Here is a 200,869-nt window from a genome sequence, read left to right as displayed (position 1 = left end):
CGCCCCGATCAACACGTTCGGCACACCGCTCAGACCGAACCCACCCACCGCCAGCGACGCACCGTCCGGCACATCAGCCACCGCCTCCGCGGCCGTGGCGACCACCTTGTCCATCCGTGAAGCCTCGTCTCTCCCCGAATTAGTCAGGGCACTGAGTATTTCAGCGAGATGTCTGCCACGCTGCCACCGGCATCGGCACCAGTCAAGGCTTAGACCGACGGCAGTCGGGTGTACAGACAGGACGGATGGCCGCGGGTATCGTTCAGTGCACCGACGAATTCGGACCACGGGAGCGCATATGGCCGCGGTGGACCTCACCACCCACCCCGGGCACCTGGCCCGGCGACTCCAGCAGGCCCACTACCTGCTGTGGAACACGATGGTCTCGGAGGAGACCACCTCGCCCCAGTTCGCCGTGCTGAACGCGCTCGTCGCCGAGCCGGGACTGGACCAGCGGACCGTGGGGGAGCGGGTGGGTCTGGACCGGTCGACCATCGCCGAGGTCATCAGCCGGCTGGGCCGGCGCGGCCTCCTCGACAAGGTGCGCGACCCCCAGGACGGCCGCCGCTTCCTGCTGCGCCTCACCGACGAGGGAGTGCGGGTCCACCGCAAGCTCGTCGTGCGCACCGCCCGGATGAACCAGGTCTTCCTGGCCCCGCTCTCCGCCGAGGAGCAGAGCCTCTTCTTCGACCTGATCCGCCGGGTCTCGGACGCGGCCGAGGACCTGCGCAATCCCACGGAACCGCTCGCCTCCCGGGCGTGAGCAGCGCCCCATGAGGAGCGCCGGGAACTGCGCGATCGGCCCCCACCGGCCGCGGTGAACCCCCGGCTCGAGGTGAACCCCCGGCCCCCGGTGAAACACCGGCTCGCGGTGAACCGCCGGCTCGTCCGGTGGAGCCTCAGGCCTTCGCGAACACCACCCAGACCTGACCCTCGGCGAAGTTCACCGGGCTGCCGTCCGCGTGCGTGAACGTCGTCCCGCCGGTGGCCTCCGGGCGGGACCAGGTCGCTTCGAACGACCGACCGTCCCGCAGTACCTCCGCCCTCCCCGTACCCACCGTCTCGGTGAACGGTGTGTTGTTGCCGAGGACGTCGTGGTACGCCGACGGCCGGATCCGCACGTGCTGCACCACGACCGTCGCCGCTGCCAGCCGGTTGCCTGCCGCCGTCGTCGCCGGGGTGCCGTCCATCGACACCAGCCAGCGTTTCCGGTCGCCGGACCAGGTGAAGGTGAAACGGGCCGCCGGGTACCGCACGCTGCGGGACGCGGTGACCGTGCCGCCGGCCGGGGCCGGGCCGTAGCGGAAGCCGGTGGTGAGTGCCGCTCTGCCGGGCGCCCCGTCCGGCATCAGAGCGGCCGGGTGGAGGTACAGGTTGTGCGGGGCCGGCCGGCCGCCGCCCCGGTAGTAGGCGCCGGACGCCTCCGCGGGTGACTCAGGCCGCAACGGCGCCCGGGCGATCAGGGGGAGCAGTTTCCTCTGTGCGCCGGAGAAGGCGAGCGTCGGCCGGCTGAACTGGCGCAGCAGTTCCAGGTCGGACTCGCGGGCGCTGCGGACCGGGCCGATGACCTTGGGGAGCCTGTCGGCGTACACCGCCATCAGGCGGCTGAGGCCGCCCTCCACCTGCTCCGCGTACACCACGTCCGCCGAGTCCAGCCCGGTCTGCGGGCGGGCCGGGGCCACGTTGTCGATCTTCACCGCCAGCACCGATCCGGTGACCTGCTGACCGCTCGGCGTCGGGGTACCCCCGCTCGGCGCCGGGGTGGCCCGTGGTGCGCGGCCGTCGTCCGCCGAGTCGTGCCGGGTGCAGCCCGCCGTGAGGGCGGCGGCGGTCGCGACCGCCCCCAGTGCTGCCGTCAGCACGGTCCGGCGCGTCGGCGCCTCATGTCGTCGCGTGTCCACCGCTGCCCCCGCTCGTCCCACCCCGTGCACGCTCTTGACTGATTGTGTGCTCAACAGGTCAGCTGAGGCCATACTCGGTCGAACTGCAACGGGGACGGTCAGGACCCCAGGATCTCCGTGAGGTCGTAGCGCACCGGCTCCTCCAACTGGGCGTAGGTGCAGCTCTCCGGGGTGCGGTCGGGGCGCCAGCGACGGAACCGGGCGGTGTGCCGGAAACGGGCCCCGTTCTCCATGTGGTCGTACGCCACCTCGGCCACCCGCTCCGGTCGCACCGGCACCCAGGACAGGTCCTTCTTGCCCGACCACCGGCTCGGCGCGCCGGGCAGCCGGGCCGACTCGTGTGCGGCCTCCTCCGCCCAGGCCGCCCACGGGTGGCCGGAGGCGTCGGCCATGCGCAGCGGCTCCAGCTCCTCGACCAGCTCGGCCCGCCGCTTCATCGGGAACGCGGCCGAAACCCCCACGTGTTGGAGGGCGCCCCGGTCGTCGTACAGGCCCAGCAGCAGCGAGCCCACCACGGGGCCGCTCTTGTGGAAGCGGTAACCGGCCACCACGACGTCGGCCGTCCGTTCGTGCTTGACCTTGAACATGGCACGCTCGTCCTGGCGGTAGAGCAGGCTGAGCGGCTTGGCGACGACCCCGTCAAGGCCGGCCCCCTCGTACTGCTCGAACCACCGCCGGGCCACATCGACATCGGTGGTGGCCGGCGCCAGATGCACCGGCGGGGTCACGTCGGCCAGGGCCCTGGTGAGCAGGGCACGGCGGTCGGTGAGCGGGACGTCGAGGAGGGACTCGTCGTTCAGCGCCAGCAGGTCGAAGGCGACGAACGAGGCGGGCGTCCGCTCCGCCAGCGTGCGCACCCTGGAGTCCGCCGGGTGGATCCGCTCGGTCAGCGCGTCGAAGTCCAGCCGGCCCTCCCGCGCGATCACGATCTCCCCGTCCAGCACGCACCGCTCGGGCACCCGCTGCTTCAATGCCGCCACCAGCTCGGGGAAGTACCTGGTCAGCGGCTTCCCGGTCCGACTGCCCAGCTCCACCTCGGCGCCGTCCCGGAACACGATCGCGCGGAAGCCGTCCCACTTCGCCTCGTACTGCATGTCCGGCGGGATCGTCGCCACCGACTTGGCGAGCATCGGCTTCACGGGCGGCATCACCGGCAGATCCATGCCACGACTGTACGAGCACTGCCCGGCGTCCGCGCGTCACGCGGCACGCTCCGGTACGGGCCCGCGACCGCGTCGAGCCGATATGCGGGGTGGGGGTGGTGCGCCTACCGTGGCCGCATGGGCGATGCGGTGCAACTGGAGGTGGCCGGCCGGACCGTACGGCTGTCCAGTCCGGACAAGGTGTTCTTCCCGGAGCGCGGTTTCACCAAGCTGGACGTCGCCCGCTACTACGCGGCCGTCGCCCCCGGCATCCTGCGCGCCCTGCGCGACCGCCCCACCACCCTCCAGCGCTACCCGGACGGCGTCGAGGGCGAGTGGTTCTACCAGAAGCGCGCCCCCAAGGGCATGCCCGACTGGATCCCCACCGCGCACATCACCTTCCCCAGCGGCCGCTCCGCCGACGAGATGTGCCCCACGGAGGAGGCGGCCGTGGTGTGGGCCGCGCAGTACGGCACGCTCACCTTCCACCCCTGGCCGGTGCGGCGCGGCGACGTCGACCGGCCCGACGAACTCCGCATCGACCTGGACCCGCAACCCGGCACCGACTTCGCCGACGCGGTTCGCGCCGCCCACGAACTGCGTGCCGTCCTGGACGAGTTCGGCGGACTGCGGGGCTGGCCCAAGACCTCCGGCGGCCGCGGACTGCACGTCTTCGTGCCCATCGAACCCCGCTGGACCTTCACCCAGGTCCGGCGCGCCGCCATCGCCGTGGGCCGCGAACTCGAGCGCCGGATGCCGGACAGGGTGACCACCAGGTGGTGGAAGGAGGAACGCGGCGAGCGCATCTTCGTCGACTACAACCAGACCGCCCGCGACCGCACCATCGCCTCCGCCTACTCGCTGCGGCCCCGCCCGAACGCCCCCGTCTCGGCGCCACTTCGCTGGGAGGAGGTCGACGACGTGCGGCCCGCGGACTTCGACCTGGTCACGATGCCCGCCCGGTTCGCCGAACTCGGCGACGTGCACGCCGACATGGACGACCACGCCTACTCCCTCGACGCCCTCCTGGAACTCGCCCGCCGCGACGAGGACGAGCACGGCCTCGGCGACCTGCCCTATCCGCCGGAGTACCCGAAGATGCCGGGCGAGCCCAAGCGCGTCCAGCCCAGCCGGGCACGGCCCGAACAGCCCTCCTGACGACGGGAGCCGGCCACGTCCCGGCCGCGGCCGGCGGGTGCGGCGCCCGGCGCGAGCGCTCCGGCCGGCCCCCGGCGCCCAGGACTATGCTGATCGCCAGCCGCCGAGGAGGAGGGCCGAGGTGTCCGACGCAGTGTCGCGCCCCACGCTGGAGGCCGTGGCCGCGCGGGCCGGGGTCTCCCGGGCCACCGTGTCACGGGTCGTCAACGGCGGGGACGGCGTGCGCGAGCCGCTCGTGGAACGGGTGCGGCGGGCGGTCGAGGAACTCGGCTACGTCCCCAACCAGGCGGCCCGCAGCCTCGTCACCAGACGGCACGACGCCGTCGCCGTCGTCATCGCCGAACCGGAGACCCGGATCTTCACCGATCCCTTCTTCGCCCTTCAGCTGCGCGGCATCAGCAAGGAACTGACCGCCCACGACAACCAGCTCGTCCTGCTGCTCACCGAGGGACGGGACGACCATGCCCGGGTGGCCCGCTACCTCGCCGGCGGCCATGTCGACGGCGCGCTGGTCTTCTCGCTCCACCTCGACGACCCGCTGCCCGGCCTGATCGAGGGCGCCGGCGTCCCCACCGTGTTCGGCGGCCGGCCCGGCTGGAGCGACGGCACGGACAGCGCCGTGTACGTCGACTGCGACAACCGGGGCGGCGCCGAGGACGCGGTGCGCCATCTCGTCGGCCTCGGCCGGACCCGGATCGCGCACATCACCGGGCCGCTGGACCAGACGTCGGCGGCCGACCGGCTGCAGGGATACCGGGACGTGATGGGGGAGAGCGATCCCCGGCTGGTCGTCGCCAGCGACTTCACCCCCACCGGCGGCGAGCGGGCCATGGGCGAACTCCTCGACCGGTGCCCGGACGTGGACGCCGTGTTCGCCGCCAACGACCTCACCGCCCTCGGTGCCCTGCGCGTCCTGCGCGAACGCGGCCGCCGGGTGCCCGAGGACGTCGCCGTGATCGGCTTCGACGACGTACTGCCCGTCGCCGAGCAGACCGAGCCGCCGCTGACGACGGTCCGTCAGGACATCGAGGAGATGGGCCGGTTGATGGCCCGCCTGCTGCTGTCCGCGCTGAACCGCAGCGGGCCGGCGACCGGCGCGCCGGCCAGCGTCGTCCTGCCCACGACGCTGATCCGGCGTGCGACCGCGTGACGGGCCCCGGCTCTGGCCTCAGGTCTGCTGCGGTTCGCTCCTGATCACCGCGAAACGGGCGCCGTACGGGTCGGCCAGCTTGGCCATCCGCCCCACCCCCTCCAGCGTGGTGGCCGGCATCCGCACCCGGCCGCCCGTCTGCTGGGCCTTCTCGACCACCGCGTCCGGGTCCTCGACCTCGAAGTACGGCAGCCAGTACGCGCCGGCCTGCGCCTCGGCCGGGTCCTCGGCCAGCGGCACCATCCCGCCGAACATCGACGCGTCGTCGCCGCCCGCCGGGTTGACGCAGGTGTAGGTGCCGCCGGGGAAGGGCATGCCGGAGGTCTCCAGACCGAGCACCTTGTGGTAGTAGGCCGCGGCGGCCGCGATGTCCGGGGTGTACAGCTCGACCCAGCACAGCGAACCCGGCTCGCCCGCCACGTCGACGCCCTTGGTCAGCGCCGGCTGCCAGATGCCGAAGGGCACCCCTGCCTGGTCGGTCAGGACCGCCAGGTGGCCCTGGCCCAGCACGTCCATCGGTTGCGCGAGGACACTGCCGTGCGCCTGCTCGGCCGCCTTCGCGGTGGCCTGCACGTCCTCGCTCCGGAAGTACACCGTCCAGGAGGGCGGGCCCTGCTCCGGGCCGGTCTGCATACCGCCGGCGACGGTCCGGCCGTCCAGCTGGAAGAAACCGTATTCGCCGGCCTCGGGACCCGCCGACCGGAACTGCCAGCCGAAGAGGCCGTTGTAGAACGAGACGGCGCCGTCGATCTCGGGCGTGCCGAGGTCGATCCAGTTGGGGGCACCGTTGACGAAACGGGTGGTGAGCATCATCGCCCTCCTCGGAAGGGTCCTGTTCTCTGCTGCGCCGAGTCTTCCACCGACCACTGACAATCGCCGCCCGCCCACGCCCACCGCGACCCGGTTACCGTGGGTCACCCGACGCAGTCGCCGAGTTTTGGATCCGTTCCGCGCGCCGCCGTGCGCGGGCGTGGCGCGCGGGAGCATGATCGAGGCTGAAGTGCTCTGCCGCCGGGGCGTTGAGCGGGCGTTGATCGAACGTTTTTCGCCGCCCGGCACGATCCTGGCCATGCACTTCGACACCATCACCCCGCCCCGCACGCCCGTCCCGGCCTGGCAGGCGCAGGCGTTGTGTGCGCAGACCGGGGCGGACTTCTTCTTTCCCGAGCCCGGCAGCTCGGTACGCGAGGCCAAGCGCATCTGCGGCATGTGCGAGATGCGTGCGGCCTGCCTGGAGTACGCGCTCGACAACGACGAACGCTTCGGCGTCTGGGGCGGCCTGTCCGAGAAGGAACGCCTGGATCTGCGCCGCGCCGCCCGCTGACCCCGCGCCCGCCGGCACAATGCGGTACGACCGTACGGCCGTCCCCGGATACCATCCGGGGACGCGGCCGGACGTAGCGCAGAGGCAGACGCACCGCCTTGCCCAGGCGGACACGCCGGTTCGAATCCGGTCGTCCGGGCCGCGTGACGAGGTCCTGTAGAGCAGAGGCAGACTCGCCGTCATGGCATGACGGATACGCCGGTTCGAATCCGGCCGGGACCACGCTACGGCGGACACGGGGCGGGGCGGATGAGCGAGGCGATCACCGAGGCGGAACTGGCTGCCTTCCACGCGGTCGTGGGGAAGCTGCGGGCACTGCCCGTCGACGACCCGGTGCGGCTGCGTGCCGAGCAGGTCGCCGCCTCCTTCGCCCGGGACGGGCGGCTGCGCCGCCGCAGGACGCGCGGCACCGAGACGTCGCAGGCCGACGCCGCCGTGATGGCCGCGACCGCGACCGGTGCCGCGGACCGCCGTGAGGACGCGCCGCTGGCCGCGCCCGGCACCGGCGGCGTCTTCCGGAAGCCGCGCACCTGCTACGTCTGCAAGTCGCCCTATCGGCAGGTCGACACCTTCTACCACCGGCTCTGCCCCGGCTGTGCCGCCGACAACACCACGCGCCGCGCCCTCACCACGGACCTCGGCGGCCGCCGCGCGCTGCTCACCGGCGGCCGGGTCAAGATCGGCTTCCAGCTGGCGCTGATGATGCTCCGCGACGGCGCCGAGGTCCTGGTCACCTCCCGTTTCCCGCAGGACACCGTGCGCCGCTTCGAGGCCGCCCCCGGCAGCGCGAAGTGGCTGGACCGGCTCACCGTCCTCGCCGTCGACCTGCGTGACCCGCGCCAGGTGCTCGGCCTGTGCGAGGAGTTGCGGCAGGAGGGCGAGCCGCTGGACATCCTCGTCAACAACGCGGCCCAGACCGTACGCAGGCCGCCCGAGTCGTACGCCCTGCTGGCCGCAGGCGAAACCGACGCGCTGCCCCCGGGGGCCCGGCAGGCCCCCGGGTTCACCCCGATGCGCGCACTGGCTGGGTCGGCCGCGGCCCTGCCCGTGGCCCTGCGCGAGGCCGACGAGGCCGGGCTGCTGCCCGACCCGTCGCCCGAGAACTCCTGGTCCGCCCGGCTCGGTGCCCTCGACCCGGCCGAGGTCCTGGAGACCCAGCTCGTCAACGCCCTGGCGCCGGCCCTGCTGTGCGACCGGCTGCTGCCGCTGCTGCTGGCCTCGCCCCGGCCGCGCCGCTACGTGGTGAACGTGACCGCGGTCGAGGGCCGGTTCACCGTCCGCAACAAGATGGCCGGCCATCCGCACACCAACATGGCCAAGGCCGCCCTCAACATGCTCACCCGCACCAGCGCCGCCGAACTCGCGGAGCAGGGCGTCCACATGTGCGCCGTCGACACCGGCTGGATCACCGACGAGAACCCGGCCCCGAAGAAGGCCCGGATGGCCGGCGCCGGCTTTCGTACGCCCCTGGACGTCGTCGACGGCGCGGCCCGCGTCTACGACCCGATCGTGCGCGGCGAGGCCGGGGACCCGGTGTCCGGGGTGTTCCTGAAGGACTACCGGGAGGCGGAGTGGTGAACGAGCAACCGCAGGACCGGCGCGAGACCTTCGCCGGTGTCCCGCACGTGGCGCCGCGACCGACCGCCGAACTCGCCCCGCTGCTCGACTGGCTGCGGGCCGGCCGACCGGCGGGGGAGCGGCTGGACTTCACCGCCGGCACCGCCCTGCCGGACGGCCGCCTCGACCTGTGCAAGCAGGACGTCGGCCCGGCGGGCGCCGCCCTGATCGCCGAGGCCCTCGGCGCGGGGCCCACTCCGGTACGGCACCTGCTGCTCGGCATGGACGCCCTCGGCGACACGGGCGCCGAGGCCGTGGCAGGTTCCGGTGCCGAGGTGGAGACGCTCTACCTGGGCTGCAACGGCATCACGGCGGGCGGCGCCTGCCGGATCGCCGACCAGCTGCGGGCCTCGCCGCAGGTCGTCACCGGGGTGTGGCTCAAGCGCAACCCGCTGGGCGGCGCGGGCGGCCGGGCCGCCGCCGAGCTGATCGAGTCCGCCCGTTCCTTGCGCACCCTCGACCTCGTCCAGACCGGACTCGACCCGGACGGCGCGGCAGTGCTCGCCGACGCGCTGCTCGCGGCTGCCGGCAACGGACGGCGGATCGAACGGCTCTTCGCCGGCGGCAACCCGCTGGGCGCGGCCGGGGCGCGGGCCCTGGCGGCCGTCGTCGCCGACGGTGGGCTCGGCGAACTGTACGTGTCCGCCGCCCGGTTGGGGGACGCAGGCGCGCTGGAGCTGGCCGGCGCCCTGGACCGGGCGCCGTACGGGCGGCTGGCCCGGCTCGCGGTCGCCAGCAACGGCATCGGACCGGCGGCCGCCGCCCGCCTGGTGACGGCGGCGGCCGGCGCCGGGGTGACCCTGCTCGACATGGGGCGGGTACGGGCGGCGGCCGTCCTCGCCGCGGCTGACAACCGGATCGACCTGGCCGCCGCCGACACGATCGGCCGGGCCCTGTCCGCCTCCGAACACCGCCTCGCCCACCTGGTGCTGACCCACACCGGGATGCGCAGCCGCGAGGCCCACCGGCTCCTCGACCACGCGGCCCACGCCGGCACGGCCACCCGCTACCGCCTCGGCGCCGGCATCGCCGCGAGCGTCAAGCGCCGTCTGGCCGGCCTCAGCGCCGGCATCCCGGCCCCCGCGGTCCCGGCCGACGTGGCCGCCGTACGCAGCGTGCACCGGACCGCACCGCCGCAGGCCTGACCCGTCAGCTCCCGCGCAGGTCCGTGAAGACCTCCATCCAGTAGCGCTGCTGCCGCTCGGACGCCCCCACCAGGTAGGTCGCGCGCAGCTTGGCCGGAAGCAGGGCCACCAGGCGGCCCACCGCCGCCCGGTGCCTCTTCAGCTGGGACAGCTCCGCGTTGGCGAGGATCTGGTGCACCACGTCGCTGTCGTCATCGCCCTCGCCGGAGTGCGCGGCGGCCCCGCGCAGCCGGTCCTCCCAGGCGTCGACGTCACGGGCGAGCTCGCGCAGACCCGTGACCGGGCGGCCCTGGAAACGGTCGACGAGGGCCGTCAGCGGCACCGGCGCGTACTCGCCGTCGCCGAGGTAGACCGTGGCCATCTCCAGCGGCAGGCCCTTGCGGTGCAGTTTGACGAGGCGTTCCAGGGTCCGCTTGGTGATCCAGGCCCGGCCCTCGTCGTCGATGTCGTGCTTCCACCACTCCAGGACCGTCTCGGCGTCCCGGCCGTACCGGGCGAGCAGCCACTCGTTGGCCGGGATGTCCTCGGGCTCGACCAGGAGCGAGGCCGTGAACCGGGTGGCCTGGGCGATGTTGTTCCGCGACACCAGCAGCTTGCGCCCCAGGTGGTACGGCGGGTTCTGCACGGCTATCTGGGCCCGCAGGTTCTCGATCCGCTGTCCCGCCAGCGACCACTCCTGGGTGACCTCCATCAGCTTGGCGAACGCGGCCCGGTCCTTGGGCCGGTTGTACTCGTCCCACACGATCGCCTTGGGCTCCGGCCCCGTGAAGGGCGCGGCGAGGAGGTTGTCGAGCGTGCCGTCCGGGGACGGCACCGGCGCGCACAGGTCCTCGACGTTCGTCACCGGCAGCGAGAAGTACAGGGGGTCCCGGCCGAGCCCGTCGCGCAGTGTCTCCCGGACCAGCTCCGTCTTGCCGCAGCCCGGCGGCCCCTGGAGCAGCACCGTCCAGCGGTTGCGCAGCGCCGCCCGCACCACCTGCCGCACCGGGTCCGCGACCGTCGCCGGGTTGGCGGCGCCCACGCTCGCCGCGATCCGGTCGAGGATCTCGGCCGTGCGGTCCTGCCCCGGCCGTCCGTCCGGGCCCGGCTCGGCCAGCCGCAGCCGCTCACCGCCGGCCAGCGGCAGGCCCCAGCGCAGCGGGAAGCCCTCGCGCGCGTTGGCCAGCACGTGGTCGAGGGTGCGCGGGGAGAGCAGCTCGCGCAGGGCGGGGGAGAGGGAAGCCCACAGGGAGAACACCGGACGCAGGTCCCAGGGGCGGTACCGGGCCGCGAGATGACGGCGCCACGACGTGTCGTTCGCGGTGATCCGGATCGTCACCATGCGGTCCAGCAGCGCCAGGTCGCCACGGCGTGCCGAGGTCTCCGAGAGCGACTCGTTGTCGGTGAGGAACACGCCCACACAGCCCAGGGCGCGCAGGTCGTGCTCGCCCAGCGTCCAGTTGCAGGCGACCTGCATGAGCTGCGACTGGATCGTGTCGCCCGCCTGCAGCGAGTCGTCGATGAGCAGCACGAACGGCCGGCCCGGCCGGAGCCGGCCCATCACCAGCTGACGCAGCACCAGCTCCCCCGTGCGCGGGTCCCGGACCGGAGCGTTGACCAGCAGGTCGTCCGGGGTCAGGTTCGCCGCCGGCACGTACACCAGCGTGGTGTCCGGGTACGCGCGGGCGAGGTGCGAGAAGAACGTCGCCGTCTTGCCGATGCCGTGCTCGCCGAAGACCTGCCCCGTCTGCCGCATGTCGATCATCGCGTCGATGAAGGACTCCAGACGGGAGGCGGCCGGCTGCCGTGTCTCCTGCGTCCGCCGCTTCTCCTGCTTCTCCTGCTTCTCCGTGCTCATCTACCGTGATCCCGTGGTGACGCGATGGCAGTCCATCGCGGGTGTGTGTGTCTCGGGCCAGTCGTCGCCGCCCTCGGTGATCAGCCAGATCCATTTCTCCGGCTCGGCCGGGGTGATCGGCGGCGCGTGGCCGTCGGTGAGGACGAGGACCGCGTCCGGGTCCACCTCGCAACGCCGGCCCGCCACCTCGGTACGGCCCTCCACGTAGTCCGCGACCGCCTGGAAGCTGGTGCCGCCCCCGCCGTACACCCGCTCGCCGGGCCGGAACGGCATCACCACGGCGTCGAAGGACAGCCAGTGCGCCGCCACCCCGTCGATCTGGCCGACGAGCCGGGTGAGCCAGTCGACCACCCGGTCCGGCATCGAGCCCGAGGTGTCGTAGGCGATGACGAGCACCTTCTCGCGCACCGGGCCGCGCCGGGCGAGCATCGGGTCCTGCCCGAGGGCCGCGAGCAGGGCGCCGCGCTTCTTCGGGTACACCAGCCGCTCGCCGTCGCGCAGCCGGGAACCCAGGACGTCGACCAGCCAGCGCTGCCACCAGTCGACGGTCCGGGTGCGGGCGGTCCCGCCGCGCAACACGCCCGCGCCCAGCTTCCCCCAGAGCCGCGCGGCCCGCGCCGACCCGTCCTCGGTACGGTTCATGAGGTCGAGCAGCTCCCGCTCCGCGCCCGCGTGGCCGCGCCGGGCCGCCAGCAGGGAGTTGAGCAGCGCCGACGACGTCACCTCGTCCACGGTCGCCTGGTCGGCGGGGACCAGGCCGGCCACCAGGTGCGGGCACAGCGGCGGCGGCACCGGTGGCTCGCGCATGCGTTTCAGCTCGCCGTAGATCCGCAGGTCGGTCTCGGTGAACGCCTCGTACGTGAGCGGCTCCAGGCCGTGGGCCGTCAGGTCGTCCCGGTAGGCGTCGTACACCGTGCGCGGGTCGACGCCCGTCGGCCGGCCGTCCAGCACCGGCAGTTCCGTGCGGCCGAGGCGGACCAGGGCCACATGGTTGACGGCGACCTCGGCGGCGAGGGTGAACACCGGGTCCTCGCGCAGCTCGGGACCGGCCAGGAGGTGACGGTGCACCAGGTGCCGGGCCTCGTGGAAGAGCACGAACTTCACGCCGTCCAGGCCCAGCCCGACAAAAAAGTCCGGGTTGTAGAGCAACAGGCAGGTGCCGTCGCCCGAGGCGACCACGGCAGCGGTGTCCACCGCCGTCGTCGGGATCTGGTGCGGGCACTTCGAGTACAGCCACGAGGCGACCGTCGACTCCGTCAGCCCGAAGTCCAGCAGCGCGGCCTCCTTCAGCTGCCGCGCCCGGGCCACGACCTCCGGATCCGCCGGGCGGTACGCCTCGAGCGCCCTGCGGTCGGCCAGGTCGACCACCGCGGGGCGTGGCCGCCCCCGCTCCCCGTACGTCATGTGCCGTCCCCCGCCGCGCAGTTCCCCCGTTGCTCCATTGGTACCAGCCGGCACCGACAACGGGCCAAGGCATTATGATCTGCCGTAAGGGCGGGGCCGTAGCGCAGAGGCAGGCGCACCGGTCTCCAGAACCAGAGCACGCCGGTTCGAATCCGGCCGCCCCGCCCCCTGCGGCGCCCCGAACGCGCTAGGCGATGGCCCCCGCCGTCCTGACCAGTTCCCCGGCCGTGCCGTGGAAGGTGTCGAGGAGCTGCGCCAGCACCGCCCAGGCCTCCTCGTGGGCGCCCAGGTGGTCGTGGACCAGCGGGCGCAGCGCGTCCTCGGCCTCGGTGGCGCGGCGCGGGAACATCACGTGCCGCAGGGAGAGCACCTGCAGCACGTCACGGGCCGGCCCGTGGTCGAGGGCGTACGTGGCGGGACCGTCCAGGATCCCCGCCTGGCGGACCCTGAAGTCGAACTTGCGGTGGGTGCCGAACTGGGCGCGCAGGGTGGGCGGGCAGTCCGCGCGGACGGACAGGGCCCAGCGGACGTAGCCGGGCAGGGACTTCTCGCGGTCCGCCTCGGCGACCGTCTGCCAGTGCTCACGCCGGTAGACCATGGAAGCGGCCTCCCGCGCGGCGGCCATGGAGTCCGACGCGCGCAGGGCCGGCACCAGCCCGAGGCGGGTGACCCGCTCCGGGACCGGCGGCTCGGCGTAGTCGTCGCGCAGTACCGGATCGACCTCCACCGCGAGCAGTCGCCCCGGGGCGAAGGGCACGCCGTCCAGGATCGCCCGCCGCAGTGCCGTGTCCCGGTCGGTGAGCAGCCGCCAGACGACGGCGTTGAGATCCGGGTCGTCCTCCTGGAGCATCCACAGCACCACCGAGGCCGGCAGCGCCGGCAGCCCCCAGGGGATCCGGCGCCTGGTCTCCCGGAGGTCCTCCGGCACCGGGCGGGACAGCCCGACCCGCGCGCGTACCCGGTCGGCGTCCGCCGGGTCGATCAGGTCCAGCAGGAAGCCGACCGCCCGGCCGGAAGTGGTGTCGTCACGCATGCGCGCATGATGCCGCAGGCCACCGACAGGGCGCACCGGAGAATCCGGGCGCCCGTCCGTCGTCGTGTCAGGCGCCGGCGCGCGCCGTCATCCGGGCCTTGCGCGCGGCCAGCTTCTCGTCGAACTTCGTGGCCTCCGCGTTCAGTCCGCCCATGAACAGGCCGAGTTCCTCCTGTGCCCTGAGACCGTCCGGGCCGAGGCCGTCGATCTCCAGGACCTTCAGGAAGCGCAGCACCGGCTGGAGCACGTCGTCGTGGTGGATGCGCAGGTTGTAGACCTCGCCGATCGCCATCTGGGCGGCGGCCCGCTCGAAGCCGGGGATGCCGTGGCCGGGCATGCGGAACTCGACGACGACGTCCCGCACCGCCTGCATGGTCAGGTCGGGGGCCAGTTCGAACGCGGCCTTCAGGAGGTTGCGGTAGAAGACCATGTGCAGGTTCTCGTCGGTCGCGATGCGGGCCAGCATGCGGTCGCAGACCGGGTCGCCGGACTGGTGGCCGGTGTTGCGGTGCGAGATGCGGGTCGCGAGTTCCTGGAAGGCGACGTAGGCGATGGAGTGCAGCATCGAGTGCCGGTTGTCCGACTCGAAGCCCTCGCTCATGTGCGACATCCGGAACTGCTCCAGCTTGTCCGGGTCCACCGCGCGCGAGGCGAGCAGGTAGTCGCGCATCACGATGCCGTGCCGGCCCTCCTCGGCGGTCCAGCGGTGCACCCAGGTGCCCCAGGCGCCGTCCCGGCCGAACAGCGAGGCGATCTCGTGGTGGTAGCTGGGCAGGTTGTCCTCGGTGAGCAGGTTCACCACGAGGGCGATCCGGCCGATCTCGGTGACCTTGGACTGCTCCTTGCCCCAGGCCTCGCCGTCCTCGAAGAAGCCGGGGAAGTTACGGGCGTCGCTCCACGGCACGTACTCGTGCGGCATCCAGTCCTTGGCGACGTTCAGATGCCGGTTCAGCTCCTTCTCGACCACTTCCTCCAAGGCGTACAGCAGCCGCGCGTCGGTCCACACGGTCGGGCTGCCGAGATGGGGAGAAGTGATCGTCACGAGAACTCCAGGGGGACGCCGAACAAGAGCGGATGAACGGGAGAAGACCGGCGAGCGGGGCCGGAAACCTACGTGATCGTAGGCTACGAATCCGTAGGTTACGAAGCCGTAGGTTAAGTGCGCTGTAAAGACTGCTGATCAGGCCCGGTGCACAAGGCGAAGCGGGACATGCCAAGCAGCCCCGGGACCCGCAGGTCCCGGGGTCGAAGAGGTGAAACGATCACTCGTCAGGCGTACAACTCTCGCAGCCGCACCGAGAGGCAGGTCACACACCCCTCGAGTTTCTCGAACTCGGAGATGTCCACCGTGACCACCTCGTGGCCGAGATCGGCCAGCAGCTCCGCGGACTTGGGGGCGCTCGCCGACATCAGCAGCTTGCCGCCGCCGAGCAGCACCACGTGCGCGCCCGCCTCCTCGGGCACCGCCAGGAAGCCCGGGAACAGCGACGGCCGGTCCACGTTCGGGATGTGCCCCAGAATCGTTCCGTCGGGCAGCGCGGTCACCGCCGACTTCAGGTGCAGCACCTTGCTCACCGGTACGGCGACCACCCGCGCGCCCAGCGGCTCGAACGCGGCGCGCAGTTGCTGCACCCCGGCCGCGTTGGTCCGCCCGCCGCGGCCGACGTAGACGGTGTCACCGACCTTGAGGACGTCTCCGCCGTCAAGGGTGCCCGGTTCCCAGATCCAGTTCACCGAGCAGCCGAGGCGGGCCACCGCCTCCTCGACGCCGGCCGTCTCCTCGCGCCGGGACTCGGCGCCGGGCCGGGTGATCAGCGCCACGTTCTTGTACATGACGACCGTGTCCTCGACGAACACCGAGTCCGGGCAGTCGTCCTCCGGGTCCACCTCGATGGTCTCCCAGCCGTGCGCGCGCAGCGTCTCCGCGTACGCCTCCCACTGCTCCTGGGCGAGTTCGACGTCGACCTTCTCCCGCTCGACGTGCGTCACCAGACCTTCGGCAAGGCGTGGGCTGGGGCGGCGGATGAGGGCCTTCTTGCTGGGCACGACGGGTCTCCGGGGTCGGTGATTCGGTCCGGCGCCCGTTGCGGGGCGCCGGACCGCCATCATGCAGGGCGGATCGGTGTCGACAAAACCCCTGTTGTCAGGCTGTGCCCTCACCGAGACGCGCCACCTCGTCCACAGTTGTGCCGGTCAGCTCCCCGTCCGCCATCAGCAGCCACCGCGTGATCCCGATCGACTCCAGGAACGGCAGGTCGTGACTGGCGACGACCAGCGCGCCCGCGTACGACTCCAGGGCCGTGGTGAGCTGCCGGACGCTCGCCATGTCGAGGTTGTTCGTCGGCTCGTCCAGCATCAGCAGCTGCGGCGCGGGCTCGGCCAGCAGCAGCGCGGCCAGCGCGGCCCGGAAGCGCTCGCCGCCGGAGAGCGTCCCCGCCGGCTGGTCGGCCCGGGCACCCCGGAACAGGAAGCGGGCGAGCCGTGCCCGGATCCGGTTGTTGCCGGCGTCCGGTGCGAACCGGGCCACGTTCTCGGCGACCGTCAGCCCGTCGTCGAGGACGTCCAGGCGCTGCGGCAGGAAACGCAGCGGCACGTGCGCGTGCGCCTCGCCGGCGACCGGCGCCAGCTCCCCGGCGATCGTCCGCAGCAGCGTCGTCTTGCCCGCGCCGTTGCGTCCGATCAGCGCGATCCGCTCGGGCCCGCGCAGGTCGAGGATCCCCTTCACCCGCGAGCCGTGCGCGAGCTCCAGGTTCTCCAGCGTCAGCACGTTGCGGCCGGGCGGTACGGCCGTGTACGGCAGTTCGACGCGGATCTCGTCGTCGTCCCGTACCGCCTCCACCGCTTCGTCCAGCCGCTCCTTCGCCTCGGTGAGCCGTTCCTCGTGCATGATGCGGTGCTTGCCCGCGGCCTCCTGCGCCGCCCGCTTGCGCGCCCCCATGACGATCTTCGGCTCGCGCTTCTGGTCGTACATCTTCTGCCCGTACCGCTTGCGGCGGGCCAGTTTGACCTGGGCGTCGGAGAGTTCGCGCTTCTGCTTGCGGACGTCGGCCTCGGCGACCCGCACCATGCGTCCGGCCGCCTCCTGCTCGACGGCTAGCGCCTCCTCGTACGCGGAGAAGTTGCCGCCGTACCAGGTGACCTCGCCGGCACGCAGGTCGGCGATCTGGTCGACCAGGTCGAGGAGTTCGCGGTCGTGGCTGACCACGATCAGCACGCCCGGCCAGGAGGCGACGGCCGCGTACAGCCGCTTGCGGGCGTACAGGTCGAGGTTGTTGGTGGGTTCGTCGAGGAGCAGCACGTCCGGCCGCCGCAGCAGCAGCGCGGCCAGCCGCAGCAGCACCGACTCGCCGCCGGACACCTCGCCGACGCTCCGGTCCAGACCGATGTGGTCCAGCCCGAGTTCGCCGAGGGTGACCAGGGCGCGCTCCTCGACGTCCCAGTCGTCGCCGAGCACGTCGAAGTGCCGCTCGGACGCGTCGCCGGCCTCGATGGCGTGCAGCGCGGTCCGGCGGGCGGCGATGCCGAGCACCTCCTCGACGCGCAGCGCGGTGTCGAGCGTGACGTTCTGCGGAAGGTGGCCGACCTCACCGGTCACCTTCACCGAGCCCTCGGCCGGGGTGAGCTCGCCGGCGACGAGCTTCAACAGCGTCGACTTCCCGGAGCCGTTGACACCGACCAGGCCGGTGCGGCCGGGGCCGAAGGAGAGGTCCAGGCCCTCGAAGACGGGGGAGCCGTCGGGCCAGGCGAAGGAGAGGGACGTGATGGTCACGGATGCTGACATGGGCGCCTCGCGGTTGCTTGCGGTGTCGGGGGACAGACGCGTGTCGAGACACCGCGAGGCAGAAGCCGAGAGGGCCAGGAGGAGATCCTGCGCCAGGAGAACGGCTCACACGCCGAGGTCGAACGCCACAGACACACCTCAGGGGTGTGACGCGGTGTCTCGGGACCTCAGACGAGCAACGTCCTTCTCCAATCGGCGGCAACAGGACCGGAACACACGCTAGAAGGCGCCGCAAGGAGTGTCAACGCAATTAGTCACCACCGGAGAACGCCTGGTCAGCAGGCATCCCGCAGCAGCTCGGCCAGGTCGTGGTCCAGGTCCAGCCGAAAGTGTTCGAGACCGGCGGGCACCAGGTCGCCGGTGGCCTCCAGAAACCTGCGTATCTCGCCGGTGCGCACATGGATGACGGCGGTGCCCTCGGGGGCGTGGAACTCCAGCACGGTCCGGTCGCAGCCGTACGGCCGCACCCGGACGTCCCCGTCGCCCTCCGGCTCGTGCAGTCCGGCGGCCAGCAGTTCGCGGGAGAACGTCCAGCAGACGTCGACCCCTTCCAGGGTGGCCGGCGCCGGGAAGGCCATGCGCACGGCGAAGGGGTCCGCGCGGTCGTAGCACAGGGTGGCGGGAATGCTCGGCATGCGCGGTGACGCGGCGACGAGGCGGGCCTCTACGGGCTGCTCGATGACGGTGGACAACGCCTTGCTCCCTCGTGATGGCGGTACGAATTCCCGGGTGTGTGAGACCTGGCACTGGAAGAGACGAAGGATGCGGCCGATCCGTGCACAGGATCGGCGAGTGACCTCTGTCACCGGGCTTGTTCACACCGGGGGCCTACCCGCCGGACGGGGTGGCGGGGCCCTCTGGACGGCGCCGCGACGGTCGGCTAGCTTCGCGCGCCATGAGGCGCTTGGGGAGCATGCGAGGCACTGGACGAGCCCGACACACCGGCCGAGCGGTCGCGGTGGGGGTGGCGTGCACCGCGGCACTGGCCGCGCTGACCGCCGGCCCCGCACAGGCCGGCACCCGGGCACCGCACTGGGCGCTCAAGGACACCGGCACTCCGGACGTGCGGTTCCGGGGCCTTTCCGCCGTGGACCGGCACACCGCCTGGCTGGCCGGGACCGGCGGCACCGTGCTGCGCACCACGGACGGCGGGACCAGCTGGCGGAACGTCTCCCCGCCGGGCGCGGGCGACCTCCAGTTCCGGGACGTGGAGGCGTTCGACGCGCGCCGCGCGGTGGCGCTGGCCATCGGCGAGGGCGAGGCGTCCCGGGTCTACCGCACCGACGACGGCGGCCGGACCTGGACGGAGTCCTTCCGCAACACCGACCCCGCGGCCTTCTACGACTGCATGGCCTTCTTCGACCGCCGTCACGGCCTCGCCATGAGCGACCCGGTCGACGGGAAGTTCCGCATCCTGTCGACGAGCGACGGCGGCCGTTCCTGGCGCGTGCTGCCGGACGACGGCATGCCGGCCGCCCTGGCGGGCGAGGCGGGCTTCGCGGCGAGCGGCCAGTGCCTGGTCACCGCAGGGCCGAAGGACGCCTGGCTGGCCACCGGCGGCGGCGCGCACGCGCGCGTGCTGCACTCCGCCGACCGGGGACTGACCTGGACCGCCGCGGACACCCCGATCCCGGCGGGCGATCCGGCCAAGGGCGTCTTCGCCCTCGCCTTCCGGGACCGCGGACACGGCCTCGCGGTCGGCGGCGACTACCGCCCCGACCAGGCCTCGCCGCAGGCGGCCGCGGTCACCCCGGACGGCGGCCGCGGCTGGCGGCCCGCCGCCACCCCGCCGCCCGCCTACCGCTCGGGCGTCGCCTGGCTCCCGCACAGCCGCACCACGGCCCTCGCCGTGGGCCCCACCGGCACCGACCTGACCACCGACGGCGGCCGCACCTGGCGCACCGTGGACACCGGCTCGTACGACACCGTGTCCTGCACGCCGGACCTGAGCTGCTGGGCGGCCGGCGAGCAGGGCCGGGTGGCACGCCTGGAGGACTGACCCCGGGGTACCCGTTCACCGCCCCGGCGGAAAGGAGCGGTCATGCCACGCGGATCCAGCCCCAAACGCGAACGCCAGTACGAGCACATCAAGGAGAGCGCGCTCGACCGCGGCGAGAGCCAGAGTCGGGCCGAGGAGATCGCCGCGCGGACGGTCAACAAGGAACGCGCCCGGTCCGGTGAGTCCGAGACCGCCGGCCGGACGTCCACCGAGGACATGTCGTCCGGCCGGCGCGGCGGGAAGCGGTCCCACAGCGGCGCCCAGGGCCCGACCTACGACCGGCTCTACGAGGAGGCCAGGCAGCGCGGCATCGAGGGCCGCTCGGACATGAACAAGGCACAGCTGCAGCAGGCTCTGAACGCCAGGAAGAGCTGAAGCCCGTCGGAGGCGGGGTGGCAGACCGCGGGGTGGCGTAGGTGGCGTCACGACCGCGGGATGGCCTCACGATCGCGGGATGGCGTCACGGCCGGGAGACGTTGTCACGGCCTGTCACCGCACGCGCGCGTGGCACCCCGTACGCTCGTGCCCACCATGACGACGACCGTACGCGTACCCGCGGGCTGGCCCGCGACCGAGGAACAGGCCCTGGCCGTACAGGACGAGTTGCGCGGGCGGGTCGTTCTCGACGAGCCGGGCCCGGCCCCCGGCACCGGGCGGGTCACCGGCGTCGACGTGGCCTACGACGACGAGCGCGACCTGGTCGCCGCGGCCGCCGTCGTCCTGGACGCGGCGACCCTGGAGGTCGTCGCCGAGGCGACCGCCGTCGGCCAGGTCTCCTTCCCGTACGTGCCGGGACTGCTCGCCTTCCGCGAGATCCCGACCGTACGGGCCGCCCTCGACGCCCTGCCCTGCCCGCCGGGCCTGGTCGTCTGCGACGGCTACGGACTCGCCCACCCGCGCCGCTTCGGTCTCGCCAGCCATCTGGGCGTCCTCACCGGCCTGCCCACCATCGGCGTCGCCAAGAACCCCTTCGTCTTCGCCCACGCCGATCCCGGCGCCCCGCGCGGCAGCCAGACCCCGCTCCTCGCCGGAACGGAGGAGGTCGGCCGCGCGCTGCGCACCCGGGACGCGGTCAAGCCGGTGTTCGTCTCCGTCGGACACCGTGTCGGCCTCGACAACGCCTGCGCCCACACGCTCGCGCTCACCCCCGAGTACCGCCTGCCGGAGACCACCCGCCGTGCGGACGCGCTGTGCCGCAGGGCGTTGCGTGAAGCCCAGGGGTGAGCGGTCCGGACCCGGGCGACTCGAACGTGAGTGACGATTCTGAGTACCAGTACGGATGCCGCTGTTACCGTCGGGCGGCAGGCTGGCCCGCATGACGACACACCGTGCACCCGAGTCCGTGGCCCCGCCCGTCCAGTCCGCCGGGCGTGCCGTGAACGCGGCACTGGTCCTCGCCGTGGTGGCGGGGTTCGCCTGGACCGTCGGGATGCTCTACACCGTGCTGGCGTGGCAGTCCTGACGGCACCCGGCTCAGCTAGAACGTTGCAGCCACCCGGAACCCGATGCCCGCCGCCCGCAGCCGCTCGGTCAGCGCGTCGCCCATCGCCTGCGCGGTGGTGACCTGGCCGGCCGTGGGCGGCAGTTCGTCGAAGGCGAGGGACAGGGCGGCCTCCGCGAACATCTTCGCGGTCTCGCCGTAGCCGGGATCCCCGCCGGAGACCTCCGTGAAGACCCGCCGTCCGCCGCCCTCGCCCACGAACCGGACCGTGAACCAGCTGCGCGCCCGCTTCTCCGCGTCCGGCCCGGCCCCGGGCCTGAGCCGGTCCGACAGCCAGCGCCGGGCGGGCGGCAGCTGGGCGGCCGCGGCGACCGCGCCGACGGCCGCGACCCCGCCGAGCGCCATCGGCAGGTGCCTGACGGCCGCGTAGTGCCGGTAGCGGAAATCGGGACCGTAGCGGTCCAGGGCCTTCGCCGAGCGCTGCACGATCCGGGCGTCGATGGTGGGCAGCGGCAGCGCCCAGGCGCCGACCGCGGGTGCGAACCGCGGGGCACCCGTCGGCGCGCTCGTCCGCCGGCCCAGCAGCCGGGGCTCGTACCGGGCGCGGTCCCGGGCGGCCGCGAGCATCTGGCGGGGACGCGCGAACTGGTCCAGCACGGAGGCGAAGGTGCCGCCGGAGAAGGCGGCGTCCGCGGTGACGAACCCGTCCACGGTCAGCGGCACGCCCTCCGGCAGTTGCCGGACCGTGAAGTACGCGCCCAGGTCGTGCGGGACCGAGTCGAAACCGCAGGCGTGCAGCAGGCGCGCGCCCGTCTCCCGCGCGCGTGCGTCGTGCCGGACGTACATCAGGTCCACGAACTCCGGTTCGCCGCACAGGTCCAGGTAGTCGGCGCCGGTGTCCGCGCAGGCCGCGACCAGTTCCTCGCCGTAACGGCCGTACGGGCCGACCGTCGTGGCCACCACGCGCGCGTGCTCGGCGAGGGCGCGGACGGTGGCGGGCTCGGCGACGTCGGCGCGCAGCACCCCGATCGCCGCGCCGCCCGGCAGCCGCTCCCGCAGGGCTTCCAGCCTGCGCTCGTCCCGGGCCGCGAGCGCCCAGCGCAGGCCCTCGGGCGCGTGTGCGGCGAGGTACTCGGCGGTGAGCTCGCCGACGAAGCCGGTGGCTCCGAAGAGCACGAGGTCGTAGGGACGGTCCGTCGTCTTCAGCCTGCTCATGACACCTCTCGGTCGTGCAACCCGCGCCGTTGTCGGTGGCTGAGGCTAGCGTGAGGAGTGCGGACGCACCCCTACCGGGTATCTTGACTAAGCGCTTGCTCGTCCGCTCTTGTGCCCGGTGGAACCTGTTCTTAGCATCGTCGGTGTTACATCAGTTGTGTCACATGACTGGGGGCGGCATGACCATGGCAGGGACGCCAGGACACGGCCCGCTCTCCGGCGTGCGCGTGGTCGAGCTGGCCGGCATCGGGCCGGGCCCGTTCGCCGCCATGCTCCTCGCCGACCTGGGCGCCGACGTGGTCCGCGTCGACCGGCCCGGCGGCCCCGGGCTCGCGATCGATCCGGCGTACGACGTCACCAACCGCAACAAGCGCTCGGTGCTCGTCGACCTGAAGTCCCCGGACGGCCCCGCGCGCGTCCTCGACCTGGCCGAGCGCGCCGACATCCTGATCGAGGGCTACCGCCCCGGCGTCGCCGAGCGGCTCGGCGTCGGGCCCGATGACTGCCACGCCCGCAACCCCCGCCTGGTCTACGGCCGGATGACCGGCTGGGGCCAGGAGGGGCCCCTCGCGCACCGCGCGGGCCACGACATCGCCTACATCGCCGTCACCGGCACCCTCGGCATGATCGGCCGCCCCGACGAGCCCCCGGCCGTCCCCGCCAACCTGCTCGGCGACTACGCCGGCGGCTCCCTCTACCTGGTCGTCGGCGTCCTGGCCGCGCTGCACCACGCGCACGCGAGCGGCACCGGCCAGGTCGTGGACGCCGCCATCGTGGACGGCACCGCGCACCTCGCCGCGATGATCCACGGCATGGTGGCCGCGGGCGGCTGGCAGGACCGGCGCGGGGCGAACCTGCTGGACGGCGGCTGCCCGTACTACGGCACCTACGAGACCGCCGACGGCGGCCACATGGCCGTCGGCGCCCTGGAGCCCCAGTTCTACGCCGAGTTCCTCCGGCTGCTCGGCGGGGTGGACGACCTGGCCGACGCCCGCAAGGACTGGACCCGCTGGGGCGAGCTGCGCGAGCGCGTCGCCGCCCGTTTCAAGTCCCGTACCCGCGACGAGTGGACGGCCCTCTTCGAGGGCTCCGACGCCTGTGTCGCCCCCGTCCTCTCCCTCCACGAGGCCCCGCACCACCCCCATCTGGCCGCCCGCGGCACCTTCACCGACCAGGGCGGCATCACCCAGCCGGTTCCCGCCCCGCGCTTCTCCGCGACCCCGACGGCCTTGCGCACCCCGCCCGCCCGGCCCGGCGCCGACACCGCCGCGGTGGCCGCCGACTGGGACGTACCGGCACTCCTGGACGACCGCGACCACGATCGCGACCACCGCGACCACCGCGACCACCGCGACGACCGCGACGACCGCGACGACCGCGACCACCACGACAAGGACGCCACCTGATGGAGCTCTCGACCTTCCTCGACTACGCGGGGGACCCGCGCGCGGCGGCGGACCGGGCGGCCGCGCTGGAGTCGGCGGGCCTCGACGCGGTCTGGGTCGCGGAGGCCTACGGCTTCGACTCGCCCACGATCATGGGCTACCTGGCCGCCCGTACCGAACGGATGAAGATCGGTTCCGCGATCCTCAACGTGTACTCCCGCACCCCCGCCCTCATCGCCCAGACGGCCGCGGGCCTCGACGCGATCTCCGGCGGCCGCGCGATCATCGGGCTCGGCGCCTCCGGCCCCCAGGTCGTCGAAGGCTGGCACGGCAGGGCGTACGACAAGCCCCTCGGCCGTACCCGCGAGACGATCGAGCTGACCCGGCGGATCCTGCGCCGCGAGGTCATCGACCACCACGGCATCACCGACATGCCCCGCCCCGGCGGCCTCGGCAAGCCCCTGAAGCTCCTGACCAGGCCGGTCCGCCCCGCCGTGCCGCTGTACGTGGCCTCACTGGGCCCCGCCAACGTCCGGATGACCGCCGAGATCGCCGACGGCTGGCTGCCCACCCTGTTCATCCCCGAGAAGGCGCACGAAGTCTGGGGTACTCCGCTGGCGGAGGGCGCCGCCCGCAGGGACCCGGCCCTCGGCGAACTGCAGATCGTCGCCGGCGGCCTGCTCGCCATCGGCGAGGACGCGGCCGCCGCCCGGGACCTGGTCCGCCCGCGGATCGCCCTGTACGTCGGCGGCATGGGCGCGCCCGGCAAGAACTTCTACAACGACCTCGCCGTCGCCTACGGCTACGAGAAGGAGGCCCGGCTCATCCAGGAGCTGTACCTCGACGGCCGTCAGCGGGACGCCGCCGCGGCCGTACCGGACGAGTTCTGCGAGCTCATATCGCTGTGCGGCCCGGAGGGCTACGTCCGGGACCGCATCGAGGCCTTCCGCGAGGCGGGCGTGACCATGCTGGACGTCACCCCCGTCGGCCCGGACCCCGCCCGCCTGGTCGAGACCGTCAGGAACTGGCTCTGAGCCTCCCTCTCCCGCACCTCTCTCGAAAAACCCTCGTTGAAAGGCTTGTCAGTGAGCACCGAAGCGTACGTGTACGACGCGATCCGCACCCCGCGCGGCCGCGGCAAGGCGAACGGCGCCCTGCACGGCACGAAGCCCATCGACCTGGTCGTCGGACTCATCCACGAGATCCGCGACCGCTTCCCGGACCTCGACCCGGCCGCCGTCGACGACGTCGTGCTCGGTGTCGTCGGCCCGGTCGGCGACCAGGGCTCCGACATCGCGCGGATCGCCGCGATCGCCGCCGGACTGCCGGACACGGTCGCCGGCGTGCAGGAGAACCGCTTCTGTGCGTCCGGCCTGGAAGCCGTCAACATGGCCGCCGCCAAGGTCCGCTCGGGTTTCGAGGACCTCGTCCTCGCGGGCGGCGTCGAGTCGATGTCCCGGGTGCCGATGGCCTCGGACGGCGGCGCCTGGTTCAACGACCCGATGACCAACCTGGCCGTCAACTTCGTGCCGCAGGGCATCGGCGCCGACCTGATCGCCACCATCGAGGGCTTCTCCCGCCGGGACGTGGACGAGTACGCGGCGCTCTCCCAGGAGCGCGCGGCGACGGCCGTCAAGGAGGGCCGATTCGACCGCTCCGTGGTCCCCGTGAAGGACCGCGCCGGCCTCGTCGTCCTCGACCACGACGAGCACCTGCGGCCCGGCACCACCGCCGACTCCCTCGCCAAGCTCAAGCCTTCCTTCGCCGACATCGGCGAACTGGGCGGTTTCGACGCGGTCGCCCTGCAGAAGTACCACTGGGTCGAGAAGATCGACCACGTCCACCACGCGGGCAACTCCTCCGGCATCGTCGACGGCGCCTCCCTGGTCGCCATCGGTACCAAGGAGATCGGCGAGCGCTACGGCCTCACCCCGCGCGCGCGGATCGTCTCGGCCGCCGTCTCGGGCTCCGAGCCGACCATCATGCTCACCGGCCCCGCCCCCGCCACCCGCAAGGCGCTCGCCAAGGCCGGCCTCACCATCGACGACATCGACCTGGTCGAGATCAACGAGGCGTTCGCGGCGGTCGTGCTGCGCTTCGTGAAGGACATGGGCCTGTCCCTGGACAAGGTCAACGTCAACGGCGGCGCCATCGCGCTGGGCCACCCGCTCGGCGCCACCGGCGCGATGATCCTCGGTTCGCTCGTCGACGAACTGGAGCGCCAGGACAAGCGCTACGGCCTCGCCACCCTGTGCGTGGGCGGCGGCATGGGCATCGCCACCATCGTCGAGCGCGTCTGAAATCCCCGCGGAACCAAGAGACTTCACGGAGACACGAGCCATGACCGAGAGCACCACCATCCGCTGGGAACAGGACGACACCGGCGTCGTCACCCTCGTCCTGGACGACCCGAACCAGTCCGCCAACACCATGAACGCGGCCTTCGCCGAGTCCCTCGCCGCGGTCACCGACCGGCTGGAGGCCGAACAGGACTCGATCAGGGGGGTCATCTTCACCTCCGCCAAGAAGACCTTCTTCGCCGGCGGCGACCTGCGCGACCTCATCCGGGTCACCCCCGGGACCGCCCAGGACCTCTTCGACGGCGGCCTCGCCGTCAAGCGCAACCTGCGCCGCATCGAGACCCTCGGCAAGCCGGTCGTCGCCGCCGTCAACGGCGCGGCCCTCGGCGGCGGTTTCGAACTCACCCTCGCCTGCCACCACCGCGTCGCCCTCGACACCCCCGGCACCAGGATCGGCTGCCCCGAGGTCACCCTCGGCCTGCTCCCGGGCGGCGGCGGGGTCGTCCGCACCGTCCGCCTCCTCGGCATCGCCGACGCCCTGCTGAAGGTCCTCCTCCAGGGCACCCAGTACAACGCGACGCGCGCGTTGGAGAACGGGCTCATCCACGAGGTCGCCGCCACCCCCGAGGAACTCCTCGCCAAGGCGCGCGCGTTCATCGACGCCAACCCCGAGTCCCAGCAGCCCTGGGACAAGCCCGGCTACCGGATCCCCGGCGGCACGCCCGCCAACCCCAAGTTCGCCGCCAACCTGCCGGCCTTCCCGGCGACCCTGCGCAAGCAGACCAACAACGCCCCCTACCCGGCGCCGCGCCGCATCCTCGCCGCCGCCGTCGAGGGCAGCCAGGTCGACTTCGAGACCGCCCAGGTCATCGAGGCCCGCTACTTCGTGGAGCTGGCCGCCGGGCAGATCTCGAAGAACATGATCCAGGCGTTCTTCTTCGACCTGCAGGCCGTCAACTCCGGCGCCAACCGTCCCCAGGGCGTCGAGCCCCGCAAGGTCACCAAGGTCGCCGTCCTCGGCGCGGGCATGATGGGCGCCGGCATCGCCTACTCGTGCGCTCGCGCGGGCATCGACGTCGTCCTCAAGGACGTCTCGACCGAGGCCGCCCGGAAGGGCAAGGGCTACTCCGAGAAACTGTGCGCGAAGGCCGTCGCCAAGGGCCGCACCAGCCAGGAGAAGGCGGACGCCCTGCTCGCGCGGATCACGCCCACCGGGGACCCGCAGGACCTGGCCGGCTGCGACGCGGTCATCGAGGCCGTCTTCGAGGACACCGCCCTCAAGCACAAGGTCTTCCAGGAGATCGAGTCCGTCGTCGCCCCCGACGCCCTGCTCTGCTCCAACACCTCCACGCTGCCCATCACCGCCCTCGCCGAGGGCGTCGAGCGCCAGGCCGACTTCATCGGCCTGCACTTCTTCTCGCCCGTCGACAAGATGCCGCTCGTCGAGATCATCAAGGGCGAGCGCACCGGCGACGAGGCACTGGCCCGCGCCTTCGACCTGGTCCGGCAGATCAACAAGACGCCGATCGTCGTCAACGACTCGCGCGGCTTCTTCACCTCCCGCGTCATCGGCCACTTCATCAACGAGGGCGTCGCCATGGTCGGCGAGGGCATCGAGCCCGCCTCCGTCGAGCAGGCGGCGGCCCAGGCCGGCTACCCGGCCAAGGTGCTCTCCCTGATGGACGAGCTGACCCTCACCCTGCCGCAGAAGATCCGCCGCGAGTCGAAGCTGGCCGTCGAGGAGGCCGGCGGCACCTGGACCGCGCACCCCGCGGAGGCGGTCATCGACCGCATGGTCGACGAGTTCGGCCGCCCCGGCCGCAGCGGGGGAGCGGGCTTCTACGACTACGCAGAGGACGGCAGCCGCGCCGCCCTGTGGCCCGGTCTGCGCGAGCACTTCACGAGGCCCGGGCACGAGATCCCGTTCCGCGACATGCAGGAGCGCATGCTCTTCTCGGAGGCCCTCGACACCGTCCGCCTCGTGGCGGAGGGCGTCCTCACCTCGGTCGCCGACGCCAACATCGGTTCCCTCTTCGGCATCGGCTTCCCCGGCTGGACCGGCGGCGTCCTGCAGTACATCAACGGCTACGAGGGCGGCCTGCCGGGCTTCGTGGCACGCGCGCGTGAACTGGCCGCGACCTACGGCGAGCGGTTCACCCCGCCCGCGCTGCTGGTCGAGAAGGCGGAGCGGGGGGAGACCTTCACCGACGGCCGCTGAGCCGGCGCCGAGCCGGACGGGCGGGGCGGATCCTCCTCAGGAGCCGTCCCCGGAGCCGTCGAGCCACTGGTGCACCTCCGCACTGAGCGACCGCTGGAAGGCGGTCAGCAGGGCCTGGACCACCAGTGGCTGCATGTGCGCGGAGAGGGACTTCACGTCCGCCTCGGTCCGCTCCGCCACCTCGGCCCGGAACAGCAGGGACAGCTCGCGCGCGGCCGCCCGTGCGTGCTCGGTCAGGACGGTGCGCGCGGCCAGGATCGCCTTCTCGGACAGCGGCACGTCGAGGAGCTGCACGGCGAGCCGGAGCAGGCCGGGGTCGATGCGGTAGCCGTCCCCTGCGGGCCGTACGACGTCCATGGCGACGAGCCGTTCGACGTCCTCCGCGTCCAGCGGGCGCCCGGCCCGCCGCCGCAGCTCGCCGGCCGTCACGGTCTCCTCGGTGTCCGGTGCCCAGGAGGCGATCAGGGCCCGGTGGATGGCCAGGTCGTGGTGGCTCAGGCCGGGCGGCAGCTGCCGTACGTAGCGCTCGATCGCGGCCAGCGTCATGCCCTGGTGCTGCAGCTCCTCGATCAGGGCCAGCCGGGCCAGGTGGTCCCGCCCGTAGTGGCCCACCCGGCGCGGGCCGATCACCGGCGGCGGCAGCAGCCCCTTGGTGCCGTAGAAGCGGACCGTGCGGACCGTGGTGCCGGCCCGCGCGGCCAGTTCGTCGATCGTGAGCGCCGGCTCTCCGAGGTCGCCGTCGGTGTCGGTCGTCATGTGCAGCAGTATCGCTGTCACACCGGCACGGTGACACCGGAAGGTGATCGCGATGTGTTCAACCGATGTTCATCTTCACGCCAAGATCGTGACCTTGTGAGAAGTTCCGCTCTGTGATCTGTGCCATCGCATACGCCCTGGTGTCCGGGGGAAGGTGGCGCCTTGGTCTGTGCCCACCACCGAGCGCGCCGACCGACTACATCCGGACACCCGAGCGTGACCCGCTCGGGCGCACCAGAGAGTGGAACCCCCTGTGAGCAAGGACTCCGTGGACACGGCACAGGCTGCCGCCACCCGGACCGACGCGGCCCAGGCGCCCGCGGACGCGGGCGACGCCGGCTACAGCAAGGACCTCAAGGCCCGCCACGTCAACATGATCGCCATCGGCGGCGCGATCGGCACCGGCCTCTTCCTGGGCGCCGGCGGCCGCCTCCACAACGCGGGCCCGGCGCTCGCCCTCGCCTACCTGGTCTGCGGCGTCTTCGCCTTCTTCGTGGTCCGCGCCCTCGGCGAGCTGGTCCTCTACCGCCCCTCCTCCGGTTCCTTCGTGTCGTACGCGCGCGAGTTCCTCGGCGAGAAGGGCGCGTACGTCGCCGGCTGGATGTACTTCCTGAACTGGTCGACCACCGGTATCGCCGACATCACCGCGATCGCGCTCTACACCCACTACTGGAGCATGTTCACGAGCATCCCCCAGTGGACGCTCGCGCTGATCGCCCTCGCCGTCGTCCTGACGGTGAACCTGATCTCGGTGAAGATCTTCGGCGAGATGGAGTTCTGGTTCGCGATCATCAAGGTCGCCACCCTCGTCGGCTTCATGCTGATCGGCATCTTCCTGCTCGCCACCCAGCACAAGGTCGACGGCCAGACCCCGGGCGTGAGCGTCATCAGCGACCACGGCGGTGTCCTGCCGCACGGCCTGATGCCGGTCGTCCTGGTCATGCAGGGCGTGATCTTCGCGTACGCGGCCCTGGAGCTGGTCGGCGTCGCGGCGGGCGAGACCGCCGAGCCCGAGAAGGTCGTCCCGCGCGCGGTGAACTCGATCATGTGGCGCGTCGGCCTCTTCTACGTCGGCTCCGTCGTCCTGCTGGCCCTCCTCCTCCCCGGCTCGGTCTACTCGGCCGACGAGAGTCCCTTCGTCACCGTCCTCTCCAAGATCGGTGTCTCGGGCGCCGGTGACGTGATGAACCTGGTGGTCCTCACCGCGGCGATGTCCTCCCTCAACTCCGGTCTCTACTCCACGGGCCGCATCCTGCGCTCCATGGCGGTGGCCGGCTCGGCCCCGAAGTTCACCGCGCGCATGAACCGCAGCCAGGTGCCCTACGGCGGCATCCTGCTGACCTGCGCGGTCTGCGTGCTCGGTGTCGGCCTCAACTACCTGGTGCCGAGCCAGGCCTTCGAGATCGTGCTGAACGTCGCCTCCCTCGGCATCATCAGCACCTGGGTGATCATCATGCTCTGCCACCTGGTCTTCGTCCGCCGCGCGAGGGCCGGCCTGGTCGAGCGCCCCGCGTTCCGCCTCCGCTTCAGCCCGGCGACCGAGATCACCACGATCGCCTTCCTCCTGGTCTGCCTCGGCATGATGTGGAACGACCCCGAGGTCGGCCGCAAGACCCTCCTGCTCATCCCGGTGATCGCCGTCCTCCTGGTGGCCGGCTGGTTCGGCGTCCGCCGCCGGGTCTCCAGGACGGCCGACAGGGAGCTCTCCCAGCTCGCGAAGTAGCAGCTCGGAGCCACTGTCAGTGGCATCGCCTACGGTGACGTCATGGGGGAGATCACGTACATCCGAGGCGACGCCACCGCACCGTCGGGCAAGGGCGTCAAGGTCATCGCGCACGTCTGCAACGACCTGGGCGGCTGGGGCAAGGGCTTCGTCCTGGCCCTCTCCCGCCGCTGGCCGGAGCCCGAGAAGGTGTACCGCACCTGGCACCGCGACCGGGCCGCGAACGACTTCGGCCTGGGCGCGGTCCAGCTGGTCCGCGTGGAGCGGTACATCTGGGTGGCCAACATGATCGGCCAACGGGGGACCAGAACCGGCAGCAAGGGCGTGCCGGTCCGCTACGAGGCGATCGACACGGCCCTGCGCAAGCTGGCCGACGAGGCCATCGAACGCGGCGCGTCCGTACACATGCCCCGCATCGGCTGCGGCCTGGCAGGCGGCACATGGTCCCGCGTCGAGCCGCTGATAGACGAACGGCTGGTGGCCCGCCGAATCCCGGTCACCGTCTACGACTACGGCGAGCACAGCGCCCCGTAAGGGGCGCGGGGAACTGCGCGACCAGTCATAACGGACCCGCAGCCCCCCTCCTACCGCACCCGGCACATGCTCAGCGCACGTAGTTCGTGGCCTCGATCTGCTTCCAGGATTTCGGCTGCGAGGCGGCCCCCACGGCCTTCGCCGCAGGCGCCACCGGCTTCGTCGGCTGGAACAGCCACGCGTCGAACAACCCGGACAGCGACTTCCCCGACACCTTCTCCGCGTACGCCTCGAAGTCGGCCACCGAAGCGTTCCCGTACGCGTGCTCCCTCGGCCACCCCTTCAGGATCGCGAAGAACGCGTCGTCCCCGACCGCGTTCCGCAGCGCCTGCACGGCCAGCGCCCCGCGGTCGTAGACAGCGATGTCGAACTGGTCGTCGGGACCGGGATCCCCCGGCTTCACCGTCCAGAACGCGTCGTCGGCCGGATGCGACGCGTACACGTAGTCGGCGAGCTCCTGCGTCGTGCCCTCACCCTCGTGCTCCGACCACAGCCACTGCGCGTACCGCGCGAACCCCTCGTTGAGCCAGATGTCCTTCCAGCCCTTGAGGGAGACGTCGTCGCCGTACCACTGGTGGGCCAGCTCGTGCACGACCACCGACGTGTTCGAACCGTTCGCGAACTGCTTCGGGCTGTAGTAGACGCGGGTCTGCGTCTCCAGCGCGTACCCGGTGGTGGTGTTCGGCACGTACCCGCCGGCCGAACCGAAGGGATACGGCCCGAAGTAGCCGGAGAGCCAGTCCACGAGCTCCCCGGTGCGCTCCACGCTCGCCCGCGCCGCCCCGTCGTTGTCGCCGAGGTCCTTGCTGTAGGCGTTGACGACCGGTACCCCGCCCTCGGAGGTGCTCGTCGTGATGTCGAACCTCCCGACCGCCAGGGTGGTCAGATAGGTCGCCTGCGGCTTGTTCTGCCGCCAGTTGTACCGGGTCCAGCCGCGCTGCGAACTCGTCGACTGGAGCGTGCCGTTGGAGATGGCCTGGGTGCCGTCGGGGACGGCCACCGACACGTCGTAGGTCGCCTTGTCGAGCGGGTGGTCGTTGCTCGGGTACCACCACCAGGCGGCCTCGGGCTCGTCCGCCGCGACCGCCCCGTCCGGGGTGCGGTGCCAGGTGTCGAAGCCGTACGCGCTCTTGGTCGACGGCACCCCGCTGTAGCGGACGACGACGGTGACCTGCGTGCCCTTGGCCAGCGGCGACCTGGGGGTGACGACCAGCTCGTGCTGACCGGACGTGGCGAAGCCCGCCTGTACCCCGTTGACCCGCACCTCGCTGACGTCCAGCAGGAAGTCCAGGTCGAAGCTGGACAGGTCCTGCGTGGTACGCGCCAGGATCGTCGCCGTACCGGACAGCTCGTCGGTGGCCGGCTGGTACTGCAGGCGCAGGTCGTAGTGGGAGACGTCGTAGCCGCCGTTGCCGTAGTACGGGTAGTAGGGGTCGCCGATGCCCGGCGCGCCGGGGCCGTAACTCGCGGCCGATGCCGGGATCGCCAGCAGCAGGGAGGCCGCCGCGAGGGCGCCCGGCGCGAGGATTCTGCGGTGCACGAGAACTCCAGGTCGGTAGGGGGCCGAGGCGCGTCCGCCGCACCGCGACGGGGCGCACCAAGTCGATGGAGCACGAAACTGTTCGGAGCCTATTCAGTCCCTGTGTCACCTGGCCTGTCCATGGCACCTGCTGTCACACGATCGCCATTCGGCCGCAATCCGGCCTGACGGTCCCCCAGATGCCCCCTTCTGCACAGGAGTTGACCGGGGTAGCGTCCGCCGCATGCCGAAACGCACGCGCTTCACGATCTGGAGACCGCTCGCCGTCGCGGCTGTCGCCGCCCTGATCGCCGCCTTCCTCACCCCGGCCGCGGCCCAGGCTTCCGGCGCCCCCCGCGAAAGCCGGCCCGTCTACTCGTACGCGAACGCCGTCCGCGAGGCGGTCTGGGTCGACACCGGTCTCGACTCCGACGGCGACGGGAAGACCGACCGGGTCGCCGCCGACATCGTCCGGCCCGCCGAACCCGCCGCGCAGGGCCGCAAGGTGCCGGTCATCATGGACGCCAGCCCCTACTACTCCTGCTGCGGACGCGGCAACGAGAGCCAGCTGAAGACGTACGACGCCCACGGGAACGTCGTCCGGATGCCGCTCTTCTACGACAACTACTTCGTGCCCCGCGGCTACGCCGTCGTCGGCGTCGACCTGGCCGGCACCAACCGCTCCGACGGCTGTGTCGACGTCGGCGGCCGCTCCGACATCCAGTCCGCGAAGGCCGTCGTCGACTGGCTGAACGGCCGCGCGAAGGCCTACAGCAGCCGCACCGGCACCACCACGGTCAAGGCGAGCTGGACCAACGGGAAGACCGGCATGATCGGCAAGAGCTGGGACGGCACCATCGCCAACGGCGTGGCCGCCACCGGCGTCAAGGGGCTCAGAACGATCGTCCCGATCAGCGCCATCTCCTCCTGGTACGACTACTACTTCGCCCAGGGCGCCCCGCTCTACGACTCGGGCCCCGACTGGCTGGCCGGCGCCGTCGAGAGCGACGCCGCCTATGCCAAGTGCGGTGCCGTCCAGCAGAGACTGGTCGACGGCGCCCCGCGCAACGGCGACTGGACCGGCCTGTGGACCGAGCGCGACTACGTCAAGGACGCGTCCAAGGTGAAGGCCAGCGTCTTCCTCGTGCACGGCATGCAGGACCTCAACGTCCGCACCAAGCACTTCGGCCAGTGGTGGGACGCCCTCGCGAGGAACGGCGTCGAGCGCAAGATCTGGCTCTCCCAGACCGGACACGTCGACCCCTTCGACTACCGGCGCGGCGCCTGGGTCGACACCCTGCACCGCTGGTTCGACCACGAACTCCTCGGCTACGACAACGGCATCGACCGTGAGCCGATGGCCGACATCGAGCGCCACCCCGACCAGTGGGTGACCTCCTCCGTCTGGCCCCCGCGCGACACCCGGACCACCACCCTGCGTCCCGCCACCGGAACCCAGGCCGGTGTCGGCACCCTCGGCCTGCACAAGGGCTCCGGCACCGAGACGTTCACCGACGACCCGCAGCAGAGCGAGACCGACTGGGCGGCCCGGCTCGCCACCCCGACCTCGGACAAGGCCGGATTCCTCACCGCGCCGCTCACCCGGGACCTGCGGCTGTCCGGCTCGTCGAAGGTGACCGTCACCGCCACCCCCACCACCTCGACGGCCCACCTGACCGCCGTCCTGGTCGACCTCGGCCCGGACACCATCCGGGACTACGCCGACGCCGCCGAGGGCATCACCACCCTCACCGACCGCAGTTGCTGGGGCGAGAGCACGGCAGGCGACAGCGCCTGCTTCCTGAAGACGGCGGCGAGGACCAAGGCCGTCGACTACACCGTCTTCAGCCGCGGCTGGGCCGACCTCGGCACCTACGCCGACCCCGGCAAGGGCGTCCCGCTCACCCCGGGCAAGGCCTACACGATCACGCTCGACCTGGCGGCCACCGACCACGTCGTACCCAAGGGCCACCGCCTGGCGCTGATCATCGCCGGCACGGACAAGGACCTCATCGATCCGCCGTCCACCACCCCGACGCTCACCGTGGACCTGTCCCGTACGACGGCCACGGTCCCGCTGGTCGGCGGCGCGGCCGCGTTCACCCGCGCCACCTCCGCCCGGTGGACCGCCCCCGGGAAGACCGCCCTGCACGGCGTCCGCGCGCCGCGCACCGTCCGGCGCGTCCCCGCGGGCTGACCGCTCAGGCGGCCGGGCCGGTGTCCACCAGCCCGGCCGCCTCCCGCGCACAGCCCCAGGCGACCGTGACCCCGGCCCCGCCGTGCCCGTAGTTGTGGACCAGCACTCCGCCGTCGGCCCGCGGTTCGTGCTCCAGGCGGACCGCCGACCGGTACGGCCGCAGCCCCACCCGGTGCGCCAGCACCCGCGCCCCGGCGATCTCCGGCCGGACCTCGGCACAGCGCGCCACGATCCCGGCGGCCACCCCCGGATCCGGTTCCAGCGACCAGGCGTCCTCCTCCGCCGTCCCGCCGAGCAGCAGCCCGCCCGGCTGCGGGAAGAAGTAGGCCGAGGCACCCCCCGCCACCTCGTCGGAGGTGTACCAGGTGGTGATCCCCGGGTTCGCCACCACGACCAGCTGCCCGCGCACCGGACGCACCGCCGGATCCGGGACCAGTGAACGGGCACCGAGCCCCGTGCAGTTGACCACGACCCGCGCGGGCACCTCGCCCAGCGCGCCCACCACCCGCTCCTCGACCGTCCCGCCCGCCCGCTCCAACCGCTGCCGCAGCCACCGCAGATGGACCGGCATGTCGATCAACGGCAGCCGGGCCGTGAGGCCTTCAGCGGTCTGCGCCAGCCCCGGTACCTCGGCCGCCCACGCACCCAGCCCGTCCAGCCGCAGGCCGCCGTGTACACCCTCGACCAGGCGTACGCCCGTCTCCTCCGGCCGCGCCGCCAACTCCGCGTACACGACAAGGGAGGCCAGCGCCCATTCCCCGACCAGCGCCTCCGGCTCGATGCGGTACGGCCACCACAGCGCGCCGGCGACCGCCGAGGTCGTACGCCCGCCGGTCTCCCGGGCCCACACCCGCACCCGGCGCCCGGCCTCGGCCAGCACCACCGCGGTGGTCAGTCCGACCACGCCGCCGCCGACCACGATCACTTCGTCCCTCAGCTCAGGCTGCACACCGCGACGTTAGCGGAATATGTCATGCCGCGCTCAGATCGTCCCGCTCTGGGGATACTCACAGCATGTCTGCCGCATACGCGACCTTCGGCCTGGCCCCGGCGATGCGCGCCGGCGGTGTCCGCGCCGACGGCGGCTACCAGCTCCACCGGGACTTCGTGGACTTCGTCGTCGACGGTCACCCGCTGCTGTTCCAGCTCTCCGGCCTGGACGCCGTCTCCCCGCTCGCCTCCGACGTCCCGCCCGCGATCTTCACCGCCCAGGTCCGCAGCCTCCTACTGGAGTCCGGGGCCCCGCTGCCCGACGGCCGGTACGTCGTCTACGGCTGTCCCGAATGCCAGGACCTGGCCTGCGGCGCGGTCACCGCCGTCATCGAGCACGACGGCGACGACTACATCTGGCGGGACTTCGCCTGGCAGACCTCCGAACACGCCGACCTGGAGCTCAACGGCTACCACGGCATCGGCCCGTTCCGCTTCCACGGCCCCGAGTACCGCGAGGCCCTCGGCGCGCTCCTGTCCGATCCCGGCCCGCCGCCCGGCCGCCAGGTGCTGCTGATCGGCGCCCGCGTCGCCCTCCTCGCCAAACTGGCCGCCGCCCTGCGCGCCATCGGCATCGGCGCCGACATCACCCGTGACACCGACGGCGTCCCCGCCGAGGAGCTCCGCGGCTACGCGGCCGTCGTCTTCGGCCCCGCGGCCGGCGAGACCGAGCGGACCGCCGTACGCCGGGCGTTCGAGGGGGCGGGGGTGGCGGTGTCCTACGTCGACGGACTCGCCCCGATCGTCCCGCTCCTCGTCGCCCAGATCGAGCACGCCCTCGACCGCAGCCCGCTCCCGCAGCGCCGGCTGGCCGGCCTGGCCGCCGCCGACGGCACCGCCGGCATCGAGGTCACCTCGCCCTGCCGGGTCCGGCTCACGTCGTACCGCCTCGACCGCCTCTCCCGCCCCCGCACCCACGAGCTCTTCGACGGCGTCCTGGAACCCGGCCGCCACCGCATCCCGCTGGACGGCAGGGCGGCCAGGGGCGGCTCCTTCGTCGTGGCCCGCGCCTCCGGGAGCGTGCTGGTGGCTGCCCTGGAGCGCTGACCGGGGGAGAACAGGGCTGACTGAGGACGGGCTGCCAGGCCCATTAGGATCGGCATCCTGATGACTGCCACCCTCGTCGCCAAGAACCTCGCCGCCGGGCACGGCGACCGCTCGCTCTTCTCCGGGCTCGACCTCGTCGTCGCGCCCGGTGACGTGATCGGTCTGGTCGGTGCCAACGGCGCGGGCAAGTCCACCCTGCTCCGGCTGCTCGCCGGGCTCACCGCCCCCGAACAGGGCGAACTGCGTCTCTCCCCGCCGACGGCGACGGTCGGCCACCTGCCGCAGGAGCCGGAGCGGCGGCCCGGCGAGACCGTCCGCGCCTTCCTCGCCCGGCGCACCGGGGTCGCCGAGGCACAGCGTGTGATGGACGAGGCGACCCAGGCCCTGGTCGACGGCGCACCGGGCGCCGACGACGCCTACGCGGTCAGCCTGGAGCGCTGGCTCGACCTGGGCGGTGCCGACCTGGACGAGCGGGCCGAGGAGGTCGCCGACTCCCTCGGCCTGGCCGTCGACCTCGACCAGCCGATGACCGCCCTCTCCGGCGGCCAGGCCGCCCGCGCCGGCCTCGCCTCCCTCCTGCTCTCCCGCTACGACGTCTTCCTCCTCGACGAGCCCACCAACGACCTCGACCTGGACGGCCTGGAGCGCCTGGAACGGTTCGTGACCGGCCTGCGCGCCGGCACGGTCGTCGTCAGCCACGACCGCGAGTTCCTCACCCGCACGGTCACCAAGGTCCTCGAACTCGACCTCGCCCAGCAGCAGATCCGCCTCTACGGCGGCGGCTACGACGCCTACCTGGAAGAGCGCGACGTGGCCCGCAGGCACGCCCGCGAGGACTACGAGGAGTACGCCGACAAGCGGTCCGCCCTCCAGGACCGGGCCCAGATGCAGCGCTCCTGGATGGACAAGGGCGTCAAGAACGCCCGGCGCAAGGCGTCCGGCGACAACGACAAGATCGGCCGCAAGTTCCGCAGCGAGGCCAGCGAGAAGCAGGCGGCGAAGGCCCGCCAGACTCAGCGCATGATCGAACGCCTGGAGGTCGTCGACGAGCCCCGCAAGGAGTGGGAGCTGCGCATGGAGATCGCGGCGGCCCCGCGCTCCGGCGCCGTCGTCGCCACCCTGCGGGACGCGGAACTCCGGCGCGGCGACTTCACCTTCGGCCCGGTGTCCCTCCAGATCGACTGGGCGGACCGGGTCGCGGTGACCGGTGCGAACGGAGCCGGCAAGTCGACACTGCTCGCCGCGCTGCTGGGCCGGGTGGAGCTGGACGCCGGACAGGCGGCCCTAGGACCGGGCGTCCTGGTCGGCGAGGTCGACCAGGCCCGCAAGCTCTTCCACGGCACCGAGTCCCTGCTGGACGCCTTCTGCGCGGCCGTACCGGACACCGAACCGGGCGAAGTACGCACCCTGCTCGCCAAGTTCGGCCTCAAGCAGGACCACGTACTGCGGTCGGCCGCCACGCTCTCGCCGGGCGAGCGCACCCGCGCCGCGCTGGCCCTCCTCCAGGGCCGCGGCGTCAACCTCCTGATCCTGGACGAGCCGACGAACCACCTCGACCTCCCCGCGATCGAGCAGCTGGAGTCCGTCCTCGACACCTACGAGGGCACGCTCCTCCTGGTCACCCACGACCGCCGCATGCTCGACGCGGTCCGCGTCACCCGCCGCCTGGAGGTTGCGGCGGGCAAGGTGACCGAACGCTAGAACTCCCCAGCTGCAGGCGCCCCTTCTGGGGAGCGAGGCCGTATCGACACGCGGCTCCGCCGCCTGGGCGCGAGCAGCCACCACGCACCCGCAGCCGGCCGACACCCGACCCGGCCCCCTACACCCGGCAGGAGAGTGGCCATGAGCACATCGCCGAAGCGGTCGGCCCCGCGGATCGTGAACGAACAGGACGTCATCGCCCAGTTGCGCGGCACCCAGGACCGCATCGCCGACGCGATCACCGCCTTCTCGGGCACCATGACGTTCGTCTACCTGCACGCCCTGTGGTTCGCGGTCTGGATCGTCTGCAACGAGGGCGTGTTCGGCAAGGGCGCGATATGGGACCCGTTCCCCTTCGGCCTGCTCACCATGATCGTCAGCCTGGAGGCGATCTTCCTGTCCACCTTCGTGATGGTGAGCCAGAACCGCCAGGCCGCCCGCGAGAACGTCCGCGCCGACCTGGACTTCGAGACCAACGTGCGCTCGGAGGTGTGGTCCATCCACATGGGCCGGGCCCTCGGCGTCGACCCCGTGGAAGTGGAGAAACGCGTCCAGGAGCTGCTCGCGGAGAACCGCGCCCGGATGAACGGCACCGCCCGGCCGCCGAAGGAGACATGATCCGCCGGCGGCTCGGGCAGGGTCCCGTGCCGGGTCGCGGTCGGGGTCGGAACACGTTCACGGATCGGCCCCGCCCGGAGCGGCTCCGGACCCGCCGCGGGCCAGTCCGGATCAGCAGGTCGTCGCCCACGGAATCAACGGAATCAGGCGAAGCGACAGACGCACCCCGTCAGGGCGCGGGGAACCGCACGACCGGCCACCGCGGACCCGCGGCTCCCCACCATCCCCGGGAACGTACCGTCAGCGCTTCCCGTCCTTCCCGCCGAGCAACCCGGCCCGGCGCAGCGCATCGGCCATCGCGCTGTTCGACGGCGCGGGCGCGGCCGCCTGCCGGCCGCCGCCTCCCTGTCGCTGCTGCCGCTGCTGCGGCGGACGCCCGCCGCCACCCCGCTGCTGTTGCTGGCGGCGCTCGCCGCCGGAGGCCGGCGCCGCCTCGTCGTCCAGCCGCAGCGTCAGCGAGATCCGCTTGCGCGGGATGTCCACGTCCAGGACCTTCACCTTGACGATGTCACCCGGCTTCACCACGTCCCGCGGGTCCTTGACGAACGTCTTGGACAGCGCGGAGACATGCGCCAGACCGTCCTGGTGGACACCGACGTCGATGAACGCGCCGAACGCCGCCACGTTCGTCACCACGCCCTCCAGGACCATCCCGGAGGACAGGTCGGAGATCTTCTCGACGCCCTCCTTGAATGTGGCCGTCTTGAAGGCCGGACGCGGGTCGCGTCCCGGCTTCTCCAGCTCCTTGAGGATGTCGGTGACGGTCGGGAGACCGAACGTCTCGTCCACGAAGTCCGTCGGCCGCAGCGAGCGCAGCGCACCCGTGTTGCCGATGAGCGCGGCCACCTCCTGGCCCGACGTCTTCACCATCCGCCGGACGACGGGGTACGCCTCGGGGTGGACGCTCGACGCGTCCAGCGGGTCGTCGCCGCCGCGGATGCGCAGGAAGCCCGCGCACTGCTCGTACGCCTTCGGGCCGAGCCGGGACACGTTCTTCAGCTGGCCGCGGGAGGTGAACGGGCCGTTGGCGTCGCGGTGGGCGACGATGTTCTCGGCGAGTCCCGAGGTGATGCCGGAGACGCGGGCGAGCAGCGGCGCGGAGGCGGTGTTGACGTCGACACCGACGCCGTTCACACAGTCCTCGACCACCGCGTCCAGCGAGCGGGACAGCTTCACCTCGGACAGGTCGTGCTGGTACTGGCCGACGCCGATCGACTTGGGGTCGATCTTCACCAGCTCGGCCAGCGGGTCCTGGAGCCGGCGGGCGATGGAGACGGCGCCGCGCAGCGACACGTCCATGTCGGGCAGCTCCTGGGAGGCGAAGGCGGAGGCCGAGTACACCGACGCGCCGGCCTCGGAGACCATCACCTTGGTGAGCTTCAGGTCCGGGTGCCTGGTGATCAGCTCACCGGCGAGCTTGTCGGTCTCGCGGGACGCCGTGCCGTTGCCGATCGCGACCAGGTCGACGGCGTGCTCCTTGGCCAGCCGGGCCAGCTTGGCGATCGCCTCGTCCCACTTGTTGGCCGGGACGTGCGGGTAGATGACGTCGGTGGCGACCACCTTGCCGGTGGCGTCGACGACGGCGACCTTCACGCCGGTCCGGAAACCGGGGTCCAGGCCCAGCGTCGCGCGCGTGCCGGCCGGGGCGGCGAGCAGCAGGTCGCGCAGGTTCGCCGCGAACACGTTGACCGCCTCGTCCTCGGCGGCCGTGCGCAGCCGCAGCCGCAGGTCGATGCCGAGGTGGACGAGGATCCGGGTGCGCCAGGCCCAGCGGACCGTGTCCGACAGCCACTTGTCGCCCGGCCGGCCCCGCTCGGCGATCCCGAACCTGTGGGCGACGATCCCCTCGAACGAGGACGGGCCCTCGGTCGGCTCCTCCGGCTCCAGGACGAGGTCGAGGACCTCCTCCTTCTCACCGCGCAGCATCGCCAGGATGCGGTGCGAGGGCAGCTCGGTGAAGGGCTCGGCGAACTCGAAGTAGTCGGCGAACTTCGCGCCCGCCTCCTCCTTGCCGTCCCGCACCTTCGCGGCGAGCCGGCCGCGCACCCACATGCGCTCGCGCAGCTCGCCGATCAGGTCGGCGTCTTCCGAGAACCGCTCGGTGAGGATCGCGCGGGCACCGTCCAGGGCGGCCTGCGGGTCGGCGACGCCCTTGTCGGCGTCGACGAACGCGGCGGCGGCCGCCAGCGGCTCCACGCCCGGGTCCCCGAGCAGCCCCTCGGCCAGCGGCTCGAGACCGGCCTCCCGCGCGATCTGCGCCTTGGTCCGCCGCTTCGGCTTGTACGGCAGGTAGATGTCCTCCAGCCGCGCCTTGGTCTCCGCGCCCCGGATCTGCGCCTCCAGCTCGGCGGTGAGCTTGCCCTGCTCCCGCACCGACTCCAGGATCGCGGTCCGCCGCTCCTCCAGCTCCCGCAGGTAGCGCAGCCGCTCCTCGATCGTGCGCAGCTGCGCGTCGTCGAGCATCTCGGTCGCTTCCTTGCGGTAGCGGGCGATGAAGGGCACCGTCGAACCGCCGTCGAGCAGCTCCACGGCAGCCTTGACCTGCCGCTCCCGTACGCCGAGCTCCTCGGCGATCCTGCCTTCGATGGACCCTGGAACCAGGGACCCGGGTGTCGTCACGATCCCGTACCGCCTTCTCCACTGAGGTTGCGCCGCAATTGTGGCAGGTGACACCGACAACCGGGCCCCAGGGCACCGTTCCGCGACACGGACCACCTCGAATCGACCGCACGCCCGGCGATCCGCTCGCACACCTGAATGAACCATCCAAACGAATGGGCCACTACGGCGACACCCCAGCCCCGACGATCCGCCCGCGTCCCGCATCCGTCCCGCCGCAACGGCGCTCGGCCGGAGCAGCGCTCGGCCCGGGCGGCGCGGTCCGGCTGTGCCGGGCCGGGCGCGCCCCGGAGCGGGTCACGTCCTGCCGGGCCGCGTCACCCCTTGCCGAGGAGGTCTGCGGGGAACGCCCCCGCGGCCACCGCGGCCCGCGCGAAGTCCGCCGCGAGTTCGGTCAGGTGGGCCACGCCGTCGGCTCCGAGGTGCTCGTAGGGGGCGCGGTCCAGGCGGTCCGTCTCCGTCTCGATCTCCGCCCGCAGGGCCACCCCGGCCTCGGTCAGCTCGCCCGCCGCGTCGAGCAGGCCGCGGTCCCGCAGCCGTGCCACCGCCGCGTCCCAGTCGTCCTGACTCCAGCCGCGCGTGGCGAACACCCACTTCGGGGCCATGCCCTTGCCCGTCGCCGTGTGCGTCACCACCGCCTCAAGGCCGTCGAGTCCGGCCGCCAGCAGCACCGCGAGGTGCCCGTCGCCGCGGTGCTCGCGCAGCAAGGTGGCCGCGTACCAGTAGGCGAGGTGCGGCTCCTGGGGCACCGGCAGGTCGGCGTGGGCGGCGTACAGCGGGCGGCCGGAGCGCGAGCAGGCCTCGGTGGCGCGCAGCGTGAGCCGCGCGGCCTCGGCCATCCGGTCGGAGGCCACCGCGTCCGCGCCCAGCAGCCGCCGCATCGACGCGTCGACGGCACGCGTGCGTGCGGCCAGGACGTCCTTCGGGGACGCGGTCTCCCAGACGGCCGGCACGTGCCGGGCCACCAGCTCGTACTTGTAGTTGTAGAACGTCGCCGTCACCGTGCCGGCCCCGACCGGCCCCAACGCGGCCGCCCGCACCGCGAAGTTGACGGCCCGCGGATGGGTGACCCCGAGCGCGGCCAGTTCCTCGGCCAGCTCGGGGCTGAAGAAGTGGGTCGCGTGCAGGGAGTTGAGCAGGGTGTGGCAGCGGCGGCCGGCGCGCGGCTCCAGGACGGCGGTTGTCATGGCGGCACGCTACTTACTGGTTGGTACGGACTTCCAGTGTCCGGACCGAGGCCGCGGCCGTACCCCGTCCCGGATGGCAGGAAAGGTGGGTTGCTCGTCATTGCGGCCATCGGTTGACCGGCCGACAATCGATGTCATGGCGCAGCGAACCGTTCTCGTCGTCCTCTTCGACGGCGTCCAGAGCCTCGACGTCACCGGCCCGGTGGAGGTCTTCACGGGGGCCGACACCCACACCCCGGGCAGCTACCGGATCCGTACCGCCTCCCTGGACGGGGCTCCCGTGCGCACCTCCAGTGGGCTGACGGTCGTACCGGACCAGACCCTGGCCGGCGCGCCCGACCCGCACACCCTGCTCGTCCCGGGCGGGCAGGGCACCCGGCGGCCCGACCCGGACCTGGTGGCGTGGCTGCGGGCGCACGGGCCCCGCGCCGCACGCCTGGTCTCCGTCTGCACCGGCGCCGTGCTGCTCGCCGCCGCGGGGCTCCTGGACGGGCACCGGGCGACCACGCACTGGGCGTACTGCGACGAGCTGGCGAGGGACCACCCCGCCGTGGAGGTCGACCCCGAACCGATCTACGTCCGGGACGGTCACGTCGCCACCTCGGCCGGTGTGACCTCGGGCATCGACCTCGCGCTCGCGCTCGTCGAGGAGGATCTCGGCCGGGACGTCGCGCTCACCGTCGCCCGGCACCTGGTGGTGTTCCTGCGCAGACCCGGCAACCAGGCCCAGTTCAGTGCCCAGCTGGCCGCCCAGACCGCACAGCGCGCGCCGCTTCGGGAGGTCCAGCAGTGGATCACCGAGCACCCGGACGACGACCTGAGCGTGGAGGCTCTGGCCGCCCGCGCGACGCTCTCGCCCCGCCACTTCGCCCGCGCCTTCCAGGCCGAGACCGGGACGACGCCCGGCCGCTACGTCGACCGGGTCCGGCTGGAGCACGCGCGCCGGCTCCTGGAGGACACCGGGGACGGTGTCGAGGAGGTCTCCCGCGCCAGCGGCTACGGCACCCCCGAGGCGATGCGCCGCGCCTTCCTCCGGGCCCTCGGCACCACCCCGGCCGAATACCGGCGCAGGTTCAGCCCGGCCACCGCCGGCCCGCCCCGTTAGGAGAGCCATGCAGATCGCGATCGCCCTCTACGACCGCTTCACCGCCCTCGACGCCGTGGGGCCCTACGAGACCCTGGGCCGGATCCCGGACTCCGAGATCGTCTTCGTGGCCGAGCAGGCCGGTCCCGTCCGTACCGACAACGGACAGCTCGCCCTGACCGCGGCGAAGACCTTCGCCGAGGTGCCGCGCCCCGACGTCGTGGTCGTCCCGGGCGGCCCCGGCCAGACCGCGCAGATGACGAACGCGGCCCTCCTCGGCTGGATCCGCGCGGCCGACGCCACCAGCACCTGGACGACCTCCGTGTGCACCGGCTCCCTGCTGCTCGCCGCCGCGGGCCTCCTCGCGGGACGGCGCGCCACCTCGCACTGGCTGGCCCTCGACGAGCTGCGCGGGTTCGGGGCCGCACCGACGGGGGAGCGGGTCGTCTTCGACGGCAAGTACGTCACGGCGGCCGGTGTCTCCGCGGGAATCGACATGGGCCTGACCCTGATCGGCCGGATCTCCGGGGACGCGGTCGCCCAGGCGGTCCAGCTCGGGATCGAGTACGACCCGCAGCCCCCCTACGACGCGGGTTCCCCGCAGAAGGCGCCGGCCGAGGTCGTCGGCCTGCTCCGCGCCAGGAGCCGGTTCATCCTCGGGGCGGAACTGCCCATGTGAACCGCGGCTGACGGCGCTCCAGGAAGGCGCCGACCCCCTCGGCGGTCTCGCCGCTGCCGCGCGCCTGCGCCGCCCAGTGCGCGTCCCGGTCCGTACGGCCGTTCGCGAACTCCTTCGCGGCGGCCTGGGTCAGCTGCGAGCGGGCGGCCAGGACCCCGGTGAACTCGGCCACCCGCTTGTCCAGGCCGCCCGGCGGCAGCACCTCGTCGACCAGACCGGTGCGCAGGGCCCGCTCCGCGTCGATCAGCTCGCCGGAGAAGAGCAGGTACTTGGTGGCGGCCGGGCCGACCAGCGACACCAGACGGCGGGTGGAGGCGGCCGGGTAGACGATGCCGAGCTTGGCCGGTGTCACCCCGAAGAGCGCGCCCGCCTCGGCGAACCGCAGGTCGCAGGCGGCGGCGAGCTGCGAACCGCCGCCCACGCAGTGGCCGCGCACCGCGGCGAGGGTCGGCTTCGGGAACGCGGCGAGGGCCTCCTCGGCGGCGACGGCGAGGGACTGCGCCTCGGCGGGGGAGCCCCGGAGGGTGGAGATGTCGGCGCCGGCGCAGAAGGTGCCGCCCTCGCCGGTGAGCACGAGAGCCCGCACGGCGGGGTCGGCAGCGAGTCCGTCGAGGAGCGGCGGGAGGGCACGCCACATCGCCGCGGTCATCGAGTTGAGTTTGGCCGGGTTGCCGATGACTACCGTGGCGACGGCGTCTTCGACCTGGTGGGTGAGGCGGGGCTCCATGGCCGGGATGCTATCGGCGCGGGCCCGCCGTGCCCCCGGCGGCCGCCGTCGCATCTCCCGGAAAGTTCTCATACCCGTACAACACGAATAGTTCGTGAAGTCGGCATCGAGGAGGGCAAGAGTCGTTCCACAACTGACCTTGTCATACGCCAACGGTCAGATCCGCTCGATATTTGCTGACTTGTGTTCAGTCCTCCGGTGCGGAGGGGGTCGTTGCCAACACTCGACGTGTGGTGACAATCGAGCGCGAGGGTGGCGACCGGACGATGGAGAACCACGGGCGCGGGCACGACCCGCGTCCAGAGGGAGGCGGCCCACCGCCGCCGGATCCGCTGCCGTACGAAGGAGTCTGGCGTTTCACCGCCCCCGCCGTGGACGCCTCGGTCCCGCAGGCGCGCCGCGCCGTACGGGACCTGCTCCAGCGCCAGGGCGTCCCGGTCTCGGAGGACCTGGTGTACGGCCTGTTGCTGATCGTCTCCGAACTGGTCACCAACGCGGTCAAGCACGCGGCGCTGCTGTCGCCGGTGCTGGCCGTGGAGGTCGCCGTCGGCGCCGAGTGGGTGCGGGTGTCGGTGGAGGACAACCATCCCTACCGCCCGACCGCCCTGGAGGCCGACCACGGCCAGACCGGCGGCCGGGGGCTGCTGCTGGTGCGGGAGGTGGCCCGGGAGGCGGGCGGGGTCGTGGACGTGGAGCACACGTCGAGCGGCGGCAAGGTGATCTGGGCCGCCCTGCCGCTCAAACCCGCGACACTGCCCTGAGCGGCCGGTTCACCAGCCTGCGGACGGGCCCGTCAGCTCCCTGATCGCCGGGCGGGCCGCGTCCAGCACGGTCATGAACCAGGACGAGAAGGGGTCCTTCTCGTGCCGCTCGGCCAGCTCGGCGGCCGTCACGTAGACGGTCGCCTCGACCTCCTCCGGGTCCGGCGCCGGCGTCGCCTGCACCATGCCGACGAACAGGTGGTTGAACTCCTGCTCGACCAGGCCCGAGGCCGGGTCCGGGTGGTTGTAGCGGACCGTGCCCGCCTCGGCGAGCAGCGAGGGGGAGACCCCCAGCTCCTCGAAGGTCCGCCGGGCCGCCGCCGCGAAGGGCGCCTCGCCGGGGTAGGGATGGCCGCAGCAGGTGTTGGACCACACTCCCGGGGAGTGGTACTTGCCCAGTGCCCGCTGCTGGAGCAGCAGCCTGCCGTGCTCGTCGAAGAGGAAGACGGAGAACGCCCGGTGCAGCTGCCCGGGCGGCTGGTGCGCGGCCAGCTTCTCCGCGGTGCCGATGGTCACGCCCTTCTCGTCGACGAGTTCAAGGAAAATCGCGTCTGCGGTCCCTTCCGACGTGCTGTGCGTCGCGGTGGCAGGTGTGATCGGCATACCCATCCTTCGCCTCGGTCTTCGCACCAAGTCTGCCGTACGAATCCGACACTCCCGGCACTTCCCGGCGCGGGCACGCCGGAAGAGGGACCCGGTACTTGATCGTGCCCTACGGGCGTGAGAGGGAACCGTCCGGGGGTCTCGAACACAAGGACGCCGGGGGAGTGCGGAGCGCTGCGTTCCGGGACTCCGGGCCCGGTGGGATCAGTGGCAGAGCCGGGCCTCGTGCTCCGCGTGCCCGCCCGGCTCCAGCTGGAAGGTGCAGTGCTCCACGTCGAAGTGGTGGCCCACGCAGCCCTGCAGCTCGTGCAGCATCTTCTCGTGGCCGATGGCGCTCAGCACGTCCGAGCGGACCACCACGTGCGCCGACAGCACCGGCATCCCCGAGGTGATCGTCCAGGCGTGCAGGTCGTGCACGTCCTCCACGCCGTCGAGCGCCAGGATGTGCGTCCGTACCTCCGCCATGTCGACGCCCCGCGGCGCCGCCTCCAGCAGGACGTCCAGGGTCTCGCGCAGCAGCTTCAGCGTCCTCGGCACGATCATCAGGCCGATCACCAGCGAGGCGATCGGGTCGGCCGCCTGCCAGCCGGTGGTGAGGATCACCACGGCCGAGATCAGCACCGCCAGCGACCCCAGCGCGTCGGCGGCCACCTCCAGGAAGGCGGCGCGCACGTTCAGGCTCTCCTGCTGGCCGCGCACCAGGAGCGTGAGCGAGATCATGTTGGCGACCAGGCCGATCAGACCGAACACGATCATCTGGCCGCCGTGCGTGTCCGCGGGCGTGACGAACCGCTGGACCGCCTCGTACAGCACGTAACCACCGACCACGAGCAGCAGCAGGCAGTTCGCCAGCGCGGCGAGGATCTCGGCGCGGGCGAGGCCGAAGGTGCGGTTGGTGCTCGGCGGGCGGTTGGCGAAGTGGATCGCCAGCAGGGCCATGCCCAGGCCCAGCGCGTCGGTCGCCATGTGGGCCGCGTCCGCGATCAGCGCGAGCGAGTCGGCCACCAGGCCGCCGGTGATCTCGACCACCATCACCCCGAGGGTGATGGCGAGCGCCACCCGGAGCCGGCCGCGGTACGACGCCGCGGCCGTACCGGTGGGCGGCGCGTGGCTGTGGCCGTGGCCGTGGTCGTGCCCTGCCCCCATGGGATACGCCTCCTGTGTTCGCCCGGGATCACAGTGAACTACGGGTGGGGGGTATCCGGCAACGCGGCACTGAACACCGTTGTCATGTGCCCTGACCTGCGGAAACGAATCGCAGGTCAGGGCAGCCTCAGTTGTCTCGGGTGCCGCGCCGGACACCGTGCGCGACCGTCCGGCCGTCCGCGGACCGGTGTCCCCAATGCCCGTTCTGCGAGCGCCATTTGTGGGCCGGGGCCCGGATCGCGGATGATGATCTCGGCAAAGGCGGGGACAGAGCGGGCCGACCGTGCCGTGAACGGCCGGTGAACAAGCAGTCCTCACCATCCGATAACCTCTGCCGAATGCCGTCCGGGGGCCACCCGGCACACCCCGCACCACCACGCAGCAGACCGGCGTCCGGACGCCGGCACCCAGGGAGTGAGTTCGGTTGTCGACCGCCATCGTCACCGGTCCGCCGGTGCCCGGATCGTCACTGGAGAGCGATCTGCGGGCGCTCGGCTTCGAGGTGCGTTCGGCGTCGGACACCGCCGAGGCCGAGGCCCTGCTCGCGGCCGTGCCCGCCGACCGCCGCGTCGCTCTCGTCGACGCCCGCTTCGTCGGTCACGTGCACGCCCTGCGCCTCGGCCTCACCGACCCCCGCTTCCCGCTCGCCGCCGTCCCCGGCGCCGTCACCGCCCAGCCGGCCGCCCGGCCTGCCCTGGCCCGGGAGCTGGCCCGGGAGGCCGCCGCCGGCGGCGCCACCGCCCTCGCCGTGGACGGCCTGGTCACCGCCCTGGACGCGGACGTCCACCGCCCCGAGCTGGGCAGCCTGGTCGCCGCCGTCCCCACCGACCCGCAGACCCGCAACGAGGCCCGGCAGGCCGTCGCCGCCGTCGACGACGAGGCGATACGCCTCAGGTCGGCCGTGAAGTCCCGCGACGGTTTCTTCACCACGTTCTTCGTCAGTCCGTACTCGCGGTACATCGCCCGCTGGTGCGCCCGGCGCGGCCTGACCCCCAACCAGGTCACCACCGCCTCGCTGCTCACCGCCCTGATCGCGGCGGCCTGCGCGGCCACCGGCACCCGGGCCGGCTTCGTCGCCGCGGGCGCCCTGCTGATCTGCTCGTTCGTCCTGGACTGCACCGACGGGCAGCTCGCCCGCTACTCCCTGCAGTACTCCACCCTCGGCGCCTGGCTGGACGCCACCTTCGACCGGGCCAAGGAGTACGCCTACTACGCGGGCCTCGCCCTGGGCGCCGCCCGCGGCGGCGACGACGTGTGGGCCCTCGCCCTCGGCGCGATGATCCTGCAGACCTGCCGGCACGTGGTCGACTTCTCCTTCAACGAGGCCAACCACGACGCCACCGCCAACACCAGCCCCACCGCCGCCCTCTCCGGCAGGCTCGACAGCGTCGGCTGGACGGTCTGGGTGCGCCGGATGATAGTCCTGCCCATCGGCGAACGATGGGCACTGATAGCCGTCCTGACGGCGCTCACGACCCCGCGGATCACCTTCTACGTGCTGCTGGCCGGCTGCGCCTTCGCCGCCACCTACACCACGGCCGGACGGGTGCTGCGGTCGCTGACCCGGAAGGCCAGGCGGACGGACCGGGCGGCGCGGGCCCTCTCGGACCTGGCGGACAACGGTCCGCTCGCCGGTTTCGTGTCCCGCACCCTGCGCGCCCCGCTCGGCTCCCCTTTCCTGGTGGCCCTCGCCGGCGTGGCGGTTCTCACCGTCTCCCTCTTCTCCGGTGTGACCTGGGCCCCGGTCGCGGGCGCCGCCGTCTACACCCTGGCCGCCGGCCAGGCCCTGGCCCGGCCCCTCAAGGGAGCCCTCGACTGGCTGGTCCCGCCCCTCTTCCGGGCCGCCGAGTACGGCACCGTCCTCGTCCTCGCAAGCAAATCCGGGGTGAACGGAACCCTTCCCGCGGCTTTCGGTCTGGTGGCAGCCGTCGCCTACCATCACTACGACACGGTGTACCGCATCCGCGGCGACGCCGGGGCGCCGCCGGCCTGGCTGGTACGTGCCGTCGGGGGGCAGGAGGGGCGGACGCTGCTCGTCACCCTCCTGGCCGCGGTGCTCACCGCCGCGCAGTTCAAGGCCTCGCTCACGGTCCTCGCCGTGGTCGTGGCCGGGCTGGTGCTCGTCGAGAGCATCCGCTTCTGGGTGTCCGCAGGGGCGCCCGCCGTACACGACGAAGGAGAACCCGCATGATCGGCCTCGTGCTGGCGGCCGGCGCCGGCCGGCGTCTGCGCCCCTACACCGACAGCCTGCCCAAGGCGCTGGTGCCGGTGGGGCCTGCCGGGATAGAGGACTCGATCACGGTGCTCGACCTGACCCTCGGCAACTTCGCCGAGATCGGCCTGACCGAGGTCGCGATCATCGTCGGCTACCGCAAGGAGGCCGTCTACGAGCGCAAGGCGGCCCTGGAGGCCAAGTACGGGCTCAAGCTCACCCTCATCGACAACGACAAGGCCGAGGAGTGGAACAACGCCTACTCCCTGTGGTGCGGCCGTGACGCCCTCAAGGACGGCGTGATCCTCGCCAACGGCGACACCGTGCACCCGGTCTCCGTCGAGAAGACGCTGCTCGCCGCCCGCGGCGACGGCCGGCGGATCATCCTCGCCCTGGACACCGTGAAGTCCCTCGCGGACGAGGAGATGAAGGTCGTCGTCGACGCCGACAAGGGCATGACGAAGATCACCAAGCTGATGGACCCGGCCGAGGCCAGCGGCGAGTACATCGGCGTCACCCTCATCGAGGGCGACGCGGCCCCCGAGCTGGCCGAGGCGCTGAAGGCGGTCTGGGAGGCCGACCCGCAGCAGTTCTACGAGCACGGCTACCAGGAGCTGGTCGACCGCGGTTTCCGCATCGACGTGGCGCCGATCGGCGACGTCCGGTGGGTCGAGATCGACAACCACGAGGACCTCGCCAGGGGACGGGAGATCGCGTGCCAGTACTGACCCGGCTGATCCCCTCGCCGGTCGTCGTCGACATCCGCCCCGGTGCCCTCGACGACCTCGCCGGCGTGCTCGCCGACGAACGCATCTCGCACTCCGGGCGGCTCGCCGTCGCCGTCAGCGGCGGCTCCGGTTCGCAGCTGCGCGCGCGCATCTCGCCGAGCCTGCCGGGCGCCACCTGGTACGAGGTCGGCGGCGGCACCCTCGACGACGCGATCCGGCTGGCCGGCGAGATCAAGGCCGGTCACTACGACGCGGTCGTCGGTCTCGGCGGCGGCAAGATCATCGACTGCGCCAAGTTCGCCGCGGCCCGGGTGGGGCTGCCGCTGGTCGCCGTCCCGACGAACCTCGCGCACGACGGCCTGTGCTCGCCGGTCGCCACCCTCGACAACGACGCGGGCCGCGGGTCGTACGGCGTGCCGAACCCGATCGCGGTCGTCATCGACCTCGACGTCGTCCGGGAGGCCCCGGCGCGCTTCGTGCGCTCCGGGATCGGCGACGCCGTCTCCAACATCTCGGCGATCGCGGACTGGGAACTGTCCCACCGCGTCACCGGCGAGAAGATCGACGGTCTGGCGGCCGCCATGGCCCGGCAGGCCGGCGAGGCGGTGCTGCGCCACCCCGGCGGCATCGGCGAGAACGACTTCCTGCAGGTCCTCGCCGAGGCGCTGGTGCTCAGCGGGATCGCCATGTCGGTGTCGGGCGACTCCCGCCCGTCCTCCGGCGCCTGCCACGAGATCAACCACGCCTTCGACCTGCTCTTCCCGAGGCGTGCAGCCAGCCACGGCGAGCAGTGCGGGCTCGGCGCGGCCTTCGCGATGTACCTGCGCGGAGCCCACGAGGAGTCCGCGTTCATGGCCGATGTGCTGCGCCGGCACGGACTGCCGGTGCTGCCGGAGGAGATCGGCTTCACCGTGGACGAGTTCGTCCGGGTCGTCGAGTTCGCCCCGGAGACCCGGCCCGGCCGCTACACCATCCTCGAACACCTCGACCTCAAGACCCACCAGATCAAGGACTTCTACGTCGACTATGTCAAGGCCATCGGTAGCTGAACTCCGTCCGGTCGTGCACCCCGTGGGGGTCAAGGACCGGCGCAGCGGTGAGCACTGGATGGGGCGCCTCTACATGCGTGAGGTGTCCCTGCGGGTCGACCGCTACCTGGTGAACACCAGGGTCACGCCCAACCAGCTCACGTACCTGATGACCGTCTTCGGCGTGCTCGCCTGCCCGGCCCTGCTGGTGCCGGGCGTCTGGGGCGCGGTGCTCGGCGTGGTCTGCGTCCAGATGTACCTGCTGCTCGACTGCGTCGACGGCGAGGTGGCCCGCTGGAAGCAGCAGTACTCGCTGGGCGGGGTCTACCTGGACCGGGTGGGTGCCTACCTCACCGACGCCGCCGTCCTGGTGGGCCTCGGGCTGCGCGCCGCGGACCTGTTCGGGAGCGGCCGCATCGACTGGCTGTGGGCCTTCCTGGGCACCCTGGCCGCGCTCGGCGCCATCCTGATCAAGGCCGAGACCGACCTCGTCGGCGTCGCCCGCCATCAGGCCGGGCTTCCGGTGGTCAAGGAGGCCGCCGCCGAGATGCGCTCCTCCGGGATGGCGCTGGCCCGCCGGGCCGCCGCCCTGTTCCGCTTCCACCGGCTGATCCTCGGCATCGAGGCCTCGCTGCTGATCCTGCTGCTCGCCGTCGCCGACCACTTCCACGGCGACCTGTTCTGGACCCGGCTCGGCACCGCCGTGCTGGCCGGCATCGCGCTGCTGCAGACCCTGCTGCACCTGGTCTCCGTCCTCGCGTCGAGCAGGCTGCGGTGAGCGCCGGGCTGAAGGTCGGCGCGGTCGTCATCACCATGGGCAACCGCCCGGACGAACTGCGCGCCCTCCTCGACTCGGTGGCCAAGCAGGACGGCGACCGGGTCGAGGTCGTCGTCGTCGGCAACGGCTCGCCCGTCCCGGACGTCCCGGACGGCGTCCGCACCCTGGAGCTGCCCGAGAACCTCGGTATCCCCGGCGGCCGCAACGTCGGCATAGAGGCCTTCGGCCCCAGCGGCCGCGATGTCGACATACTGCTCTTCCTCGACGACGACGGCCTGCTCGCCGAGCACGACACCGCCGAGCTGTGCCGCCAGGCCTTCACCGCCGACTCCAAGCTCGGCATCATCAGCTTCCGCATCGCCGACCCGGACACCGGGCAGACCCAGCGCCGGCACGTGCCGAGGCTGCGGGCCTCCGACCCGATGCGCTCCTCCCGGGTCACCACCTTCCTCGGCGGCGCCAACGCCGTCCGCACCCAGGTCCTCGCCGAGGTCGGCGGCCTGCCGGACGAGTTCTTCTACGCCCATGAGGAGACCGACCTGGCCTGGCGGGCCCTGGACGCCGGCTGGATGATCGACTACCGCTCCGACATGGTCCTCAACCACCCCACCACCGCCCCCTCCCGGCACGCGGTCTACCACCGGATGGTCGCCCGCAACCGGGTCTGGCTGGCCCGCCGCAACCTGCCCGCCCCCCTGGTGCCGGTCTACCTCGGCGTGTGGATGCTGCTGACCCTGGTGCGCCGCCCCTCCCGCCCGGCCCTGCACGCCTGGTTCGCCGGCTTCCGGGAGGGCTGGACCACCCCGTGCGGACCCCGCCGCCCGATGCGCTGGCGGACTGTGTGGAAGCTCACGCGACTGGGCCGTCCCCCGGTGATCTGACAAGCTCGGAGGTGCGTGTCCGCGCGTACGGCGTGCGGACACGCCCCGGGACAAGGTCGCGCCCGGCGCGCGGACGCCCCCGGAAGTGTGTCTGATGGCGCGGACGTGTCGCGCCTAGTAGCACAATTCCGTAAGACGAACGTAAGACGCATCCGAGAACGGGTCCGAAGGCGCATCCGGCGACGGGTGCGACGACGGATCCGAGGACGAAGGCTTCCAACCCTTGAGTGAGACAACGCATGACGGCGGGATCGCGGTGACCGCGGTGCCGTCCCCCGACGCAGGCCTCACGGCGGCGCAGCTGGCCGCCAGGTACGGGCTCACGGTCAGCGGCGCACGCCCCTCGCTGCCGGAGTACGTGCGCCAGCTCTGGGGGCGGCGCCACTTCATCCTGGCCTTCTCGCAGGCGAAGCTCACCGCCCAGTACAGCCAGGCCAAACTCGGCCAGCTCTGGCAGGTGGCCACGCCGCTGCTGAACGCGGCGGTGTACTACTTCATCTTCGGCGTGATCCTGCACGCGAGCCGGGGCATGTCCCAGGACGTCTACATCCCGTTCCTGGTCACCGGCGTGTTCACCTTCACGTTCACCCAGAGCTCGATCATGACGGGCGTGCGGGCGATCGCGGGCAACCTCGGTCTGGTGCGCGCGCTGCACTTCCCGCGGGCCTCGCTGCCGATCTCCTTCGCGCTCCAGCAGCTCCAGCAGCTGCTGTTCTCGATGATCGTCATGGTTGCGGTGGTGGTCGGGTTCGGCGGCCGGCCGGGTCTGTCCTGGGCGCTCGTCGTCCCGATCCTGTTCCTGCTGTTCCTCTTCAACACCGGCCTGGCCCTGATCGTGGCCCGGATGGGCGCCAAGACACCGGACCTCGCCCAGCTGCTGCCGTTCGTACTGCGCACCTGGATGTACATGTCCGGTGTGATGTTCTCGATCACCAAGATGATGGAGGGCCGGCCGGAGTGGGCGCGCACGCTGCTCCAGGTCAACCCCGCCACCGTCTTCATGGACCTGATGCGCTTCGCCCTCATCGACGGCTACGGCGCCTCGAACCTGCCGCCGCACGTCTGGGCCGTCGCGCTGTCCTGGGCCGTGGTCGTGTTCGGCGGCGGTTTCGTGTACTTCTGGAAGGCTGAGGAGCGGTACGGCCGTGGCTGAGCAGAGCATAGGGGAGCGGATCCCCACCGTCATCGCGGAGGACGTGCACATCGTCTACCGCGTCCACGGAGCCAAGACCGGCAAGGGCAGCGCGACGGCCGCCCTCAGCCGCATCTTCAGGCGCGGCGACGAGCGGGGCGTCCGCAAGGTGCACGCGGTCCGCGGCGTCTCCTTCGTCGCCTACCGCGGCGAGGCCATCGGCCTGATCGGCTCCAACGGCTCCGGCAAGTCCACCCTGCTGCGTGCCATCGCCGGCCTGCTGCCCGCCGAGAAGGGCAGGGTCTACACCAACGGCCAGCCCTCGCTGCTCGGCGTCAACGCGGCCCTGATGAACGACCTCACAGGTGAGCGCAACGTCATCCTGGGCGGCCTGGCCATGGGCATGTCCCGCGAGGACATCCGGGCCCGCTACCAGGACATCGTCGAGTTCTCCGGCATCAACGACAAGGGCGACTTCATCACCCTGCCGATGCGCACCTACTCCTCCGGTATGGCGGCCCGCCTCCGCTTCTCCATCGCGGCCGCCAAGGACCACGACGTCCTCATGATCGACGAGGCGCTGGCCACCGGTGACGCGGCCTTCCGCAAGCGCTCCGAGGACCGGATCCGGGAGCTGCGCGAGCACGCCGGCACGGTGTTTCTGGTCAGTCACAACAACAAGTCGATCCGCGACACCTGCGACCGCGTCCTGTGGCTGGAGCGCGGTGAGCTGCGCATGGACGGCCCGACCGAAGAGGTGCTCAAGGAGTACGAGAAGTTCACGGGCAAGTAGCCCCGTCCGGACCAGGCCCCGCCGGAACCTTTCCGGCGGGGCCCGCGTCTGCAAAGGAAGCGTCAACTCGGGCTCGCCTTAGGAATCTTGACGCCAATCGGTGTGTTGTTGTGATCTGCGGGACACCCCGACGAACCTCGATGCGTTGTACAACGTAAGCTGTACCGGTCCCGGAAAGCGGCAAGAGGGGCGATAATGCGCGACACCCTCCGCCGGGCCGCCCCGCGGGCCGCCGGGCGGCGTGTCCGAAATAGTGTGTATTGGGTCGGCAGTGTAGAACGGGAGATGTGACGGCAATGGCTACGGAAACTCCCCAGCTCAACGCAGGCCGCGCCGTCCCCGCCCCGGGCAGCGAACGGTGACGGCAGCCGGCCCGGTGCGCACCGGAGACCCGGAGCGCGGCACCCTGGACAAGGCCGCGGACGAGAACTTCCCCGTGGCCCCCTTCTTCCTGCCGAAAACCTGGCGCGACGACCTGATGGCGGTGTACGGCTTCGCCCGTCTCGTCGACGACATCGGCGACGGCGACCTCGCCCCGGGCGGCGCCGACGCCCGCCTCCTCGGGGTCGCACCGGAGCAGGCCGAGGACCGCCTGGTCCTGCTCGACGCCTTCGAGGCCGACCTGCGCCGCGTCTTCGACGCCACCCCGCACCACCCCCTGCTGCGCCGCCTGCAGCCCACGGTCAGGCGCCGCGCGCTGACCCCCGAGCCCTTCCTCGGGCTGATCGCCGCCAACCGCCAGGACCAGCTCGTCAAGCGCTACGAGACCTACGACGACCTGCTCGCCTACTGCGAGCTGTCCGCCAACCCGGTCGGCCGTCTGGTCCTCGCCGTCACCGGCACCTCGACGCCCGCGCGCGTCCGGCTCTCCGACTCGATCTGCACCGCACTCCAGATCGTCGAACACCTCCAGGACGTGGCCGAGGACCTCGGCCGTGACCGGATCTATCTGCCCGCCGAGGACATGAAGCGCTTTCACGTCCAGGAGGCGGATCTCGCCAGGAAAACCGCAGGCGCATCGGTGCGTGCACTGGTTGCATACGAAGCACAACGCGCCCGCGATCTCCTGAATGAAGGCGCCCCCCTTGTGGGTAGCGTCCACGGCAGGTTGAAGCTGCTGCTTGCGGGGTTCGTGGCGGGGGGAAGGGCGGCGGTCCACGCGATCGCCGCCGCCGAATACGACGTACTTCCCGGCCCGCCCAAGCCCGGCAAGGGCCGGTTGCTGCGTGAGGTGGGCGTGACTCTGCGAGGAGAGGGGTGATCCGGACCGTGGACTCTCCCACACACGTGTCCGCACCGGTACTCGCCGCCTACAGCTACTGCGAGACGGTCACCGGACAGCAGGCACGGAACTTCGCCTACGGCATCCGGCTGCTCCCGGCGCCCAAGCGGCGCGCCATGTCGGCGCTCTACGCCTTCTCCCGGCGTGTCGACGACATCGGCGACGGCGAGCTGGCGGCCGACGTGAAGGCGGCCCGCCTGGAGGACACCCGGGCGTTGCTGGCCCGGGTCCAGGACGGCGCGGTCGCCGAGGACGACACCGACCCGGTCGCGGTCGCCCTCGCCCATGCCGCCCAGGCCTTCCCGATCCCGCTGGGCGGCCTGGACGAGCTGATCGACGGCGTCCTGATGGACGTCCGCGGCGAGACCTACGAGACCTGGGACGACCTCAAGGTCTACTGCCGGTGTGTGGCCGGCGCCATCGGCCGGCTCTCGCTCGGCGTCTTCGGTACGGAACCGGGGGCGCGCGGCGCCGAGCGCGCGCCGGAGTATGCCGACACGCTCGGGCTCGCGCTCCAGCTCACCAACATCCTCAGAGACGTCCGCGAGGACGCCGGCAACGGCCGTACGTATCTGCCCTCCGACGACCTGGCCAAGTTCGGCTGCTCGGCCGGGTTCCACGGGCCGACCCCGCCGGAGGGCTCCGACTTCGCCGGTCTCGTGCACTTCGAGGTACGGCGGGCCCGTGCCCTCTTCACCGAGGGGTACCGGCTGCTGCCCATGCTCGACCGGCGCAGCGGCGCCTGTGTCGCCGCCATGGCCGGCATCTACCGCCGCCTGCTCGACCGCATCGAGCGCGAACCGGAGGCGGTGCTGCGCGGCCGGGTCTCGCTGCCCGGACACGAGAAGGCGTACGTCGCCGTGCGCGGCCTGTCCGGGCTCGACACCCGGCGCCACACCTCCCGCCTGACCGTCAGGAGGCGCGCCTGATGGACAAAGTGGGTCTAGGCGACTCCACCGGAGAAAAACGGCAGGCAACCCTCCGGCACGGCGTGGCGTCCCTGACTGCGACGGCCCGACCTGCCCCGTTCCACCGGCACGGCGGGCGGGCAGGGGAGGAAGCACGATGACCGACGGCACGCGATCCGAGCGGACGCAGGACGACATCCCGTCAGGGCGCACCGCGGTCGTGATCGGCGGCGGCCTCGCGGGCATCACGGCCGCGCTCGCACTCTCCGACGCGGGGGTACGCGTGACCCTGCTCGAAGGCAGGCCGAGGCTCGGCGGGCTCGCCTTCTCCTTCCAGCGCGGCGACCTGACCGTGGACAACGGCCAGCACGTGTACCTGCGTTGCTGCACCGCCTACCGCTGGTTCCTCGACCGCATCGAGGGCACGGCGCTGGCACCGCTGCAGGACCGCCTCGACGTACCCGTCCTGGACCTCGCCAAGCCGGAGGGGCGGCGCCTTGGCAGGCTCAGGCGCGACCCGCTGCCGGTCCCCCTGCACCTGGGACGCAGCCTCGCCGCCTATCCGCACCTCTCGCTCGCCGAACGGGCCAGGGTGGGGCGTGCCGCGCTCGCGCTCAAGGGGCTCGACCTCGCCGATCCGAGCCTGGACGCACAGGACTTCGGCAGCTGGCTGGCCGCCCACGGCCAGTCGGCGCGTGCCGTCGAGGCCCTGTGGGACCTGGTCGGGGTCGCCACCCTCAACGCGGTCGCGGGCGACGCCTCGCTGGGGCTCGCCGCGATGGTATTCAAGACCGGTCTGCTGTCCGACCCGGGCGCGGCCGACATCGGCTGGGCCCATGTGCCGCTGGGCGAACTGCACGACCGGCTGGCCCGCAAGGCGCTCGACTCCGCGGGCGTGCGTACCGAGGTCCGTACACGCGTCACCTCCGTCTCCACTAACGAGAACGGAACCTGGAGCGTTCAGGTTCCCGGCGAGACGCTCACCGCCGACGCCGTCGTGCTCGCCGTCGCCCAGCGCGAGGCGTACGACCTGCTCCCGGCCGGTGCCCTCGACGCCCCCGGGAACCTGCTGGAGATCCGCACCGCGCCGATCCTCAACGTCCACGTGGTCTACGACCGTACGGTTCTCACCAAGCCGTTCTTCGCGGCCCTCGGCACCCCGGTCCAGTGGGTGTTCGACCGCACCCACGCCGCCGGGCTGCGCACGGGGCAGTACCTCGCGCTGTCCCAGTCGGCCGCACAGGACGAGATCGACACCCCCGTGGCCGACCTGCGCGAGCGCTATCTGCCCGAGCTGGAGCGGCTGTTGCCCGCGGCGCGCGGCGCAGGAGTGCAGGACTTCTTCGTGACCCGGGAGCGCACCGCGACGTTCGCCCCGACCCCCGGCGTCGGGCGGCTGCGGCCCGGCGCCCGCACCAAGGCACCCGGCCTCTACCTGGCCGGAGCGTGGACCGCCACCGGGTGGCCCGCGACCATGGAGAGTGCGGTCCGCAGCGGTGTCAGCGCGGCCGATGCCGCGTTGCGCACCCTGGGCCGGCCCCGCCCCCGTCACCTCTTCGAGTTCGAGGAGGCGGCGTGACGCTCGATCAGCAGGCGGCAGGCCTCCGCACCCCCGGTACCGCAACAAGAGGAGAAACTGTGCCCACTGTGCCCCCGGACTCGAAGGGCGCCCGAGAGACCGCAGTGGACGTGACCGCGCTCCTGGAGCGCGGCCGGACCCTTGCCACACCGGTACTGCGGGCGGCCGTGGACCGCCTGGCATCTCCCATGGACACCGTGGCCGCCTACCACTTCGGCTGGATCGACGCCGAGGGCAACCCCGCCGACGGTGACGGCGGCAAAGCCGTACGGCCCGCGCTCGCCGTCCTCTCCGCCGAGGTGACCGGCGCTGCCCCCGAGGTCGGCATCCCCGGCGCGGTCGCCGTCGAACTCGTGCACAACTTCTCCCTGCTGCACGACGACCTGATGGACGGCGACGAACAGCGCCGGCACCGCGACACCGTCTGGAAGGTGCACGGCCCCGCCCAGGCCATCCTGGTCGGCGACGCGCTGTTCGCCCTCGCCAACGAGGTCCTGCTGGAACTCGGCACCGTCGAGGCCGGCCGTGCCACCCGCCGGATCACCACCGCCACCCGCGCCCTGATCGACGGCCAGGCCCAGGACATCTCCTACGAGCACCGCGACCGGGTCAGCGTCGAGGAGTGCCTGGAGATGGAGGGCAACAAGACGGGCGCCCTGCTCGCCGCCTCCAGCTCGATCGGCGCGGTGCTCGGCGGCGCCGACGACCGCACCGCCGACACCCTGGAGAAGTACGGATACCACCTCGGCCTCGCCTTCCAGGCCGTCGACGACCTGCTCGGCATCTGGGGCGACCCGGAGGCCACCGGCAAGCAGACCTGGAGCGACCTGCGCCAGCGCAAGAAGTCCCTGCCGGTGGTCGCCGCGCTCGCGGCGGGCGGGCCCGCCTCCGAGCGGCTCGGCGAGATCCTCGCCGCCGACGCCAAGAGCAGCGACTTCGAGAACTTCTCGGAGGAGGAGTTCGCCGCCCGCGCCGCCCTCATCGAGGAGGCCGGCGGCCGCGAGTGGACCGCCGAGGAGGCGCGTCGTCAGCACACCATCGCCATCGAGGCCCTGCACGCCGTCGACATGCCCGACCTGGTCCGGGCCCAGTTCACGGCGCTGGCGGACTTCGTCGTCGTACGAAAGAGATGATCACTATCGGTCGAATAACCCTCGCGTAGTCGCCGGCCGGTGCGAGCGCGCAAGCAGCACCGGCCGACGGCGGACCCACAGCAGCACGACTCGCACGACTGCACGAAGGGGAAGCCATGACAGCGACGACCGACGGAAGCACCGGGGCCACCCTGCCGCCCCGCGCTGCCTCGGCCAGCACGGACCGCACCACCCCCGCGGCGACCGGGGTCAAGGAAGCCGCCGAACACGCCATGCGGCGTGCCACCGACCATCTGCTCGCCCGGCAGGACGCGCAGGGCTGGTGGAAAGGTGACCTGGAGACCAATGTCACCATGGACGCCGAGGACCTGCTGCTCCGTCAGTTCCTCGGCATCCGCGACGAGGCCACGACCGCGGCCGCCGCCCTCTTCATCCGCGGTGAGCAGCGCGCGGACGGCACCTGGGCCACCTTCTACGGCGGCCCCGGCGAACTCTCCACCACCATTGAGGCGTACGTCGCCCTGCGGCTGGCCGGCGACGCGCCGGACGACCCCCATATGGCGAAGGCGTCGGCCTGGATCCGCGAGCGCGGCGGGATCGCCGCCGCCCGGGTCTTCACCCGGATCTGGCTGGCCCTGTTCGGCTGGTGGAAATGGGAGGACCTGCCCGAACTCCCGCCGGAGCTTCTGTACTTCCCCAAGTGGTTCCCGCTCAGCATCTACAACTTCGGCCAGTGGGCCCGGCAGACCATCGTGCCGCTCACCGTGGTCTCGGCCAAGCGCCCGGTGCGCCCGGCCCCCTTCCCGCTGGACGAGCTGCACACCGACCCTGCCGACCCGAACCCGCCGCAGCCCCTCGCCCCGGTGGCGAGCTGGGAGGGTGTCTTCCAGCGGCTCGACAAGGTTGTCCGCGGCTACCGCAGGGTCGCGCTGGGCCGGCTGCGCGGCTCCGCCCTGAAGTCCGCCGCCCGCTGGATCGTCGAGCGCCAGGAGAACGACGGCGCCTGGGGCGGCATCCAGCCTCCCGCCGTCTACTCGGTGATCGCCCTGTACCTGCTCGGCTACGACCTCGAACACCCCGTGATGCGTGCGGGCCTGGAGTCGCTGGATCGTTACGCCATCTGGCGCGAGGACGGCGCCAGGATGATCGAGGCCTGCCAGTCACCGGTGTGGGACACCTGCCTGGCGACCATCGCCCTGGCCGACGCCGGACTCCCCGCCGACCACCCGCAGCTCGTCAAGGCCGCCGACTGGATGCTCGGCGAGCAGATCGTCCGCCCCGGCGACTGGGCGGTCAAGCGGCCCCAGCTCCCGCCGGGCGGCTGGGCGTTCGAGTTCCACAACGACAACTACCCCGACATCGACGACACCGCGGAGGTCGTCCTCGCGCTGCGCCGGGTCAGGCACCACGACCCGGAGCGGATGGAGAAGGCCATCGGGCGCGGGGTGCGCTGGAACCTCGGCATGCAGTCGAAGAACGGCGCCTGGGGCGCGTTCGACGTCGACAACACCAGCCCGTTCCCCAACCGGCTGCCGTTCTGCGACTTCGGCGAGGTCATCGACCCGCCGTCGGCCGACGTCACCGCGCACGTCGTGGAGATGCTCGCCTTCGAGGGCATGTCCCACGACCCGCGCACCCGGCGCGGCATCGAATGGCTGCTCGCCGAACAGGAGGTGAACGGCGCCTGGTTCGGGCGCTGGGGCGTCAACTACGTCTACGGCACCGGGTCCGTGGTCCCCGCGCTCACCGCGGCCGGGCTGCCCGGCTCGCACCCGGCCATCCGGCGCGCGGTGACCTGGCTGGAGCAGGTCCAGAACGAGGACGGGGGATGGGGCGAGGACCTGCGCTCCTACAAGTACGCCGGCGACTGGAGCGGCCGCGGCGCCTCCACCGCCTCCCAGACCGCGTGGGCACTGATGGCGCTGCTGGCGGCGGGGGAGAAGGACTCCAAGGCCGTCGAGCGGGGCGTCCGGTGGCTCGCCGAGACGCAGGCCGAGGACGGCTCCTGGGACGAGCCGTACTTCACCGGCACCGGCTTCCCCTGGGACTTCTCCATCAACTACCACCTGTACCGGCAGGTCTTCCCGCTCACCGCGCTCGGCCGCTATGTCCACGGCGAGCCCGTGCCCGGGGCAGAGGGGGCCTGATGAACACCACGCCCGCGCCGGCCCCGCTGCTGATCGCCTGCGCACTCGGCATCGAGCACCTCGCCCTGCGCGCCGGCGAGCGCGGGGGCGCGGGCGGACCCGTCACCGTGCTGCGCACCGGCATGGGGCCCAGGGCGGCGGAACGGTCCGTCACCCGGGCCCTGGCCGATCCCGCGCTCGCCGGTGCCGCGGTCCTGGCGACCGGCTTCTGTGCGGGACTCGCCCCCGGGATGCACCCCGGGGACCTGGTCGTCGCCGAGGAGACCCGGGACCCCCGCGGCAGCGTCCCGTGCGTGGGCACCGAACTCCTCGTGAAGGAACTCGTGCGGACCCTGCCGGGCCGTACCGTCCACACCGGGCCGGTCACCGGCTCCGATCACGTCGTCCGCGGTCACGAGCGGTCGGATCTGCTCGCGACCGGCGCAATCGCGGTCGACATGGAATCGGCGGCCACGCTCCTGAGCGCCGTGCACGCGGGCGAGCGCCCCGTTGCGGCCGTCAGGGTGGTCGTGGACGCTCCTGAACATGAACTCGTCCGGATCGGCACGGTACGCGGTGGAATATCTGCTTTCCGCGTTCTTCGATCCGTTCTTCCAGCTTTCTTCGAATGGCACCGTTCTTTGCTGCTCCCCCGGAGGTGAGCCAGATGGCCATGCCGCTGCGTCAGTCGATCAAGGTCGCTACTTACTTGGCTGAACAGAAGCTCCGCAAGCGGGACAAGTTCCCGTTGATCGTGGAGCTGGAACCCCTCTTCGCGTGCAACCTGAAATGTGAGGGCTGCGGCAAGATCCAGCACCCGGCGGGGGTGTTGAAGCAGCGCATGCCGGTCGCGCAGGCCGTCGGGGCGGTGCTGGAGTCCGGTGCGCCGATGGTGTCCATCGCGGGCGGCGAACCCCTGATGCATCCTCAGATCGACGAGATCGTGCGGCAGTTGGTGGCGAAGCGGAAGTACGTCTTCCTGTGCACCAACGCGATGCTGCTGCGCAAGAAGATGGACAAGTTCACCCCCTCGCCCTACTTCGCCTTCGCGGTGCACATCGACGGGCTGCGCGAGCGGCACGACGAGTCCGTTGCGAAGGAAGGCGTGTTCGACGAAGCGGTGGAGGCCATCAAGGAGGCCAAGCGGCGCGGCTTCCGGGTGACCACCAACTCGACCTTCTTCAACACGGACACCCCGCAGACCATCGTCGAGGTCCTCAACTTCCTCAACGACGACCTCAAGGTCGACGAGATGATGATCTCGCCCGCCTACGCCTACGAGAAGGCCCCCGACCAGGAGCACTTCCTCGGCGTCGAGCAGACCCGCGAGCTGTTCAAGAAGGCCTTCGCGGGCGGCAACCGCAAGAAGTGGCGGCTCAACCACTCCCCGCTCTTCCTGGACTTCCTGGAGGGCAAGGTCGACTTCCCGTGCACGGCCTGGGCGATCCCGAACTACTCGCTCTTCGGCTGGCAGCGGCCCTGCTACCTGATGAGCGACGGGTACGTGCCGACGTACCGCGAACTCATCGAGAAGACCGACTGGGACAAGTACGGCCGCGGCAAGGACCCGCGCTGCGCCAACTGCATGGCGCACTGCGGCTACGAGCCCACCGCCGTCCTCGCCACCATGGGCTCGCTCAAGGAGTCGCTGCGCGCGATGCGCGAGACGGTCTCCGGGAACCGGGAGTAACGGCATGACCGCGGTCTCCCTGGGCCTCCCGGAGGTCCCTGCCCGGCCGGTCGCCGAGCGGCGCCGGTCGCGGCAGATCCACGTCGGCCAGGTGCCGGTCGGGGGCGGCGCCCCGGTGTCGGTGCAGTCGATGACCACGACCCGCACCTCCGACATCGGCGCCACCCTCCAGCAGATCGCCGAACTCACCGCGTCCGGCTGCCAGATCGTCCGCGTCGCCTGCCCCACGCAGGACGACGCGGACGCGCTGGCGACGATCGCGAAGAAGTCCCAGATCCCGGTGATCGCGGACATCCACTTCCAGCCGAAGTACGTGTTCGCGGCCATCGAGGCCGGCTGCGCGGCGGTGCGCGTGAACCCCGGCAACATCAAGAAGTTCGACGACCAGGTACGGGAGATCGCGCGGGCCGCCAAGGACCACGGGACCCCGATCCGCATCGGCGTCAACGCGGGCTCGCTGGACCGCCGGCTCCTTGAGAAGTACGGCAGGGCGACCCCGGAGGCGCTCGTCGAGAGCGCTCTCTGGGAGGCCTCGCTCTTCGAGGAGCACGACTTCCGGGACATCAAGATCTCGGTCAAGCACAACGACCCGGTCGTGATGATCGAGGCGTACCGGCAGCTCGCCGCCCAGTGCGACTACCCGCTGCACCTCGGCGTCACCGAGGCGGGCCCGGCCTTCCAGGGCACGATCAAGTCGGCCGTCGCCTTCGGGGCGTTGCTCTCGCAGGGCATCGGTGACACGATCCGCGTCTCGCTGTCCGCCCCGCCCGCCGAGGAGGTCAAGGTCGGCATCCAGATCCTGGAGTCGCTGAACCTCAGGCAGCGGCGCCTGGAGATCGTCTCCTGCCCGTCCTGCGGACGCGCCCAGGTCGACGTCTACAAACTGGCGGACGAGGTGACGGCGGGCCTGGAGGGCATGGAGGTGCCGCTGCGTGTCGCCGTCATGGGGTGCGTGGTCAACGGCCCCGGCGAGGCGCGCGAGGCCGACCTGGGGGTCGCCTCCGGCAACGGCAAGGGGCAGATCTTCGTCAAGGGCGAGGTCGTCAAGACCGTGCCCGAGTCGAAGATCGTGGAGACCCTCATCGAGGAAGCGATGAAGATCGCCGAGCAGATGGAGCAGGACGGCGCCGGGTCCGGAGCACCCGCCGTCACGGTGAGCTGAACAGCACGGACCGAGAGGGGGCCGAGCGTGACGATTCTGGAGACCATCCGGGGACCACGCGACCTGAAGGCGCTGTCCGAGGCGGAACTCGGCGAACTGTCCGAAGAAATACGCGAGTTCCTGGTGCACGCGGTCGCCAGGACCGGCGGCCACCTCGGGCCCAACCTGGGCGTCGTGGAGCTGACCGTCGCGCTGCACCGGGTCTTCGAGTCCCCGGCCGACCGCATCCTGTGGGACACCGGTCACCAGAGTTACGTCCACAAGATGCTGACCGGACGTCAGGACTTCTCCAAGCTGCGCGGCAAGGGCGGCCTGTCCGGATACCCCTCGCGCGAGGAGTCCGAGCACGACGTCATCGAGAACAGCCACGCCTCCACCGCGCTCGGCTGGGCCGACGGCCTCGCCAAGGCCCGCCAGGTGCAGGGGGAGAAGGGCCATGTCGTCGCGGTCATCGGCGACGGCGCGCTGACCGGGGGGATGGCCTGGGAGGCGCTCAACAACATCGCGGCCGCCAAGGACCGGCCGCTGATCATCGTCGTCAACGACAACGAGCGGTCGTACGCCCCCACCATCGGCGGCCTCGCCAACCACCTCGCCACGCTGCGGACGACCGACGGCTACGAGCGGGTGCTGGCCTGGGGCAAGGACGTGCTCCTGCGCACCCCGGTCGTGGGCAACACCGTCTACGAGTCCCTGCACGGCGCGAAGAAGGGCTTCAAGGACGCCTTCGCCCCGCAGGGCATGTTCGAGGACCTGGGCCTCAAGTACCTCGGCCCGATCGACGGCCATGACATCAAGGCGGTCGAGTCGGCGCTGCGGCGGGCGAAACGCTTCCACGGGCCGGTGCTCGTGCACTGCCTCACGGAGAAGGGGCGCGGCTACGAGCCCGCCCTCGCCCACGAGGAGGACCACTTCCACACCGTCGGCGTGATGGACCCGCTCACCTGCGAGCCGCTCGCGCCGTCCAACGGCCCCTCCTGGACCTCGGTGTTCGGCGACGAGATCGTCCGGATCGGCGAGGAACGGGACGACGTCGTGGCCATCACGGCGGCCATGCTGCACCCGGTCGGCCTCGGCAGGTTCGCCGAGCGCTTCCCGGGCCGGGTCTGGGACGTCGGCATCGCCGAGCAGCACGCGGCCGTCTCGGCGGCCGGCCTGGCGACCGGCGGACTGCACCCCGTCGTCGCCGTCTACGCCACCTTCCTGAACCGTGCCTTCGACCAGCTGCTGATGGACGTGGCGCTGCACCGCTGCGGGGTGACGTTCGTACTGGACCGGGCGGGCGTGACGGGAGTCGACGGCGCCTCGCACAACGGCATGTGGGACATGTCGATCCTTCAGGTCGTACCCGGCCTCAGGATCGCCGCCCCGCGCGACGCCGAACAGCTGCGGCTCCAGCTGCGCGAGGCGGTCGCCGTGGACGACGCGCCCACCCTGGTGCGGTTCCCGAAGGAATCGGTGGGCCCGGAGATCCCCGCGGTCGACCGGGTCGGCGGGATCGACGTCCTGCACCGCGCGGAGGACGCGCGGGTGCTGCTGGTGGCGGTCGGCGTGATGGCACGGGTGTGCCTCCAGGCCGGGGAGCTGCTGGCCGCCCGGGGTATCGCCTGCACGGTCGTCGACCCTCGGTGGGTCAAGCCGGTGGATCCCGCGCTGCCGGGTCTGGCGGCCGAGCACGAGCTGGTGGCCGTCGTCGAGGACAACAGCCGGGCGGCCGGGGTGGGCGCGGCGGTGGCGCTCGCGCTGGGCGACGCCGACGTGGACGTGCCGGTGCGGCGGTTCGGGATTCCGGAGCAGTTCCTGGCGCATGCGAAGCGGGGGGAGGTGCTGGCCGACATCGGGCTGACGCCGGTGGAGATCGCCGGTGCCATCGGGTCGCGTTTCGACAGGCTGGGGGGTGCGGGCGCCGGAGGGGGTGCCGCGGGGGGTCGAGTGGCGGCTGCGGGTTCGTCCGGGCTGGTCGCGCAGTTCCCCGCGCCCCTACGGGGCGCCTCAGCCGAGGGCGCTGTCATGGACGGCGCTCACAAGGAGAAGGAATGAGTACGGAGTTCGACCTCGGCGCCCTGCTGGCCGAGCGTGGTGGTGAGCGGTACGAGCTGCACGGCAAGTACCTGAACCACCAGCTGCCGCGGATGCTGCACACCATCGGCTTCGACAAGGTCTACGAGCGGGCCGAGGGCGCGCACTTCTGGGACGCGGACGGCAACGACTACCTGGACATGCTCGCCGGGTTCGGGGTGATGGGGCTGGGCCGCCACCACCCCGTCGTCCGCAAGGCCCTGCACGACGTCCTGGACGCCCAGCTGGCCGACCTCACCCGCTTCGACTGCCAGCCGCTGCCCGGGCTGCTCGCCGAGCGGCTCCTCACGCACAGCCCGCACCTGGACCGGGTGTTCTTCGGCAACAGCGGCACCGAGTCGGTGGAGACGGCCCTGAAGTTCGCCCGGTTCGCCACCGGCAGACCCCGCGTCCTCTACTGCGACCACGCCTTCCACGGCCTGACCACCGGCTCGCTGTCGGTAAACGGCGAGGACGGCTTCCGGGACGGCTTCGCCCCGCTGCTGCCCGACACCGCCGTCCCCCTCGGCGACCTGGACGCGCTCGCCCGCGAGCTGAAGAAGGGCGACGTGGCCGCCCTGATCGTCGAGCCCATCCAGGGCAAGGGTGTGCACGAGGCGCCGCCCGGCTACCTGCGGGCCGCACAGGAGCTGCTGCACAAGCACAAGGCACTGCTCATCGCCGACGAGGTGCAGACCGGCCTCGGCCGCACCGGCGACTTCTACGCCTACCAGCACGAGGAGGGCGTCGAGCCGGACCTGGTGTGCGTGGCCAAGGCGCTGTCCGGCGGGTACGTGCCGGTGGGCGCCACCCTCGGCAAGGACTGGATCTTCAAGAAGGTCTACTCCTCCATGGACCGCGTCCTGGTCCACTCGGCCAGCTTCGGCGCCAACGCCCAGGCCATGGCCGCCGGGCTCGCCGTCCTCTCGGTCATGGAGAACGAGCAGATCGTCGCCAATTCCCGGGCCGTGGGGGAGCAGCTCAGGTCCCGGCTCGCCGCGCTGACCGACAAGTACGAGCTGCTCGCCGAGGTACGCGGCCGGGGCCTGATGATCGGCATCGAGTTCGGCCGGCCCAGCTCGCTGAAACTGCGCAGCCGCTGGACCATGCTGCAGGCCGCCCGCAAGGGCCTGTTCGCCCAGATGGTCGTCGTACCGCTGCTGCAACGGCACCGGATCCTCACCCAGGTCTCCGGGGACCACCTGGAGGTGATCAAGCTCATCCCGCCGCTGATCGTCGACGAGGCCGACGTGGACCGATTCGTGGACGCCTTCACGGACGTCATGGACGACGCCCACAGCGGCGGCGGCCTGATGTGGGACTTCGGCAGGACGCTGATCAAGCAGGCGGTGGCCAACCGCTAGCCTTTTGCCTCTGAGGCAAGAAAATTGCCTCGGAGGCAAAACTGGGGCTGAATGGAGGCATGAGCTCCTCCGCGAACGAGCGGGCGGGCGGTCCGGTCGACGACCTGCCCGCCGTCGCCCCGCAGCTGCGCTCCCTGCGCCGCCGCGCCGGCCTCACCCTGGAGGCCGCCGCCCGCGACGCCGGTCTGTCGCCCGCGCACCTGTCCCGGCTGGAGACCGGGCAGCGGCAGCCCTCGCTGCCGATGCTGCTCGCGCTCGCGCGTGTCTACGGTACGACGGTATCGGATCTGCTGGGGGAGACCGTCGCCGACCGGGACGCGATCGTGCGCGCCGACGACATGGAACCCACCCGCGCCGGCGGCTGGACGTACTGGCAGGCCGGGGCGTCCGGCCGGGGGATGCAGGCGCTGCGCGTCCGGGTGCCGCACGGCTCCCAGGGCGACATCGTGCGCGTGCACCCCGGCGAGGAGTGGCTGTACGTCCTGCACGGCCGGCTCCGGCTGCGTCTCGGTGACACCACCCATGTGCTCGCGTCCGGCGACAGCGCGCACTTCGACTCGCTGACCCCGCACCGGCTCGCCGCCGAGGACCGGGACGGGGTCGAGCTCCTGTTCGTCCACACCCTGCTGCAGAGTCCCACGGCCACGCTGTGCCTGGGACCCGGCACCGGCATCCCTGGAGAGCTGCCATGAGCAACATCGAGGAGAAGTTCCCCCGGTCCCTGTGGATCCGGCTGGTCATCTACCTCGCCGTCGGGCACGTCCTGGCCGGCTTCCTCTATCTGCTGTTCGCGCTGGGCGGCAACAACTGACCCACCGCCCGGCGCCCGCCGCCCGGCCTCAGTCGAGCAGGCGCCCGCGCAGCCGCTCCCGGGTCTGCGGGGCCAGCCTCAGGCCCTGCTCCAGGTAGGTGTCGACGTCGCCCCACGTCTCGTCGATGCTCTCGAAGGCCGCCGCGAGGTACTCCGCGCGGGCGTCGAAGAGCGGGCTGAGCAGCTCCATCACCTCGGGGCTGTACACGCTCTCCCCGCTGCCGCTGCGCCTCACCCTGTAGCGGCGGTGCTTGGCGTTGGACTCCAGGTAGTCGGCGAGGATCGCGTCCGGTTCCACGCCCACCGCGAGCAGCGTCACGGCTATGGAGATGCCCGCCCGGTCCTTGCCGGCCGCGCAGTGCATCAGCGCCGGGACGCTGTCCTCGGCGAGCGCGTGCAGCACGCGCGAGTGCTCGTCGGTGCGGTCCTTGACGATCGTGCGGTACGAGCTGACCATCCGGGCCGCGGCCTTGCCGTCGCCCAGGAGTTGGCGCAGCTGGTCGATCTCGCCCTCACGGACCATCTTCCAGAAGTCGGCGCCGTGCGCCGGGTCGGTCAGCGGCAGGTTCAGGTTCCGCACGCCGGGCAGCTCGACGTCCGGGCCCTCCAGCTTCTGGTCGGCCGCGTTGCGGAAGTCGAAGATCGTGTGCAGGCCGAGCGAGGCGAGGAACTCCGCGTCCCCTTCCGTCGCGTGCGCCAGGTGGCCGCTGCGGAACAGCACGCCCGGCCGCACCCGGCGCCCGTCCACGGTCGGCAGGCCGCCCACGTCACGGAAGTTGCGCACACCGGCCAGCTCGGGCTCGGTGGACGGGACCTGCTGCGTCACGGGGGGCTCCTCCCGGTCGGCCCCGTCGGCGCTGCTCGTCGACGGGCACTGGACCGACCATACGACATCGGTTTCCACGGGCAATGAGTTGTCCACAGGCACCCCCTGCGAGGCCCGTGGCCCTTGCCTCCGGGGCCCGTGGCCCCGGATGATGTTGGTGCTTGAGCGGATCTGTTGGCACCTGTGTGAGGTTTCTCGATGGTGGACATCGCCGAAAACGGTCGTACCTGGCTGCTGTCGGGCCCCGGCAGCAGCTACGCGCTGCATCTGACGGAGACCGACGAACTGCTCCACCTGCACTGGGGGCCCAGGATCGGGCTCGCCGACGCCGAGGAGCTCAGCACCCGGGCCCTGCCCGGCTACTGGCCCTTCGAGTCCCCGCTGGACGGCCGTGAGGAGTACCCGGTCGAGGGCGGCCCCCGCTTCGTCCGCCCCGCGCTGTCCGTGCGGACCGAGGAGCGCCGGGGCACCGAGTGGACCTACGACACGTACGAGGTCGAGGACGACGAGCTCCGGCTGCGCTTCACGGACGACGGCATCGCCATCACCCTGCACTACCGGATGCGCGGCGACGTCGTCGAGCGCTGGGTGAGCGTCGACAACGAGGCCCCCGCGCGCGTGGAGCTGCTGCGTGCCGACCCCGCCACCTGGACGCTGCCCGACCGCGAGGGCTGGCGGCTCTCCCAGCTGCACGGCCGCTGGGCCGCCGAGTCCCGGCTCGTCAGCGCTCCGCTCACCTACGGCGAGAAGGTCATCGGCAGCCGCCGTGGCCACACCGGCCACCAGCACCTGCCCTGGGTCGCCCTCGACACCGACGCCACCGAGGAGCGCGGCGAGGTCTGGGGCTGCGCCCTCGGCTGGTCGGGCTCGTGGCGGATCGCGGTCGCCCAGCTCCCCGACGCGCGCGTGCAGATCACCGGCGGCGCCGGCTACGACGACTCGGGCCTGCTGATGCTGGCCGAGGGGGAGTCGTACACCAGTCCGGTCTTCGCGGGCCTGTGGACCGACGGCGGCTTCGGCGGGGCGAGCCGTGCCTGGCACGCCTACCAGCGCGCGTACGTCATCCCGGACGCCGACCGGGACCGGCCGGTGCTCTTCAACTCCTGGGAGGCCACCACCTTCGACATCTCCGAGGAGCAGCAGGCCACCCTCGCCCGCCGGGCCGCCGCGATCGGCGTCGAGCTGTTCGTGGTCGACGACGGCTGGTTCGGCGCCCGCACCAGCGACCGCGCCGGCCTCGGCGACTGGACGCCGAACCCCGACCGCTTCCCCAAGGGCCTCAAGCCCCTCGCCGAGTACGTGCACGCCCTTGGTATGCAGTTCGGCATCTGGGTCGAGCCCGAGATGGTCAACCCGGACAGCGACCTGTACCGCGCGCACCCCGACTGGGTGCAGTACCAGCAGGGGCGAAAGCGGACGGAACTGCGCAATCAGCTCGTCCTCAACCTCGCCCGCGAGGACGTCCGGGAGTACCTCTGGGAGCAGCTCGACACCCTGCTCTCCAGCGCCCCGATCGACTACGTCAAGTGGGACTTCAACCGCTGCTTCACGGACGCGGGCTGGCCCGGTGAGCCCTACCCGCAGCGTCTGTGGGTCGACCATGTGCGCGGGCTCTACGCCCTGCTCGACCGGATCCGCGCGGCCCACCCGAACGTCGCCATCGAGTCCTGCTCCGGCGGTGGCGGGCGGATCGACCTCGGCATCATGAGCCGTACCGACGAGGTGTGGACCTCCGACAACACCGACCCGCTGGACCGGCTCGCCATCCAGCACGGCTTCAGCCAGATCCACCCCGCCCGGGTGATGTCGGCCTGGGTCACCGACAGCCCGAACCACCAGCTCAACGGCCGGGTCAGCAGCCTGCGTTTCCGGTTCGTCAGCTCCATGGCAGGGGCGCTCGGGGTCGGCGGCGACCTCTCGGGGTGGACCGAGGAGGAGCTGGCCGAGGCCGGCCGCTGGGTGGAGCTCTACAAGGAGATCCGGCCCCAGGTGCAGCGCGGCGAGCAGTTCCGGCTGCGGCCGCCGGCCGGCGGGCTCAGCGCGGTGCAGTACACCCTCGGCGACGACACCGTCGTCCTGGCCTGGCTGCAGGCGCAGAGCTACGGCGAGCCGGTGCCGGCGCTGCGGCTGCGGGGGCTCGACCCGGCCGCGGCGTACGAATGCCGCGAAACGGGCGAAGTGCACCGGGGTGCCGTGCTGTTGCACCACGGGTTGCACACCGGGCTGAAGGGTGACCTGGATGCGGCGGTCTTCCGGCTCCGTCGGATCTGACCCGCCTGCCCGAATTGCCTTGTTTGTTGGAGTTTGTGGCGCAATAAACCGACGTGGTGTGACGTGCGTGAGGAGGGTCATATTCGTGACCGTCCGTCGCGCGGCATGCTCACGTAATACCGATGTCCCGCAGGCGAATTGGAAATCCGGATCGGGTGGAATTCACAGAGGGTGACCGGAATTTCCGGTAACGGATCAAGTCGGAACCGGAGGGCGGGAATTTGGTGCTTGTCCACGTCCGTCCCACTCGCTTACGTTCGCCTCACATCCGGTCGGAACGCCGAATCCTGCCGCCGCCCGGAGTCCCCACACACACTCACCCGTGCCCGGCAGGAGCGGGGGACCCACCAGGTATGAACGCCTGTTCCGGTTCCCGGGACGGCTAGGGGTGTAGCCACGTCTTCCGGCGTGGCCGGGCAGCTCCAGCCCGAACCCGACAGCTCACCTCGCAGGCGCCGGAGAGGAATGCGCCATGCCCGCGAAGGGTAAGCACCGCCGTCCCAGGTCCCAGCGCCTCACCCGTTCCATGGCCGTCGCCGGAACCGGTGGCGCCGCGCTGGCTCTGCCGCTCATGGGGGCCGCCGGCGCCCACGCGGCCACCACGCAGTCCCTTTCCGAAAAGACCACCCAGTCGCTTCCCGTGGTCGAGAAGGCCGCGGTGCAGGAGGCGCCCGTGGGCAATTCCGGCGCCGCGCATTCCGCACCGCGGACCTACACGGTGGTGCCCGGTGACTATCTCTCGAAGATCGCCCGCGACCAGAACGTCCGCGGTGGCTGGCACCGGCTCTACGCCGACAACCGGCAGGCGGTCGGCGACAACCCCTCGCTGATCCACCCCGGACTCAGGCTCACGCTCGGCGGCCGGCACGCCGCGCCGACGGACTCCGGCTCCCGTCCCGAGACGCAGCCGAACCCGCGGTCGTCCACCCCGTCCTCGTCCTCGCCCTCCTCGTCCTCCGCCTCGGAGGACTCGGGCGGTTCGGCCGAGGTCGCCTCGGGCTTCGGCCTCCCGGTCACCGGTGGAGCCATCGGCACCGGCTACCACGTGGCCGGCAGCATGTGGTCCAGCGGATACCACACCGGCGTCGACTTCGTCGTCCCGACCGGCACCCCGGTCAAGGCCGTCGGCACCGGTACGGTCGTCACGGCCGGCTGGGGCGGCGCCTACGGCAACCAGGTCGTCGTCCGGCTCGCCGACGGCTACTACGCCCAGTACGGCCACCTCTCCGCCCTGTCCGTCTCGGTCGGTCAGACCGTGACCGCCGGCCAGCAGATCGGCCTCTCCGGCGCCACCGGCAACGTGACCGGCCCCCACCTGCACTTCGAGATCCGCACCACCCCCGACTACGGCTCGGACGTGGACCCGGTCGCCTACCTGCGCGCCAAGGGCGTCACCGTCGGCTGACCCGGGACCGCTCAGCGGCGTCGACGGGGCCGCCCCATGCGCGGCCCCGTTTCCGGTTGACACGTCAACGCCGGTGGTCGGAGGCGTATTCCACGATTGGAAAAGTATTTAAGGGTGTCTTATCTCACCGAGCGTCAACCCCTTATTACGGTCGCGTAGGTCACAGCCGAAGGTGAATCATGGTGCGACGTGGGAGACGATTCGAAGAGTGACAATGCATCAGTGATCGGGTCGTACGCGGCGGTGGGGGACAGCTTCACCGAGGGCGTGGGAGACCCCGGACCCGACGGGGCGTTCGTCGGCTGGGCAGACCGGTTCGCGGTACTGCTGTCCGACCGGCGGCCCGAGGGCGACTTCAGTTACACCAACCTCGCCGTACGCGGGAAACTGCTCGACCAGATCGTGGCGGACCAGGTGCCGCAGGCCCTGGAGCTGGCCCCGGACCTGGTCTCCTTCTGCGCGGGCGGCAACGACATCATCCGCCCCGGCACCGACCCCGACGAGGTGGCCGAGCGGTTCGAGCGGGCGGTGGCCCGGCTGACCGAGGCCGTCGGCACGGTGCTCGTGACCACCGGCTTCGACACCCGGGGCGTGCCCGTCCTCAAGCACCTGCGCGGCAAGATCGCCACGTACAACGGACATGTCCGGGCCATCGCCGACCGGTACGGCTGCCCGGTCCTCGACCTGTGGTCCCTCAAGACCGTGCAGGACCGGCGGGCCTGGGACGGCGACCGGCTGCACCTGTCTCCCGAGGGGCACACGCGCGTGGCGCTGCGCGCCGGCCAGCTGCTCGGCATCGAGGTGCCGGCCGACCCCGACCAGCCGTGGCCCCCGCTGCCGCCCCGCGGCACCCTGGAGGTCCGCCGCGACGACGTGCACTGGGCCCGCGAGTACCTGGTCCCCTGGATCGGGCGCCGGCTGCGCGGCGAGTCGTCCGGCGACCACGTGACGGCCAAGGGGGCGCTCTCCCCGGACGACATCAAGATGCGGATCGCTTCCGTCGCCTGAGGCGGAACCGGCGGGTAAGGGGTGGCCGCACTGCGGACCGCCCCTTACGGCTGCCCGGGCAGTCCCAGTTCGCGCGCCAGCGCCTCGTCGGCCCACGCCTGCGCCCGGGCCCGGGGTACGGCGCCGGGGTACGAGGTCAGCTGGACGGCGAGCCCGTCGAGCAGCGCGGTCAGCCGCAACGCCGCCGCGGTGGGGTCGGGGCACCGGAACTCGCCGGCCGCCACCCCCTCGGTGATGACCTCCGCGATGGCCGCCTTCCACTGCTGGTCAAGCCCCTTGGTGACGTCCCGCAGCGCGGGCTCCCGCAACGCCACCGCCCAGCCCTCGATCCACAGCCGCCAGCCCTTGGCCTGCCCGGTCGGCGCGTACCAGCGCACCGCGGCCCGCAGCCGGCGCAGCGCCGACGTACGGCGGCCCAGCAGCTTGCGCAGATGCGCCAGGTCGTCCTCGGCGGCATGGGTGAAGGCGGCCGCGACCAGCTTCTCCTTCGTCGAGAAGTGGTACAGCACCAGCGCGTTGCTCACCCCGAGGGCCGAGGCCACATCGGCGATCCGCACCGCCGCCACGCCCCGCGCCTCGATCTGCTCGATGGCGGCCCGCAGCAGTTCCTCCCGCCGCTCGGCCACGCTCAACCGCACTCTCGCCACGCGGTCACCCTAATCGGTCGTCCCCCGGCCGCGTTGCCGTCTCAGGCCAGCGGCAGCCGCATGATCGTCAGGTCCAGCCAGCGGCCGAACTTGGTGCCCACCTCCCGGACCGTGCCGACGTGCTCGAAGCCGAACCGGTCGTGCAGCCGGACCGACGCGGCGTTCCCCGCCTCGATTCCGGCGATCATCACATGGTGGCCGGCCTCGCGCGCCGAGGCGATGAGCGGGCCGAGCAGCGCGGAGCCGATGCCGAGCCCGTGGCTGCCCTCGCGGACGTAGACGGAGTTCTCCACCGTGTGCCGGTAGCCGTCCAGGGCGCGCCACGGGCCGTAGACCGCGAACCCGGCCACCTCGCCCGGCTCGTCGGCCACCTCGGCCACGAGCGCCGAGCCACGTTCCAGGTGGGCGGCGAACCAGGCCGCACCCTCCGCGGGGGACTGCGGGGTCTCGGTCCACAGGGCCGTCGAGTGTTCGATCGCGTGGTTGCGGATCGCGCGGACGGCCTCCTCGTCCTCGGGCCGGGCGGGCCGTACCGCCACCAGGGGTCTCTCGTATATTGGATTCATGTCCAACATAGTAGAACCCTCGGTCGACCCCCTGGTGCGGCAGATCGCCGCCCGGGTCCGCACCGAGCGGGAGCGCCGCCGGTGGACGCTGGCGCAGCTCGCGGACGCCTCCGGTGTCTCCCCGGCGATGATCAGCCGCATCGAGCGCGGCGAGAGCAGCCCCACCGCGGTCGTCCTCGGCAAGCTGTCCGCCGCCTTCCGGATCGGCGTCGCCTCGCTGCTGGCCCCCGCCGAAGGCGCGCAGGGCGCACCGGAGTCCGAGGCCGACGCGCGGGGCGTGCGGCGCGCCGCGGACGCCGCCGAGTGGCGCGACCCCGGTACCGGCTACCGGCGCCGCCAGATCACCGGCCCGCGCTTCCCGGCGGAGATCGCCGAGATCCGGCTGCCCGCCGGCGCCCGGGTGCCCTACCCGGCCGCGGCCTTCGCCTTCGTACGGCAGCTGGTCTGGGTCCTGGACGGTCGGCTCACCTTCCACGACGGCGACACGGTCCACGAACTCGAGGCCGGCGACACCGTCGAACTCGGCGCACCGGCCGAGCGCGTCTTCGCCAACACCACCGACGCCGAGTGCCGTTACGCCGTCGTCCTCACCCGCGACGCTCGGCCGTGAGCCCGCCGCTGCCCCGCGGCGGCACGTTCCTGCTGGCCGTCGTGGCCGGGACGGCGATCGCGAACAACTACGCCGTGCAGCCCGCGCTCACGGCGGTCGCCACCGACCTGCATGTACCGCTCGCCACGATCGGCCTGGTGCCGACCGCCGCGCTCGCCGGCTGCATGACCGGCTTCGCCCTGCTGCTCCCGCTCACCGACCACCTCGCCCCGAACCGCCTGGTCGCCGCACAGCTCACCGCCCTGGCCGCCGCCCTGGCGCTCGCCGCCACCGCGCACGACGCGTCCGTGCTGCTGGCCGCCTACCTGTTCGTCGGCGCCGCCGCGAGCGTGGCCGCCCAGGCGGGCAACATCGCCGGCCGCCACGCCCGGCCGGGCCGCGGCGGAACCGGCGTCGCCCTCGTCGCCGCCGGCATGTCGGCCGGCATCCTGCTCAGCCGGCTGGCGGGCGGCGCCCTCACCGACGCCCTCGGCTGGCGCCGGATGCTCCTCGTCTTCGCCGCCCTCGCCCTGCTCGGCGCGCTCGCCGCCGTGACGCTCCTGCCCCGGCGACGGCCGCCCGCCTCCCGCGGCTACCGCGCCACCCTGACCGCCCTCCCGCCGCTGCTGCTGCGCCAGGCGGGACTGCGCCGCGCGGTGGCGACCGGAGCGCTCTGGTACTTCGCCTTCAACCTCGTCTGGATCGCCCTCACCCTGGCCATGGCCCAGCCGCCGCACTCGCTCCCCCCGACCGCCATCGGCCTCTACAGCCTGGCCGGGCTGCTCGGTTTCGCCGCGCTCCCGTACACCGGCCGCCTCACCGACCGGTACGGCCCGCGCACGGTGATCGGCGCCTCCATGACGGCCGCCACGGCCGGTGCCGCCCTGCTGGCCACGGGCCTGGACACCCCCTGGCGCACGGCCCTCGGCCTCGCCCTCTTCGACGCCGGCTGCTTCGCCGCCCAGGCCGCCAACCAGAGCCGCGTGATCGCCCTCGACCCCGCCCGCTCGGGCAGCCTGAGCAGCGTCTACCTGGTGGTGTACTTCTCGGTCGGCGCCCTGGGCACGGCCGCCGCCGCACCGCTGCTCGACGCGCTCGGCTGGCAGGGCACCAGCCTCACGGCCGCGGGCGCGCTGCTGCTCGCCGCCGGACTCGGGCGCCGCCGATGACGTGCCGCGTCACCGGTACCAGCCGAACCGCTCCGCGATCACCGGCAGCCGGTCGGTCACCAGGGCGTGGGCCGCGGCCCGCGGTGTCGTGCCGTCGGCCGCCGCGCGGTCCAGCATCAGCTCCACCAGGGCCCGCATCGAGCGGCGGATGTGGGCGAACGCCTCGTCGGCCTCGGGCCGGATGTCGCCGAACAGGGTCCACCACCACCAGGCGTTGGTGCCCGAGTTGACCACCACGTCCGGCAGCACGGTCACCCCGCGCGCGGTGAGCCGTTCCTCCGCCTCGGGGAGCACGGGCATGTTGGCCGCCTCCACGATCCAGCGCGCGGTGACCAGGTGCTCGTTGGCCGCGTCGACCACGTACGACACCGCCGCCGGCACCAGCACCTCGGCGTCCGCGGACAGCCAGGCGTCACCCGGCAGTTCGACGTCACCGGGGCGCAGCACCGCGCGGTCGACGGTGCCGTAGGCGTCCCGCGCGCGCAGCAGCGCCTCGACGTCGAGCCCCGCCGGGTTGGCGATCGTCCCCTTGACGTCGGCGACCGCCACGACCGTCAGTCCCGCGCGGGCCAGGAACCGCGCCGTGGCCCCGCCCATCGTGCCGAGCCCCTGCACGGCGACCCGCGTCCCCGCGTACGGCACCCCGGCCCGGTCCAGCGCCGCCAGCGCCGACTCGGCGACCCCGCAGCCGCCGGCCAGCTCGTCGAGGCCGATCCCGTCCACCTCGACCGCGAAGGCGTCCGCCAGCCGCCGCCGGGCCGCCGCCTCGTCGTCCAGCAGCGGGTAGACGGCCTGCACCGAGGAGACCAGCCCCGCCTCGGCCGCCGCCCGGTCCACCAGGTCCTGGGTGAGCCCCAGGTCCTCGCCGGTGGTCCAGAAGCTCTCCACGTACGGCCGCATCGCGCGCAGGTAGCGGACCAGCAGGGCGTACGCCCCCGGGTCCTGCGGATCGCAGTCGATGCCGCCCTTGGCGCCGCCCAGCGGGATGTAGCGGCCCTCGGGGTTGTAGTGCAGGGCTTCCTTCATCGTCATGCCGCGCGCGAGCCCGGTCACCTCCTCCAGGGTGCAGCCGGGCCGCATCCGCAGACCGCCGCTGGCCACGCCCCGCACCAGCCGGTCGACGACCAGGAAGCCCCGGCGGCCGGTGACGTGGTCGGTCCAGACGAGGGACATCAGGGGAGCGGTCACGGGGGCTCCTCGCGAGCGGTGTGAAGGAACGGTGTTACTGAACAGTGGGTCAGTATCGGGAGGCGGGTGGTGCGGTGTCAACGCCGACTGTCACAAGGGCCGACCATAATGGGGACCTCGGCGACACCTCTGGAGGTACCGTGACCGGCTTGCGTTCCCTGAGCTCCGGGCTCCGCGTGCTGCGGCCCGCTGCCTTCGGCGCGGACCCCGGCGGCGAGCGCATGGCCCGCATCCAGCGCTCCCCGCACTTCAAGGACGGCGTCTTCCAGAACCCGGGCGGCACCGCACGGACCCGGCCCTCGGGCTCGATGGTGGAGTTCGCCAGGACCTACTTCGAGAAGGAGCAGCGCGCCCGCAGAGCCCCCCGGGGCACCGTCCCGGTGCACCCCACCACCGTCGCCGACCTCGCCCGGCCCGTCGCCGGCGGGCTGCGGGTGACGTGGATGGGCCACTCCAGCGTCCTCGCCGAGATCGACGGACACCGCGTGCTCTTCGACCCCGTCTGGGGCGATCGCTGCTCCCCGTTCCCGTTCGCCGGGCCCAAGCGGCTGCACCCGGTGCCGCTGCCGCTCGCCGCGCTCGGTCCGGTCGACGTCGTGGTCATCTCGCACGACCACTACGACCACCTCGACCTGCCCACCATCAAGGCGCTGGCCGGCACGGACACCGTGTTCGCCGTGCCGCTCGGCGTCGGCGCCCACCTCGAACAGTGGGGTGTGTCCGCCGGCCGGCTGCGGGAGCTGGACTGGCACGAGGAGACCAGGGTCGGCGGACTCACCCTGACCGCCACCCCGGCCCGCCACTTCTGCGGCCGCGGGCTGCGCAACACCCAGCACACCCTGTGGGCGTCCTGGGTCGTCGCCGGCGAGGAGCACCGGATCTACCACAGCGGCGACACCGGCTACTTCGACGGCTTCCACGACATCGGCGCCGACCACGGGCCGTTCGACGTGACGATGATCCAGATCGGCGCGTACAGCGAGTTCTGGCCCGACATACACATGACGCCCGAGGAAGGCGTGCGGGCCCACCTCGACCTCCAGGGAGGGCAGCCGCACGGCGTGCTGCTGCCGATCCACTGGGGCACCTTCAACCTCGCCCCGCACGCCTGGGCCGAGCCGGGGGAGTGGACCAAGGACGCCGGTGACGAGGCGGGCCAGGCGGTCGCGCTGCCGCGCCCCGGTGAACCCTTCGAGCCGTCCGGAAAGCTGCCCGCGGACCCCTGGTGGCGCGCGGTCTCGGCACCGCTCGCCCGGCCGTGGCAGCGCGAGAAGCACGCCGAGGGCGCCCCCGGGCAGGAGGACCTCCGCCTCGCCGGCGAACGGTGACGGCGGCCCTCCGGCGCGGAATGTGACGAAGGGCCGGTGATTTCGGCACCCATGTGGCGGTGTCGTGAAAGTGGCGTGCATGCCCCTGCACAAGCTGGGCAGGGGCACGGTCATGAGCCATGCACATATGCCAAGTCCCGGTTTTTTACCGGGACTTGAGCTCTCCCGGCGCTTCTACACCGAGGCCGTCCGCCCCCTCCTCGAGGAGGCCGCTCCCGGCACGCCCCACTCCGCCGCCCGCATCGGCGCGGGTTCGGAAGTGCTCGGCTTCGACACCGAGCGCTCCGCCGACCACGAATGGGGCCCGCGGCTCCAGCTCTTCCTCCACTCCCACGACGTGAACCGCCTCGCCGGACGCATCAGACATGTGCTCGCCGAGCACCTGCCGAAGACCTTTCACGGCTGGCCCACCCACTTCGCCGCCACGACGGACCCCGGCATCCGCGTCATGCGGGTCACCGACGGTCCCGTGCACCACCGTGTCGAAGTGACCGGCGTCTCCTCCTGGTTCCGGGCCACCCTCGGCTTCGACCCCGCCTCGGGAGTCACCCCGGAACACTGGCTCGCCCTGCCCACCCAGCTGCTCGCCGAGGCCACCGCGGGCGCCGTCTTCCACGACGGCCTGCACACCCTCACCCCGGCCCGCGCCGCCCTGCGCTGGTACCCGCACGACCTGTGGCTGCACGTCCTCGCCTGCCAGTGGCAGCGCATCGCCCGCGAGGAGGCCTTCGTCGGCCGCTGCGGCGAGGCGGGCGACGAACTGGGCTCCGCCGTCCAGGCCGCCCGCCTGGTCCGCGACCTCATGCGGCTCTGCCTGCTGATGGACCGGCGCTACCCGCCGTACGGCAAGTGGCTCGGCAGCGCCTTCGCCCGCACGCCCGCCGCCCCGCGCCTCACCTCCGAACTCACCGCCGTCCTCGCCGCCACCGGCTGGCAACTGCGCGAGCGTCATCTGGCACAGGCGTACGAGATCGTCGCCCACCTGCACAACGAACTGAACCTCACCGACCGGGTCGACCCGGCCCCGCGCCCCTACCACTCCCGCCCCTACCGGGTACTGCGCGCCGACCGCTTCACCCGGGCCCTCGCCGCCCGCATCAAGGACCCCCACATACGGGGGCTGCACAGGGCCGGCGCGGTGGACCAGTTCGTCGACAGCGCGGAGGTCCTGAGCCGCCCGGACCTGGCGCGAGCCGCGGCCGCCGCCGTGACGGGCGTCGGCGCCCACGACGGCCCGCCCCGCACCCCGACGAAGGACCACCGAAGCCGGAACGGTGACCCTGAGTGACGCTCTGGGGGGCGCTGAAAGGGGTGTGGACGGTCCCGCGGCCGCCTTGGCGGGCCGGCCGGAAGCCTGTCGACCGAGGCGAGGCGAGCGCGACGGAGGGGCGGGGGCGGTGGCCCGCACCTTCTGTGTGTGACCGTTTCTGAGCAGGTCGGATCGGTGGATGACTGTTCGGGGGTGGAGCGCCGAGGGGGTTATCGGTCTTTCGTACGACGGCTCATACCAGAGCAGGACCCTCTCCGGGGGACTTTGTCAACTGCCCACCGCACATGATGCGTCGGCGACTACTGTGAGTGTCCGTCGGGCGAGACGGGGGCCGAATTCTTTTGCGGTCCCTCGCCCGGCACCGCGATGGCGCATGCCCGACTCGCGCGCCCCGCGCGAGAAACCAGGCCCGACGGACCAGTACGAGGACGCAGATGTCTCACCTCCGTGCACCGGCCGCCCGCGCCGACCGCCGTGAGGGCGGCCGGCACGGACGACCGGTCGCCAGACCCGTTCCCGCGCTGCCCGAGACCCACATACGGCCTCAGCTCATGCGGCTGGCGGTACTGCCACCGGTCGCGGTGGCCCTCAGCGGCTGCGCGGCCGTCCTGTTCACCGTCCGCTCCACCGGCGCCCGGCCCAGTCTCACCCTGCTGGCCGTGCTCGCCGGAGCGGTCTCGGTGACGGCCGCCGGCATCGTGATCGCCGCCGTGGCCGCGGGCCGCGCCGCCCGCTCGGTCAGCGACCGCGTCGGCATCCTGCGCCGCAACGCCGCCCGCGGCGAGGCCGATCTGCTCGCCCTCGTCGACGGGCTGCGCCGCGGCGAGACCCCGCCCCGGCGCAAGCCGCGCGGCGGACCGCCCCGGGACGCGGACGACTTCGAGCTGCTCGCCGCGGACCTGTCCCGCGCGCACGACGGCGCCGTCACCGCCGTCGTCCAGGCGGCCCAGCTCTCCAGCCAGGCCGGCAGCGAACAGAAGCTGGAGGTCTTCGTCAACCTGGCTCGGCGGCTTCAGTCCCTCGTGCACCGGGAGATCTCGATCCTCGACGAGCTGGAGAACGAGATCGAGGACCCGGACCTCCTCAAGGGCCTCTTCCACGTCGACCACCTCGCCACCCGGATCCGGCGGCACGCCGAGAACCTCGCCGTCCTCGGCGGCGCCGTCTCCCGGCGGCAGTGGAGCAACCCCGTCTCCATGACGGAGGTGCTGCGCTCCGCCATCGCCGAGGTCGAGCAGTACTCCCGGGTCAAGCTCGTCCCGCCGATCGACGGCGAGCTGCGCGGGCACGCCGTCGCCGACGTCATCCACCTCCTCGCCGAGCTCGTCGAGAACGCCACGGTGTTCTCCGCCCCGCACACCCAGGTGCTGCTCCGCGCCAACCTCGTCACCTCCGGCCTCGCGGTCGAGGTCGAGGACCGCGGACTCGGTATGCCGGTCGGCGAACAGTCCAAGATGAACGCCCTGCTCGCCGACCCCGACCAGGTCAACGTCGCCAGCCTGCTGGCCGACGGCCGCATCGGCCTCTTCGTCGTCTCCCAGCTCGCCCGTCGGCACGGCATCAACGTCCGCCTCCAGACCAACATCTACGGCGGCGTACAGGCCGTCCTCGTCGTCCCGCAGGAGCTGCTGGGCACGGCACCGGGCGCACCCGGCGCACCCGGTTCGGTTCCGCAGCCACACGCGGCGGCGAGCGGGGGCGGCGCGCCGGGGGCGCGGCCCGCTGCGCCGGTTGCCGGGGCAGCCCGGCCGTCCGACGCCACCGCGGGGCCGGACACGGGTGCCCGAAGCGGGGCCGCCGCGATCGGGCCGCCGGCCGGCCGAGGGGCCGGGCAGCAGCAGGGCCCCGCCACCACCGCCCCCGGCGGCCGGCGCCGGCGCGCGCAGCACGAGGGCGCGCCCGCGCCGCTGCCGGTGCGCGGTGCCCAGGAGACCCGCCCGAACCCCGCCGAGGCGGTGCCCGGCATCCGCCCCGAGGACCGGCCGACGGTCGCCGAGCACGCGGGCGCCCCGCCGGTACCGCGGGTCGGCGCCGTGCGCGGCACCATGGGCAAACCCCAACTGCCGCGCCGCCGCGCCCAGGAGCACATCGTCCCCCAGTTGCGCGGCGGCCCGGCACCCCGCCCGGAGAACGAGCACCCGGCCGGACACGACCCGGGTCTGATGGCCGCCTTCCAGCGCGGCATCGGCCTCGCCGAGGCCCAGCAGCACCTGGAGGCCACCGAGACGGAGCCGAGCGCGGCCGAGCCGGTGGGTGGGGCACAGGTGGGCGGGGCACATGGCGCGTCCCCCCATGACGGTTTCACCCCCGCGGGCTTCGCCGACATGGCCGCCCACGACACGGCCGGCGATCGACCGACCAACGCGTCACACGCCACGCACATGGATGCCGCGCACATGGACCCCCTGCACATGGACGGCCTGCGCATGGATGGAGTGCACATGAATGCCGCGCACATGGAGGCGGCACATGTGGAGACAGCACACATGCCGTCGGGCCCCATGCTGTCGGACCCCCTGACCCCGGACCACATGGCCTCGGACCACATGACCACAGGCCACCCGGGCTCAGGCCACCCGGGTAAGGACCACATGGCCACGGACCACATGGCCCCCGCACATGTCGGCCGGACCCACCAGGACTCCGCGGAGAGCCAGTCGGCATCCCGGCCCCAGTCGCACTCCCAGGCCCTGAGCCCGGTGCACACCTCCGATTTCACCGCCGGGCCCGACGGGAGCGCGCCCGCCGGATGACCAGCACTCTCTCCACCCCCACGCCCACCCCCACGCCCACCCCCAGCGCTCCCGCTGATCTTCGTACCCCAAGGAGTCGATCCATCATGGCGAGCGATGCGCCGACCGCCCAGGTATCCGACCTCGACTGGCTGATGAGCGGCCTGGTGCAGCGCGTGCCGCACACCACCAGCGCGGTGCTCCTGTCCTGCGACGGGCTGGTGAAGTCCGTCCACGGCCTGGACCCGGACAGCGCCGACCACATGGCGGCGCTCGCCTCCGGCCTGTACTCGCTCGGCCGCAGCGCGGGCGTCCGGTTCGGCGACGGCGGGGACGTCCGCCAGGTCGTCGTCGAACTCGACTCGACGCTGCTGTTCGTCACCACCGCCGGCTCCGGCACCTGCCTCGCCGTGCTGGCGGGCCGGGAGGCCGACGCCGCGGTCCTCGGCTACGAGATGGCGATGCTGGTCAAGAGCGTCCGCCCGTACCTCGTCACCGCACCCCGGCAGCACGCCGTCGAATCCACGGCGATGAGGCCTTGAGGGTGGCGGCAGCCGGTGACGGGCCCTGGCTCGACGACGCGGCCGGACGCCTCGTGCGCCCGTTCACGGTCAGCAACGGCCGGACCGAGCCCAGCATCGCCCTCGACCTCATGTCGCAGGTGATGGCGACCGGGTCCACGCCCCTCGGCTACCTCGGCCCCGAACACGCGCAGGCCCTCGACCTGTGCCGCGCCCCCGTCCCGGTCGCCGAGGTCGCCGCGCACCTCAAACTGCCCGCCGTGGTCACGAAGGTGCTGCTCTCCGACCTCGTCGACTGCGGGGCGCTGACCGCAAAGCCCCCCGTGTTCCACCACAACCCCACTGACCGGTCCCTCCTGGAGGCAGTGCTCGATGGACTACGACGACAGCTCTGATCCCTTCCCCACCGCGCTGAAGATCCTGGTGGCCGGTGGGTTCGGGGTCGGCAAGACCACCTTCGTGGGTGCGGTCAGCGAGATCGCGCCGCTGTCCACGGAGGAACTCCTCACCACGGTCAGCGCCGCGACCGACAGTCTCGACGGGATCGAGAACAAGGTCGAGACGACCGTGGCCATGGACTTCGGCCGCATCACCCTGGACCCGGAGCACGTGCTCTACCTGTTCGGCACGCCCGGACAGGAGCGGTTCTGGTTCATGTGGGACGAACTGTCCGAAGGCGCGCTCGGCGCGGTCATCCTCGCCGACACCCGGCGCCTGGAGGACTGCTTCGCGGCCGTCGACTTCTTCGAGGAGCGCGGCCTGGGCTTCATCGTCGCCATCAACGAGTTCGACGGTTCCTACCGCTACGACCCCGAGGAGGTGCGCGCCGCCATCGACCTCGACCCGGAGGTCCCGGTGGTCCGCTGCGACGCCCGGATCTCCAGTTCCGGGGTGCAGACCCTGCTCACCCTCGTCCGCCACCTCATCGCCCATGCTCCGGTCTCCGCGCCGAGCCACGGCGCCCACATGTGAAACCCACATATCCCTCACGGAGCCCGTATATGACCCACGTCCACCGCGGCGGAGTCCGCGCATGAGGTACGACCCGGCGCGCCCGGCCGGCCGGCTGCTGCTCACGCCGGAGGACAAGGAGGCCCCCGAGCGCACCCGGCGCCTCGGCCAGCTGCGCCTTGGCGAGGACACGGACCCCGCCCTCGACGCCTACGCCGACCGGCTCGCCGAGGTCACCGGAGCGCCGTACGCCATGGTCAACTTCATCGACGTGCACCGTCAGTTCTTCGCGGGCCTGCACCTGCCGGACGTGGCACCGCCCGTGGTACGGCCGGACGGCAGCACCCCGGTCCTGGGCCGTGAGCTGCCCCGCGACCATGGCTTCTGCCCCCATGTGGTGGTCCGGCGCAAGGCGCTGGTCCTGGAGGACGTCTGCGACTACCCGCGGTTCGCGGGCAATGCGGTCGTCGACGAGTTCGGTATCCGTTCCTACCTGGGCGCCCCGCTGATCGACAGCACGGGGACGGTCCTCGGCACGGTGTGCGTGGTCGACGTGGAGCCGCGGCCCTGGGGCCGGCCCGGTCTGGAGACCATCAAGTCGTCGGCTGCGGAGCTGGTGGCCCGCATCGAGCGCCGCGAGGCGGACGGACTGCCGCTGCTGTGACGGCGGCGACAGCACGGGGCCGGCACCCCGGCCAGCCGGCAGGTCCCGGACCCCTGTTGCCCTGGTGCTACGGGACGTCCCAGTGACGCCCGGCGGACGGTCCTCGACGCCGCTCGCCCGCCCTGGAGCCGGACGCGGACGCAGGGGTCATCGGGTGTCCTCGGCCCGGCCCGGGTCGTTGGGGTGGGAATCCAGCGGGGTGACGGTGACCGTCATCCACGGGCGCAGCGGCAGGGTGCCCAGCACCTTCTCGTGGAGCTCCTCCTCGTCGTCGGCGCGCCAGATGCCGATGCTGCGCAGCTCACCGACCGGCCGCCACAGCCGGGCCAGATGACCGGTAGCGGCCAGTTCCCGCGCCCGCACGGCCTCCGCGGCCCGCCGCCGGTCGACCTCGTCCTGGCCCGTGCCCTCGGGTACGCCGGTGGTGATCTCGACCAGGAACTCGCGCACGATGTACTCCCTCGGTAGTCGTCGGTCCCATCGTGCGATGTCATCAGCGACGCTGCCACGACCGGCGGGCTCACTGGTGGGAGGCGCAGCCTCCCAGTGCGCGTAGCATGACGCGCGTGGAACTGCGTCAGTTGCGGTATTTCGTCGCCGTCGCCGAGGAGCTGAACTTCGGCCGGGCCGCCGAGCGGCTGCTCATAGCCGGCCCCTCCCTCTCCCAGCAGATCAAGGCGCTCGAGCGGGACCTGGGCGTCCGGTTGTTCGACCGGGACCGCCGCTCGGTCTCCCTCACCGCCGCCGGTGCCGCGCTGCTCCCGCACACCCGGGACCTGCTGGAGCGGGCCGACGACCTCAGGCGCCGGGCCGGCCGTCTCTCGGCCTCCGAGTCGGTACGGCTCGGCTACGTCAACTGGCTGCCGCCGGACCTGGGTTCGCGGACGGCGGCGGTGGCCCGGGTCCATGTGGACGCGTGGGTCGCGCCCTCCCACACCCAGGCCGCCCGGGTCGCCGACGGCAGCCTGGACCTGGCCGTCTGCTGGGTGCGTACCGAGGACCTCGAACGGCACGGGCTGCGCGCCCGGCTGATCGGCGCGGACCGGCTGTACGCCGTCGCCAAGGGCACCGACGCGAGCGACCTGCCGGCCCGGGACGCCGACATCCTGATCGACGACGACGTCACCTCCTGGGCCTCCTGGAACGTGTACGCCGAGGAGCTCACGCGGGTCGTCGGCGTCCGCCCGGTGCACATCTCCGACGGCGCCGTCACCGGCCCCGCCTACTTCGACCACGTCCGGCGCTGTACCCGGCCCGTCCTGAACTCACCCAAGGGCCAGACCGTCCCGCTCCCGTCCGACCTGGTGCGCCGCGAGATCGTCGCCCCGAAGCTGTACTGGACCTGGTCCCTGGTCTGGCGCGCGAGCGAGGACCGGGCCGGTGTCCTGGCCGTCGTCGACGCCCTGAGCGACGGGGTGGGCGACCTCGGGATCCACGCCCCGGACGTCTGGTTGCCCGCGGACGACCCCCACGCCCTGCGCGGCTGAGCTGCGCTGGGAGGCCACGCCTCCCAGTCAGGAGGAAACCGATCCTGGCACGACCGGCGGACCCGACCTACGGTCAAATAGTCGACCGGTCGGCTAGTGACCGGTCAGCCACTACGGAGAAGGTCAGCATGAGCACGCAGCAGCAGAAGGTCGCGATCGTCACCGGTGCCTCGCAGGGCATCGGCGCCGCCCTCGTGGAGGGCTACCGCAAGCTCGGCCACGCGGTCGTCGCCACCTCGCGCACCATCGCCCCCGCCGACGACGCCGGCGTACTGACGGTCCAGGGGGACATCGCGGACCCGGCGACCGCCGAGCGTGTCGTGGCCGCCGCCGTCGAGCGGTTCGGCCGGATCGACACCGTGGTCAACAACGCGGGCGTCTTCGTGGCGAAGCCCTTCACCGAGTACACCGCCGCCGACTACGCGACGGTGACCGGCATCAACGTCGCCGGCTTCTTCCACCTCACCCAGCAGGCGGTCCCGCACCTGCTGGCCCAGGGCGGCGGGCACATCGTCAGCGTCACCACCAGCCTCGTCGACAGCCCGGACGCCCGGGTCCCCTCCGTCCTGGCCTCGCTGACCAAGGGCGGCCTGCAGTCCGCGACCAAGTCCCTCGCGACCGAGTACGCCACCCGCGGCATCCGCGTCAACGCGGTGTCGCCCGGCACCATCAAGACCCCCATGCACCCGGCCGAGACCCACGAGTTCCTCGCCGCCCTGCACCCGGTCCGCCGGATGGGTGAAGTGCGCGACATCGTCGACGCGGTGCTCTACCTGGAGACCGCCCCGTTCGTCACCGGCGAGATCCTGCACGTCGACGGCGGTATGAGCGCCGGACACTGACGGCACGGAACGGCACGTCACCCACCGAGGAGAAGAAGGAGCGGACATGACCAGCACGACGGAGGACACAGCGGTCCTGAGCGCGGTGCTCGACCGGTGGAAGGCGGCCGTCGACGCACACCAACCCGAGCGCGTCGCGGCCCAGTTCACCGAGGACGCCGTCTTCCAGGGACTGCACCCCTACAGTGTCGGACGGCAGGGCGTCGCCGCGTACTACGACTCCCAGCCCCTCGGGATGAAGGCGGCGTACCGGGTCCTGGAGACCCGGCGACCCGCCGACGGCGTCGTCCTCGGCTACCTGGCCGTCGAGTTCTCCTTCACGGACCGGCCCCCGCTGGACGTGAAGCTCTCGGTCCTCGTCACCCGGACGGGCGAGGGCTGGCACATCGCCCACTACCAGGTCTCCCGCCTCGACTAGCCGTCTCCTGCCGGGTGTTCCGAGGGCGTGAAGCCGAGCTGTGGCCGCGCTTAAGAAATCCTCGATGGACCGCTGCGCCCGGGTGCGGCAGATTGCTGTGAGATTCCACCCCCTCTCCGGCCGCGGACCGCTTCGGCGTCCCCGTGGCCGGGATCTCACGCACAGGAGCCGTAGCGTTGAAGGCGCTGGTCAAGGAGAAGGCGGAGCCCGGGCTGTGGCTCACGGACGTGCCGGAGCCCACGGTCGCGCACGGTGACGTACTGATCAAGGTCCTGCGGACCGGCATCTGCGGCACCGATCTGCACATCCGGGCCTGGGACGGCTGGGCCCAGCAGGCGATCAGCACCCCGCTGGTGGTCGGCCACGAGTTCGTCGGCGAGGTCGTGGCGACCGGCCGGGACGTCACCGACATCAAGATCGGCGACCGCGTCAGCGGCGAGGGCCACCTCGTGTGCGGCAAGTGCCGCAACTGCCAGGCCGGCCGGCGCCACCTGTGCCGTGCCACGATCGGCCTCGGCGTCGGCCGGGACGGGGCGTTCGCCGAGTACGTCGTGCTGCCCGCCGGCAACGTCTGGGTGCACCGCGTCCCCGTCGACCTCGACGTGGCCGCGATCTTCGACCCGTTCGGCAACGCCGTGCACACCGCCCTGTCCTTCCCGCTGGTCGGCGAGGACGTCCTCATCACCGGCGCGGGCCCGATCGGTCTCATGGCCGCCGCCGTGGCCCGGCACGCGGGCGCCCGCCACGTCGTGATCACCGACGTCAGCGAGGAGCGCCTCGAACTCGCCCGCAAGATCGGCGTGAGCCTCGCCCTGAACGTGTCACGGGCCGGGATCGCCGAAGGGCAGCGCGAGCTGGGGCTGCGCGAGGGCTTCGACATCGGTCTGGAGATGTCCGGCAGGCCCGAGGCCATGCGCGACATGATCGCCAACATGACGCACGGCGGCCGTATCGCCGTGCTCGGCCTGCCCGCCCAGGAGTTCCCCGTCGACTGGGCCCGGATCGTCACCTCGATGATCACCATCAAGGGCATCTACGGCCGTGAGATGTTCGAGACCTGGTACGCGATGTCGGTCCTCCTGGAAGGCGGACTCGACCTCGCCCCCGTGATCACCGGCCGCTACGGCTACCGCGACTTCGAGGCGGCCTTCGCCGACGCGGCGAGCGGCCGCGGTGGCAAGGTCATCCTCGACTGGACCGCGTAGTCCGTCGCACACATCCGCGCGTAAACCCCTGGGAGCTTCTGGAATGTTCGACTCCGTGCGTGACGACCTGCGCGCCACCCTCGACGAGATCCGCGCCGCCGGCCTGCACAAGCCCGAGCGCGTGATCGGCAGCCCGCAGTCCGCGACCGTCGCCGTCACCGCGGGCGGCCGCCCCGGCGAGGTCCTCAACTTCTGCGCCAACAACTACCTCGGCCTCGCCGACCACCCCGACGTGGTCGCCGCCGCCCACCAGGCCCTGGACCGCTGGGGCTACGGCATGGCCTCGGTCCGCTTCATCTGCGGCACCCAGGAGGTCCACAAGGAGCTGGAGGCCCGCCTGTCGGCGTTCCTCGGCCAGGAGGACACGATCCTCTACTCCTCCTGCTTCGACGCCAACGGCGGTGTCTTCGAGACCCTCCTCGGCGAGGAGGACGCGGTGATCTCCGACGCCCTCAACCACGCCTCCATCATCGACGGCATCCGCCTCTCCAAGGCCCGCCGCCTCCGCTACGCCAACCGCGACCTGGCCGACCTGGAGCGGCAGCTGAAGGAGGCCCAGGGCGCCCGGCGCCGGCTGGTCGTCACCGACGGCGTGTTCTCGATGGACGGCTACGTCGCCCCGCTGCGCGAGATCTGCGACCTCGCCGAGCGCTACGACGCGATGGTCATGGTCGACGACTCGCACGCCGTCGGCTTCGTCGGCCCCACCGGGCGCGGCACCCCCGAGCTGCACGGCGTGATGGACCGCGTCGACATCGTCACCGGCACCCTCGGAAAGGCCCTCGGCGGCGCCTCCGGCGGCTATGTCGCGGCCCGCGCCGAGATCGTCGCCCTGCTCCGCCAGCGTTCCCGCCCCTACCTCTTCTCCAACACCCTCGCCCCGGTGATCGCGGCGGCCTCCCTGAAGGTCCTCGACCTGCTGGAGGCGGCGGACGACCTGCGGGTCCGGCTCGCCGAGAACACCGCCCTGTTCCGCCGTCGGATGACCGAGGAGGGCTTCGACGTCCTCCCCGGCGACCACGCCATCGCCCCCGTGATGATCGGCGACGCGGCCGAGGCCGGCCGCATGGCCGAGCTGCTCCTGGAGCGGGGCGTGTACGTGATCGGCTTCTCCTACCCGGTGGTCCCGCAGGGCCAGGCCCGGATCCGGGTCCAGCTGTCCGCGGCCCACTCGACGGCGGACGTCGACCGCGCGGTGGACGCCTTCGTCGCGGCCCGCGCGGAACTGGCGGGCTGAACGGCACCCGTCGGCCGAACGGTGCCGGCGGCCTGAGCAGCTCAGACATATTGCGATAATCGACCTCATGATCGAGGCGCGGCGGCTCCACATCCTCCGTGCGGTGGCCGACCACCGCACGATGACAGCTGCTGCCGCCGCGCTCTATCTGACGCCCTCGGCCGTCTCCCAGCAGCTGACGGCCCTCGAACAGGAGACCGGCCACCGCCTGGTCGAGCGCAGCGCCAAGGGCGTACGGCTGACCGCGGCCGGCGAGATCCTGCTCGCCCACACCAACGCGGTCCTCGCCCAGCTGGAGCGGGCCGAGGCCGAGCTGGCCGCGTACGGCTCCGGCCAGGCCGGCACGGTCACCGTCGCCGCCTTCGCCACCGGCATCGCCCAGGTGGTCGCCCCGGCCGTGGCCCGCCTCGCCGGTACCGCGCCCGGCATCCGCATCCGCGTCCAGGACGCCGAGGGCGACGCCAGCCTCCCGATGGTCCTGGACCGGCAGGTCGACGTGGCGGTCGCCGTCGAGTACCGCGGGGCCCCGCCCGCCGACGACCCCCGGCTGACCCACGTGCCGCTGTACGCCGAGCCGTTCGACGCCGTGGTGCCGCTCCACCACCGGCTGGCCGGGACCGCCGAGGTCCCCCTCGCCGAGCTCGCCAAGGACACCTGGATCGGCCCGTACCCCGGCAACCCCTGCCACGACGTGGTCGTCCTGGCCTGTGAGAGCGCCGGTTTCCAGCCCCGCTTCGAGCACTCCTCCGACGACTTCCGGGCCGTGGTGGCCCTGGCCGCGGCCGACGTGGGAGTTGCCCTCGTCCCGCGCTCCGCGCTGCGCGGCATGGACCTGACCGGCGTGGTCGTGCGCCCCGTCGACGGCGTCGCCCCGACCCGCCGCGTCTTCGCGGCCCTGCGGCGCGGAGCGGAGGACCATCCGCTGATCCGCCCGGTGCTCGAAGCCCTGGGCGAGGCGGCACGGCTGTGAGCCTTCCTTGACGCCGGCGTTTCACATCGGGGATATCGTCCCGGACATGAAACGGAGCGAGACGGTCGACCCCGACCCCGTCGACGCCCGCCTCGGCAGGCGCCTCGCCCAACTGCGGACCGAAAGCGGCTGGTCCCTGGGCGAGTTGGCGGAGCGCAGCGGAATCAGCAAGTCCACCCTGTCACGGGCCGAACGGGCCGAGACCAGCCCCACGGCAGCCCTCCTCAACCGCCTCTGCAACGTCTACGGCCGGACCATGTCCCAGCTGCTCAGCGAGGTCGAGGCGGCGCCCGCGCCCGTCGTGCGCACCGCCGAGCAGCAGGTGTGGGAGGACCGCGCCTCCGGGTTCGTACGCCGGTCGGTGTCGCCGCCGCACGGCGGGCTGCGCGGCGAACTCGTCGAGGGCCGGCTCACGGCGGGCGCGGACATCGCCTACGACCGCCCACCGGTGCCCGGCCTGGAGCAGCACATCTGGGTGCTCGACGGGAGCCTGGCCGTGACGGCTGAGGGCGCCGAGCACCTCCTGGACACCGGGGACTGCCTGCGGCTGCGGGTGTGGGGACCGACCCGGTTCCGCTGCGCGGGGCCGGCGCGGGCGCGGTACGTGCTGGCGGTGGTCCGGCCGTGAGGGCACTGCGTCTGGAAGCGGATCAACTGTCCCAGCGGGCGGGGGAGCTGGCCGGGCTGCTGGCCGACACCGTGAACGGCGGCGCGTCCGTCGGCTTCCTCGCCCCCTTCGGACGGGAGCGGGCCGTCGCCTGGTGGCGGGAGCGGGCGGCCGCCGTGGCCGCGGGGGAGCTCGCCGTCTGGGTCGCGCTGGACGACGCCGGCCGGACCGTCGGCACGGTCGGCCTCGCCTTCGCCCACCCCGGCAAACCCAACAGCCCGCACCGCGCCGAACTGGTGAAACTGATGGTCCACCGCGAAGCCCGCGGGCAGGGCGTCGGACGCGGCCTGCTGGCCGTCGCCGAAGAGGCCGCGGCCGCCGCCGGGATCACCCTGCTCCACCTGGACACCGAGACGGACAGCCCCGCGGAGCACCTCTACCGCTCCGCCGGCTGGATCCGCGCCGGTGTCATCCCCGACTACGCCCTCGACCCCGCGGGCGTACTCCGCCCGACGACCCTCTACTACAAGCGCGTGGGCACCGAGGGCGGATGACTGTCAGTGGCAGGGGCTACGGTGCGGGACATGCCGGACGCCGAAGACGTACGCCGAGTCGCCCTGTCCCTGCCGGACACCGGCGAGAAGATCGCCTGGAACATGCCCACGTTCCGGGTCGCCGGGAAGATGTTCGCCACGCTGCCCGAGGACGAGACCTCCATCGCCGTGCGCTGCCCCAAGGAGGAGCGCGACGAGCTGGTGCTCGCCGAGCCCGGCAAGTTCTGGATCGCCGATCACGAGGCCCAGTTCGCCTGGGTCCGGGTCCGGCTCGCCGCGCTGGAGGACGAGGGCGAGCTGCGCGACATCCTCGCCGACTCCTGGCGGCAGGCGGCCCCGCCACGGCTCCTGGACGCCTACCCGGAGCTGGGGCTGCCGGGCGCGGAAGGCTGATCCCCCCGCGGGCCGGTGCCCCGCGCAGGCGATGCCGGACCCGGACCGGGCCGGTTCCAGCCCCGGCCCTGGCCCCGGACAAAACGCGTGCGCGACCACCGACCCGAGTGCGGTATTGTTTCCCTGCACGTTTCGACCAGGGAAATCCCAGGTCAGGCGGGCAACGGGACGTGGCGCAGCTTGGTAGCGCACTTGACTGGGGGTCAAGGGGTCGCAGGTTCAAATCCTGTCGTCCCGACTGGAGACAGTCGCAGGTCAGGGCCGGTTTCGGAGGCATCCGAAACCGGCCCTTGATCGTTCTTGGGGGCCAGTAGGGGACCGGCGCCCTTGACCCGGGTCAGCGGGTCACGACGATGGGGCTCGGCAGGGAGCGCGGTGCGCGCAGCACGCTGAGGTGTGCGGAGAGCGCCGCTCCGGCGGCCGTGATCTTGTGTACGTCGGGGTGCAGGTAGCGCTGGGTGGTGGTCAGGGAGCCGTGGCCGGCGATCCTGCGTGGTCCCCGGCGGGCTGACCCGAGGTGGCCCAGGGCGGGGACCACGCGGATCCGCCACCCCGACAGGTAGGGGTCCGGCGTTTTCGGCTCCAGGCCGCGCAGGGCGAGGTCCATGTTCGCTTCGCCGTATTCGGCGAGCTTCATGGTGGCCGGTGACGGGCTCAGGTCGGCCTCTGCGGCCTCGATGACGGCCTGGAGCCATTCCTGGGCCTCTTGTTCGCTGTCCTTTCCCCCGGACAGTGACTGGCGGCGCTTGCCGGTCGGATCGCTCCACCGGACACGCGCCCTATACGGAGTGGGGCGATCAGGACGGTACTCGATATCGGTCGAGAGCCGGACGGGCGATGCTCATGACTTGTGGATCGGCCTCGGATTGGACGCCAAGGGCGTACCTTCCGAGTGATCGACTTCTGGTCATCGAGTAGGCCGACGTTGCACCGTCGGCCGGGAAGGCACGCCCGTGCCGAGCGGAGTGAATGCCGATGGGACTTCCGAGACCGGCTCCCTGATCGACGACATCGTCCGGGAGGGCGCGAGGCGGCTGCTGGCCGCCGCGCTGGAGGCCGAAGTCAACTCCTACATAGCCGAGTTGGCCGATCAGCGGAATGGGCACGGGCGCCGTCCGGTGGTCCGCAACGGCTACCACCAGGCGAGAAAGGTCACGACCGCGGCCGGGACGGTCGAGGTGAAGGCCCCGCGGGTCAACGACAAGCGCGTCGACGAGGCCACCGGTGAGCGCAAGCGGTTCTCCTCGGCGATCCTGCCGCCGTGGTGCCGCAAGTCCCCGAAGGTCAGTGAGGTGCTGCCCCTGCTCTATCCGCACGGCCTGTCCTCTGGCGACTTCGTGCCCGCCCTGGAGCAGTTCCTCGGCTCGTCGGCCGGCCTCTCACCGGCGACGGTCACCCGCCTCACCCAGCAGTGGCAGGCCGACCACGCCGCGTTCGGCGAGCGTGATCTGTCCACCAGCGACTACGTCTACATATGGGCCGACGGCATCCACCTGCGTATACGCCTGCACGAGGCGGAGTCGTGCGCGCTCGTGCTGATGGGCGTGCGCGCGGATGGCACCAAAGAGTTGATCGCCATGAACGACGGCTACCGCGAATCCGCCGATTGCAGCCGTGGAAGTAGCGGACGCCGTGGGTGCGGTGGCAGGTCGCGGGGTGTCGCTCGGGGTGACCGGCGGGAGCCCAGCCGGAGCCGGCGATGGGTCGGATGCCGAGTGGTCCGAACTCGCCGAACGCGAAGACACGGTCGGGGAAGCGGTCCAGGACGTGCTCGATGCGGTCGAGCTTGGCGTCGCGCTCGGGATCCGGTGACTCCTTCCAGGTCTCGGTGCGCTGGAAGCTGATGCCGCGGCGGGTGAGCAGGGACCGTAACGTTTCGCGGCCGATGCGGATGACGCGGCCGTGGACTTTCCGCAGGTAGGCGGCGAGTTTGCGCAGGGACCAGCGGGTGAGGGGCAGGCCGAGCTTGGTCGGGCGGGTGGTGGCCGTCTGGACGACGAAGTCCTCGTCGTCAGGACTGAGCAGGCGGGGACGGCCTCCCGCCCACTGAAGGTCGAGACGGGCCAGGCCGATCTCGTTGAACCGGTGGATCACGTCGCGGACGGTGTCCTCGTCGGCCTGCACCAGCTGGGCGATCACCGGCACCCGGTTCCCGCCTGGCCGAGGCCAGCAGCATCATCGCACGCCGGAACCACACCGAACTGGCACTGCCCCGGCGCACGATCTGCTGCAGCTTCTGCCCCTCCTGGTCGGTCAACCTGCGCACACGAACAGGCTCAGCCACCACACCCCCAACTATCGGACGGATGTCACCGCACATCCAACCGCTGTCAACGCGAGCCGGGCGAACCTTCCTGATCGGAGGGCTGCTTCTCGCGCAGGGTCTCGATTTCGGCCGCCAACACAGCCATGTCGCGCATGTGCGTGTAGTACCTGGTCGCGTACTCGTCGTCGATCGCTGCGAGTACCTCTTCGAAGACTGCCGTCAGCCGGATCAAGCCTCTGCCGCGCTGTTCGTCGAGCGGGCCCTTGAGAACGCCCAGGCAGCAGCCGTAGGTGTCGGCACCCGGCATCACCATGTCCTGGTCCTCGATGTCCAGGCCACGGAGGCTTGGCGGGAACGGCATGGCCATGTGCTCGGCCGTCATCTGCGAGAGCGCGTCGAGCTTCTCTTGGAACATGAGCCAGATCTTGCCGGATCACACCCGGTGAACCAATGGGGTACAGCACTGGGCAGTGGGCTCAGGAGTGCGACACCGCACAGCACGGGGATCAGCGCGGCGAGCGTCCAGGTCAGGCCGGTGAACTCGGCGGCCCAGCCGATCATGGCGGGGCCGAACAGGGTCCCCGCGTAGGTGAAGGTAGTGAATCGGGAGATCAGCGCCGCGGCTTCTGGGCTGTCCGCCTTTGCCTGCCCGGCCGCGCTGTAGGCCAGCGGGATCAGGACTGAGGCACCCGCGCCCGCGACTGCGAACCCGCCGATGGCCGTGACCGGGTTCGGCGAGAGCAGCGCCATCGCCAGGCCGCATGCCGCGACGAGGCCGCCGGTGCGGAAAAGGGCAGGGGCGCTGTAGCGGAGGGTCAAGCGGTCGCCGATCACTCGGCCGACCGCCTGAGCGCCGGTGTAGGCGGTAACGGCCGTCGCCGCGAGACCGAGTGACGCGCCCCGGGAGTCGTGGAGGAAGATCGCGCTCCAGCCGAGGGCGGCACCTTCACAGACCATCAGCGCGGTGCCGGTCAGGCCGAGTGTCACGACCTGGCGGCTCCAGCCTCCGCGTTGGCCTCGGTGGCGCTGTGCGGGCGAGGGCGTGGGGGCGCGGTCGCGCGTGCCGGTCTCCACCAATAGTCGTCCCAGCAGCAGGCCCCCCGCCATGAGCACGGCGGCCGCTACGGCGAGGTGCATGGCGAACGAGACACCCGCACTCTCCAGGGCGGCTGTGGTGAGTGAGGCCACGACCGCGCTGATGCTCCAGGCGGCGTGGCAGCCGTTGAGTATGGGACGTCCGATGCGCTGTTGGACGGTGACGGCGTGAGTGTTCATGGCTGCGTCGGTAGTGCCGTGCATGGCACCGAGCGCCATGACGACCACCACAAGTTCGACAACTCCGCCCACCAGGCCGACCAGCGCCAGCAGCACGGGCATGACGACGAGCGAGGTGCGCAGCACCGGCCGCGTCCCGAGCCGCGCCGTCACAGGGCCCACGCCCTGCATGCAGGCGATGGCCGCCACGGCAAAAACCATGCCGATGAGCCCGAGTTGCCCGTCGCTCAAATGGTGCTTGCTCTTCAGCGATGCCAGCCGGACGACATACGTCGACAGCGTGAGCCCATTGAGAAAGAAGACCGCTGTGGCCGGCCACCGTCCGGAGTTCCCCGGTCTGCCCGGATCCTCTGATGTGGTCGAGCCGTCCCGGACCGGGTCTCCAGCCGTTGGTGTCGCATGCGCCGCGGTTTGTTCCTCGGCAGTCATCGTGCGCGCTCCGTCACGCTCCCCCCGTGATCCGAGGATGCCCGGACGGCGGGTGAGAAACAGATCGACACTAGCACCGCCGCACACTGCCAGGCCGCTCCCCAGCAAATCCCCGACGCGGGCCCGCTCGATCAGGCTGATCTGACCTGTACCCCCGTACGGGATTGGTAGCGATAGTCGAGGCCAACAGCATCATCGCTCGCCGGAACGCACCGAGCTGGTGCTGCCGCGGCGCACGATGTGCTGCCGCAGCTTCTTCCCGTCCTGGTCGGTCAGTCTGCGCACACGGACAGCCTCGGCCACCGCACCTCTCCAGTGGTCGGATCGGACGTCACCGCACCTCTAATTGCCACGACGACCAACCCGGTGAACCTATGCGGTCAGAGCGCTAGCCGCGCACGTTCACGGTGGCCATCATGCCCAGATCCTCATGGTCGAGGATGTGGCAGTGAAATACGCTGCGCCCGGCGAAGTCGCTGAACCGGATCCGCAGGCGCACCCACCCCCGTGCGGGGACGAGCACGACGTTCTGAAGCACGCCGACCGGCGGCATACCGGCGCTCCCCGCCAGCACGTGGAAGGGCCAGACGTGCAGGTGGAACGGGTGATCCATAGGGCTGGTGTTGACCACGGTCCACTCCTCAACCGTGCCAAGGGCGACGCTCTGGTCGTCACGGTCCGGGGCGAAGGCACGCCCGTCGATGGTGAAACCCATCCCACCCATGCCCATCCCACCCATGCCCATGGCGAAGGTGAGCCGACGCTGCCTGGTCACCGGGCCTTGCGGGACGGCCGGGGCCGGCAGCGTCTCGGGCAGTGATGGCGACGTTGCGGCCGGGCCGGCGGTGGCCAGGGTGGCCAGGGTGACCTGACCGCTGGCGGACGGGCCACCGTCCATCATGCCGCCCATCATGCCGAGGCCGCCCCGGTCGTAGGGGGCGCTGACCAATGCGTACTGGCCGCTGCCGGTGGGGCGCACGAGCAGGTCGGCGCGGTTGCCGGGGGCCAGCATCACCTGGTCCCGGTCGACCGGTGCGGGCAGGAACGCCCCGTCCAGGGCGACCTGGGTGAGCCGGTGGCCGTCCAGCCGTAGCGCCAGCACCCGGGAGACGCAGCCGTTGATGACCCGCCACCGCTGCACCGACCCGGGCGCGGCGGTGATGACGGGCTGGCGCTGGCCGTTGACCAACACCAGGTCGCCCTCGCGACCCCTCATCCTGGCCATCATGGTCGGCGAGGCGACCCGGCCGGCTCCGTCCAGGGTGGTGTCGGTGACCAGCAGCAGCCGGTCGCCGTTGACCGGCAAGTCCGCCTCACCCCCGGCACCCTCGACCAGCAGCGCCCCGACCAGGCCGGCGAAGATCTGATCGGCGACGGTGCCATGGTGGTGCGGGTGGTACCAGAACGTGCCCGCCGGATGCCTGGCCGGAATCCTTATGGCGTAGTCGAAGCTGTCACCGGGCTCGATGGTGAGGAACGGGTTGTCGCTATTGCCCGACGGGGATACATGCATGCCGTGGGTGTGCAGGTTGGTCGGCTGGTCGATGTGGTTTACCAGCCGCACCCGCAGCAGATCCCCGGGCCGCACCCGCAACGTCGGACCTGGTGAGGTGCCGTTGAACCCCCACCCTGCGGTGTCCCGCCCCGCCAGCCGTACGCCTGGGGCGGCAACAAGCCGTACGTCCAGCAGCCCGTCGCGGCTGGCCAGCACCTGCGGCTCGGCCAGGCCCCGGGCGGCCGACTTGGGCCGATCACTGGGCGGGACGCCCAAGCCGGTGGCCCAGCCCGCCGCGCCGGCCGTACCCAACCCGAGCAGACCCAGCGCCCGGCGGCGGCTGATCGGCTCCCGGCTCACGGCAACACGCTCCCGACCAGTGCCGGCCACAGCCACATCCAGCCGATCGCCTGACCGCCCAACACCGCGACCACGTCCCTCGGGCAGATTCTTCGCCTCAGCGCCAGCCTAGCTCTGGCCCATCGCGACGGCAGCCGGGGAGGTCCGGTAGCCGCCCGCGAGCGCGGCCGACACGGCGGGCGGCCCATGGCCGTCGACGACGACATGGCCACGTACACCCGCAGTCCGCGGGCCGACGATGTCCCTGTCCCGGAGAAACCTCGGGCAAGAACAGGGGCAAACGCCCCTTGGTTCTGATCACTGATCCACAAGTCTTGACGACAGCTCGAGCCGGACACCGACAGGAACGTTGGTCTTATCGGCCATTGAGTCCCTTGGCCGGGACGGTACGTCGGTGGCGCAGCCATTCCTCGACGTCAAGGGCGCCGTACATGACGACGCGTTCCGAGACCGTGACGAAAGGCGGCCCCTGTGGAGGCTGGGCGGTGCGCCAGCGGCGCAGGGTTGAGGCGTCCACTCTCACGCAGGCAGCGAGGTCACTGGTTGAATACCAGGGGCTGGTGAGGAGAGGCACTCGGCTATCAGGTGAGACGGCATGATGGTGAGCAACTGCAGGGTCCGCTGTGGACTCCTTCTCGCGATGCGGTTCGGCGTTGGCAATGGTTGCTATCGGTTCATTGAGCAATTGCGGCTGTTCTCCGGGGAGTACGGAACACTAGATGGATCTGCGGAAGAGTCCAGAGACGGACAGCACAGTTCGCGAACGGAGAACGCGCGGCGGATTTCCGGCAGGCAGCGGCGACGTGCCTTCGCCATCGCTTCGATCTGTGGTTGTGCTCGGGTGCGGATGTTGGTGCAGTAATCGTCCCCGGAAACGCCGGTTTGGCTAACCGGCGTTTCCGGGCTATGTTGCCGCCGAGTCGGACGGCGGTAGGCGGTCATTCGGATGTTCACTGCCATGTCCATTGACGCGGCCGGAAGTCCCAGGGGGGTCCCACAGGACTCCTGCCGTCGACGGCCGGTCTTTCGCTGCTACGCAGGGTGAGTGGGGGCTGGGAAGCGACAGGACCGGGAACCTGACTCCGGGCCACCCCTTTCTGCGTAGACCTGCTATTGCCTACCCCGCCTGAGAATGCCAGTCTGCGTGCAAGGGTCCACTCTAGTTACGGGACTCCGGGATTCGACAAGTCAAGACACCGTCGCTGACTCATCGATCGGTCCGCTTCGGAGACGTTGAACTTATCGCGAGTGTCATCCCTGGTAGGCATCTTCAGGCAACCGTGGAAGGTGGCACTTCCGGCGGTCGAGGGACTGGAGATGAAGCAACCGGCACCCGGGTCATCGGCTGGCAGCCAATCCCCGCCCATGAGCACGGAGCTATGCGGCCTGATGCCGAAAGGTCCCGGAAAGTCGGGGCGATTCTGGGAGCATGTCACCACTCGCACCTCGCGACCCGTGTCATTCACCACTCTGAACCCTGGCTCATCCTTCGAGAACAGGATGAGCCAGGCTCCGAAGCCCAAAAACGCCACAATGGGGGTGACCGTCAGAGCGGCGATTATTCCGTTTCTCTTCATACGGCGCTTTCATCACGACCAATCCAGGAGTCGATGGTGGTGCCGATTCTTGTGCAGTCCCGGCAGCCAGGCGTTCCCACGGCCTTTCCCATGCGGCGGATTGAGGAAGCCCTTCTGCTGTTCATCCCAGATGCTCTCATGTCAGGCGTAGCCGGAACGGTTCACAGGTCATGACGCTGAACCTGTTACAGGCTGGGTAGGCTCTGCGGACTCGCGAGCACGTCCTCGTGAGCATGGACAGCCTTACGGGTCTGCCGCACGAACACCGCCTCGGCGCCGCGGTCGACAGGCTCGGCGAGACGGAACGGGCCGCCGTGGGGGCCGCGCTGCCCGCCCTTTTCCGTATGGCCGAACACCTCGGCGACCGGCCCGGCGTGATCTCTCGCCATGTCCAGCCGTGACCGCCGCTGTTGTGGGACAGGACCAGGACGGCGGTGGTCACGGTGAGGTACCGGGTCGGGCGGCCCTGGCCGAACAGGGCCGCCAGGGCACAGGCGAGAGCCGTACGCCACTGCATCGACCACGGCGCCGCGAGAGCGCAGGCGAAGGCCGGCTTGAACGGCAGGGCGCTGGCAGCGCGGGACCGTCCGTCGCGGCACGGCGGCTGAGCAGCCACGCCGGTGCCGGCATCACCACGGGCCGCAGTGCTTGCCCCGGCCGACCGGGGAGCGTCCGGCTCTCTCGCCGCCGCAGGGAGCCTTGGTGATGCACCCGTCGACGGACAGCTCACGGAGTTGGAGGCCGATCATGCGGTCGTACGCCTGCACGGCCGGCCCGTGGACCTGCCCGGCCATGCCCAGCTGTGACCAGTACTTGACGCGGCGTCGGATGGTGCGGTCGGAGCACTGGCGGTCGGCGATCCGCTCGTATCCGGAGCCGTGCACCAGGGCGGCGATGACGCGCTCGAAGACAATCCGGTCCGGGATGCGCGGGTTGTGGCAGCCGAGCGGATGGGTATCGACATGCTCGGGCAGCAGTGCTGCGAACTGGTCCCACAGGGGTTCGAGCAGGCATGAGGGCAGGACAGGCGCGAGCCCTCCGGTGATCACTGAGCGTCAAGAACTCCATGATCACCCAGGCTCGCGCCTGTCCTGCCTCCGGTCGTCACACGGCCGTTCGCCACACCTATCGCCGGGCTCTTTGAAAGAGGTGTATCAGTCTGTCTGCCGTTGGGCGGCGAGGGCGTGCAGGCGGGCGGAGGTGCCGTCACGTCGTGCGCGCCGCAGCCCGTATTTGGCCAGTAGTCCGTTGGAGACGGTCAGCAGTGTCCTGTACGGGGGTGCGGCCAGTCCCTTGGACGTGTGAGGTGCGTAGACGGCCTTCTTCTCGGTGACCGTGAGCCAGCCGGTGAGCGTGCGCATTCCCAGCCCGACACACTGCGGTTGGAAGGCGTGGGCGAGGAGGCCTGCTCTGCGACCGCCGGGCGGGAGCAGCCCTGCGAGGATGTCCAGGTGCAGTCCTGCCTCGTCGTGGCCGGTGACTTTCACGGGGACGATGACGGGCAGACCGTCCGCGCCGCGGTAGGCCAGAAGCCGGTGCGGCAGCCGGTGGACCTGACGGGCGGCCGCGGCGACGTCGACGCGCGGGCCGGTGCCGTTCTTCGGTGCCTTCTGTTCCGCCGGGAACTCCGGCCAAGCGGCGCCTGTGACCGCTTTCGCCCCTCGGGCCGCGAGGTTCTCCCACACTGTGACACGCTGCAAATCTACGTCCACGAAGACGCGTTCCTGGTGGTACTCACGCAGGAGCCAGTCCCACAACGGCCCACGTCTCACTTCTCCGAGGAACGGCTCGGAGGCACGCATGAGCTCTGCCAGACGCTCCGGCGACGGGCGCATGTCCACCGACGCAGCGCCCTGGGCCAGCACGTACGCGTCACTGGCGGCAAAGCCGTGCTCACGGGTGTGATAGCCGACGGCGACGTTCGGGTCGCGCAAGATCCGTTCGAGTTTCTTCGGGAAGCCGAGCGAGGTGGTGAACCCGATCCGGCCGGCCTCACGGTTCCCGAGGCCCAGCGGTGAGACGCTGGTGACCACGGCGCCGCCGGCCGGAGTGACATAGGCGACCGCCACGGTGAGGTCGCCCCTGATCACAGGGTCCGCGGCGTCGGGCCACCTGAGCGGCGCGGACGTCATGCGCCGGTTCCGCGGAGGACGTCGAGATCGGCCTCCGCCTGAAGACGCATCCCGGGGACCAGCGGACGCACCGGTTCCGGCAGGCCCGAGAGCACCAGTTCGACCTCCGCGGGGGTGCCCACCTCGTCGAGGAACCCGACCATGAGGTGCCCGGCCACGGGGGGCGTGGTCGCGATCACGCGCTGCGCGAAGTCCTGCCACTCCGCGGGGCTGACATGCTCGCGGAGCGCCGGGAAGAGGACGGGCTCCTCATGGGTCAGGTGGTCATGCACGACGTCTCGGACCGTCACCGCGGCGTCGTACAGCGCGGCGCGAACCGCCGCCTCACCCGTGGAGGCCGCACCGTCGCCGGTGCCGGGGCTGACCGTCGCAAGCGGATCACCGCCGACGGCTTCGTCGACGTGGACGGAGACTCCGGCCAGCCGGTCGAGCGCCGCGTCCAGTTGGTCATGCTCGTCGGTCAGTGAGTCCAGGGCCTTGGCGGCGGCCGGCGCTTTCGCGGTGATCCGGGGCCAGAGGTCGTCGTCCTCGGTCTGGTGGTGGTGCCGGAGGTTGGCGACGAGGAAGTCCCGCAGCTGCGCGGTCGCGTCGAGGGGGACCGAGGCGTCGAGGGCTGCTTCGGCCAGCAGGGCGGTGGCCACTCTGTGCACGTCGTGGGCCAGCCGGGTCTCGACGACTGCGGGCACGTCCGTGGGGGGTTTCAGTGTCATGAAGCGCAACGTATTCATTAGAGGAACTTATTGTCAATATAGTCACCTATCGCACACGCTGTACACTGCATCCGTGACGACGACCCGGAAGTACACCTCGACTCGACGCGTCAGCTCGGCGGCTGCCACCCGTGAAGCCATCCTGAGCAGCGCGCACGCGCTCTTCCTGGCACGTGGGTACGCCGGCGTGACCGTCGCGGAGATCGCGGAGGCGGCGAAGGTCGCCGTACCGACCGTGTACAGCAGCGTGGGCAACAAGCCCGGCATCCTGACGGCCCTCCTGGAGCCGGCTCTCACGGACCCCGCCATCGCCACCACCCTCGCGGCAGTCGAGGCCGCTGACGATCCGCGCGCCGTGATCGACCTGACGGCCGCGGGCACCCGGCTCACGCATGAGCGTCACTGGGACCTGGTGTACGAGATCTTCTACCGGAACCCGCCGGGCGAGCCCGCCGTCAAGGCAGTCCTGGACAACGGAGCCGACGACTACGTCCAAGCTCTGACCCTGGTGGCCGACCGTCTCGTCGCCCTCGGCGCGCTCCGCGCCGAGGTGAACCGCGCGGAGGCTATCGATCTGCTCTGGTTCTATCTGGGGCCGCACGCCTGGATCACGCTCGTCGGCGAACGCGGATGGCCATTCGCGCGGGCGCAGGATTGGATTGCCCGCTCGGCCTGTCATGCACTTCTGTCTGATCATTCCGCAGCGACTTCGAGCTAGCGCCACGCACTGGGCCTGGCGGCGATCATCTTGTCACTGCTGAGCTTGGTGTTTGACCTCGGCCGTTCACCTGACCCGCTGATCTTGGTTCATTCCCGGGACAGCAGGGCGGCCGTTCTTCACGCTTCGAGGTGTCGAGCAACGTCGCGTGACGGGCACGGGATCACCCCGGCCGGCAAGAAAGTCTTCGACAGGCAGCTGCCCAACAGCGAACCGAAGCTGCGCGCCGTCTTCGACAAGCTGGCCGCGAGGTTCGGCGCCGTGCTCGTCGTCGTGGACCAGCCCGCCTCCATCGGAGCCCCCCCGCCCCTGACCGTCGCCCGGGCCGACGGCTGCAACGTCGCCCACCTGCCGACTTGTCCATGCGGCGGATCACCGATCTCCACCCGGGAGAGCGAGCCGGCCCTTGTCCCGGACAACTACGTCCGGAACGGCTGAACTTGGCTGCCTGGTCAGGGCGATCGCGCGCCGTCTGCACTGTGAACGTCTGGCCCTGTGCCGGACGGAGCGCGATCGGTGCGCCGTGTCAGCCGATCGGGCTTGCGCCCTGCTGGAAGACGTTGATGAGATTTCCGTCGTTGTCACGGATCGCGGTCGAGGTGCTGCCGTCGCCGAGGTCCATCTGCTCCCAGACAGTCGTCACGCCCAGATCACGGAAGGTGCGTGTCACGCCGGCGAGGTCCTCGACACGGAAGACCAGGGCCTTGGTGCCGATCGGGCGGATGTGGGCGGGGGGCTCTGCCGTCAGTTCAGGGATCCGCACACCGTCTGCGGGCTGGAGGAGCTCGAGCCGGAACCCGGGACCTTCCAGGAAGGCGACGTCCGCCCCGATGACGTCGAAGCGGGACTTCGCCAGCAGGGTGAGGCCGAACACCCGGTTCCACCACTGGATCGACGCGTCGAGGTCACTGACGGAAATCGTCACGTTGTGAAGGCTGTAGGCGAAGGGCGGCTGGGCAGCGGTGGTCATGGCGATCACGTTTCGTTAGGCGTATGCAGTCGTTTGCGGTGGGGCACGCGAAAGCCTCGCGTAGTCCCGCCCGGCTTCTCCCTGCCGTGCAGCGGAACAGTCTGTGCCCACCTACCGCCGACCCGACGTCCACTTGCAGTAGCGAATCAGCGGGTCGCAGCCCAAACATAGACCTTATGGACCGCACGGTCAAGAACATATGTCCTCTTCGGGAATATTGCGAAGTAAGTGCATCAAAGTGACGATTGATAGCTCGCCGCCCGCATGCGGATGAGAGGCGCGAACAAGGTCCCGCGCGGACTTGGGGAACTGAGGCCCTGCCCCCCGTGCTCCGTGGGGCACGGTCCGGCGCCTTCGGCCGCCAGAGCATCGTCCGGCCGGCGGTGAGGCGCAGTCGATGGCACAGCCGTACGGCCGGAGACGACCCGCTCAGGGGCACGGTGAAAGGGGCAGACCGTCAACCGCACTTCGGCACCCGATCCTGGCGTGCCTGCCTGACGGCACCTGCTCGACGCGCTGATGTCTCGCGTACTAGGCCGTGTTTTAGGTCGGGGTTCGGGTCCACGCCTCGTACGGTGATGATCGCCGTGTGGGGCGTAAGTCCCTTCGCCACCCGGGACTCCAGCACGCCTCTGCTCGGCCTTGGGCTCCCCTGCCCCGTACGGGCACGCCGGGCCACGGGTCCGCGAGCACGGGAACAGGCCGAGACTCCTGCGGCGCCTTCTTCGGGTACTAACCGGAGGCTGCGGGCGTGAACAGCGGCGTGGCGAACTCGTACCGTCGCCAGTGAGCGGCCTGGTCGACAGCACGCCACCGGAAATAACCGGTGGGAGTGCCACACACCGTTGGTTAATCTCACGCAGATGGAGATCCGAACGTTCGAGGAGCCTGATTGGCCGCAGGTCTGGCCGATCGTCGAGCAGATCATCCGCAAGGGGGACACCTTCTGCTATGACCCGCTACAAACTGAGGTGCAGGCGCACGATTTGTGGGTGGTGCCGCCGCCAGGGCACGTCGTAGTGGCCGTGGAGGACCAGCGCGTACTCGGCACCTCCAACATGTACGCCAACCGGCCAGGCCCGGGTTCGCACATCGCCAGCGGAAACTTCATGGTCGCACCAGAAGCTCGCGGTCGGGGTGTCGGCCAAGCATTGGGCGAGTATCTGCTGGACTGGGCGCGAAGCAGCGGATTCGCCGGCGTGCAGTTCAACGCTGTCGCGGCCTCCAACGCACCAGCGGTCAAGCTGTATGAGCGTCTCGGGTTCGCCATGATCGGCACCGTTCCCGGCGCGTTCCGGCATCCAACGCTGGGTCCGGTCGGCCTGCATGTCATGTACCACAACCTGGGCTCGTGACTGCCACCAACCCGAGTCGTCCGCAGGTACCGCCAGTAAGCAGGCGTCGGCATCGGAGCGCCGGAGGCGGCTTGGCCGCGGGTCAACTCCGAAAACGACTCCAGGACGTGCTTTAGGGCGGGGTTCCGGTCCACGCCTCGTACGGTGATGATCGCCGTGTGGGGCGTGGGGATCTTTGTGATGAGCAGTGGTCGGTGCTGGAGTCGTTGCTGCCTGCGGCGGGTGTAATTCGCAGGTGGCCGGGGCGACGACGACTGGTGGATGGTGTTGCGTTGGCGGGTGCGGACGGGTGTTCCGTGGCGTGACCTGCCGCGTGAGTATGGGCCCTGGCAGACCGTGTACGGGCTGTTCCGGCGATGTCAGCGGCAGGGGGTGTGGGCCCGGCTGCTGACGCTGTTACAGGCGCAGGCCGATGCAGCCGGGCTGATCACGTGGGACGTCAACGTCGACTCCACGATCTGCCGGGCTCACCAGCATGCGGCCGGTGCCCGCCGGGACGGCGCGGGGCAGAAGGAGGCGCCTGGTGGTGTCGCCATCGAGCCGGACGACCACGGGCTGGGCCGGTCAAGGGGTGGGTTCACCACGAAGATTCACCTGGCCTGCGAGCAGGGTCAGAGGCCGTTGTCGCTGCTCGTGACCGCCGGGCACCGACATGACAGCCCGCAGTTCCAGCCGGTCCTAAAGGCCATCAGGGTGCCTCGGACCGGTCCTGGACGGCCGCGGTCCCGGCCGGGCAACGTCCGGGCGGACAAGGCCTACGGCTCGCGCGCGAACCGCGCCTATCTACGCAGGCGCGGTATCGGTTGCACGATCCCGGAGAAGACCGATCAAGTCCGCAACCGCAAGAAGCGTGGTTCGCAAGGTGGCCGACCGCCGAAGTTCGACAAGATCGACTATCGCGAGCGTCATGCGGTCGAGTGCGGGATCAGCCGTCTCAAGCAGCACCGGGCAGTGGCCACCCGATCCGACAAGCTCGCGGTGCGGTTCGAGGCGACGGTTCACGTCGCGGCGATCCACCAGTGGCTGTGAGCCGTCGGGCGCGCTGTCAGCCGTGCCATGCCGGCCACCGGTACTTCGAGCAGCACAGGCATGGGGAGGTCCGGTGGCCGCTGATCACTACTGCGCGGACAGCGAGAACGGCGACCACGTCGACGAACCGTCCGAAGACGCCTTGTTCGAACTGGTCAACGACCTGAACGGCACGGACAACACCTTCGTCGTCATCCAGCCCGAAGAGGACGATCCCGTCTGGTTCGCGTCCGTCTCCGTCCTGAAGGCGGGCGGCTACGAGATCGTCCGGCGTGACACCAGCCGCCGCGAGCACGACGTCATCGTCGAGACCAGCATCGGTCAGATCGCGGGCGACCTCACCAAATGGCTGGCCACCCACGCTACCTAAAACACGGCCTAGCTTCCCGCGGACGGGGCCGCGGACAGAAATTCCTCAACGCTGAGTGTCGCGTGCGAAATGAGCGGATATCGCAAGATCATGGCATCGTAGGCAGGGCGTCCACCGAAGGCTGCTGTCGCATCCGTGAAGGTAGTCACGTGAAAGCCGTGTTCCATACAGCTGCGCGCTGTGGACTCCACGCACATAGTTCCGACCATACCTGCGACAGCGATGTACTCGACGTCATGCTGCCGCATCTGCACTTCCAGGTCCGTGTTGGCCAGGACGTCGATGTTCGTGTGAGGTGCGATCACGATCTCGCCGTCGACTGGCGCGAGATCCGGATGGAAGTCGGCACCCCAACTCCCCTCCTCGAACAGGCGTCTTTCGAACATCTCGTGATGAACGCCCGAAATATGCTTCCAGGTCGTGTAGTCGGTTTCCGTGTACGACATAGGAGCGTGGAATACTGGAAACCTCCGGTCGCGCGCTCCAGCAAGGAGTTTCTTGAGGTTTTTGAGGGTGCCGATTCGCTCAAACTCATCCCTGTAGACACCGTGCCTTCCCGTCTTCGGAGAAGGCATCGTTGACCGTATCTATCAGTAGCAGGCCAACGCGCCCGCGCTCATACGGCGCAGCAGTCATCCCGACCTCCCCTATCGCAGCCCCCTCACGACGTCAGAGCAAAGAAGGCCGAACCGCGCGCTTGGCAGGAGCACTCGCGCTCGCAGGCTCCCGGGAGGTGAAGCCTGCTCCGCCGCACGCGCATCACCCAAGCTTGGCTCCGCACGATCTGCATTGCGCCAGACTCGGCCGGCCGAGAACCGCCACGGATGTGTCTGCCTTTCGCTTCTCGGAGCCGCGCTCTGCCTGACACGCCTATAAGCGTGATACAAGCCGACTCGATTCGCGTACCGGTGTGTGTCGACTCGCGCCGACTGCTGAGGAGAGCGACCATCGCCAGATGGCCAGTTGCCACCCACACCACCTGCAGAGCGTTCACGAAAGGCCTTCTGTCATGTTTAACGGAGCCCGTCTTTGACCGGCCGCAGGCACCTGGTGGCCCCAAACCTCTTCGGTATTAGTTTCGGAATTGCCGGACTGGCGCAAGCTTGGACAGTGGCACGCGGTGCGGCAAACACGCCCGAGTGGCCTGGAATCGTCCTCTGGTTGGCAGCCGGCGTCCTATGGGTCCTGACTTTGGTGGCTTACGTGGACAACCTTTTCCATCGAGGACACGTAGGGAAAGAATTCACGCACCCGGTGACTGGCCCCTTCATCTCGCTGATCCCCATCGTTCCGATGCTCCTCGGGGTCGCGCTCAAACCGTATGCGGACACGGCCGGTAAGTGCATCTACCTCGTTGCATTTGTTGTCACGGTTTTTCTGGGCGGATGGCTGACCGGAGTATGGATCCGCGTGGACATGGAACTCGTGGATTGGCATCCCGGCTACTTCCTGCCGACCGTCGCCGGCGGCCTCCTCGCGGCGGGCGGAGCGGCCGCCTTCAACTGGACAAGACTCTCGGAGCTCATGTTCGGTTTCGGGTTCATCTGCTGGGTAGTCCTCGGTTCAATTCTTCTCCTTCGATTGTTCACGCAGCCCGCACTGCCGAATCGCCTGCTCCCGGTCATCGCCATCGAATTTGCGCCGCCTGTCGTAGCCGGGAACGTCTGGTTCGCAATGAACGGAGGTCGGGCAGATTTTGTAGCAAGCGGACTGGCCGGCTATGCACTGCTCATGGCATTGGTGCAGATTTCCATGATCAGTTCATACCGGATGGCTCCTTTCGGGCCGCCGTACTGGGCATTCGCCTTCACTTACATCGCAGCTATTACGGACGTAATTATCTGGCTTAAAGCCGAGAGTGTAGATGGTTCCAGAGCGTTTACTTACGCATTGCTCGCAGTTTCCACGCTGGGTTATGCGCTACTAGCCACGCAAACGGTGAGGGGTCTGATTCGAGGAACGTTTCTTCCCGATTTTCCTACCGGGGACTAAGGGCTTGCCGGGAATCGGCACGTTGGATTGATCTTGGTTTTGTCCGGCGCAAGGAATCGGGCGACGTCGTACGGCGTGCGAAAACTGGCTGTTGAGGCGGGAATGTAGATCCCGTGGGCTTCCAGGAGTGAGCGGACGTCTGTCATTGCACGGCTGATGGTCATGGCGGTGGTGTTGAAGAGCTGACCGAGAAGCTCCTGAAGAGCAGGCTTCCGCAGGCAGGGTCTTCGAGGAGTGATCTCGTGTCGCTTCGAGCCGGCGGGTCTCGTCGCCTCTCGGCTCAAGGGTTCGTCAGGTGGGTCCGAGGGCGGTCAGGGGCCGGGTGCCGCCTGCTGTCATCTCCACCGCCACTGAGCGCTCCCCGTCGAGCCGCCGCCCGTACCCTCGGACGACGTCGATGCCGGCACCGAGTGCCCCCCGATCTGCGAGGAATCGTCGAGGCCGTTCACGACGATGTCCCGGCGAGCCAGTGTCGCCGGAACGTCCAACACATGATCAGTCAACAACCACGCCACGCCGGGCACATGCTGCGCGTTTCCCAGTACGTGGTCGCGTCGGATGAGCTCATCGATCGGGGAGCGGACCCGTTCGCCTGGACGGCAGCCCGCTGGCTCCGTGGCTCATGGGGGAGTGAGATACGCGCAGCGTGGTGGTCTGACCGGCGCGGAGAGGGCCGCGCGGGAGCGGCCCCAGTCGCAGGCTGTCGTCGCATCGAGGGCACGGCGGCCAATCGTGAACTCGCGACCGCTCTGCGGGTGAGCGAGCGGGCGGTGGAGCGATGGCGCCGACCTGGCGCGAGCGCGGCGAGGTCGGGGTCCTGTTGCAGAGTTCTACGGGGCCGGCTTGGGGACCAGTTGGGGACCACACGGTGTGCGCGATGGTGCACGACGGAGCCTGCTAACCCACATTGTCCGCCCAGATTAAGTCTGTTATATCCAGAAAATACCCTTGACCCCTACTCCTGGGGGTCAAGGGGTCGCAGGTTCAAACCCTGTCGTCCCGACCAGCTTCTACGCAGGTCGGAGGCCGTTCTCTCGCTTACGGGAGGACGGCCTTTCGTGTTCGGAGAGGGCTGGTGGTCGCGGCGTGGTCGCAGACCGGGGTTGGGGTCGGCCTGCGGTGGCGCTGAAGGGCGGCGGTGTGGTGGGCGCAGTCGGTTGAGGGCCTCGCGGAGCCGGTGGAATACGGTCGCGTGGATCGCGGCCGCGCCGGCGGGGCCGGCGGGGCCGGGCGGTCGGCCTTCTGCTCGGCCCGTTCGAGGATGTGGTGGGGGGTGGGCGGGCACGGCGGTCGCCGAGGCGGTTCACACGCCGGTGATGGTCCATGCGTTGTTGGTGCTGGAGTTCGGCGTCCACAGCACCGCGGTCGAGCCCACCGCGGTGCTGCCGCTGCCGTCGAGCGCGGTGCCGGTGCCGCGGTTGACGATCTGGTAGCGGTCACCGCCGACGCCCACCAGCGACCACTGCTGGTTGTTGCCGCCGTTCCACGTCTCCTGCCGGGCCGGAGCGCCGTCGGCGGAGTCGCCCCAGCTGTCGGCGGCCATGCCGTTGGTGCGGTTGATGATGCGGTAGTAGCCGGTGCCGAGGTCGATCAGCTGCCACTGCAGGTTGGCGCTGCCGTCGTAGTTCCACTGCTTGAGGTTGGAGCCGGAGGCGACATTGCCCCCGCTGTCGAGCACCAGCCCGCTGGTCACGTTGGCGATCTTCACCCAGGTCGTGGAGCCGCCCGGTGCGCCCAGGACGGGAATCTCGCCGGAGAAGGTGAGCTTGACCGTGTACGCCAGTGCGCTGAACGGCGGGTTCGACGAGGGCATGGCCAGGTGCAGACCGGTGCCGTCCTGCGTCGGGGTGGGCAGGCTGAGGTAGCTGCCGGCGGTGTTGTTCAGCAGTTGGGCGCCGGTCAGGCCGCTGAGGTTGATCCGGTTGGAGTTCAGCGTCGTGATGGTCGTGGTGCCGCCCTGCCAGCCCAGCGTGGTGGCGTAGAGCACCTTGTTGTCCTGGCTTCGGGTGAACCGGACGTCCTTCGGAGTGCCGGCCACCGGGCCGCTGAAGGAGCCTCCGCCCATCGGCGTGGGGCCCTCGCCGTAGCTCGTCCAGGAGCGGGTGCCGTAGACCGCCTCTCCGAAGCGGCCGAGCCAGTCCCCCATGCCGAGCAGGATCGACTGCTGTCCGGAGGGGATGGTGCCGTCGGCCATCGGGGCGATGTTCAGCAGCATGGTGCCGCCCTTGCTGACGCGGTCGACCAGCGAGTGCAGCAGTGCCTGCGTCGAGTAGTAGCCGATGCCCGCCGTGTAGCACCAGCTGGAGGAGGAGATGCTGTCGTCGGTCAGCCAGTAGGGGGTGAGCAGTCCTGCCGGGCCGCCGCGCTCGAAGTCGAAGACCTCGCCCTTGTTGTCGAGGCCGTCCTTGTAGGTCGCGGCCACGTCCTTGTCCCAGGAGACCGCCTGGTTGTAGTAGTGCGCGAGGAACTGGAGCCGGTAGGACTCCTGTACCAGGCCCAGGTCGAAGTCCTGCCAGAGCAGGTCCGGCTGGTAGGTGTCGATGACCTCGACCAGCTTGTCGTACCAGAGCGTGTTCTCCGCGGCCGAGCCCTGCTGGCCGAAGAGGATGCGCAGGGCAGGGTCCGACTGCGACGGCACGTGGTCGTAGTAGCCGTTGAAGTGGTAGGCGTGGTGCAGGGACGCCATGAACTTCAGGCCCTGGCCGCGGATGGCCTGCGCGTGCAGCCCCACCAGGTCCAGTCCCGGGCCGTGCCGGACGGAGTTCCACGGGTTGGCGCGGCTGTTCCACATGGAGAAGCCGTCGTGGTGCTCGGCGACCGGTCCTGCGAACCGCGCGCCCGCGGCCTTGAACAGTCGCGCCCAGGCGTCCGGATCCCAGTGGCCGCCCTGCGAGGCGAGCTTGGGGGCGAACTGCACGAAGTTGCCCGCCTTGTCGCGGGCTCCGTCGATGAAGTTGTTGTACGGCCACGCCGAGGGGTCGCCGTAGGTGGCGATGTGATGCTGGTTCTCGGCCGAACCGCCCACGTACATGTTGCGCGGGTACCACTCGTTGCCGAACGCGGGGACGCTGAAGACGCCCCAGTGGTAGTAGATGCCGAACTTGGCGTCCTTGAACCAGGCCGGAGCCGGGGGGTGCTGGTCCACGGAGGACCAGCTCGCGGTGTAGCTCGTGGGGCCGTCGGTCGCGGCGGCCTCGGGGGCGAACCGCAGCAGGCCGAGGGCCGTGGCCGCGCCGGTCGCCGCCAGCAGCCGGCGTCGGCTGATCGGAAGGGGTGAGGAAGTCATGCGGGCCTCTCGGCGTCATTGACGGGGTGGGTGGTCTCAGATCTCGGAGGGCACCGGATCAGTTCAGTCGCGCGTCCACTGCTGGTTGCTGCCGCCGTTGCAGGTCCACAGCTCCAGCAGGGTGCCGTTGGCCGTGCCCGCGCCGGTGGCGTCCAGGCACAGGCCGGACTGGGCACCGGTGATCGTTCCGTCGGCGTTGAGCGTCCACTGCTGGTCGCCGCCGCCGTCGCAGGTCCAGATGTCGACCTTGGTGCCGGGGCTGGTGCCGCCGCCCGCGGCGTCCAGGCAGGCGCTGCCGTAGACCCGCAGTTCACCGGCCGAGGTGCTCGTCCACTGCTGGTTGCTGCCGCCGTTGCAGTCCCACAGCTCCACCTGGGTGCCGGACGTCTGCGACTGGTTCGGGACGTCCACGCACCGGCCGGAGCCGGCCCCGACGATTGCTGCGGTCGTGCCGCCGCCGGGCCCGCCGCTGCCGGGGGTGAGGGACAGGTTGTCGAACTGTGCCGTCTCGCCCTGAGCGGTCGCGTAGCCGGCCTGTCCGCCGGCCCAGGTGCGGTCGCTGACGGAACCGACCGTGGAACCGTCGACGACGGCGGTCAGGGTGGTGCCGGAGAAGGTCAGGGCCAGGGTGTGCCACCGGTTGGTGCCCAGTACGGCGGTCGTGCCATGGGCGAGAGTGGAGACACTTCCGTTGGTGGCGGAACTCAGGATCGACCAGGCACCTGTGTCGCTGACCCGCAGGTGGTAGGCGTTCAGTCCGCCGGTGCTGCTGTAGTCCTGCCCGCCTGCGCGCCCTATCAGCTCGGCGTATCCCGGCTGTTCCAGCAGCACGTCGGACGAGACGGTGTAGTTGCTCCAGCCGGTGTCACCCAGCAGGGCGTGCGGGTCGGACAGCGCGTCCCAGGTGATCGGCTTCTGCGGACTCATCTGGCGCACGCACTTGCCGCTGCGGCCACCGCCGCAGCCCGCCACCTCGAAGGCGCCCTGCCAGTCCATGAGGTACTTCGCCTCGGTGCCGGTGGCGTAGCCGTCGAAGGAGTCGCTGTACGGCATGGTCATCGTGCCCTGGACGGGGCCGGTGGCGGTGCCCTTGCCCTGGCCGGTCGTGGTGGTCAGGGTGTAGACGCGATGGGGCTGCACGGTCAGGCTGAAACCGCCGCCGGACGGGGTGATGTCCGTGGTGTGCACGAAGTAGTCCGCGGGGTTGGCGGAGTTGACGTCGGTCGACCAGACGTGGACGGCTGCGGTGGACAGCCCTCCGGTGACGTCGAAGTTCAGCGTCTGGGCGCTGCCGGCGTCCATGGTCTCGATGACCGTGGACCAGTCGGAGTTGTTCGGGGACTTCAGCGAGACGTAGCTGCCGTTGTTCCGGTTGCCGCCGATGTAGCCGCTCGAGGCGTCGAGGTACTTCCAGCCCGGGGCCGTGAACTGGCTGGTGTGCGCCATCACCCAGGTGTTCTTGCCGATCGCGTAGTGGCCGGACCACGGCTGCGAGGCCAGGGCGAGGCCCATGGTGGGATACGGCAGGTTGGGCGTGATCGCCGCGACCACCGGCCAGTTGAGATACGCGGTCATCCGGCCGTCGATGTATCCGCGGTTGATGCCGCGGGCCATGGCCGGCGCTCCTGCGTTGTAGTCGTCCGAGCCGTTCTCGCTCGCCCACAGCGACTTTCCGGACGACGTGGCTGCCGACGGCACCGAGCAGTTGGACTGGGAGGAGCGGTAACCGCAGGGGTAGTGCGTGCCGATGACGTTCACCGCTGCGGCGAACGCCGGATCGGAGTCGATGTCGCCGGCCACGGACCAGTCCGAGTCGGCCGCTACGATCTTGACGCTGCCGTAGCCGTTGGAGTTGAGCGCGCTGCGCAGCTGCTCGTACCAGGAGATGTTGTAGCCGCGCTCGTTCCAGCCGCCGAGGTAGTCGATGGTGAGGCCGTGCTGCTTGGCGCAACCCAGCCATGAGACGAGGTAGTTGACCATGTCGGTGGACCAGAAGTTCCCGCCGCCGATCCAGCCGGGGGCGCCCCAGGCGAGGCCGTACAGCTTGATGTTCGGGTTGCGGGCCTTGGCCTGCTCCATCAGCCACCATTCGTAGCCGCGGTCGCAGTTCAAATCGGAGCGGGTGTGCTGGTGGCTGGGCTCGGCTCCCGAGGTGGAGTTGGTGTCCCCGCCGATCTCGGCCTTGAGGATCTGCAGGGAGGCGCCGTAACCGGGCTTGAAGAGGTAGTCGAGGACCTGGCCGCGTTCGGGCTCGGGGTAGTCGATCAGGAGTCTGCTGTTGCCGCCTCCGCCGCTGATCGCCCCGACGCCGTCGAAGGTCCGTCCGCCGGACGCGCCGTTGACGGTGATGGAGGTGGCGGCGTGGGCCGTGGCGGCGGCCGTGCCGACGAGGCCGCCGGCGGCCAGGACGAGGCCCGCGAGCACGGCCGTCGAGGCGCGCAGGCGCCGTAACAGCTGTCTGAATGCTGACACGGTGGGCGTTCCTTTCGCAGGTCGGAGGGGTTCGCAGTCGGTGGGGTCCGCGTCGGGTGCGGTGTCAGCGGACGGCGAAGTCCTGGTTGGTGCCCGGCGCGTTCTTGCACTGCCACTGATCCAGTTGCTGTCCCGCGGTGCCGCCGGCGCCGTAGACGTCCAGGCACAGACCGCTGTTGCGGTTCTGGAAGGCGTAGGTGCCGTCGGACTGGCGCGCGGGCAGCCAGAGGGCGTTCGCCGCCGTGCCGGGGGCCTGCTGGACGATGTCCGGGGTGCCTGCCGCCGTGGAGCCGTCGGCGACCGCCACGTCCTGGCCCGAGCTCTGGGCACGCAGCTCGCCGTAGCCGTCCGAGGCCGGCACGAACCGGAACTGCTGGTTGGTCTGCCCGTTGCAGGTCCACTGGTCGATCGCGGCACCCGCGGTGCCGGAGTTGCCGTACACGTCAAGGCACAACTGGTCGCTTGCGACCACGAGCTGGTGGTAGCCGTCCGGGAAGCCCCCGCCGCTGGACGTTGCCGGGGTGAGACGGACGGCGAAGGCGTCGTGCGAGGCCTGGAACGTGACCGGCACGGTGACCGAGCCGCCGGAGGTGCTGACGTTCTGGTCGTACACGGTCTGTGGGGCGGCGAGCGGTGCCTGGTCCGGGATGCGGTGCACGGTGACGTGGACACTGCCGGCGTTCGTCAGCCACGGGACGGACGACAGCCCGTTGAAGGTCACGGACGCGGCCCCGGTGTAGCCGTTGGAGTCGCCGATGACGGCCACCGCGCGCCCTGCGGTGGAGTCCTCGGACGCCGCGATCGCCGTCGAGCCGACCTGGCCGGAGGTGTCCACGAGGGTGCCGGTCATGTCGGCGTAGTCCCGAAGCGCCCACCAGTTGCCCGTCGGCTGCCAGCTGCCCCCGCTCTGGGTGAGGACTCCCGTCAGGTTGGGGGTGACGCAGCACACCCAGTTGCCGCGCATCGCGTTGGCGTACCCGGACTGCGCGAACCGCGCCAGGTACCAGGCCGTCACCCCGGCGGTCTGCCGGTCGGCCGGCTGGTACTCGTTGGCGGACAGCGGCCGCGGACTGATACCCGCCGAGCTGAGCGCACTGTTGAGGGACTGCGAGACGGTGACGGGGTCGTCGACGTCGCCCTCGTCATGGTTGGTGATCATGTCCGGCACCGTCCCGGCCGCCTTCACGTGCGCGAGCCAGGTCTGCCATTCACCCGGGTTGCGCTGCGGGGTGAACGCGAGGGACGGCCCGACGATCTGCGCGTCGGGGGCGATGCGCCGGATCTCCCGGTAGGCGGTGTCCCACATCTGGAAGTACTGGGCGCTGTTGACACCGCGGGTCCAGAAGTAGGAGATGTCGGGTTCGTTCCAGATGTCGTAGGAGAACGTCAGCCCCGACGCTTGGAGCGCTCCCACAGTGGAGTCGATGAAGCTGGTCCAGTTCGCGCAGTTGCCGTTGTCGCACGGGTATGTCGTGTTCGACGGCTGGCCGCCGTTCGCGCCGTAGATGTCACTGACGAGCACCTGGTACTGCGCGTGGTACGGCGACCGCGTCAGCCGTTTCGCCTGCGCGATGATCGAGTCGACGTCGGCCCGACTGGCCGCTCCGTACTGGTAGTTGTCCTTGATCCAGCCGCCGGAGAACCAGCCCCCGCCGCGGAACGCGTTGATCCCCAGCGGCTGGACGAACTGGTCCACGGGTTGGCTGCCGTCCTGGGTGAAGCCGTAGAGAAACCCCTCACCCACACCGGTCGACGGGCCTCGCGTCGATGCCAGGTTCACGCTCAGCGCCTCGCCCGCGGCTGCACGGCTCCCGGCCGCCGACAGCAGCTGCAGTACGAACGCCAACACGACGCCGACGGTGAGCAGCACACGGCGGCTCTTCGCTCGCGCCCTCATACGGACCTCCTACGGGTCGGCGGTTCAGCGATACAGCGACTCATCGGGTCAGCCCAGCGACCACTTCTGGTTGGAGCCGCCGTTGCAGGTCCACAGCTGTACGAGGCTGCCGTTGGCGGTGGCGGCGCCGGTCACGTCCAGACACAGGCCGGACTGGGCACTGGTGACGGTGCCGTTGGCGTTGAGGTTCCACTGCTGGTTGGTCTGGCCGTTGCAGGGCCAGGTGATGACCTTCGTGCCCGGGCTGGTGCCCTTGTCGTAGGCGTCCAGGCACAGTTGGCTGCTGCCGGAGTACACGGTGAGCTGGTGGGACGCGGTCGCGGTCCACGTCTGGTTCGCCGCGCCGTTGCAGTCCCAGATCTGCGGCTGCGTACCCGCCGTCGTGGATGCCCCCGGCACATCGAGACACCTGGCCGCACCCACCGCGTGCACGGCACCCGTCGTGCCACTACCGCTTCCCGACCCGTAGCCGGCGGCGGTGACGGCGGCCTGGACCGCGTTCTCGGTGGCGTCGGACGGATAGCCGGCCGTCATCGCGCCTTCGAAGAACTCGCCCACGCCATTGGGACTGTTGTCGCCCCCGGTGCCGAGCAGGACCGAACTGTCCACCTTCATCGGTGAGTAGCCGTTCGGCAGGGGACCGGAGAAGGTGGTGGTCAGGCCGCCGCTCGTGCCGTTGCCGTACTTGAGGGTGAAGTTGCTGGTGCCGTTGTTCTTCAACCACGCGCTGACGAACGGATAGTGCACGCCGGGGTTGTTCGGGTCCTTGTTGGAGCCGGTGTTGGTGTGGAACATCCCGTTCTCCAGGTCGGCCTCGACCCAGGGGCCGCTGCCGGTGCAGCCGCCGAACCAGCAGGCGGTGCCCCAGTAGATGGCGTTCATGGTGGCGTTGCCGGTGTCGGTGTGGGAGTTCTCGCCGCTGCCGTAGTCGAAGCAGCACCACTGGCTCGTGTAGTTCGACGAGGTCACCATGTAGATGCCTGCGGGCTGGGCGCCGGTGGGCACGCCGCTCGCGTGGTCGAGCCGGTAACCGACACCCGGGGTGACCTTGACGCCGAACACCTGGTGACCGGCCGCGGTCACCGGCAGGGCCATGGCGTCCGCCCCGACGTCGGATCCGTTCGGACCCGGACCCTTCCAGTAGCCGCCCCAGGAGATCGGCATGTCGTTGTGCTCGGCGGTCTGGTCGTAGATCTTCGTGATCGTGCACGACGTGCCCGCGCAGAACGACACCTGGGAGGCGCCGTCGGCGTACCCGCCCGGGGCGAGCACCCCGATGTCGCGGTAGCTGTGATCGGAGGACCGCTGGATCTGGTACAGCGGCCCGTCGTACGCCGCGAAGAGTGCCCTGGTGGTGGCGTGCGCCGTCACGCACGGCGTGCCGCCCGCCGCGTAGAGGTCGCACGGAAGCGACGCGTCCGCCGCGGACACGGGGGCGTGGACGCCGGCAGGTGTGCCGGTCCGCGCGGAGGTGGCGAACGAGGGTGTCCCGAGCGCGGCCAGGGCCATCGCCAGGGCGATCAGGAGCACGGCCGGGAAACGCCTTCGGCGGCGATCGGTTGCTGATCCGGGCAAGGAGACCTCCTCTGTGGCGGTGCCGCCGGACGGCGGCACCGAAGCTGCCGGTGGCCGCGGGGAGGACGGGGTCATCCCAGCGTCCACCGCTGGTTGCCGCCGCCGTTGCAGGTCCACAGCTGGGCGAGGGTTCCGTCAGCCGTGGCCCCGCCGGTGACGTCGAGGCACAGGCCGGACTGGGCGCCGGTGATCGTGCCGTCGGAGTTCAGCGTCCACTGCTGGTTGCTCTGGCCGTTGCACTGCCAGATCTCCACCTTCGTCCCCGGTGTGGTCTGGTTGTCGTAGGCGTCCAGGCACATCTGACCGCTGCCGGCGTAGACGGTGAGCTGGTTGGAGGTGGTGTGCGTCCAGGTCTGGTTGGCGCCGCCGTTGCAGCTCCAGATCTCCACCTGGGTGCCCGCGGTCGTGGTGGAGTCCGGCACGTCCAGGCACTTGCCCGCGCCGACCGCGTGCAGCGCACCCGTGACGCTGGTGCCTCCGCCGCCGCTGGTGCCGCCCGCGACCCGGTACATGACCGTGCCGTGCGCCGGTACCGAGGCGCTGATGGTGCCGGAGGTGGTCGAGGACGTGCCCGACCACAGGTCGGTGAGGCTGTAGGCGGACGCTCCGGTCTTCCCGATCGCCGAAGCGGTGGTGGTGACGGTCGCCGTGGAGCCCGTCTCGTTGAACAGCGCCACCGACACGTCCCCGCCCGCCAGCGGCTTGGCCAGCACGTCCAGGCCGCCCGAGGAGGACACCATGGTCCCCTGCTTGCCGAGGGGGTCCTGGTCGACCGCGATCACCCGGGAGTTGGTCAGGACGGACAGGGTGGAGGCACTGGCCGAGGGGATGTTGGTGCCCGCGATCAGCGGTGCGGCCATCTCCGCCCACAGACTGAACTCGCTGCGGTTCTCGGTGACCGTCATCGAGCCGTTGCCCACCTCCAGCATGTCCGGGTCGTTCCAGTGGCCGGGGCCCGCGTAGGAGGCCAGGCCCACGTTGCTGTGGAAGATCGACAGCATGCTGGAGAAGCTCGGGCTGATGTCCCCGGTGGTGCGCCAGCTGTTGCCGACGTCCGCACCCCAGGTCCACACGTTCTCCTGGCCCCAGTTGCACAGGCTGTACAGGATCGGCCGTCCGGTGGCCGCCAGGGCGTCCCGCATCGCGGTGTACCGGGTCCGCGCCGGCACGCCGGTGTTGTTGCAGTTGTCGTACTTCAGGTAGTCCACGCCCCACGCCGCGAACGACTGCGCGTCCGTGGTCTCGTGGCCCAGGCTGCCCGGGTATCCCGCGCAGGTCGCGGTGCCCGCGTCCTCGTAGATCCCCAGCTTCAGCCCCAGTGAGTGCACGTAGTCCGCGGTGCCCTTGATGCCGTCGGGGAACTTCGCCGGGTCCGGCACCAGGTGGCCGCCGGAGTCCCGGCTGTGGGTCATCCAGCAGTCGTCGATGTTGACGTACGTGTAGCCGGCCGCCTGCATGCCGTTGGTGTGCATCGCCTGGGCGGTGGACTTGATCAGCGACTCGGAGACGTCGCAGCCGTACGCGTTCCAGTCGTTGAAGCCCATCTGCGGGGTCGGCGCGAGCCCGTTGCCGAGTGCGGCGGCGGGTTGCGCCGTGCCGAGGGAGAGGAGGGGGGCGGCCGCGGTGAGCAGCACGGCCGAGAAGGCGAGCGCGAGGGTTCTGCGCAGGGAACGCAGCGGGGGCAGCGACCGGGGACGCCTGGCTCTCGCGGTGCTCGTGGGCATAGGTCATCGACTCCTGGGGCGTGGTGGGGAGCTGGGTGCGGATCAGCGGTAGCCGGCGGCGGTGATGTTGGCCTGTACCGCGTTGTCGGTCGCGTCGGAGGGGTAGCCGGCGACCATGGCTCCCTCGTAGAAGGTGCCGGCGCTCAGGTTGGCGCCGCCGCCGGGCTTGCAGCAGTCGCCGCCACTGCCCAGCACGATGGCCCCTTGTTTCTTCATGGGGCTGTATCCGCCGGGCAACCCGCCGTCCCACAGGGTGGTCAGTGCGCCGGTCTGGGCGTTGCCGCCCTTGAGGGCGAACCTCGACGTGCCGTTGTTCTTCAGCATCGCGGTGACGAACTTGCCCGTAAACGCCCGCTGGTCGGGGTTCCAGGACTGGCTGCCGCCGGGGTACAGGCCCCATTCGAGATCGGCCTGCACCCAGGGGCCGCTGCCCGAACAGCCGCCGAACCAGCACTGGGTGCCGAAGTTGATCGCGTCCATCGCCCCGGCGGCGTCGGCCTTCCTGGTCGTCTCGCTGTTGCCGTAGTCGAAGCAGCAGCCGTTGTTGACGTGGGTGCCGCTGGTCACCATGTACGCCCCTTCGGGCGCGGCACCGGTCGGCACGCCCGTCAGATGGCCGTCCCGCCAGTAGCTGTTGCCGGGGTTGATGTACAGCGAGTACGCCTTGCTGCCGCCGGCCGTCAGCGACTCGGACGTGGCCTTCGCCGGACTGCTCTGACTCGACCCCGGGACCTGGGCCGATCCCTGGTACCACAGGTCGTTGCCGTGCCCGGACTGGTCGCGGACGACCGTGATCACGCACGAGGTGCCCGCGCAGAACGCGTCCTGCGCCGCCGCGTCGGCGAAGCCGCCCGCCGCCAGGACGCCGATGTCCCTGGTGGCGTTGTCCGAGGCGCGCCTGACCTGGTAGAGGGAACCGTTGTAGGAACCGTAGAGCGCCCGCACGGTGCTGTGCGCGGCCACGCACGGCGTACCGCCCGCGGCGTAGATGTCGCACGGGCCCGTCCCGGCGGTCGGAGGCGGCGGTGCCGACGTGGTCCACTTCTGGTTGCTCTGGCCGGTGCAGGTCCACAGGATGACCGCGGTGCCGTCGGCCGTTCCCGCCCCGCTCACGTCCAGGCAGAATCCGGAGGCGACGCCGGTGACGGACCCGTCGGAGTTCTGTCGCCAGACCTGGGTCGCCCGCCCGTCGCACCCCCGGATGACCGCCGGGGCTCCGGGAGCCGTCCGGGTGTCGTAGGCGTCCACGCACCGGGTGCCGTTCATCGTCCTCAGCTCACCCGCCGCCGTGAACTCGAACGCCTGGTTGGCCTGGTCGTTGCAGCCCCAGATCTCCAGCCCCGTGCCCGGCGTGTCGACGTTGCCCTTGACGTCCAGGCACCGCCCCGACGCCGAACTCACCAGGGCTGCCACGGACGTCGACGCCGACCAGGTCGGCGCGGTCGCCAGCAGCATGGCCAGCAGCGCCATCACGGATACGGCGGCCGCGGCCGGTAAGCGCGAGGCACGAGCCGCGGGGCTGCGGTGCGGAGCGGATGGAGGCTGCATTCTGTGTCCTCGGGTATGCGGGGGAGGTATGCGAGGGAGGGAGGGGACGGAAAGTGCCGTGCACGCACAGGGAACACTCAGACATCCCATGTCGCATAGTGATCCCACAGGGTCATGGCGCTGTCAATAGAAGTTTCCGGGCCTTTCAGGGAGTGATCCATCCCATGTTTGCCCTGGTCGGGCCGCTCTGAGGGCAGCCGAAACCTGCGTCCGGCGGCGACCGCAGTGCCGGGCGCAGGCGTTCGTCGGGGGATCAGCTGCGAGCGCTGTGTGTCGATCGCCTCACCTGACGTTCCAGTGCTGGTTGGCGCCGCCGTTGCTGGTTCGCTGCGCTCCCGTTGGCCAGGGCCAGGGCCAGGGCCCTGCGCAGACGGGGCCCTTCGCTGAGCCAGGACATGATGAATCAATCTCCCTGTGTGTGGGGGAAGTTGGGACACCCACCACGAGTCGGTGCCGAGAATCGAGTCGGGTCAGCGCGGGGTGAAGTCCTGGTTGCTGCCGGCCGTGTTCTTGCAGGGCCATTGGTCGAGCTGCTGGCCGAGGTTGCCGCCGCCGCCGTACCCGTCCAGGCACAGGCCGCTGTTCTGGTTCTGGAAGGAGTACGAGCCGTCGGGCTGCGACACCGGCAGCCACAGAGCGCCGGCCGCTCCGCTCGGGGCCTGCTGCACGATGTCGGGCGTACCGGCAGTCGTGGAACCCCCCGACACCGCCACGACCAGCCCGGAGTTCCGCGCCTGCAGCTGCCCGTAACCGCCGGCGCCCGGCACGAACTGGAACTGCTGGTTGCTCTGTCCGTTGCAGGTCCACTGGTCGATCGCGGCGCCCGCGCTGCCGGAGTTGCCGTACACGTCCAGGCACAGACTGATGCTGCCGATCGCCAGCTGGTGGTAGCCGGTGGGGAAGCCGCCACGGCCGCCCGAGGGCTGGACGCCCGCCTGCTGGATGACCTGCTGGGCGCCCGACGGCCAATTGGTGCCGCTGACCTGGACGTTGCCGGTCAGGACGTTGTTGTGCGGCGGGCCGGTGGCCACGTACGTGTTGCCGCCGTTGTACCAGTTGCCGGAGAACGTGCTGTCGTCTGTGTGGTTGTTCGCGTTGGCGTTGGTGAGCGCCCAGTTGCCCGCGTCCTGAACCACGTTGTCGGACACCTTCAGATAGCGGGAGCCCTCGTCCAGGTACAGCGCGGTGGTGCGGTGGTTGTCGTACATGTAGTTGTCGGAGATCACCGAGCCGGGGTTCGCGGACAGGTTGTAGATGCTGCCGCCGTCGAACATCGCGTTCTTGGTGTCGAAGATCAGGTTGTGGGAGACGGTGTTGTTCTTCAGCGTCGTCGGGGTGCTGTAGACGGGCTGGTAGTTGTACGTGCCCCGGTTCACGTAGTCCTGGCTGCCGCCCGGGTCGTTGGCGCCCCAGCCCCACCCGATGTCGATGCCGTCGTAGGGCAGGTGGTCGCACTGGTTGTGGGTGATGGTGGCGTTGGTGACGTACGTGGACAGGATCGCGGCGGTCTCCTTGTAGTCGGTGCCCACGCCGCTGACCTCGTTGTTGCTGATGGTGATGTTCTGGTTGGTCATCTGCGGGTTGCCGGGGTGGTGCGCGTCCGGCTGGATCCCGCCGACCTGGATGCCGCTGCCGGCGGTGTCGGTGAACGTGTTGCCGGTGATGGTGACGCCGTTGGCGCCGAGGCCGGTGCCGGAGGCGTTGGCGACACCGTCGTTGCCCACGCCGAGCCCGGCCTGTCCGAGCTCGGAGAACGTGTCGCCGGAGAAGGTGATGCCGGTGGCCGCCGAGACCTGGACGGCCGCGGGCATCTGCGCCCAGTGATTGCGGGTGGCCTCGAACTGCGTGCATCCCGACTTGCAGGTGCTCAGCCAGTTGGCGGGCATCGCGTAGGAGCCGGTGATGTGCGCGCCGCTCTGCTGGTCGGCGTAGCCGTCGGGTCCGCTGGGGCCGAGCCAGGAGGTTCCCGTGAACCGGATGCCGGTGAAGGCCAGACCGGCGGCCGGTGAGCCGTAGCTGCCGCTGATGCCGAGCAGGCTCTCCGACCGGGGCAGTTCGACGTCGAGGCTGCCGGGGTTCTGCCCCGCCTGGGCCCGGTAGTACAGATCGCCGGTGGACGAGTCGAGGTACCACTGTCCGGCCTGCTGCAGGAACGCGTAGTTGTTCTCCAGGTACATCGTCCCGCCGGTGAACGGCGCGTTGATGGTGTCGTAGCCCCAGGAGTTGTTGTTCCACGCGGGCTGCTGCATGGTGACGGTCCTGCCGCTGATCGACTGGACCGGTGCGTAACGGTCGGTGAAGGAGTTGAGGCTCTCGACCTCCATGTGGTTCTGGTCCGAGAGGCCGGCCAGGTAGTCGAGGGAGGAGTCGGTGACGGTCAGGCCGGTCTGGGTGAAGGTGAAGGCGGAGCGGGGCACCTGGATGGCCGCTCGCGGCGCTTCCCTGCCGTTCACGTACAGCTGGCGGGTGTTCACGCCGGTGCCGACGTGGGCCGACCAGATGTTCTTCGTCTGGTCATGCACCTGCCAACCCGTTATCCGTTGGGTGCCGGTCACGACCGGCTGCTGCCCGGACATGGCCTGGTAGGTGATGGTGTGGCCGTTCTGGCCGCCGTCGCCGGAGCCGAAGGCAAGCGGCTCGGTCAGCCGGTAGGTGCCACCGGCCAGGTGGACGACGACGTCCGAGTCGGCCGAGAGCCGGTGCGCGGGCTGCTCTGCCTGACCGATGGTGGCGAACGGCTGCCCGGCGGTGCCGTTTCCGCCGGGAGCCGCATCCGGCGCCACGTACAGGTCGGCGGCCGCAGCCAGGCGTTCTGCCGGTACCGCGTACGCGACCCCGGCGGTGGCCGGACTGGCGGCGAGTAGGGCGAGCAGAGCTGTGGGGGCGGCCCACAGGCCGCGGAGCGCTCCGGCTCTGAGCATGGTCATCCTCCGGTGGTGGCACGTCTGGTGGCGGGTGGCCCGTGGCCGTCGGTGTGCAAGGCCACGGGCCGGAGCCGGTCAGGTCGGGGCAGGTCAGGTCAGTTGAGGCTCCACTGCTGGTTGGACCCGCCGTTGCACGGCCAGAGTTCCGCCAGGGCGCCGTTGGCCGTGGAGGCGCCGGTGACGTCGAGGCAGAGCCCGGACTGGGTGCCGGTGACGGTGCCGCCGGAGTTCACCTGCCATTGCTGGTTGGCGCCGCCGTTGCACGGCCAGGTCACCACCTTGGTACCGGCGGACGTCTGGTTGTCGTACGCGTCCAGGCACATCTGGCTGCTGCCGCTGTAGACCGTGAGTTGCCCTGAGGACGTGCGGGTCCAGGTCTGGTTGGCTCCGCCGTTGCAGTCCCAGATCTGCAGTTGCGTGCCGGCCGTGGTCGACGAGCCCGGCACGTCAAGGCACTTGCCGGCGCCGACCGCCTGCAGCGCGCCGGTGCCCGTCCCGCCGGAGGAGTTGCTGTATCCGGCCGCGGTGATGTTGGCCTGGACGGCGTTCTCGGTGGCGTCCGACGGGTAGCCGGAGGTCATCACGCCTTCGTAGAAGGTGCCTTGGGCGCCCTTGCTGTTGTCGCCGCCGGTGCCCAGGATGATGGCTCCCTGCTTGCGCATCGGGTTGTAGCCGGAGACGTTGGGACGCGGACCGTCGTAGAAGGTGGACAGGCCGCCGGACTGCGCGTCGCCGCCGCGGATCGCCCAGTGGTTCGCCCCGCCCTTGATGATGGCGGTCGTGTAGCGGTGGTTGATGGTCGGATCGCCCGCGTTGTAGTGCTGATTGACCCCGGAGAAGAGGCCGTTCTCCAGGTCGGCCATGATCCAGGGGCCGTTGCCGCTGCCGTAGCCCCAGACCTTGATGTTGCCGAAGTAGATGGCCTCCATGGTGCCGTTGCCGTCGTCGTTGCTGTCCGTCTCGGCGTTGCCGTAGTCGAAGCAGCAGCCGCCGTTGTAGTGCGTGCCGTCGAGGATCGCGTACATGCCCTCGGGGTTGTCCCCGGTGGCGATGCCGTTGGTGTGGTTGTCGCGGTAGCCCGTGCCCGGTGCCACGAAGACGCCGTAGGCCTTGTGGCCGCCCACCGTGGTGGGCGCGGCGGTCGCGTTCGCGAGGTTGTCGGGGCCGCCCGCGGCGCCGCCGCCGGGTGCCTGGGTGAGGTTGTTCGCACGCCCCGACTGGTCGTAGATGATCGTGATCAGGCAGGTCGTCCCCGAGCAGAACGAGTCCTGGGCGGCGGCGTCGGCGTACCCGCCCGCGCTCAGGACGCCGATGTCGCGGGTGGTGTTGTCCGAGGCACGGCGGACCTGGTAGAGCGGCCCGTTGTACGAGGCGTACAGGGCTCGCGTGGTGCTGTGCGCCGCCACGCAGGGCGTCCCGCCTGCCGCATAGATGTCGCAGGGTCCGGACGTGGCGGCTCGGGCCGTGCCGGCCGTGGCGGTGGCGCCGGCCAGAGCTCCCGCCACGAGCGCGGCCGCGGCCCCCGCTCGGGCCAACGACTTCCACCGGGAGCGGGGCGGCGAAGGAACGTGCGCCTGAGACGGCGCGTTCCCGGGCCTGCCACGGTGTCGTACCGTCGCGAGTAACCGCGCGACGCCACCATGCTCGGACGACAGGTGGCGTCCTGCACGTGTGCTTCCCATCTGATCTCCCTACCGTGCCGTTGCTAGCCGCTCGGGTTGTGGTGCAGTGGGATTGCGGAGAGGTTTCGGGGGAGCGGTGCTCCCGGTTTCGCGGGGCTGTCACGGGTGTGACGCCCGCTGCCGCCACCCCCTGGTGCCGAATCGATTCGACTGCTGATTCCCGCGGTGCGCAAGCTCTCTGCGTGCTCGAAAAGTTGCGGTGTGGCGGCAGCGGTACGTCGGTGTGGCCGCCTGCCGCTCCGGCGATGAGGCAGTCGCGGATGTGCCGGGCCCCGCAGTCCGGATCGCTCGGCTGACCCGCCATCATGCCGGTGAGCAGGGACGCAGCCCGGCAACGGGACACCGAGCGGCGGTTCGCAGGACACCGGCCGAAGCGGTCGGACTCCGGCTGTCACGTCGGCCCCGCACCCGCCGCGCCGCATGCCGTCGACCGCACACAACCGCCGGTCGTGGCCTCCCGTTGAAGCGCTTGCGTCGAACCGGTTCGCTGAGTTTCCTCCGTACTGCGTGAGATCTGGAACGTATGCTGCGCCGGAGTCCGGCTGCCGTTCCCGCGGGCTCACAACTCGGGGGCGCTCCGCGTTCTTCATCCGCCCAGGCCCGTCACGGTGCGCAGGCCGACTGCGGGGGTGCCGCTGGGAACACGGGGGGCGTCGGGCACCATGCCCGGCGAGTCCACGGAGGCGGCTGCGTCACCGTTCGCGCGGCGCACTGCAGCTGACTCGTCACCCTCGTGCCGCACAGCCCCGGCGACGTGCCTGCGAAGACCCGAAAGGCGCGAACCGGCCGCCCGACGACGGCTGTCACGACTCCGTCGACCACGTCCGCCATGCTGGACGGGGATTCTCGTGAGGTCGGCAGCCGCCGGGGCACGTTCGGTCCGGTCGACCACCGTGCCCGTCCCGTGAACGCCGACGAGAACCTGCCGTCGACCGGCTGGACTTCATCGGCGGTGCCTCGAATGACCGCCTGGGTGCCCGAGCCGCCGTCTGCGCAGCACCGATCACCACTCCGTTGAGATCAATCAGGTTCGCCGGTGTTCTCCGGTCGCATGGTTCCGCCTCATCCGCGCTACCTTCACCCAGCGGAGGAGCTGTCCCCTCGGCCGCGGCAAGAGAGACGGACCATGCCGACTGTGCCCTGGTAGCCCTTGTCCGCCCAGCAGATGACGCCGGCCTCGGTGAGTGCCTCGACGATGCTGTGCTCGCGTGCGGCCCGGACGTCGTGGACGGCGCCGGCGAAGGCCGGTGAAGCCCACATCGGACGCCCCTTCGGATCGGCTACGACCTGCATGTTCATGCCGTGCTTCTTGTGTTTGCCCGATGGGAAGGGGCTCAGTGGGCCGGCGCGTGGACGTAGGTGGTGCGGCGCCGGATGAGGCCGTCCGCCAGGACGAAGGTGTCGGCGAAACGGGCCTCGATCACGGAGCCGTCGGGGGCCTCCCCGCGGAACGTGCCCCAGCAGGCCGCCGCCTCCTCGTCGGCGACCACGCGGTCCACCACGTGCTTCCCGTGCCGTACCTGGCGTTCGTTGCGGTAGAAGTGCTCGATCCGGTCGAGACCTGCGATGGGCTGCGAGCCGGGGCGTTCCATGACGCAGTCCCTGGCGAGGACCGACTTCAGGTCGTCCCAGCGCTGCCCGTCGATGATGTCGATCAGAACCATGACGGCAGAGGCGACGGCGGGGGTGTTCATGGGGCTCCTTCGGGGGTGGGTCCGGGAACGGGCCTGCGCGCTGCCCAGCGGGTGGGTTCACCGGCGGGTTCCGGAGCGGGTGAGTCCTGCCAGGCGCCGCAGGAGGACGCGGCGACGGTGCGCAGGCCCGTCGGTGCTCCGGTGTGATGTGCTTCGCCCTGCGGGTCGGTGAAGTCGAAGGTGTAGTGGAGGGTGTCGAGGGCGTCCCGGATGATCCGCACCATCTCCTCGTGGGTGTCGGCGACGCCCCACAGCACGTCCAGTTCACGGGTCATGACGCCGCCCGGCAGCGGCTGGTCCGGTCGTACGAAGCTGCGGTAGCCGCTGATTCCGGTCATGCCGCGCACCGAGGCCGCCCCGTCCACAGAGACCAGCCGGCACGGCCGGACCGGGGCGAGGCCGTGGTGCTGGAAGTGAATACGGTCGGGACGCAAGGGGCCCAGGCCTGGGGAACGGCCCAGTGCCTGGAGCACGGCCGCGTGCACGAGGTCCACGCCGCACGCGGTGCGGGCCAGGCCGTTGACGTGGCCGCCGATACGGCCGTTGACCTCGATCAGCCGGGGTCCCTCGGGGGTCAGTTTCACCTCCGTGTGGGTGAGGCCGTGCCGTACACCCAACGCTTGCAGCGCACGGGTCACCAGGTCGAGGACCGCCCGCCGTTCGCCGTCGGGAAGCTGGGTCGGCCAGTAGCGGCCAGGCACCCGGAAGGGGGCGACCAGCGGCAGCTTGCCGGTCACGGCGAGGTGCGTGACACCTTCGGGCCCGCACAGGCTCTCCACCGACGTGTGGTCCCCGAGCGGCAGCCGATCGTCTCCGACCAGCATCTCCTCCATGGTCAGCCGTGGTTCGCCGGACGGCGCGGGCGGCAGATCGGCCAAGATCTCCGTCAGGACGCGCGGGACTTCTTCCTCGTCGTGCACGGGGTGGGTGTGGCAGCTGCCCGCGCCGCGCACCGGCTTGACGACCGCGGGCAGTCCGACGTGGGCGAGGGCCGCGGGCCAGTCGGCCAGGGAGTCCAGCGGGGCGGTGCGCACGTCGTCCACCCCGGCGGCCCGCAGGGCGGCCCGCTGCCGGGTCTTGTCGGTGAGCAGCAGTGCGATGTCCGGGGTGTGGTAGGCCAGTTCCGCCGCCCGGGCCAGCTCCGCGGTGGTCCGGATCATGCGTTCGCTGAACGTCACGAGCGCGTCGGGTGCGAGTTCCCGCACGGCTTCGGCGTCGCTTCGGGCATCGCCCGACAGGTCCCGTACGTCGCCGAGTCGGGCGAGCACCGGACGCATCGCAGCCACGTGCGCCGTGTCGGGCACCAGGAACACGACGTCGCCCAGATCGGCGAGAGCGACCCCCACCTCCCCCGGAGACACGGCCCCGTCGTCATAGACGATCGCCAGGAGCGGGCGGTCGCGGGCGGGCCGCCTCATGCGGCGGCCGCCTCGACGAGGGCCTGCTCGAACAGGTCCGTATAGCGCTTCGCCTGCGTCTCGGACAGCCGCTCCGGGTCGTACGCGACGACGACGCGACTGCCCGCCTCCAGACCCTCCAGCTCGAAGTCCACCCGAAACGGGAAGCTCGGCTTCCCCCGTACTCGCCAGCCCCGGACGTCGAGGCCGTCCAGCCCCTCGAGGTCGCGATAGAGGTGGAAGTGCGTGAAGTTGAAGGTCGCCTCGAAGGCCGGGCGGCCCAGCACGCGCTCGATGTGGGCCAGCGGGTACGCGGCGTGCCGGTGCGCGTTGCGTTCCGCGACCAGGGCGGCGACCGCCCGGTCCGGCCAGGAGCCGCGGGCCCGGACGCGGACCGGCACGGTGTTCAGATAGAGCCCGGCGACGAGGTCGGCGCCCTCGGTCTGTGGCCGGGTGTTGACCACCAGGCCCGTCACGGTCTCGCTGTGGCCGGTGAGCGCGGCGAGGGCCTGCGCGTGGGCGGCGAACGCGAGGGACTTGAACGGCACCCGCAGCTTCTTCGCCGTGTCCTTGAGGGCGGCGACGAGCGGGTCGGACAAGGGGAAGCCGATGCGCTCCCGGGCGTCGGCGGGTCCGGTGAAGCGGGCGGACCCGGGGAAGAGCACGGGCTCGCCCGCCTGTCCGCGCCAGTACTCCGCGGCCGCCGGGTCGGCGAGCTGGGCGTGCTCGGCGTCGAGGAACGCCTGCTCGACTCCTTTCGGCAGGCCCGGGAGGGGTGACTCCCGGTAGAGGGCGAGGAGGTCCACGATCAGCCGCCCGAAACCCCAGCCGTCGACGAGGACGTGGTGGACGCGCAGGGACACCCGGAACGACCTCGCCGCGGGCTCGACCCCGCACCGGAACAGCGGTGCGCTGCCCCAGTCGAGCGCCGTGTCGCGGTCCGGGGCCGCGCCCACCACCAGCGGTGCTTCGACGTCCCGGTGGAACAGCTGCGCCGGTACGGAGTAGGTACCGAGATCGAAGGAGGAGCGCAGCGCCGCGTGCCGTCGGCACAGAGCCGCCAGCGCCCTGCGGAAACGGGGCTCGTCGAAGGGCTCGCCCACCTCCCAGCTGAACTCCGAGTGGTAGAGCCCAGGGTCCGCGCTGCTGTCGCACAGGTAGATCATCGCGACCTGGAGGGCGGACGCGGGCAAGGCGTCAGCGAGCCCCGGTGGCAGCAGCGCCCGGTCCGTGGCGGTGAGATCACTGGTGGCGGGTCGGTCGTCCGGTACCTCGCCGCCCCTGGCGGTCAGGTGGGCGGCGAGCGCGCGCGGGGTGGAGTGGTGCAGGACGTCCCGCAGGGTGACGCCGATCCCCTGGGCGTTCGCGTCGGCGACCACTCTGAGGGCGGTCAGGGAGTCGCCTCCCATCGCGTAGAAGTCGTCGTCCGGGCCGATCTCCTGGCCGTCGAGGTGCCGGCTCAGGATCGCGCGGAACGCCGTCGCGATCTCGTCGGTGTCGGCGCTCATGTTCTGCTCCTTAGAGGCGTGCCGGGGATTGCGGAGAGCGGACGGGGAGCCGGCAGGGTGACGGGAGCCGGTTGGTGGGAGGTCCCGTTCGGGCGGGTGCGGCCGGAGGGCTCGGTGCTCAGGCCGTACGCGGCCGGGTGTGGACGGGCAGTCGGGACAGGCCCGCGACGAAGTTCGACACCAGGTGTCGTGGCTCCCCGGCCGGCCGGAACTCGGCGACCTGCTCGAAGACTTCCTCGAAGAAGATCCGCAGCGTCTGCCGGGCCACTGCCGCGCCCAGGCAGTAGTGCGGTCCGAATCCGAAGGCGATGTGCCGGTTGCCGGTCCGGCTCGGGTCGAAACGGAACGGCTCGGTGAATACCCGCTCGTCCCGGTTGGCCGAACCCACCCAGACCGCGACGGCGTCCCCGGCCGGCACCACCCCGCCGCTCAGCTCGGTGTCCTTGACCGCATGGCGCAGGAAGCTGCTGGCGGGTGAGGTCCAGCGCAGTCCCTCCTCCACCAGTCCGGGCACCAGGGAGGGATCCCGTGCGATCGCGCGGAACACCTCAGGGTGGTCCATCAGGGCCTGCACCGTGCCCGAGACGGTGTGCGGTGTCGTCGCGTTGGCTCCCAGCAGCACGCTGTAGCAGTTGACGACGACCTCCTCGTCCGTGAGCGTCCGGTCTCCCGCCCGCATGCTCATCAGGAGCCGGATCACGTCCTCGCCCGTGGTTCCCCTGCGCCGGGCCACCTGGTCGGTGAAGTAGGCGAACAGTTGGTGATGCGCGACCGCCAGGGTCGAGGCGGAGCCGCCCCCCACACGCAGGTCCGGGTCCTCGGGGGCGGCGGCCGCCGCCGTCCAGCGGAACAGGTCGGGCCAGTCCTCCTCGGGCAGGTCCAGCACCGCGCCCGCGACCGCCATCGGCAGTGCCTGCGCGCGCTCGGCCAGGTCCCACTGCGCCGGTGCGGCGGCCGGGGCGAGCACCCACTGGGCGGCGGTACGCAGCCGTTGCTCCAGGCCCGCCCGTGCGCCGGGGGCGAACAGCCGGTTCAGCGGGCGGCGCAGTTCGGTGTGGCGCGGTGGGTCGGTCGCCACGAGCATGCGGCCGCCTGCCGCGTCGTGACGGCCCAACTGGTGGAGAAGGCTGCCGAGTTCGGAGGTGAACTCGCGGTGGTCGGACAGGACGCGGCAGGCGTCGTGGTAGCGGGTCACCGACCAGAAGGCACGGCCGTCGGGCAGGGACTGGTGGTGCAGCGGGGAGTGGGCGCGCAGATGGGCCCAGACGGCGTGCGGGTCGCCCCCGGCGTGCAGGTGAGGGTCGAACAGGTCGATGCCGGCCGGGTCGAGAGGGCCGGGCGGGGTCGAGGGGATCCTCACGGGGACACCTCCGGCGCAGGATGGCGCACGGTGGTCTGCCCCGCCTCCGGGGGCATGTCGTCCGGGTCCTCCCACGGCCCGTACCGCGGGTCCCTTCGCGTGGCTCTTTGGACGCTGCGGGCGAGTCCGGCGGGGGTCGGGTCGAGGTAGAAGTCGAGCGGCGACACCTCGACTCCGTACCTCCGCAGGAGTTCGCCGGTGATGGTCAGGGCGAGCAGTGAATGGCCGCCCAGTTCGAAGAAGTCGTCGTCGGCGCCGATGCCCGCAGTACCCAGCCGGTCCGACCACAGCTGGACGACGGCCTCCTCCAGCTCCGTCTCCGGCCACCGGTGCGTGGCGTTGACCTCCGGGCGTTCCAGGGCGCCGAGTTCCAGCAGGGCGGTCCGGTCCACCTTGCCGTTGTCCCGCAGCGGCAGGGCGTCGAGAGTGCGGATCAGGGAGGGGACGGCGTACCGCGGCAGCAGCCGGGCCAGGTGGGCGCGGACGTCCAGGACGGACGCGCCGGGCGCGGTCACGACGTGGGCGGTCAGGACGCGTTCGCGGGGCTGGGTGTCGCGCCACGGGGCGGTCACCGCAGCCTGCCGGACGTCGGGGTGGGTCAGGAGCGCGGCGACCACCTCGTCCGTCTCGACTCGGAAACCCCGTACCTTCACCTGGCCGTCGGCACGGCCCACAAAGCGCAGGGTTCCCTCCACCCGGCGGGCGAGGTCGCCGGTGCGGTACATGCGCGAGCCCGGGGGGCCGTAGGGGTCGGCGACGAAACGAGTGGCGGTCTCCGCCGGGTCGTTGACGTAGCCGTGCGCCAGGCCCAGGCCGGTGGCGTAGATCTCGCCGACCTCGCCGTCGGCCACCGGGCGCAGCCCGGGGTCGAGGAGGTGGACGCCGGTGCCGCGTACGGGGCGGCCGATGGGCACGCTGTCCCCGACGGGCGTCGTCACCGGGTGACAGCAGGTGAACGTCGTGTTCTCGGTGGGCCCGTACCCGTTCACGACAGTCGTGTGCGGCAGGTCGCGCACGGCGCGTGCGACGTGGCCGGGCGAGAGCACATCCCCTCCGGCGATGAGCCGTCGCAGGTTCGGTAGCCCGGTGAGGCCCGTGTCCACGGCCCGGTGGAAGAGTCCCGCGGTCAGCCACGCCACGCTGACCCGCTCGTTCCGTACGAAGTCGAGCAGCCGGGGCAGGGACGGCGCGCCGGCCGGCACGACGGCGAGGCGGGCCCCGTTGAGCAGCGCGCCCCAGATCTCCAGCGTCGAGGCGTCGAACGCGACCGGCGCGAAGTGCATGAACACGTCCTGCGGACCGGCGTCGACGACATCCCCGTCCACCACCAGCCGCAGTACGGCCCGGTGCGGCACGGCCACGCCCTTGGGCCGGCCCGTGGAGCCCGAGGTGTACGCGACGTAGGCGAGATCCTCGGGCCCGACGCCCGCGTCCACGGGAGTGTCCGGTGCCTCGATGTCGACTTCTGTGAGCACCCGGCAGCCGGGGAAGTCGTGGGGTTCCCGCACACCCGGAGTCGGTGTCCCGGAACCCCCGGTGTCGCCCGTGAAGTCGAACAGCACGGTCGCCGACGCGTCGGCCAGCATCTGCCGCTGGCGGTCGAGGGGCTGACCGGGGTCCAGGGCGAGGTAGGCCGCGCCCGCCTTCAGGATGCCGAGGAGCAGCACCACGGTCTCCTCGCCACGGGGCGCGCGGACACCGACGACGTCGCCGGCGCGCACGCCCGCCGCACGGAGTTGGTGGGCGACACGGTTGGTACGGGCGTCGAGCCCCGCGTAGCTGAGGTCCCCGAGGGCGGGGCGGTCGGGATGGGCACGGGCGCGCTCGCCGAAGACCGAGACGAGGGAGGTTACGGAGTCCACTGTGTCAGCCCTTCCGCAGGAGGGTGAGAAGTTCCGACGGGGCGGTGAGGAAGGTGTAGTGCTCTCCGAGCAGTTCGTGGAACTCCACGTCGTCGGAGTAATCGCGCCAGTCGTCGAGCAGCGCGAGGTCGACCTCGGGGTCGGCCGACCAGTTCACGACGCTGATCGGGCCCGGCAGCGGCGTGCGCGGGCGGGTGTAGACGCGGTTGGCCTCCAGGTCCTGGTGCAGGACGGAGAGGGTCAGTTCGATCAGCAGGGGGTGTGCCTCGCCGCCGCGCGCCGCCGCGATCGCGCCCAGTTCCGCGCCCAGTTGCTCGTCGTCGAGGCCCAGGAACCGGTCGTGCGGGCAGTGATGCGGCGGAGCCTGCGCGGAGACGACGAGCCGAGCGGGTTCCGGGTGCCCTGACTCGGCCAGACGCAGCGCCGTCTCGTAGGCCGGCAGCGCGCCCCCACAGTGGCCGAAGAAGGTGTAGGGCCGGTCGAGGTGGGGCGCCAGCGCCTCGGCGATGTCCTCCGACAGCGCCTGGTAGGTGCCGAAATGCGGCTCCCGGATGCGGTTCTCGCGAGCCGGGAACTGGATGGGGCAGACCTCCACGTCGCCGTCGAGCCGACGCGGCCACCGGTTGAACATGGACGCGCCGACCCCCGAGTAGGGGAAGCAGAACACGCGGGCCTTCGTGTCGTCGGCGGGGCGGCGCAGCAGCCAGCGGGTGAAACCGGTCATCGCACTTCCTCCAGCGCCTCGGGTTTGACCGGCGGCAGGGCGCGGATGGAAGGCAGCAGGAAGGTCACGACGCCCGCCGCGACGATGAGGGCTCCGGCCCAGGACAGGGTGGGGCCGACACCCAGTGCGCCGGAGACGGGGCCGACGACGGCGCTGCCGAGGGGCACCAGGGCGAAGGTGCCCAGGGTTTCGTAGGACATGACGCGGGACAGCGCCTCGGGCGGGATGTTCTTCTGAAGGGTCGTGTCGAGCATGACCTCGTAGACGTCGATGAAGATCGCGGAGGCGAAGGCGGCCGCGCACACCGCTGCCAGCGGGGCCTGGGCGGCGAGCAGGAACAGGGAGAGCGGGAAGCCCGCCGTGGCCAGGGCGGCCACCCGGATGGGCCGGGCGGGCCGGATGCGCATGGCGACCAGGGTGCCCGCCACGAAGCCGATCGCCTGGACGGTGACGACGGTGCTCCAGCCGGGGGCTCCGCCGTACGTCTCCTTGGCGACGACCGGCCCCAGGACGTAGAAGGATCCGGCCAGCAGGACGTTGACGACGGCCATCTGGGTGACCATCACCCACACCCACCGCCGGGCGGTGAACTCCTGCCAGCCTTCGCGCAGCGCCGCCAGCATCGTCTTGGCGGGACCCTTGGCGACCGGTGCCACGGTGCGCACCAGGGTCAGGAGCAGGGCCGACACGAAGAACGTGCCGGCGTCCACGAGGAGCGTGCGTCCGGCGCCCATGACGGCGACGAGGACACCACCGAGAACCGCGCCGAGGATGCTGCCGCCGCGCATGGACAGCTTCAGCAGGGCGTTGGCGGACTGGAGGGAGTCGCCGTCGACCAGCGCCGGCATCACGGACCGGGACGCCGGTTCGAACAGAGCGGCCGCCGCGCCGCTCAGGGCGGCGAGACCGGCGAGTGACACCGGTGACGCCGCCCCTGCGATGAGCAGCAGGGCCGCCACCGTCTGGACGCTCCCCGCCGCGACGTCCGCACCGATCATCAGGCGCTGTTTGGGCAGCCGGTCGGCGAAGACCCCGCCGAGCAGGACGAACAGCAGCTGGGTCACCATCCGGGTGGCGAGCACCAGACCGAGTACGGTCGCGGAACCACCGGGCATCTCCAGGATCGCGAAGGCCAGCGCGATCGGCATGATCGCGTTGCCCAGCAGGGAGACGGACCGTGCGGTGAGCAGGGCCAGCACGGACCGGTCCTTCAGGACCAGCAGATCGGACTTCATCGTTCCTCCAGGTCGCGCGCCACGATGCGGCCGATCTCGGCGAGCGGCTCGGGGTCGGCCATGGCGATGTGCGTCGCGTCGATCGGATGGGACACGAGGGCGCCGCCGACGTGTTCCCGCCAGACCTCGGCGGTCGGGGCGTCCTCGACGCGGTTCCGCGTGGCGAGGAAGAACAGCACGTCGCCGTCGAACCAGGTCGGCTCGTACGCGCGGACGATCTTCCGGTTGTGCGCCATGGTCTTCAGCAGGGCCACGATCTGCGGCTCGGTCAGACTGGCGAGCGCGCCGGTGTCGTTCTTGACGATCTCAAGAGCCCTGCCGAGTTCGGCGGATCCCTCCTCCGGGACGGCCTCGGGATTCTCGGGGTCCAGCAGGGAGCGCAGCATGGTCGCGTCGTTCACCCGGAAGTGGTCGGGCATGCCTGGGTAGCAGTCGAGGAGGGCGAGCATGCCGATCCGGGCCCCGCGGGCCCGCCACTGGACGGCCATCTCGTAGGCGACCATGCCGCCCAGGGACCAGCCCAGCAGGTGGTAGGGGCCTTCGGGCTGCACCTTCTCGATGCGCTCGATGTAGTCGCTCGCCATCTCCTCGATCGTCGCGGGCATCTCGTCGGGGCGGCGCAGTCCGTGTGCCTGAACGCCGTAGAGCGGGAACTGCGGCGGGAGCCGGCGCAGCAGTCCGACATAGCTCCAGCTCAGTCCGCCGCCGGGGTGGATGCAGAACACCGCCTCGCGGTCACCCTCGGGACGCAGCGGCAGCATGACCTCCAGGGAGTCGCCGCTGTTCCCGGCGTCGAGGCCGCGGGCGAGCGCGGCGGCGGTCGGGGCCGTGAACAGGGCGCTCATCGAGGGCTCCACGCCGAGCGCGGTACGGATGCGGCTGATGAGCCGGGCGGCGAGCAGGGAGTGGCCACCCAGGTGGAAGAAGTTGTCGTCGACGCCGACTTCGGGCAGGCCCAGCACCTCGGCGAAGAGCTGGCACAGGATGTCCTCGCGTGGATTGCGTGGCGCGCCGGAGCCGGTGTGCGGGGCGTCGGGGACGGGCAGCAGATGGCGGTCGACCTTGCCGTTGAGCCGCAGCGGGAGCGCGTCCAGGACGGTGAACGTCGGCGGGATCATGTGCGAGGGCAGCCGCTGTGCGAGGTGGTCGCGCAGGGCGGCGGGATCGGGGGCCTCTGCCGTGGCGGGGACCAGGTAGGCGGCGAGGCGTTTGTCGCCGGGCCGGTCCTCCCTGGCGAGGACGGTGGTGGCCGCGACCTGGGGGTGCGCGGCGAGCACGGCCTCGATCTCGCCGAGTTCGATGCGGAAGCCGCGGATCTTCACCTGGTCGTCGGTTCGGCCGACGAACTCCAGGTTGCCGTCGGACCGCCACCGGGCGGTGTCGCCGCTGCGGTACATGCGTTCGCCGGGCGCGCCGAAGGGGTTGGCGACGAACCTGGAGGCCGTGAGCGCCGGTTGGTTGAGGTAGCCGCGCCCCAGCCCGGCGCCCGCCAGGTAGACCTCGCCCGGGGCGCCCACGGGCACCGGGCTCAGGGTGTCGTCGAGCACGTACACCCGGGTGTCGGCGAGGGGGCGGCCGACCGGGATGCGCCCGCTGAGGTCCCCCGGCCGCACGGTGTGCAGGCAGGCCATCATGGTCGTCTCGGTGGGGCCGTACTGGTTGACGACCCGGCAGCCCCAGCTGTTCATGAGGGTCTCGGCCTCGGCGGGGCGCAGGATCTCGCCACCGGTGCCCACCAGGCGCAGCGTGGCGAGGTCCGCAGGGTTCGCGTCGTAGGCGAGGAGTGCCTCCAGGAGCGAGTGGACGACACAGATGGCGACGGTCGCCCCCGTCTCGCGAATGGTCCTGACGACGGCGGCCGGGTCGCGCTCGCCGTCCGGCGGCAGCAGGGCGACGGCGGCTCCGACGGACAACGGGCCGAAGAACTCCCGGACCGGGACCTCGAAGCCGAGCGAGATCACCTGGAGGTTGATGTCGTCGGGGGTCAGCTCGAAGCGTTCGACCACGTCCCGCAGCCGTCCGACGACGCCGCGGTGCTCCAGCAGGACGCACTTGGGCGCGCCCGTGGAACCGGAGGTGTAGACGGCGTACGCGAGATGGCGGCCGGTGGTGGTCAGCGGCAGCCGGGTGACCGGGGCTCGTGGTACTCGTGCGTCGGTGTCCAGCGCCACAGCGTGGACGTCCGGGGGCAGCCGCATGTCCGCCGCGAGGTCTCCGGAGTGGAGCAGGACCTTGGCCGCGCTGTCGGCCATCATGTACACGCGGCGTTCGGCGGGGTGGCCCGGCTCCAGGGGGGTGTAGGCGGCCCCGGCTTTCCAGACGCCGAGGACCGCGGCGACGAACTCGGGTCCGCGCGGCAGGCACAGGCCGACCACGTCCTCCACGCCGACGCCCAGGGAGCGCAGCACGTGCGCGATCCGGTTGGCATGCTCGTCGAGTTCCCGGTACGTCCAGCGGGTCGGGCCCTGGAGCAGGGCGAGCCGGTCGGGGGCCCGGTCGGCCTGCTTCTCGAACAGGGCAGCGACGGTGGGGCTCTCGACGGGCGGCGCCGCGGTGTCGTTCCACGTGACGAGGAGGCGGTGTCGTTCCTCGTCGCCCAGGATGTCGACACGGCTGAGCGGGACGGCGGGGTCGTCGGCGACGGCCCGGAGGAAGTGCGTGAGGCGTTCCGCCATGTTCTCCACGGTGGCGTGGTCGAAGAGGTCGGTGCTGTGGACGACGGAGCCGTCGAGGCCGGCGGCCGTGCCGTCCGCGTTCCGGTGCTCCTCGAAGCTCAGCGACAGGTCGAACTTGGCGGTGGGGTCGCCGACCGTCCGGGCGGCCACGTCGAGGCCGGGCATGGTCACACGCGCGGCGATGGCGGGCTGCACGCCGACGACCACCTGGGTGAGGGGGTGACGGGCCGAGGAGCGCTCCGGGTTGAGGAGCTCCACCAGGCGCTCGAAGGGCAGGTCCTGGTGGTCGTACGCGGCGAGTCCGGCTTCCCGGACCCGGGCCAGCAGGCGGACGAAGCTGGGGTCACCCGAGGTGTCGGTACGAGTGACGAGGGTGTTGACGAAGAAGCCGACGAGGGGGTGCAGAGCTTCGTCGTTGCGGCCCGCGACAGGCACGCCGAGCGGCAGGTCGGTGCCGGCCCCCATACGGGTGAGCAGTCCCGCCACCGCCGCCTGGAGGACCATCGCGACCGTGGCGCCGTGTTCGCGGGCGAGTGTGGCGAGACGGGCGTGCAGGGCCGCGTCGATGCGCAGGGTTACCCGGCCGCCCCGGAAGCGGGTGGTGGCAGGGCGGCTGCGATCGGTGGGCAGGGGCAGCTCGACGGGCGCGCCGCGCAGGGCCTCGGTCCAGAACGCGCCCTGGCGGGCCAGGAGCCCGTCCGGGTCCTCGGGGTCGCCGAGCAGCTCCGACTGCCACAGGGCGAAGTCGGCGTACTGTACCGGCAGCGGTTCCCAGGCGGGCGGGCCGCCCGCCGAGCGTGCGGAGTAGGCCACCGCGAGGTCCTGGAACAGGGGGGCCATGGACCAGCCGTCCGCGGCGATGTGGTGGACCACCACGAGCAGGACGTGCTCGTTGTCGTCGACGCGCAGGACGGTGGCCCGCAGCGGGAGGTCGGCGGAAAGGTCGAAGGGATGGGCGACCGCCTCGCGCAGCTGTTCCTCCAGGTCGTCGCGGGCCACGCCGACGACGGTTTCGGGCCGGGCGTCCGGCAGGACCCGCTGGAACGGCACGCCGTCGCGCTCGGGATAGACGGTGCGCAGGATTTCGTGCCGGGCGACCAGGTCGTCGAGGGCCGCGCGCAGTGCGGCGACGTCGAGGGCTCCGGTGAGGTGCAGAGCGTACGGAACGTGGTAGGCGGCGGAGCCGCCGTGGATGCGATGCAGGAACCACAGGCGGCGCTGGGCGTGCGAGAGGGGGGTCTCCTCGGGCCGCCGGCGCGGGGTGAGCGTGGGTCGGGTGGCGGGCGCGGAGAGCCGCGCGGCGAACGCGGCCGGGGTGGCGGCGTCGAACAGGTCCTGGAGTCCGGCCTCTGCGCCGAGCACGGAGCGGACCCGGTTGACGAGCCTGATCGCGGCCAGCGAGTGGCCGCCCAGGGCGAAGAAGTCCTCGTCCGCGCCGACCCGTGATCTGCCCAGCACCTGCGCGAAGAGTTCGCAGAGCAGTTCTTCGCGCAGGGTCGCCGGGCCACGCCCCCGTGCCGGGGCGGCCTGCGGCTGCGGAAGTGCGGCCCGGTCGAGTTTGCCGTTGGCGGTACGCGGCAGCGCGTCCAGAGTGACGAACGCGGCGGGCACCATGTAATCGGGCAGCGCGGCGGCGGCATGCGCGCGCAGTGCATCCGCGCCGGCGTCGCCCACGACGTAGCCGACCAGGCCGGGTTCGCCGGTGGGAAGCGGGCACAGCGCGACGGTGGCGGCCCGGACGCCGGGGTGGCGCAACAGCACCGCCTCGATGTCGCCGGGTTCGATGCGGAAGCCACGCAGCTTCACCTGGTCGTCGGCGCGTCCGAGGTATTCGAGGTCGCCGCCGGGGCGACGGCGGGCGAGGTCGCCGGAGCGGTAGCCGCGTTCCCCCGAGGGCAGCAGGACGAAGCGCTCGGCGGTGAGTCCGGGCTGCCCCCGGTAGCCGAGTGCGACCCCGGGCCCGGTGACGACCATCTCGCCCGCACTGCCGTCGGCGACCGGGACGAGATCCTCGCCGACCAGCACGATATCGGAGCCGGGCAGTGGCGTGCCGATCAAGCTCGCCCGCTCGTCCAGATCGGCGCGAGTGATCAGTCGGTGGGTCGCGTGCACGGTGATCTCCGTGATCCCGTACATGTTGACCAAGCCGGGCGCGTCGTCGCCGTACTTGGCCATCCAGGACGCCAGGTCGGCGAAGCGGAGTGCCTCCCCGCCGAACACCACCCACTTCAGCGCCAGCCGGTCCGGGTGGAGCGTCTCCTCCTCCGCGAGCGCGCTGAACGCACTGGGCGTCTGACTCAGCACCGTGACACCCTCGTCGCGCAGCAGCGCGCGCAGCGCGGCCGGGTCCTTGGTTGCCGCGTCGGGCACGACGACGACGCTGCCGCCGGTGAGCAGAGGCCCCCACATCTCCCACACGGAGAAGTCGAAGGCGAACGAGTGAAAGAGCGACCACACATCGTCGCTGTCGTACTCGAAGAGCGGCCGGGTCGACTCGATCAGGTCGAGCACGTTGCGGTGCGAGACCTCGACCCCCTTGGGGCGGCCGGTGGTTCCCGAAGTGAAGATGGTGTACGCGAGGGGAGAGGGGGCCTCCGGCAGCGCGGGGACGACATCGCCCCGGTGGGCGACGGCCTCGTCCGCCGGTCCTGCCTCGCTGTCGACGAGCACGACCGGCAGCACGCCTGCGAGGTCGTCGGACAGCTCCCGCGAGGTGACGGCCAGTCGGGCCCCCGCCTCCTTCAGGATCAGCTCGACCCGGGTCCGGGGCGTCGCCGGGTCCACAGGAACGTACGACGCACCCGCCCACAACGCGGCGATCGCCGCGACGATCATCTCCGCACCGCGCCCCAGGTATACGACGACCGGGCCCTCGCCGCCCGCCATCCGGGCCGCGAGGGCGTGCGCCGCCCGGTCGAGCTCGCGGTAGCTGAGGGACCGGCCGGCGGACCGTACGGCGGTGTGCTCGGGGAAACGCCGTACGGAGGCCAGGAAGCCTTCGAGCAGGGACGTCGGGGCAACGGAATCGGATTCTGTCGGCTCCACCGATGGCCTTTCGGGTTATTCGCGGGGGATGTGACCGCTCGCTGGCGGGGGCTGTGACCGTTCTCCAGCAGGAGAAAGGGGGAGTGACCGCGAGCATGACAACGTCGTCGGGCGTCGTCTTCGCTCATTGGAGGGGGATCGGTTCCGTCAAAGGTGGAGGCACCGGAAAAGGCGGAGGAGTACACCCACCCCAGTCGACTGCGCGGCGTGTGCCGTGCGTGCTCCCATGGGCGCGGCGCAGAACGGCCGACCGCCCTCCGGGGCGCGCCGGCTCCCGTACGCCTCACTCTCACCCCGCGGCGAAAGGCCCCTAGGTATGGCGGGAACGACCCTCGCGGAAAAGATCTGGCAGTCCCACCTCGTTCGGCGCGGCACGGGCGGCGAGGATCTCCTCTACATCGACATGCAACTGCTGCACGAGGTCAACACCCCGCAGGCGTTCGACGGACTGCGCGCCGCGGGCCGGACGGTGCGCAGGCCGGACCTGACCGTCGCCACCGAGGACCACAGCACGCCGACGATCGCGGTGGACCGACCGGACCCGGACGAGGGCAGGCGCGCCCAGCGCAGGCTGATGGGCAGCAACTCCGCGGAGTTCGGCATCCCCTTCCACCGGCTCGGCCAGCCCGGACAGGGCATCTACGCGGTCATCGCCCCCGAACTGGGTCTGGTCCAGCCGGGAATGACGATCGTGTGCTGCGACTCGCACACCACCACGCTCGGCGCCTTCGGCGCCTTGTCCTTCGGTATCGGCACCAGCCAGGTCGAGCACGTCCTCGCCACCCAGACGCTGCCCAAGCGGCGGCCGCGCGACATGCGCGTCACCGTCGAAGGGCGGCTCCCCGCCGGGGTGACCGCCAAGGACCTCGTGCTGTCGCTTATCGCCCGGTACGGCACCCAGTCGGGCCGGGACCACATCGTGGAGTACCGCGGCGAGGCCGTCGCGCACATGTCCATGGAAGCGCGGATGACTCTCTGCAACATGACGGTCGAGATGGGCTCCGCCGCCGGGGTCATCGCCCCGGACCGCACCACCCTGGACTACCTGGACCACCCCTCGGCCGAGGAGCGCGCGTACTGGCTGTCGCTGCGCTCCGACGACGACGCGGTCTTCGACAAGGAGATCACCCTCGACGCGGGCGAGTTGACCCCCTACGTGTCGTGGGGCACCAACCCGGGTCAGAGCATCCCGCTGGACGGCCGGGTGCCCGCGCCGGAGGAGTTCGAGGACGCCGTCCTACGCGCCGCCGCGCGCCGCGCCCTCGACTACATGGACCTGCGGCCCGGCACGGCGCTCCGGGACGTCCCCATCGACCTGGTCTTCCTCGGCTCGTGCACCAACGGACGCATCGAGGATCTGCGGGCGGCCGCCGAGGTGCTCGACGGGCGGCAGCTGGCCGAAGGGGTGCGCATGGTAGTGGTGCCCGGCTCGATGCGGGTCCGGGCGCAGGCCGTCGACGAGGGGCTCGACCGCGTCTTCCTGCGGGCGGGGGCCGAGTTCCGCGCGGCCGCCGGCTGTTCGATGTGTGTGTCGCTGGGCGAGGACCGGCTCAGCGCGGGGACCCGCTCCGCCTCCACGAGCAACCGCAACTTCGAGGGCCGCCAGGGACCCGGGGCGAGGACCCATCTCGTGTCGCCCCCGGTCGCCGCCGCGACCGCCGTCACCGGGCGGCTCGCCGCACCGGCCGATCTGTGAGCGAGGAGCCACCCGCATGGAGAAGTTCACCGTCCACACCGGGACCGCCGTGCCGCTGCGACGACGCGACGTCGACACCGACCAGATCATCCCGGGCCGGTTCTGCGCCACCCACCGGCGCAACGGTTTCGAGGACGGCCTGTTCGGCGACTGGCGCAAGGACCCCGGGTTCGTCCTCAACCAGCCCGCCTACCACGGTGGTTCCATCCTCGTCGCCGGCGAGATGTTCGGCACCGGATCGTCCCGTGAGCATGCCGTGTGGGCGCTCCAGGACTACGGGTTCAAGGTGGTGATCACCCCTGGCTTCGCGGACATCTTCCGGGCCAACTCCCTGATGGCGGGGCTGCTCACGGTGACCCTGCCGCACGTGACGGTCGACGAACTGTGGCAGCGGATCGAGGCCGAGCCGGACACCGCGGTCACCGTCGACCTGCGGGGAAGGACGGTCCGCGCCGAAGGGCTGGAGGCCGGGTTCGCCCTGGACGAGGACACCCGGGCCCGCATGCTCGAAGGACTCGACCAGATCGCGGCGACGCTCCAGCACGAGGAGGCCATCGCCGCCTACGAGCGACGCCGCAGGCCCGGCCTGCCGGTGTCCACCTCCGCATGAGCGGCCGGATCGCCGCGCGCTGCGCGACGGTCACCGAGTCGGTGACCGTCCGGCTGAACGACACGGTCAAGGAGTTGTGCGCGCAAGGTGTCGATGTCCTGGACGCGGGCGGCGGCGACCCCGACTTCGACACGCCCGCCCACGTCACCGAGGCGGCCGCCCGCGCGATGGCCGACGGGTTCACCCATTACACGGCCAGCCGGGGGCTGCCCGAACTGCGTACGGCGATCGCCGCGAAACTGCGACGGGAGAACGGCGTCGCCGTCGAGGCGGACACGGGCATCCTGGTCACCCCGTCCTCCAAGCACGCCCTGTTCGCGGCCTTCATGGCTCTCCTCGACCCGGGCGACGAACTCCTGGTGCCGACGCCCAGCTGGGTGAGCTACCGGGCAATGGCACGGCTGGCGGGCGCGGTCCCGGTCAGTGTGCCCCTGTCCACGGACAACGGCTTCGCCCTGGAACGCTCCCGGCTGGAGGAGTACGTCACACCCCGCACCAAGGCCCTGGTGCTCAACACTCCCAACAACCCGACCGGCCGGATGCTCACCCCCCGGGAGGCGGCCGACCTGGAGGCCCTAGCCCTCGACCACGACCTGTTGATCGTCACCGACGAGATCTACGAGAAGCTGGTCCTGGACGGCTCCCGGCACCTCAGCATCGCGGCCCGCTCGCGGTGCGCGGACCGCACCGTGACCGTCAACGGTTTCTCGAAGGCGTACGCGATGCCGGGCTGGCGGCTCGGCTGGGCGGCCGGGCCGCCCGACCTCGTCGCCGCGATGCTGGCCGTCCACCAGCACACGGTGGCTTGCGCGGGATCGTTCGTGCAGAGCGGCGGGGTGGCCGCCCTCACCGGCCCACAGGGGTCCCTGCGGGCCATGGCGGACGCCTATGCCGACCGGGCCCGGCTCCTCGTAGCGGGGCTGAACGCCCTGCCCGGGGTGCGCGCCAGGCCGCCGTCCGGCACGTTCTACGTCCTCGCCGACATCCGGGCGACCGGCCTCACCGACACCGACTTCGCCGCGCGGCTGCTGTCCGAGGCGGCCGTGGCGGTTACTCCGGGCTGGGCATTCGGCCCCGGCGGCGAGGGGCACGTACGCCTGTCGCTCACCAGTCCCCCGGAAGCGCTCAGGACGATCCTGGCGCGCATCGCCGGATTCCTCAGCACCGTCGTCCCCTCGCCGGCCTGAACGTCGGCCCACCCGTCAGGAAACGATCGGCATGCACCTCACCCACGAACTGACCGGAGCGGAACGGCGCTCCCTGTACTCCGTCCTCACAACGGTCCGGGGCAACCCCTACCAGGACTACCCCGCCTTCGCCCTAGCGGTGGCGGACCTCGTCGCCGCCGGCTCCGTGCCGTCCTTCCTCACCGAGGTGTGCGACCGTATCCGGGCCGACCGGCGCGACGGTGTCGACGTCCATGTCCTGCGCAACTGCCCGCTGGACGACGAGGTCCCGCTCCTGGGCAACGCGGACCCGCTCGCCGACAAGTACGCACGCAAGACGACCTTCGTCGCCGAAGCCCTGCATACGCTGTTCTCACTGCTGACCGGTGCTCCGCTCCTGGCGTACGCGAGCCGCTTCAACGGGGACTTCTTCACCGACGTCATCGCGCACGACCAGTACGCCGGTCAGCAGACCGGTTTCGCCGAGGGCGAGCTGGTCTTCCACAACGACCGCACCGCGCACCGGGTGCGGGCGGACTTCATCACCCTGCTCGGTATGCGCTGCCCGGAGGGCGACCTCGTCTACACCGGTTTCGTGTCGGGGCGCGAACTGCTGACCCGCCTCACGGACATCGATCAGGAGGTGCTGCGCACGCCGTACTTCGTCACCCCCTTCGACGTCGTCTCCAGGGACGCGAACCAGGGCCTGACCCAGTCCGGGCTCCACCCGATCCTGGAGAACGCACACAGTTTCCGGTACCTGGACACCCACACCACGGTCGCCGCCGGCAGCCCGGACGAGGCGAAGGACGCGCTGATCGCCCTGAAGAACTCGCTCGCCCGCGCCGAGCGCACCCGGCACCGCATCCGCACGGGCGACCTGTTCACCTTCGCCAACCAGGACGGCCTGCACAACCGGGAGCGCATCGAGGTCGACGACCCCGCCCGGGCCCGCGAACGCTGGCTGCTGAAGACGTACGCGTTCCGCGACGAGGCGAGGGCGGCACGGTTCGCCGACGAGTGGGTCGGCGCGGTGCCCGGCCTGGTCGGCGACTGAGCGGACGGCCGACGCGACCACTGACTCGGACCGACCACCGACTGAGGGAGGGATCCATGACAACACCGACACAGACCCGGCGGATCGCCGTGGTCGACACCACACTGCGGGACGGGGAGCAAGCGCCCGGCAATGCGATGCAGCCGGACGACAAGGTGGAGATGGCACGGCGGATCGAGGAGCTCGGCGTCGACGTGGTGGAGGCCGCGTTCCCCGCGTCCTCGCCCCGCGACTTCGAGGCGACGCGGCTGATCGCTCAGGAACTCAAGCGGGCCCGGGTGGCGACGTTCTCCCGGACGATGCGCGGCGACATCGAGACCGCCGTGGCGGCCGCCGGTACCGACAACCACGAGGTGCAGCTCGTGGCCACCGGCAGCGACATCCATCTGACCCACAAACGGGGAATCACCCGCCGGCAGTCCATCGACGAGATCACCGACAGCGTGGCCTTTGCGCGGTCGCTCGGGGTGAGCCATGTGTCGGTGGGCATCGAAGACGCCAGCCGGGGCGCGGACGACCTGGTGCGCGCGCTGTGCGACAGCGCCGTCCAGGCGGGCGCGGACTGCGTGATCCTGGCCGACACCACGGGCTGCGCCGTGCCCGAGGAGTACGGCGCGCTGATCGCCAGGGTCCGGTCCTGGGTGCCGCCGTCGGTACGGATCTCGACGCACTGCCACAACGACTTCGGTCTGTCGCTGGCGAACGCGCTCGCGGCGCTGCGGGCGGGCGCCGACGAGGTGCAGGTGACCCTGGGCGGCATCGGCGAGCGCGGTGGCAACACCCCGCTGGAGGAACTGGCCGCCGTCCTCGCGTACAAGACCGAGGAGTACGGGATGAGCACCGGTGTCGACCTGTCGCTCATGTACGACGCGTACGAGACGCTGCGCCGGATCATCCGCCTCGGCGAGCCCCGCAACAAGCCGATCTTCGGCACGTACGCGTTCGGCACCACGGCGGGCATCCATCAGAAGGGCATGCTGAGCAACCCGACCACGTACGAGTTCGTCGAGCCGTCCAGGTTCGGCCGCAGTCGATCACTGCTCATCGGGCGGCACTCCGGTCGCGGCATACTGCGGCACATGCTGGACCAGATAGGGGCCGAGGTGGACGAGGAGCGCTTCGACCAGCTCTACCGTACGCACATCAGTGAACGCGAGGGCGTCGACTGCGAGGATCTGTCGCTGGTCCAGGAGCGGCTGGCCCGCGAGCTGGCGGGCGAGCGTGAACTGCCGGACGGGCAGACCACGACGGTGTGAGATCGGTCCGTCGGCGGCTCCGGGGCCGCCGACGGACCGATTGCGGAGGCTACTGCCTCTGCAGCATCAGTACGGCCTCCAGCCTGCTGCGCGCCCGCAGTTTGGTGAGGGCGTGCGAGACATGGCTCTTGATGGTTGCGCCGGACACTCCGCAGACCGCGGCCACCTCGGACGTGGACAGCCCCTCGCCGAGCAGGCTCAGGATCTCCCGCTCGCGCAGGGTGAGGCGGGTGACCAGGTCGTCGGCGCCGCCGTCGCAGCCGTGGCGGGGCGCGTACATCTCCAGGAGACGAGGCGACAGGACCCGGTTGCCCGCCGCCACCGCCCGCACTCCGCTGACCACACCGTCGAGCCGGGCCTCCTTCACCAGGCAGGCCGAAGCCCCCGCCGCCAGGACGTTGTCGAGGACCCGGCGGTTCCAGTCCAGGCCCACCACGACGGACTTGATCCCGCGGACGGTGAGATCCCGCAGCGTGCTGAGCAGGACGTCACCGTGGCTGAGGCTGACCACAACGACCTCGACCCTGCCCAGGGGCCATTCCGAGAGCGGCCGCCGGCTGTCGATGCCCGCCACGAGATGGAGTCGGTCGTCGCCGCGCAGCGCGAGTTGAACGATGTCGCGGGAGATGGGGTCGTCATCCGCCAGCAGGGTTCGGACCCGCTGGGCGGACGGGGCCAGCAACGCGGTCACGCGGGCGTGGCGGCCGGGTTGCCAGAGCGCAGGCCCGGCCCTCTCTCCGTTACGTAGTCGAGGCACGCTTGGCGCGAGGACTCCTCAAGAACGACGCGCCACCCGACGGGCGCCTTCATGGCCGCCGGCCACAGCGAGTGGTAAGCCTCCTCATTTTGCAGTACGACAAAACGTCCTTCGTGAAATTCGAAGGGATTACTCATGGCAGATGCTCCAATCGTGACCACGGCAAAATAAATGCCATAACGGGATGGAGTGCTGGCATCAAGCGGAGGATCGCGTAGGGCGTGCTTCATAGCCTCGTGAACATCGAGGCGTGGATACGTGACCAAAAAGGATGTGCTGTGCGCGTGTATCCGCGTACCTACACCAAACCCCCCGATTACTTGGGCTCATAGGCCTCGCTTATTATAACGCCGGTTCCTTTAGTGATCCAGCAATTATCGAATTGTCATGGAAGTGATCAACTGCGTCTGGTCCGTAGCCTTTTGAGCTGAACGGGAGCAGTTTCCGAGCCCCCGATCCGGGCGTGGTTGAAGGTGCGCCCCCCGTGGGGCGGCGGGTGCGGGGATGGGGTGACCGGGGGCACGTGGATTACGATGTGCACATGATTGCCCACAGGTCGGTCGTGGTCTCCGGAGTCCGACTCGCCTACCGGGTCTCCGGGCCGCCGGATGCCCAGCCGCTCGTCCTGCTCCATGCCATGGGCGAGACCGCCGGGGACTGGGACGAAGTGGCTCCCGCGCTTGCCGCGGGCCGCCAGGTCCACGCCCTCGACCTCCGTGGGCACGGGCGCAGCGACTGGCCGGGCACGTACTCGCTGACGCTGATGCGCGACGACGTGCTGGGATTCCTGGACGCGCTGGGCCTGGAGCGGGTGGATCTGGTCGGGCACTCGATGGGGGGTGCCGTGGCCTACCTGGTGGCCCAGGCGGACGCCCGCCGGGTGGACCGGCTCGTCTTGGAGGACGTCTCCGCGCCGCTGCCCCGGAAGCCGTCGGCCGCGGTCCGGCCGGATGGGGAGCTGTCCTTCGACTGGGACCTGGTGCCCGCCGTACGACGACAGATCGACAACCCGGAACCGGAATGGCTGGAGCGCCTGGATGTCATCACCGCCCGCACCCTTGCGTTGGCGGGCGGCGACGGCAGTCCCGTCCCCCAGGCGGGCATCGCCGAACTGGTTCGCCGGGTGCCCCGGGCGCGGATGGTCACCATCGAGGCGGGGCATCTGATCCACCGCACGGAACCCGGGCGATTCGTTTCGGAGGTAAGGGAGTTCCTGGGGAGCTGACGCGACGGCGCGCCCAACCGCTGTCGTCCCGACGGTGCGAAGGGTCTTCGCGGGCGCGAGCCGGTGAGGGCCCTCTCTCCAGTCCGCCGCCCGTCGGCGCCTGAGGGCGGGAGCGGCGCACGGTTGCCTACGCCCTGCGGACATCCGGCCGGAGGAGTCCGACGGCCACTGGTTTGATACGGCGACACCGGCGACCGTGATGTCACGGAGTCCGGCCCGGCCGGCGGCGACTTCCTCGCCTCCGTGTGCGTCGGCGACGAGGCGCTGCGCGCCGCACTGCACCAGGGACAGCGGGACGGCCCCCATGCGCCCCGATGGTCGCCCGCGCGGTCCCCGCCGAGCGGGAGCAGCCGGCCCGGGCCCACACGAGCGGCTCGCGGAGCTCGGAGACGAACTGGACCGGGACGAGGGGCCGTTGACCACCAACGGCCGGATCGCCCTGGAACACGGCCCGCGCGGGGCCGAGGCGGAGCGGGACCGGGGCCGGCTGGGCCGCCGAACGGCTCGGCTGAACGCCGTCGGCGGCACCCCGGCCGGGTGCCCGGAGGGCTCCTAGCTCACGAAGCCCACATGGGCCAGGGCCTGCTTCAGCAACACCCCGTGACCGCCCGGCATCTCGCTCTGCACGGCCTCCAGCATGGCCTCCTGCGGACTGAACCACACCAGGTCCAGGGCGTCCTGCCGGGGCCGGCAGTCACCGGTGACCGGCACGATGTAGGCCAGCGACACCGCGTGCTGACGCGGGTCGTGGTACGGCGTGACGCCCAGCGTCGGGAAGTACTCGGCCACCGTGAACGGCTGCAGGGAGGCCGGCACCCGGGGCAGTGCCACCGGACCGAGGTCCTTCTCCAGATGGCGCAGCAGGGCGTCGCGGACCCGCTCGTGGTGCAGGACACGGCCGGAGACGAGGGTCCGGCTGACCGTTCCGTCCGGGCCGATGCGGAGCAGCAGGCCGATGCTGGTGACTTCGCCGCTGTCGTCGACACGCACCGGCACGGCCTCCACGTACAGGATCGGCATGCGGGCGCGCGCCATCTCCAGCTCGTCGGAGGACAGCCAACCGGGCGTGGTTTCGGTCATGTCAGACATTGCTTGATCATACTTTCCGGACAGGGCGCGCGGTCAGTCGCGGCCGGGGTCGGATGCGGGAAGTCCGTACAGACGACGCGCGTTGTCGCGTCCCGTCCAGGCGGCGATCCGCACCGCGTCGGTCGGGCTCAGTTCGTCGGCGTCCACCCGGGCCTGCAGCATTCCGGCCAGCCCCTGCCGGAAGGACAGCGCACCGAGGTGGTGGAACTCGGCCACACCATAGGCGTCCGAGCTGTACAGCAGCTTGCGGAACGGCGTGATCTCCATCGCCTCGGCCAGCACCGCCCCGGCCCGGGCCGGGCCCACATGGTGCAGGGCGAGCCCGACGTCGAGGTGCACGTGCTCGAACACGGCGGCCAGGTAGGCGGCCTGGCGCTGGTAGGGCCAGCAGTGCAGCAGGAGCACCGGGACGGTGCCGGTGGTCAGCCGCAGCCAGTCGGTGAGCAGGGCCGGGTCGGCGTGGTGCAGCCGCAGGTCCGAGTCGCCGAAGCCGGCGTGCAACTGGAGCGGCAGTCCGAGCCCCACGGCGGTCCACAGCAGGTGGCGCATCAGGACCGGGTCGGTGAGCCTGCCGCCCCCCGAGAACCACAGCGCCGCCGCCCGGGTCACCTCGGCGTACGTCGGCCGTGCCGGGTCCAGGGCGAAGCCGGTGCGGTAGGCGGCCACCGACTTGACCGCGACCACACCCGGCCGCCGTACCGCCTCCTCGGCCGCGGCCCGGAAGGCGGCCGCGTACCCGGCCGCCTCGATGCCCTGTGCGGCCACTGCCTCGGCGATGCTCTCCAGCCGTACGACCTCGTAGGCACGTGCGCCGGCCGCCGCCGCGAGCTCCGCGGGGGAGGTGACCGGATGCGGTGCGTACCCCGTGTCCACGCAGAACGACTCCGTGTGCGCGGCCGTCAGGAACCGGCGGTTGACCTCCTGCCAGCCCAGTTCGGCCCGGCGCGCCAGGTAGTCGGCCACGGGTGCGTGCCGGTCCAGGCCGAGCAGCGGCGCGCAGTGCCGTCGAACGGCGATGCCGGCCGGGCTGTCGAACGGCGAGACACCCGGCCAGGCCTCGCCCTCGGTCAGCAGCGACTCGAACTCGGGTTCCGAGAGGTCGGCGGTGACCGCGCCGTGGCAGTGGTGGTCGACGAGCGGGAGCGCGTCGAGGGCTTCCCGGACCGGTCCCGGCATCAGTACTTCCAGCGGTAGGCCGCCGCCACCCCGGCATCGTCGAGCCCGGCGACGGACCCCGTCTCGCCCTCGCGCACCGCGATCACCGCGTCCGCGAGGACCGGGCCGAGCGCGGTGCGCAGCACCTCGTCCTCGCGGAACTCGTCGACGGCCTGCGCGAGCGAGGTCGGCAGCCGGCGCACGCCCCGGGCCACCGCCTCGTCCGGGACCAGCCGGCCGGGGTCGTCGGTGACCTCCTCGGGCAGCGGCGCCGCCGAGGCGAGCCCGTCGAGTCCGGCGGCGATCACGCAGCCGAGTGCCAGGTACGGGTTGGCGGCCAGATCGACCGGCTTGACCTCCAGGTTGGCCTCATGGCTCTGGTGGCCTGCCGTGCCGGTGACGACCCGGATCCCGGTCTCGCGGGTCTCCCGGCCCCAGGCTGTGTACACCCCCGCCCACTGGCCGGGTCTGAGCCGCAGATAGCTGGCCGGGCTCGGCGCGGTCACCGCGGTCAACGCGGGCAGGTGTGTCAGCAGCCCGGCGATGAACGACTCCGCAGCGGCCGTCATGCCGTACCGGGCGTCGCCCCCGGCATGCAGGTTGACCCCGCGGCGCCACAGCGACAGGTGCAGGTGGCCGCCGTTGCCGACGCCCCGCTCGGTGACGGCCGGGGCGAAGGAGGCGCGCAGACCGTACTTCTGCGACACGGCACGGACGGTCTGCCGGACCAGCACGCTCTGGTCGGCTGCCGCCACCGGGTCCAGGGCGTCGGTGGACAGCTCGAACTGGCCGGGCGCGTACTCGGGATGGAGCTGGGCGACCTGCACCTCCTGTTTCTCGAAGGCCGCGAGCAGGTCGGCGGTGTAGTCGCTCAGCTCGGTCTGCCGGGCCGCGCTGTACGCGGGACCCGACGTGGCCGGTGCGAACTCGTCGGCCGGCGCTGCGGTCCGGCCGAGGGCCCACTCGATCTCGATCCCCGCCTTGAAGGTGATGCCGTGCCGGTCCTCGGCGTCGGCGACGACCCGGCGCAGGAAGGCGCGGCTGCACCCCGGATGCCGTTCACCCTCCTGAGTGACCCGGTCGACCGGCGCCCAGGCCCAGCCGGGCTGCCCGGCCAGCACCACCAGCCGGTCCAGGTCCGGCAACAGGCGCAGATCGCCGTCGGGTGAACCGAGCACGTCGGTGCGCACGATCGCGTCGTTCGCCAGGAAGGTGTCGAACACCGGGGACATGCCGACACCCCAGGCCACCGCCGGCTGCAGCCCCTGCCAGGGGACGGTCTTCACCCTGCAGATCCCGGCGGTGTCCACGAAGGCCAGCACGATCCCGCGCACGCCCTGCGCGGACAGCTCGTGGGCGAGGGCATGGGCCCGGGCCAGATCGCCGGGGTTCCCGCCGGGTACGGGGTCGACCAGGGGTGGCATACGACGTCCTCCTCGACGGGCTCGGATGCACGCGTCCCGGCCAGGGTTTCACGCCGACCGCACCGAACTGCGCTACCGGCGCCGGGGAGTCGGCCCCGGCGGCGCGGTCCGGCTCCCGGAGGCTTCCAGGTACCTGGTACCAGGTACCTGGGTTCAGCCCGCGAGGAGTTCCTCCGACAGGTCCCACAGCCGGCGCGCGTTGTCCGGGTCGACGGCGTAGCGCGCCACCCCGTGGAGCCTGCCGGTGCGGCGGTCGACGACCTCGCTCTCGTTGCAGTCGTCGAAGTACCGGCCGCCGATCCCTTCGAGCAGGGGCGAGGTGGCGAGCAGGACCGAGGTCGCCGCACCCTGTTCCGTGGACTTGATCAGTTCCGCCGCGACCAGCCCGCTGCCGCGGCCGGTGTGGCGCTGGAGGTTGGTGTAGATGGCGCCCGGCATCAGGGCGTTGGCGGTGATGCCGTCCGCGGCCCAGCGCCGGGTGGCCTCCACTGCGAACAGGACGTTGGCGGTCTTGGACTGACCGTAGGCCAGCCACGGGTCGTACGGCCGGAAGGCGAAGTCGATGTCGTCCCAGACCACCGGGGAGCGCTGGTGGCCGGTGGAGCTGACCACGACGATCCGGGCGGCGCCGTCCGCGGCGAGTGCCCCGTGCAGGGCGTTGGCCAGGGCGAAGTGGCCCAGGTGGTTGGTGGCGAACTGCCACTCCCGGCCCTGTTCGGTGTACCGCTCGGGGCAGGCCATCACGCCCGCGTTGTTCACCAGCACGTGCAGCGGGCCCTGCCAGGAGGTGGCGAAGGCCGCGACGGACGCCGGGTCGGTCAGCTCCAGCGGGGCGACCCGCACCTGCCGGTTTCCGGTCGTCTCGGCGATGTCCTTGGCGACCTGCTCGCCGGCGGCCAGGTCCCGCACCGCGAGGGTGACCTCCGCACCCGTCGAGGCCAGTGCCCGGGCCGTCTCCGCCCCGAGCCCCGAGGAGGCGCCGGTGACCACGGCCCGGCGGCCGGTCAGGTCGATGCCCTCGGCGACCTCGGCGGCCGTGCTGGAGAAGCCGTAGGGGGTGCTGATGGTGGTCATGGAAGAACTCCTTGCGGTGTTGCGGGGCGGTGTTGCCGGGCTGTGCGGTGGGGGGACTGCGGAAGGTGCGGGGTTCTGCGGGGGAGCGGGTACTGCGGGGGTGTGCGGCGGCTCCGCCCGGCCCGTGCGTTACCGGGCGGCGCCGGGTCCGGCGGTCACGGCCTGACGAGACGGTCCTGTTCCACCGGAGGGGTGCCGTCGTGCCAGGGCAGCGGCTTGCCGAAGCGGATCAGTTCGCCGTAGCAGGCGGGGTCGACGTCCTCGGCGAAGACCAGGTCGAGCACCGCGCCGGCGGCCTCGGCAGGGGACTGGGCCCCGCTGTAGTCGCTGAACCAGGGACGGGACGTCGCGGTGTCGACCATGCCGGGGCAGACCGAGGCGACCAGGGTGCCGGAGGCCAGGTCCTGCTCGCGGCGTTCGGCGGCGACCGCGCGCACGGCGGCGACCTGGGCCACCTTGGAGGGCACGTTCAGCCAGACCGGCCAGCCCGCCTCGGCGGCGGTGCGGTTGTGGACGGCGCTGCGCCAGGACTCGACGGCGTACTCGACCTGGTCGAGGCTCGCGCCGTCGAACAGGTGGTGCAGCCGTGGGTCGAGGTGGCCGAGGGTGCCGAGCGAACTGGCCACCACGAGCAGCCTCCCGTGCGGGCGCAGGACCGCGCCGAAGGAGCGCAGGACCGCGTGGGTGGCGGTGTTCGAGACGTCGATGAACTCGTCGGCCCGTTCGGCCTGCGAGTCCTCGGGCAGGACCCGGGCGACCGCGTTGGAGACGACGATGTCCACCCCGCCGTACCCGGCCCTGAGGTCGTCGGCGAGCCGGGCGATCGCGTCGGTGTCGGTGACGTCCAGGACACGTCCCTCGACACGGGCGCGCGTTGCGGGCAGCCGGGCCGCCTCGGCGGCGGCGCCGGTCACCCGTTCCGGGTCGCGTCCGGTGAGCAGGACCAGGTCGTCCGGGCCCAGCCGGGCGGCGAGACCCTCGGCGAGGGCGCGGCCCAGTCCCTGGTTGGCGCCGGTGACGAGAGCGATGCGGGAAGCGTTCATGCATCCCACGCTAGGAATCGCGTGTCCATGAGTCCAACGAGAGTTGCGCACCGCTAGTATGCGTGGACGTCATGGACTTCAACGATGTGTCACTGACCGCGCTGCGGGTCTTCCGCGCGGTCGCCGAACAGGGCACCTTCACCGCGGCCGCGGCCTCGCTGGGCTACACCCAGTCCGCGGTGTCCCGGCAGATCGCCGCGATCGAGCGCGCGGCGGGCGCGGAGCTCGTCGAGCGGCGGCGCGACGGGGTACGGCTCACCGCGGCCGGCCGGGTCGTCATGCGTCGCGCGACGACCGTGCTCGACGAGATCGAGGCGACGGCGCGGGAACTGTCCGGGCTGCCCGGAGAGGGTGGGACGGTCCGGCTCGGCTGGTTCCCCACCGCGGGCGCGGTGCTGATCCCGCGCGCCCTGACCGCGCTCCGCCGCACGGACCCCGGGCTCCGGGTCGTCGGCCGCGAGGGCACCACCCCCGCACTGGTGCGGGCCCTGCGCGCCGGCAGCATCGACCTGGCGCTGCTCGCGTCGGCGCCGCCGTTCCGGGCGCCGGACACCGAATCGCCCCCGCTGGTGCTCCGGACCCTCACCGAGCGCGCCCTGTGCCTCGCACTGCCGACCGGTCATCCCCTGGCGCGAGGCGACTTCGTCGACGTGGCCGACCTGCGCGGGCAGCGCTGGATCGTCGGCTCCGCGTCGGGCGAGGACCCGCTGATGGGCGTGTGGCCGGGCCTGGACGAGCGGCCGGAGATCGCCCATGTCGCGCGCGACTGGCTGGCCAAGCTGCATCTCGTCGCGGCCGGCTGCGGGCTGACCACCGCACCGGCGGCCCTGGCCTCCGCGGCGCCGGCCGGTGTCCGGATCCTGCCGGTCCGCGGCGGGCCGCAGGAGCAGCGCCGGCAGTTGCTGGCCCGGCTGCCACATCCGCCGAGCGAGGCGGTCACCCGGGTGGCCGCCGCCCTGCGGGCGGCGGCGCTCGACGCGGACGTACCGGAGCGAGCGGACTGACCACATCGGGCGCGCCGACCGGGTCGGGCGGACCGGCCGGGTCGGGCGGACCGGCCGGATGGAGCGGACCGGCCGGATCGAGAGGACCGGCTGGGTCGGGCGCGCCGACCGGGTCGGGCGCACCGGCTGGGTCGGGCGGACCGGCTGGGTCGGGCGGACCGGCTGGGTCGGGCGGACCGGCTGGGTCGGGCGGACCGGCTGGGTCGGGCGGACCGGCCTGATTGAGCGGCGTGACCGATGCGACCGGTTCGGTCTGTTCGACCGGCGTGACCGATGCGACCGGTTCGGTCTGCTCGACCGGCGTGACCGATGCGACCGGTCCGGTCTGCTCGACCGACGCGACCGGACCGACCGGACCGGCGCAAGTGAGTTCTGCTCGCGATCAGTTGTTCTCGGCGGCGAACATCCAGCGCTGCTTCTCCAGGTCGGCGGTGATCGAGATCAGCAGGTCCTGGGTGACGGGGTCGGGCTCGCCGGTCGCGGCGATCCGCTCGCGCAGCCGTCCGATCGCTGCCTCCAGGGTCCGCACCATCAGCTCGACGACCTCGTCGTCGCGCAGCCAGCCGTCCTTGGCGCCGGGCAGCGAGAAGGCCGCGGCGACGGTCTCCGGGCGGCCGTCCGGAGACACCCCCAGGGCGGCGGCCCGCTCCGCGACGGTGTCCGAGTGGGCGCGCGCGGTGGCGACCACCTCGTCGAGCTGGAGATGGATCGAGCGGAACCGCGGTCCCACGATGTTCCAGTGCGCCTGCTTCCCCAGCAGCGACAGTCCGAGCAGATCCACCAGGGTCTCCTGGAGGGCGCCGCCGGTGACCCGGAGCGCCTGGTCGGGCAGCGTGCTCTTCACCACGGACATGGTGCGCGTCTCCCTTCTGAGCTGTGCCGTCATCGCTGCGCGGGTGCCCCGGCGTACCGGCCGTAAACGCTACCGACCAGCGAGACGGTACTTACACCATCCGGTTGTCCGGACATAACATCGGTCCCCGCATGAACACGATGACGCTCTGGCACATATCCGGCTGGGAGTTCGCCGCCCTGGCATTCGCCGCCCTGCTCGTCGGCTTCTCGAAGACCGCCGTCAGCGGGGCCAACACCGTCAGCCTCGCCGTCTTCGCCGCCGTCCTCCCGGCCCGCGCCTCGACCGGCGTCCTGCTCCCGCTGCTCATCGCGGGCGACGTGCTCGCCGTGGCCACCTACCGGCGGCACGCCCACTGGCCCACACTGTGGCGGCTGTTCCCGGCGGTGGCGGCCGGCGTGGTCGTCGGCACGGTGTTCCTGGTCTGGGCCGACGACCGCGTGGTACGGACCTCGATCGGCGCGATCCTGCTGCTGATGGCCGGGGTCACGCTGTGGCGGCGCCGCACGGCCGACCGCCCCGACGACCCGGACCAGGTCACCACCCGCGCGGGCCGGGCGAAGGCCGGCTCGTACGGCGTGCTCGGCGGCTTCACCACGATGGTCGCCAACGCGGGCGGCCCGGTGATGTCGCTGTACCTGCTGTCGGCCGGCTTCCGCAAACTCGGCTTCCTCGGTACCTCGGCGTTCTTCTTCCTGATCGTGAACCTCTCCAAGGTGCCCTTCAGCGCCGGCCTCGGCCTGATCGACGGCAACTCGCTGCTCCTGGACGCCGCGCTCGTGGTGTTCGTCGTGCCGGGCGCGCTCATCGGCAGATGGGCGGTGCACCGGATCGACCAGCGGCTGTTCGAACAGCTGGTCATCGCGGCGACGATCCTGGGCGGCCTGCAGCTCCTGCTGCGCTGACCAGGGCGGGACCGGTCCGGTGAGAGGTTCGGTGACCGGTCCCGTGACCCGTCCTGTGACCCGCCCGATGACCCGGGAATGGGACGGCGAGAGGTGTTGTTGGACAGGTCGTGAATGACATGCCCGGCTCAAGAGCCTCGGGTGTGGGCGAAGGGAGAACCTCATGGCACGCAGCACCGCACGTCCCGTCGTCAGGCTGAAGTCGACGGCCGGGACGGGAGTCACCTACGTGACCCGCAAGAACCGCCGGAACAACCCCGACCGGCTGGTCCTGCGCAAGTACGACCCGGTGGCCGGCAGCCACGTCGACTTCCGCGAAGAGCGCTGAAGCCGTCCGTAGGCAGACCGGCAGCCAAGAGAGGAAACCCCATGAAGGCCCGCATCCATCCCGCGTCCCGACTCGTGGTCTTCCGGGACCGCGCCGCGGACACGGCGTTCCTGACCCGTTCCACCGCCGACTCGTCCCGGACGGTCGAGTGGGAGGACGGCAACACCTACCCGCTGATCGACGTGGAGATCTCGTCCGCATCGCACCCCTTCTACACCGGCAGGGCGCGGGTCCTGGACAGCGCCGGCCGGGTGGAGCGCTTCGAGCGCCGTTACGGCCGCTCCGCCGCCGCCCGCGGCTGACCCGGCCCGGCGACCGACCCGAGGAGAACAGAACCATGAAGGTACGCAAGTCGCTGCGCTCACTGAAGGCCAAGCCCGGCGCCCAGGTGGTCCGCCGACGTGGCGTGGTCTACGTGATCAACAAGAAGGAGCCCCGGTTCAAGGCCCGTCAGGGCTGACCCGGGTCCGGCGTCACCACGGCCGCCCGGCGCATCCCGCCGGGCGGCCGTCGTGTGTCACGGCTCCGGCCGGTCGACCTGCCCCACGGCGTCGCTTCCAGCGCGGGCCCCGTACGCTCGCCCCATGTCCCCGCACGTCCTGATCCTCGGCGGTACGGCCGAGGCCCGCCGTCTCGCCACCGAGTTGTCGGGGCGCCCCGGAGTCCGGGTCACGACCTCGCTCGCGGGCCGCGTCGCGCGGCCGGGCACGCTCGCCGGCGAGGTGCGGACCGGCGGCTTCGGCGGGGCGGCCGGGCTCGGCGACTGGCTGCGCGAACACCGCGTTGACGCGCTCGTGGACGCCACCCATCCCTTCGCCGAGACGATCACCGCGAACGCGGCTCGGGCCGCCCGGGCCACCGGGACCCCCTCCGTCGTCCTGCGCCGCCCCGGCTGGCAGCCGCGTCCCGGCGACGCCTGGCACCCGGTCCCGTCCCTGCCCGCGGCGGCGGACGCCCTGCCCCGGTTCGGTCCCCGCGTCTTCCTGACCACCGGCCGGCTCGGCCTGTCCGCCTTCGCCCACCTGACGGACCGCCACTTCGTCGTACGGTCCGTGGAGCCCCCCGAGCCGCCCCTGCCCAGGCACACCGAAGTGCTGCTGGCGCGCGGGCCGTTCACCGTCGCCGACGAGACCGCACTGCTGACCGGGAACCTGATCGACGTGCTGGTCACGAAGGACAGCGGGGGAGCGGCCACGGCCGCCAAACTCACCGCCGCACGGGAGCTGGGGCTGCCCGTGGTCGTCGTACGCCGGCCCCCGCTGCCGGACGGCGTGACGGCGGTGCCGGACGTCGCCGGCGTACTGGAACGGCTCGGACTCGGCCCGGGGTGACCACCCCGGACGTCACGTCAGGCCGTACTCGCGACTCGCGGCGGGCGTGGGCTCCGCCGGCTGTTCGGACCGGTGGGGGCCCGAGCACGCTCGTCCCCGGACGGGGCACCCGGGTGCCGCTCAGCCCTCCTTCGGACCCTCCGGGTGGCGGCGCAGCAGATACGTGTCCATGATCCAGCCCTTGCGCTCGCGTGCCTCGGCCCGCAGCCGCTCGATGCGCGGACCGGCCTCGGCGATCGGACCGGAGACCAGGATCTCGTCCGGGGTGCCGAGGTACGCGCCCCAGTAGATGTCGATGTCGTCGTCCGCGTACCGCCGGAAGGCCTGGTGCGCGTCGAGCATCACCACCACGTCGTCCACCCCGTCCGGCAGCCCCTCGGCGAGCCGCCGCCCGGTGGTGATCTGCACCGGCCGGGCGACCCGGTTCAGCCCCGTGCGGTGCCGGGCCGCCAGCGCGGAGACACTGCTGATCCCGGGCAGCACGTCGTACCCGAACCGCACCGAGCCCCGGGCCAGCACCTCCTCCAGGATCGCCAACGTGCTGTCGTACAAGGACGGATCGCCCCACACCAGGAAGGCGCCCGTCTGCTCCTCGCCCAGCTCGTCGCGGATCAGCCGCTCGTAGATGTCCGCGCGGGCGCTGCGCCAGTCGCCGACGGCCGGCGAGTACGCACCGCCGCCCGCGGCCCGGTCCCGCTCCGGGTCCCGTGCCTCGACCACCCGGTAACCGCCGTCCGGTACGTGCGTGTCGAGCATGTCCAGGCGCAGCCGCGTCAGGTCGCTCTTGACCTCCCCCTTGTCCAGGAGGAAGAACACGTCCGTGCTCTTCAGCGCCCGGACCGCCTGGAGGGTGAGCTGGTCGGGGTCGCCCGCGCCGATACCGATGACATGAATCTCTCGCACGTCACCGAGTCTGCCCCATGCCACTGACAGCGGGTCACCCCGGTGCTACCGGGGGCCGCACAGCCGAGGCGCCTCGCGCTGCGCGTCGACGCTCACGGCGCCGTCCTCCATCCGTGCGGCCAGCTCCCGCGCCCACCCGGCGAGCCCGTCGACATCGATCCCGTGAGGCCGTGGCCCCCCGCCCCCGCCCGCCCACTCCTCCACCGCGCCCGCGCCGCGCCGCAGCAGCCGCGCCCCGCCGGTCACGTTCCCGCGGGCCGCGTGGGTGAGTCCCACCGCCAGCTGGGCCAGCCCGCGCCACAGCGTCCGCTCCGCCGCGGGCCCCGACTTCCAGGCGTCCTCGAACACCTCGTGCGCGTGGAACGGCTTCCCGGCGTCCAGCAGCGCCTGCGCCTCGGCGACCGTCGCCCGCGGAGTCCGTACGACCCCCTCGGGCTGCCGCTCGACGCCCGGCGCGCCGTACGGCAGCGGCCGCCCCAGCCCGTCCCGCGGCCGGGCACTGCGCGCCCGCCCCTCGGCGTCCCGGTCCCGACCGCCACTTCCCACGTCTCCCATACGGCCGATTGTCCCCCCACCGTCCCCCGCCCTCTTTCTGCCCTCCCGGGTACGTAGGGTAAGGTGCTCTTCACGCGATCACGCGGGTCACCGCGAGTGAACGCATCGGGACGTGGCGCAGCTTGGTAGCGCACTTGACTGGGGGTCAAGGGGTCGCAGGTTCAAATCCTGTCGTCCCGACTGGAGACAGTCGCAGGTCAGGGCCGGTTTCGGAGGCATCCGAAACCGGCCCTTGATCGTCCTTGGGGACCAGTGGGGGACCGGCGCCCTTGACCCGGGTCAGCGGGTCACGACGATCGGGCTCGGCAGCGAGCGCGGTGCGCGCAGCACGCTGAGGTGTGCGGAGAGCGCCGCTCCGGCGGTCGTGATCTTGTGTACGTCGGGGTGCGGGTAGCGCTGGGTGGTGGTCAGGGAGCCGTGGCCGGCGATCCTGCGTGGTCCCCGGCGGGCTGACCCGAGGTGGCCCAGGGCGGGGACCACGCGGATCCGCCACCCCGACAGGTAGGGGTCCGGCGTTTTCGACTCCAGGCTGCGCAGGGCGAGGTCCATGTTCGCTTCGCCGTATTCGGCGAGCTTCATGGTGGCCGGTGACGGGCTCAGGCCGGCCTCTGCGGCCTCGATGACGGCCTGGAGCCATTCCTGGGCCTCTTCTTCGCTGTCCTTTCCCCCGGACAGTGACTGGCGGCGCTTGCCGGTCGGATCGGTCCACCGGACACGCGCCCTATACGGAGTGGGGCGATCAGGACGGTACTCGATTTCGGTCGAGAGCCGGACACCGACAGGAACGTTGCTCTCATCGGCCATTGAGTCCCTTGGCCGGGACGGTACGTCGGCGGCGCAGCCATTCCTCGATGTCGAAGATCCGGTGCCACGGCTGGATCATTAGGCCGTTCGCCTGCATCGTCGTGCACAAGTTGACACCGACGGTGACGATTCCAGGGTGATCACCGACGAGGTGATGCTCTGGTAGTCGGTCATTCGATCGGAGGAACGTGAAGAAGATCATGCACCGGATCGTCGCCCTCGCCGCGGTGAGCGTGATGGCCACGGCGGTTCCGGCAGGCGCGGCTATCGCCGGGCCCACATCCGGCAGCGCGGGGCCACGGCCCCCCAAGCCGACCGCTCCGCCCGGGGCGGGGCTCAACGGCGAGGCCTGGGCGTGGACCCAGCTGACCAGTCAAGGCACTCGGATCCGGTACGTGTCCACCGATGACAGCCTGATGTGTCCCTCAGTGCTCCTCACCGTGGGTGCGCAACCGCCCAGTTCGATCCCCATGCGACTGGTGAGCACCCCTATGGGGGCACAATTCCCGACCACAGTGTGCGAGTTGGGAGGCACGACGGGGATCCCGCTCGCGGCGTCCAAGGCGGAGCTTGATCCGACGACGCTCCACGCGGCCACGCTGCATCCCGGGAGGCAACTCCCGTTGCCGAAGTGGACCGCGTCGACACGTCCTGCGAAGATCGGAGTCATCGGCGACACCGGGTGCAGCGTGCCGGCTAGAGGCCAGGTTCAGAGCTGCCGGACCGAGTGGCCCTTCGGGCGGATCGCGACCAGCCTTGCCACCGTGACGCAGCCGGATCTCGTGATCCACACCGGTGACTACCTCTACCGGGAGGATCCCTCCAGGGAAGACGACAAGGCGAGCAATCCAGGCTGCCAGACATCCTCCCAGGCTGCCAGCTGGGACTGCGTCGTCGCCGACTTCTTCCGGCCCGCGGAAACGCTGCTGGCCAAAGCACCCGTCGCGTTGACCCGGGGCAACCACGAAGACTGCAACCAGCCGCACCAGGGCGGCGCGGGCGGCGCATGGTTCCGCTACCTAGCCGACGTACTCCGCAGCAACGGCTCGTGCAGCGATTTCACCCCGCCCGCGTTCATCCGCGCCGGCACCCTGAACCTCGTCAACGTGGACTCCTCGCAGGCCGATCCGAACGACAACGGAAGCACAGCGAACCTCGGCCGCTTCACCGGGTATTTCGATGCCGTGAACCAGAACGCGGCGCAGCCCGGTCGCACGAACCAGGACTACTTCGTGTTCACGCACAAGCCACTGTGGATGGTAAAAGCAGCCGCCCCACCGCCGAATCCTGGAGTGGAAGCGCCGACTCGCGTCCTTGCCGCTGCCGTCGGCAACACCAATCTCGGCAGGCTGCGGGACAACGTGCGACTCGTCCTGTCGGGGCACATCCATCTCTACCAGATGCTGGACTTCAACACCTCCCGGCCGCCCCAGCTGACCGTGGGCTCCGCGGGCGGACCTCTGGACATGGGCCCGGTAGACGGCAACGCCAACGGAAAGATGATCGGTACGCCGCTGCAGGTCGTGAATCAGACGATGACTCAGGAACAGACTCCCGGGGGACTCGGGATCTTCGGCTACGCGGACCTGCGCGACGTCGGCGGGACCTGGGACCTCGTCTTCCGTGACAGTAACGGTGTCCCGCAGGGTTACCCACCGGGTGGCCAATCGTGCAAAGTCACCAGGCTGACCACGGACCTCGCGCACAAGTCGTTCGTCTGCCAGTGAGCCGGGCGCTGTTGTGCGGTGCGTCGGCGTGCACGGCGTAGGCGACCGGGCCGGCCGGCCAGAATGACGGCGCCTCCCCTCTCGCGGGGAGGCGCCAGAGCCCGGATTCCCCCAGCGCGGCTCGTTCGACGTGGAGATCCGCAAGATCGTGTGCACGACGAACGCAATCGAGAGTATGAACGCCCGGATCCGCAAGGCCGCCCGCGCCCGCGGGCACGTCCCCACCGAGCAGGCCCGCCTGGTCGGGACGCGTGGCGCCGTCGATCGAGCCCGTCCCGCCCGCCGCGGCCCACCCACCCGGTGGGTCCCCTCCATTCACCTCGGTCCGGAGTAGCCAAACCAACCAAGGAGGCGACGGCGGACGTCTCTGGGGGCAAGGGCCTGAAACGGTGCTGAATGCCTTCAGGGAAGGTTCCTCTTGAGCCGCCTGTTCGACCGAGGGGGACGCCTCTGTGAGCAGACAACGTCGTTCGTCGTCCCCGCTCTCGTGGGGACCAGTTGGGGACCACGCGGTGTGCGTGATGGTGCACGACGGAGCCTGCTCTGCACATTATCCGCCCCGATCAAGTCTTCTATATCCAGAAAATACCCTTGACCCCTACTCCTGGGGGTCAAGGGGTCGCAGGTTCAAATCCTGTCGTCCCGGCTGGAGACAGTCGCAGGTCAGGGCCGGTTTCGGAGGTGTCCGGAACCGGCCCTCGGCCGTTCTTGCGGGCCGCTGGGGCCGGACTCCGGCCGTGACACGCTCGCTCAGGGTCTCTCCGGCGGTGTTCGTGCCCGCCGACGTGCACCGGCCGTGCGCCGGATCGGCCGGTGCGACGGTGCTTCCGGGCCGAGTCGGACCCAGGGTGTCCTACGGGTCGGCACGGTCCCCGCGACCCTCCGGGCGACGCGTGCGCGGCAGCGCCCCGCAGCGCGTGGCTGCGGGGCGCCCAGTAGGGTTCAGTCGACCATCTGCCCGTCGTACATACCGCCCTTGCAGGTGTTGTTCGCCCAGTTGACCGTTCCGCCGCCCTGCTGGCATTCACCCGGCGTGAGGCTGGCTGCGGTGGCGGTGGCAGCGCCTGTGAGGCCGAGTCCGGCGAGGGCTGCCGTGGCGATGACGGCGGCGAGGATTCGTCGAATGCGCATGTGGTTCGCCTTTCACGGATTGCCTCGGTTGGGACAGTAATCAGCGTGAGGTTCCTCCATGTGGGCGACCTGTCATGTTGGGCCGTTCGGGTGACGTCGCCGTCGGACACCGGGTCGGTGACGCGCCCTGGAGATCGTCCGCGGCCGGGGCGGGACGGGCACGGCCGCCGGGGTCGGCCCAGGGGCCCGGTGGCGTCTGTCGCCCACACGGAGCAGAAGCGGATCGTTCCTGCCCGCCTCGTTGGAGTGACGGACGTCGAAGGGGGGCGGTCACCGGGGCAGGCTGGACCCGCATACCGCGACCTGCACAAAGGAGTTCCCCATGCGTCTTCGTTCGGCTGTCGCCGCGGCCCTCGGCGCGCTCGCCCTCGTGGTGGCTGTGCCGATGTCCGCCGACGCGGCCACCGGTGACTTCTCCTACAAGTTCGTCGGCCTGGACGGCACCGCGCGGTCGGCCACCCTCCACGACCCGGCAAGCCCCGGTTGCGTCACCCTGCCGGAGGTCGCCGACCCGGGCTCCTCCGAGCCCGCCTTCGCCCCGCGCAACGACACCGACGAGTGGGTGGTCGTGTTCACCGAGCCGGACTGCACGGGCGCCTCCTGGACGCTGAAGCCCCATGGAAACCCCGCCACGGACCGCCTCAAGCTGCGCTCGGTGTTCCTGACCGGGCGCCACTAGGCCGTCCGGCGAGAGCGGAGCTCGAGGCGCGGGTCGCAACGCGGCGGCGGGGTCAGGCGGTGTTCCTGGCGACGAAGTTTGTGACGGCGTCCTCCATCTGCTGCCGGCCGGGGTCTTCGAAGGGGTAGTGCCCGGCGTTGTCGAGCAGCACGGTGCCGACGGGGAACATCGCCTTCCCCTCGGGGCGGCGGCCCGCAGTTGACGGACGACCGGGTCTTCAGCTTCGGCACCTTCGGCTTCCCGCCGCTGGACGCCCGTGTCGTCGAGTTCCGGGCGCCCGCCGAGGGCGTCCCGGGCCGGCGGCCCTGGACGGCGAAGCAGGACGGCAGACCCGAGGAGCGCCTCGACGTGCTGCACGGCTGGCTGGTCGAGGACCTGCCGGGCGGCCGGGTGCGCATCCTCACCCAGGAGACCCGGAACGGTGAACCGGCCGCGGCCCTGGCGGGCGAGCGCCCGAACCCCATGCTCAACGGTCACCAGGCCCGGCTGGACGGCCTGGTCCGCGCCGCCTCCGAGTGGCCAGGTCCATCCGGCAGTGGCCAGGTCCACCCGGCGGCGCACGGCGACGGGGGGCGGTGCTCACCTCGCGTTACGCTCGGGGACTGTGAGTGACGCGCCGCGCGAGCAAGCGACAGAGGTCCCCGCGGAACCACCGGCGGAACCGGGGACCCACCTGCGCGTCGCCGTCGTGCTGCTGGTCGCGGCCTCCGGGGCGGTGGAGACCATCTCCTTCACCGCGCTGGACCATGTCTTCGCCGGTGTCATGACCAGCAACCTGGCCCTGCTCGGGATGGCGGTCGGCCGGTCCCAGGCGACCGGCGTGACCGCGGCGGTGCTGGCGCTGGCCGGATTCGGGCTGGGTGCGGCCGTCAGCGCCCGGTGCACCCGCCGGCACGGGGGCACCGCCATGCACTGGTCGCGGCCGGTGCTGCTCTGTCTCGCCGGCGAGGCGCTCCTGCTGGCCGTGGGCGCGGTGGTCTGGGCCGTCCTCGGCGGAACCCCGGGGCGGGCGGCCCGGGACGCCCTGCAGTTCGGCGCCGCACTGACGATGGGCGTCCAGTCGGGAGCCATGGTGGCGGCGGGCCGGGCCGCGGCGCCGACCACCTACCTCACCGGCACCCTGGCCACCTACATCGTCAAGGGGGTGGGGGCGGGCCGCCCGAGCCGCTGGGTGCCCGTCCGGCTGGGGGCCCTCATCGCGGGCGCGGCGGCCTGCATGGCGGTTCTCCGTTCGGCGCCGGGCTGGGCCGGTCTGCTCCCGCCGGGGCTCGTGGTGTGCGCCCTCCTCAGTGCGGGCGCGCCCGCGATCCGTGCCCGCCGCGCCGCTCCCGGCGGGAAGTGAGGCGCGAGGCGGGCCACGCGGGGCGGGGTTGCCCGGTCCCGCCTCCGTCTCGCTTCTACTAAATTAGTAATTAATCTTGACACAGTTTCGGCCACAGGCCACAGTCGTCGCCGTGACGCCGCGGGTCCGCTCCGGCAGGGCGGCCCGCGTCTCCTTCTCCTGCTTCCCAACCCCCGGGAGACGCAAGTGACTTCGCACCCGCCCGCAGCCGGACCCCGGCACCGCCGGATCACCCGGGCCGCCCTCGCGGCCGCCGTCGCGGTGGTCCTGGCCGCCACCGTGACCCCCGACGCCGTCGCGCAGACGACCGTCGACCAAGGCGCACCCACCGGCTACGACAGCGGCCTCGCGCCGACGCCCTACATGGGCTGGAACACCTACTACGGGCTCGGCGCACCCACCGAGAAGGAGGTGCGCGCCGTCGCAGACAAGCTGGTCAGCAGTGGTCTGCGGGACGCCGGCTACGACATCGTCTGGCTGGACGGCGGCTGGCAGGCCGACAACCCCCGGGACGCCCAGGGCCGGTTGACGGCCAACCCGGACCGCTTCCCCTCCGGCATCCCCGCCCTCGTCTCCTACCTGCACAAGCGCGGGCTCCGGGCCGGCATCTACACCGACGCCGGCACCTACGACGGCGGCACGAGCTGCGGCCTCGGCAGCCGTGGCCACTACGACCAGGACGCACGGCAGTTCGCGAGCTGGAAGATCGACGCCATCAAGGTCGACTTCCTCTGCGGGATCGGCGCCAAGCTCGATCCGGGCCCCGCGTACAAGGAGTTCAGCGACGCGGTCGCCACGTCCGGCCGGAAGATGCTGCTGAACCTCTGCAACCCGCTCACCGACGACTGGGGCCTGCCGCACACCCCCGAGCAGGACGCCCACAACACCTACGTCTACGCCCCCGCGATCGCCGACTCCTGGCGCACCGGCACCGACATCGCCTGGGGCACCCCCAGCCCCGGCGAGTGGCCCAACATCCTGCGCAACATGGACGCCAACGCCTGGCACCCCGAGGCACAGGGACCCGGCCACTACAACGATCCCGACTACCTCATCCCCATGCGGCAGATGACCGACGGGACGTACGAGCTCAGCCAGGAGGAGTCCACCACCCAGTTCGTGATGTGGGCCGAGATGGGCTCGCCGCTGATGCTCGGCTCCGACCCGCGCACCCTGTCCGACTCGATGCTCGCCACGCTCCGCAACCCCGAGATCATCGCCGTCGACCAGGACCCGCTGGCCGTCCAGGGCGTACGCGTGGCGACCGACTCGGTCGGCGACGTCTACAGCAAGGTCCTGCAGGGGCACGGGCAGCGCGCGGTCGTCCTGCTCAACCGCTCGGACCAACCTGCCGAGCGCACCGTGCAGTTCGCCGACACCGGCCTCGGCGGCCCGGTGCGCGTCCGTGACCTGCGGGCACGTGCCGACCGGGGCACGCACACCGGGTCGTACACCGTCGAGGTACCCGCGCACGGCACCGCCCTGCTCAAGCTGACCGGCGCCGACGCCCTGCCCGGGACCGACCTGGGCGTCACCGCCACGGCCAGCCCGGCCGTGACGGCCGACGGGTCCACCTTCTTCCGGGGGCCGCACGGCTCGCTCGTCGTACGGACCGGCGGGAGCACCAAGGACCTCGGCGGTCCCGCGCAGGGGAAGATCCTCGGCCAGCCCGCCGCGTACGCCTCAGCCGGCGATCGGGTCGACGTCTTCGTGCGCGGCGCCGACTCCCGGGCCTACCGTCGGGTCTACGCCGACGGCCGCTGGGGACGCTGGCAGTCCCTGGGCGGGGAGCTGACCGACGCGCCGTCCGTCGCCTTCACCGACCCCGCCCACTGGACGCTCTTCGCACGCGGTGCCGACGGCACGGTGGTGCAGCGCGGCCCGGCGTCCGGCTGGTCCTCGCTCGGCGCGCCCACCGGACTGCAGGTCTCCGGCCGTCCGTCCGCGGCCGTCGACGCGCAGGGGCGCGTCCATGTCGCCGTCCGCACCACCGCCGACGACGTGTGGACCCGGACCCGGGACACCTCGGGGGAGTGGTCCGACTGGACCGCGCTCGGCGGCACCGTCAGCGGCAGCCCGACGCTGGTCGCCGCCGGGGACGCGGTGCTGCTGTACGCGCGGGCCGCCGACTACACCCTCTGGCAGCAGCGCTACGCCGACGGCGCCTGGCAGGGCTGGAGCAAACGGCAGGAGTTCCCGAGCGCCGCGTTCGACGGCGCGCTCGGCGCGGTCGCCGCCCCGGACGGAGCCGTGGACGCGGTCTTCCGCGGAGTCGACGGCCACGTGTACCGGACCCGATTCAACTGAACGAGGACATCACCATGGCCAACCCCCAGACCAGCAGACGGCGCTTCCTCGCCGGACTCGGTGCCGCCGGGACCGCGGCACTGCTCAGCGGCTGCGTCACCTCCACCTCCTCCGGGAAGACCTCCTCGAAGGGCCCGGCGACCCTCCAGTCCAACCTGTCCGCCCCGCAGGCCAAGGCCGCGATGGAGGACCTGGTCGCGGCCTACGGGAAGAAGGGGTCCGGCAGCGCGAGCCTGAACACCGTCGCCGCCGAGACCTTCCGCACCCAGCTGCCGACCTACCTCACCTCCGCCAACCCGCCGGACGTGTACACCTGGTACCCCGGCTCGGTCGCGGACGCCTACGCCAAGAAGAACCTGCTGCTCGACCTCGACGAGGTGTGGAACTCCTCGCCCGACCTCAAGCGGTACACCCAGGCGCTCCACTCGCTGTGCACCGCGAGCTCCGGCAAGAAGGTCTTCGTGCCCAACACCTACTACTGGTGGGGCATGTTCTACCGGAAGTCCCACTTCGCCAAGTGGGGCGTGAGCGAGCCCAAGAGCTGGGACGAGTTCCTCGACCTGTGCGACAAGCTCAAGTCCAAGGGCGTCGCCCCGATCGGGCTGGGCGCCGGCGGCAACACTCCCTGGGTGGCGTCGGCCTGGTTCGACTACCTCGACATCCGGATCAACGGCGCCCCATACCACCGCGAACTCCTCGCCGGGAAGCACCGGTTCGACGACCCCGAGGTGCGCAGGGTCTTCGACCGCTGGCAGGAGGTGCTGCCGTACTTCGACCCGAACGGCACCGCCCTCGCCTTCCAGGACGCGACGACCGCCCTGCTCAACGGCAGGACCGGCATGATGCTGATCGGCACCTTCTTCGCCGACTCGGCACCCAAGGACGCCCTGGACGACATCGACTTCTTCCGCTTCCCCGTCATCGACTCCAAGGTCCCGCTCGCCGAGGAGGCGCCGGTCGACGGCTACTTCGCCAGCGCCCGCACCGGCCGCCGCGACCAGGTCTTCGACCTGCTGAAGTACCTCGCCACCGCCGAGGCCCAGGAGATATACATCAAGGGCTCCTCCGGGACCGTCCTGCCCTGCAACCCGGACGCCAAGGACGCCGGCACCGCGCTGGTGAAGAAGGGCCGCGCGCACGTCGCGGAGGCCGCCGAGATCACCCAGTTCTTCAACCGGGACTCCAGCGACGCCCTGCAGCCCACCGCCGACACCGCACTGACCAAGTTCCTGGCCGAGCCGAAGCAGATCGGCGGCATCCTGACCGACTGGCAGCGCGACGCCCAGAAGATCTGGAACGCCTGACGTGGCCCTGCTGACCGCCCCCGACCGGAAGACCCCGGCCCGCCTGCCCGTCAGCGGCAGGCGGCCCCGGGGCCCCCGGCGCACCCCGCCGCTGGTCCTCGCCTTCGTCCTGGTCCCGCTGCTCGCCGAGGCCGTGTGGGTGTTCTGGCCCGCCCTGCAGGGCTTCTACCTCGCCCTCACGAAGTGGGACGGCGTCTCACCGCCACAGTTCGTCGGCCTGGACAACTTCCGGGAGATGGCCCACGACGACGTCTTCCGCAGCGCGCTCGGCCACACCGTCCTGTGGCTGGTCCTCTTCGGTGGCCTGTCCGCCGTCCTGGGCCTCGCCGCGGCGCTGCTGCTCCAGCAGGAGCGCCGCGGGGTCGGCTTCTACCGGGCCGCGCTGTTCCTGCCGGTGGTCTTCTCACTGGTCGCCACCGCCCTCGTCTGGCAGGCGATCTACCAGCCCGACGGCGTCCTCGACCGGGTGCTGGCAGCGGTGGGGCTCGGCAGCCTCCAGCACGCCTGGCTCGCCGACCAGGACACCGCCCTGTACGCGGTGATCGTGCCCGCCCTGTGGCGCCAGATCGGCTACGTCATGGTGCTGTACCTGGCCGGCCTCAAGGGCATCGACCCGGCGCTCTACGAGGCCGCCAAGGTCGACGGCGCGAGCGCCTGGCAGCGGTTCCGGCACGTCACCCTGCCCCAGCTGCGCAGCGTCAACGCCGTTGTGGTGTCGGTCATCATCATCGACTCGCTGCGCTCCTTCGACGTCGTCTGGTCCCTCACCCGCGGCGGCCCCTACCACTCCTCCGAACTGCTCAGCACCTACATGTACTCGACCGCCTTTCAGTCCCTGCGCCTCGGCTACGGCTCCGCCCTGGCCGTCGTCATCTTCGTCCTCGCCTTCGGGGTCATCGCCTCCTACCTCGTCCGCGCCTTCCGGGAGGCCGACTGATGTCCGCCAACTCCACGGCGCTGCGCCGCAGAAGAGCGGCCACCGCCGGATTCCACCTCGGCGCCGGCGCCCTGGCCGTGCTGTGGCTGCTGCCCATCGCCCTGGTCGTGGTGACCAGCCTGCGCTCCTTCGACGACATCGCCGCCCACGGCCTGGGCAGTTGGCCGCGCTCCTTCACCCTGGCCAACTTCGGCCAGGCCTGGACCGACGGCGGCCAGCAGCAGGCCCTGATCAACAGCCTGCTCGTCACGATCCCCTGCGTCCTGGTGACCCTGGCCCTCGCCGCGATGGCCGCGTTCGCCCTCAGCCGCTACGAACTCCCCTTCCGGCGCGCCCTGCTGCTGCTCATGCTCGGCGGCAACCTGCTGCCACCGCAGATCCTGCTCATCCCCGTCTCCAAGCTCAGCGAGGTGATGGGCGTCTACGACACCCTGCCCGCGCTGATCGGCGTGCAGATCGGGTTCGGGGTCGGCTTCTACGTCTTCGTCCTGCACGGGTTCATGCGGTCGATCCCGGTGGAGATCCAGCAGGCGGCGGTCGTGGACGGCGCCGGGCCGTGGCAGATCTTCTGGCGGATCATCCTCCCGCTGACCCGCCCCGCCCTGGCCGCCCTCAGCGCGCTGTCCTTCACCTGGATCTTCAACGACCTGCTCTGGGCGATCACCGTCCTGCGCAGCGACACCAAGATGCCGATCACCGCCGCCCTCATCGGACTCCAGGGCCAGTACGTGTCGCAGTGGAACGTGGTCGCCGCCGGGTCCGTCATCGCCGCCGCCCCCACGGTCGCCGTCTTCCTGCGCTTCCAGCGGCACTTCGTGGCAGGCCTCAACCTCGGAGCGGTCAAGTGAGCCACCAGCGCTGGACCTTGCGGACGGAGCACACCAGCTACACCGTCCGCCTCTCCCCGGACGGCCCCTGGGCCGAGCTCCACGCCTGGGGCCCGCTCGGCGTCGAGGACGGGCCCTCCGCCCTCGACTGGTCCCACCGCACCCACTTCATCACGCCCGCCGACGCGGCACCGGCCGAGTACCTGCCGTACGGGCTGCGGCCGTTCACCGGGTCCGAACTGGTGGTGACCGGCCCCGGCGCGGACCGGGGCGTGTGGTGGGAGTTCGACGGCGCGGAGGAGGCGCAGGGGTCTCTTCGGCTCGCCTTCGTGGACGGGCTGATCGGCCTGCGCACGGTCCTGTGCTACGAGACCGTCCCCGGCACCGACGTGATCCTCCGCTGGAGCGAGTTCACCGCCACCACCGAACTCCGCCTGGAGCGGCTCGACTCGGCCGCCGTCAACGTTCCCGTCAGGGGCGCCGCCCGGCTGACGTTTCTCTCCGGTCAGTGGTCGCAGGAGTTCCAGCACACCCGACTCGACCTCACCAGGGGCACGTTCGCCATCGGCAGCACGCAGGGCGCGCCCGGCCACGCGTACGCGCCCTGGCTCGCCGTGCAGGACGAGGAGGCCGCGTACGGCGTCGCCCTCGAATGGCCGGGCAACTGGCACATCACGGCCGAGGCCGAGCCGGGCGGTGCCGTACGGGTGCGCGCCGGACGGGTCCCGCACGAGGGCGCCGTGCGCCTGGCCCCCGGCCGGACCCTCGCGACTCCCCGCCTCGCCTGCGCGTTCAGCCCGGACGGACTCGACGGCCTGTCCCGGGTCTGGCACCGCTACGAGCGCCGCCTCACCGGCGACCGGCTGCACCGCCCCCGCAAGGTGCTCTACAACTCCTGGGAGGCCACCGGCTTCGACGTCGACGCGGCCGGGCAGCTGGAGCTGGCGAAGGCGGCCGCGGACATCGGGGCCGAGCTGTTCGTCGTGGACGACGGCTGGTTCACCGGCCGCGCCGACGACACCGGGGGACTGGGCGACTGGTACCCGGACCCGGAGGCGTTCCCGCGGGGCTTCGGCCCGTTCGTCGAGGAGGTCCGCGCGCTCGGCCTGGACTTCGGCCTGTGGGTGGAGCCGGAGTCGGTCAGCCCCGGCAGCCGGCTGCACGCCGAACACCCCGAGTGGGTCTACCGCGTCGACGGCCGCCCGGCCCGGCTCGTCCGCAACCAGCTGCTCCTCGACCTCGGCCGGACCGACGTCCAGGACTTCGTCATCGCCACCCTCGACCGGCTGCTCGGCACCTACGGCATCGGCTACCTCAAGTGGGACATGAACCGCCCGCCCACCGAACGCGGCCGCCCCGGCACCGGTTCCGCCGGCCCGGTCGACCTGGACGCCGAGCACGTCGCCGGATACCTGCGGGTCCTCGACCACCTGCGCGCCGCCCATCCCGACGTCACCGTCGAGGGCTGCGCCGGCGGCGGCGGACGGATCGAGCACGCCACCATCGCCCGCACCGACGTCGTCTGGCCCAGCGACAACACCGCGCCGATGGACCGGCTGCGCATCCAGCACGGCTTCCTGCACGCCCACGCGCCGCACGTGATGAGCTCCTGGGTTACCGACGCCCCCGGCATCTTCGACCCGCGTCCGCGCAGCCTCGCCTTCCGCTTCGTCAACGCCATGTGCGGGGTCCTGGGGATCGGGGCCGACCTGCGCGCCTGGACCCCGGAGCAGCGCGCCGAGGCCGCCCGTTGGATCGCCCGGTACAAGGAGGTGCGGGACGTGGTCCACCACGGCGAGGCCCGGCTGCTCGGGACGCCGGACGACCCCACCTGCGGGGTCCAGTACGACGCCGGTGACCGGACCGTCGTCGCCGCGCTCTCCACCGGCCGCCTTGACGGGGCGCCGCTGCTGCCCGGCCGCCCCGACCGGCTCCGGCTGCGCGGCCTGGACCCGGTGGCACGCTACCGGGACACGGCCACCGGAACGTCGTACAGCGGAGCCCATCTGCTCCACCACGGCATGCCGTTCGCGTGGAGTGCCGAACACGACGCCGACCTGGTGGTGCTGAGCCGCCTGTAGGCCGCATATGTTTCCAGCAGTTCACCCTCTAAGGAGCCCGATGGACCAGTCCGTACGACGGTACGGTGCCCGTTTCACCGGCCGCACCGCCGTGGTGACCGGCGCCGCCTCCGGCATCGGGGCCGCCACCGCCGCGCGCCTCGCCGGGGAGGGCGCCGCGGTCGTGCTCGCCGACATCGCCGACGAACACGGCCAGGCCGTGGTGGACGGGATCGAGAAGGACGGCGGCCGGGCCCGGTACGTGCACGCGGACGTCGCCGCCGAGGACGACTGGGCGCGGATCGTCACCGCCGCCCACGCCTTCGGCCCGGTCGACGTGCTCGTCAGCAACGCCTACACCGTCGAGGTGCTGCCGGCCGGCGAGCTGTCCCTGCCGTCCTGGCAGCGACAGCTCGCCGTCAACCTCACCGGCAGCTTCCTCGGCGTCAAGGCGGTCCTGCCCGACCTGCGCGCCCGCCGCGGCGCGGTCGTCCTCACCTCGTCCGTGCACGCGCACGCGGGCATCCCCGGCCACCCCGCCTACGCCGCGGCCAAGGGCGGCCTGCTGTCCCTGTGCGGGCAGCTCGCCGTCGAGTACGGGCCCGAGGTCCGCGTCAACGCGGTACTCCCCGGCCCGATCCTGACCGGGGCCTGGGACCGGGTGGAGCCCGCGGAACGGGAACGCAGCATCGCCCAAACGGCCGCCCGCCGCTTCGGCACCCCCGAGGAGGTGGCCGCCGCGATCGCGTTCCTCTGCGCCGACGAGGCCTCCTACATCACCGGGTCGAGTCTCGTCGTGGACGGCGGCTGGAGCGTCGTGAAGGCCTCCGCATGATGACCCTGGACCGGAACGTGGAAGAGAAAGGCTGTACGACATGACGCCCTACGCCCGCCGCGGTGTGCACGGCCAGACCGTGGAGGCCCTGGCGCGCCGCATCCTGGGCGGCGAGATCCCGGAAGGGGCCACGCTCGACCTGGTGGCGCTGCAGAGCGAACTCGACGTCAGCCTCACCGCGCTGCGCGAGTCCCTCAAGGTGCTCGCTGCCAAGGGCATGGTCGACGCCCGCCAGAAGCGCGGCACCTTCGTACGGGCCCGCGCGGACTGGAACCTGCTCGACGCCGACGTGCTGCGCTGGCAGTTCGAGGGCGGCGGGACGACCGGCGCGGAATGGTCGCTGCTGCGCAACCTCGCAGAGGTCCGCGCCATCATCGAGCCGGCCGCCGTCCGGCTCGCCGCCGAGCGCCGTACCGAGGCCGACCTGCTGCTGCTGGAGACGGCCGTGGAGGCGATGGGGCGGGAGGAGACCGACCCGGGTCACGCCGTCGACGCCGACCTCGCCTTCCACCGCGCCCTGCTCGCCGCCACCCACAACGAACTGCTCGAACGCATGGAGATGGTGATCGAGTCGGGACTCGCCCACCGCGACCGGATCGTGCACAGCTCCCCGCACAGCGAGGACCCCGTCCCCGCCCACCGCGCCGTCCTGGACGCGGTGCGCGACCGCGACCCGCAGGCGGCCGAGACGGCCATGCGGGCCCTGCTCGACCAGGCGGGCCGCGACCTGGCACGGCTGGACAGCCCCGAAGAGGGGACCGGGAGCAACGACACGGAAGGCAGCGTCGGCCGGTGAAGATCGAGCGGATAGAGACCTTCCTCGTCCCGCCGCGCTGGCTGTTCTGCCGCGTCGAGACCGACGACGGAGTGGTCGGCTGGGGCGAGCCCGTCGTCGAGGGGCGCGCCGAGGTCGTCCGCGCGGCCGTGGACGTCCTCGCCGAGTACCTGGTGGGGCAGGACCCGCTGCGCATCCAGGACCACTGGCAGGTGCTCACCAAGGGCGGCTTCTACCGGGGCGGCCCGGTGCTGTCGAGCGCCGTCGCGGGCCTCGACCAGGCCCTGTGGGACATCGCCGGCAAGACCTACGGCGCCCCCGTGCACGCCCTGCTGGGCGGTCCGGTCCGCGACCGGGTGCGGGTCTACGCCTGGGTCGGCGGCGACGAACCCGCCCAGCTGACCGAGCAGATAGCCGCCCAGGTCGAAGCGGGCTTCACCGCGGTGAAGATGAACGCCGCCGGAGCCACCTCGCCGCTGGCGACGGCCGCCGAGACGGCGGCCGTGGTCGCCCGGGTGAGCGCCGCCCGGGACGTCCTCGGCCCGGACCGGGACGTCGCCGTCGACTTCCACGGCCGCTTCACCGCGGCCAGCGCCCGCCGCGTCCTCACCGAACTCGCCCCGCTGCACCCGCTGTTCGTGGAGGAACCGGTCGTCCCCGAACAGGGCCACCTGCTGCCCGGCCTGGTCGCCGCGAGCCCGGTGCCGCTGGCCACCGGCGAACGCCTGTACTCGCGCGCCGAGTTCCTGCCCGTCCTCGCCGCCGGCGTCGCGGTCGCCCAGCCGGACCTCTCGCACGCCGGCGGCATCTCCGAGGTGCACCGCATCGCCTCGCTCGCCGAGACCTACGGCGCCCAGCTCGCCCCGCACTGCCCGCTCGGGCCCATCGCCCTCGCGGCCAGCCTCCAAGTCGCCTTCGCCACACCGAATTTCCTCATCCAGGAGCAGAGCCGGGGCATCCACTACAACAGGGACGCCGACCTCCTCTCCTACCTCGTCGACCCCGAACCCTTCCGGTTCGTGGACGGGCACGCGCACCGCGGTGACGCCCCCGGCCTCGGCATCACCCTCGACGAGGCGGCCGTCCGCGCGGCCGACCGCGCCGGGCACCAGTGGCGCAACCCGGTGTGGCGGCACGCCGACGGCTCCTTCGCGGAGTGGTGAGCGTGCCGCTCGACGTCGTGACCGACCTCGCGCACGGCGGCCGCTGGACCTCGCTGCGGCACGCCGGCCGGGAATGGCTGTGGCGGCGCGAGAGCCCGGAACGCGACGGTGTCGCACCGGGCGACGCGTTCGTGGACGCGGGCGGGCTGGAGGAGTGCGTCCCGACCGTGCGCGGCACCCCCGACCACGGGGACGCGTGGTCCCGGCCCTGGACGCCGGACGGGGACGGGGACGGTGCGACGGTGCGCTGCGAGCGGTTCGCCCTGACGCGCACGCTGCGCGGGACGGACGACGGTGTCGAGGCCGCCTACGTGCTCACGGCCGAACCCGGTTTCCGCTTCCTCTGGGCCGCCCACGCGCTCCTCGACCTCTCCGAGGAGGCCGTCGTACGGGCCCGGGAAGGGGCGCCCACCCGGCTGTTCCCGGAGGCGGCGCCACTGCTGGGCCGTCCCTGGCCGGCCGGTGCCCCCTGGGTGGACGGCGACTGGCCGGCCCCCCGGGGGCTGCGGCTCGACCGGTTCGGGCCGGACGACGGCACGGCGGTCGGCGCCGTGGTGGACGGCGGCCGGTGCTGTGTGCACGACGGCGCGGACCGGCTCGCCTTCGCCGTCGAGGCGGAGGGCCAGCCGGTGTCGGTCGCCCTGTGGCGCAACCTCGGCGGCTTCCCCGTCGGCCGGCCCTATCGCAGTACGGGCGTGGAGCCGATGCTCGGCCGCGTCTTCGACCTGGCCGACGCGGGTCCCGACGACGCCGCCCGCGTCCCCGCCTCGGGCGAGGTCCGCTGGCGGCTCACCGTCGGCGCGTCCTGCCCGTGCCCCCGCTGACCATGGAAGGAGCCCCGCTCGTGGATCTGCGAGCCGCCCTCGCCGCCCGCCGCCTGCTCGCCATCGTGCGCGGCGGCGACCCGGACGCCGCCCTGCGCACCGTACTGACCCTGGCCGAGGAGGGCGTCGAACTGATCGAGGTGTCGCTCAGCGGCGCCGACGCCCTCACCGTCATCGCGCGGGCCCACGAGGAACTCGGCCCCGGCCACCCGCTGGGCGCCGGCACGGTGCTGACCGCAGCCGACGCGCACGCCGCCCACCGCGCGGGCGCCGCCTTCGCCGTCACCCCCGGTCTCGGCGCCGGTGCCGACACCGCGCGGGAGCTCGGCATGCCGGTCCTGGCCGGCGTGCTGACCCCCACCGACGTGATCGCGGCGCAGGCCCGTGACGCGGCCGCCCTGAAGCTCTTCCCGGCCGCCGAGGCCGGGGGAGCGGCCTATCTGAAGGCGCTGCGCGGGCCGTTCCCCGACGCGGCGTTCGTCCCGGTCGGCGGCGTCGACGTGCCGGCCGCGCGGGCCTACCTGGCCGCCGGGGCCACCGCGGTCGGCGTCGGCTCCCCCCTGGTCGGGGACGCGGCGGACGGCGGCAGCCTCGGCGCGCTGCGCGACCGGGCCCGCGCGTTCCGGGCCGTCGTACGGGAGGAGGGGCCCGCGTGACGGCTGCCTGGCGTCCGGCCCCGGGACCCGTCGTCTGCCTCGGCGAGACCATGGCCGCCCTCGCCCCCGACCCGCCCGGGCCGCTGGCGGACGCCGGGCAGCTGCGGCTGTCCGTCGCGGGTGCCGAGTCGAACGTGGCCATGTACCTCGCGGACCACGGTGTCCCGGCCCGCTGGCTCTCGGCCGTCGGCGACGATCCGCTGGGCCGCCGGGTGCGCGCCACGGTCGCCGCCGCCGGGGTCGACGTGACGAGCGTGCGCACCGACCCGCACCGGCCCACCGGCCTCCTCCTGAAGAACCCGGGACCGGCCGGAACCCGCGTCCACTACTACCGCGCCGGCTCGGCGGCCTCGGCCCTCGGCCCCGGCCTGCTCGACTCCGCACCGCTGCGCTCGGCCGCCCTGCTGCACCTCACCGGCATCACCCCGGCCCTCTCCGCCTCCTGCCGCGCCCTGGTGACGCGCGCCCTGGACACCCCCGCCGCCGAACGGCCGTACGCCGTCAGCTTCGACGTCAACCACCGTGCCGCGCTCTGGCCGGACGGCACCGCGCCGACGGTGCTGCGCGACCTCGCAGACCGGGCCGACATCGTCTTCGTCGGCCTGGACGAGGCGCAGCAGCTGTGGGGGGCGGACCTGACCGTCACGGGCCTGCGGGACCTGTTGCCCGGCCCGCGGATCCTCGTCGTCAAGGACGGCGCCCGGGCCGCGACCGCCCTGACCGGGGAGGGTGCCTGCACGGTGCCCGCGCTGCGGACGGCCGTGGTGGAACCGGTCGGCGCGGGCGACGCCTTCGCGGCGGGCTTCCTGGCCGGGCTGCTGCGCGCGGAGCCGCTGTCCCGCGCCCTTCGGCTCGGTCACCTCACCGCCGTCTCCGCGCTCAGGGTGACGGGGGATCACGGGCCGCTGCCCGAGGCGACGGACATCGCCCGGCTCCTCGAACTCCCGGACCCGGACTGGCAGCGGTGCCGGGCGCCGTCGGGAAGCTAGTCGATCAGGGCGACGGACCAACCGGTGGACCGACGCCGGACCCGCCGGCGTCGGCGGCAGGTCCGGCGAGGGCGGGTGCGGCGGCCTTTCCGGTCCGGCCGGGACGGCCGCCCCGGCGCGTTCAGTCCTCCGCCACCCGGATGATCGTCCGGCCGGGCGTGCGCTTGTCCGGGGTGAACGCGGCGATCGCCTCGGTGAGCGGCCGGACCGCGCCGACGACCGGCCTGAGGCGCCCGTCCCGCACCCGTGCGGCGAGGTCGGCGAGGCGCGCGCGGTCGGGTTCGACGACGAAGAAGACCGCCCGTCCGTCCGCGGGATGCACGGTGACCGGATGGGCGATGGTGACCAGCGTGCCGCCGGGGCGGACCAGCGCCGTGGAGCGGTCGAGGATCTCGCCGCCGATCACGTCGAACACCAGGTCGACCTCGCCGATGTCCTCCAGCCGTTCGGCCTGGAGGTCCATGAAGGCGTCCACGCCCAGGCCATGGGCGAACTCGCGGTCGGCCGCCCGGCCGGTGCCGACCACCCGTGCGCCCGCCTCCCGCGCCAGCTGCACGGCGACGGATCCGACCCCGCCCGCGGCACCGTGGATCAGCACGGTCTGCCCGGTGGTCAGGCGGCCGTGGTCGAAGAGGCCCTGCCAGGCGGTGAGCCCTGAGACCGGCAGGGCGGCGGCCGTGACGTGGTCGACGTCGGCCGGGAGCGGGGCGAGGTTGCGGGCCTCGACGGCGGTGTACTCGGCGAGCGTGCCGTCGCGGGCCCAGTCGGCGAGCCCGAACACCCGCTGGCCGACGGTCAGTCCGGTGGTGCCGTAGCCCAGCCCGGTGACCACGCCGGACAGTTCGTGGCCGGGCACGCTCGGCGTGCGGTCGCGGCCGGCCCGGTCGGTCCAGGTGGCGGGCCAGGTCAGTTCGCCGGGCGTGAACCCGGCCGCGTGCACGCGCACGATCACGTCGTTCTCGGCGGCGTGCGGTTGCGGCAGCTCGGTGAGGGCCAGGCCGCCGACTCCGGCGTCGCGGTCCTTGACGGTGATGGCTCGCATGGGGGTTTCCTCGGGGAGAGCGGGGAGAGCGGGGAGAGCGGGGAGAGCGGGGAGAGCGGGGGAGTGGGGACGACGGACAGGCCCCGCCCGGCGGCGGGCGCCCGCTGTGACCCATCTCAGCGTCCGGCGCCGGGTCCTGCCACCGCGGACGATGGCGGGCCGGGATGAGCGGCGGCGCTGCTGTCGTCACGCCTTCGACCCTATGCCGGAACCGGCCCGGACCTCTGGGCCATTCTCGCTCCCATGACACGGGCCACTTCGCCCCAGGCCGCGCGCACCCGATATCCACACGGTGCCGGCCCGCCGGCAGGCCTGACGCCCGTCGACCCGTCGACCGGAGTGCCCGACCCGCGCCGGAACACGCCCGTGTCGACGCGGCCGCCGGCTGTGGGGGACCCGACCGAGCTGCCGGGCTGCGGCCGCTCCCCGCCGTGTCACCGGCCGGGGCCGCTCCCCGCCGCGGCACCGGCTCGGCGAGGTGACCGGCCGGCACCGGCGGGGCCGTACCGGAGCGCCCGGCCACGGCTCCGGTCGGTCGAGAGCGTGTTCGCACCGTAGTCGCCGGTGAAAAAAGACGTGGACCCAGGGACCGTCGTCGCGGGACACTTCCCTTTCCTGACCTGCCGATACCAGGCCGCCGCGACCACACGGTGGCCGACTCGGCATGCCGCGCGACGACTACACAGGGTTGAGATGACATCCTCTGTCGATTTACCTGCGACGGGACCGCGCAAGGGCGCCGTGCTGCTCGCGCTTCGCCACTACGGACGGGAGCTGGCCCGGCTCAAGTGGCTCACGCTGCCCGGGATGCTGCTGCCGGCGCTCGGCAACATCGGAATCAACTACGTCGCCCCGCTGGTCGTGGCCAAGCTGATCGGCCGGATCGCCGACAGCCACGGCCTGGGCCTCGGCGCCACACTGCCGTACGTCCTCGGCTTCGCCGGTGTCCTGCTGCTGGCGGAGACGTTCTGGCGGGTCGGTCTGCACTGCCTGAACCGTCTGGACGCCCTCGGCATCGAGCACCTGTACGTCATCGGCATGGACGAACTGTTCGCGAAGGACGCCGCGTTCTTCCACGACAACTTCGCGGGTTCGCTCACCAAACGGGTGCTGAGCTTCGCCACCCGCTTCGAGGAGTTCGGCGACACGCTGACCTTCAACATCGTCGGCAGCTTCGTGCCGCTGGCGTTCGGCTCGGTGATCCTGTGGCGCTACCAGCCGCTGCTCGTCGTCGCGCTCCTCGCGATGATCGCGGTGACGGCGGTGTGCGTGTTCCCGCTGATCCGCCGCCGCCAGCGGCTCGTCGACCAGCGCGAGGAGGCGATCGCCCGGGTGTCCGGGCACGTCGCCGACAGCCTGATGAACATGGACACCGTCCGGGCGTTCGCCGCCGAGAAGCGGGAGGCCGCCGAACACCGGTCGCGGGTCGCCGAGTCGAGGCGGCGCACCCTGCGCTCCTGGGACTACGGCAACCTGCGCATCGACACCTTCGTCGCGCCGATGTCCGTGGCGACCAACGCGGTGGGCCTGCTGCTCGCGGTGGCGCTGGCGGGCGGCGGGCACAGCGTGGAGGCGGTCGTGGTCGCCTTCACCTACTACACCAACGCGACCCGGATCATGTTCGAGTTCAACCAGATCTACCGCCGCATGGAGAGCTCCATGACGGAGGCGGCCCAGTTCACCGAACTGCTCCTCGAACCGCCGACCGTCACCGACCCGCCGGCCCCGGAGCCGCTGGCGCCCCGGGCCGCCGACGTCCGCTTCGAGCAGGTCTCCTTCACCCACACGGGCGCCAAACCGTTGTTCGAGGGGCTGGAGCTGGACGTGCCCAGCGGGTCGAAGTTCGGGTTCGTCGGGCGCTCCGGCGGCGGCAAGACCACGCTGACCCGGCTGCTGCTGCGGATGACCGACATCGACGCCGGCCGGATCATGATCGGTGGCCAGGACATCAGCCGGCTGCGCCAGGCCGACCTGCGCAGCCAGATCGCCTACGTCCCGCAGGACCCGGCGATGTTCCACCGCACCCTGCGGGAGAACATCGCCTTCGCCCGGCCGGACGCCACCGACGCGGAGATCCGGCTGGCCGCCGAGGCCGCGCACGTCACGGAGTTCGCCGACGCGCTGCCCGACGGGTTCGACACGATGGTGGGGGAGCGCGGCGTCAAGCTCTCCGGCGGCCAGCGCCAGCGGGTCGCCCTGGCCCGGGCGATCCTCAGGAACGCCCCGATCCTGCTCCTCGACGAGGCGACCAGCGCGCTCGACTCCGAGAGCGAGATCCTCGTCCAGGAGGCGCTGTGGCGGCTCATGGAGGGCCGCACGGCACTGGTGGTGGCGCACCGGCTGAGCACGGTCGCCTCCATGGACCGGCTGGTGGTCCTCGACCGAGGCCGGATCGTCGAGCAGGGCACGCACCACGAACTGCTCGCCGCGGAGGGCGCCTACGCCAAGCTGTGGCAGCACCAGTCGGGCGGGTTCCTGGACGAGGGGCCCAGACCCGCCGAAGTGCACTAGGCGCTGCGCCGGAGGGGCCGAGGGGGCCTTGTCGGTCGGCTGCGGGCCTGTCGTGGCTGGTCGCGCAGTTCCCCGCGCCCCTTCGGGGGCGCCTCGTGCGGCGCGCTCCTGCGGGCGGGTGGTAGACAGGTGACCATGAGCCACCTGAACGCCCTCGCCCGCGCGGCGGGACCGCGATGACCGCCGGGATCGACAGCCCCGACCGCCGGGGCCGTACCGGTCTCGACCGGACCGGTCTGGATCTGACCGGCAACCCGCGGGTGAAGGTCCGGGACGTGAAACTGCTGTCCAGTCACTGGTACGTCGAGCGGGCCACCACCTTCGACCTCCAGCACGCCGACGGCACCTGGCACACCGAGGAACGCGAGACCCACGACCGGGGCAACGGCGCCACGCTCCTCCTCTACGACACCGAGCGCGAGACCGTCCTGCTCACCCGCCAGTTCAGGTTCCCGGTCTATGTCAACGGCCACCCCGACGGCATGCTGGTCGAAACACCGGCGGGGCTCCTGGACGACGAGGCCGAGCACCCGGAGCACGCGGTGCGCCGCGAGGTCGTCGAGGAGACGGGCCACACCGTCGGCGAGGTCGAGCACGTCTTCGACGTCTACATGAGCCCGGGCTCGGTGACCGAGCGGATCTCCTTCTACGCGGCCGCCTACGGCCCCTCGACCCGCACACACGAGGGCGGCGGCCTGGACGAGGAAGGCGAGGACATCGAGATCCTCGAACTCCCCTTCCGGCGTGCCCTGGAGATGATCCGCACCGGCGAGATCGCCGACGCCAAGACCATCATGCTGCTCCAATGGGCAGCACTGGAGGGTCCGTTCGCCCGCGACTGACATGCGCCCCGCGCCTCCCTGAGGGGCGCGGGGCGCACATCAGTCGCCGGCCACAACGCGCCCTTTCAGGGGCGCGGGGAACTGCGCGACAAGCCACGACGGACCCGCGGCCGCCGAACGGCCGCACCGCCCCCGGCGGCTATGCGTCCCGCCGCGGCTCCCGCACGACGGCGACCTCGCCCGGCGCCACGGAGACCGTCCCGTCGGCCGGCTTCCCGGACAGCAGCTCCACCGACCCCGCCGCGACCGGGACTTCGGCTCCCGCGCCGGTGTGGTCGATCACGAACACGTAGTCCGCGTCCGCCCCGCGCCGCACGGCGACCTCCACCCCGGCCGGGGCGGTACGGCCCGCGGCCACGCCCGCCTCCGCGCGGATCCGGCCGAGCAGCCCCGCCAGGGTGTCGGCGTCCGGGAGCGTCGCCACGTACCACGCGGCGCCCGCGCCGTAGCCGTGCCGGGTCACGGCAGGCACCCCGGTGAGCGGACCGTCGGCGTACGAGGTGACCGCTTCCGCGCCCGCGAGCCGTACCCGCTCCGACCAGAGCGAGCCCTGGCCGCCCTCGCTCAGTGTCACCCGTTCCTCGGGCAGCAGTGGGAACAGCTCGTCCGTGGAGACGCCCAGCAGCTCCCGGAAGGCGCCCGGGTAACCGCCCAGCCGGACATGGCAGTTCTCGTCCACCGCGCCGCTGTGGAAGCCGACGGCGAGGGTGCCGCCGGCCTCCGCGAAGGCGGTCAGGTTCGCGGTGCCCGTGTCGTCCACCAGGTAGAGGCTCGGGGCCAGCACCACCTTGTACGCCGACAGGTCGGCGTCCGGGCGGACGAAGTCCACCGCCACGCCGGCCCGCCACAGCGGCTCGTACCAGGCGCGGACGACGTCCAGATAGCGCAGCCGCCCGCTCGGCTGCGAGGGCAGTTCCACGGCCCACCGGGCGTCCCAGTCCCAGACGACGGCCACATCGGCGGTGCCGGTGCTGCCGCGCACCTCGGCGAGTGCCCGGAGGTCCGCGCCCAGCCGGACCACGTCCCGCCAGATCTGGCTGTCGGTCCCGGCGTGCGGCAGCATCGCCGAGTGCCACTGCTCGGCGCCCGTCTTCGCCGCCCGCCACTGGAAGTAGCAGATGCCGTCGGCGCCGTGCGCCACGTGCGCGAGCGCGTTGCGGCGCAACTCGCCCGCGATCTTGGCCCGGTTGACGGGCTGCCAGTTCACGGCGCCGGTCGAGTGCTCCATCAGCAGCCACGGACCGCCCGCCAGCGAGCGCATCAGATCGCCGCTCAGCGCGATGTCGATCTGCGACTCCGGGTCCGTGGACCGCAGGTAGTGGTCGTTGGCCACCACGTCCAGCTCCGGTGCCCAGCGCCAGTAGTCGAGGGCGTCGAAGTTGAACATCACCATGAAGTTGGTGGTGGCCGGGACGGCGGGCGCCGCCAGCCTGAGGACGTCGCGCTCCGCCGTGTACAGGGAGAGCAGCTCGTCGGAGCAGAACCGCCGCCAGTCCAGCTGGTGCGTCGGGTTGGGCACGGCACCGGTCGCGCGGGGCGGCAGGACCTCGTCCCAGTCGTAGTACCACTGGCTCCAGAAGGTCGTGCCCCAGGCGTCGTTGAGCGCCGCCAGGTCGTCGCCGTACCGGGCCCGCAGCCAGCGGCGGAAGGAGGCGGCGCTGGTGTCGCAGTAGCAGGCCGCGTTGTGGCAGCCGTACTCGTTGTGGACGTGCCACATCCGGACGGCCGGGTGGCCCGCGTACCGGTCGGCGATCGCGCCGGTGATGCGCAGTGCGGCCTCGCGGTAGGCGGGGCTGCTCGGGCAGAACGTCTGGCGGCTGCCGTAGGACAGGGCGCGGCCGTCGTGGTCCACCGGCAGCGCCTCGGGGTGGGCGCGGAAGAACCAGGCCGGCGGGGCGGCCGTCGGGGTGGCCAGATCGGCGGCGATGCCGTTGTCGTGCAGCAGGCCGAGGATCCGGTCCATGCGCGAGAAGTCGAAGACGCCCTCGGACGGCTCCAGCAGCGCCCACGAGAAGATGCCGACGCTGACCATGTTCACGCCCGCCTCGCGCATCAGGCGGACGTCCTCGGCCCACACCTCCTCGGGCCACTGCTCGGGGTTGTAGTCGCCGCCGTAGACGATGCCGGGGACGGAGAGGGTGCGGTCGTTCATCGGTTGGCTCCGGTAACTCCGGTGAGAAGGCGGCGGGTTGTCTCCACGCCCCACTGGTCGAGGGAGAGCAGCCGGTCGCTGGTGGCGACCAGACCGCCGACCGCCGCCACGTGCGCCGCCCAGCGCGCACGGGTCTCCACGGCGGGGCGGGCCAGCAGGCAGTCGGGGTCGTTGACCCAGAGGCGGCCGTGCTGCCACTGGCGGCCGACGCCGGTGAACTCGGCGGGATCCTGGCCGGGCTGGCTGAAGTCGTCGGCTTCGGGGCGGCGGTGCGGAGCCGTGTCCGGGCTGACCCGCATGGCGTCGAACAGGCCGATGGAGGGCAGCATCGGCGCGCCGCAGCCCACCAGGTACGCGTCCGCGCCGATCGCCTCCCGGATCAGCCCGACGCCCAGCCGGTACGCGGTCAGCGCGTCCGCGCCCGAGTGCCGTACGCCGTCCATCGCGCCCGCGTAGAGGAAGTCGGTCTTGAAGTAGTCGTAGCCCTCCGCGCGCAGCGTCGCGAAGACGTCGGTGAGGTAGGCCGCGGCGGCCGGGTGGGTGGTGTCCAGGACGTACAGCACGTGACCCCAGTTGCGGCCCGCGCGCAGCGGTCGGCCCTCGGGGTCGCGGACCAGCCAGTCCGGGTACGTCTCGGCGAGGTCGCTCGCCGGGTCGACCAGGAAGGGTGCCGTCCAGATGCCCGCCCGGCGGCCGCGGGCGCGGATGGCGTCCGCGATGCCCCGCCGGGAGCGGAAGCGGCCGGAGAGGGTCAGCCAGTCGCCCAGCGCGCTCTGGTGGCCGTCGTCGATCTGCACCACGTCGATCGGCAGGTCGAGGGTGTCCATCGCCCGCAGGTTCTCGTGGATGTCGTCCTCGGTGACGGCCGTGAAGTACTCGTACCAGGAGCACCAGACGGTGGGCGCCGGGCGGGGCGCCGGCACGGCCAGCGCGCCGGCCCACTCGCCCAGCACGGACTGGATGCCCGCGCCGGTCCACTCCTTGACCGGGCCGTCGGCCTCGACCTCGGCGACCCCGCCCGCCACGGTCAGCCGGACCGACGGCACCTCGTGCAACGGGTCGGCCGCCGCCCAGAGCCGCACCGGGGAGCCGTCGCCCGGGTCGAGCGCCAGCAGTCCCTCGCCCTGGAAGGCCCCGGCGGGGACGGTACGGCCGGGGCGGTAGCACACGGTCGCCCAGTTGGCGTTCGCCGGGCGGTACGGGGCCGCCCCGAGGGCGTAGGCGCCGCTGGGCGACCAGGACTGCCAGCCCTCCTCGTGGACACGGGCGGTACGCGTGTCCACGGGCACCGAGGCGACCGGGGTGAACGGGTTGTGCACGGGGTTCTCTTTCGGACGGGGCCGGATCAGCCCTTGGCGGAGCCCAGGGTCAGACCGCTGACGAACTGCTTCTGGAGCGCGAAGTACACGAGCAGCGTCGGGATCGCGGTCAGCAGGGAACCGGCGGCGACCAGGTTCGGGTCGGTGAAGTACTGGCCGGAGAGGTTGTTCAGCGCCGACGTGATCGGCATATTCTCACCGGTCGAGATCAGCACCAGCGCCCAGAAGAAGTCGTTGTAGATCCAGATCGACAACAGGGTCGCCAGGGCCGCCATCGCCGGCTTGCACAGCGGCAGCGTGATCTGCCAGTACAGCCGCCACACCGAGGCACCGTCCACCAGCGCGGCCTCGGTCAGCTCGTGCGGCAGCGAACGCATGTAGTTCGAGAGCACGAACGCGCAGAACCCGGACTGGAACGCCACGTGGATCAGCACCAGGCCGAGCGCCGAGTCGTACAGCTTGCCGCTCTGCGTGATCCCCGGCAGGTTCGTCAGCAGGTACATCCGGTACAGCGGGGTGATGATGACCTGCTGCGGCAGCAGGTTGCCGGCCGTGAAGACCAGCAGCAGGAACAGGTTGACCCGGAAGTCGAACCGGGCCACGTAGAACGCGACCATGGACGACAGGAACAGCGTGAGCAGCACGGCCGGGACCGCGATGACCAGCGTGTTCATGAAGTAGTGGGTCATGTCCGACTGCTCGAACGCGTTTTTGAAGTTGTCGAGGTTCAGCGTGTGCGGCCAGGACACGTAACCGCGGTCGCTGGTCTCGCTGTACGGGCGCAGCGCCGAGAAGATCGCCCACAGCAACGGGGCGAGCCATGCCAGGGCCGTGACCGCCAGGAACACGTGCAGCAGCACGCGGGCCGGGCGGATCGGGTTGCGCTGCTTGGGCAGCGCACTGCTCACGGTGCTCATGCGCGGCGCTCCTTCCGGAAGGTCGCGATCAGGTAGGGAATGATCACGATCAGCGAGATGAACAGCAGCACCACCGCGATCGCCGAGCCGTAACCGATGCGGCTGGACTCGCCGATGATGTTGTTGGTCACCAGGATGGAGAGCAACTCGGTACCCTGGGCGCCCTTGTTGAAGACGAAGACCAGGTCGAAGGCGCGCAGTGCCTCGATGATGGTCACGACCAGGACGATGGTGTTGGTCGGCCGCAGCGTCGGGAAGATGACGTTCTTGAACGTCTGCCACTCGTTGGCGCCGTCGAGGGCCGAGGCCTCCCGCAGCGACGGGTCGACGCTCTTCAGGCCGGCCAGGTAAAGGATCATCATGTAGCCGGTGTGCCGCCAGGACGCGGCGACCAGGACCGCCCACAGGTTGAGGTTCGGGTCACCGATCCAGTCGATGTAGTGGCCCGGCTTGTTGGCGCCGATGATGCTGTTGATCAGACCCGTGTCCGGGTTGTAGATCAGCTGCCAGACGAACCCGATGCACGCCAGGGAGATGACGACGGGCAGGAAGAACGCCGTCTGGTAGACCCGGCTGAACCGGATCTTCTTGTCCAGCTGCACGGCCAGGAACAGGCCGAACGGCGTCGGGATCAGGATGAGCACCACGAACCAGATGACGTTGTGCTCGACGGCCGGCCAGAACTGCGGGTTGTCGGCGAAGAGTTGATGGAAGTTGTCGAATCCGACCCACTTGATGGAGTCGAAGCCGATGCCGTCCCAGGAGGTGAAGGCGAGCAGGATCGAGGCCAGGGCGGTCACCCAGACCAGGAGTACATGGAGGATCGTCGGCACGCCCGCCATGAAGGCGAGGGTGATCCGGTCACGGCGGGTCAGCAGGCGCTTGTGGCCCTGCCGGATCCGCTTCTTCTCGGACGCGCGCCCAGGAGGCGGCACGGCGGCCGCCTCCTGGGACTTCGTGGGGGTGTCGGTCGACATTCGGGAGCTCACTCGGACGCGAAGATCGTCTTCTTCTGGCGCTCGATGGACGAGAGCAGGCTGTCGATCCCCTTCGGGTTCTGCAGGAACTTCTGCAGACCGGGCTGCATCACCGTGGAGGTGAAGTCCGGACGCGAGTCGCGGTCCATGAACTGGGTGAGGTTCTTGGCGCCGCTGATCATCGTGTACGCCTTCTTCTGCAGCGCGGTGTACGACGAGGTGTCGGCCTTGCTGGAGGCGGCCACCACGCTGGAGTCGGCCTTGAGGTAGATCTGCTCGGCCTCGGGGGTGCCCAGGTACTCCATGAGCTTGACGACACCGTCGTGGTTCTTGGGGGACTTGCTGACCATGAAGCCGTCGGTGGGCGCTTCGACGGTGTCCTGGCCGTACGCGGAGTTGAGCTCCGGGAAGGCGAAGAAGTCGAGGTCGTCCAGGTCCGCCTTGTTGGTGAACTGCTGGGCCACGAAGGAGCCGAGGACGTACATGCCGGCCTTCTTGGACACCAGGGACTGTGCGGCGTCCTGCCAGGTGCGGCCCATGAAGCCGTCCTGGTGGTAGGGGAGGATCTCGGCCCAGTGGTCGAAGACGGCCTTGACCTTGGGGTCGGTCCACGCCTCCTTGCCCGCCATCAGGGACTTGTGGAAGTCGTAGCCGTTGAGGCGGAAGTTGATCTGGTCGAAGGTGCCCATCGCCGGCCAGGCGTCCTTGTCGCCGAACGCGATCGGGACCAGGCCGTCGTTCTTCATCTTCTTGCACAGGGCGACGAACGCGTCCCAGGTGGTGGGGACTTCGTAACCCTTGGCCTGGAAGAGGCTCTTGCGGTAGAAGATCGCCCACGGGTACGTGTACAGCGGGACGAAGTAGTACTTGCCGTCCTCGCCCTTGCTGAGCTGCTTCATCGCGTCGGGGAAGTTGTCCCCGATCTTCGCCCACACGTCGTCGATCGGCGAGGCCAGGTTCTTGGCCGCGAAGAACTGCATGCGGTAACCGGCGAACCAGGTGAACACGTCGTCCGGCGTACCCTGCAGGTAGGAGTTGATCTGCTCCTGGAAGGTGTTGTGGTCCTTCGTGTTGACGTCGACCTTGATGCCGGACTGCTTGGTGAAGGCGGCGTAGATCTCCGCGAAGGCCTTCTTCGGCACGGCGTCGGACGAGTTGGAGCCGAGGCTGACGGTCTTCGGGTCGGAGGAGGACCCGCTGCCGCCGCATGCGGAGAGCAGGGGTATGCCGGCGCCCGCGAGGAGGGCGGCCGAACCGGCACCGCGCAGGACGTTACGGCGGCTCGGACCCGGCACGTGAAGACCGGACGGGGAGATGCGCATGGCGGCTCCTGTAGTAACAGGGTTCGGCAAGGGGAAGAGTTGATCTTCGAAAGGTCCCGAAACCGATCAGAAACCAACTCGGCCGAACATCGTGGGCGCAATAACAGCCGCTTGTCCGCTCATGCGTCAATAGCCTGCGGCTCTCTCGCCCGTCTCTTGCCCGAAACGTAATCGACATGGTTGCCTGCCGGTTTGTTGAACAAAGCGGGACGATGGAGCCCCCTCGGGGCAAACTCCGTGGGGGCTCGTGTGCGGGCGTGTTGGTTTCGGCCGACGGGACCGGCGGATAAACCCGCAGCAACCGCCCGGGCACGGCGTGTCCTAGGGCCGTACCAGCAGCTGGAAGTCGAAGGCGTACCGGGACGCCCGGTAGACGTGGCTGCCGTACTCCACCGGCCGCCCGGTGTCGTCGTACGCGGTCCGCTGCATCGTCAGCAGGGCGGCGCCCTCCTTCTCGTCCAGCCGCACGGCCTCCTCGGCGGTGGCGCTGCGGGCGCCCACCGTCTGCCGGGCGCTGTGCAGGGTGATGCCCGCCGTGCGCATCATCCGGTACAGGCCGGTCGACTCCAGCCGCTCCGTGTCGAGTTCGATCAGGGCAGCGGGCAGGTAGTTGCACAGGAACGCCACCGGCTGGCCGTGCGTGCAGCGCAGCCGCTCCAGGACGACGACCTCCGCGCCCTCTGCGATGCCGAGCGCGGCGGCCACCTCGGCGCTCGCCGGGATCCGCTCGTTGCGCAGCACCCGGGTGGTCGGGCCCTGTCCGGCCGACTCCAGGTCGTCGTAGAGGCTGCTCAGCTCCAGCGGCCGCTTGACCTGACTGTGCACCACCTGGGTGCCCACGCCCCGGCGGCGCACGAGGAGGCCCTTGTCGACCAGCGACTGGATGGCCTGGCGGACCGTGGGCCGGGACAGCCCGAGCCGCACGGACAGGTCGATCTCGTTGCCCAGGAGGTTGCCCGGGGCAAGCACCCCGTGCTCTATGGCCTCCTCCAGCTGCCGGGCGAGCTGGTAGTAGAGCGGAACCGGACTGCCGCGGTCCAGGGCGAAGTCCAGGGTGTCGAGCGCCGAGACGGTCGCGCTGCGGGCGGAATCGCCGGTACGGGCCACCGGGACACCTCCTTCCGGGGTCGGGGGATCACAGGTGCCGGCGGCGGTCGGCGACCTGCCGGTCGTACTCCTCGCGGGCGTGCACGGCGGCCTCGCGGGCGGCGGTCTCGGCGACCGGCACGTCCCACCAGGCCTCGGCCCCGGGGGCGGTCGGCGCCGGGTCCGTCTCCACGTACACGCACGTCGGCCGGTCGCTCGCGCGGGCCGCCGCGAGGGCCTCGCGCAGCTCCCGCACGGTCTTCGCGCGCAGCACCTCCATGCCGAGGCTGGCCGCGTTGGCGGCGAGGTCCACCGGCAGCGGGGCGCCCCCGAAGGTGCCGTCGGCCGAGCGGAAGCGGTAGGCGGTGCCGAACCGCTCGCCGCCGACCGTCTCGGAGAGCCCGCCGATGGAGGCGTACCCGTGGTTCTGGATGAGGACCAGGTTGACGGGCAGTCCCTCCTGGACGGCGGTGACGATCTCGGTCGGCATCATCAGGTAGGTGCCGTCGCCCACCAGCGACCAGACCACCGTGTCCGGGGCCGCCTGCTGGACGCCGATGCCGGCCGGGATCTCGTAGCCCATGCAGGAGTAGCCGTACTCCAGGTGGTACTGGCGTGGCGAGCGGGCCCGCCACAGCTTGTGCAGGTCGCCCGGGAGCGAGCCGGCCGCGTTGATGACAACGTCGTCATCGCCCACGACGGCGTCCAGGGCCCCGAGCACCTGGGTCTGGGTGGGTACGGCGTCCTCGTCGTCGGCGCGGTAGGCGGCCTCGACGACCGCGTCCCAGCGCTCCTTGCCGGCCCGGTACCCGGCCTCGTACGCGCCGTCCACGCGGTACCCGGACAGTGCCCCGGCGAGCGCCTCCAGCGCCGTCCGCGCGTCCGCCACGACCGTCCGCGCGGCCAGCTTGTGGGCGTCGAAGCCGGTGATGTTCAGGTTCAGGAACCGTACGTCCGGGTTCTGGAAGAGGGTGCCGGAGGCCGTGGTGAAGTCGGTGTACCGGGTGCCGACGCCGATGACCAGGTCGGCGGTGCGCGCCAGGTCGTCGGCGACGGCGGTCCCGGTGTGCCCGATCCCGCCGAGGTCGGCCGGGTGGTCGTGGCGCAGCGAGCCCTTGCCCGCCTGGGTCGAGGCGACGGGGATGCCCGTGGCCTCCACAAGGGCCCTCAGGGCGCCTTCCGCGCGGCTGTGGTGGACTCCGCCGCCCGCCACGATCAACGGCCGCCTGGCGGCCCGCACGGCGGCCACGGCGGCCGTCAGCTCCACCGGGTCCGGGGCCGGCCGCCGGACCCGCCACACGCGCTCCGCGAAGAACTCCTCGGGCCAGTCGTACGCCTCCGCCTGGACGTCCTGGGGGAGGGCCAGGGTGACCGCGCCGGTCTCGGCCGGGTCGGCGAGCACCCGCATCGCGTTCAGCGCGGAGGGGACCAGCGCCTCGGGGCGGGTGATCCGGTCGAAGTAGCGGGAGACCGGGCGCAGGGTGTCGTTGACGGAGACGTCGAACTCCGTCGGGTGCTCCAGCTGCTGCAGCAGCGGGTCGGGCGCGTGGCTGGCGAAGTAGTCCCCGGGGAGCAGCAGGACGGGCAGCCGGTTGATGGTGGCGAGGGCGGCGCCGGTCACCAGGTTGGTGGCGCCCGGCCCGATGGACGTGGTGACCGCCTGTGCGGAGAGCCGGTCCAGCTGGCGGGCGTGCCCGACGGCCGCGTGCACCATGGCCTGCTCGTTGCGGCCCTGGTGGTACGGCATGATGTCGCCGTACTCCAGGAGGGCCTGGCCGATCCCCGCCACGTTGCCGTGGCCGAAGATGCCCCAGGTGCCGGCGATCAGCCGGTGCCGGACACCGTCGCGCTCGGTGTACTGGGCGGACAGGAACCGCACCAGCGCCTGGGCGACGGTCAGGCGGGTGGTCGGCTGGCTCATGGGGGACCTCATTCGGACGGGGTGTGTCGTGGGTCGGGCGGGCGTCGGCGGACCGGGTCAGGGGTACGTCGGGCGGGAGCGGGTAGGCACGTGGGCGGATGCCTCTCAGGTGTAGATCGGGGCGGGCCGCGCTGTCAATGGTTTGTACTTACATTCGGACCTGAATGTGAAATGATGTCTTAACAAAGTATTGACAGCGGGCCTCGCAGGGACTTGTATCCCGTCCCAACGCACAGCAGTGACCCGGACCACTTCCGTCGGTCCGGGCCCGGGGATCCGCCGGATCCCTGCCTTCTCCGCTCGCACAGTGAGGTGCAGGATGGACCGCTCTTCCCAGTCCCGTTCGCGCAGGCTGGCCCCGATCGTGGCCGTCGCCGCGGCGGCAGCCCTGACCCTCGCAGGCTGCTCCAGCAGCTCCGGCGGAAAGAAGTCCGAAGAGGGAGGTGCGGCGGCCTCCGCCGGCAAGGCGTCCACCCCCCGCATGACGGTCGCGCTGGTCACCCACCAGGCGCCGGGCGACACCTTCTGGGACATCGTCCGCAAGGGGGCCCAGGCCGCCGCCGACAAGGACAACATCAAGCTCGTCTACTCCGCCGACCCGAACGCGGGCAACCAGGCCAACCTGGTGCAGAACGCGATCGACCAGAAGGTCGACGGGATCGCCGTCACCCTCGCCAAGCCGGACGCCATGAAGGACGTCGTCGCCAAGGCCAACGCCGCAAAGATCCCGGTCGTGGGCCTCAACTCCGGTCTGAGCGACTGGAAGAAGCTCGGGCTGCTGGAGTTCTTCGGCCAGGACGAGACGGTCGCGGGCGAGGCGCTCGGCAACCGGCTGAACTCCGAGGGCGCGAAGAAGGTCGTCTGTGTCATCCAGGAGCAGGGCAACGTCGGTCTCACCCAGCGCTGCGACGGTGTGAAGAAGACGTTCTCGGGGACGACGGAGACCCTGTACGTCGACGGCACCTCGCCGACCGCGGTCAAGTCGACGATCACCGCCAAGCTCACGCAGGACAAGGCCATCGACCACGTGGTCACGCTCGGTGCCCCGATCGCGCTGATCGCCGTGCAGTCGGTGTCCGACGGGGGCAGCAAGGCGAAGGTCGCCACCTTCGACCTCAACAAGGACCTGACCACGGCCATCAGCAAGGGGACCATCGAGTTCGCCGTGGACCAGCAGCCCTACCTCCAGGGCTACCTGGCGATCGACTCGCTGTGGCTCTACAAGAACAACGGCAACTACAGCGGCGGCGGTGAGCAGCCGGTGCTGACCGGCCCGGCCTTCGTCGACAAGTCCAACGTCGACAAGGTCGCCGAGTTCGCCGCGAAGGGCACCCGGTGATCGGTATGAGTCAGCAGGCACAGCCGGCGGTGGCGACGCCGCCGGCCCCGGGCCCGAAGGAGAAGGACGGGCGGACCGCGCAGCGCCCCCTGGCGCTGCGCATCCTCGCCCGGCCGGACGTCGGCGTCTTCCTCGGTGCCGTCGCGGTCTACGTCTTCTTCCTGGTCGCGGCACCACCGGTGCGCGAGGCCAGCTCGATGGCGAACATCCTCTACCAGTCCTCGACCATCGGCATCATGGCGCTGCCGGTCGCCCTGCTGATGATCGGCGGCGAGTTCGACCTCTCCGCCGGCGTCGCGGTGGTCAGCTCGGCCCTCACCGCCGCCATGCTCAGCTACCAGCTGACCCTGAACGTCTGGGCGGGCGTGATCGTCGCGCTCGTCGTGTCGCTGGGCATCGGCTTCCTCAACGGCTGGCTCGTCGTCAAGACCGGACTGCCCAGCTTCCTGATCACCCTGGGCAGCTTCCTGATCCTCCAGGGCGTGAACCTCGCGGTGACCAAGCTGGTCACCGGCAACGTCGCCACCGACGACATCAGCAACATGGACGGCTTCGGACAGGCCAAGGCGATCTTCGCGTCGTCCTTCGACATCGGCGGCGTCCAGGTGAAGATCACCATCTTCTGGTGGCTGTTCTTCGCCGCCATCGCCACCTGGGTGCTGCTGCGCACCAGGTACGGCAACTGGATCTTCGCGGTCGGCGGCAACAAGGAGAGCGCCCGCGCGGTCGGCGTCCCGGTGAACTTCACCAAGATCTCGCTGTTCATGCTGGTCGGCTTCGGCGCCTGGTTCGTCGGCATGCACCAGCTGTTCTCCTTCAACACCGTGCAGTCCGGCGAGGGCGTGGGCCAGGAGCTGATCTACATCTCCGCCGCGGTCATCGGCGGCTGCCTGCTGACCGGCGGCGCGGGTTCGGCGATCGGCCCGGTCTTCGGCGCCTTCATGTTCGGCATGGTCCAGCAGGGCATCGTCTACGCGGGCTGGAACCCCGACTGGTTCAAGGCCTTCCTCGGCGTGATGCTCCTCGGCGCCGTGATGATCAACCTGTGGGTCCAGCGGACCGCGACCAGGAGGTGACCCGATGACTGACAACACCACCGGAACCCACGGGGCCGTCCTCCAGGACGAGGCGTCCGCCGACGGCGGCCCGATCGTCGAACTGCGCGGCGCCGGCAAGTCCTACGGCAACATCCGCGCCCTGCACGGCGTCGACCTCAAGGTCTTCCCGAACCGGGTGACCTGCGTCCTCGGTGACAACGGCGCCGGCAAGTCCACCCTCATCAAGATCATCTCCGGGCTGCACCAGCACACCGAGGGCGACTTCCTCGTCGACGGCACCCCGGTCCGCTTCTCCACCCCGCGCGAGGCCCTCGACAAGGGCATCGCCACCGTCTACCAGGACCTCGCCACCGTCCCCCTGATGCCGGTGTGGCGGAACTTCTTCCTCGGTTCCGAGATGACCAAGGGCCCCTGGCCCGTGCGCCGTCTCGACATCGCCAGGATGAAGGAGACCGCGGACCGCGAACTGCGCAACATGGGCATCGTCCTGGACGACCTCGACCAGCCCATCGGCACCCTCTCGGGCGGCCAGCGCCAGTGCGTGGCCATCGCCCGCGCCGTGTACTTCGGCGCCCGCGTCCTCATCCTGGACGAGCCGACGGCCGCCCTCGGCGTCAAGCAGTCCGGCGTGGTCCTGAAGTACATCGCCGCCGCCCGCGAACGCGGCCTCGGCGTCATCTTCATCACCCACAACCCGCACCACGCCTACATGGTCGGCGACCACTTCAGCGTCCTGCGCCTCGGCACCCTCGAACTCTCCGCCGAGCGCAGCGACATCACCCTGGAGGAACTCACCAACCACATGGCCGGCGGCGCCGAACTCGCGGCCCTCAAGCACGAGCTGTCCCAGGTGCGCGGGGTCGACACCGAGGAACTCCCCGAGGAGGAAGACCTCGCCGCTCCCGCCGGGGCCGGTCCGGAAGGGACGTCGTGACCCCATGACCACCCCCCTCGACCGCATCCGGGTCGGCTCGGCCCCCGACTCCTGGGGCGTCTGGTTCCCGGACGACCCCGGGCAGGTCCCCTGGGAACGCTTCCTCGACGAGGTCGCGGAGGCCGGCTACTCCTGGATCGAACTCGGCCCCTACGGCTACCTCCCGACCGACCCGGCCCGCCTCACCGACGAGATCGCGAAGCGGGACCTGAAGGTCTCGGCGGGCACGGTCTTCACCGGCCTGCACCGCGGCCCCGCCGTCTGGGAGTCCACCTGGGAGCACGTCAGCCAGGTCGCCGCGCTCACCCGGGCCATGGGCGCGAGGCACCTGGTGGTCATCCCGTCCTTCTGGCGCGACGACAGGACCGCCGAGATCCTGGAGCCGCCGGAGCTGACCGGCGAGCAGTGGGCGCACCTGACCAAGGGCATGGAGCGGCTCGGCCACGAGGTCAAGGAGGCGTACGGCCTGGACATCGTCGTCCACCCGCACGCCGACACCCACATCGACACCGAGGACCATGTCGAGCGCTTCCTCGACTCGACCGACACCGACCTGGTCAACCTCTGCCTGGACACCGGTCACTACGCCTACTGCGGCGGCGACAGCGTCAAGCTGATCGAGACCTACGGCGAGCGGATCGGTTACCTCCACCTCAAGCAGGTGGACCCGGCGGTCCTCGCCGACGTCCAGGCCCAGGGCATCCCGTTCGGGCCCGCCGTGGCCCGGGGTGTGATGTGCGAACCGCCGGCCGGGGTGCCGGAGCTGGGCCCGGTGCTGGCGGCGGCTCAGCGGCTGGGGGTCGACCTGTTCGCGATCGTCGAACAGGACATGTACCCCTGCGAGCCGGACAAGCCGCTGCCCATCGCGGTGCGCACCCGGAGGTTCCTGCGGTCCTGCGGCGCCTGACGGCCGCTTCCCCGGGCCGTGGACCACTCCACGGACCCCGCGCGCCCCGGCGGGTTCGGGAACACCCGCCGGGGCGCGCGCGTTCGGCAAGCGACGGGTGACGCCCGCTACGACGGGGAGGACGAACATGAGCCACGAGGAGACCGCGGCCGAGGCCGTGACACGCAAGGAGCGGTTCGGCGCGCTGCCGGAGCGGATCCGCCCCGAGGACATGGTGGAGACCAGGCCCGCGACCGGGCACGACCCGGACCGGGACGCCTACGACCCGGACGAGTTCGCGGTGCGCTACGGCCTCTGAGCCGCCGCCGGGAGTCGGACCGCGCCGTGGACGAGCGGACTTCCCGGCGCGGTCCAGGACGGTCCGCCGCGCCGCCTTCTCGATGGTGTGCCGGTTGCGCCGGCCCGGCGCCGGGGCGATCTCGTCGGTGACGCCCTGCGAGGCCTACGACGACGGGCTCGCGGGGTTCGCGGCCGCCGTCGTCACCACCGGCCGAACCCGCCGCGGCGGCCGCACGCAGCACCCGGTCGACGTCCTTCGTCGCGGCGTCCCGGTCGGGGCCGGCAGTGGCGGGGCGGGGCGTCCGCCGGCCCCGCCCCGCCGTCGTACGGAGGTCCGCGGGTGTCAGGCCCCGCGGACCTCCGCGATCGTCACCGGCCGGTGCTCGTGCAGGGACAGCGTGCAGGCGTCGGCGATCCAGCCGGCCTCCAGCGCGTCCTCGACCGTGCACGGGGACGGCCGGGTGCCCGCCACGACCTCGGTGAACGCGGTGAGCTCGGCGCGGTAGGCCGCCGTGAACCGGTCCATGAAGAAGTCGTGCGGGGTGCCCGCCGGGAAGGTCACGCCGGGCTCCACCGAGCGCAGCGGGAGCTTGTCCTCCAGGCCGACGGCGATGGAGTCGGCGAAGCCGTGCAGCTCCATGCGGACGTCGTAACCGCGGGCGTTGTGCCGGGAGTTGGAGACCACCGCGATGGTGCCGTCGTCGAGGGTGAGGATCGCGCCGGTGGTGTCGGCGTCGCCGGCCTCCCTGATGTAGTCGGCGCCCCGGTTGC

175 protein-coding genes, 5 tRNA genes, 9 pseudogenes and 1 riboswitch (1 of these 190 running past the window's edge) are annotated in these 200,869 nt (G+C 71.5%); of the genes and pseudogenes, 113 read left to right on the top strand and 76 right to left on the bottom strand.

Annotation, left to right across the window (positions count from 1 at the left end; all coding sequences use genetic code 11):
- The coding region (locus AB0472_RS18420; protein ID WP_366357501.1) for a CoA-transferase at positions 1–114 on the bottom strand (114 nt) is incomplete at its 3' end.
- A 184-nt stretch (positions 115–298) separates the two neighbouring features.
- Here AB0472_RS18420 and AB0472_RS18415 point away from each other — a divergent pair.
- Positions 299–763, top strand: coding sequence for a MarR family transcriptional regulator (locus AB0472_RS18415; protein ID WP_366357489.1), 465 nt, complete (start codon positions 299–301; stop codon positions 761–763).
- Between the two features lie 136 nt (positions 764–899).
- Here AB0472_RS18415 and AB0472_RS18410 read toward each other — a convergent pair whose 3' ends face one another.
- Positions 900–1,862 carry a DUF3048 domain-containing protein gene (locus AB0472_RS18410; protein WP_366357488.1) on the bottom strand — a complete coding sequence of 321 codons (963 nt, stop codon included), beginning with the start codon at positions 1,860–1,862 and terminating at the stop codon, positions 900–902.
- A 137-nt stretch (positions 1,863–1,999) separates the two neighbouring features.
- Positions 2,000–3,064: an ATP-dependent DNA ligase gene (locus AB0472_RS18405; RefSeq protein ID WP_366357487.1), complete on the bottom strand. Its 1,065-nt coding sequence runs from the start codon at positions 3,062–3,064 to the stop codon at positions 2,000–2,002.
- Positions 3,065–3,181: 117 nt separating this feature from the next.
- Between AB0472_RS18405 and ligD the strand changes: the two genes are divergently transcribed.
- Both ligD and AB0472_RS18395 read left to right on the top strand, forming a co-directional pair.
- Positions 3,182–4,201, top strand: coding sequence for a non-homologous end-joining DNA ligase (gene ligD / locus AB0472_RS18400; RefSeq protein WP_366357486.1), 1,020 nt, complete (start codon positions 3,182–3,184; stop codon positions 4,199–4,201).
- Positions 4,202–4,322: 121 nt separating this feature from the next.
- Complete coding sequence (locus AB0472_RS18395; RefSeq protein ID WP_366357485.1) at positions 4,323–5,351, top strand: LacI family DNA-binding transcriptional regulator; 1,029 nt, start codon at positions 4,323–4,325, stop codon at positions 5,349–5,351.
- Between the two features lie 18 nt (positions 5,352–5,369).
- On the opposite strand, the gene AB0472_RS18390 is transcribed toward AB0472_RS18395, so the two are convergent.
- Positions 5,370–6,161, bottom strand: a complete 792-nt coding sequence (locus AB0472_RS18390; RefSeq protein ID WP_366357500.1) for a VOC family protein — start codon at positions 6,159–6,161, stop codon at positions 5,370–5,372.
- Between the two features lie 259 nt (positions 6,162–6,420).
- On the opposite strand from AB0472_RS18390, the gene AB0472_RS18385 reads away from it, so the two are divergent.
- The 5 genes from AB0472_RS18385 to AB0472_RS18365 all read left to right on the top strand — a co-directional run bounded on the left by AB0472_RS18385 (position 6,421) and on the right by AB0472_RS18365 (position 9,437).
- On the top strand, positions 6,421–6,675 hold the full coding sequence (locus AB0472_RS18385) for a WhiB family transcriptional regulator (protein WP_366357499.1): 255 nt from the start codon (positions 6,421–6,423) through the stop codon (positions 6,673–6,675).
- A 67-nt stretch (positions 6,676–6,742) separates the two neighbouring features.
- A tRNA-Gly gene (locus tag AB0472_RS18380) sits at positions 6,743–6,814 on the top strand.
- 11 nt (positions 6,815–6,825) lie between these two features.
- Positions 6,826–6,897, top strand: a tRNA-Ala gene (locus tag AB0472_RS18375).
- 27 nt (positions 6,898–6,924) lie between these two features.
- A complete protein-coding gene (locus AB0472_RS18370; protein ID WP_366357484.1) occupies positions 6,925–8,253 on the top strand; it encodes an SDR family oxidoreductase in 1,329 nt (442 codons plus the stop codon).
- Complete coding sequence (locus tag AB0472_RS18365) at positions 8,250–9,437, top strand: ribonuclease inhibitor (protein WP_366357483.1); 1,188 nt, start codon at positions 8,250–8,252, stop codon at positions 9,435–9,437. The genes AB0472_RS18370 and AB0472_RS18365 overlap by 4 nt, the downstream gene beginning before the upstream one ends.
- A 4-nt stretch (positions 9,438–9,441) precedes the next feature.
- Here the strand turns inward: AB0472_RS18365 and AB0472_RS18360 are convergent, their stop codons facing one another.
- Entirely contained in the window at positions 9,442–11,181 is a 1,740-nt protein-coding gene (locus tag AB0472_RS18360) for an AAA family ATPase (RefSeq protein ID WP_366357498.1), read from the bottom strand.
- 93 nt (positions 11,182–11,274) lie between these two features.
- A complete protein-coding gene (locus AB0472_RS18355; RefSeq protein ID WP_366357482.1) occupies positions 11,275–12,678 on the bottom strand; it encodes a hypothetical protein in 1,404 nt (467 codons plus the stop codon).
- Positions 12,679–12,768: 90 nt separating this feature from the next.
- Between AB0472_RS18355 and AB0472_RS18350 the strand changes: the two genes are divergently transcribed.
- A tRNA-Trp gene (locus AB0472_RS18350) sits at positions 12,769–12,844 on the top strand.
- A gap of 21 nt (positions 12,845–12,865) precedes the next feature.
- On the opposite strand, the gene AB0472_RS18345 is transcribed toward AB0472_RS18350, so the two are convergent.
- The 5 genes from AB0472_RS18345 to AB0472_RS18325 all read right to left on the bottom strand — a co-directional run bounded on the left by AB0472_RS18345 (position 12,866) and on the right by AB0472_RS18325 (position 18,184).
- Positions 12,866–13,711 (bottom strand): hypothetical protein, encoded by an 846-nt coding sequence (locus tag AB0472_RS18345; RefSeq protein WP_366357481.1) that lies wholly within the window; start codon positions 13,709–13,711, stop codon positions 12,866–12,868.
- A gap of 67 nt (positions 13,712–13,778) precedes the next feature.
- Entirely contained in the window at positions 13,779–14,753 is a 975-nt protein-coding gene (locus AB0472_RS18340) for an acyl-ACP desaturase (protein ID WP_366357480.1), read from the bottom strand.
- Between the two features lie 227 nt (positions 14,754–14,980).
- Positions 14,981–15,757 carry a dimethylargininase gene (gene ddaH / locus AB0472_RS18335; RefSeq protein ID WP_366357479.1) on the bottom strand — a complete coding sequence of 259 codons (777 nt, stop codon included), beginning with the start codon at positions 15,755–15,757 and terminating at the stop codon, positions 14,981–14,983.
- Between the two features lie 97 nt (positions 15,758–15,854).
- Positions 15,855–17,492: an ABC-F family ATP-binding cassette domain-containing protein gene (locus tag AB0472_RS18330; protein ID WP_366357478.1), complete on the bottom strand. Its 1,638-nt coding sequence runs from the start codon at positions 17,490–17,492 to the stop codon at positions 15,855–15,857.
- Positions 17,493–17,767: 275 nt separating this feature from the next.
- Positions 17,768–18,184 carry an SsgA family sporulation/cell division regulator gene (locus AB0472_RS18325; protein WP_366357477.1) on the bottom strand — a complete coding sequence of 139 codons (417 nt, stop codon included), beginning with the start codon at positions 18,182–18,184 and terminating at the stop codon, positions 17,768–17,770.
- A 221-nt stretch (positions 18,185–18,405) separates the two neighbouring features.
- Between AB0472_RS18325 and AB0472_RS18320 the strand changes: the two genes are divergently transcribed.
- From AB0472_RS18320 to AB0472_RS18305, 4 genes are all read left to right on the top strand, one after another.
- Positions 18,406–19,491, top strand: a complete 1,086-nt coding sequence (locus AB0472_RS18320) for an oxidoreductase (protein ID WP_366357476.1) — start codon at positions 18,406–18,408, stop codon at positions 19,489–19,491.
- A gap of 42 nt (positions 19,492–19,533) precedes the next feature.
- Complete coding sequence (locus AB0472_RS18315; protein ID WP_366357475.1) at positions 19,534–19,866, top strand: plasmid stabilization protein; 333 nt, start codon at positions 19,534–19,536, stop codon at positions 19,864–19,866.
- A 156-nt stretch (positions 19,867–20,022) separates the two neighbouring features.
- Positions 20,023–20,715, top strand: a complete 693-nt coding sequence (locus AB0472_RS18310) for an endonuclease V (protein WP_366357474.1) — start codon at positions 20,023–20,025, stop codon at positions 20,713–20,715.
- 91 nt (positions 20,716–20,806) lie between these two features.
- A complete protein-coding gene (locus AB0472_RS18305; RefSeq protein ID WP_366357473.1) occupies positions 20,807–20,953 on the top strand; it encodes a hypothetical protein in 147 nt (48 codons plus the stop codon).
- Between the two features lie 15 nt (positions 20,954–20,968).
- Here AB0472_RS18305 and AB0472_RS18300 read toward each other — a convergent pair whose 3' ends face one another.
- Positions 20,969–22,147 carry a saccharopine dehydrogenase NADP-binding domain-containing protein gene (locus AB0472_RS18300; RefSeq protein WP_366357472.1) on the bottom strand — a complete coding sequence of 393 codons (1,179 nt, stop codon included), beginning with the start codon at positions 22,145–22,147 and terminating at the stop codon, positions 20,969–20,971.
- A gap of 179 nt (positions 22,148–22,326) precedes the next feature.
- Between AB0472_RS18300 and AB0472_RS18295 the strand changes: the two genes are divergently transcribed.
- The 4 genes from AB0472_RS18295 to AB0472_RS18280 are packed head-to-tail and all read left to right on the top strand — an operon-like array spanning position 22,327 to position 28,050.
- A complete protein-coding gene (locus AB0472_RS18295; RefSeq protein ID WP_366357471.1) occupies positions 22,327–23,553 on the top strand; it encodes a CaiB/BaiF CoA-transferase family protein in 1,227 nt (408 codons plus the stop codon).
- Positions 23,553–24,566 (top strand): LLM class F420-dependent oxidoreductase, encoded by a 1,014-nt coding sequence (locus tag AB0472_RS18290; protein ID WP_366357470.1) that lies wholly within the window; start codon positions 23,553–23,555, stop codon positions 24,564–24,566. The genes AB0472_RS18295 and AB0472_RS18290 overlap by 1 nt, the downstream gene beginning before the upstream one ends.
- Positions 24,567–24,617: 51 nt before the next feature.
- A complete protein-coding gene (locus tag AB0472_RS18285; RefSeq protein ID WP_366357469.1) occupies positions 24,618–25,832 on the top strand; it encodes an acetyl-CoA C-acetyltransferase in 1,215 nt (404 codons plus the stop codon).
- A 40-nt stretch (positions 25,833–25,872) separates the two neighbouring features.
- Entirely contained in the window at positions 25,873–28,050 is a 2,178-nt protein-coding gene (locus AB0472_RS18280; protein WP_366357468.1) for a 3-hydroxyacyl-CoA dehydrogenase NAD-binding domain-containing protein, read from the top strand.
- Positions 28,051–28,086: 36 nt separating this feature from the next.
- Here AB0472_RS18280 and AB0472_RS18275 read toward each other — a convergent pair whose 3' ends face one another.
- On the bottom strand, positions 28,087–28,806 hold the full coding sequence (locus AB0472_RS18275) for a MerR family transcriptional regulator (protein WP_366357467.1): 720 nt from the start codon (positions 28,804–28,806) through the stop codon (positions 28,087–28,089).
- Positions 28,807–29,059: 253 nt separating this feature from the next.
- On the opposite strand from AB0472_RS18275, the gene AB0472_RS18270 reads away from it, so the two are divergent.
- Positions 29,060–30,529, top strand: coding sequence for an amino acid permease (locus AB0472_RS18270; protein WP_366357466.1), 1,470 nt, complete (start codon positions 29,060–29,062; stop codon positions 30,527–30,529).
- A 42-nt stretch (positions 30,530–30,571) separates the two neighbouring features.
- Complete coding sequence (locus AB0472_RS18265) at positions 30,572–31,063, top strand: macro domain-containing protein (RefSeq protein WP_366357465.1); 492 nt, start codon at positions 30,572–30,574, stop codon at positions 31,061–31,063.
- Positions 31,064–31,133: 70 nt separating this feature from the next.
- Here AB0472_RS18265 and AB0472_RS18260 read toward each other — a convergent pair whose 3' ends face one another.
- On the bottom strand, positions 31,134–32,603 hold the full coding sequence (locus AB0472_RS18260; RefSeq protein ID WP_366357464.1) for a M1 family metallopeptidase: 1,470 nt from the start codon (positions 32,601–32,603) through the stop codon (positions 31,134–31,136).
- A gap of 223 nt (positions 32,604–32,826) precedes the next feature.
- On the opposite strand from AB0472_RS18260, the gene AB0472_RS18255 reads away from it, so the two are divergent.
- Entirely contained in the window at positions 32,827–34,779 is a 1,953-nt protein-coding gene (locus AB0472_RS18255; protein WP_366357463.1) for a Xaa-Pro dipeptidyl-peptidase, read from the top strand.
- Positions 34,780–34,783: 4 nt separating this feature from the next.
- Here AB0472_RS18255 and AB0472_RS18250 read toward each other — a convergent pair whose 3' ends face one another.
- The gene (locus AB0472_RS18250; RefSeq protein ID WP_366357497.1) at positions 34,784–35,704 is read right to left on the bottom strand and encodes an FAD-dependent oxidoreductase; all 921 of its coding nucleotides are present in this window, start codon (positions 35,702–35,704) and stop codon (positions 34,784–34,786) included.
- An 89-nt stretch (positions 35,705–35,793) separates the two neighbouring features.
- Between AB0472_RS18250 and AB0472_RS18245 the strand changes: the two genes are divergently transcribed.
- The 3 genes from AB0472_RS18245 (at position 35,794) to AB0472_RS18235 (ending at position 39,135) form a co-directional block, all read left to right on the top strand.
- Positions 35,794–36,816 carry an oxidoreductase gene (locus AB0472_RS18245; protein ID WP_366357462.1) on the top strand — a complete coding sequence of 341 codons (1,023 nt, stop codon included), beginning with the start codon at positions 35,794–35,796 and terminating at the stop codon, positions 36,814–36,816.
- A 60-nt stretch (positions 36,817–36,876) separates the two neighbouring features.
- A complete protein-coding gene (locus AB0472_RS18240; protein ID WP_366357461.1) occupies positions 36,877–38,517 on the top strand; it encodes an ABC-F family ATP-binding cassette domain-containing protein in 1,641 nt (546 codons plus the stop codon).
- Between the two features lie 141 nt (positions 38,518–38,658).
- Positions 38,659–39,135 carry a DUF1003 domain-containing protein gene (locus tag AB0472_RS18235; protein WP_366357460.1) on the top strand — a complete coding sequence of 159 codons (477 nt, stop codon included), beginning with the start codon at positions 38,659–38,661 and terminating at the stop codon, positions 39,133–39,135.
- Positions 39,136–39,375: 240 nt separating this feature from the next.
- Here AB0472_RS18235 and AB0472_RS18230 read toward each other — a convergent pair whose 3' ends face one another.
- Together AB0472_RS18230 and AB0472_RS18225 are read right to left on the bottom strand one after the other, a co-directional pair.
- Positions 39,376–41,754: a Tex family protein gene (locus tag AB0472_RS18230; RefSeq protein WP_366357459.1), complete on the bottom strand. Its 2,379-nt coding sequence runs from the start codon at positions 41,752–41,754 to the stop codon at positions 39,376–39,378.
- Between the two features lie 317 nt (positions 41,755–42,071).
- A complete protein-coding gene (locus AB0472_RS18225; protein ID WP_366357458.1) occupies positions 42,072–42,941 on the bottom strand; it encodes a hypothetical protein in 870 nt (289 codons plus the stop codon).
- 136 nt (positions 42,942–43,077) lie between these two features.
- On the opposite strand from AB0472_RS18225, the gene AB0472_RS18220 reads away from it, so the two are divergent.
- Complete coding sequence (locus AB0472_RS18220; protein ID WP_366357457.1) at positions 43,078–44,046, top strand: GlxA family transcriptional regulator; 969 nt, start codon at positions 43,078–43,080, stop codon at positions 44,044–44,046.
- Between the two features lie 7 nt (positions 44,047–44,053).
- Entirely contained in the window at positions 44,054–44,704 is a 651-nt protein-coding gene (locus tag AB0472_RS18215) for a DJ-1/PfpI family protein (protein ID WP_366357456.1), read from the top strand.
- On the opposite strand, the gene AB0472_RS18210 is transcribed toward AB0472_RS18215, so the two are convergent.
- Entirely contained in the window at positions 44,676–45,431 is a 756-nt protein-coding gene (locus AB0472_RS18210; protein WP_366357455.1) for an enoyl-CoA hydratase/isomerase family protein, read from the bottom strand. The two genes, AB0472_RS18215 and AB0472_RS18210, sit on opposite strands and share 29 nt — an antisense overlap.
- Positions 45,432–45,697: 266 nt before the next feature.
- On the opposite strand from AB0472_RS18210, the gene AB0472_RS18205 reads away from it, so the two are divergent.
- Positions 45,698–46,192 carry an ATP-binding protein gene (locus tag AB0472_RS18205; RefSeq protein ID WP_366357496.1) on the top strand — a complete coding sequence of 165 codons (495 nt, stop codon included), beginning with the start codon at positions 45,698–45,700 and terminating at the stop codon, positions 46,190–46,192.
- A 9-nt stretch (positions 46,193–46,201) separates the two neighbouring features.
- On the opposite strand, the gene idi is transcribed toward AB0472_RS18205, so the two are convergent.
- Entirely contained in the window at positions 46,202–46,795 is a 594-nt protein-coding gene (gene idi / locus AB0472_RS18200) for an isopentenyl-diphosphate Delta-isomerase (protein ID WP_366357454.1), read from the bottom strand.
- 204 nt (positions 46,796–46,999) lie between these two features.
- The gene (locus AB0472_RS18195; protein WP_366357453.1) at positions 47,000–47,941 is read right to left on the bottom strand and encodes a cation diffusion facilitator family transporter; all 942 of its coding nucleotides are present in this window, start codon (positions 47,939–47,941) and stop codon (positions 47,000–47,002) included.
- Positions 47,942–48,365: 424 nt separating this feature from the next.
- Here AB0472_RS18195 and AB0472_RS18190 point away from each other — a divergent pair, with 424 nt between their 5' ends.
- From AB0472_RS18190 to AB0472_RS18095, 20 genes and pseudogenes are all read left to right on the top strand, one after another.
- Positions 48,366–50,132 (top strand): DUF5941 domain-containing protein, encoded by a 1,767-nt coding sequence (locus AB0472_RS18190; protein WP_366357452.1) that lies wholly within the window; start codon positions 48,366–48,368, stop codon positions 50,130–50,132.
- Positions 50,129–50,881, top strand: coding sequence for a phosphocholine cytidylyltransferase family protein (locus AB0472_RS18185; RefSeq protein ID WP_366357451.1), 753 nt, complete (start codon positions 50,129–50,131; stop codon positions 50,879–50,881). The genes AB0472_RS18190 and AB0472_RS18185 overlap by 4 nt, the downstream gene beginning before the upstream one ends.
- On the top strand, positions 50,869–51,930 hold the full coding sequence (locus AB0472_RS18180) for an iron-containing alcohol dehydrogenase family protein (RefSeq protein WP_366357450.1): 1,062 nt from the start codon (positions 50,869–50,871) through the stop codon (positions 51,928–51,930). Before AB0472_RS18185 ends, AB0472_RS18180 begins: the two co-directional genes overlap by 13 nt.
- 13 nt (positions 51,931–51,943) lie before the next feature.
- A complete protein-coding gene (locus tag AB0472_RS18175) occupies positions 51,944–52,687 on the top strand; it encodes a CDP-alcohol phosphatidyltransferase family protein (protein ID WP_046728530.1) in 744 nt (247 codons plus the stop codon).
- Positions 52,688–52,695: 8 nt separating this feature from the next.
- Complete coding sequence (locus AB0472_RS18170) at positions 52,696–53,568, top strand: glycosyltransferase (RefSeq protein ID WP_366357495.1); 873 nt, start codon at positions 52,696–52,698, stop codon at positions 53,566–53,568.
- A gap of 223 nt (positions 53,569–53,791) precedes the next feature.
- Positions 53,792–54,721 carry an ABC transporter permease gene (locus AB0472_RS18165; RefSeq protein WP_366357449.1) on the top strand — a complete coding sequence of 310 codons (930 nt, stop codon included), beginning with the start codon at positions 53,792–53,794 and terminating at the stop codon, positions 54,719–54,721.
- Complete coding sequence (locus tag AB0472_RS18160) at positions 54,714–55,493, top strand: ABC transporter ATP-binding protein (RefSeq protein WP_366357448.1); 780 nt, start codon at positions 54,714–54,716, stop codon at positions 55,491–55,493. The genes AB0472_RS18165 and AB0472_RS18160 overlap by 8 nt, the downstream gene beginning before the upstream one ends.
- Before the next feature lie 358 nt (positions 55,494–55,851).
- Complete coding sequence (gene hpnC, locus AB0472_RS18155; protein WP_366357447.1) at positions 55,852–56,754, top strand: squalene synthase HpnC; 903 nt, start codon at positions 55,852–55,854, stop codon at positions 56,752–56,754.
- Positions 56,751–57,704, top strand: a complete 954-nt coding sequence (gene hpnD / locus AB0472_RS18150) for a presqualene diphosphate synthase HpnD (RefSeq protein ID WP_366357446.1) — start codon at positions 56,751–56,753, stop codon at positions 57,702–57,704. Before hpnC ends, hpnD begins: the two co-directional genes overlap by 4 nt.
- Entirely contained in the window at positions 57,704–57,844 is a 141-nt protein-coding gene (locus tag AB0472_RS18145; RefSeq protein ID WP_366357445.1) for a DUF6380 family protein, read from the top strand. Before hpnD ends, AB0472_RS18145 begins: the two co-directional genes overlap by 1 nt.
- Positions 57,823–59,262, top strand: a pseudogene (gene hpnE, locus AB0472_RS18140) (hydroxysqualene dehydroxylase HpnE); the annotation flags it as partial. The gene AB0472_RS18145 and the pseudogene hpnE, both read left to right, overlap by 22 nt.
- The gene (locus AB0472_RS18135; protein WP_366357444.1) at positions 59,259–60,395 is read left to right on the top strand and encodes a polyprenyl synthetase family protein; all 1,137 of its coding nucleotides are present in this window, start codon (positions 59,259–59,261) and stop codon (positions 60,393–60,395) included. The pseudogene hpnE and the gene AB0472_RS18135, both read left to right, overlap by 4 nt.
- Before the next feature lie 116 nt (positions 60,396–60,511).
- The gene (gene shc / locus AB0472_RS18130; RefSeq protein ID WP_366357443.1) at positions 60,512–62,503 is read left to right on the top strand and encodes a squalene--hopene cyclase; all 1,992 of its coding nucleotides are present in this window, start codon (positions 60,512–60,514) and stop codon (positions 62,501–62,503) included.
- Entirely contained in the window at positions 62,503–63,144 is a 642-nt protein-coding gene (locus AB0472_RS18125) for a 1-hydroxy-2-methyl-2-butenyl 4-diphosphate reductase (protein WP_366357442.1), read from the top strand. The genes shc and AB0472_RS18125 overlap by 1 nt, the downstream gene beginning before the upstream one ends.
- 5 nt (positions 63,145–63,149) lie before the next feature.
- Entirely contained in the window at positions 63,150–64,172 is a 1,023-nt protein-coding gene (gene hpnH, locus AB0472_RS18120) for an adenosyl-hopene transferase HpnH (RefSeq protein WP_365688145.1), read from the top strand.
- A 4-nt stretch (positions 64,173–64,176) separates the two neighbouring features.
- Positions 64,177–65,334, top strand: a complete 1,158-nt coding sequence (gene ispG / locus AB0472_RS18115; protein ID WP_366357441.1) for a flavodoxin-dependent (E)-4-hydroxy-3-methylbut-2-enyl-diphosphate synthase — start codon at positions 64,177–64,179, stop codon at positions 65,332–65,334.
- A 27-nt stretch (positions 65,335–65,361) separates the two neighbouring features.
- A complete protein-coding gene (gene dxs / locus AB0472_RS18110) occupies positions 65,362–67,374 on the top strand; it encodes a 1-deoxy-D-xylulose-5-phosphate synthase (protein ID WP_366357440.1) in 2,013 nt (670 codons plus the stop codon).
- A complete protein-coding gene (locus tag AB0472_RS18105) occupies positions 67,371–68,756 on the top strand; it encodes an aspartate aminotransferase family protein (protein WP_366357439.1) in 1,386 nt (461 codons plus the stop codon). Before dxs ends, AB0472_RS18105 begins: the two co-directional genes overlap by 4 nt.
- A 59-nt stretch (positions 68,757–68,815) precedes the next feature.
- Positions 68,816–69,448: an XRE family transcriptional regulator gene (locus tag AB0472_RS18100; RefSeq protein WP_366357438.1), complete on the top strand. Its 633-nt coding sequence runs from the start codon at positions 68,816–68,818 to the stop codon at positions 69,446–69,448.
- Complete coding sequence (locus AB0472_RS18095; RefSeq protein ID WP_366357437.1) at positions 69,445–69,567, top strand: DUF6126 family protein; 123 nt, start codon at positions 69,445–69,447, stop codon at positions 69,565–69,567. Before AB0472_RS18100 ends, AB0472_RS18095 begins: the two co-directional genes overlap by 4 nt.
- 28 nt (positions 69,568–69,595) lie before the next feature.
- Here AB0472_RS18095 and AB0472_RS18090 read toward each other — a convergent pair whose 3' ends face one another.
- Positions 69,596–70,393 (bottom strand): tyrosine-protein phosphatase, encoded by a 798-nt coding sequence (locus AB0472_RS18090; protein ID WP_366357436.1) that lies wholly within the window; start codon positions 70,391–70,393, stop codon positions 69,596–69,598.
- Between the two features lie 198 nt (positions 70,394–70,591).
- Between AB0472_RS18090 and AB0472_RS18085 the strand changes: the two genes are divergently transcribed.
- The 3 genes from AB0472_RS18085 to AB0472_RS18075 all read left to right on the top strand — a co-directional run bounded on the left by AB0472_RS18085 (position 70,592) and on the right by AB0472_RS18075 (position 75,077).
- Complete coding sequence (locus AB0472_RS18085) at positions 70,592–72,664, top strand: alpha-galactosidase (protein WP_366357435.1); 2,073 nt, start codon at positions 70,592–70,594, stop codon at positions 72,662–72,664.
- A gap of 307 nt (positions 72,665–72,971) precedes the next feature.
- Positions 72,972–73,132: riboswitch (cyclic di-AMP (ydaO/yuaA leader) on the top strand.
- Between the two features lie 4 nt (positions 73,133–73,136).
- Positions 73,137–74,069 carry a LysM peptidoglycan-binding domain-containing M23 family metallopeptidase gene (locus tag AB0472_RS18080; protein WP_366357434.1) on the top strand — a complete coding sequence of 311 codons (933 nt, stop codon included), beginning with the start codon at positions 73,137–73,139 and terminating at the stop codon, positions 74,067–74,069.
- Between the two features lie 222 nt (positions 74,070–74,291).
- Positions 74,292–75,077 carry an SGNH/GDSL hydrolase family protein gene (locus AB0472_RS18075; RefSeq protein ID WP_366357433.1) on the top strand — a complete coding sequence of 262 codons (786 nt, stop codon included), beginning with the start codon at positions 74,292–74,294 and terminating at the stop codon, positions 75,075–75,077.
- Between the two features lie 44 nt (positions 75,078–75,121).
- On the opposite strand, the gene AB0472_RS18070 is transcribed toward AB0472_RS18075, so the two are convergent.
- Complete coding sequence (locus AB0472_RS18070) at positions 75,122–75,724, bottom strand: TetR family transcriptional regulator C-terminal domain-containing protein (RefSeq protein ID WP_366357432.1); 603 nt, start codon at positions 75,722–75,724, stop codon at positions 75,122–75,124.
- Positions 75,725–75,765: 41 nt separating this feature from the next.
- On the bottom strand, positions 75,766–76,290 hold the full coding sequence (locus tag AB0472_RS18065; protein ID WP_366357431.1) for an N-acetyltransferase family protein: 525 nt from the start codon (positions 76,288–76,290) through the stop codon (positions 75,766–75,768).
- On the opposite strand from AB0472_RS18065, the gene AB0472_RS18060 reads away from it, so the two are divergent.
- Positions 76,289–76,900, top strand: a complete 612-nt coding sequence (locus AB0472_RS18060; protein ID WP_366357430.1) for a helix-turn-helix domain-containing protein — start codon at positions 76,289–76,291, stop codon at positions 76,898–76,900. The two genes, AB0472_RS18065 and AB0472_RS18060, sit on opposite strands and share 2 nt — an antisense overlap.
- Positions 76,897–78,048: an MFS transporter gene (locus AB0472_RS18055; protein WP_366357429.1), complete on the top strand. Its 1,152-nt coding sequence runs from the start codon at positions 76,897–76,899 to the stop codon at positions 78,046–78,048. The genes AB0472_RS18060 and AB0472_RS18055 overlap by 4 nt, the downstream gene beginning before the upstream one ends.
- Positions 78,049–78,057: 9 nt before the next feature.
- Here the strand turns inward: AB0472_RS18055 and AB0472_RS18050 are convergent, their stop codons facing one another.
- Complete coding sequence (locus tag AB0472_RS18050) at positions 78,058–79,236, bottom strand: Glu/Leu/Phe/Val dehydrogenase dimerization domain-containing protein (protein WP_366357428.1); 1,179 nt, start codon at positions 79,234–79,236, stop codon at positions 78,058–78,060.
- Between the two features lie 140 nt (positions 79,237–79,376).
- Here AB0472_RS18050 and AB0472_RS18045 point away from each other — a divergent pair, with 140 nt between their 5' ends.
- The 7 genes from AB0472_RS18045 (at position 79,377) to AB0472_RS18015 (ending at position 86,702) form a co-directional block, all read left to right on the top strand.
- Complete coding sequence (locus tag AB0472_RS18045) at positions 79,377–80,564, top strand: MBL fold metallo-hydrolase (RefSeq protein WP_366357427.1); 1,188 nt, start codon at positions 79,377–79,379, stop codon at positions 80,562–80,564.
- Between the two features lie 127 nt (positions 80,565–80,691).
- Positions 80,692–81,852 (top strand): DUF4037 domain-containing protein, encoded by a 1,161-nt coding sequence (locus AB0472_RS18040; protein WP_366357494.1) that lies wholly within the window; start codon positions 80,692–80,694, stop codon positions 81,850–81,852.
- A gap of 416 nt (positions 81,853–82,268) precedes the next feature.
- Positions 82,269–84,587, top strand: a complete 2,319-nt coding sequence (locus AB0472_RS18035; protein ID WP_366357426.1) for an ATP-binding protein — start codon at positions 82,269–82,271, stop codon at positions 84,585–84,587.
- 86 nt (positions 84,588–84,673) lie between these two features.
- Positions 84,674–85,108 (top strand): roadblock/LC7 domain-containing protein, encoded by a 435-nt coding sequence (locus AB0472_RS18030; protein WP_089107225.1) that lies wholly within the window; start codon positions 84,674–84,676, stop codon positions 85,106–85,108.
- Positions 85,109–85,110: 2 nt separating this feature from the next.
- On the top strand, positions 85,111–85,482 hold the full coding sequence (locus AB0472_RS18025) for a DUF742 domain-containing protein (protein ID WP_366357425.1): 372 nt from the start codon (positions 85,111–85,113) through the stop codon (positions 85,480–85,482).
- Positions 85,460–86,059 (top strand): ATP/GTP-binding protein, encoded by a 600-nt coding sequence (locus tag AB0472_RS18020; RefSeq protein WP_351495158.1) that lies wholly within the window; start codon positions 85,460–85,462, stop codon positions 86,057–86,059. Before AB0472_RS18025 ends, AB0472_RS18020 begins: the two co-directional genes overlap by 23 nt.
- A gap of 61 nt (positions 86,060–86,120) precedes the next feature.
- On the top strand, positions 86,121–86,702 hold the full coding sequence (locus tag AB0472_RS18015) for a GAF domain-containing protein (RefSeq protein WP_366357424.1): 582 nt from the start codon (positions 86,121–86,123) through the stop codon (positions 86,700–86,702).
- A 147-nt stretch (positions 86,703–86,849) separates the two neighbouring features.
- Here AB0472_RS18015 and AB0472_RS18010 read toward each other — a convergent pair whose 3' ends face one another.
- Complete coding sequence (locus tag AB0472_RS18010; RefSeq protein ID WP_366357423.1) at positions 86,850–87,152, bottom strand: muconolactone Delta-isomerase family protein; 303 nt, start codon at positions 87,150–87,152, stop codon at positions 86,850–86,852.
- 107 nt (positions 87,153–87,259) lie between these two features.
- Here AB0472_RS18010 and AB0472_RS18005 point away from each other — a divergent pair, with 107 nt between their 5' ends.
- From AB0472_RS18005 to AB0472_RS17960, 10 genes are all read left to right on the top strand, one after another.
- A complete protein-coding gene (locus tag AB0472_RS18005; protein ID WP_366357422.1) occupies positions 87,260–88,189 on the top strand; it encodes a LysR family transcriptional regulator in 930 nt (309 codons plus the stop codon).
- 128 nt (positions 88,190–88,317) lie between these two features.
- Positions 88,318–89,031 (top strand): SDR family oxidoreductase, encoded by a 714-nt coding sequence (locus tag AB0472_RS18000; RefSeq protein WP_366357421.1) that lies wholly within the window; start codon positions 88,318–88,320, stop codon positions 89,029–89,031.
- 46 nt (positions 89,032–89,077) lie between these two features.
- On the top strand, positions 89,078–89,449 hold the full coding sequence (locus AB0472_RS17995; RefSeq protein WP_366357420.1) for a nuclear transport factor 2 family protein: 372 nt from the start codon (positions 89,078–89,080) through the stop codon (positions 89,447–89,449).
- Between the two features lie 176 nt (positions 89,450–89,625).
- Positions 89,626–90,654, top strand: coding sequence for an L-threonine 3-dehydrogenase (gene tdh, locus AB0472_RS17990; protein WP_366357419.1), 1,029 nt, complete (start codon positions 89,626–89,628; stop codon positions 90,652–90,654).
- A 43-nt stretch (positions 90,655–90,697) separates the two neighbouring features.
- Positions 90,698–91,891, top strand: a complete 1,194-nt coding sequence (locus tag AB0472_RS17985) for a glycine C-acetyltransferase (RefSeq protein ID WP_366357418.1) — start codon at positions 90,698–90,700, stop codon at positions 91,889–91,891.
- Positions 91,892–91,958: 67 nt separating this feature from the next.
- The gene (locus AB0472_RS17980; protein ID WP_366357417.1) at positions 91,959–92,861 is read left to right on the top strand and encodes a LysR family transcriptional regulator; all 903 of its coding nucleotides are present in this window, start codon (positions 91,959–91,961) and stop codon (positions 92,859–92,861) included.
- Between the two features lie 46 nt (positions 92,862–92,907).
- Entirely contained in the window at positions 92,908–93,489 is a 582-nt protein-coding gene (locus tag AB0472_RS17975) for an XRE family transcriptional regulator (protein ID WP_366357416.1), read from the top strand.
- Positions 93,486–94,022, top strand: coding sequence for a GNAT family N-acetyltransferase (locus AB0472_RS17970; protein WP_366357415.1), 537 nt, complete (start codon positions 93,486–93,488; stop codon positions 94,020–94,022). The genes AB0472_RS17975 and AB0472_RS17970 overlap by 4 nt, the downstream gene beginning before the upstream one ends.
- 30 nt (positions 94,023–94,052) lie before the next feature.
- Positions 94,053–94,415, top strand: a complete 363-nt coding sequence (locus tag AB0472_RS17965; protein WP_366357414.1) for an MmcQ/YjbR family DNA-binding protein — start codon at positions 94,053–94,055, stop codon at positions 94,413–94,415.
- Positions 94,416–94,579: 164 nt separating this feature from the next.
- Positions 94,580–94,653 (top strand) — tRNA-Pro (locus AB0472_RS17960).
- A 99-nt stretch (positions 94,654–94,752) separates the two neighbouring features.
- Here the strand turns inward: AB0472_RS17960 and AB0472_RS17955 are convergent.
- Positions 94,753–95,052, bottom strand: coding sequence for a hypothetical protein (locus AB0472_RS17955; protein WP_366357413.1), 300 nt, complete (start codon positions 95,050–95,052; stop codon positions 94,753–94,755).
- 36 nt (positions 95,053–95,088) lie between these two features.
- Positions 95,089–95,229, bottom strand: a pseudogene (locus tag AB0472_RS17950) (Arm DNA-binding domain-containing protein); the annotation flags it as partial.
- Between the two features lie 139 nt (positions 95,230–95,368).
- On the opposite strand from AB0472_RS17950, the pseudogene AB0472_RS17945 reads away from it, so the two are divergent.
- A pseudogene (locus AB0472_RS17945) lies at positions 95,369–96,016 on the top strand (transposase); the annotation flags it as partial.
- A gap of 7 nt (positions 96,017–96,023) precedes the next feature.
- Here AB0472_RS17945 and AB0472_RS17940 read toward each other — a convergent pair.
- The 4 genes and pseudogenes from AB0472_RS17940 to AB0472_RS17925 all read right to left on the bottom strand — a co-directional run.
- A pseudogene (locus tag AB0472_RS17940) lies at positions 96,024–96,699 on the bottom strand (helix-turn-helix domain-containing protein); the annotation flags it as partial.
- Between the two features lie 46 nt (positions 96,700–96,745).
- Positions 96,746–97,096, bottom strand: a complete 351-nt coding sequence (locus AB0472_RS17935) for a hypothetical protein (RefSeq protein ID WP_366357412.1) — start codon at positions 97,094–97,096, stop codon at positions 96,746–96,748.
- Positions 97,060–98,385, bottom strand: a complete 1,326-nt coding sequence (locus AB0472_RS17930; protein WP_366357411.1) for an MFS transporter — start codon at positions 98,383–98,385, stop codon at positions 97,060–97,062. The genes AB0472_RS17935 and AB0472_RS17930 overlap by 37 nt, the downstream gene beginning before the upstream one ends.
- 388 nt (positions 98,386–98,773) lie before the next feature.
- A complete protein-coding gene (locus tag AB0472_RS17925; RefSeq protein WP_366357410.1) occupies positions 98,774–100,240 on the bottom strand; it encodes a multicopper oxidase family protein in 1,467 nt (488 codons plus the stop codon).
- 1,810 nt (positions 100,241–102,050) lie between these two features.
- On the opposite strand from AB0472_RS17925, the gene AB0472_RS17920 reads away from it, so the two are divergent.
- Positions 102,051–102,218 (top strand): hypothetical protein, encoded by a 168-nt coding sequence (locus AB0472_RS17920; protein ID WP_366357409.1) that lies wholly within the window; start codon positions 102,051–102,053, stop codon positions 102,216–102,218.
- A gap of 246 nt (positions 102,219–102,464) precedes the next feature.
- Here AB0472_RS17920 and AB0472_RS17915 read toward each other — a convergent pair.
- The 3 genes and pseudogenes from AB0472_RS17915 to AB0472_RS17905 form a co-directional block, all read right to left on the bottom strand.
- Positions 102,465–102,863 (bottom strand): annotated as a pseudogene (locus AB0472_RS17915) (transposase); the annotation flags it as partial.
- A gap of 108 nt (positions 102,864–102,971) precedes the next feature.
- Positions 102,972–103,949 carry a hypothetical protein gene (locus AB0472_RS17910; protein ID WP_366357408.1) on the bottom strand — a complete coding sequence of 326 codons (978 nt, stop codon included), beginning with the start codon at positions 103,947–103,949 and terminating at the stop codon, positions 102,972–102,974.
- Positions 103,946–104,659 (bottom strand): hemerythrin domain-containing protein, encoded by a 714-nt coding sequence (locus tag AB0472_RS17905; protein WP_366357407.1) that lies wholly within the window; start codon positions 104,657–104,659, stop codon positions 103,946–103,948. The genes AB0472_RS17910 and AB0472_RS17905 overlap by 4 nt, the downstream gene beginning before the upstream one ends.
- Before the next feature lie 73 nt (positions 104,660–104,732).
- Between AB0472_RS17905 and AB0472_RS17900 the strand changes: the two genes are divergently transcribed.
- Positions 104,733–105,377 (top strand): TetR/AcrR family transcriptional regulator, encoded by a 645-nt coding sequence (locus AB0472_RS17900; protein ID WP_366357406.1) that lies wholly within the window; start codon positions 104,733–104,735, stop codon positions 105,375–105,377.
- An 84-nt stretch (positions 105,378–105,461) separates the two neighbouring features.
- A pseudogene (locus AB0472_RS17895) lies at positions 105,462–105,772 on the top strand (transposase); the annotation flags it as partial.
- A gap of 131 nt (positions 105,773–105,903) precedes the next feature.
- On the opposite strand, the gene AB0472_RS17890 reads toward AB0472_RS17895, so the two are convergent.
- Both AB0472_RS17890 and AB0472_RS17885 read right to left on the bottom strand, forming a co-directional pair.
- Entirely contained in the window at positions 105,904–106,347 is a 444-nt protein-coding gene (locus tag AB0472_RS17890) for a VOC family protein (protein ID WP_366357405.1), read from the bottom strand.
- A 589-nt stretch (positions 106,348–106,936) separates the two neighbouring features.
- Positions 106,937–107,168, bottom strand: a pseudogene (locus AB0472_RS17885) (LacI family transcriptional regulator); the annotation flags it as partial.
- A 42-nt stretch (positions 107,169–107,210) separates the two neighbouring features.
- Here AB0472_RS17885 and AB0472_RS17880 point away from each other — a divergent pair.
- The 3 genes from AB0472_RS17880 (at position 107,211) to AB0472_RS17870 (ending at position 109,101) form a co-directional block, all read left to right on the top strand.
- Complete coding sequence (locus AB0472_RS17880) at positions 107,211–107,702, top strand: GNAT family N-acetyltransferase (RefSeq protein WP_366357404.1); 492 nt, start codon at positions 107,211–107,213, stop codon at positions 107,700–107,702.
- 158 nt (positions 107,703–107,860) lie between these two features.
- Positions 107,861–108,731, top strand: a protein-coding gene (locus AB0472_RS17875) for an IS5 family transposase (protein WP_366357403.1) whose coding sequence is annotated in 2 segments (ribosomal slippage) — positions 107,861–107,974 and positions 107,976–108,731 — 870 coding nt in all. Because the reading frame shifts where the segments join, the coding sequence is not laid out codon by codon here.
- A 73-nt stretch (positions 108,732–108,804) separates the two neighbouring features.
- Positions 108,805–109,101, top strand: a complete 297-nt coding sequence (locus AB0472_RS17870) for a hypothetical protein (RefSeq protein WP_366357402.1) — start codon at positions 108,805–108,807, stop codon at positions 109,099–109,101.
- Positions 109,102–109,109: 8 nt separating this feature from the next.
- Here AB0472_RS17870 and AB0472_RS17865 read toward each other — a convergent pair whose 3' ends face one another.
- Positions 109,110–109,676, bottom strand: coding sequence for an isochorismatase family cysteine hydrolase (locus tag AB0472_RS17865; RefSeq protein WP_366357401.1), 567 nt, complete (start codon positions 109,674–109,676; stop codon positions 109,110–109,112).
- 475 nt (positions 109,677–110,151) lie between these two features.
- On the opposite strand from AB0472_RS17865, the gene AB0472_RS17860 reads away from it, so the two are divergent.
- A complete protein-coding gene (locus tag AB0472_RS17860) occupies positions 110,152–111,093 on the top strand; it encodes a TDT family transporter (RefSeq protein ID WP_366357493.1) in 942 nt (313 codons plus the stop codon).
- Positions 111,094–112,396: 1,303 nt separating this feature from the next.
- Here the strand turns inward: AB0472_RS17860 and AB0472_RS17855 are convergent.
- The 17 genes and pseudogenes from AB0472_RS17855 to AB0472_RS17775 form a co-directional block, all read right to left on the bottom strand.
- Positions 112,397–114,379 carry an alpha-L-fucosidase gene (locus tag AB0472_RS17855; RefSeq protein ID WP_366357400.1) on the bottom strand — a complete coding sequence of 661 codons (1,983 nt, stop codon included), beginning with the start codon at positions 114,377–114,379 and terminating at the stop codon, positions 112,397–112,399.
- Between the two features lie 63 nt (positions 114,380–114,442).
- On the bottom strand, positions 114,443–116,851 hold the full coding sequence (locus AB0472_RS17850; RefSeq protein WP_366357399.1) for a ricin-type beta-trefoil lectin domain protein: 2,409 nt from the start codon (positions 116,849–116,851) through the stop codon (positions 114,443–114,445).
- A 64-nt stretch (positions 116,852–116,915) separates the two neighbouring features.
- Positions 116,916–118,748, bottom strand: a complete 1,833-nt coding sequence (locus tag AB0472_RS17845; protein ID WP_366357398.1) for an RICIN domain-containing protein — start codon at positions 118,746–118,748, stop codon at positions 116,916–116,918.
- Positions 118,749–118,796: 48 nt separating this feature from the next.
- Positions 118,797–120,278 (bottom strand): arabinofuranosidase catalytic domain-containing protein, encoded by a 1,482-nt coding sequence (locus AB0472_RS17840; RefSeq protein ID WP_366357397.1) that lies wholly within the window; start codon positions 120,276–120,278, stop codon positions 118,797–118,799.
- Positions 120,279–120,394: 116 nt separating this feature from the next.
- Entirely contained in the window at positions 120,395–122,047 is a 1,653-nt protein-coding gene (locus AB0472_RS17835; protein WP_366357396.1) for a ricin-type beta-trefoil lectin domain protein, read from the bottom strand.
- Between the two features lie 42 nt (positions 122,048–122,089).
- The gene (locus AB0472_RS17830; RefSeq protein WP_366357395.1) at positions 122,090–123,517 is read right to left on the bottom strand and encodes an arabinofuranosidase catalytic domain-containing protein; all 1,428 of its coding nucleotides are present in this window, start codon (positions 123,515–123,517) and stop codon (positions 122,090–122,092) included.
- A gap of 548 nt (positions 123,518–124,065) precedes the next feature.
- Positions 124,066–126,522: an RICIN domain-containing protein gene (locus AB0472_RS17825; RefSeq protein ID WP_366357394.1), complete on the bottom strand. Its 2,457-nt coding sequence runs from the start codon at positions 126,520–126,522 to the stop codon at positions 124,066–124,068.
- A 92-nt stretch (positions 126,523–126,614) separates the two neighbouring features.
- Positions 126,615–128,201, bottom strand: a complete 1,587-nt coding sequence (locus AB0472_RS17820; protein ID WP_366357393.1) for an arabinofuranosidase catalytic domain-containing protein — start codon at positions 128,199–128,201, stop codon at positions 126,615–126,617.
- A 1,080-nt stretch (positions 128,202–129,281) separates the two neighbouring features.
- Positions 129,282–129,533, bottom strand: a pseudogene (locus AB0472_RS17815) (transposase family protein); the annotation flags it as partial.
- Positions 129,534–129,535: 2 nt separating this feature from the next.
- On the bottom strand, positions 129,536–129,895 hold the full coding sequence (locus tag AB0472_RS17810; RefSeq protein WP_366357392.1) for a nuclear transport factor 2 family protein: 360 nt from the start codon (positions 129,893–129,895) through the stop codon (positions 129,536–129,538).
- Positions 129,892–131,313 carry an ATP-grasp domain-containing protein gene (locus tag AB0472_RS17805; RefSeq protein WP_366357391.1) on the bottom strand — a complete coding sequence of 474 codons (1,422 nt, stop codon included), beginning with the start codon at positions 131,311–131,313 and terminating at the stop codon, positions 129,892–129,894. The genes AB0472_RS17810 and AB0472_RS17805 overlap by 4 nt, the downstream gene beginning before the upstream one ends.
- Positions 131,310–132,800 (bottom strand): condensation domain-containing protein, encoded by a 1,491-nt coding sequence (locus AB0472_RS17800; protein WP_366357390.1) that lies wholly within the window; start codon positions 132,798–132,800, stop codon positions 131,310–131,312. Before AB0472_RS17800 ends, AB0472_RS17805 begins: the two co-directional genes overlap by 4 nt.
- Positions 132,801–132,918: 118 nt before the next feature.
- A complete protein-coding gene (locus AB0472_RS17795; RefSeq protein ID WP_366357389.1) occupies positions 132,919–134,160 on the bottom strand; it encodes a cytochrome P450 in 1,242 nt (413 codons plus the stop codon).
- Complete coding sequence (locus AB0472_RS17790) at positions 134,157–136,022, bottom strand: non-ribosomal peptide synthetase (protein ID WP_366357388.1); 1,866 nt, start codon at positions 136,020–136,022, stop codon at positions 134,157–134,159. The genes AB0472_RS17795 and AB0472_RS17790 overlap by 4 nt, the downstream gene beginning before the upstream one ends.
- A 4-nt stretch (positions 136,023–136,026) precedes the next feature.
- Positions 136,027–136,746: a thioesterase domain-containing protein gene (locus AB0472_RS17785; RefSeq protein ID WP_366357387.1), complete on the bottom strand. Its 720-nt coding sequence runs from the start codon at positions 136,744–136,746 to the stop codon at positions 136,027–136,029.
- Positions 136,743–137,981 (bottom strand): MFS transporter, encoded by a 1,239-nt coding sequence (locus AB0472_RS17780; RefSeq protein WP_366357386.1) that lies wholly within the window; start codon positions 137,979–137,981, stop codon positions 136,743–136,745. The genes AB0472_RS17785 and AB0472_RS17780 overlap by 4 nt, the downstream gene beginning before the upstream one ends.
- A complete protein-coding gene (locus AB0472_RS17775; protein WP_366357385.1) occupies positions 137,978–143,701 on the bottom strand; it encodes an amino acid adenylation domain-containing protein in 5,724 nt (1,907 codons plus the stop codon). The genes AB0472_RS17780 and AB0472_RS17775 overlap by 4 nt, the downstream gene beginning before the upstream one ends.
- Before the next feature lie 316 nt (positions 143,702–144,017).
- Here AB0472_RS17775 and leuC point away from each other — a divergent pair, with 316 nt between their 5' ends.
- Genes leuC through AB0472_RS17750 form a run of 5 tightly spaced genes read left to right on the top strand, consistent with a single transcriptional unit; the run spans position 144,018 to position 149,486 of the window.
- Positions 144,018–145,397, top strand: coding sequence for a 3-isopropylmalate dehydratase large subunit (gene leuC, locus AB0472_RS17770; protein ID WP_366357384.1), 1,380 nt, complete (start codon positions 144,018–144,020; stop codon positions 145,395–145,397).
- Between the two features lie 16 nt (positions 145,398–145,413).
- Positions 145,414–146,007 (top strand): 3-isopropylmalate dehydratase small subunit, encoded by a 594-nt coding sequence (gene leuD, locus AB0472_RS17765; RefSeq protein ID WP_366357383.1) that lies wholly within the window; start codon positions 145,414–145,416, stop codon positions 146,005–146,007.
- Complete coding sequence (locus AB0472_RS17760) at positions 146,004–147,194, top strand: pyridoxal phosphate-dependent aminotransferase (protein WP_366357382.1); 1,191 nt, start codon at positions 146,004–146,006, stop codon at positions 147,192–147,194. The genes leuD and AB0472_RS17760 overlap by 4 nt, the downstream gene beginning before the upstream one ends.
- 31 nt (positions 147,195–147,225) lie before the next feature.
- Complete coding sequence (locus AB0472_RS17755) at positions 147,226–148,230, top strand: TauD/TfdA family dioxygenase (protein ID WP_366357381.1); 1,005 nt, start codon at positions 147,226–147,228, stop codon at positions 148,228–148,230.
- 56 nt (positions 148,231–148,286) lie between these two features.
- The gene (locus AB0472_RS17750) at positions 148,287–149,486 is read left to right on the top strand and encodes a LeuA family protein (protein WP_366357380.1); all 1,200 of its coding nucleotides are present in this window, start codon (positions 148,287–148,289) and stop codon (positions 149,484–149,486) included.
- 49 nt (positions 149,487–149,535) lie between these two features.
- Here AB0472_RS17750 and AB0472_RS17745 read toward each other — a convergent pair whose 3' ends face one another.
- Both AB0472_RS17745 and AB0472_RS17740 read right to left on the bottom strand, forming a co-directional pair.
- Positions 149,536–150,177: a response regulator transcription factor gene (locus AB0472_RS17745; RefSeq protein ID WP_366357379.1), complete on the bottom strand. Its 642-nt coding sequence runs from the start codon at positions 150,175–150,177 to the stop codon at positions 149,536–149,538.
- Positions 150,174–150,380 (bottom strand): MbtH family protein, encoded by a 207-nt coding sequence (locus AB0472_RS17740; RefSeq protein ID WP_366357378.1) that lies wholly within the window; start codon positions 150,378–150,380, stop codon positions 150,174–150,176. Before AB0472_RS17740 ends, AB0472_RS17745 begins: the two co-directional genes overlap by 4 nt.
- Positions 150,381–150,784: 404 nt before the next feature.
- Here AB0472_RS17740 and AB0472_RS17735 point away from each other — a divergent pair, with 404 nt between their 5' ends.
- Together AB0472_RS17735 and AB0472_RS17730 are read left to right on the top strand one after the other, a co-directional pair.
- Positions 150,785–151,468, top strand: coding sequence for an alpha/beta fold hydrolase (locus tag AB0472_RS17735; protein WP_366357377.1), 684 nt, complete (start codon positions 150,785–150,787; stop codon positions 151,466–151,468).
- Positions 151,469–151,883: 415 nt separating this feature from the next.
- Complete coding sequence (locus tag AB0472_RS17730; RefSeq protein ID WP_366357376.1) at positions 151,884–152,024, top strand: hypothetical protein; 141 nt, start codon at positions 151,884–151,886, stop codon at positions 152,022–152,024.
- Here AB0472_RS17730 and AB0472_RS17725 read toward each other — a convergent pair.
- From AB0472_RS17725 to AB0472_RS17705, 5 genes are all read right to left on the bottom strand, one after another.
- Positions 152,021–152,548 carry an NUDIX hydrolase family protein gene (locus AB0472_RS17725; protein ID WP_181808617.1) on the bottom strand — a complete coding sequence of 176 codons (528 nt, stop codon included), beginning with the start codon at positions 152,546–152,548 and terminating at the stop codon, positions 152,021–152,023. The two genes, AB0472_RS17730 and AB0472_RS17725, sit on opposite strands and share 4 nt — an antisense overlap.
- A gap of 42 nt (positions 152,549–152,590) precedes the next feature.
- Positions 152,591–153,733: an amidohydrolase family protein gene (locus AB0472_RS17720; RefSeq protein WP_366357375.1), complete on the bottom strand. Its 1,143-nt coding sequence runs from the start codon at positions 153,731–153,733 to the stop codon at positions 152,591–152,593.
- Entirely contained in the window at positions 153,733–155,136 is a 1,404-nt protein-coding gene (locus tag AB0472_RS17715) for a glutamine synthetase (protein WP_366357374.1), read from the bottom strand. The genes AB0472_RS17720 and AB0472_RS17715 overlap by 1 nt, the downstream gene beginning before the upstream one ends.
- Positions 155,137–155,289: 153 nt before the next feature.
- Positions 155,290–156,210: an SDR family NAD(P)-dependent oxidoreductase gene (locus AB0472_RS17710; protein WP_366357373.1), complete on the bottom strand. Its 921-nt coding sequence runs from the start codon at positions 156,208–156,210 to the stop codon at positions 155,290–155,292.
- A gap of 155 nt (positions 156,211–156,365) precedes the next feature.
- Positions 156,366–157,253, bottom strand: a complete 888-nt coding sequence (locus tag AB0472_RS17705) for an SDR family NAD(P)-dependent oxidoreductase (RefSeq protein WP_366357372.1) — start codon at positions 157,251–157,253, stop codon at positions 156,366–156,368.
- A gap of 71 nt (positions 157,254–157,324) precedes the next feature.
- On the opposite strand from AB0472_RS17705, the gene AB0472_RS17700 reads away from it, so the two are divergent.
- Complete coding sequence (locus AB0472_RS17700) at positions 157,325–158,257, top strand: LysR family transcriptional regulator (protein ID WP_366357371.1); 933 nt, start codon at positions 157,325–157,327, stop codon at positions 158,255–158,257.
- 382 nt (positions 158,258–158,639) lie between these two features.
- Here AB0472_RS17700 and AB0472_RS17695 read toward each other — a convergent pair whose 3' ends face one another.
- On the bottom strand, positions 158,640–159,110 hold the full coding sequence (locus AB0472_RS17695; RefSeq protein ID WP_366357370.1) for a DNA starvation/stationary phase protection protein: 471 nt from the start codon (positions 159,108–159,110) through the stop codon (positions 158,640–158,642).
- Positions 159,111–159,241: 131 nt separating this feature from the next.
- On the opposite strand from AB0472_RS17695, the gene AB0472_RS17690 reads away from it, so the two are divergent.
- From AB0472_RS17690 to AB0472_RS17670, 5 genes are all read left to right on the top strand, one after another.
- Entirely contained in the window at positions 159,242–160,015 is a 774-nt protein-coding gene (locus AB0472_RS17690; RefSeq protein WP_366357369.1) for a sulfite exporter TauE/SafE family protein, read from the top strand.
- A gap of 163 nt (positions 160,016–160,178) precedes the next feature.
- On the top strand, positions 160,179–160,343 hold the full coding sequence (gene rpmG, locus AB0472_RS17685; RefSeq protein ID WP_089107544.1) for a 50S ribosomal protein L33: 165 nt from the start codon (positions 160,179–160,181) through the stop codon (positions 160,341–160,343).
- 41 nt (positions 160,344–160,384) lie between these two features.
- A complete protein-coding gene (locus tag AB0472_RS17680; protein ID WP_366357368.1) occupies positions 160,385–160,645 on the top strand; it encodes a type B 50S ribosomal protein L31 in 261 nt (86 codons plus the stop codon).
- Positions 160,646–160,680: 35 nt separating this feature from the next.
- Positions 160,681–160,803 carry a type B 50S ribosomal protein L36 gene (gene ykgO / locus AB0472_RS17675; protein ID WP_365565490.1) on the top strand — a complete coding sequence of 41 codons (123 nt, stop codon included), beginning with the start codon at positions 160,681–160,683 and terminating at the stop codon, positions 160,801–160,803.
- Positions 160,804–160,927: 124 nt separating this feature from the next.
- Complete coding sequence (locus AB0472_RS17670) at positions 160,928–161,674, top strand: cobalt-precorrin-6A reductase (protein WP_366357367.1); 747 nt, start codon at positions 160,928–160,930, stop codon at positions 161,672–161,674.
- A 120-nt stretch (positions 161,675–161,794) separates the two neighbouring features.
- On the opposite strand, the gene cobF is transcribed toward AB0472_RS17670, so the two are convergent.
- Both cobF and AB0472_RS17660 read right to left on the bottom strand, forming a co-directional pair.
- Entirely contained in the window at positions 161,795–162,577 is a 783-nt protein-coding gene (gene cobF, locus AB0472_RS17665; protein ID WP_366357366.1) for a precorrin-6A synthase (deacetylating), read from the bottom strand.
- Between the two features lie 45 nt (positions 162,578–162,622).
- Positions 162,623–163,132: a DUF309 domain-containing protein gene (locus AB0472_RS17660; protein ID WP_366357365.1), complete on the bottom strand. Its 510-nt coding sequence runs from the start codon at positions 163,130–163,132 to the stop codon at positions 162,623–162,625.
- Between the two features lie 106 nt (positions 163,133–163,238).
- On the opposite strand from AB0472_RS17660, the gene AB0472_RS17655 reads away from it, so the two are divergent.
- Positions 163,239–163,312, top strand: a tRNA-Pro gene (locus tag AB0472_RS17655).
- A 99-nt stretch (positions 163,313–163,411) separates the two neighbouring features.
- Here AB0472_RS17655 and AB0472_RS17650 read toward each other — a convergent pair.
- Together AB0472_RS17650 and AB0472_RS17645 are read right to left on the bottom strand one after the other, a co-directional pair.
- Positions 163,412–163,936 (bottom strand): Arm DNA-binding domain-containing protein, encoded by a 525-nt coding sequence (locus AB0472_RS17650; RefSeq protein ID WP_366357364.1) that lies wholly within the window; start codon positions 163,934–163,936, stop codon positions 163,412–163,414.
- Positions 163,926–164,138: a hypothetical protein gene (locus tag AB0472_RS17645; RefSeq protein ID WP_366357363.1), complete on the bottom strand. Its 213-nt coding sequence runs from the start codon at positions 164,136–164,138 to the stop codon at positions 163,926–163,928. The genes AB0472_RS17650 and AB0472_RS17645 overlap by 11 nt, the downstream gene beginning before the upstream one ends.
- Between AB0472_RS17645 and AB0472_RS17640 the strand changes: the two genes are divergently transcribed.
- Both AB0472_RS17640 and AB0472_RS17635 read left to right on the top strand, forming a co-directional pair.
- Entirely contained in the window at positions 164,125–165,663 is a 1,539-nt protein-coding gene (locus AB0472_RS17640; RefSeq protein WP_366357362.1) for a metallophosphoesterase, read from the top strand. The two genes, AB0472_RS17645 and AB0472_RS17640, sit on opposite strands and share 14 nt — an antisense overlap.
- Positions 165,664–165,787: 124 nt before the next feature.
- Positions 165,788–165,904, top strand: a pseudogene (locus AB0472_RS17635) (transposase); the annotation flags it as partial.
- Positions 165,905–166,605: 701 nt separating this feature from the next.
- Here AB0472_RS17635 and AB0472_RS17630 read toward each other — a convergent pair.
- Positions 166,606–166,794 carry a hypothetical protein gene (locus AB0472_RS17630; protein ID WP_366357361.1) on the bottom strand — a complete coding sequence of 63 codons (189 nt, stop codon included), beginning with the start codon at positions 166,792–166,794 and terminating at the stop codon, positions 166,606–166,608.
- A gap of 322 nt (positions 166,795–167,116) precedes the next feature.
- Between AB0472_RS17630 and AB0472_RS17625 the strand changes: the two genes are divergently transcribed.
- The 14 genes from AB0472_RS17625 to AB0472_RS17560 all read left to right on the top strand — a co-directional run bounded on the left by AB0472_RS17625 (position 167,117) and on the right by AB0472_RS17560 (position 181,492).
- Complete coding sequence (locus AB0472_RS17625) at positions 167,117–167,473, top strand: hypothetical protein (RefSeq protein ID WP_366357360.1); 357 nt, start codon at positions 167,117–167,119, stop codon at positions 167,471–167,473.
- 198 nt (positions 167,474–167,671) lie between these two features.
- Positions 167,672–168,085: a hypothetical protein gene (locus AB0472_RS17620; protein ID WP_366357359.1), complete on the top strand. Its 414-nt coding sequence runs from the start codon at positions 167,672–167,674 to the stop codon at positions 168,083–168,085.
- Complete coding sequence (locus tag AB0472_RS17615) at positions 168,078–168,815, top strand: YoaK family protein (RefSeq protein WP_366357358.1); 738 nt, start codon at positions 168,078–168,080, stop codon at positions 168,813–168,815. The genes AB0472_RS17620 and AB0472_RS17615 overlap by 8 nt, the downstream gene beginning before the upstream one ends.
- A gap of 186 nt (positions 168,816–169,001) precedes the next feature.
- On the top strand, positions 169,002–171,122 hold the full coding sequence (locus AB0472_RS17610; RefSeq protein WP_366357357.1) for a glycoside hydrolase family 27 protein: 2,121 nt from the start codon (positions 169,002–169,004) through the stop codon (positions 171,120–171,122).
- Between the two features lie 14 nt (positions 171,123–171,136).
- The gene (locus AB0472_RS17605; protein WP_366357356.1) at positions 171,137–172,426 is read left to right on the top strand and encodes an extracellular solute-binding protein; all 1,290 of its coding nucleotides are present in this window, start codon (positions 171,137–171,139) and stop codon (positions 172,424–172,426) included.
- A 1-nt stretch (position 172,427) separates the two neighbouring features.
- Positions 172,428–173,363: a sugar ABC transporter permease gene (locus AB0472_RS17600; protein WP_366357355.1), complete on the top strand. Its 936-nt coding sequence runs from the start codon at positions 172,428–172,430 to the stop codon at positions 173,361–173,363.
- Positions 173,363–174,211 carry a carbohydrate ABC transporter permease gene (locus tag AB0472_RS17595; RefSeq protein WP_366357354.1) on the top strand — a complete coding sequence of 283 codons (849 nt, stop codon included), beginning with the start codon at positions 173,363–173,365 and terminating at the stop codon, positions 174,209–174,211. Before AB0472_RS17600 ends, AB0472_RS17595 begins: the two co-directional genes overlap by 1 nt.
- The gene (locus AB0472_RS17590; protein ID WP_366357353.1) at positions 174,208–176,271 is read left to right on the top strand and encodes an alpha-galactosidase; all 2,064 of its coding nucleotides are present in this window, start codon (positions 174,208–174,210) and stop codon (positions 176,269–176,271) included. The genes AB0472_RS17595 and AB0472_RS17590 overlap by 4 nt, the downstream gene beginning before the upstream one ends.
- Positions 176,272–176,311: 40 nt before the next feature.
- Positions 176,312–177,085: an SDR family NAD(P)-dependent oxidoreductase gene (locus AB0472_RS17585; RefSeq protein ID WP_366357352.1), complete on the top strand. Its 774-nt coding sequence runs from the start codon at positions 176,312–176,314 to the stop codon at positions 177,083–177,085.
- 40 nt (positions 177,086–177,125) lie between these two features.
- The gene (locus tag AB0472_RS17580; protein ID WP_366357351.1) at positions 177,126–177,881 is read left to right on the top strand and encodes a FadR/GntR family transcriptional regulator; all 756 of its coding nucleotides are present in this window, start codon (positions 177,126–177,128) and stop codon (positions 177,879–177,881) included.
- Positions 177,878–179,023: a galactonate dehydratase gene (gene dgoD, locus AB0472_RS17575; RefSeq protein WP_366357350.1), complete on the top strand. Its 1,146-nt coding sequence runs from the start codon at positions 177,878–177,880 to the stop codon at positions 179,021–179,023. Before AB0472_RS17580 ends, dgoD begins: the two co-directional genes overlap by 4 nt.
- Complete coding sequence (locus AB0472_RS17570; protein ID WP_366357349.1) at positions 179,020–179,847, top strand: hypothetical protein; 828 nt, start codon at positions 179,020–179,022, stop codon at positions 179,845–179,847. The genes dgoD and AB0472_RS17570 overlap by 4 nt, the downstream gene beginning before the upstream one ends.
- Before the next feature lie 20 nt (positions 179,848–179,867).
- Positions 179,868–180,503 carry a bifunctional 4-hydroxy-2-oxoglutarate aldolase/2-dehydro-3-deoxy-phosphogluconate aldolase gene (locus AB0472_RS17565; protein WP_366357348.1) on the top strand — a complete coding sequence of 212 codons (636 nt, stop codon included), beginning with the start codon at positions 179,868–179,870 and terminating at the stop codon, positions 180,501–180,503.
- Positions 180,500–181,492 (top strand): sugar kinase, encoded by a 993-nt coding sequence (locus AB0472_RS17560; protein ID WP_366357347.1) that lies wholly within the window; start codon positions 180,500–180,502, stop codon positions 181,490–181,492. The genes AB0472_RS17565 and AB0472_RS17560 overlap by 4 nt, the downstream gene beginning before the upstream one ends.
- A 121-nt stretch (positions 181,493–181,613) precedes the next feature.
- On the opposite strand, the gene AB0472_RS17555 is transcribed toward AB0472_RS17560, so the two are convergent.
- The gene (locus AB0472_RS17555) at positions 181,614–182,534 is read right to left on the bottom strand and encodes an NADP-dependent oxidoreductase (RefSeq protein WP_366357346.1); all 921 of its coding nucleotides are present in this window, start codon (positions 182,532–182,534) and stop codon (positions 181,614–181,616) included.
- A gap of 693 nt (positions 182,535–183,227) precedes the next feature.
- On the opposite strand from AB0472_RS17555, the gene AB0472_RS17550 reads away from it, so the two are divergent.
- Together AB0472_RS17550 and AB0472_RS17545 are read left to right on the top strand one after the other, a co-directional pair.
- The gene (locus tag AB0472_RS17550; protein WP_366357345.1) at positions 183,228–185,045 is read left to right on the top strand and encodes an ABC transporter ATP-binding protein; all 1,818 of its coding nucleotides are present in this window, start codon (positions 183,228–183,230) and stop codon (positions 185,043–185,045) included.
- 176 nt (positions 185,046–185,221) lie between these two features.
- Entirely contained in the window at positions 185,222–185,887 is a 666-nt protein-coding gene (locus tag AB0472_RS17545; protein WP_366357344.1) for an NUDIX domain-containing protein, read from the top strand.
- A gap of 139 nt (positions 185,888–186,026) precedes the next feature.
- On the opposite strand, the gene AB0472_RS17540 is transcribed toward AB0472_RS17545, so the two are convergent.
- The 7 genes from AB0472_RS17540 to iolD all read right to left on the bottom strand — a co-directional run bounded on the left by AB0472_RS17540 (position 186,027) and on the right by iolD (position 195,581).
- The gene (locus AB0472_RS17540) at positions 186,027–188,039 is read right to left on the bottom strand and encodes a beta-galactosidase (RefSeq protein WP_366357343.1); all 2,013 of its coding nucleotides are present in this window, start codon (positions 188,037–188,039) and stop codon (positions 186,027–186,029) included.
- Positions 188,036–189,358 carry a glycoside hydrolase family 36 protein gene (locus AB0472_RS17535; RefSeq protein WP_366357342.1) on the bottom strand — a complete coding sequence of 441 codons (1,323 nt, stop codon included), beginning with the start codon at positions 189,356–189,358 and terminating at the stop codon, positions 188,036–188,038. The genes AB0472_RS17540 and AB0472_RS17535 overlap by 4 nt, the downstream gene beginning before the upstream one ends.
- Before the next feature lie 26 nt (positions 189,359–189,384).
- Positions 189,385–190,275: a carbohydrate ABC transporter permease gene (locus AB0472_RS17530; RefSeq protein WP_366357341.1), complete on the bottom strand. Its 891-nt coding sequence runs from the start codon at positions 190,273–190,275 to the stop codon at positions 189,385–189,387.
- Positions 190,272–191,252 carry a sugar ABC transporter permease gene (locus tag AB0472_RS17525; protein WP_366357340.1) on the bottom strand — a complete coding sequence of 327 codons (981 nt, stop codon included), beginning with the start codon at positions 191,250–191,252 and terminating at the stop codon, positions 190,272–190,274. Before AB0472_RS17525 ends, AB0472_RS17530 begins: the two co-directional genes overlap by 4 nt.
- An 8-nt stretch (positions 191,253–191,260) precedes the next feature.
- Entirely contained in the window at positions 191,261–192,574 is a 1,314-nt protein-coding gene (locus AB0472_RS17520; protein WP_366357339.1) for a carbohydrate ABC transporter substrate-binding protein, read from the bottom strand.
- A gap of 321 nt (positions 192,575–192,895) precedes the next feature.
- Positions 192,896–193,681, bottom strand: a complete 786-nt coding sequence (locus AB0472_RS17515) for a GntR family transcriptional regulator (RefSeq protein WP_366357338.1) — start codon at positions 193,679–193,681, stop codon at positions 192,896–192,898.
- Between the two features lie 28 nt (positions 193,682–193,709).
- Positions 193,710–195,581 (bottom strand): 3D-(3,5/4)-trihydroxycyclohexane-1,2-dione acylhydrolase (decyclizing), encoded by a 1,872-nt coding sequence (gene iolD / locus AB0472_RS17510; protein WP_366357337.1) that lies wholly within the window; start codon positions 195,579–195,581, stop codon positions 193,710–193,712.
- 319 nt (positions 195,582–195,900) lie between these two features.
- On the opposite strand from iolD, the gene AB0472_RS17505 reads away from it, so the two are divergent.
- The 5 genes from AB0472_RS17505 to AB0472_RS17485 all read left to right on the top strand — a co-directional run bounded on the left by AB0472_RS17505 (position 195,901) and on the right by AB0472_RS17485 (position 200,117).
- On the top strand, positions 195,901–196,920 hold the full coding sequence (locus AB0472_RS17505; protein ID WP_366357336.1) for a sugar ABC transporter substrate-binding protein: 1,020 nt from the start codon (positions 195,901–195,903) through the stop codon (positions 196,918–196,920).
- Positions 196,920–197,996, top strand: coding sequence for an ABC transporter permease (locus AB0472_RS17500; protein ID WP_366357492.1), 1,077 nt, complete (start codon positions 196,920–196,922; stop codon positions 197,994–197,996). The genes AB0472_RS17505 and AB0472_RS17500 overlap by 1 nt, the downstream gene beginning before the upstream one ends.
- A gap of 4 nt (positions 197,997–198,000) precedes the next feature.
- Positions 198,001–198,912, top strand: a complete 912-nt coding sequence (locus tag AB0472_RS17495; protein WP_366357335.1) for an ATP-binding cassette domain-containing protein — start codon at positions 198,001–198,003, stop codon at positions 198,910–198,912.
- 4 nt (positions 198,913–198,916) lie between these two features.
- Complete coding sequence (locus tag AB0472_RS17490; RefSeq protein ID WP_366357334.1) at positions 198,917–199,819, top strand: sugar phosphate isomerase/epimerase; 903 nt, start codon at positions 198,917–198,919, stop codon at positions 199,817–199,819.
- Between the two features lie 127 nt (positions 199,820–199,946).
- Positions 199,947–200,117 carry a hypothetical protein gene (locus AB0472_RS17485; protein ID WP_366357333.1) on the top strand — a complete coding sequence of 57 codons (171 nt, stop codon included), beginning with the start codon at positions 199,947–199,949 and terminating at the stop codon, positions 200,115–200,117.
- Between the two features lie 324 nt (positions 200,118–200,441).
- On the opposite strand, the gene AB0472_RS17480 is transcribed toward AB0472_RS17485, so the two are convergent.
- On the bottom strand, positions 200,442–200,869 hold the end of the coding sequence (locus AB0472_RS17480) for a Gfo/Idh/MocA family oxidoreductase (RefSeq protein WP_366357332.1). The gene runs 577 nt beyond the window's last position; the window shows 428 of its 1,005 coding nt (coding positions 578–1,005); the start codon falls outside the window, past its right edge — the gene reads right to left on this strand; its stop codon occupies positions 200,442–200,444.

The sequence above is a fragment of the Streptomyces sp. NPDC086777 genome, from assembly GCF_040702065.1.
Taxonomy (GTDB): Bacteria; Actinomycetota; Actinomycetes; order Streptomycetales; family Streptomycetaceae; genus Streptomyces.
This window is presented reverse-complemented; position numbering and strand designations above follow the sequence as displayed.

Bases quoted from the DNA above. Each gene is read 5' to 3' on its own strand.
- AB0472_RS18415 (WP_366357489.1), top strand. From the start codon at position 299: ATGGCCGCGGTGGACCTCACCACCCACCCCGGGCACCTGGCCCGGCGA.
- AB0472_RS18405 (WP_366357487.1), bottom strand. From the start codon at position 3,064: ATGGATCTGCCGGTGATGCCGCCCGTGAAGCCGATGCTCGCCAAGTCG.
- ligD (WP_366357486.1), top strand. From the start codon at position 3,182: ATGGGCGATGCGGTGCAACTGGAGGTGGCCGGCCGGACCGTACGGCTG.
- AB0472_RS18390 (WP_366357500.1), bottom strand. From the start codon at position 6,161: ATGCTCACCACCCGTTTCGTCAACGGTGCCCCCAACTGGATCGACCTC.
- AB0472_RS18385 (WP_366357499.1), top strand. From the start codon at position 6,421: ATGCACTTCGACACCATCACCCCGCCCCGCACGCCCGTCCCGGCCTGG.
- AB0472_RS18370 (WP_366357484.1), top strand. From the start codon at position 6,925: ATGAGCGAGGCGATCACCGAGGCGGAACTGGCTGCCTTCCACGCGGTC.
- AB0472_RS18360 (WP_366357498.1), bottom strand. From the start codon at position 11,181: ATGATCGACATGCGGCAGACGGGGCAGGTCTTCGGCGAGCACGGCATC.
- AB0472_RS18355 (WP_366357482.1), bottom strand. From the start codon at position 12,678: ATGACGTACGGGGAGCGGGGGCGGCCACGCCCCGCGGTGGTCGACCTG.
- AB0472_RS18345 (WP_366357481.1), bottom strand. From the start codon at position 13,711: ATGCGTGACGACACCACTTCCGGCCGGGCGGTCGGCTTCCTGCTGGAC.
- AB0472_RS18330 (WP_366357478.1), bottom strand. From the start codon at position 17,492: ATGTCAGCATCCGTGACCATCACGTCCCTCTCCTTCGCCTGGCCCGAC.
- AB0472_RS18320 (WP_366357476.1), top strand. From the start codon at position 18,406: ATGCGAGGCACTGGACGAGCCCGACACACCGGCCGAGCGGTCGCGGTG.
- AB0472_RS18315 (WP_366357475.1), top strand. From the start codon at position 19,534: ATGCCACGCGGATCCAGCCCCAAACGCGAACGCCAGTACGAGCACATC.
- AB0472_RS18310 (WP_366357474.1), top strand. From the start codon at position 20,023: ATGACGACGACCGTACGCGTACCCGCGGGCTGGCCCGCGACCGAGGAA.
- AB0472_RS18305 (WP_366357473.1), top strand. From the start codon at position 20,807: ATGACGACACACCGTGCACCCGAGTCCGTGGCCCCGCCCGTCCAGTCC.
- AB0472_RS18300 (WP_366357472.1), bottom strand. From the start codon at position 22,147: ATGAGCAGGCTGAAGACGACGGACCGTCCCTACGACCTCGTGCTCTTC.
- AB0472_RS18295 (WP_366357471.1), top strand. From the start codon at position 22,327: ATGACCATGGCAGGGACGCCAGGACACGGCCCGCTCTCCGGCGTGCGC.
- AB0472_RS18290 (WP_366357470.1), top strand. From the start codon at position 23,553: ATGGAGCTCTCGACCTTCCTCGACTACGCGGGGGACCCGCGCGCGGCG.
- AB0472_RS18280 (WP_366357468.1), top strand. From the start codon at position 25,873: ATGACCGAGAGCACCACCATCCGCTGGGAACAGGACGACACCGGCGTC.
- AB0472_RS18275 (WP_366357467.1), bottom strand. From the start codon at position 28,806: ATGACGACCGACACCGACGGCGACCTCGGAGAGCCGGCGCTCACGATC.
- AB0472_RS18265 (WP_366357465.1), top strand. From the start codon at position 30,572: ATGGGGGAGATCACGTACATCCGAGGCGACGCCACCGCACCGTCGGGC.
- AB0472_RS18255 (WP_366357463.1), top strand. From the start codon at position 32,827: ATGCCGAAACGCACGCGCTTCACGATCTGGAGACCGCTCGCCGTCGCG.
- AB0472_RS18245 (WP_366357462.1), top strand. From the start codon at position 35,794: ATGTCTGCCGCATACGCGACCTTCGGCCTGGCCCCGGCGATGCGCGCC.
- AB0472_RS18240 (WP_366357461.1), top strand. From the start codon at position 36,877: ATGACTGCCACCCTCGTCGCCAAGAACCTCGCCGCCGGGCACGGCGAC.
- AB0472_RS18235 (WP_366357460.1), top strand. From the start codon at position 38,659: ATGAGCACATCGCCGAAGCGGTCGGCCCCGCGGATCGTGAACGAACAG.
- AB0472_RS18225 (WP_366357458.1), bottom strand. From the start codon at position 42,941: ATGACAACCGCCGTCCTGGAGCCGCGCGCCGGCCGCCGCTGCCACACC.
- AB0472_RS18220 (WP_366357457.1), top strand. From the start codon at position 43,078: ATGGCGCAGCGAACCGTTCTCGTCGTCCTCTTCGACGGCGTCCAGAGC.
- AB0472_RS18215 (WP_366357456.1), top strand. From the start codon at position 44,054: ATGCAGATCGCGATCGCCCTCTACGACCGCTTCACCGCCCTCGACGCC.
- AB0472_RS18210 (WP_366357455.1), bottom strand. From the start codon at position 45,431: ATGGAGCCCCGCCTCACCCACCAGGTCGAAGACGCCGTCGCCACGGTA.
- AB0472_RS18205 (WP_366357496.1), top strand. From the start codon at position 45,698: ATGGAGAACCACGGGCGCGGGCACGACCCGCGTCCAGAGGGAGGCGGC.
- idi (WP_366357454.1), bottom strand. From the start codon at position 46,795: ATGCCGATCACACCTGCCACCGCGACGCACAGCACGTCGGAAGGGACC.
- AB0472_RS18195 (WP_366357453.1), bottom strand. From the start codon at position 47,941: ATGGGGGCAGGGCACGACCACGGCCACGGCCACAGCCACGCGCCGCCC.
- AB0472_RS18185 (WP_366357451.1), top strand. From the start codon at position 50,129: ATGATCGGCCTCGTGCTGGCGGCCGGCGCCGGCCGGCGTCTGCGCCCC.
- AB0472_RS18145 (WP_366357445.1), top strand. From the start codon at position 57,704: ATGGACAAAGTGGGTCTAGGCGACTCCACCGGAGAAAAACGGCAGGCA.
- shc (WP_366357443.1), top strand. From the start codon at position 60,512: ATGACAGCGACGACCGACGGAAGCACCGGGGCCACCCTGCCGCCCCGC.
- AB0472_RS18125 (WP_366357442.1), top strand. From the start codon at position 62,503: ATGAACACCACGCCCGCGCCGGCCCCGCTGCTGATCGCCTGCGCACTC.
- hpnH (WP_365688145.1), top strand. From the start codon at position 63,150: ATGGCCATGCCGCTGCGTCAGTCGATCAAGGTCGCTACTTACTTGGCT.
- ispG (WP_366357441.1), top strand. From the start codon at position 64,177: ATGACCGCGGTCTCCCTGGGCCTCCCGGAGGTCCCTGCCCGGCCGGTC.
- AB0472_RS18105 (WP_366357439.1), top strand. From the start codon at position 67,371: ATGAGTACGGAGTTCGACCTCGGCGCCCTGCTGGCCGAGCGTGGTGGT.
- AB0472_RS18100 (WP_366357438.1), top strand. From the start codon at position 68,816: ATGAGCTCCTCCGCGAACGAGCGGGCGGGCGGTCCGGTCGACGACCTG.
- AB0472_RS18095 (WP_366357437.1), top strand. From the start codon at position 69,445: ATGAGCAACATCGAGGAGAAGTTCCCCCGGTCCCTGTGGATCCGGCTG.
- AB0472_RS18085 (WP_366357435.1), top strand. From the start codon at position 70,592: ATGGTGGACATCGCCGAAAACGGTCGTACCTGGCTGCTGTCGGGCCCC.
- AB0472_RS18080 (WP_366357434.1), top strand. From the start codon at position 73,137: ATGCCCGCGAAGGGTAAGCACCGCCGTCCCAGGTCCCAGCGCCTCACC.
- AB0472_RS18060 (WP_366357430.1), top strand. From the start codon at position 76,289: ATGTCCAACATAGTAGAACCCTCGGTCGACCCCCTGGTGCGGCAGATC.
- AB0472_RS18065 (WP_366357431.1), bottom strand. From the start codon at position 76,290: ATGAATCCAATATACGAGAGACCCCTGGTGGCGGTACGGCCCGCCCGG.
- AB0472_RS18040 (WP_366357494.1), top strand. From the start codon at position 80,692: ATGCCAAGTCCCGGTTTTTTACCGGGACTTGAGCTCTCCCGGCGCTTC.
- AB0472_RS18035 (WP_366357426.1), top strand. From the start codon at position 82,269: ATGTCTCACCTCCGTGCACCGGCCGCCCGCGCCGACCGCCGTGAGGGC.
- AB0472_RS18030 (WP_089107225.1), top strand. From the start codon at position 84,674: ATGGCGAGCGATGCGCCGACCGCCCAGGTATCCGACCTCGACTGGCTG.
- AB0472_RS18020 (WP_351495158.1), top strand. From the start codon at position 85,460: ATGGACTACGACGACAGCTCTGATCCCTTCCCCACCGCGCTGAAGATC.
- AB0472_RS18015 (WP_366357424.1), top strand. From the start codon at position 86,121: ATGAGGTACGACCCGGCGCGCCCGGCCGGCCGGCTGCTGCTCACGCCG.
- AB0472_RS18005 (WP_366357422.1), top strand. From the start codon at position 87,260: ATGACGCGCGTGGAACTGCGTCAGTTGCGGTATTTCGTCGCCGTCGCC.
- AB0472_RS18000 (WP_366357421.1), top strand. From the start codon at position 88,318: ATGAGCACGCAGCAGCAGAAGGTCGCGATCGTCACCGGTGCCTCGCAG.
- AB0472_RS17995 (WP_366357420.1), top strand. From the start codon at position 89,078: ATGACCAGCACGACGGAGGACACAGCGGTCCTGAGCGCGGTGCTCGAC.
- AB0472_RS17985 (WP_366357418.1), top strand. From the start codon at position 90,698: ATGTTCGACTCCGTGCGTGACGACCTGCGCGCCACCCTCGACGAGATC.
- AB0472_RS17980 (WP_366357417.1), top strand. From the start codon at position 91,959: ATGATCGAGGCGCGGCGGCTCCACATCCTCCGTGCGGTGGCCGACCAC.
- AB0472_RS17975 (WP_366357416.1), top strand. From the start codon at position 92,908: ATGAAACGGAGCGAGACGGTCGACCCCGACCCCGTCGACGCCCGCCTC.
- AB0472_RS17965 (WP_366357414.1), top strand. From the start codon at position 94,053: ATGCCGGACGCCGAAGACGTACGCCGAGTCGCCCTGTCCCTGCCGGAC.
- AB0472_RS17955 (WP_366357413.1), bottom strand. From the start codon at position 95,052: ATGAAGCTCGCCGAATACGGCGAAGCGAACATGGACCTCGCCCTGCGC.
- AB0472_RS17935 (WP_366357412.1), bottom strand. From the start codon at position 97,096: ATGTTCCAAGAGAAGCTCGACGCGCTCTCGCAGATGACGGCCGAGCAC.
- AB0472_RS17930 (WP_366357411.1), bottom strand. From the start codon at position 98,385: ATGACTGCCGAGGAACAAACCGCGGCGCATGCGACACCAACGGCTGGA.
- AB0472_RS17920 (WP_366357409.1), top strand. From the start codon at position 102,051: ATGGACAGCCTTACGGGTCTGCCGCACGAACACCGCCTCGGCGCCGCG.
- AB0472_RS17910 (WP_366357408.1), bottom strand. From the start codon at position 103,949: ATGACGTCCGCGCCGCTCAGGTGGCCCGACGCCGCGGACCCTGTGATC.
- AB0472_RS17905 (WP_366357407.1), bottom strand. From the start codon at position 104,659: ATGACACTGAAACCCCCCACGGACGTGCCCGCAGTCGTCGAGACCCGG.
- AB0472_RS17890 (WP_366357405.1), bottom strand. From the start codon at position 106,347: ATGACCACCGCTGCCCAGCCGCCCTTCGCCTACAGCCTTCACAACGTG.
- AB0472_RS17880 (WP_366357404.1), top strand. From the start codon at position 107,211: ATGGAGATCCGAACGTTCGAGGAGCCTGATTGGCCGCAGGTCTGGCCG.
- AB0472_RS17865 (WP_366357401.1), bottom strand. From the start codon at position 109,676: ATGCCTTCTCCGAAGACGGGAAGGCACGGTGTCTACAGGGATGAGTTT.
- AB0472_RS17855 (WP_366357400.1), bottom strand. From the start codon at position 114,379: ATGACTTCCTCACCCCTTCCGATCAGCCGACGCCGGCTGCTGGCGGCG.
- AB0472_RS17845 (WP_366357398.1), bottom strand. From the start codon at position 118,748: ATGAGGGCGCGAGCGAAGAGCCGCCGTGTGCTGCTCACCGTCGGCGTC.
- AB0472_RS17835 (WP_366357396.1), bottom strand. From the start codon at position 122,047: ATGCCCACGAGCACCGCGAGAGCCAGGCGTCCCCGGTCGCTGCCCCCG.
- AB0472_RS17830 (WP_366357395.1), bottom strand. From the start codon at position 123,517: ATGGCGCTGCTGGCCATGCTGCTGGCGACCGCGCCGACCTGGTCGGCG.
- AB0472_RS17825 (WP_366357394.1), bottom strand. From the start codon at position 126,522: ATGACCATGCTCAGAGCCGGAGCGCTCCGCGGCCTGTGGGCCGCCCCC.
- AB0472_RS17820 (WP_366357393.1), bottom strand. From the start codon at position 128,201: ATGGGAAGCACACGTGCAGGACGCCACCTGTCGTCCGAGCATGGTGGC.
- AB0472_RS17810 (WP_366357392.1), bottom strand. From the start codon at position 129,895: ATGAACACCCCCGCCGTCGCCTCTGCCGTCATGGTTCTGATCGACATC.
- AB0472_RS17805 (WP_366357391.1), bottom strand. From the start codon at position 131,313: ATGAGGCGGCCCGCCCGCGACCGCCCGCTCCTGGCGATCGTCTATGAC.
- AB0472_RS17800 (WP_366357390.1), bottom strand. From the start codon at position 132,800: ATGAGCGCCGACACCGACGAGATCGCGACGGCGTTCCGCGCGATCCTG.
- AB0472_RS17785 (WP_366357387.1), bottom strand. From the start codon at position 136,746: ATGACCGGTTTCACCCGCTGGCTGCTGCGCCGCCCCGCCGACGACACG.
- AB0472_RS17780 (WP_366357386.1), bottom strand. From the start codon at position 137,981: ATGAAGTCCGATCTGCTGGTCCTGAAGGACCGGTCCGTGCTGGCCCTG.
- leuC (WP_366357384.1), top strand. From the start codon at position 144,018: ATGGCGGGAACGACCCTCGCGGAAAAGATCTGGCAGTCCCACCTCGTT.
- leuD (WP_366357383.1), top strand. From the start codon at position 145,414: ATGGAGAAGTTCACCGTCCACACCGGGACCGCCGTGCCGCTGCGACGA.
- AB0472_RS17760 (WP_366357382.1), top strand. From the start codon at position 146,004: ATGAGCGGCCGGATCGCCGCGCGCTGCGCGACGGTCACCGAGTCGGTG.
- AB0472_RS17755 (WP_366357381.1), top strand. From the start codon at position 147,226: ATGCACCTCACCCACGAACTGACCGGAGCGGAACGGCGCTCCCTGTAC.
- AB0472_RS17750 (WP_366357380.1), top strand. From the start codon at position 148,287: ATGACAACACCGACACAGACCCGGCGGATCGCCGTGGTCGACACCACA.
- AB0472_RS17740 (WP_366357378.1), bottom strand. From the start codon at position 150,380: ATGAGTAATCCCTTCGAATTTCACGAAGGACGTTTTGTCGTACTGCAA.
- AB0472_RS17735 (WP_366357377.1), top strand. From the start codon at position 150,785: ATGATTGCCCACAGGTCGGTCGTGGTCTCCGGAGTCCGACTCGCCTAC.
- AB0472_RS17725 (WP_181808617.1), bottom strand. From the start codon at position 152,548: ATGACCGAAACCACGCCCGGTTGGCTGTCCTCCGACGAGCTGGAGATG.
- AB0472_RS17720 (WP_366357375.1), bottom strand. From the start codon at position 153,733: ATGCCGGGACCGGTCCGGGAAGCCCTCGACGCGCTCCCGCTCGTCGAC.
- AB0472_RS17715 (WP_366357374.1), bottom strand. From the start codon at position 155,136: ATGCCACCCCTGGTCGACCCCGTACCCGGCGGGAACCCCGGCGATCTG.
- AB0472_RS17710 (WP_366357373.1), bottom strand. From the start codon at position 156,210: ATGACCACCATCAGCACCCCCTACGGCTTCTCCAGCACGGCCGCCGAG.
- AB0472_RS17705 (WP_366357372.1), bottom strand. From the start codon at position 157,253: ATGAACGCTTCCCGCATCGCTCTCGTCACCGGCGCCAACCAGGGACTG.
- AB0472_RS17700 (WP_366357371.1), top strand. From the start codon at position 157,325: ATGGACTTCAACGATGTGTCACTGACCGCGCTGCGGGTCTTCCGCGCG.
- AB0472_RS17695 (WP_366357370.1), bottom strand. From the start codon at position 159,110: ATGTCCGTGGTGAAGAGCACGCTGCCCGACCAGGCGCTCCGGGTCACC.
- AB0472_RS17690 (WP_366357369.1), top strand. From the start codon at position 159,242: ATGAACACGATGACGCTCTGGCACATATCCGGCTGGGAGTTCGCCGCC.
- rpmG (WP_089107544.1), top strand. From the start codon at position 160,179: ATGGCACGCAGCACCGCACGTCCCGTCGTCAGGCTGAAGTCGACGGCC.
- AB0472_RS17680 (WP_366357368.1), top strand. From the start codon at position 160,385: ATGAAGGCCCGCATCCATCCCGCGTCCCGACTCGTGGTCTTCCGGGAC.
- ykgO (WP_365565490.1), top strand. From the start codon at position 160,681: ATGAAGGTACGCAAGTCGCTGCGCTCACTGAAGGCCAAGCCCGGCGCC.
- AB0472_RS17670 (WP_366357367.1), top strand. From the start codon at position 160,928: ATGTCCCCGCACGTCCTGATCCTCGGCGGTACGGCCGAGGCCCGCCGT.
- AB0472_RS17660 (WP_366357365.1), bottom strand. From the start codon at position 163,132: ATGGGAGACGTGGGAAGTGGCGGTCGGGACCGGGACGCCGAGGGGCGG.
- AB0472_RS17650 (WP_366357364.1), bottom strand. From the start codon at position 163,936: ATGGCCGATGAGAGCAACGTTCCTGTCGGTGTCCGGCTCTCGACCGAA.
- AB0472_RS17645 (WP_366357363.1), bottom strand. From the start codon at position 164,138: ATGATCTTCTTCACGTTCCTCCGATCGAATGACCGACTACCAGAGCAT.
- AB0472_RS17630 (WP_366357361.1), bottom strand. From the start codon at position 166,794: ATGCGCATTCGACGAATCCTCGCCGCCGTCATCGCCACGGCAGCCCTC.
- AB0472_RS17625 (WP_366357360.1), top strand. From the start codon at position 167,117: ATGCGTCTTCGTTCGGCTGTCGCCGCGGCCCTCGGCGCGCTCGCCCTC.
- AB0472_RS17605 (WP_366357356.1), top strand. From the start codon at position 171,137: ATGGCCAACCCCCAGACCAGCAGACGGCGCTTCCTCGCCGGACTCGGT.
- AB0472_RS17595 (WP_366357354.1), top strand. From the start codon at position 173,363: ATGTCCGCCAACTCCACGGCGCTGCGCCGCAGAAGAGCGGCCACCGCC.
- AB0472_RS17585 (WP_366357352.1), top strand. From the start codon at position 176,312: ATGGACCAGTCCGTACGACGGTACGGTGCCCGTTTCACCGGCCGCACC.
- AB0472_RS17580 (WP_366357351.1), top strand. From the start codon at position 177,126: ATGACGCCCTACGCCCGCCGCGGTGTGCACGGCCAGACCGTGGAGGCC.
- AB0472_RS17555 (WP_366357346.1), bottom strand. From the start codon at position 182,534: ATGCGAGCCATCACCGTCAAGGACCGCGACGCCGGAGTCGGCGGCCTG.
- AB0472_RS17550 (WP_366357345.1), top strand. From the start codon at position 183,228: ATGACATCCTCTGTCGATTTACCTGCGACGGGACCGCGCAAGGGCGCC.
- AB0472_RS17545 (WP_366357344.1), top strand. From the start codon at position 185,222: ATGACCGCCGGGATCGACAGCCCCGACCGCCGGGGCCGTACCGGTCTC.
- AB0472_RS17540 (WP_366357343.1), bottom strand. From the start codon at position 188,039: ATGAACGACCGCACCCTCTCCGTCCCCGGCATCGTCTACGGCGGCGAC.
- AB0472_RS17530 (WP_366357341.1), bottom strand. From the start codon at position 190,275: ATGAGCACCGTGAGCAGTGCGCTGCCCAAGCAGCGCAACCCGATCCGC.
- AB0472_RS17525 (WP_366357340.1), bottom strand. From the start codon at position 191,252: ATGTCGACCGACACCCCCACGAAGTCCCAGGAGGCGGCCGCCGTGCCG.
- AB0472_RS17520 (WP_366357339.1), bottom strand. From the start codon at position 192,574: ATGCGCATCTCCCCGTCCGGTCTTCACGTGCCGGGTCCGAGCCGCCGT.
- iolD (WP_366357337.1), bottom strand. From the start codon at position 195,581: ATGAGCCAGCCGACCACCCGCCTGACCGTCGCCCAGGCGCTGGTGCGG.
- AB0472_RS17505 (WP_366357336.1), top strand. From the start codon at position 195,901: ATGGACCGCTCTTCCCAGTCCCGTTCGCGCAGGCTGGCCCCGATCGTG.
- AB0472_RS17495 (WP_366357335.1), top strand. From the start codon at position 198,001: ATGACTGACAACACCACCGGAACCCACGGGGCCGTCCTCCAGGACGAG.
- AB0472_RS17490 (WP_366357334.1), top strand. From the start codon at position 198,917: ATGACCACCCCCCTCGACCGCATCCGGGTCGGCTCGGCCCCCGACTCC.
- AB0472_RS17485 (WP_366357333.1), top strand. From the start codon at position 199,947: ATGAGCCACGAGGAGACCGCGGCCGAGGCCGTGACACGCAAGGAGCGG.